Here is a 230,686-nt window from a genome sequence, read left to right as displayed (position 1 = left end):
GCCAAGCAGATTCAATGATGAAATTCGAGCGGAAAGTCTGACATTCAACCAAAGATAGTGATATAATAAATAGATCAGTGTGTGGAGATATTAGTCTTTTATAGACTGAAAATATATGTCTCAGGATACGTCTGCCATCTGAAATACTATTTTTATGGAGATGACGTACATGCACGGAGAAACAAGACTGCCCAGAAACGCCAAAGAAGGTTTATTATTTTTATTGATTGTCTCAATTATTTCAGTCAATACTATTGCTCCTCTTATCGTAGGGTTGGAACTCGGATTCAGCAAGGAAGTATATCTGGATACACTGAAGATCCTTCCATTTATGTGGGTAATCGTAGTTCTGCTGGTACGGCTGGTGGCCGGACCTATTGTCCGCAAAGTGCTGCCGAAATTCACAGGACAAACCGACGGATTTAATGCCAGGGTTCTATTGAATATTTTATTGAATGTTACAATATTATCGATTTCACTATCGGTTATTGGCACATGGGTTGGAACGGGGCATGTAAGTTTGGAGCCCATCAGAAACTTCCTTCATATCTGGCCAAGGAACTTTGGGATAGCCTTCTGGATTGAACTGCTGGTTGCGCAGCCGATCGCAAGATTGGCAATGAAGACGTTGCATGCAAGGCAGGACCGTAAGGCACAAAGTGTAAATGCGTAATCAGGGCTAATCGTCCAAAATAATAATACATTCGGGGAACGTCCGTGACGGGCGTTCTTTTTTTATGTGTTATGCGTACGGCGGGATTCTCTTCTTGGATGAGATCGGAGAATTGGATCCGGTTCAGATGAATGATTTGCTTAGGGGACTAGATTACTTCAAGGTGCTGCGGGAAAAAGAATTTATTACTACTCTGAGGATATAATACAAGCGTATATCTATAATATCTTTAAGAACGAGGGGTCTTATGAGTTCCGCTGATTACGCAACAACGCATTTGCAGAGTGGAATTTCGTTTACTGCGCTGCATACGTGCTGCACGGAGATCCACTTTCAGCCGTTGCTATGCCGCGAGGGTGGTGAATGATCTTTTCATCTTTAAAATGCATTTTGATGAGATGATTAAGTTAGTAAATTGAAAAATATTGAATTATAAAAATAATGATTTATAAATATTCAATGCGGTAAAACCGAAATATGGACTATAAAGAAATAATGGATAGTGAGGTTAGGAAATGAAAATTGTGATTTTCGGAGCAGGTGGACATGCTAAAGTAGTACAAGAAATTTTCTTTCTTAATGGTATTAAAGTAACGGGATTTATAGATGATGATAAGAAAAAACAGGGGGCATTTATAATGGGTTTACCTGTGTTGGGTGGCAGTGAACTTTTACCGGATCTTATTAATCGTGGAATAACACACATCTTCCCGGCTATTGGGAATAATAGGAAAAGAGAGAGTGTGATGAAATACGCATCGGAAATTGGCTACGATACTGTGAGTGCTGTTCATCCATCTGCGATTATCTCTCCATCTGCAACAATTGGTAGAGGTGCTTTTATTGGATTTGGTTCGATTATTGTTACTGAAGCTACACTAGGGGAATATGTAATTGTAAACACCGGAGCATCAGTAGGCCATGAGTGTTTTATAGATAGTTATGCGGAGATCTCTCCAGGTGTGCGTTTAGCAGGACAAGTTAGAGTAGGGAAATACACCAGAATAGGAATGGGGACATCTGTAATTCAATGTGTCACAATTGGAACTGATGCGACTCTTGGTGCTGGTTCAGTCGTAGTTAGGGATATTCCTAGTAACACAAAAGCTTATGGAGTTCCTGCGAAAATCATTAGCACCTGATTACATACTGAAAGAGCATGGTGCAGGGTGTTCCTGCTCCTTGTTGCTTTGAAATAGTATGAGGTGTGGGATAAACCTGATTAAAGTAAGAGGGTAAGTATCTTACATCTTGACTAAGATATCCCATCACACGTTTATGGTTTTTCTTTCCTAAATATAGATCCAGTGCATGATTAGCATAGTACAATCAAATACAGTAAATAATAGGGATGTCCGTGCCATTCATGAGAGTATTATGCAAATGTTAAATACCAAACAAAATAAAGCTTAGTGTAACCATCTGCGGCACAAGGCTTGTTGGTGTTTTCATGCCGCTTTTGTTAGAATGAATGCATATGACACTACTTATGAACCATGGGAGGTGCGAAAGCGATGATACAAAGCAAATCGAAAGGTCGTCGTTTTCCTTTATTACCGCTTAGAGGTCTTCTTGTATATCCCAGCATGGTTCTGCATTTAGATGTAGGCCGCGAGAAGTCAGTCCGGGCACTGGAAAAAGCTATGGTTGAAGATAACCTGATTCTCCTCTGCTCCCAGTCGGAAGTGAATATAGAGGAACCGGGACAAGAAGATATTTTCCGGGTGGGTACAGTTGCGAATGTGCGGCAGATGCTGAAGCTTCCCAACGGCACGATCCGAGTGCTGGTGGAGGGCGTAGAGCGTGCCGAGATTATTCATTATACGGATAACGAGGAGTACTACGAGGTAATGGCGCGTGAGCTGCCGGAGCAGGAGGATGTCGATCAGGAGAGTGATGCTCTCATGCGTACCGTACTGAGCCAGTTCGAACACTACATCACCTTGTCGAAGAAGGTTACTCCCGAGACGCTGGCCGCTGTCTCCGATATTGAAGAGCCGGGCCGGCTGGCCGACGTGATCACCAGTCATTTGGCGCTGAAAATTAAGGAGAAGCAGGAGATTCTGGAGACCATTGACGTCAGCAAACGTCTGGAGAAGCTGCTCGATATCCTCAATAATGAGCGTGAAGTGCTGGAGCTGGAACGCAAGATCAGCCAGCGCGTGAAGAAGCAGATGGAGAAGACCCAGAAGGAGTATTACCTGCGCGAACAGATGAAAGCGATCCAGAAGGAGCTTGGCGAGAAGGAAGGCCGGGCAGGCGAAGCGGATGAGCTGCGCGCCCAGATGGAAGAGAAGAATCTGCCAGAGCGTGTGCAGGAGAAGATCGAGAAAGAAATCGACCGTCTGGAGAAAATGCCGGCAAGCTCGGCCGAAGGCAGCGTCATCCGCAACTATGTGGATTGGCTGCTGGGTCTGCCGTGGAGCGAAGCAACCGAAGATGATCTGGATATCAAGAAGGCGGAGCAGGTGCTGGATGCAGACCACTACGGTCTGGAGAAGCCGAAGGAACGCGTACTGGAATATCTGGCGGTACAGAAGCTGGTCAAGAGTCTGAAGGGGCCAATTCTGTGTCTGGTAGGTCCTCCGGGTGTCGGTAAAACCTCGCTCGCCCGCTCCATCGCCCGCTCGCTGAACCGTAAGTTCGTCCGCATCTCGCTGGGCGGCGTGCGGGATGAAGCGGAGATTCGTGGTCACCGCCGTACCTATGTCGGTGCTATGCCGGGGCGTATTATCCAGGGAATGAAGACTGCGGGCAGTATCAACCCGGTCTTCCTGCTGGATGAGATCGACAAGATGGCAGCGGACTTCCGCGGCGATCCGTCGGCGGCTCTGCTGGAGGTGCTTGACCCTGAACAGAACAATACGTTCAGCGATCATTTCGTAGAGCTGCCGTTCGATCTCTCGAATGTCATGTTCGTAACGACAGCGAATGCCGTGCATAATATTCCGCGTCCGTTACTGGACCGGATGGAGATGCTGTTCATTCCGGGATATACGGAGCTTGAGAAGCTGCAGATTGCCAGCCGCTATCTGCTGCCGAAGCAGCGCAAGAATCATGGGCTGGAAGAGGAACAGCTGTCCATTGAGGACGATACGCTGCTGAAGATTGTGCGCGAGTACACCCGGGAATCCGGGGTGCGGAACCTGGAGCAGCAGATTGCTGCCCTATGCCGCAAAGCCGCCAAGCAGATTGTCTCGGAAGAGAAGGAACGCGTAAGCATTCTTCCGGAAGAGATTAAGGATTATCTGGGCGCCTCGAAGTACCGCTATGGAATGGCGGAGCTGGAGGATCAGATCGGCACCGTGACCGGGCTGGCCTGGACCGAGGTTGGCGGCGACACGCTGCTGATCGAAGTAACGGTTGTACAGGGTACGGGCAAGCTGACGCTGACTGGACAGCTGGGTGATGTGATGAAGGAGTCGGCGCAGGCCGCCTTCAGCTATACCCGCTCTAAGGCGGAGGAGCTGGGACTGGCGCCGGATTTCCATGAGAAGAACGATATTCATATCCACATTCCCGAAGGTGCGATCCCCAAAGACGGTCCGTCTGCAGGGATTACGATTGCAACAGCCCTGATCTCCGCCCTGACGAAACGTTATGTCTCGAAGACTGTGGCGATGACCGGCGAGATTACGCTGCGCGGGCGTGTGCTGCCGATCGGGGGCCTCAAGGAGAAATCGCTGGCTGCCCACCGTGCAGGCTATAAGAAGATCCTCATTCCTAAGGACAACGAGCGTGACCTTAAGGATATTCCCGAGAGTGTCTTGAACGATGTGGAGTTTGTGCCGGTAGCCCATATGGATCAGGTGCTGAAGCATGCACTTGTGGATCATGAGGCCGTCAGCGGCAGAGACACAGATACGGATACAGAAATAAGTATTGAAGCGCCAAGTAGTGTGCATTAGAAAGGAAGTCCTATGAAAGTTAACAATGCCGAATTTGTGATCAGTGCCGTGGGCCCTGATCAGTACCCTGAGGATGCCTTGCCGGAGATTGCTCTGGCAGGGCGCTCCAATGTAGGGAAGTCCTCTCTGATTAACCGCATGATTAACCGCAAGAATCTCGCCCGCACCAGTTCTACACCGGGTAAGACGCAGCATATGAACTATTATCGTATTAATGAAAGTATGTATTTCGTTGACTTTCCGGGTTACGGCTACGCCAAGGTCTCCAAGACGCAGCGCGCCTCCTGGGGCAAAATGGTTGAGAAATACATGTCCGAGCGTGAAACGCTGAAGATGGTCCTGCTCGTTGTAGACCTTCGTCATCCGCCAACCGGCAATGACAAGATGATGTTCGACTGGCTGAAGCATTATGATCTGCCGCTCTGTGTAGTGGCAACCAAGGCGGATAAGATTCCGAAGACCCGCTGGCCGAAGCATATCAAAGTGATGAAGCAGGAGCTCGGTGTGCTGCCGGGTGATAACTTCATTGCCTATTCTTCAGAGATTGGACTTGGCAAAGACGAACTATGGGAACTTATCGATAGACATACTCTTCCTACCGAAGAAGAACCTCCGGCAGAACCGGACGATCAGGATTCCGGGGATGAACCACAGCACGAAGACTCTTCTGAGACTTAAGGGTTTGTCATAGAATTGAGGGATGGTTATGGCTCAGCGTCTGGCTATGGAATATGTGAATGCAACAATGCAAATGACCGAATTTCAGCTGAACCAGTTTCTGCTTACCGCCGATACCAGCTATATCAGCCACCGTGTGAAGATCCTTGGCGCGGGTGAACAGGAGATTGTGCTGGAGGAAGCCGGAGGCGAGGAGGTACATCTGTCTTTTGAACGCAAAGGCGGCATCTATATTGGTTCCTTGTCCTGCAGGGTAGTGAATCCTCATCTGATCAATGCGGTCCGTAAGCTCTTCTTCATGTATAAGGGCACGGGAACCGTGAACCGGATTTATAAGGAATTAACCATGATGTATTACTATGAGGGCGGCTCGGTGCGCCGGATCTCGGAAGTGAGACCCGGCGGCACCAAGCTGATCTATCAGCATAAATATTCATTAGTAGAGATGATGTCTATTTACAAGCTGCAGACGGTAGAGCATGAGATAGAACAGGAGCGCCGGAAGATTAATAGCCTGCTGGATCTCCGCAATACTTGTCAGCATGAAGCGGACATCCGTGAAGTAGACGAACAGCTTAAGATGGTAACTTATCGGCTGTTTCAATTAGAAGCATAACGAAATTTATTTTAAAATTTAGCAATCATTTCCTAGCGAAATGGTTGTATTTTTTTACGTATACTATACATATCCTCTCGAAAAGGACCGATAAACTACATATGATAGATATCCATAGCCACATTCTACCCTTCATGGATGACGGAGCCGCTGATATTGAAGCCGCTCTCGCCATGGCGCAAGACGCCCATAACGATGGTATTACCACTGTAGTTGCTACGCCGCATCATGCGAACGGAGTCTATATGAATCCGGCTCCGGATATTGAAGCAGCAGTGCGGCTGCTGAACGTGAAGCTCCAGGAGGCTGGCAATCCGCTTCAGGTACTGCCCGGACAGGAGATTCGTATCTACGGCGATCTGCTGGATGATCTCGAGAAGGGACAACTGCTGACGCTTGCCGGTTCCAGATACATTCTGCTGGAGATGCCCTCTTCGCGGGTGCCGCGTAATATGGAGGAGACCTGCCATGAGCTGATCATCCAAGGTTATGTACCGGTGATCGCCCATCCGGAGCGTAATGCCGAGGTTGCCGAGAATCCGTCCAAGCTGGAGCGGTTAACCGGATTAGGAGCACTGGGACAGCTGACGGCACAGAGTCTTGCCGGGACCTTCGGGAGTAAGCTGCAGAAGCTGTCACTAGACTTGTGCCGGCGGGGGACTATACATGTGATTGCATCAGATGCGCATGATTCTAGTAATCGTCCGTTTGGCTTAAGCGAGGCTTACGAAGTCGTGAAGAAACATTTGGGAAATGAGACATTCGACTTTTTTCTACACAATGCGCGTAGAATTGTTGCTAATGAGGAGATCATTCGAGTTAATCCTGTTCAATCCAACAGCAAACTTCATAGATTGTTCGGATTTTTTTCTCGTAAGGGATGACCTTCCTAGTTTTTAATGGTAGAATGGGTATTACTGGATTAAAGCTATAATATTTATAAAAATACATACAATGAGGTGGATGAAAAGTGACTTTGAAGAAAAAATTGGCAGTATCTACACTAGCAGTAAGCATGGCGGCGGCATCCGTTGCCGGATTGCCCCTAAGCAGTATTCTTGGACAATCTGGAATCGTGGGTACAGCTTCTGCAGCGAGTGCAAACTATGAAACTTTGAAAGCCCGTGCCAATCTGTTGTACGGCAAATTAAGTGATGCATCCAAGCAGACACTCCGTGAGTTCCGCGCAGAGCTCCAGTCGGTATCCCGTACCGAACTTGAAACTGCCCTTGCACCGATTCTGGATCATGTTACTCTCTCTTCTACAGAGAAGACAACATTGTTTGATTTCTACTTAGAGGTAGTAGGTTCTTACTACAATCCTGATGTAACAGCGATTACAGATATTCTGGAATCACCGAATTATCCTGCTTATCAGGCGCTGGTGAAGAATATTGGTGAACAGGCCGGTATTACAGATCTGACTGTCGGCAAAGTATATAATTTCATTTCTGTAGTTGAGCAGAAGGAGATTGCAGCCTTCAAAGGAGCAAACCTGGCAGATCTGTATGCAGCAGCCAAAAATCCAAGCAGCGCATTGGCAGTTCAAGCGAAGAATATTGCGCTCAATACTAATGTAGTAGCAGGAACAGATTACACACTGAAGGCCGCGCTTCTGGAACTTGGCGTTGATGCTAACCTCGTATCCACACTGAAGACTAATCTGGAAGCTATTCCATCTGTTACAAAAGCTAAAGACGCAGCCGTAATCCTTGCTGCCGCTTACTATGACGTTTATCTTAAGTCTGGTGCAGTTGTTGATCCTGGTACTGGTTCTGGCGGCGGTGGCGGTGGCGGCAGCTCGACAGTAACAACTCCAGTTACCAATCCAACAGCTACACCTGGAATTTACGATGTATCCAAGCTGGTAACTATTGTTGGAGACAAGGCGACACTTAAGCTGGTTGATGCTGACGTACTGAAGGCATTTGATGCACTCGTTGCTTCAAGCACAGTTAAGACAGGCCTTACACTTACCTTGAACCTGGGTACAGTGAATGCTGCAACAGTGGAAGTTCCATTGTCCAAAGCAATCATCGAAGCTGCCAAGGCTAAAGGTATTGCTAATATCGCAATTACCTTCAACGGCTTGACCGTAACGATTCCAGTGGGCCAATTCAGTGAAGCTATTACACTTACAGCATCGACAATTGCTGATTCTACTGTAACTTCGATTTCCAGCCTGAAGCTGGCATCCAGCGTGTATGAATTTGATCTGACTGTAGGCGGCGTTGCAACAACAACCTTCCAGCAGCCAATCATCATTAAGCTGCCACTGAAGAATGCAACTGGCCTTGACAAAGAATTGCTCTCCGTTACGAAGGTTGTATATAGTGCTCTGCAATTCCAGGGTGGTACCGTTGATGGGGATTACATCATTGAACCACGCGATACTTTCTCTTCCTACGCAGTAGTGGAGAACAAAGTAAGCTTCAAAGACATTGCAAGTGTACAAGCTTGGGCTGGAAGACAAATTGCCGTTGTAGCTGCCAAGGGCGCTATTGAAGGTGTGGGTAACGGCAACTTTGCTCCGAAGAGCAATGTGACCCGTGCTGAATTCGCCAAGATGCTGATTCGTGCATTGAACCTGGAGAACAACTCCGCTAAGCAGAGCTTCAGTGATGTAAGCACTACTTCCTGGTATGCTCCATACGTAGCTGTTGCTGCTGAGAAGGGGATCATCACCGGACGCAGCGCTGCACAATTTGATCCTAATGCAACTATTACCCGTGCAGAAATGGCGACTATGATCTCCCGTGCGATCAAGTCGGTTAACCCTGCTGCAAATACAAGTGCAAGTGCACTTAGCAAATTCTCCGATGCTGCTAAGATTAGTGCATCGCTGAGAGACGGAGTGGCCTTCGCTGCCAGCAATAACCTGGTTATCGGCAACGCAGGTAAGTTCAACCCTAACAACACTGCTACCCGTGCAGAAGCAGCAGTTATTATCTACCGTACAATTAACTTCAAGTAAGTAAATAGTAAGTGTGGAGAGCCTCCTCTCGTCTATTAGAGAGGGGGCGCTTTTTTAAGTGGAACGAAACATTACAGAAACAGCTTGGAGGGAAATTCACTTGTCAGCACAAGAATTGGATCTGCGCGATTATTTCCAGATTGTCAGGAAGAGACTGTGGATGATTGTCAGCATTGTTATCGTGGCATGTGTTCTTGCCGGGGTCTACAGCTTATACATCAAGAATCCGGTGTATGAGGCTTCAACGAAGATTATTGTTAATCAGACACCTACTCAATCTACAGTAGGACAGCTGGATCTTAACCAGATTAATACGAATATTCAGCTGATTAACACGTACAAGGAAATTATTAAGACACCGGCAATCCTCGATGTTGTGGCCAAAGACTATCCGCAATTCGCCATTACTGCAGAGGAGATGCTGAAGAAAGTTAATGTGAGTTCCGTAAATAATACGCAGGTGATGACACTTGTCGTTCGAGATAATTCATATCAGAGAGCCGCAGAAATCGTGAATGCCATATCACTTGTGTTCAAGCAGGAGATTCCTTCCCTGTTCAATGTGCAGAATGTGTCCATCCTCAATGAAGCTAAGCTTAATCCCCCGGTTGCTCCAGGACCGGTAGAACCCAATGTGCTGATGAACCTCGCGATTGCATTTATCGTAGCCTTAATGATTGGTCTCGGAATTGCCTTCTTACTGGAGTATCTGGATGATACGCTTAAGACCGAAGATGACATTAAGAAATACCTTGGACTGCCAACGATCGCCATGATTACACGGCTTGGACAAGAAGAAACGAAGACTACAGAACAGCAAGTACAGACGCAGACCAGAAAGGCGGGGGATCTCGAACATGTCACAGCAGCCAAGTAAACAACGCCATCTGATTACCGTGACGAACCCGCGCTCGCCTGTATCTGAAGCTTTTCGGGCACTGCGCACGAATATTGATTTCTCTTCGGTAGATGAACGGATACAGATCATTATGGTCACTTCCTCCGGACCGGAGGAAGGGAAGTCTACAGTGACAGCTAACCTTGCCGCTGCGTATGCTCAAGCGGATAAGAAGGTGCTGCTCATCGATGGTGACTTACGTAAGCCGACCGCACACAAGACCTTTTCTCTTAGTAACCGTTATGGCTTATCTTCATTACTATCCCAGCAGGCGGATTTGTCTGAAGTCATTCAAGAATCCGGTGTAAATAACCTTTCGCTGATGACATCTGGTCCGATTCCGCCAAATCCGGCAGAGATGATGGCGTCCAACCGCATGAGTGCGATTCTGCAGGAGCTACGCCAGCTTTTCGATGTTATTCTGATTGATACACCGCCACTATTGGCAGTTACAGACGCACAGATTGTGGCTTCCAAGAGCGATGGTGTCATTATGGTCGTGAGTTATGGCAAGGTTAAGCGAGATATTGCAGCTAAGGCAAAAGCGGGTCTGGATCGGGTAGGGGCAAGAATGCTGGGCGTAGTACTGAACAATGTGAAACGTAAAGCCAGCGAAGGTTATTATTATTACTATTATGGCAATTAAGTTTCCTATTGAAGAAAATTGTTATTTTTGGAGGCACTAAAAATGACAGCGAAAACTAGAGTCTTAATGTTATTTATGATTGATATTGCGATAATTTGGTTCAGTGTAGTTACTTCCTACATGTTTCGTTTCTTCGATGGCATTCCTCATGAGTATGTTGTCCAAATGCTGCAGTTTGGATCGATTTCGACGGTTGCTATCGGGGGGACTTTAATTTATTTTGGGCTGTATCGCCGGATGTGGCAATATGCCAGTATCGGAGAAATAGTATCCATTCTTAAAGCTATTGTCTTTGGGGCCATCATTGCTTATGGTATTTCTTTAATAATTCTACCGGCACGGGTACCTTTTGGAGTTGAAGTCCGGGTTATGGAGACAACTCTGGTTCTTGTTGGCGGTATTCGTTTTCTCTGGAGATTTCTTCGGAAGGAACGAATGAATGATAAGGATACAGAGACACATGCTTTAATTGTCGGAGCCGGGGATTGTGGAATGCTAATCGCCAAGGAAATGATGGGACCTTCGTTTGCTCATACGAAGTTAGTAGGCTTTATTGATGACAGCCCGAATAAACATCATATGTCTATCCTGGGCCTGCCTGTCCTAGGGAACAGATATGATCTGCCTCGTCTGGTGAAAGAGAAGAATATTCATGAGATTATTATTGCGATGCCTTCAGTCTCCAGAACTGAAATATCGGAGATAATCAATCTAGCTAAGACAACCGGCGCTAAGCTGAAGATTATCCCTGCCTTGAATGATCTGATCGCTGGCAAGATTTCTGTTAAGAAGCTCCGTGATGTTAGTGTGGAAGATTTACTAGGTCGTGAGCCGATTGTAGCTGATATGAACAGTATTCTGGGTTATGTTCATAATAAGACTGTGTTAGTTACTGGAGCAGGTGGTTCAATCGGTTCAGAGCTATGCCGTCAGATTTCTCCCTTTGCACCTGATAAGCTGTTAATCCTTGGTCATGGAGAGAATAGCATCTATACCATAGAGATGGAACTGCGTAAGAACTTCCCTTACCTGAACATCGTAACGATTATTGCCGATGTACAGGATCGTGCAAGACTGATGGACGTATTCCAGAGTTATAAACCGCATGTTGTCTTTCATGCAGCAGCGCACAAACACGTTCCGCTAATGGAGCGTAATCCATCGGAAGCAATAAAGAACAATGTGTTCGGTACCCGGAATGTGGCGGATTGTGCTGATAAGTATGGAACAGAACGCTTTGTAATGATATCTTCGGATAAGGCGGTTAACCCAACCAGTGTTATGGGAGCAACGAAACGAATTGCTGAGATGTACGTGCAGAGTTTAAATACATCAAGTCATACGAAGTTCTCGGCAGTTCGATTCGGTAACGTGCTCGGTAGTCGTGGTAGTGTAATTCCAGCCTTCAAGAAGCAGATCGCAGCCGGAGGCCCAGTCACCGTCACACATCCCGAGATGGTCCGCTATTTCATGACAATACCTGAGGCAGTTCAACTGGTGATTCAATCAGGTTCTTTTGCCAAGGGTGGCGAAGTGTTTGTGCTGGATATGGGTGAACCGGTGAAGATTCTGAATTTAGCAGAGGATTTGATTACTTTATCCGGTTATGAGCCGTATACAGATATTGATATTACCTTCTCAGGTATTCGTGAAGGTGAGAAACTGTACGAAGAGCTGCTCACTGACGAAGAGAATCTTGGCTCGACTCAGCATGATCGTATATTCATTGGCAGACCTAACGTTATAAGTCAGAATCAATTGGAACTGGAATTCAAACGATTGGAACGAGTTCTTACTGAAGAGCCAAGTGCAATTCGCGAGGTGATTAATCAGATTGTTCCGATGCAGCCTGTTGCCCAAGCCGCCATTAGTTAACTAACATTAACGGAGGATAACGATGTTCAAAAAGAGATGGAAGAAAGTGCTAGTGTGGTCTCTGTCCGTAGTTTTAGTAATAGTGATTGGTGGATTGTTTGCTGCAAACTATGCGGTTGATAAATTAATGACCTCAATGGCTGGGGGATTGGATTTAGAACAGGATAACACTTCCGATAGCGAGAGTGTAGTTATTGAACCAACTGTGGGACCTACTGCTGAACCGACAAATACAGCTACTATTGGGAAGAGTGATATTGAAAAGATTGTTCCCTCAGCATCATCAGTTACAAATGAGGAGAATAAGCCAATAAGTTCTCCTAATACTTCAGGGGAGAGTGTGAAAGCGGCTACTCCCGCTACAACTACTCAACCTGCAAGTACTCCATCTTCTGAGAAGGTGACAGAAACTGAAGGATACACTGCGCAGGTCTCAACTGATAAAGCTAAGCAGATTCAAGAAAATGTTACTGTGAAAGAAAAGGCAGATGTCGCCTCTATTGTAATGGGTCAATTAAGTGTATCGGATATCAAACGATTGCAGGAGTTGGCCTCAGGAGGCTTAACCATTGAAGAAAAACGTGAAGCGCGCAGTATTATTCTTAATAATGTGTCGGAGGATCAATATAATGAACTTTCGTCAATTGCTAAGAAGTACGGAGTGAGTCAAGGAAAGACACAAGATCAGATAATAGCCGAAGAAAAGGCACTTGAAGAGGGAAGTGAACAGCCATGAACAAAATTAAAATGCCTGCAGCAGTCTTACTGTTGCTTTTATTAATAGGGGCTGCTCCATTAACAGCATCAGCGCCTCTATCCGCATCAGCTGCATCAGTAGCGGCAGTAACAACTCCATCTGTAAATACCGACTTAATTAAAGTTCGAAATATGGATGTTAAGATGACATTTGATGGTATAAGTATGCTTCCACCGTCTGGACAATTAGTATTTATCCATAAGAATACAACCTATGTCCCCGTAAGATTCATGTCTTATGCACTTCAAAAGAGTGTAACATGGGATGCTAAAAATCTTAAGGTCTCAGTAAACGAACCAACCAGTACGGAGCTAGTCGTAATTAAAGAGTATTTAATGAATGCAGCGAATATCCAAAGAACTTTGGATGCATCCAAGAGTGTTACTTTATCTGCGGTGAAGGCTAGCTATGTTTTTAATGGAGCTGTCAAAATAATTCCTAACAGCCAGTCCAGTTATATATTAAATGGAACTCTATATGTGCCACTTCGATTTCTTTCAGAGTCGGCAGGGAATTTGATTGAGTGGGATCAAAAGGCAAAAGTCATTACGGCTACCTCTAAGTCTTACCAAGAACAAAGTAAACAAGGTAATGCGGGAACAGTTCCTTCAGCTACTTCCACGCCATCACAGACGGATACTTCAAAAGAAAAACCTGAGAAAATTTCTTATGAATCTATTACTAGTTCAACAGAAGCTAAACTTAATTCCCTGAAATCGCAAAGTGAGTCAACGTTATTCAGTACCGCTGTGGAATATCTTGCTGCTCAGGACGAGGCCAGTAAGCAGAGCATTGTTGCAAAAGGGAAACAGCAACTGGCATCCTTTACAGCAAGTTTTAATAGTATCGTTGCAGATGCCGAAGTACAACTCAAAGCAAATGGATACAGTACAGATATAATTGCTCAATATAGAAGTGCTTTTGAGTCAGAGCTTAAGACTGGCTTACAAGTAGTTGCTGGTATGGCGGACTAGTCTCCGCCTCTTATTTCTTAATAGAAGAGGTTGAGGGTGAAATGAAGCCATATTTAATTGTTAAAAGATTATTTGATTTTTTCTTTGCATGTATATTGATTGTTATTACATCTCCCATTATGTTTGCAGCAACAATAGCAATTAAATTCGGATCTAGAGGTCCAATTCTATTCCGTCAGAATAGACCTGGAAAACATGGTCGGATTTTTACAGTCCTTAAGTTCCGAACTATGTCATTAGAAAGAGATTTACGAGGAGATTTATTGCCTGACATAGAGAGAATAACAAGAGTAGGATCTTTTTTAAGAAAAAGCAGTATTGATGAGTTACCTCAACTTATAAATGTGTTAAAGGGTGAAATGAGTTTTATTGGCCCACGTCCGCTATTAGTCCAATATCTTAAAGTTTACACTCCTGAACAGGCTCGAAGACATGAAGTTACTCCTGGTATTTCCGGATGGGCTCAAGTAAATGGTAGGAATACTATTAGCTGGGAGAAAAAGTTTGAATATGATGTTTGGTACGTAGATAGTATATGTTTACGTATGGATCTGAAGATAATTTTCAAAACAATTAAAAATGTTCTGATTAGAGATGGTATAAACAATTCACAAAATGCTACTATGCCTGTTTTTAATGGTAATCAAATGGAAAGTAAATGAATCTATAAATAGAAGGTGCTATATTGTCAAGACTATTGATATTTGGTGCTGGTGGTCATGGGAAAGTAGTGGCAGATACAGCAATCGCTACTGGAAAATGGAGCGATATAGCATTTTTAGATAATAATATTAACCTGATTAATGTACAAGGCTTCCGGGTTTTAGGTGATTTTGAAAGCTATAAAAGTCATCTTAAAGAATATTCAGCTGTGTTCGTTGCTATAGGTAATAATAAATTGCGGATGTGCTGGTTAGAGAGGTTGGAAGAAGAAGGCTGTAGTGTAGCGACAATTATTCATCCATATAGTGTTATTAGTAGTTTCAGTAGCTTAGGCAAAGGTAGTGTAGCTCTAGCTGGTGTAATAGTAAATGCTAATTCATCTATTGGTAAAGGAAGCATACTTAATACATCCAGCACAATTGATCATGATTGTGTATTAGGAGATGGAATTCATATTTCTCCAGGAGTTAATATTAGTGGTTCTGTGACAGTAAAGGATTACACTTGGCTTGGCGTAGGTTCGAAGGTTATCAATAATATTTCCATTGGTACGAATGTCATAGTCGCTGCAGGTGCAGTAATAATAAAGGATATACCAGATAATGTAATGGTTGCGGGGGTTCCATCAAAAATAAAAAAATACTTTGGAGATGAACAATAATGCAAGAACGGATTTATTTATCCCCTCCTCATATGAGTGGGAATGAAATGAAATATATACAAGAAGCATTTGATACGAATTGGATAGCGCCATTAGGAACAAATGTAGACAAGTTCGAAGAGGAAATTTGTGAGTATGTTGGAGTAGATCATGCATTAGCGTTATCTTCAGGTACAGCTGGGATACATTTGGCTTTGAAGTACTACGGCGTTGGTCCAGGAGACTATGTGTTTTGTTCTGATTTAACTTTTGCTGGTAGCTGTAACCCCATCTTATATCAGTATGCGAATCCAGTATTTATTGACTCTGAACCAGAAACATGGAATATGTCTCCGGTTGCTCTTGAAAAAGCATTTGAGTGGGCTTTAAGGGAAGATAAAATGCCAAAAGCTATTATTATCGTAGATCTTTATGGACAAAGTGCCGATTACGATCAACTTCTCCCTATTTGCAAAAAATACGGTGTTCCAGTAATTGAGGATGCTGCAGAAGCGTTAGGTGCATCCTATAAAGGGAAAAAGTGTGGCACATTTGGTGATATTAGTATTTTTTCATTTAATGGAAACAAGATCATTACTACCTCTGGTGGAGGAATGGTTGTCTCAAATGACGAGGCTGCAGTTAAGAAGATGCGTTTTTGGGCTACACAATCTCGGGAGCCAGTAAATCACTATGAGCATAAGGAAATTGGATATAATTATCGCATGTCTAATATTAGTGCAGGAATAGGTAGGGGGCAATTAGAAGTTCTAGAAAAACGTATAGAATCAAAAAAAAGGATAAGAGATTTTTATGAAGAAAAGCTCAAAGGCCTACCAATTGTATTCCTACCAATTACAAAAGATGGTTCGTCAAATTATTGGCTTACAGTTGTAACTATTAAAAAAGAGAGCCGGATTAGGCCCAATGATATAATCGGATTTTTTGAAGAAAATAATATCGAATCAAGACCTGTTTGGAAACCAATGAGTCTTCAACCGATTTTCAAAAAATATAAATGCTTTAAAGAATTTGAAACTGATTTAGGAAATGAAGTTTTTGAAGATGGTATTTGTTTACCTTCTGGAAGTAATTTAAGTGAAGCTCAAATAAGTTTGGTTATTGAACTTCTTTTTAAGTTGTTTAAGAGTAATTAAAAATTAATTAATTTCAGGTTTTTTTTAATTTTTACTTTATATACTTTAAAAGGGGCATGCATTGTGACAAAAGATATACTTTTAGTTGCACATTTTTTCGGCGATTTAGGCAATAGTGGGAATAATCGTTTTAGTTATATTGCAAATATGTTATCAGAATCGCAGCATAATATTGAAGTAGTAACTTCAGATTTTTCCCATAACAGAAAAAAGAAAAAAGAAATTTTGAAAGAAAGCTTGAATTACAAAATAAAGTACATTGAGGAACCACGTTACTTAAAAAATGTATCATTAAATAGATTCAAAAGTCATTTTTTGATGGGAAGAAGACTGAGAAAGTATTTACAATCGCGTAAAAAGCCGGATTTGATATATTGTGCTGTTCCCTCACTAGATGTGGCTATGGTTGTAGCAAAGTACGCTAAAAAGCATGAGATCCATTTCGTGCTTGATATTCAAGATTTATGGCCCGAAGCATTTGAAATGATTTTTAATGTACCTATATTAAAAAAAATGTTTTTTACACCGATGAAAATAAGAGCAAACTTTATTTATAAAGCTGCTGATGAAATTATCGCAGTATCAAATACTTATGCGGAAAGGGCTTTGGAAGTAAACCGAAAATCCAATAGCGCTTATTGTGTGTATCTAGGTACTGAATTAAAATCATTTGATATGCTAGCTGAAAAAAATAGAATAATTAATAAACCGGAGAATGAGTTTTGGCTTGTATATGTTGGTACTTTGGGACATAGTTATGATTTAACTTGCGTAATCGATGCGTTATCTATACTTAAACAACAGGGTATTGGTAATATTAAATTTATAGTTTTAGGAGATGGTCCGCTTAAACATAGGTTTGAAGCGTATGCAAAAGAAAAGAGGATTTCAGCTGATTTCTTAGGAAGACTTAGTTATGGCGCTATGATTGGTATATTGATCGAATGTGATATTGCTGTCAATCCTATTAGTCCTAGAGCGGCTCAGAGTATAATTAATAAACATGGGGATTATGCTGCTGCTGGACTACCCGTATTAAATACTCAAGAGTCTTTGGAATATAAGAATTTAGTCGATGAGTATAAAATGGGGATTAATTGTAATAACAATGATCCAGTTGATTTAGCCGCCAAACTAAAAGAGTTATATGAAAATGATGAATCAAGGAAGGCAATGGGATTAAATAGCCGGAGGTTAGCTGAAGAAAAATTTGATAGAGCACAAACTTATCCATTGATTCTTGAAGTAATTAATGGGAAATTAGGATTGATTTCTAAGTGAGTACTGGGATTATAGCTTGATATTATTTGGGAATAAAGGATTAGGGGTTGATTAGTTTGGAGAAAAATGGTGATATGGCTATTCTAGTTGTTTCATGTGATGCTTATGCAGATGTGGCTGAATATTTTTTCCCACTTTATTATAAATATTGGTCTGATTCTCCTTTCCCTGTTTACTTTGTTAATAATACACTCAGTAAAGATTACGGACAGACAGTAACTGTTATCAATGCAGGTAATGAAAAAGATTGGTCAGGAAGAGTGAAATTAGCATTAGGTCAAATTAAAGAAAAATATATTTTATTTATGTTAGAAGACTACTATATTGGAAAACACGTAAATTCAAAAAAAATTTCCGAAGCGTTAAATATTATGGATTCCGAAAAAATTGTATATTATAGAATAACAAATCAGCCTAAAGGTAAATCTGAATACAAAAAATATAAATACTTATCACCCATAGCAGATAATCAAGCATATGGAGTTAACTTACAGGCCGCAATCTGGGAAAAGGAGTTTTTCGAGAAATCTTTAGGAGATATTGATTGTTCAGCTTGGGCAGTGGAGATTAATCATTTGAAAAAGGTAAAAGATAAATTCTCTGGAAATATTAAAGGTTGCGTAATTGATACAAGAGAAATCATTGACATTCACAATGGAGTAATTAAAGGTAAGTGGGTTCCGAAAACTTTAAAATACTTTGAGAAAAATGGGTTTTCTATTGATAAAGGAGCAAGAGGCGTGCTCTCCTTAAAGAATCAATTAAGCATTAATGCACGTGCTTCTTTGAGCCCCATTTTCTCAAATGAGTCCAGAAGATTCTTAAAGAAAAATTTATCAAAGCTAGGATTTTCATTCACGTCAGATAAGTAATAAAAAATATTGATTTACTTTGACTTTAATTACGTGATTAATAGATTTGCCAAAACCATTTTTACAGTAAACTTAACCATTTAAATATGGTCTTAATCTTTTTGGTGTGAATTTTGTTTTAAGAGATTATCAAATAATATAATTGTAAAGAAAGAGGAACTTGATATGTTTAAAGATAAAACCTTATTAATTACTGGCGGTACAGGAAGCTTTGGAAATGAAGTGCTTCAACGCTTTCTAAACACTGATATAAAAGAAATAAGAATTTTTTCAAGAGATGAAAAAAAACAAGATGATATGCGCAGACACTATCAAAATGATAAAATTAAATACTACATAGGAGATGTAAGAGATTTACAAAGTTTAAAAAGTGCATTATCAGGCGTTGATTATGTTTTTCAAGCTGCGGCACTAAAACAGGTGCCAAGTTGCGAGTTTTTTCCGATGGAAGCTGTTAAAACTAATATTGTTGGTACTGAAAATGTCCTAACTGCATGTATTGAATCAGGAGTGAAAAAAGTTATTTGTCTATCAACTGATAAAGCAGCTTATCCAGTAAATGCGATGGGAATTTCTAAGGCGCTGATGGAAAAAGTATTCGTAGCTAAATCAAGAACAGTATCGCCAGATAAAACCCTTATCTGCGGTACTAGATATGGAAATGTTTTATACTCTAGAGGATCGGTTCTTCCTTTATTTGTAGAACAAATAAAAAGCGGCAAACCACTAACTGTTACTGAATCTATGATGACTCGTTTCATTATGAGTCTTGAAGAAGCAATGGAATTAGTAATGTTTGCATTTGAAAATGCAGAAACAGGAGATATATTAATACAGAAAGCTCCTTCTTGTTATATTGGTGATTTGGCACAAGCTATTAAAGAATTATTTCAAGTAGACAATGAAATAAAAATAATTGGAACTCGTCATGGTGAGAAAATGTATGAAGTGTTGATGACTAGAGAAGAAGCTGCTAAGGCAAGTGATATGGGAGATTATTATCGTATTCCTGCTGATAACAGAGATTTAAATTATGAGAAATACTTAGAAAATGGTTCATCTGAAATTACTGTAGCAGAAGAGTATACTTCAAGTAATACAAAGATACTTACAGTTGAAGAGATAAAAAATAGACTCCTAGAAATTGATGAAATAAAAATAGAATTAGCAGCATGGGAGGGGAGATAGTTGAAAATACTAATTACTGGTTCTAATGGTTTTATAGGGAAAAATCTTGTTGCTGAATTAAAAAAAGAATATCAGAATCAGATATTTGAATGTACACGTGAAAATTTTGATGAAAAAATTGATTCTTACTGCAAAGAGTGTGACATAATCTTTCATTTAGCTGGTATTCAAAGACCGCAAAATAATGATGAATTTATGAAGGGAAATTATGAAACGACTGTTTTAATACTTGAAAAATTGAAAAAATATAATAATAAAAGCCCAATTATACTTGCGTCATCTACTCAAGCTGAATTAGATAATATTTATGGTATTAGTAAGAGGGCAAGTGAAAATGCATTAATCCAGTATAATCAAGAAACTAGTGTAGCAGTATATATTTATCGACTGACTAATATATTTGGTAAATGGGGGAGGCCTAATTTTAATAGTGCGGTTACTACTTTTTGTTATAACGTTGCACATAAGTTACCTTTAACAATTAACGATCCTTCAACTGAGTTGCGTCTTATATATATAGATGATGTTATAAATGAATTTTTAAGAGCTATGAATGGAGAAGCTAGCTCTTTAGATGGATTTTGTTATATAGAACCTGTATACAGAAAAAGTTTGGGGCGAATCGTGAATTTATTAGGCGATTTCAAGAAAAACCGAGATATAGAGCAAAAACAATTATTTGAAGATGAATTTTCACGAAAACTATATAAAACATATTTGAGTTATTTACCATAAAGTATATTTAATAAAATAAGAAAAATTAATTTCTTAAAAGAAAAATCTGTTCTGTATCAGAATTCTGGTGATTAAGAATTTTGGAGGCAAGTAGTTCTAAATGAAGACTTGCTTTAGTTTGGAGTTGTGATGAAGAATGAGATGTTACTTTTTTAAGTAACTGTAAAAAACAACTTTATTTTCAAATTGGAGATATTTATGATAGGGATAATAATTCTTAATTATATAAATTGGGATGATACTATTAGATGTATTGAAAGTATTTTTGTAAACGAAAAAAAGGCTTTCTACCATATTTATGTGGTGGATAATGCTTCACCTAATAGGATGAATAAAGAAGTAGAGAAGCTTTTCTTAGGGGATAATAGAATTACTTTTATTCAAAGAGAAACAAATGATGGATATTCAGCAGGTAATAATAGTGGAGTAAAGATGGCTCTTTCAGATGGATGTAAAGAAATATTAATAGTAAATAATGATGTTTTAATTAAAGAAGATAGTATTTATAATTTACAAGGATACTTGAAACTTAATAACGAGGTCGGTATTGTAGGCCCGAAAATTTTTTTAACTGATGGTCAACTACAAATGATTAACATGGGTATAAAAACGGGACTAAAAGAAAAATATATGTATTTACTTAGAAAGACTATATTTTCACCTTTTGTAAAGGAATTCATAAAGAAATTTTGTGCTATGGATCAAGATTTAACCAAACCATTTGAAGTTCATTCTGTATCTGGATGTTGTTTTATGATGAGTGAAAAATGTGCTCATGATATTACTCCTTTTGATGAAAAAACTTTTTTATACCAAGAAGAGTTGATTATCGGAATTAAGATGGAGGAAAAAGGTTATAAAACCATTTATTATCCATGTAGTGAAGTCATACATGCTCATGGTCAGAGTACTAAACATATTAAGGCTTTTTCATATATTTGTTTGGTTGAGAGCGAAATATACTACTTTAGAAAATATCTAAAAACGTCAAAAGTTGCATTATTCCCACTATATATTATCAGAACAGCCAAGTACATTTTTATGTCTCTATTACATCAGAACTTCAGAACCAATATTAATTTGTATTTTAAAAGTACACTAAAAAAAATGTTTCAAAATTATACAATTTAAAAAAGACTGCTTTTAGGAGAGGAAATACGTGCAATATTTTATAGCGGGAATATTGGCAGTTTTAGGCTTGAAAGTAAAAAAATCAAAAATTTTATTTGTTGTACTTTTTTCTTTTATGTGGATGCTTTTTGGATGGAATACGTGGAATGCTGACTATTATGGATATCAACAAACATATTACTCCATAGGTTCATATAATATTTTTTATGAGTATTTTGAACAATTTGAAATCGGATATCGTTATTTTAGCAGATTTTTGTTCTCACTCGGTGTGGATTATGATACCTTTCTTATTGTATATTCATTAATTGGATTGTTACTTATCGGAAGTACAATTATAAAATTCACAAGTAAACCAGGGTACGTTTTAGCCTTGTATTTTATTTATCCTTTTTTAATGGATATTGTACAAATACGAAATTTTATGGCGATGGCCCTTATCATATACGGGGTGCGTTATTTGTTCTCATCTAAAAAAGTAGACTTGATTAAATATGTTTTTTTTGTCTTTTTAGCGGCCTCGTTTCAAAGTGCAGGTTTATTCTACTTGATTCTATTATTTGCTAAAATGAAGAGTGTTAAGAAGCTTGTGAATTGGGTTACTCTGATTACAGCTTTTTTAGTGTTTATGCTCTTCTTAATGAAGAGTGGATATTCTGTACCATTCTTAGGAAGTGTAAGTTATTTTTCTACAAAGACTAGTATCATAACTCGTATAGGGTATTTTTTCTATTTTATTATAGGTTTTCAATTGGTGCGGTTTTCATACGAAAAAATTAAAGATAACATTCATGAAAAAGAATTGAATAATTTAAGTACCCAAAAGGATCATACAATTATCAAAATGGCTGATGTTATCTATAAGGTGAATATAATAATACTTAGTGTATACCCTTTATTGTTTTTTTCGGTTGACTTTATAAGACTTTATAGAAATATTCTTCCTATCAGTTATATATTGTTTTCTATTGCGGTGAGTCAAAGTAGAAATAAAAAGATGACCATTTTTAAAATAGTAACTATAGTATTTGTGTTTTTTTCAGAGTGGCTTTTTGCTTATTATATGAGTGGTAGTGATGTATTTTACCCTATATTTGAACAAAATCGTATAATGAATTTTCTCAACTGATGGAAATTCATAGGTATTCTAATAATATACCCAAAAAATGTTTGTAAATTGGAGATCTATTAAATTGAAAATGAATAAGAAATTTTCCACAGTAATTACTAATGTTTTCTATGCGTTTTCAGCACAAGGCATTTCTTTTTTGCTAAGTGTAATCTTATCGCTAATTGTGCCAAAGGTATTAGGAGTTGAGGAGTTTAGCTATTGGCAATTATCAATTTTTTATATGACTTATCTAGGATTCTTTCATTTTGGCCTGAACGATGGTATTTATCTACGACTGGGTGGAGCGGAATATGGAAGATTAGACTATAAATCTTTAGGTTCTCAATTCTGGATAGCATTTATTTTCCATTGTGTAATAGGGTGTTCCTTTATTATCTATAGTTTATTATTTATTGATGATTGGAAGCGTCAGTTTGTATTTATAACTACCGGTATTTATTTACCACTCATTAATGCAATTGGTTTTATTGGTTACATTTTTCAGTCTGTAAATAAAACTAAATTATTTTCTTTATCAGTAATAATAGATAAACTGTGGTTTATTATTGTAGTAATTATACTTCTAATTTGTAAAAATGATAATTTTATATGGTTTGTTATTTTGGATATTGTCGGAAAGTTGGCTTCGATAACCTTCTTAATATGGAATGGAAGGATAATTATCATTTCTAAACCATACTTTTCAAAAAAAATATTCAAAGAGATTTATAATAATGTATCTGTTGGAATTAATTTGATGTTTTCGAATGTCGCCGGTTTATTTATTTTAGGTAGCGGTAGATTTGTAGTAGATAAAAACTGGGGTATTGAGGTATTTGGTGTTTTTTCGCTGGCAGTAACTCTTGCAACGTTTTTGCTTTCTTTTATTGCTCAAATAAGTATGGTTCTATTTCCTGCTCTTCGACAAAGTAATGAAGAACAGCAAAAAAGAATTTTTGGAGTGTCACGCGAAATATTAGGATTGATTTTGCCGGGGTTTCTTCTAGTATATATGCCGTTGTACTATATTTTAAACTTATGGCTACCACAATATAAAGAAAGTTTAGTATATTTGATTTTTTTACTTCCATTATGTGTGTATGAAGGAAAAATGAATTTGCTATGCACTACATATTTTAAAGTTTTACGTTTAGAAAAAAAATTACTTAAAATTAATCTTATATCCTTATCATTAAGCATTTTACTTGCTGTATTAGGTGGCTATTTAATTAATAATATATACGTAGTTGTACTGTCTTCAGTGGTAGCAATAGCATTTAGAAGTATTGTCTCGGAATTCCACTTAATGAAGTTGATAGGCGGAAAGGCGCTGAGTGGGGTTGTAGAGGAATCATTATTAGTTCTTATTTTTGTGGGTGCTACTTGGTTTACAGGGCCATTTAAAGGATTTATAATCTATTCATTTTGCTATGGAGTGTATTTAATATGCTCTAAAAATAAAATAAAAACTACTTTGTACTTTTTGAAAAAATATATTAGCTAATGGATTTTAATATAATTCCTTATATCTTGGAAACTCATAGCCGTAAGTTGTATAGATTATATAAAGCAAAGGAATGTGTTATTATGAAAGGCATCATCCTAGCCGGCGGATCTGGAACCCGCCTCTACCCATTAACAATGGTAACCAGTAAACAGCTTCTACCCGTTTACGATAAGCCCATGATCTACTATCCGTTATCTACTCTTATGCTTGCCGGAATTAATGAGATTCTTATCATCTCTACACCTGAGGATACTCCGAGATTCCAAAGTCTTTTCGGCGACGGGTCTCAGTTCGGCATCTCCCTGCAATACATAGTTCAACCAAGTCCTGACGGTTTAGCTCAGGCTTTTATTTTGGGGGAAGCATTTATTGGGGATGACTCTGTGGCTATGATTCTTGGAGATAATATTTACTACGGGAATGGGATCCGCAAAATGCTTCAGCGTGCTTCGGACAAAGCACAAGGTGCGACTGTGTTCGGTTATCACGTACAAGATCCGGAGCGTTTCGGTGTGGTTGAATTTAATGATGAAGGCAAAGTGTTAAGCGTGGAAGAGAAGCCTGCACAGCCTAAGTCCAATTATGCGATCACGGGTCTCTACTTCTATGATAATCGTGTTGTGGAGATTGCTAAGAATGTACAGCCTTCCTCCAGAGGCGAACTTGAGATTACTTCCATTAATGAAGCCTATCTTAGAATGGACGAGCTGGATGTTGAACTCCTGGGACGAGGCTTCACTTGGCTCGATACCGGAACTCATCAGAGTCTGGTGGATGCTACGAATTTTGTCCGGACGATTGAAGACCATCAAGGGATTAAGATTGCCGCTCTTGAAGAGATTGCATATATTAATGGGTGGATTACAAAAGAACACCTGTTAAGCTGCGGGCAGAAGCTAAGCAAGACGGGCTACGGCCAATATCTGATCAAGGTAGCTACCGGGAAGATTCAATATTAAGCAGTAAAGGTGTGGAGGATATGAAGTTAACGGAAACGGCGCTCCCTGGCGTATTTGTCGTGGAACCTGCGGTGTTCGGCGATCACCGGGGATGGTTTATGGAGACGTTCAGTGATGCGAAATTTAGAGAGCAGGGCATTGATATAGCTTTTGTACAGGATAATCAGTCGTATTCAGCTACTAAAGGGACCTTACGGGGATTACATTATCAGCTGAATCCTAAAGCTCAGACGAAGCTTGTCCGCTGCACACGTGGAGTCATATTCGATGTGGCAGTGGATGTCAGACAAGGCAGTCCTACGTACAGCAAGTGGTTTGGAATTGAACTGAGTGCCGAGAACAAGAAGCAGCTGCTGATTCCTAAAGGGTTCGCTCATGGGTTCATGACACTGACTGAGGATGTTGAAGTTCAGTATAAATGTGATGAATTGTATGCTCCGGAATGTGATGGCGGCATTCTGTGGAATGATCCTGCCATTGGAATAGAGTGGCCGTTACATGTTACTCCAGTACTATCCGGCAAAGACGAACAGGCTCCTGTGTTGAAAGATGCTATTCTGAACTTTACCTATAATAACTGAAGCAGAGTAGATACTAAATCGAATAATTCTGAGGTGTAATTCATGAGTCGGAAGAAATTGCTGATTACCGGAGGTGCCGGTTTCATTGGCGGGAACTTTGTGCAGTACATTGTGGATAAATACTCCGATTATGATGTCTATAATCTGGATCTGTTAACCTATGCCGGTGATTTAACCAAGCACAAGCAGATTGAAGATAGAGATAACTATCATTTCATCCAGGCGGATATTGCTGACCGTGATGCGATTATGTCACTTTTTGAACAAGAGCGCTTCGACTCTGTAGTACATTTCGCAGCAGAGAGTCATGTGGACCGCTCGATTACAGATCCGGCTATATTTGTCCGCACGAATGTAATGGGAACTCAGGTACTGCTGGATGCTTCACGGACCATTGGGGTAGCGAAATTTGTTCATGTGTCCACGGATGAAGTGTACGGCGAACTGGATTTCGATCCTACGGTATTCTTCACAGAGGAGACACCGCTGCAACCTAACAGTCCTTATAGTGCCAGCAAGGCATCGTCTGATTTGTTGGTTCGCGCGTACTATGAAACCTTTGGCCTGCCAATGAACATTACCCGCTGCTCTAACAATTACGGCCCTTACCACTTCCCTGAGAAGCTGATTCCGCTTACGATCTCGAAGGTCTTGAATGAACAGAAGGTTCCTGTCTATGGGGATGGTGCCAACATCCGGGATTGGCTGCATGTCTGGGATCATTGTGCTGCTATTGACCTTGTATTGCATGAAGGTGTAAGTGGGGAAGTCTACAATGTAGGCGGACATAATGAACGTACGAATCTCGAAGTGGTGAAGACTATTATTCATACCTTAGGGAAGTCTGAGGAATTGATTGAATTCGTTGCAGACCGGCTGGGTCATGATAAACGTTATGCTATTGATCCGACCAAGCTGGAAAGACTGGGTTGGAAGCCCACCTATACCTTTGAGACGGGAATTGCTCAGACGATTCAGTGGTATACGGAGAATGCTGAGTGGTGGGAGCAAATACTTAGCGGCGAGTACCGGAAGTAGCTTATGAGCAGAAAATTAACCAGTAAAAAGATGGGCAAGCGTAGAAAGAGAATCCTCTTTCTGTACTTGCCTGTTCTGTTAATGGTCCTGTTATTCCTGTATGCAGGGCGGTTCCTACCTCTATCTGAATCTCCAAAGAAGACTGATGTCATTATCGTACTTAGCGGCGGTGGAGGCCGGGTTGAGCAAGCGGTGGAGCTTTTCAAGGAGGGCGTCGCACCGTATATGCTATTATCGGCAGTTTCAGAAAATGCAGGCCCCTCCGGCGACATGCACCAAACCGCCCTAGCCCTTGGCATCCCTGAAGAGGCCATCCTCACCGAAGACGCTGCTCAAAGCACCTATCAGAACGCCCAGTTCACGCTTCCTATTATGGAGCAGCACGGCTTCAAGTCTGCCATTGTTGTGTCCTCGGACTTCCATATGCGGCGGGTGAAATTCATTTTCGATCATGTCTATAAGAAATCAGGGATTGAATTGACCTATACAGGCTCCGACTCCGGCTATAATGCGAAGACATGGTGGAGTGACAGGTATAGCCGGGAGACTACTTTTAACGAGTATATCAAGATGATTGGCAATGCCTTCGGCTATAATGGCCCGGAAGCGAAGAGTTCGCTTGAACAGATTAAACGCTGGTTCCGCCGGTAAAAGGAAATATGGACACCTTTGCGATGGATACAGATCAGGTTCTACCGGGATGATGCGGATCGGCTTTGGGTGAAGCGGGGATCGCAGCGGCGGCGGCTTTTAAGCAAACGGGATATCGAAACGACAGAGACCTTACGAGACCTATAGGGTCTCTATTTTTTTGGCTCTCTTTTACTTTTCACTCAAGGTGTTTCTGCTACCACATAATGTCCAAAAAATGACGGGGTAGGATGTCCTCAAATAGCTGGAATTGTTGACCGACACCGTGAAGCCGTCAAGGCCGCGAAGCGTTCATTTAGCCTTGACGGGTGTTTCCAACCTGCGTGTTCCCTGTTGCTGCTAGCTCATAATGTCCAGAGGTTGACGGTATAAGTTGTCCTGCTATTGACGGTCAATCAGTCCGCAGCAAGGGAGAAAAACAGGGAGAATCATGACAATTCTTCCTGAATCACATGCTTGACTATATGGTCGTCCACAATCCGGTGCCTGCTCTGTGCGCCGTAGATTAAGGCGTGCGTGCATAGCTTGTTCACCAGCCGGCAGCTCTGCTGGAAAAACGGTAGATTTCATCTATCGCCGCCTCCATAAACAACTCGTGCGCTTCACCGGCAGCGCTCAGATGCCTCTTCATATAGGCCTCCCATTTCTGCGCGGCCCAGATGTGGAAGATAAACACTGCATATCGATTCGCTGGCGGATCGCCGCGTATGCTTGTCGCCCGAGTCGGTCCCACAGCTCACTTTGTCCGACGAGTATTAAGGCCATAGGGCTCTCGGAATCCATTTTCATGTTCAGCAGAAAGCGTAGCTCCTCCAGCATCTCCCGGTCCAATAAATGGGCTTCATCCATTGTTAGAATCGCCCACACAAGTGTGTTAGATCTTTTTGGTGTGGTGTGCTTCTTCTCTCAGGCGGGGCCAATGGTTTTTTAAACTATTGGATAAGTCAAAAGGCTCGAATATAATTTGCTCCAAGCTTGGATTTTGTGATAGCCATATATAATACCATCCTGATATTATGAATAAAATAGATTATATTCAATTTATATCCTTTTAAAAAGAAAATAATTACATAAATGGATTCTTGATGTACGATTTAGACTAGGGTGAGGTGGTATTTGTAGCATATTTTATATGAACATAAAGAGGGGAATGATCATTATTAATAAAAATAAAAAAATATTATTGAATATATTCTTATTTTCAATGTTTATAACATTTAGCGGGTGTGATGACAGTCATACGGGAATTGTTGAGATAATCGGTGGAAAAGAGAAAATTGAATATAATACATTGAATAATACCGAAAAAGGTTCTTCATTAAACGACACAAAAAAAATATTTTTATTTGCCTTTGAGGGAGGGAATTCAAAAAAAATAAAATTTTTAAAAAGTGGTGATGAAATTTCGCTGGATTTTGGATCGAATCCACCTGACAAACTTTCCATAAGTGATGGATTAATTAATTCGAATGGAGATTATTTATATACACCTAAAGAAATAGTCGAGGTTCCATACGTCAAAAAGAAAGGAATTTATAGTTTTAAATTAGAAACACACATTGCATCTCGATTGAGTTCCTACTCTAAAATAGATAAAACTGTATTTAGAGGTTTTATAATAGATGCATTCTGGGGGAAGGGTGAATATAAATACGCATTTGTTATCGAATCAAACGCTCTCTGAGAAGGCGGTTTTATTACGAAAAATTTAGGAAGGGCAATGGGGATAAGTAATCTGGAATAACAAAGTCCTTGTTTTTCTTAGATTTAGAGAATATTACTGCAATCTGAGATCTCTATGTCAATTGATCCTATCAACCGTATCTATCATACGGTATAGCGAAAGATAATCAACTATTAACTGAGGAGGTGGGAAACATAAGAAATTAGAGTTTAGTTATAGAGATAATTAACATTCTTGTCATGCTGTAATAACAAATCAAGAAAAGACTAACAAATTGAGAGGAGATTCAAATGAAAATTAAAGAAAAATCTATTTCTTTCCTTTCTGTAATTCTATCCGTTTTAATTTGCGTTAGTTTGTTTTCAATTCCTGCCTATGCCAACGAGACCAATGAATTACATACAGCAGCAGCAATAGGTTATGATTATCCTATAAAACCTGGAACGAGTTCCTGGAATGAATTGATAGATCATACAAAAATGATAGAGGTATCTCAAATTCCGGATGATACTCTTAAGAAATTAACAACAAACGAGTTAATAGAAACCGTATTAAATTATCCACTTTTAATGGATATCTATGCGTATGATACTCTTCAACAAGGTATTGATGTGGTATCGAAAACGTTTAACGGAATTCAAGAGTTATACCAAAGAGAGGATGCACCTAATAAACTTATTGAAAAGTATCAACAAATGCCTGTAGCAAAAGATACGAAAACAGTTACTTCAAATCAAATATTTGATTTATCTAATATGGAAATAATTTTAAGACAAGATGAAATACAAAAAAAACTCAACACATCTGAAGCTGAAAAGTTAGAAAAAGAAGTAGAAAATAAATATTTACAAAAACAAGCACAAAAAAATATTTATGGTTTAACCGCAGCAAGTTCCTATTCGGTATTAGCAGAAAAACAAGGGATAAATGTTGGCACAATGTCAAGTTATACTGTGTATACACCAAATGGTACAGCAGTACAGGTTGATAAAAGTGCTGAGCAACTGACTTCTGATGAAAAAAAAGCTGCTGATAATTATGTAGCAGATAAATATTCAAGCGCTACCTTATTAAGCCCTGCTACATCAATTTATAACTGTCACTCCTACGCATGGTATAGCCAAAGCACAACTAATCCGTATTGGATGAATTATCCAAACGCTTATATGACTGATGGGAGCTATTATCAAAGTTCTTCTCCATCAGTGGGAGGTAAAGTCTATTACAGTACAGCTGGAAATGAACATTCAGGTGTAGTAACTAGTTTAGGAAGATTGACTGGATATTATGTGACTTCTAAATGGGGGCAATTGGGACTTGTTCAACATTACTATACCACATGTCCTTATTATGTAAGTGATAGTGCCCTAAGATATTATTACAGATAATATGAATTTTAATTTGCGTGTACAAACCATGGGGGTTGCAAAGTGTGGTAGCTCGAAGGGGCAATTCTATGGTTGTTGGAGTTTTTCGAATGCTAGAATATTAAAACAATCGAAGTAGTATGACAGAGCACTAACACATTGCTAGGTTCTTTGAATCCTCTGGATTTGAGGTGTGATTTTCTATAAAACAGGCTATGGTATGAGACAGAAGTCGCATACCATAGCCTGTTTTTTCAAAAGCATGTCTCACTCAGTGTTCCCAATCAGATATATCTATAATTCAAAATCAGAAATTTTCTTTAAATGTTCAAACCCAGAGGGGACTCCGTAAATTGCCGCGGCTTCTTGCACAGTATAATCCTTATGTATGGACTCATAAAGCAATTCATCGGGCATCAACAATTCCACAGTAAATTGATTCGCTTCTCGTTCAATAATTAGAACCAAATCTATTTATAGTCTGGGCGAGATGTACCATGCCTTATTATTATTATTTTAAAGAAGTGTGGACACCTTTGCGATGGATACAGATCCGGTTCTACCGGGATGATGCGGATCGGCTGTGGGTGAAGCGGGGATCGCGGCGGCGGCGGCTCTTAAGCAAACGGGATATCGAAACGACAGAGACCTTACGAGACCACTAAGGTCTCTATTTTTTTGCCATAACCGCGAATCGTAATCTATTTTCAGTAATGGGTTGCCCGCAGTTCACGGATTATACTAATCTGCAACATTCTACACTATTGAACATTGGGATAATGTGACATATTATTACATCTATAAAAGAAATATATAATATTTGGATTCCAGTTAGGTGGTGTCTGCGTGGTCCCTACTACAACTATGATTCGCGATGCACTGGCGACGTATCTGTCGCAGAAGAGAATGTCCATTAATCAATTCTCCGGACAATCCGGAATTAATTCAGGAACGCTCAGCCGGATACTTAGTGGTCAGCAGCCAATTGCTATGGACCATCTGGAGCGAATCACTAAGGCGATGGATCTGCCGGAGGACTATTTCTACAGCTTATACGTGGATGAATGCTTCTATTACTCGTCACCAACCTGGCGGCGTCTGCGGCCCTTTCTTGTACGTTCAGCTGCGCTAGGCCGTCTGGATTGCGTTGAACAGGTTGTTCAGAATCTGCTAGAGAATCTGACCTATGCCCCCATGCTGTTCGAAGTGGCTGAAGGACTGTTTCAAGAGGGGCTTTGGCAAGCTGCCGAATTGTTGTATAAGAATGTGAGTGCCAGTGAGAAGTACCAGAATTCCGAGAGACTCGCGGTATGCCAATACCGTCTGTTCCGAATCGCCATTGGTGACGACCAGACGCAGAATTTGCAGGCGGCACATCTCTTCGAATGTTACCTGGACCGGCTGGATGAAGCGGATCAATTGGACGGGTTGAAGCATTTGGGTCATGTCTATGGTTCAATGAATCGGTGGCATAAGGTGGATGAACTAGCGAAGGAGATGCTGCAATTAGCGACTCTTCGTTATAATCTCCAGCGTCAGTCGGACCGTAGAGAAAGTAACGAGAAAAAAACCGAGAAACCCCTGTACTTCTATATCCTGTACGCGCAGCTTATCCGTTCAACAGTGTGTGAGGAATTAGGAGACTACAATGCAGCATTAGAATGGGTATCTCTCTATATGGATGGAAGCTGGATACAGGAGAACAATGAAGAAGTGAAGCGGACTGTAGCTCAGTTCCAGGAGTGGGGGATAGCGAACCGTCTGCTCTATCGGGTGATGGCAGGACAATATGAGGGACTCTCTGACTATGTCGAATATATCTCCGAGCGACCAGATGAAATATTCATAGCGTTATACAATATTATCTTGTCGGCTAACCGCTACGATTGGAATGTTGATTATATTCTGGAGCGTTTTGCTTCCTATATTCCTTACCGGACAAATCTTGCAGAGTATGGCATTCTTCACAACAAACAAGTCATAGCTAACCAATACTCCCGATTTCTTGCTGAATTGGCGGTCTATTATTTATATAACAAGCGCAAAGAAGGGATTAGATTCATCCTGCAAAGTTTGGAATCGTCTGCTAGAATCAATAACGAGAGCAATGTAATTAAATGTGTCGACCTGTTTGGACAGCATCGGAATCAAGCAGATGAAGAAGAGAATGAACAATACAAAGTTCAAATTGGAGCATACCTATAAGTACAATTAACCCCTAGCAAACAGCAGCACTCATATGTCGATTCAAACTATGGGGCACGGTTATGGTGGCGGTTGATGCTTGTCGGGCAACAATAATATATTCCGCAGACTAAGCAACGTTCCCGGAATACCGAGAACGTTGCTCTATTTATGTAGATGTTCAAATTGGTGTGAAACAATAAAATTGTAAATTGTCATTTTGCACCTAGTGAAAGTAATGAAGTACAAAATACATTGTTAAGCTTTTAGCCAATTCCGACAAAATCACTTATAATATTCTAGCCTCTGCATCCACAAAATGACAAACAAATAGTTCATCCCGGTCTATACTTAGAGGCAAATCTATTTATAGTCTGGGAGAGATGGACCATGCCTAATTATCATTTTAGGGAAATATGGACACCTTTGCGATGGATACAGATCAGGTTCTACCGGGATGATGCGAATCGGCTGTGGATTAAGCGGGGATCGCAGCGGCGGCAGCTATTAAGTAAACGGGGAATAGAAACGACAGAGACCTTATGAGACCACTAGGGTCTCTATTTTTTTGCCATAACCGGGAATCGTAATCTATTCACAGTAAAATCCAGTGAAAATGGCAAGTAGGTTGCCCGCAGTTCACGGATTATACTAATCTGCAACATCCTACACTATTGAACATTGGGATAATGTGACATATTATTACATCTATAAAAGAAATATATAATATTTGGATTCCAGTTAGGTGGTGTCTGCGTGGTCCCTACTACAACTATGATTCGCGATGCACTGGCGACATATCTGTCGCAGAAGGGAATGTCCATTAATCAATTCTCCGGACAATCCGGAATTAATTCAGGAACGCTCAGCCGGATACTTAGTGGTCAGCAGCCGATTGCTATGGATCATCTGGAGCGAATCACCAAGGCAATGGATCTGCCGGAGGACTATTTCTACAGCTTATACGTGGATGAATGTTTCTATTACTCGTCACCAACCTGGCGGCGTCTGCGGCCGTTTCTTGTGCGGTCAGCTGCGCTAGGCCGTCTGGATTGCGTTGAACAGGTTGTTCAGAATCTGCTAGAGAATCTGACCTATGCCCCCATGCTGTTCGAAGTGGCTGAAGGACTGTTTCAAGAGGGGCTGTGGCAAGCTGCCGAATTGTTGTATAAGAATGTGAGTGCCAGTGAGAAGTACCAGAATTCCGAGAGACTCGCGGTATGCCAATACCGTCTGTTCCGGATTGCCATTGGTGACGACCAGACGCGGAATCTGCAGGCGGCGCATCTATTCGAATGTTACCTGGACCGGCTGGATGAAGCGGATCAATTGGACGGGTTGAAGCATCTCGCTCATGTATATGTTTCGATGCATAAGTGGCATAAGGTGGATGAGCTGGCGAAGGAGATGCTGCAATTAGCGACTCTTCGTTATAATCTCCAGCGTCAGTCGGACCGCAGAGAGGACAACGAGAGAAAAACTGAGAAACCCCTGTACTTCTACATCCTATACGCACAGCTTATCCGCTCAAATGTGTTTGAGAAAATAGGAGACTACCCATCGGCATTAGATTGGGTGTCCCTCTATATGGATGGAAGCTGGATACAGGAAGACAATGAAGAAGCGAAGCGGACTGTAGCTCAGTTCCAGGAATGGGGGACCGCGAACAGACTGCTCTATCGGGTGATGGCAGGACAATATGGGGCTCTCTCTGAATATGTCGAATATATCTCCGAGCGACCAGATGAGATATTCATAGCTTTACACAATATTATCTCATCGGCTAATCGCTATGATTGGAATGTTGATTATATTCTGGAGCGGTTTGCTTCCTATATCCCTTACCGGACGTATTCTACAGAATTTGGCGATTACAATCGGCAGGTTATGTTGGACCAACACACCCAATTCCTCGCTGAAATGGCAGCCTATTATTTACATAATAAGCGTGAAGAAGGAATAAGATTCATCCTGCAGAGTTTGGAATCATCTGCTAGAATCAATGATGAGAGCAATATCCTCAAATGTGTCGATCTATTCGAGCAGCATCGGCATCTGGCAGATGAAGAAGAGAAAGGGCAATACAAACTTCTAATTAGAGAGGTGCAGGACTCACATGAAAAGAAAATTGTTCAAGCTTCTAGCTTCCTGTAGTCTGGCTATTGTAATTATTATACCTGTTGTTACTGTTGAGCCCGGAGAAAACATCAGCACTCAGATTCTAGTTCAAACTATGGGACACGGTTTAGGTGGTGGTTGATGCTTACCAGGCAGCAATAATCTAATCGGCGTACTCAGCAACGTTCCCGGAATACCGGGAACGTTGTTCTTTTATACAGTACATAATATTCTAGCCCTTCCATCCACAAACCGACAAACAAACTAGGTATCCCGGTCTATAATAAGAAGCAAATCTATTTATAGTCTGGGAGAGATGGACCATGCCTAATTATCATTTTAGGGAAATATGGACACCTTTGCGATGGATACAGATCCGGTTCTACCGCGATGATGCGAATCGGATGTGGATTAAACGGGGTAAACAGCGGAGGCACCTGCTTCGCAAACGGGATATAGAGACGACAGAGACCTAACGAGACCTGAGGGGTCTCTATTTTTTTGGCTTCAAGCGCACTTTCATTACCTATAACTTACACATATACGCAAAAATGTTATGGAAGGCTACACTTTGGAGGGATGGCGGATCTTAGATTTCACTCTATACTTTAGTTGAAATACATATGAACGGAGAGGAAGGTGAGGGGATGAAGCCATATGATTATTCCTTGGATGCGATTAAGGGGATTAGCTGTATTTTGATGATTATTGCGCATATTCCGCTGTACTTCCACGGCAATGAACGGGTGTTCCAGATTGTTGCGGGTGTGGCCCCTGTCCTGTTCTTCGCGGTCTCAGGTGTGACTACTACGTTGCAGGTGAAGCGGCGCAGCTTCAGTTCCCTGCTCGGCTTCTATGTGCTGTTCGCAGTCATCGGGTTCACCTACAATCTGATGTGGAGACCGGATGTACAGGCTTTTCGCATCATGGATGTTCCCCAGATCATCGCGCTTGGCGTCCTCAGTGTCTATTTGCTGGAAAAATATCTTAAGCCCCCGCTCTATCTGTATCTGCTGCTGTCACTGGCCGTGTTTGCGGTACATTCGTTCATCGGGCACCGGCTGCCGGACTTTCCGCTTAAATCTGTTGTGTTCACAGAGACGGTCGGGTTTACGTATTTTCCCTGGCTGTTTGCTTTCTTGGCGGGAGTCTTTGCGTACCGGGCCAGTAACCGGGTGAACCTCATCCTGACTTTGGTTGCCGCCGCACTGCTGGGGATTGTAAGTTACGGTGGCGTAAGTGAGGCGGATTACGTGAAATATAATATGTCCATGCCCTATCTGCTGTTGTCTATGACTGTGCTGTTCGGGGCGTTCTCTCTCTTCCGAAGCATCAAAAGCTATGCTCCCGCAAGTCCGCTGCTGTATGTCGGCAGGCATTCGCTGCTGTTTCTGTTTACCCATCTGTTCCTGATCCTCGCGTTTGACCGGCTGGGTCTTGGCCGTCTGCACATTGTGCTGATATGGGGGCTGGTGCTGATCTGCACCTATGTTGGCATGCATGTACTGCTGTGGCTTAACCGCTTCATAGCGCAGTATTTGGAACACCTCCTGCCATGGGGGATCATCGTCATTGGTGTAATTGCCATTCCGCTCGTGACCCCGAACAGGGATCTCATCATCCTGATGGAGGCGGCGCTGGGTATGCTGTTCGCCATGAATTATAAGCAGCTCTCCAGCCTGATGTCGGCAAGTGCGTCGGCGCGGCGGGAGCCAGCACTGAAAGAGGTTGTGCGGGAGCGGGCTTGATTGCTTTTTGCTCGGCATAAGCGGAATTGCTCCGTGATTGGTATAGAAACGATGGAGACTTTTTGAGAATGAAATCTTGTTCATATGACGATGGGAACCTGAATGGTTTCCGTCGTTTTGCGCTGCTCATTTACATTTTTTTCAGCGAACATTTGTTCCTTTTATCATATGCGAATCCAGTAAAATGGAATATAATCACATGGGACAAGCTGTATTTTTTGAAACGGGAGGCGATAGAAATATCCATACCGCATGATGAGGCTTTTAAGAAGCTGCTGGAGACGTTCTTCAAGGAATTTATTGAATTGTTTTTTCCTGAGCTGGATTCTATGCTTGATTACAGTGAAAGCCGGTTTCTGATGCAGGAATTGTTGGTGGACATCGTTGGCGAGGAAGCACGGGAACTGGATTTGCTGCTGGAGATCCGCTACAAAGGGCTTGACGGTTATATTCTAATCCATCTGGAGCCGCAATCGTATAGAGACACACAGTTTCACGAACGGATGTTTATTTACTTCAGCCGTCTGTTCGAGCGCTACCGGAAAGAGCATAAGCTGATTATTCCGATTGCGGTTTTTACTTCAGACGAGATCAGGGAAGAACAGGACACTTTGGAAATGAGTATTCCGGAGCACCAAATCCTTCGCTTCCAGTTTCTAAAGGTGGAGCTGCGTAAGCAGAACTGGCGCCAATTTATTAATTCGGATAATGCAGTGGCTGCTGCGTTACTAGCCAAAATGGGTTATACTACAAGAGAAGCGAGAGAAGTACGCGGGGAGTTCCTGCGAATGTTCATGCAGCTAAAAGCACGTTTGGATCAGGGACGGCTGGCGCTGATTATGTCCGTGGCAGATTTGTATTTCAAGCCGGATCGTGAACAGGATGAAGAGATTCTAAGAGAATTAATGAAACAATACCCGGAGGAAGGTGAAGCAATAATGGAGCTGATGCCACACTGGAAACGTTGGGGATACGAAGAAGGAATAGAAGAAGGAAAAGAAAAAGGAAAAGAAGAAGCCCAAGCGGAGATTATCCGTAAATTGCTGCTTCATGGATTTACTCCGGAAGCTGTATCCAAAGCCGTTGAGTTACCACTGGATGAGATTAAGAAGCTGATGTAAGAGAGCCTTCTGAATAGATATATATCTATAATAATCTATAGAAGACCTTGGTGAGTGAGAGTACCCAAGGTCTTCTTTTCATTGTATAGGAAAATCAGTACGTTTATCCACCCGTTAGTGTAATAGCATTTCTGCCATCGGGCTCAGAGGTCGATTGTCTACTACCCTTCCCCCTCCTCCCGCTAATCAGCAAGCTAAGCACCGGGACCTTCTGAATCACCAGGTTCAAGGCGAGCGATCCGGCTACTGCAATTATAGTAGTCGGTAACCAGCCCAGATAGGTCCCCAGCACATAATGTTCGAGGAAGTTCAGCAGCAGGATGAAGACGCCGTAATGGAAGATCAGGATGACCAGGGATTCTTGGCCGATGTAGGTCAGGAGGGCCGCGAATAATTTGGACTTGGACAGCAATTGGGTGCCTTTGATGGCGAGCAGGCTTCCGGCGATACCGGCGAGGTAGAAGAGGAGCAGGTTGCCGTACACCCGGTTGTTCATATCGACATAGGAGTTGAAGTAGGCGGCAGCCAGGAAGATGAACAGCAGGATTAGCGTATTCAGATTGAAAATTCGGATATTGCTCAGTGCCTGATGCTGCTTCAGCTTATAGCCGATGAACACATAGAGCTGGGCCACGAGGGCCACATCGATGTTCCAGGGCAGGAAGATGACCCGTCCCAGGCCGTAGCCGGTCAGGCTTAAGGCAAGCATGATTCCGAGCTGGAGCTGCCATGAGCGTGTGTGTATGTAGCGCATGGTGATGCAGAAGACGATCTGTGTGACGAACAGGCAGGTCAGGAACCAGATGGGGATGTTCAGCAGCAGTCCATCGGAATAGTTGCCGTAGAGGAGGGCGGCCAGCGGCTGGACCCAGCCAACACCCGGACTATGGTCGCTGGCGAGCATCCGCAGGAGTGCCCAGAGGCAGTAAGTCAGCAGCCCGGCTGTGAAGTAGGGGAGGACGAGAGTCAGGAGCTTGGTCCGCAGTAATAGCTTAAGGTTGTCAAAATACCTGGAGGCGCTGAATAAGTAACCGGAGACGATGAAGAACAGCGGGAGGCGGAAATCTCTGAACATATCGTTCAGTACAGCTGGAGTCAGGCCGGCATGTCCAACGACGACCAGCAGGATGGTGATGCCGCGGACCATATCGATAACTTTCAACCGTGTGGTCTTCGGCGTACTGCCATTTCCTGCAGATAATGAAGGCTGTGATGCTTGCATGGGGTGACATCTGCCCCCTTCCATAGGTGTGTTATAGCCTACGATATCGGATATAAGTGGCAGGGACAATGGTACAAAATAGTTATTTCTATATACTACCTCAGCTGGTTGTATATTCTTCATTGATACATATCCGTCCTGCTCCGGGCAGTAAGGAGCTCTGCGCTCCTTGCCTGAGGGGGCAGAGAGAATCAGCGGTGGACCGTCTCCTGGAAGAGAGCCGTGAGCTGGCAGAGAACAGAGCCTACAAAGAAGCGCTGCTCTTCGCCGAGCTTGCCCACTATATGGATCCCGGCAATCCGGCTGTGCAGCAGCAGCGCAGCCTGGCTCAAGGGGAAGTAAGCTGCTCCTGGAAACCGACCGGCTGATCAAAGACAAAGGCATGTACCCGGGCGTACAGGCCAAAGCCTATGATTTCTTCACCGCGGAAGGGTATAGGCATCCGGCAAATGAAGCGTAAGTACCCGCACGTGTATAAGTCTTATCAGCAGCTATGGGACAAGCTGATGTCCTAAAAGCGTATAAGGGCCGTGGATCAATGCTGATCCACGGCCCTTATACATTCTGGTGAATTGAGTGTTAAGAGTTCAGATTCACCCGCTCTGGAATTACAAAAGAAACGGTGGTGCCGACTCCTAGCTGGCTGTGAATGACCAGTCCCTGGCCATACAGCTGTGTCAGCCGCCGATTGGTATTCAGCAGTCCGATGCCGCGGGAAGGCAAGCCGAGTCCGCTGTCGTCCAGCAGATGACGAACCTGCTCATCGGGCATCCCTTTGCCGTTATCCTCTACTTCAAATGATGTGTACCCCTGCCGGCGGTGAATGCGGATATGCAGCAGGCCGCCGGCCTTCCGGCTCAGCAGGCCGTGTCTGACCGCATTCTCGACCAGCGGCTGGAGGGTGAGCGGCGGGAGGAGCAGCTCGATCCCCGGTTCCACATCCCATTCGATCTGCAGGCGTTCGTCAAACCTGGCCTTCTCAATAAACAGATAGGACTCGACCAGCTCCAGCTCATGGGACAGTCCGACCCGCTGCTGCGAGTTCATATAGTCGAAGCTAATTCGCAGATAGGAGGAGAACGCCTCTCCGAGATCACGCATCTTCGGGAGATCGAATTCACTTAAGGCCAGCAGTGCGTTCAGCGTATTGAACAGGAAGTGCGGCTGAATTTGCGCCTGCAGGTATGCAGCCTCCAGCCGCAGGCTCTGATTAATAGACTGCTTCAGTCCGGTCAGGGAGCGGACCCGGTATTTCAGCTCCAGAGCATCCACAGGCTTCGCGACATAATCATTGGCTCCGGATAAGAACCCTGTATAGATATCCACCGGCTGATTGCGGGCAGTGAGCAGCAGGATCGGCAGCTCCGAGACAGAGAAGCGCTGCCGGGCGATCCGCGTTAGCTCGTAGCCGGACATGTACGGCATCATGACATCGGCGATCAGCAGGTCCCAGGGTTCGGTGCCGAGCAGCTCCAGGGCTTCCTGGGCGCTGGTGACCGTGACCAGCTGATGCTGTTCATCCGAAAGTATGCTGGCGAGCACCTTGAGATTGATCGGGTCATCATCTACGGCGAGAATTAGAGTCTTGGCTGTCATGGAGGTGTCCTGCAGCTGAGGGAGAGAAGGGATCTCTTGTGATGCAACTGCAGTGATACTGCTGGTATCAGACTGCCGGAATAACAGTCCTCCCTGTTCAAGCAGCAGGTCTTCCATGTCGGGGCTGTCATTCATCCTTGCAGCCGCGGCCTCTTCCGGCACATGCCGGACCTCAGAAGCAGATGCCAGGGGAAGGGTGAAGGTGAACACGGACCCCTTCCCGGGTTCGGAATCCACGGTAAGGTCTCCGCCGTGAAGCTCTGCCAGCTGCTTGCTGATGCTTAAGCCGAGCCCGATCCCGCCTCCGTCATTGATGCCCTTACTGCCTTGCTCATAAGGCGAGAAGATCCTCGCTTGTGTCTCCTTGTCGATGCCTATACCGGTATCGGACACGCTAATCCTTGCGGTTTTGCCTGTAACCTCGGCAGATATCGTGACTGATCCGGCCTGCGTGTATTTGATGGCATTGCGCAGCAGGTTATAGAGAATCTGCACAATCCGCTTCTCATCACCCCAGACGGGCGGCAGGGAAGCGGGTAATTCGTTACGCAGCTGCAGCTGTTTACTGTCCGTCATGAATTCAAACATATTCAGAATTCCGGTTACGAGCGGCCCGATGGCCAACGGTTCACGCTGTAATACAATCCGCTTCTCCTGCAGACGGGTCACATCGAGCAGATCATTCAGCATATGGGACATCCGGCGGCTGATGGTAATAAGCAGCTCCAGATCCTGGTAGCTTTGATGATCCAGGAGGGATTTCTCCTTCGCTGTTACGGTTTGGGCGATGCTGATGATGCCGTGCAGCGGTGTTCTGAGTTCATGTGCGGTATTCGCCAGGAACTGATCCTTCAGATGATCGCTTTCCTTCAGCTGCTGGTTAAGCAGCAGGTTCTCCTCTGCATTGCGGAAATACCGCTTGAACCAGTAAGCGGAGAAACCGATGATGGCCACGATGACATCTACCGGATAATACAGAATACTTGCCTTGCTGTTCGATTCCAAGGAACCGCCAAGGACACTGGAGCCGATAGCCGCGGCGGCAAACAGCAGAAATACGGAGTCCTGCTCCTGCCGGGCGACCATTCGGCCAATGGAGTACACGACTCCTGCGATCGGAAGCAGGTAGAGCACTGAGAAGAGAGGCCTTGCATATACAACATACTGCGCAGGCAGTACCAGTACATAGACGGTGTAGAGGCACAGGGCAAGGAGGTAACCTTTGAACAAGCGGCCCGGGCGCTCCTGTGCGGAGAAGCTGCGGGTCAGCAGCAGCATGAACAGGGAGATCGCAGGATAAGCCAGCATTTTGAGCTTCAGCGCCCAGGTATAGTTGATCGGCAGCCAGAGCAGCAGCAAGGTATCATTATCGGTCACTATTGAAGCACCTACCGCCAGGAGCAGCAGGCAGAACACCAGGAACGCTTTTTGCCGGCGGTTGAAAAAGAACAGGATGCCTGCATACATCGCATGCAGCAGCATGATCACAAAAGTGACCATCTGGAAGCCGATAGAATACATCCGTTCCGTATCCACCGCTGCCTGGGAGCCGAAACGGATGGAGCGGACAATCCCTCCTTCGAGCGGGTGATCGTAATTGGCTGCACGGACCAGCAGCGTGATCTCCTGCTGTCCTGCCGCATTATAGGCCGCCGTATAGGAAACAGCCTTAGGTTTGTAGTCCTGGCGGCTCACGGCCGGTTGCCCGAAGCTGCCTTCGGTCTGTCCGTTAACCTCAATGCTGGAGGCCGCCTGGATACGCTGAATCCAGAATCCGTAAGGCTTCTGCAGCGACGGGTCTACCAGTATACGCAGCCTGTAAGTGCCGTAGCCGAAGGAGGAGTGCCCCTCTTCAGGGAAGCCGCTGCTCCAGTCGCCGGGAACCTGCACAACCTGCTGCGCATCCGGGGGGTGTCCGGCGAAGTTCTCATAGGTGAGGAATTGGCCGGGATAGAATTCCCATTCACCATCCAGCCGTACAGACCGGGAGTTCTCGAAGTCCCAGCCCCGCATATCCAGGATACCCTGCTTCGCTTCCGGATGCTCAGGCGCCTCATACGCGTTGAACCACAGATGACGTATGCTGATCAGGAGGGTCAGATATAACAGCAGCAACAGAGCGTGCTTGAGATTCAATATGCTTTTAGTATGGATCATGGTTTGCTTCGGTAAGTTAGTCTTCATCATACGTTCTCTATTCGACATGTTTCGGGGTTATCCTGCCGGGAAATGGCGGGTGCCTGCTTTACCCCCATACCCCGACAAGCAGAATGCCGCCGAAGATGACTACTGAGCACAGAATCCGCCGTAAGCCCTGCTGCTCTTTCAGCAGGAGGATGCCCAGGAATGTAGCGAATATGGTCCCGATCTCCCGCAACGGGCTGATATGGGCGAGCGGCGCCTGCTGCAGCGCGAAGAGGAACAGCAGATACGAGCCCGGATTCAGCACGCTTCCCAGCAGGATAGTGAACTTGTTGCTCTTCCACTCCTCCAGCAGCTTGCGCGATTTCAGGACTGCCGGAGTCAGACCGGCGACAAAACCGATATTGGTGACCTCAAGCAACGCGAGCGGAGACATATGCTGTAGGTTCAGCTTATCAACGAATACATAGCAGGTTGTGCAGAGTCCCACGCAGAGCGCCATAAGAATCGGCGTATATCCGGATTTCCGGGAGGCGGCGGATGTGGATGCAGATAGGGATGCGGATGAGCTTCTGGAGCCCAGTCCGCTGAGCACTGCGAATCCGCCGAGCATGAAGGCAATACCGGCCCATCCATAGACAGACAGCGATTCGCCCAGAAAAAGAACACCGATCAGCGGGATGAGCAGCGTGCTCGTCCCCCGCATCACCGGATATATCTGTGATAAGTCACCCATCTCATAGGTTCTGGATAAAAGCCAGGAATATAAGGCCTGCAGCGCTACAGACAGCAGCAGCAGGGCATAAGCTCCGGCTGTAAGCGGGTGAGTCCACAGCTCGGTTATTAGGATAGGGAGCAGCAGAATAGTAGAGATCATCATGATCGACCACAGGAAGATGCTTTTGTCCCGGCTTCTTTTGGTGAACATGCTCCACACCGCGTGACACATTCCGGAAGCCAGAACCAAAAGAATTGGCAGCAGCATTAAAATTCAACCCCTTAAGAGATGATTAGTGTTCTGAATCAGCGGCAGGTACAGGGGGATGGGAGGGTTGTTTCAGCAGAGCCGAGCCATCCTCAAGCCGGAGCCAAGTCTCGAACTGCTTATCACCCTCAGTCAGCCGGATGACACGTGCACCCCGCATGAAGCCTTCCCGCCCGTAAGTATTGTAGCCGGTGGCCCGGCCATAGCTGAGCCGGATGCCATGCAGGCTGCCGGTGAAGTCGTTAACATGATCATGTCCGCAAAAAGTACCTGCCACATCGCCCATTTCCACCATAGCTGTGAAGAGTCCCGAATTAAGCATTGGAGCACAGACCTGCTCGAATTTATGGCCATAGCAGGTCTGAGTGGACCACATCTCGGCATATTCCGGCAGCGGGATATGGAAGAATGCCAGCGCAGGCAGCTTGGCCTCACCTGCCTGGGGATTCAGCCGGGCTGATTGCTCCGTCAGCCAGCGGATCTGGCTTTGCCGGACCCAGTTATAGCCGGGAATCTGCGCAAGCCCGGAGTAGGCACCGGTGTCCAGCATATAGAGAATGGCGCCCGCCCTGGTGCCGGTGCCCGCAATCTCAAGCGTATAATTCCCAGAACCGGCCAGCTCTGCCGGACCTGGTTCAGCCAGGCAGTGGGGATGCTCTAGTGCAATATCCATCAGCTCACTATAGGAGACACCTTGCTCGGTATCATGATTGCCGAAGACGAAGGCCCACGGAGTACCGCTCTTCTCTATAGCGGACACAGCCTCCCGGAACGCCTGCTTGGGCTGCTCGCATGCCTTCTCTCCTTCCGGGACAGGTCCGGTATAGATCAGATCACCTGTGAAAATAACGAGATCCGGCTGCTCCGCTTCCATCACGCGTTCCATAAGCTCCCGCGTCCGCTGATCCTCCGCTCTTCCATCCATCCAGTGAAGATCGGTGAATTGTACGATGGTAAAGGTTCCATCCTGGCGGAATGATAATTTATGCTTCATGTGAAAATCCCCTCTCTGCCTGAATAAAGTTATGAATTTAGTTCGTTAGGTGTTCAAGTGCTTTTGTGTTGTTTTATATTTTATTATGTTGTTTCATGTTGATTTTAGGATGATAATCCGTTTCTGTCAATCTATAATTGGATAGATTGCACTTTCTGCAATAGAATTCGCTCATACCGGCGTGAAATCTCATTCTGCTGTATTTCATACAACTGATTCCTCTAATTTCGCTCCAAAAGACCTCTTTTACAAAATTCTAGTGTACAGAGTGCAACAGAATCTATTATTCGGTGGAATTAGGGGGTATCTGCTGCAGAAAATGCAGTAGAACTATAATTGGAAGTGCGACCGGTGCGGAACCTTACTCCTGCTTGAAGCAGAGCGTTTTCTCGCTTCGCAGGCTTTAACTGTATTTTGTACAACTAAAGTTGCCGGATACGGTGCGCCAGAGCATTTTAACTGCACTCTATACAATTAAATAGCCCGCCATTCCCTGAATGATCGCTACACGCTATGTTTAGTTGTACAGAATACATTTATCGCAATAAATACACGCTTTAGCTAACTTTTAATTGTACGAAATACAACTATTCCATGAATCGCCGCCTTCGATACGTACGCAAACAGCAGGCATATGCGTGAACAGAAGATAATGACGCTAAGTGCAAGGGAACATGGTGGGGTAAGAAACTTAAGGAATTAAGAATTAAGTGATTAAGGATTTAAGGAATTAAAGTTTCTGATGCGTAAGCGTAAGCAGATACACCCGTCCACCAGAGAAATCTTTTTGATAAAAGCAGCTGCATTGACAAGTGGGATTCGGCTTCATATACTGAGGAAATCAACAAAAATACACTCAAAACAACATTACATATACATATGGATAACCTAAATCGGATAAGGCAATTAGCATTCGCGAACGCGAATTCACTATAACTGGAGGAATCATACATGTCCCTGACCTATGAAGAACGCAGGCAGACCATCCTCTCCCAGCTGGAGCTGGAGGGGAAAGTGCAGGTGCATTTTTTGGCTGAGCGGTTCGCTGTAACCACAGAGACGATCCGGCGCGATCTCGACCGTCTGGAGAAGGAAGGGCGTCTGCGCAAGGTGTATGGGGGAGCCGTACGGATTCGTTCCGGGAATAATGAACCCACCTTCATGAAGCGTTCCCAGATGAATCTGACGGACAAGCAGGCCATTGGCAGGCTCGCGGCTTCGCTTATTCAGGATGGCGAGACAGTAATCCTCGACAACGGGACGACCACACTTGAGATTATGCGGCAGCTTACAGACCGCGCCCACGTGACGGTCATTACCAACTCGGTTCCGGTCCTAAACTGTGCGCTGGAACAGTTTCAGGGGAAGATTATTTTTGCCGGGGGTGAGGTGAATGCCGCTTATCAGGCGGCTGTAGGCATCACTGCTCATGAGCTGCTGGGCCAGTTCAAGGTGAATAAGGCTTTTATCTCTGCCGGAGGTCTGTCACTCTCGGAAGGAATTACCGATTATCATCTTGAAGAAGCACTCATCTCCCGCAAAATGATGGAACGGGCCGAGGAATCGATTCTGGTCGCCGACCATTCGAAATTCGGGGTCACTACCTTTGCGCAGATTGCCCCGATGGAACATATCTCCATGGTTCTGACCGACAGCGGCTGCTCAAGAGAATGGAAGGATACCTTTGCCCGGCTGGATATAGAGCTGCTGACAGGGTCATAACATACAGGAGCATAACTTACAGAAGCCGCATAGAAAATTCAAAAAAGCGCCAATCCTCTTACACCCTAAGGTGAGGAAGATTGGCGCTTTCTGGTGTGCCGCCAGCTATAGGCGGCTTTCTGGTGAATAGCTAGCTGGTTATAGACAGCTGTCCAGCAGTGCTCACCTGTCTGAAGCAGTGCTGCACCCGCCTGAAGCCAGGTGCAGCTAACTAAATGCAGCCCAAATCAGCATCTCAGCCGATCCAGATCCGCTGCGTAGCGTGATCGCCGGAGTTCCGGCCGATCATTATGTCGAAGTCTCCGGGCTCGAACACAAGCTCATCGTCCTGGCCGTAGAACATCAGCATCTCGCGGGTGATCTCGAATGTGACAACCTGCTTCTCATGCGCGGCGAGGGTAACCTGCTTGAAGCCCTTCAGTTCCTTCACCGGACGGACCACACTTGCCGTAACATCGCGGATATAGAGCTGGACGGTCTCCTTGCCGGTAACCTCCGAAGTGTTCTCTACCTCAATGGAGGCGAGCACCCGGCCATCAGCCGCAGCTTCAACGATGAAGCTGCTGTAAGCAAAGCTGGAGTAGCTCAGGCCATAGCCGAAGCAGAACAGCGGATCATTCGGGATATCCAGATACCGGGTTACATAACGCACATCCGGATACTGGGGATCATACGGGCGTCCCGTCTGATAAGCATTATAATACACAGGAATCTGTCCCACAGAGTAAGGGAAGCTCATGGACAGGCGTCCGGACGGATTATAATCGCCGAACAGCACATCCGCAATGGAATTCCCCGACTCGCTGCCCAGGAACCAGGCTTGTACCAGCGCGTCGCTTGCATCAAGCACTGGCGCAAGCTCCAGCGGACGGCCGCTGAATACGATAGTGACGACAGGCTTGCCGGTATCCTTCAGACGCCGGATCAGCTTCTCCTGGTTTGCGGACAGCCGGAGGCTGGCTTTGCTGCCGCCTTCCCCGGTATCCTGCTGGTTCTCGCCGACAGCGGCAAGAATGACATCGCAATCCTTCAGCTGTTCGAAGGCCTCCTCAGCGTGGTCTTCCACATCGAAGACACCCTCCAGCATGCTTCCCAGCTCGCCAGTCATTGCTGTAGTAATATCTGCTGCCGGGATTTTGCCGGTGATGCCGGTGTAGAGAGAGACTGCCGGATCTTTCTCGGCACCTGCCCAGCCGCCCAGTACATGAATAGAGGTGGCGAATGGACCGGCCAGACCGAGCTTCATCCCCGGCTTCAGCGGCAGCACTTCATTCTCGTTCTTCAGCAGCACCACCGAGCTTGCACCGAGTTCACGTGCAGCCTGCAGATGCTCAGCGCTGGGCTTATCCGCTTCGTCTGTCACCGGATCAGCGTCCTTGAACGGATTGTCGAACAACCCGAGGGCATCCTTCAGCTCCAGTACCCGGGTGACGGCTTCGTCGATCAGGCTGATATCAAGCAGTCCTTCTTCGACCAGCGCGGCCCCATGGTTCAGATAGTGGGTGGACATCATCTCGATATCCAGGCCTGCGGCAAGGCTTTTGTGGGCGGCTTCGCGGCCATCCTGTGCAGCGCCATGGGGCACCAGTTCATTGACAGAGTTGAAGTCGGCGATGGTGACGCCGTCAAAACCCCATTCCTCCCGCAGAATTCCGCGGAGCAGCTTGCTGTTGCCGCTGGCCGGAATACGGTCAATGGTATTGAACGCGGCCATGACCATGGCGACACCGGCATCTACTGCAGCTTTATAAGCCGGCAGATAGAATTCGCGGAGTACACCGGCGGACATATCCACCGTGTTGTATTCACGGCCGCCTTCAGGCGCGCCGTAGCCGGCGAAATGCTTCACACAGGCTGCGATCCGCCCCGGCTCCTTCAGGTCTGTCCCCTGATAGCCTCGGACCATGCTCTCGGTCACGCGGGCGTTCAGGTAAGGGTCCTCACCGGAGGTCTCCATCACCCGGCCCCAGCGCGGATCGCGCACGAGGTCAGTCATGGGGGAGAAGGTGACATGAATACCGGCAGCGGCGCTCTCTCTGGCTGCGATTTCAGCGAAGCGTTCGATGGCTTCAAGGTCGAAGCTGCTGCCCATCGCCAGCGGAATCGGCAGGATAGTCCGGTAGCCGTGAATGACATCCGCCATGAAGAGCAGGGGAATCTTCTGGCGGCTGGATTCCAGATGCCGGGTCTGCAGCTCAATGACATTCCGTGCGCCAATGCCGTTCAGAACGCTTCCGATGTTCTCCATCACCTGCGGCTTGATGTTCAATTCTTTGAATGGACCCGTTAAATCCACGGTATCATCCAGACCCCAATAGTAAGGACCGAGCTGGGTTAGCTGGGCCATCTTTTCGTCTAGTGTCATATCGTTCACGAGATCTTGGATAAACGGTTTAGTCATGGCTAACTCCTTCGTTAAGCGTACTGAAAGTTATCGTCTGTATATATTATTGTGCCAAATAGATATGCAGTTCATCACCAGGCAGTGTAAGCAGGTTGTTCTTGGCGATGCTTACGGCACCCGGGCGGTACGGGTTGGACAGGACCTGGCCGGTAACCGCTACTCCCGCTGCATGCAGCTCCGGAGTACGGGCCGGGCCTGAGCCGATGTGATAGACAAAGGTTAACGGACGGCCGAAACACTCGTAAGTGAAGCGCAGTCCGTCAAGGCTGGCCGGCAGCACCGGATCAATGATCAGCTCTTCATCGCTGAAGCGGATACCCAGAATAGCTGAGATGAGCTGATTGAGATAGATTCCGGGACCGCTGGAATACAGGCGCCAGCCGCCTTTGACTTCTACACTGCCGTCGCGCAGCTGATCGAAGTTCTGCTGATAGCTGTAACGGTCAGGGAAATTCCCGTCCGAGCTGCTGAAGTACATATTGCTCTGGCGCAGCTGGGCATTTGGGACGCTCTGCCGGATGTTGATCGGATTGATTTGGAACAGGCCTTCCCAAGCGCGGTCAGCTTCGCCAAGCTTGGCGGAAGCTTCGAGATAGCGGATATGGGCATGCACATACTGCAGGCTGATCTCGCGGCCGACACTGGCGGCTTGCTCGGCACGGCGGAAGATCGTACTTACGCCGCCTTCATAGCGGGCGGGACGATCCATCAGCCGCACGCCATCCGGGTGATTCAGATACTCGTCAATCAGGCGGAAATTGGCAACCGCCTGTTCCGGGGTGACCAGTTCAGCGATGATACTGCGTGTCATCGGCAGTAACCGGTACTTAATACCCGTCTGCTGATCCAGCGGATGAAGCATATAATCAATGCTTCCGTCTTCCTGGAAGTAAGCGAAGCCGGCAATGACGCCATCCTTGATCAGCAGCGTCCGGAAGGATTCCTTCATCTCTTCTGCCATTACAGCAAGGCTGGCGGAGAATTCGGCATCGGCTGCCGTGACCTGTGACAGGTTGCGGATGACCTGGAAGGCCAAAGCGACAGTCCAGGCGCTCACAAGCTTGGTCTTCAGGGCTTCATCGGCAGGCTGCAGCGTATCATCCCAGTCGCCGCCGGCATAATTGATCAGGGAAGTGCCCGGTACGAAGCGTTCGCGGATTGTCTCTACAGCAGCTTTGACATGCTCAAGCACCGTTTCGGTCTGCTGGCTTGGCAGAGCATCTGCCAGATGGTGGTAAGCTACCTGTTCCTGAAGAATCGTGTAGTCTCCTGTAGCCATAATATAATCGCTGATGCATTTCAGCGGCCAGAGTACGACATCGCCATGCCATTCATGGGCTTGTACCGGATGCTGGTCGAACATGAACCATTGCGGCCATTCCTTGCTCTCCCACAGCTGATGGGAGTAGATCTTCAGCAGTACATTTCTGGCCAGCTCATAATGCTGGGTCATCAGGAAATACTCCATCGGTCCCTGGCATACATCGCGTGTGCCCCATGCGGCTCCGCCCGGCTGTTCAAGGCCATGCGGCATAATGAAATGGGTCATCGCATTATGGGTGTACCACCATACAGTTTCGTTCAGAATATCAATCCGTGACTGCTCTTCTCCTTCAAGCTGGAGGTGGAAGCCCGAAGTAAATGTCTCATAGAAGCCTTTAAACAGCGCTTCCTCGGTTTCCGGAGTGTAAGGAGAGACCAGGGGAAGACTGTCGGCCTGTGTGAGCCGGCCTTGGATTACAAGCTGGAAGCTTGCCGACTGCGTGACGGAAATCGTCAGCAGCGTTCCGTTGCGCGGCTGTCTGTCCGTATAGAACATCCGGTCATCGCTGTACGTATAGGCCGTTCCCGGAAGCTGGATATCGAAATGCAGACCGGGATAAGGAAGCTGCTGCACGGACGCTTCGTCAGGAAGAACCTGCAGAATTCCGTCCTTGGCTTCAACTCTTACCGGATGCTGGAATTCATGCTCACCCATAACAAGCTGGTTCGTGATCAGATAATCATAGGATTTGCCGAGCTTCGACTGAACCTGCAGGGCAACATCCGGCTGGCCTGCTGCGGCAAAGACGGTAACCGTGAGCAGATCATCCTCAATCTGGTAATGCCATCTGGCAAAGTTAACGCCCATTTCGTAAGCTGCCGGGAGCGTAAGAATCCGGTAGACCCCATCCAGGCGGACATAGATCCGCTGTCCGCTGTTCCGCTGAATATTCAGCAGGCCGCGTGGTGTGGAGAGCAGTTTATGGAAAGAGGTATTGCCGACAACCGTCTGGCCGTTGAAGATTCCGTACATATAGTTAGTGGAAGAAATTAGGTTGTTATCGACTTGGCCTTTATCGAGCAGCGTAGTGATGATATGGCCGTGCGGACGTTCAACCAGCAGCTCCTTGGGCTGCAGTACAACATGGACATGCTCATCCGTGAAGAAGGAGAGCAGTTCCCCGTTCTCAATTTCTTCAAGCTTCCGGTTAGGGTAAGCCGCCTCAATCTCAGCTTGTGACCACTGTGCAGAGACATAAGGTGCGCCAATATCAGTACTTAGCACAGGCACATCTCTGCTCGGCACAGCCTCACCCGCGCTCCAGTCGATTTCATCGTAAGCTGCCTGCAGCTCGGCCTGGAACTCAAGCTCTGTAACAGCAGCCGGATGAGTAGGGCGGAAGAGCCCGTAGAAGGCGAATTCGGCGGGAGCGGACAGCGTCATAAGCTCTGTCTGCAGCGCGGTATAGGCCAGCTCGTATTGATAATTGCTGTTCTGCAGATTGCCGCTAAGCACCTCAGGTACATAACTGCCTTTGTAAGACACGCCGAAGAACTGCATACCGTCAGTAGAATAGCCTACTGCGCGCGTACCCACTGCACCCTGCTGGAGATAAGGGAAAGCAATGCCCTGCGGCTGGTTCTGGCGCGAGCATACGGCATAGCCGTTCGTGCCTTCCCAGATGCTGTGATCCAGGTATTGGCTCATGTACAGCTCATTGGCCAGCACGCCGCCTTTGCCTGCGACACCGATATCCTGTCCGTAGACCACATCCACGGTCTCACCGCTGCCGGAGAGCTGAATATGCCAGAACCAGATTCCGTCCCGGGCAGGCGCGAAGGTCACACGGTAGCTGATTGCTTCTATAGAACCTTCAAAAATCAGTTGGTCTTGACTATGGGACAGCTTGGAGTCCGAGCGGATTCCGAGTAAAGGATAGCTGCTGATTCCTTGCTCCGTATGCACGCGCAGATAGATATTATTAGCTGAACCATCTACAGGATTGCCTTGGAACTGATTAATGAGAGTAGACTCATGGGTGAACTCGAAGATGTCTCCTGTTGGCAGGAACGTATAACTAAGGTCATCCCGGGTTAAGGTAATCATGTTTGATTGTTGTTTGAAAATCATAATAACCCTCTCTTTCCAGTACGTGATTGGGACATGAATTAGGTTAGGGGGAATTCATCATCAGATGTCACAAGAACAAGGTGACATGTCCGTGTAAAGAATAAATAGAAACGTTTCCATAAGTGATACATCTCGATATTAGTCTGAAGACGAAAAAAAGTCAATTATCTGCGAAAAAACGACCGAATTATCGTTTTTATATCGCGGAATGTAATTTTTTTACTTGTAATTCGAAAATAAAAAATGTTTGACAGCGTATACAACTTGGGAGTATGCTCTGAGCAAGGGGAAACACAAAGAAATAATGGAAACGTTTCTATACTGTCCAATACGGTTAAATATTAAAGGTATGCACGCAGTTGTCATTCCGGCTGCAGGACAAGAAGTGAAACAAAGATATGCATGCGGTAAGAATGCATCGTTCAATTTGGAGGTGGGCTCATTGGCAAGATTTGTACATGCCGGCGGAAATATCGTCCGGGAACTGTTTAAGAACAAAGTGCTGTATCTCATGCTGCTGCCTGTCATTGTGTATTTCGCGGTCTTTCATTATGCGGTAATGCCCGGCGCTTATGTTGCATTCGTGGATTACAAGCTCAACAAAGGTATCTTTGGCAGTGATTTTATCGGTCTGAAGAACTTTGAATTCCTGGTGCAGACCGGAGAGCTCTGGAATATCACCAAGAATACGCTGCTCTACAATCTGGTATTCCTTGCTTTAGGGAATATTATTCAGATTGTGTTTGCCATCATGTTGTCGGAGATAACCGGGAAATGGTTCAAGAAGATCTCCCAGTCCGTTATTCTCCTGCCAAACTTCATTTCGATGGTTATCGTTGGTGTGTTTGCTTACAATCTATTCAACTTCAACTCCGGATTCATCAATACGATGATCTCGGGGGCAGGGCTGGACCGTTATGAGTTCTATAACGATCCGGGCATCTGGAAATACATTATTGTGGCCTTCAAGATCTGGGCGGGTACCGGCTACGGTATGATTGTCTATCTGGCTGCGATCACAGGGATCAACCATGATCTGTACGAGGCTGCCTACATGGATGGTGCTACTACCTGGCAGCGGATCCGCTACATGACCCTGCCTATTCTGAAGCCGACCTTTATACTGCTCCTGCTGTTCGGTATGGGCGGGATTCTCAAAGGCTCCTTCGACCTGTTCTACAATCTCATTGGCACAAACTCCGTGCTGTATCCGCAGACGGATATCATAGATACGTATGTCTTCCGCTCCCTGGTGGGACAATTTAACTTCTCGATGGGTGCTGCAGTAGGATTCTACCAATCCTTATTCGGCCTGGTCCTGGTGCTTGTGGTTAACTTTATTGTACGCAAGGTTGAACCGGACAGCGCGTTGTTCTAAGACAAGACTCGAAACAGGGGTGATGAAAATGGCAAGCTCAACTATTAAAATCAAACAGGATTCCGGCAGTGTGTTCATAAAAGTGATCAGTTACATCTGCATCACGATCTTTGCACTGTTCTGTGTGTTTCCTTTTGCACTGATGATCTCTTCCTCCTTCATGAATGAGCAGGAGATTGTCCGCGAGGGATATAAGCTGATTCCGAATGAAGTTTCCTTCAAGGCCTACGAATTGTTGCTCAGTAACTCCTCCAAGCTGGTGGATGCTTATCAGGTTACGATTTTCATTACGGTGGTAGGTACAGTACTTGGTCTGTTCATGATGTCCATGGCCGGATTTGTCCTGAACCGCAAGGATTTCAAATACCGTAACTTCTTCTCCTTCCTGATCTATTTCACAACCTTGTTCAGCGGAGGATTGATTCCGACTTATATTCTGATGGTCAAGCATCTGCATATGAAGGATAACCTGTTCGCCATGATTCTGCCGGCTGTGGTAGGGGCGTGGTCGATCTTCCTGATGCGTAACTTCATGAAGGCGATCCCGGATTCCCTGTATGAATCAGCCACGATTGACGGCGCGGGCGATTTCCGCATCTACTGGCGGATCTTCATGCCGCTGGCGATTCCTTCACTGGCGACTATCGGGCTGTTCTCGGCGCTGGGCTTCTGGAATGAGTGGTACAACGGGATGCTGTACATGGACTCTCCGAGCAAGTTCCCGCTCCAGTACTTCCTGCAGCGCATGATCAACCAGGCGAATATGGGCAGTCTCATCAACTCGGGAGCGGTCATTAATACAGCCGATCTGCCTACCCAATCGATCAAAATGGCTACAGCCGTGCTGGCCACAGGCCCGATCATTCTCCTGTATCCATTCATTCAGCGTTACTTCGTAACCGGTCTTACCGTCGGTGCTGTTAAGGGTTAATAGACGCCTGCTTCAATCGAAGGGTGTTTGTTATAGATGCAAAATCCATAATATAGAAAAGAAAAGGGAGGCTTACCGAATGAAAGGTAAAAAGATTGCTTCTTCTCTAGCTGCTGTCCTCATGCTTACTGGAGTGCTATCCGCTTGTTCGTCAAGCAATAATGCAAATGGAAATAATTCAGGTTCGTCGAACACTCCATCCACTTCCACCAATGCTGGAGGAGTAGACACCTCTAAGGAAGCAAAGCTGGTGTACTACCTGTGGGGCAGTGAAGGGGTTACCAATAAAGAAATTCTGGCTGAGATCAATAAGAAGCTTAAGGCTGATCTGAATACTACACTTGAAATCAAGTATATTGACTGGCCGGACGTAGGTACCAAGTATCCGCTGTTGTTCGCTTCCGGCGAATCGTTCGATCTGTCGCATGCTTCCCCGGGTGCCGCTGTGTCTTACTACACCCTGGCTACTGAAGGGGCACTGACTGACATTACCGACATGCTGGACAAGGTGGCGCCTAAGCTGAAGGCGGAGATTCCTGAAGCCTCCTGGCAGAACACCAAGGTCAATGGCAAAATCTACGGCGTACCGAGTCTGTTCAGTGAATATACGCCTGCCGGTTATGCATACCGTACGGATCTGCTGAAGAAATACGGCATGACCGAAATTAAGACAATCGATGATATGGTTAAATACATGGATAATGTGGTTGCCAACGAATCCTTCCCGCCAATCAACGGTAAGGCTGAGGATGCACAGAACATGTACAGAATGCTCGTAGATACTACAGACATGTGGCTGAACGCACCTGGTATCTCGCTGAATGAATTGAATCTGGTCACCAAGAGCCCGGAGGATTACAAGACCGTATTCCATCCAGCCTTCACCCAGGAATTCGAGGATTGGGCTGTGAAAATGCGTGAGTGGGGCGACAAGGGCTATTGGGGCAAAGACGTTCTGTCCGCTTCCCTCGGCAGCAAGGACAACTTCAGAGCAGCGAACTCTGCGGGTTATCTGACTCATGCCCAGGACTGGATCGGGCAGTACGGCGGAGATATCAAGGCACTGCCTGACTCTCCAACAAGCTTCTATACTTTTGCTGAAGCGAATAAGAAAATCAAGCGTAAAATGGGTGTAGACAACTCGACAGTAATCAGCGCGAATTCCTCTAATCCGGAGCGCTCTCTGATGGTAATTGAGAAATTCATGACCGATGAAAGCTACTACAACCTGATGCAATACGGTATCGAAGGCAAGCACTACGTCATTGAAGATGGCGTGAAGAAGCAGCCGGAAGGCTTCAATGAAAAAACAGATGGCGGAGGCTTCTCGGCCTGGTCCCTCAGAAACGACAAATTCGTGATTCCGAGTGATACTGAGAACCCGATCCGTAAAGACCTGTTTGCTGCATGGGATAAAGAAGCAATCGATGATCCGTACAACGGCTTCAGCTTCGATCCTTCGAATGTAACAACTGAAATTGCTTCGATCTCGAACGTCAATGCACAGCTCGGTATTCAGCTGATGCTGGGTAAAACAAGCAAAGATCCAAAGGCAGCTGTAGCAGAATACCGCGATCAGCTGACAAAAGCAGGAGTTGACAAGGTCATTGCCGAAGTAGAGAAACAATTGGCAGAATTTACACCTGTTAACTAAAGAATGAAATAGGTTACAGGGGAGCTATAGTCTATAGCTCCCTTACCTATAAATGGGGGAGTAGTGTGGACGTTAATATTAAGGATATCGCGCGGATATCCGGAGTCGGCATCTCGACTGTATCCAGGGTTATCAACAATAAGGGACTGGTGAGTGATGCGACCCGCGAGAAGGTTCTGAGTGTCGTGAAGGAATACAATTATATTCCGAATTCCAACGCACGGAATTTAAAAACCACGCAGTCCAAGAACATTGCACTCATGGTCAAGGGGATTACCAATCCGTTCTTCGCCATCATGATCAAGGAAATTGAACGGCAGGTCAATCTGCGCGGCTATCCGTTTCTCATCCATCAGGTAGAGGATGGGACTGATGAGATCAATGCGGCGATTCAACTGGTGAAGGAGAAGAACTTAAGCGGGATTATTTTCATGGGCGGTACGTATAATCATTCCGAAGAGAAGTTCAAGCAGCTGACGGTTCCGTTTGTACTGACGACGATCACTACATCCCAGGAAGTGGACCCTGCCATATTCTCCAGCGTAACCATCAATGAATCGAAAGAGGCCTACAAGGCGACCAGTTATTTAATCTCACTTGGACACAAGAACATTGGCTTCCTGGCCAAATCACCTTTATTGGATGAAACTACGGGCAGCCGGCGGCTTATGGGATATAAGCTGGCATTAGAAGAAAATAATCTGCCTTACAATGCCGGGCTTGTAGAGGATTGTGAATACAGTCCGAGCTCGGGCTTCAACGCTGCACGCAGACTGCTGAACCGGGACAGAGCGGTGACCGCAATATTTGCTGCTTCCGATACCATTGCCATCGGTGCGGCCAAGGCTGTGCTTACCGCCGGCTTGTCCATCCCTGATGATATTTCGATTATCGGCTTTGACGGCATTGAGATGGCAGAATATTATCATCCTGCGCTGGATACGATCAGCCAGCCGGGTACGGAAATGGCTCTATCCAGTGTAGGGGTATTATTTGATCTTATTTCGAATCGCACCAACCATCAGCATATTGTCTATGATGCAGTCTTGCTCAAACGGGGCTCCTGCAAAATGATCAAGAGCCGATAACAGCAGGGCGCTGACTATAAACGTATTGGAGTTGATATCCAGGATGCAAGAATCTTTGAGAATAGGCACTTTGGTCCGGGGCGGTGAAGCCGTCCAGGTCATTCCGCAGATTGTGAAGCATGGCTTCGAATCCTTCCAATTGAATTTCTGGCAGACGATTGGCGATACCGATCTGGTGGAGACAGCGGCCCGGATTCGGGAGCTGGCGGCTGAGCATCACTTCGTGATCTCTGCTGTCGGGATCTATGGTAATCCGCTTGGCGGCAACCCCGAGAGTGGAGATACCCTTGCCGGCTGGGAGCAGTTGATTGAACATGCCCACTTGTTCGGCACGGATATTGTCGGCGGCTTCACCGGGCGGCTGCCCGGCTCTTCAATTGACGAGTCCCTGCCGAGATTCGCCGAAGTATTCGGAGGATTATCGAAGCGGGCCGCGGACAAGGGTCTGCGGATTGCTTTTGAGAACTGTGCGATGGGCGGGGACTGGCAGAAGGGCGACTGGAATATCGCGCATAACCCTACAGCTTGGGAGAAGATGTTCAATAGCGTTCCGGCAGATAATCTCGGGCTGGAATGGGAGCCTGCCCACCAGTTGACTGCGCTGATTGATCCGGTCCCGCAGCTGCGCAAATGGGTGGATAAGATTTTCCATGTGCACGGTAAGGATGTCACTATCGCCTGGGACATTATCAAGGAATACGGGATTCATGGTCCCAAGCCTTATGTATGGGACCGCACGCCCGGCTTCGGCGATACCAACTGGACGGATATTATCACCATTCTCCGTCAGGGCGGCTATAAGGGCACAATCGACATCGAAGGCTGGCATGATCCGGTTTACCGCGATGAGCTGGAGATGACCGGCCAGGTACATGCCCTGAATTATTTGAAGCATTGCCGCGGAGGCAGCTTTGTGCCGAATCCGGTGATTTGACTTTGACGACAACAAGACCTCGTTATCCACGCATGTGGAGGATGGGGTCTTTGTTGTATTTGGAACTACTCCCCCTGTAGGGGAGTGACAGCGGGCTGGCCGGGAGCAGGACACGCCGGCGCGGGAGTTAGGCGGGAATGACGCGGGAAGGAGGGGAGTATAGGTCGCCGCCAGGAATCTTGCAGAAAATACAACAATACCGGACTCAAAACTGCCGATACGCAGTAATCTTGCAGAAAATACAACAATACGGGGCTATAAGCTGCCCAGCCGCCAGAAATCCTGCAAAAAGTACAACAATACCGGATCTGACCCGCCTAACCAGTCAGAAATCTTGCAAAAAGTACAACAATATCGTATCTGACACACGCCCGTCCGTCAGAATTCCGCGTACAGAGGGAACGTGGGCATCTAATTCGGCACCAAAGTGGGTCCGGCGCAGGAATAAGAAGCAGAAATACCCCTGCTTCATTCCGCCAAAAGTGAGTCCGGCGAAGGAAACAGAGGTAGATACTTTATTTTGGTGACAGTTCGCGGAAACTAGGCCTTAAACGAAACGCTTGATTGTCCAGTAAGGGACAGTGAAGCTGCCTTTGTTCGTTGCAATGTGTAGTGCATCTGTTGAGTGATCTATTTTACATACTCCGGTGTAAGTTTCTCCGCTGATCAAGTGAACGCGTTGCCACAGATTGGAGAGGAGCGCATGTTGAATGTCCTTTTTTATCATACTCGTTCACTTCCCTTATTTGCTCTTAGTAACTGTATGTTAGTAAGCTTCTGTACTTATTATTTAAACCACAGAGCAATAATGTAACAGTTCAATTGGTTACAGTTTTGTACCATTTATAATATACGTTGAATTGCAGGAGTTTTACTCTTACTATACTCATAAGTGAATATAGACCCGCAACCCTCCGAGGTTAGGCTAACAGGTTGATTTCTCGAACAAGCGATAATCTCATCTTGAATGCTCTTGTGGATTGTGCCGGAAAAGCAATTACACAGCGCAGAGTAGCAGTCCGCATACAGGGTATATATATTCTAGGAGGTGTCACCAATGAATTGGACAACCAGATTGCAGCAGATCACATTAACTCTCCTTACCGCTAGTCTCCTTACTCTAGGCTGGGGGACCTCGGCTTCTCCGGTGCAGGCGGCGGCGGCGCCAACCCCGGCTCCGTCCTGCAGCACGGGAGATCATGGACTGCTTCAGGAGTTGCAGGCAGCACATAGCGGAGCAGATGCGATCCCGCTTAGCTTCTCTGATGTAGAGTTTCTGAGTGCAGATACGGGGCGGGCAGCCGGGAACGGATTCCTGATTGGAACCTCGGACGGAGGCTGCCATTTCCAGAAGATTTATGAAGGGCAGTGGAGCTTTCAGCAGATCGACTTCCCTGATAATATCCATGGCTGGGCGCTTGCCGCGGTCAATGACGGTCAGGCTAAATATCTGATCCGGACCACGGATGGAGGCTCTACCTGGAAAAGGCTGTCGAATAAGGCTGTGACCTTTGAGCGGGTGGAGTTTCTGGACAGCAGCAAAGGATTCGGCTACAACCGTGCGTCCACCTATTATACGAATGACGGCGGAGAGAGCTGGAGTCTGATTAAGACACCAGCGAATACACGCGGAGCGTATTTCACCAGCCTGAGCAGCGGATGGGCCGTGGTCGTTGTACCGGGCAGCGGGTATCAGGTGATGCGGACGGCAGACGGCGGAACGAACTGGAAGCTGATGCTGAAATCTTCTTACGCTGAACCCTCATACGGACAAATCTATGCGAACGGCAGTCAGGTGTATGCCGTACTGTACGGCGGTTACGGAATGTCGCAGACTTCGTATTCGCTCTACGGCAGCGCTAACTCCGGCGGCAGCTGGACGCGGGTGATTGCCCAAGAGACGGCTGGAGGCGGTCCGGCTCCGGGAAGCGGCGCGGCCAAGGTGAAGAAGGGGCCCGCTTCGGGCAGCCCCGGCAATCTGGTGATGATCGGCAAAACAACGGCTTTCCTGGTGGGATTCCAACCCGCAGCGGAACAAGTGGGGATCGGATTCACCAAGAATAACGGGCAGGCCTGGAGTAATCAGATGACGGTTCCCGGCTACGAAGGGACGATCTCCTTCACCGATCATAATCAAGGCTGGCTTGCGGTGAGAGACCTGAACAGCTCGACACTTTATGTGACGAAGGATGCAGGTGCCACCTGGACGTCCAAGTTTTCTTTTGAGACTACGGGGCGGTAAGGTTTCTAATGAATGAAGAAACGGGTGTCGTCCTGGCGAGGGCGGACCCGTTTTTTTGTACACCATAGATATATATATTGATTGAACTGAAAAAGGTACATGACATATAACGCGGAAGCCTGCGTACGGAGTTTGTAAAGCGTTTCGTTCGACATCCGTTCAGCGTCAATGGATAACTGTATTTCCTGCAATTAAAAGACGAAGAAAAACCCGATTTACCGGGCGAAGTGTATTCTGTACAACTAAAATTAAGGAAAGTGTACCTTTATGGCAAAAGTGGATTTTTTAAGTGTACGAACTGCAATTAAAGTTCTCAAGGGTGATTAAAAATCACTTTTAGTTGTAGAAAGTACAGTTAAAGTGTGGGCAAGTGTAGTTACGGTGGTGAATAGCAGATACCCTGTTTCAATCCAATTTGCAGAATATCTGATGCTGTGAAAAATTTACCAGCATGCCGGGTAATGAGATAGAGGTGGGAGGTGGAGCATGGTTAAAGCCGTTAAAATACTGTGGATCAGCGCTGTTGTGCTGAATATCGCTTCAATCGTGTTCTTTTTCATGCTGACGAATCATTGGCTTACCCAGGGGTGGATCATGGATATCATCAGTACGGTAGTGCTGCAAATTGTTGGAGTTCCATCGGCGGCTCTGATTGTTGTCTCGCTTTGTACTTTTAAATTTAACTGGAAACCCGCCAGCTGGGTGGGGTACTTAGGGGCTTTAATTATTATTGCTGCGCTGCTGTGGATCGCGGGATATCTGTTCCTTTTTGCATGGCTGTCTATATAGAGGAGCTGGATAAAAGGGAGGGGATGGAAGTGGATAGTTTTTACGATCAGGGTGAAGAAGCGTATATCAGCGGGGATTTCGTTCGCGCGCTTGCACTGTTCACGGAGGAGTGGGAGTTAGGGCATTCCGGTGACTGTCTGAATTATATGGGTTGCTGCCACTTGTCACTGGGAGAGTATCCGGCGGCGCTTTCCTGTTTCGAACGTCTTCAGCAGGAGAGTCCGGAGTGGGAAAGACCAGTGTTTAATCTCGGCCGGGTGTATTTCAGACTGGGGGAGCTGGACAAAGCGTTCCGTTATTATGAGACAGCTCTGAGAATGAATCCGGCCAGTGAAGATGCTCTATATTATATGGGAACCTATTATTATGAGGTTGAGGACTATGTACAGGCGCAGCAATGTTATGAACAATCCTTGAAGCTCAATGAAGCGCAGTCTGAAACGCATCTGAACCTGGGAATGTGTTACGTTAGGATGTCTGATTCCAAGTCGGCCTTCAAGGAGTTTGAGAGAGCCTTTGAACTGGATCCGTCCTGTTATGATGCTGTGCGTAATAAAGGTCTTGTTCTTCTGGAAATGCGTGAATTTAAGGCGGCACTGGAAGCATTCGGGCTGGCGGCCAAAATCCAGCCGGATGAAACGGAGTGCATGACCGGCATCATCTATTGCCATGCTAAACTGAAAGACTATGAGACGGCACTTAAGATAGCCCGTAAATTGCTGGAGCTTGAACCCGGCAGCAATCAGGCTTTGCGCTTTATTGAGAAGCTGGAGGTCTCGGTGACCAGGCAAATTCATGGAGAGAGTTAAGCGAGGGGCTTATTGAGAACACCGGTGAAATTAATACTTTACCGTTCGTTCTCAATATGCTAAGATTGCAAATGTGAGACGGATAAATTTTTTTGATAATATTAGAACGTTCGGTCTTAATAACAGCCAGAAGCTTGATTACACAGTAACAACAAATAAACTTATAACTTAAGGAGTGTTCACGATGGGAAAGCTTGAGGGTAAGGTTGCTTTGATTACAGGAGGGAATAGCGGAATCGGGTTGTCTGCCGCCAAATTGTTTGTTGCTGAAGGTGCCAAAGTCGTTATTACCGGCCGCAATCCGGTATCTTTGCAGGCGGCGGTAGAAGAACTGGGCGCGGAGCATGCCGTTGCGGTTCAGGCCGATGCGACAGATCCGCAGAGCGCTGTGTCGGCTGTGAAAGCAGCCATTGAGGCATTCGGCAGACTGGATGTTGTCTATGCCAATGCAGGCATAGCGGCTTCAACACCGCTCGGCAGCACAGAGTTGGCGACTTTCGAGGAAGTGCTCAAGATTAATGTGACCGGTGTCTTCTTCACTGTTCAGGCCGCACTGCCTTATCTGAAGGCCGGGGCATCAGTTATTCTGACCGGCTCCGTGCTGGCTAAGGCTGGCAGACCCGGTAACTCTGCATATGCCGCCAGCAAAGGGGCGGTCAGCAGCATGACCAAAGTGCTGGCTTCGGAGCTCTCCCCGCTGGGCATCCGGGTTAACAACATTGCCCCTGGCGTGACGCGCACACCCATCTGGGGACAATCTGCGATGGATAACTGGCGCCAGGTGGAAGCTGGCATGTCGCGTTCCATTCCGCTGGGCCGTGCGGGTGATCCGGAAGAGATTGCCAAGGTGGCGCTGTTTCTGGCCTCGGATGATTCCTCTTATATCCAAGGTGCCGATATCGCTGTAGACGGCGGAGCGGGCAGTTCTCCCCTGGGTGCACCGGTTTACCAGCAGAATGCATAAGCATGTTGCAATATGAGAAGCACCTTAACCGGTGCTTTTTTTGATGTTAGCCTCATAAGGGCCATTATGCTAAAATGAAAGTAGATGTAAAAATATGTTATTCTATCGCATTTTTGAAATTCCAGTGTGGAACGGAGGCTATCCTTTGAGATTTAAAAACCGGATTTCAATTATTGTGTTAGTGGTAATGACTATATTGGCCGGAGGGATATATATATCGCTTACCGGATTACCTCATAAGAAAAGTCAGATCGCTAGTGAAGTGAAAGAATATCTGGTTCATACAAGATTGTACCCGGCTGCAAATATTCAGGAAATCCGGGGAGGCTACAGCTTCAAATCGGGCGACTATGATGCAGATGTACTATTCAAAGATGAACCTGATGTGGACTATACGTATGCCAAAGTAAATGGGGAATTCAGACTTGTCGGAACCTCCAGCCTGTACGGGAAACATATGGACGAAACATACTATTGACAACCTTTTCCGCTTTTCCAATAAGAGGTAATGGGTATACATTGTCGAATAAGACATACATATACAAAAGCATTCACTTTGTGTACGCAGCCGAAAGATTGTAAACGCTCACAATAGACCCGGGAGGCGAATGGAAGATGGACGGAAGCAAGTCGTTGATCTATCAGATTCTCAAGACGATTGAAGAGGGCAAAGAACCGGTGCTGGAGAACCTGGAGGGTATAACAATCGGGGGATACCATAGTGCACTGGAACAGATTGTGGAGAATAAGCTGGCCAATAATATCAGTTTCTCCCTCAGCGGCAAAGGGAAAAAAGCAGTCCGCGTTGCGAATACGAGCGGCTCTAAACTGACCGCACAAGGCGTTAACTATATTCATGTTCAGGACAGCCGCAGCTACTAGCTATAAGCAAGATATACGATAACACCCGCAGAATGGAGATGCGATATATCTCCTGCTGCGGGTGTTATTTTCTATGGATTAATGGGGCTCAGTTGAATAGCCATCCCGCATCTTAAGCATTAGATAGAGAGAAGCACAAAAATAGAAACCTCAAAATCACAAATAAAGCAGACCGTCACAAAAGGTGCAGATAACACAAAACGATGCCAGATGGTAGGTTATAGGTGCTTTAGACTCTGAAAGAAAGGAGGAACGTCCGGAGCTCCGGCCGGAGAGCGAGAATAAGCGAAGCCAATTATAGCCGCAAAGGAGGCATTCGATTTTGATAACCCCAAGGTATTCCGCAAGAGTTGCTGCCGTACTGCTCAGTGTGCTGCTGATCCTGGACAGCGGGATTAACATCCCCCCTGCATATGCCGCATCTGCGCCGATCGCCAATATTCCAGGCTGGCCAACAAGCTACAATAACAATGGGGTGGACGGGGAAGTCTACATCGACCAAACCGTATTCAGCGCAGGTCAGGCCGCGTTAAAAATAGTGAACCGGACGCCCAAGGCCAGCAATGTGTTTCTGGCGATCCGGCAGAATGTTCCGGTGAAGCCCAATACCACCTATCAGGTAAGCCTGAAGGTCAAGGGGGCTCAAGCCTCGTACTCAAGTATCGCACTGAATGCCGGCTGGTCGCTAAAAAAGGCTCTGCCGGCGGGAACCTTCGATTGGCAGTCCATGATGTTTAATATTACAACAGATGCCTCGGCCACCTCTTACCCGTTCACCGTTCTCTCCGAGGGCGTAACAGGGGCGCTTTGGCTTGATGATTTGACGATGGTGGAGGCAGGAACGGATACCAATCTGCTGCAGAACGGGGACTTTGAGACTGTGCCGCAAGCCGCGGCCGTCAGCGCCGATCCTCCTTCTGGACCCGTGGAATCAGGCACAACTGTCAGCTTGGCTACAGCAACCGTCTCTGCTGCCGTTTATTACACAACAGATAGCACGGACCCTGTTTTGTCTCCGACAAAGCAATGGTACACCGGGCCGGTCGCCATCGATCGTTCATTAGTTTTGAAAGCGTATGCAAAAAGCCTGGGATATGCAGACAGTCCTGTCTCAACCTTCAGCTATAGCGTAAACGGAGCCGGGGCAGGCACGGTGACGGATGAGCAGACTTTCCTTGGAAGTCTGGCGGAAGGAAAGGCGGTGCCTGTCTATTATGCGGACGGGATCGTCCTGGACGGTGATTTAAGTGAATGGGACGAAGCCTCCTACATCGAATTGCCGCTGCCCGGAAGCAGCCAGGCCAATTTGGCCAGCTGGCAGGGACCTGACGATTTATTAGGCAGAGTATATTTTGCTTATAATCAGAATCTCCTCTATTTTGCCGTGAAGGTGCGCGATGATGTGCAATCCGGTGTGGCCGGAGCAGCGATGTGGTCAGGGGACAGTATCCAGTTCGCTTCGGGAACAAGTGTGTTGTATGGTCCGGAGTATGGATTCGCCCAGGTGAACGGAGCGCCTGAGGTATGGACATGGAATCAGGGAGATACGCCCGCAGATAAGCAGCCTATCCGGTTGCAGACCAAACGGGTTGGCTCCGAAACCATCTATGAGGCTGAAATTCCCTGGAGTGCGCTCCATGCGGATGAACCGGGGGCATCCATGCCTTTCAATTTTGTGCTGAATGACAATGACGGAGCCGGACGGAAGAATTGGGTGGAATGGACGCCGGGCATAGGGAAACTGAAGGATCAGTACAGCTTCGGGAATCTGTTCTTCATCCCGCAAAACAGTACGTGGGCGGCATGGCTGGACCGAGATTATATGCAACCGGAAGAGAACCGCTACACAGCGGAGCAGAATGAGCCGCTGGACTTTCAGCTGAAGCTGGTGAATTCCACAGATCAGGCGAAGCAATTCCAGACAAAGATAGCTCGAGTGGACCCGGCATGGAGGAATATCACAGTACCTGCGCATTCCGTATTGCAGTATCCGATTACGGCCTCCTTTGCCGGAACCGGAGAGCAATCGCTCACGGCAGAGGTCAGGGAAACGGGAACGGGCGAAGAGAGGACACTGGAGTGGGAGCTCGACATTCTTCCTTCCGGCACTCAGATTGAACAGGACATAGAGCAGCTTGAAGATAATATGGGTGAATTGAAAGCGCTGCTGGAGCAGGTGGAGGCGCAGGGGATTGCAGTGGATTATGAAAAGCTGGATATCGCGGTCATCGATAAATTTATTCCTTACGGCAAGGAAGATATTGCCCAAAATAAACTGGAACGGGCGCAATATGTCAGGGACCAGCTGTTGCTGTTGTACCAGCAGACCGAGGACCGCCTTGAGGCTTATTTGGCTGGGACACAGACGAGTTTCCCGGTTCCGCATTATGTTACCGGCGATGTGACTATCGACCGGCAATCTTTCATTGGCAACACGATCAATTCGCAGACAGGGACAGAGGAGTCAAGACCGGTCTTCTTTACCGGTTACGGGCATTTTGCCCAGGTGAAAAAGGATATTCCTGTTCTGTCCCAGCTTGGGTCGAACATGATCCAGATGGAGACCGGGCCTAACCGTATCCTCCAATCGCCCAATACGATACTTGGGTGGAGCACGGAGCTCAGGGGGGGAGCCAAGGCGAGCTTTTCTTACGGGACAGAAGTGGTTCACGAAGGAAGCCGTGCCTTGAAGATAGTCAACCTTACGCCCAAGACTGCAAATGTGTACGGAACGGTATGGCAGAAAATAGCCGTCAAGCCAAACACCAATTATGAATTCAGCATGTGGGTCAAAGGCGCCAATGTAAACAACGTCTGGTTCGGGACCTTCGCAACCCGGCTGGGTATCCCGGCGGGAACCTATGATTGGCAGAAAATCACCAAAACCTATCGCACGGGCAGTGCCGAGACCTCGCTGGATTTCCGCATCGTGTCCGAGAATGTAACCGATTCTCTGCTGATCGACAGTATTGGCATTGTGGAAAGCGGGACCACCGCCAATCTGGCGGCGTATCCCGGATTTGAGGATGACGGTACGGTAGTGAAAGAGGATTATCTCATCTCTACGGCCACCATCCGCAATGATATCCAGCAGGCGCTGCAAAGTGCCGGTGAACATAATCAGGCGGTGAGCCTGCTGCTGTCACCGCACTATTTCCCGGAATTCCTGCTGCAAAAGTACCCTGAAATCCGTTCTACTAACAGCGGCTTCATCAAATTCAACTTTAATCATCCGAAGGCAAGGGAGGCGATTGAGGATTATCTGCGCACTCTGATTCCCATGGTCAAGGATTATCCTGCTCTCCAGAATATCGTATTGTCCAATGAGCCGGTGTTCATCTCTTATAAAGATCCTGCGCAAAAGCCCGCATGGCAGTCTTATCTGAAGCAGATGTATTCGGATATTGGACAGCTGAATGCCGTGTACAATACCGCCTATGAATCCTTTGAGCAGGTTGCGATGCCGCAGGCGGAGGAACGGACAGCACTTTATTATGACTGGATCAGCTTTAATGACCAGCTGTTTGCTGAGTGGCATGAATGGATGGCAGATATTATCCATGAAATGGCGCCGGATATTCCTGTAAGTGTAAAAATCATGGGTGGAGTGCTGGCCAAGTCCCAGTTGGCCAAGTCCCCGTTATCTTGGGGGATAGATCCGGAGCAGATATCCGGCCTCAGTGATCTGAATGGTCTGGATGCCTGGAATTATCTGCATGACGAGGGAGCAACGATTATAGAGAAGCTTAAATATTATGATCTGCTGTCCTCCTTTAAAACGGCTCCTGTGTTCAATTCGGAAGACCACATCATTCCCGACCGCGACAGCCGCTATGTGCCTGAACAGGCGCCCCATGTGCGCAACGATATATGGCAGGGAGCTATCCATGGACGAAGCGCTTCCACCATTTGGGTATGGGAAAGAACCACTGATCCCGCCAGCGATTTCGAGGGCAGTGTATTGTACCGTCCGGATGTCGTTTCGGCTATCGGCACAACAGGCATGGACCTGAACCGTCTGGCCCGTGAGGTGACCTCCTTCCAGAACGCTCCGGCAGAAACGGCCGTTCTGTATTCTAAGGCGTCCAACCTCTACCGTCCGGCTTATCTGGAGGCGGTGGACCGGGCCTATTCCGCTCTGTCCCTCTCCGGGCAGAAGGTCGGCTTTGTCAGTGAGAAGCAGATCGGGGAAGGCAAGCTGTCTTCCGTCAAGCTGCTGATTATTCCGGATGCCCGGAATGTGGACTCTGAGACTATAGAAGCCGTCAAAGCCTATATTGAACAAGGGGGGCAGGCGGTTGTGCTGGGCCAGGATTCCTTTATCCGGGATGCCCATAACCAGACGCATCCGGAAGCGGCCAGAAGCTATATTATGGCGCATGCTGCAGTTATTCCTGTAACAGGAACTGCAAACGCGTTAACTTCGCCGACTCTCCCGGCATTGCAAGCGCAGCTTATTCCGCTGCTCAGACAGCTTAATCTGCTTCAGGTGGAATTGAAGGATGCTCAAACCGGAGAAACAGTCTCCAATGTGGAGTGGAGAACCAGTGTATACGAAGGCAGACTGCTGCTGAATGTCGCCAATTACAGCTGGCAGACCAAACAGGTAAATATACTTCTCAACGGACAGGCGCCGGAAAGCATACAGGAATTGATTCAGGGCAAGAGTCTTGGAGCATCGGCCGTAACGCTTGCCCCGTTCACGCCGCAGCTGCTTAACTTGGGAACCGTAGAGGGCGGCCATCCCGATCCTGGCAGCAATCCCGATCTGGGCGGCAATCCTGATCCGGGCAGCAATCCCGTCACCACGGACAGCGTCACATTGCCGGGCAAGCTGAGTCTGGCGGCAGGGCAGGCCGGGGAGGTGCGGCTCGGAGATGAAGTCAGACTCCTTCTCCCCAGTGGGTTTATAGATACTGCAGTGAGCTTCTCCATCAACAAGCTGCAGACAGGGCAGGGTTCCGGCGGGACTCTGCCGGGAGGATTGATCAGTCCGGTTTATGAGATCACCATGGAGCCTGACCTGATGCCCGCCAAATCTGCTACACTTAGCATCCGCTTTGATAAGGCGCAGTTGAAGGCGCATCAGCAGCCCGCAATGTTTGCCTGGAGCGAGCAGGAGCGTATCTGGGTGGAGATTGCAGGAACGGTGGACGGGGACCGGCTTACTGCCGGGGTGAATAGGTTCACGAAGTTTGCCGTATTCGCGCTCAGCCCTTCTCCGGCTGAACCGGAGAAGGATGGAACAAGCACCGGAGCCGCTCCAAGCGATATTGGCGGCCACTGGGCCAAGGACAGCATCCTGCAGGCAATATCCGCAGGGCTCGCGAACGGCTATGCGGACGGAACCTTCCGGCCGGATCAGCAGGTTGTCCGCGAGGAGTTCCTGGCGCTGCTGGCCCGGGCGCTGCAGCCGGCAGAGAGTCTGAGCGGCCTGTCCTTTACGGATGCGCAGTCGGTAAGCAGCTGGGCGCGAAGCTCTGCGGCCGCGGCTGTGCAGGCCGGATGGATAGAAGGCTACGCGGATGGCACCCTCCGTCCCGGAGCGCCGCTCTCCCGGGCGGAGCTGGCGGTTCTGCTCATGCGGGCGCACTACGGAACGGAAGTGAAGCTGGCTGCGGAGAAGATATCCTTCAAGGATGAAGCAGACATTCCGGTCTGGGCCAAAGCAGCGGTATCCGGCGCAACCGAAGCAGGCTTCCTCCAAGGTGACGCTCAGAGGAAATTCTTTCCACTGAAGACCGCGACCCGCGCCGAAGCGGTAGTGGTCCTGCTGAGAATAATGGAGCAGGAAACGGCTGTGTCTGAGTCTTAAATTAAGATAGAGGGCGGCGAATCTTTATAATGTTTGCACGGGCGGCATTCCTTCGGGAATGCCGCTATTTGTGCTATATAATCTTCCAAAAAAGGAACCGAATGTACTGCCCGGCTTAAAAAATGAAGGTTGGAACAAATGATGAAGGGTGCCAGATCGGGAAATGGTGTAGAAAACGGGAAAGTGAAGGTTTCGGAAGCTCCTTCTTTCATGCTAATTTGAGGGCAGCCGTTCAGACAGAGGATGCGCTTGCTGAACGAGCCTTTAGCAAGAAACAAGAAAGGAGAGATTAACTTGTCACAATCCGCAGAGCCCTATATACCACCGGCGATGCAGAAAGGCTCCGGAGCCGCAGTATCCAAAAGCCGATTCCGGAAACAGCTGAAGCGGGATAAATATTTGTATTTCATGCTTATTCCGGTTGCTGTATTCTTTGTGCTGTTCAAATACGGCCCATTATTCGGAGAAATTATTGCATTTAAAAATTACAGGCTGGCGGATGGAATATGGGGGAGCGAATGGGTAGGTCTGGAGCAGTTCAGGAAGCTGTTTGCCAGCCCGGAATTTTATACAGTACTGCGGAATACGCTGCTGCTTAATTTGTACAGTCTCGTATTTGCTTTCCCGGTGCCGATTATTCTGGCTATACTGCTCAACGAGGTGACCCGGAGCAGCTACAAGCGTGTGTTGCAAAATCTGCTGTACATCCCGCATTTCATCTCCTGGGTGGTTCTGGGGAGCATAGTCATCGCCATCCTGTCCCCATCCACCGGGATTGTGAATCAACTGATGCAATGGGTTGGTCTGGAGCCGATTTATTTCATGGCAGACACCTTCTGGTGGCCGGTATCCTTCATTGCTTCAAGCATATGGAAGGAGGCGGGATTCGGAACGATTCTGTATCTGGCGGCTATAAGCGGCATTGACCCTACCCTGTACGAGGCGTCCAAAATCGACGGAGCCAGTAAATTTAGACAAATCTGGCATGTCACCTTGCCGGGTATCCGCGGTACCGCGGCAATTCTGCTGATTCTCCGGGTAGGCCAAATGATGGATGTCGGCTTTGAGCAGGTCTACGCCATGAAGAACAGCGCCGTCAGCCAGGTTGCCGAGGTTATCAGTACTTATGTCTATACCCGCGGGATCGAAAATCTTCAATACAGCTATACAACGGCCCTGGGGCTGTTCCAGTCACTTATCGCCTTTATCTTGGTCATTTCGGTCAACCGGCTGATCAAGACTATGGGAGAGCGGGGCCTGTGGTAGGAGGAATCATGCTTACAGAAAGAGGTCGATTACATTTATGAAAGCCAAAGCCGAGTTCTCATCCGTATTTTTCCGGTGGCTGAATTATATCGCGCTTGCCTTGTTTGCCGCGGCGACAGTGTTTCCCTTTATCAATATTATCGCCACATCCTTCAGCGGCAGCCGGGCGATCAGCGGCGGGGAGGTTTTCCTCTGGCCGGTTGATTTTAATCTGGACGCCTACCGCAATCTGTTGGACGACGGGCAACTGGTAGTAGCCATGAAAAATACGGTGTTCATCACCGTTGCGGGGACTGCTTTTAACATGCTGTTCACCGTGCTGTGCGCCTATCCCTTGTCCAAAAGCAGGCTGCGGGGAAGAAATGCTATTCTGATGGCTGTATTGTTCACCATGCTGTTTGGCGGCGGGATGATTCCCCATTTTCTGTTAATTAACGCTCTGGGGCTGGTCAACACGTATTGGGCGCTCTGGCTGCCCGCATTAATCAGCGTCTATAACATGTTTGTCATGAAGTCCTTTTTCGAGGGACTTCCGGAAGAGGTGGAAGAATCCGCCGCTATCGATGGAGCCAATGAATTGACCATACTCTGGAGAATTATCCTTCCCTTGTCCATGCCGGTCATTGCGGCTCTGACCCTGTTCTATGCAGTGGGCTGGTGGAACTCTTATATGAATGTGCTGATTTATATCCAGAGCACCGACAAAATGTCCCTGATGGTCAGATTGTATCAGATGATCGAAATGGTCAGTCCCGAACTGCTGAAGAGCGGGGAAGGCGTAGGGCAGATTTCCATTACACCGGAGGGAATACGCGCGGCATCCATTGTTTTCTCGATCACGCCGATTCTCTGTGTTTACCCGTTCCTGCAAAAGCATTTTGTCAAAGGCGTTATGCTGGGTTCGGTCAAAGGCTGATATCACGAGCTTACCACAAGCTTGAAGATATGCTAGATTAATAAGGGAGGTTATTTAAAAATGAAAATGCACAAAACCAAATGGCTGTCCTCAGCGTTGACGCTGGGGATAGCGGCGGCCACGCTGCTGAGCGGGTGCGCGAACAACACGGACACGGCGAATAACAAGACAGATTCGCCGGCAACCTCCAGCCCCGAGGCGACAAACAGCAAGCCCAAGGCTGTAAGCGTTTCAATGTTCGACCGCGGCGGCGTTTCCAGTGATGAGGGCACGTATGAGGACAACCGCTGGGTGAAATGGATCAAGGAGCAGAGCGGGATAGACGTGAAGATTATTCCGGTTCCCCGGGCACAGGCCCAGGATAAATTAAATGTGCTGATCGCTTCCAACCAGGCGCCGGACCTGATCTGGGAATATGACCGCAGTTATATCGGAAAGCTGGTTACTCAAGGGGCGATCCAGCCGATTGATGAATATATCGAGAAGTACAGCACCTCTTACAAAGCCTATCTGGAAGCGCATCCAGAACTTAAGCCGTACCTGACGTTCGACGGAAAAATGTATGCAGTCGCCACGGAGCGGACCATGAATTCCGTTGCCAATCACGGCGCCTGGATTCGCCAGGACTGGCTGGATAAGCTTGGACTGGCCATGCCGACAACCATTGACGAATTGCTTCAGGTCGCCCAGGCCTTCAAGGATGGAGACCCGGACGGCAACGGCGCCGCGGATACGACGCCGATCGTAGGCTCGACCACCTTTGACTTCTATTCGGCCATTTATGCGGATATGAACAACCAGTGGTATCTGGAAGACGGCAAGATGGCGTACGGTGCCCTGCTTGACCGGTTTGGCGATGTCATGTCCCTGGAGAAGCAGGTATACGAGCAGGGGCTGGTCGATAAGGAATATTTGACCGACAAGAACAATCAGCGGGCCATCCAGCTCTGGACCACCGGCAAAGCAGGCATCTATATCGCCAACTGGGGCGGTGGAACGATGGAATCTCAGCTGAAGGATATGCTGGCCAATGTGCCGGATGCGCAGCCTGTGCCAATGGAGCCGGTATCCACGAAATACGGCAAATTCGGCCTGTATCAGGAGACTTCCCCATTCATTTATGTTGCCTTCAACAAGGATATGGCCGATCCCGAAGCGGCTGTGAATTATCTGGACTGGATGGTGGATGAAGGCTGGAAGGCACTTAACAACGGCTTTGAGGGCGAGCACTACACCGACGTGAACGGAGTCGCCAAGGTGATCGACCCTGACAAATTCAAGAAAGAAGTAGGATACGCCGGAGAATACGCCGTCCTGCGCAACAATACGTTCAAACCGGAAGATTTGCTGGTGAAGGCCGCTGCGGACGAAGTTTCCCAGCGCCTCGCCGCGCTCAGCCAGCAGGGGCTTGAGCTGGCGATGAAGAATGAATTCAGACGGGATATTCCATATCAGCCAAGCTTTGTGGAATTCAATGAAATCCAGACATCCATGACGCCCTTTATCAATGAGATCCGCGCCAAGGTTACCACACAGGGAAGCAAGTATACCGGTGCCTGGGCGCTTGAGGAAATCCGTAAGGAATGGAAACGGCTGGGCGGAGAGCAGGTAGAGGTCCAGGCGCAGGAATGGTACGAGCAGAACAAGGCAAGTTTTGAGTAACGGCTGAGATCAGTCGGGAACTAAAGGATGGGGAGCTTTGCAGAATAAATGGGCAAAAAAATTGATGGCGGGCTTGCTGATTCTTTTGTTCCTGATTGTGTGCATATCGGGGCTGTTGTTCTATTTCATCTTCACCGGCGATCTTAGGGACCGCCTGACGCGGACGAATATGGAGCTGCTGGAGCATATGAACCAGAAGCTGGAGCTGGTGCTGAAGAGTGTGGACAATGAGTCCGTGCAGCTCGTTCAGAATGATGAGGTCCAGAAGTTTTTTGATGAGAAGCTTCCCAGCGAGGAAGCGGCGGGCAATGATTTCCGGCTGGGCGGACAGATCGACCGGCTCATCCGCAGCGACGATTACATCTTCTCCATCGATATGTATTCTTACAGCCAGAACAGGCTGGTTTCCGGGGATATGCTGACCGAAGAGCGCAAGCTGGAGGATTACGGCTGGATTACCGCGTTCGAGACGTTCGACGGATATTTTGAGTGGCTGCCGAGCCGCCAGCTGGTCATTAACCGGTCCACCTCGCCGATCTACAGAAATGTGGTCACGCTGGTCCGCACCTATCCGCTGCTTCATTCCGTGGGTGCCCGCAAAGGGGCGATGGCACTGAATCTGAAGACGGAAATGCTGCTCTCGCTGATTCACAATGAGGATGAGGATCTTGGGGAGACCTATATTGTGGATGAGACGGGGCAGATCGTGCTTCATCCTGACGAGAATAAGCTGGGGCAGAACATCGGCCAGTCTTCATACATTCATGAGGCGCTGAGCCGCAAGAGCAGAACGGGGAATTTTCACTCACAGGTGGATCAGAAGCCGTCGATGGTCTTCTATATGGACTCTCCCTATACCGGATGGACGCTAGTCCGCACCGTTTCTGACCTTAAGCTCAACCAGCCGCTTATTGCACTCCGCAATACGTTGGCCGTGATTTCGGCGATGATCCTCATTGCCGCTGCCGCCATGGGCCTGGCGCTCGGCAAGTGGACCTTCAGACCGCTGAACCGGTTTTTGCACACACTCTCCGTCAAATTGAATGAATATTCTCCGCAGGCGAAGGAGACAGACCGGGCAGATGATCTGCAATTTCTGGAGTCCGCTTTTGAAGGGATTCTGGTCCAGAGCGACCAGCTGCACAAGCAGATGCAGGAGACCCGCCCCATGCTGAAGTGGCAGCTGCTGATGGAGCTGCTCTCCAACTATAAGATCAATATCTCTAATGTTGTGCAGTATATGGAAATGCTCGGAATCCAGTTTCATCCGAACCGCTTTGTCGTGCTGAATGCGGAGCTGGACCGGCGGGAGGAGATTGCCGCGATCCGGGATGTGCACCTGTACAATTATGCGCTCTGTAATTTGGCCGAAGAGTTGATTCTGGCCGAGGGAAAGGGCGCTGCCATCGAGCTGGAGAATGGCACCTGTGCGATCATCATCAGCTTTGCCGACGATGATGCCGATGCCGAGCTGCGGGCGGTGGCTGTAGCGGAACTGATCAAATCGTATGTGGAAGAGCACTTCCGGCGCACCATCTCCATTGGGGTGGGAGGGCTGGTGGAGTCTATGACAGAGCTTCACAAGTCCTTTAAGCAATCCAAAGAAGCCTTGTCCTACCGCCTTGTCTTCGGCGCGAACTCGATCATTACCCGTGAGGATATTCACGGCGATCTTTCTCCCCGCTTCTACCGTTTGGTGGCGATGACGGAGGATATGATGGATTCGCTGAAGCTGCTGGACGGCACGAAGCTGCGCGAGCAGGTGGAACGATGGTTCGAAGCCTTCGCCGAATATGGCGTGCCGCCCCAGATCATCCGGCAGCTCAGCCTTCAATGCCTGATGAAGGCGGCGGAAATCGCCGAGGATGTTGGCATCGGCCACAATAATATCCAAATGCCCCAGGAGCTGCAGGAGGCGCTGAATCTGCACAAAAGCCTGGAAGAGATCAAGGAATTTCTAATGAAGACCCTGCAGGGGCATATGGAAGCCATCAAAGAGAAACGGAGCTGCAGGGAGAAAAACGGCCTGATTCTGAAGGTACTGGAATATATTCATGACAATTACAGCCGAACCGATCTTTCGCTGAATTTGCTGGCTGAGGAATACCGGGTCAGCGTGTCCCATCTGAGCAAGCTGTTCAAGGAGCAGACCGAGGGCAACTTCATCGACTATCTGATGGCGCTGCGCATGGCTGAGGCCAAACGGCTGCTGGAGGAGACGGACGGCAAAATTATGGATATTGCCGAAGCGGTCGGCTACGGCAACGTCAACAGCTTTGTCCGCATTTTTAAAAAGTTCACTGCGCTGACGCCTTCCGAATACCGGGAGCAGCGGCGCAAGTAACAGGGAGCGGGAGAAGCCGGGGCATTGGCGGCTTCTCCTTCCTATATGAAGGGTAGGATCACAATGAATAATATGCTCGATGAACAGGCTCTTCTGCGGTGGAGGCTTGAACAATTGGAGAACCAATTCAGCCCGGTGCATTCGATGATCAGAGAGAAATATACAACCAACGGCTACCACACCGCACTTCAGAATGTGGAACAGGTGCATTCCATACGTTCTTCCATTGAATATGCCCAAGGGCTTTTGGATACCGGGCTTACGGATGCTGAGGATAGGGCTTTTGCCGTGATCCGGCAAATCGTTTCACTTCAGGACCATGATCCGGCCAGCGTGACTTATGGTATCTGGTCGTATTATCTGGAAGAGCCCTTGTCCAGCATGAGGCCCCCGGATTGGAACTGGGCGGATTTTATCGGGAAAGTACTTCTAACAACAGTAATCCGGCATAAGCACCGGATGCCTGCGGAGCTGCTGGATAGGGTGCGGGAATCGGTATTTCACGCCTGCGAGTCCATCATCCGGCGCAACATGGGTCCGCATTATACGAATATTGCCATTATGGGATCGTTTGTGACGCTGCTCGCGGGAGAAGTGTTTCAGAATCCGCGCTATCTGGATTATGGCTTGCAGAAATTCGAGGCCTTCCATCAATATGCCAGCCGAACCCGGACGTTTCAGGAATACAACAGTCCGACGTACACTAAGGTGGCGATTATTGAATTATCGCGCATCCGCTCCGCGACCAGGATCGGACAGGCGCTGGAAATATGCGAGGATATGCTGAATTTGGCCTGGGAGGGGGTGGCACGGCATTTTCACGCGTCCACAGGGCAATGGGCGGGGCCACATAGCCGCTGTTATTCCACCTTGCTGCCGGATGCAGCTAGGGCGTTCCTGCAGCTGGCGCTGGAGGGAGAACTGGATTTTTGTGCTCCAGCGGATATGTTCTACGATCTGGAATGGTACAACCTTGGTATTTCCTGTCCCGAATCCTACCGCGCCTTGTTCAGGGAAGCCGCTGAAAGGGAAGTACGCGAGGTGTATTACCGCAGTGAAGACGGCTATGAAAAAACCGCTGTAACTTACATGACTACGCGCTATGCGCTTGGTTCGGCCAGCAAGGAGGTCATGTGGAATCAGCGGCGCAATCTGCTGGCCTATGTGGACGGTCCCGGCGGAACGGTCTATGCGGCGCTGCGGATGCTGCATGACGGCTATGATTTTTCCGCACCCGTCTTTTCCGCCGAGCAGCGCAAGGGGAACGTGCTGTGCGGTCTTCAGCTCTCGCTGAACGGCGGGGATACGCATATCGGTCTGGACCGGATCGACGGCGGCATCCAGGCAGAGGATCTGCGCCTGCGGCTGGAAATCGGCGGCCGTCTTGACGGTGTAACCGCCAATGCCGTGGACGGCGGGGCGGTGGTATCCATAGGCGGGGTGAAGCTTTCCCTTCGCGGTTTGTATACCCGGTTTGCCGGAGGGGCAACTTCGCTGGTCCAGAATCCGGAATGGGAAATTGTCCACAGCTGCGACACCCTCTGCCTTGATCTGGTGCTGTACAGCGGTGAACGCCGGAGAATTGATTTTACGGCTCTGGACGAGGCAGCGGTCGTCTTTACCTTGTCGGTACGCGAGGATGAGGGACGGGACAGCAGCCCGGACTCCTTCTTCGTAACCATGTCGGCCGCAGGCAACGGGGAAGAAGTTACTGCAAGCTGGAGTACGGAGGATGGGGAACTGGCGCTTAATCTGCGGCTGAAGCCGGACATGGTGGAAGCGCTCAGAGGACAGGACTAAGGGGTAAGGAGGCCCGGAGACTGATCTTCGGTATCTGAACATTAAGTGCTAGGTATACAAGCCCGGCACAGACCAAAGGCACCGCAAGGATTGCGGTGCCTTTGGTCTGGCTTCCCCCCGCATAGGCAGGGTCTTGTGAACGGAGTCAGCCTTCACTTCATGGCTTCGGCCAGAAGAATGAGCACCAGGCCTTGACCGTAGAGAGTGGGTATACAGGAGATTTCATTATAGTCCTCCACAGTGGGCATCACCGGAGTGCCGCCGGACACGCCGCCGACCTCCCCATCGGCCTTGATCGTGCCCAGCACCGCTTCAAGTGCAGCTCTGGCAGGTCCCAGAGCTGCTTCGCCGAGCAGGCCCATCCGTACAGCCTTGAATATCCCGGCTGCGATGCCGGCGCTCCCGGAGGTTTCAAGATAGAAGTCTGTCCGGTCCATGACTGTATGCCAGAGTCCGGACGGACTCTGATAACCGATTAACGCCGCCATCAAGCGGCGGTATCTCTCCGTAATGGAGGCAGGCACAGGCAGCAGGCCCTCCACCTCCTGCAGAATCATGGGCGCTGCAAGGGCAATCCAGGCGTTGGCTCTTGTCCATCTGGCTGCAGACATATGGTCACCGGTGATACAGTTCCAGCCGTGAAACAGCACGCCGCTCTGTTTATCCTCAAGCAGTCTCAGGTGAAGCTCCAGCTGGCTGAGGGCTTCCCGGGCATACCCGGTTTCTCCGGTCAGCCGGGCCAGACGGGCCAGACGGGCCAGAAACAGCACAGCCATAAACACGGTATCCGCCCAGACCTGCTCCGGAAAGCTTGCCTGTTCGGTCACCGTATGCTCGAAAGCGCCTTCCCGGGTTCTTGGCGCTTCATGCAGCATCCATTGACCGGTACGGACTGCGCTCTCCTTAAAGACAGGATTCCCTGTGACGCTGTACAGTGCGGGAAAGATGGCAAACGGAGCCATGGAGTTAATAACCTTTGCATGCCCGGATTGGTGCAAATGCGCAAGGGCCCATTCTGACAGCCGGTTTATAATCTCATCGCCGCCGTCCTGCTGATAATATTCCAGAATAGAGGCGGCACCTACGCCGGGAACCCAATCCCAATGCGCCATGTCCATTCCCCAATTACCGGAATGGTTCCGCAGCATATAGGAGTACACTTTGCCCGCTGCATACTCAAGTGTTTGTGATGAAGGTAAGGTTGTCATAATCTACTAGTCCTCCTGTGATCTAGAGTTGAGCTTATATTAAGCAGTATAAATGGCTTGCCTGTATGAATTCTTGGGCGATCCTGCCCGATATATTGGAGAATTGTACACTTATACTGATGAGGAAAGGAAGCTTGGCATGTCTGGAATGAGATCTGTAAATGAGTTGGATTCGGCTTCTTCAGCGGGATTGAAGAAGCAGAATTCCTATATGGTCGATGATATGACGAACAGGGCGCTTGCAGATTACCCGGTTCAATGTGTACAGCGCATTAATGGCATCAAGCAGGCGGAACTGCACTCGCATCACGGTTATGAATGGTACTTCTGCCTGGCAGGAAGCGGGGGATTCATTGCGGGAGATCAAGCCTACGGGATTTTCGCGGGCAGCCTGATTATTGTGAGGCCGTCCGTGCTGCATATGCCCAGACCGGCCAATGGCCAGCCGCTGCACCGGCTGATTCTTTCGGTAGACGAGAGGTATCTGGACAGGCTTTGCAGCGTAGACCTCTCCACAGCGGAGCAAGTCTGCGAATGGCTGCCCGATGGAGTGTCTGCTTCTGTGCTCTGGCAGCTGAACACCGGACAGCTGGAGAGCGTCCGGGCTATTTTGCTCGAGCTGGAGAGCGAGCTTGCAGGCAAGAGGGAAGCGTACACCCTGGAAGTGCAAAGCCTTCTGCTCCGGCTGTTCGCTGTGTTGACACGGCAGAAGGCTTGCACGCCGCCCCGGCAAGCGGAGGAGCGCAGGAAGCTGCTCGCGGAGCAGATGACCGGCTACATTGCCGACCACTACAAGCTCCCCTTCCGGATGGAAGAGATGGTCCGTTATTTTCATTTCTCCCGCTCCTATTTGCACCGGATATTTAAGCAGGAGACCGGCATTGCGATCCTGGAATTTTTAACACATTACCGGATCAACCGTGCCAAGGAGCTGCTGGAAGCTGAGAGTATGCCGCTGATCGAGGTTGCGGTGACAGCCGGATTTCAAGATCTGTCTTATTTTTGCCGCAGCTTCAAACGCCTGACAGGTGTACCGCCGGGCCGTTACCGTAAGCTGCTCCGGCAGGGCGGTAGATAGCCCGGGCCGGTTGCTGTAAAGGCTTATAATTTCCCGGAACATTCAGGGGGCTACCTGCTGGCCGTTGTTCCCGGCAGACAGCGCAGTTCCATGAAACTGTACGCCCTGCTCAGCCAGCAGCTGATGCAGCCGCGGTATTGTAATATCCGCCATATGGACGGTGCCCTCTTCCTTGGCGACAGCTGCTGCGACTCCGGCTGCCTGACCCAGCGCATAGCAGGTGGCCTGCACGCGCATGGAGGACATGGCTACATGAGTCGCCGAAATGCTTCGTCCCGCTACCAATAGCCCCTGCACACCGGCAGGTACCATACAGCGGTACGGAATATCGTAGCTTCCCAGCTGGCGCTCCTCCGTCGTTTTTTGCCCGTCAGGGCTGTGAATATCGATTTCATAATTGGTCTGCGCCACGACATCCCCGAACCTGCGGGCTTCAAGCAAATCCTGTTCGGTCAATGTATACAGGCCAACGATTTGCCCGGTTTCCCTCACACCGGTCTGGCCGGGAATATGGGCAATAATGTAATTCTCAAAGCCGTTGCGCTGCAAATAATGGGCCGTTGAGAAAACCTGGCGCAGAGCCTCGCGCTCCGCGAAGTTGGTGTCTTCAATACGGGCACCGTTGCCCTTAACGCGGGTCATATTGACCAAAAGCGTGCCGTCATCATTCTTTTCCCAGTACAGGTGGCGTCCCTGCGGCAGATCGTCTACGGACTCATATATCTCACAGTCCTCAGGAAGATAAGGGACAACCGGCTTACCGGTATTCTGCATGGTGAACATAAGGGTCATAGGCTGTGTTAATCCGTCCTGTTCCCGGCCGTAGCGCATAGGCACTCCGGCATCCCTGGCCACAGCGGCGTCCCCTGAGCAGTCCAGCACAATCCCGCCCATGAAGGCCTTCAGCCCTTCGCGGGTCCGGGCCAGTACTCCGCGTACCCGCTGCCCCTCCATGACGGGCTGGACATAGACGGTATGGTAGAAGACCTTAACCTTCTCCCGGTGCAGTTTGCCGTTCAGATAATGGCGCACTGCAAAGGGGGAGTACTGGTCCTTCCGGGAGTGCAGCGACATCAGGTGGGAGCCGGGAACGGCTTCGGGAGTTGTCTCTTCAAGCATTTCACGGTAGATGCCGGTCACGTTGCCGACACTCATATAGATGCTGACATTAGCCAGTGTTCCCATCCCTCCAAGCTGCCCTGATTGCTCTAGTAGTATTACCTTCTGTCCGCAGCGGGCGGCGGAGATCGCCGCCGCTGTCCCGGCCGGACCGCCCCCGATAACAACGACATCGGCCTCCTCATATATCTCTGCAGCCACCTGCAGATTTATCTGTTCTTTTTTCACCATATTCATCCTTTCTATATAGAGCTTAGCTTTATAATAGATATAAGGAACAAGGGATTATAGCTTGATTTTAGTTGTACTTAGGGGATTGTGGGCTTGCATTGCAGGAGAGCTATGGAAGAATGGAATGGCCAAGTAAAAGGGGGAAGCCGTGTGTCAAAGAGAAAAACGGTCACGCTGCGCGATCTGGCGGACCGCCTGGGGCTGAGCGTGTACACAGTGTCCAAAGCGCTGCGCGGGCTGCCGGGCATGTCGGAACCGACCCGCAGGCTGGTATTCGCTACTGCCCGGGCAATGAATTATGCGACCAAAGCGCAGGAAGCGGGGCTTGCCGCTGAATCCATTGCCTATGCGGCGGGCAAGCCCCGCCGGTTCGTCATGCTGATGCCTGCAGACCACTCATTTCTGAATCTGCAGTTCCATGGTCTGCATCAGCGCATGGATGAACTGGGCCATCAGGTACAATCCGTATTGCTGCCGTTTGAGGGGCCCCAGCCGGACAAGCTGGCGGACTGGCTGGAGGAGAGCGGCATTCTATACTGCGACGGATTGTTTCTGTCGCCGCTGCTGCCCGTCTGGGCAGAGACCATTCTGCTGCAGCTTGGTCTTCCGAAGGTAATGATCAATTTCCCGCCCGAAGGTGCCGAGGTGGACAGTGTAATCTGGGATGTCCAGCATGCGATCATTCTTGCGGTAAATGCGCTCTGCCGCAGCGGTCATCGCCGAATTCTGTACGTGGGTGAGCCGGACGGACAGCGGGGATTCCGCTTGCGCTATCAGAGCTTCAGGGCCGCCTGTGCAAGCCGGGGAATTTCCGCTGCTGAACAGATGTATCATGTGAACCCCGCTGATCCTCAATGGCTTGCTGACTTATCGGCCATTCTTCAGACCGGAAGCCCTACGGCTATTCTCTCGGCGAATCATGGACAAGCCTGGCCCATTCTGCGGAAGGTGCAGGAATTGGGACTTAATATTCCGGAGCAGATATCAATTGTTGCGATGGAGCATGGGGAACTGGAGGCTTGTCCCGGCTTGTCGCGCCCGGCGCTGCTGGTCCAGGAGGCAGGGGAGCGGGCGGCTGAGCTGATGCTGCGGCGGATTGCCAATCCGCTGGCACCTTATGAGCAAATCCGGCTGCTGGGACCGTTTCTGACAGGGGAGACGGTTGCGGAACCATCTCTCTGCTGAACAAAGAAACCGTCAATTCTCCAGCTATAGGAGAATTGACGGTTTCTTAATCCTAGTTTAATCGCCCGTCTCCACAATCCACACCTCAGGAAGATTGCGGAACTGCTCGGCGTAATCCAGACCATAGCCGACAACGAATTCGTCGGGAATGTCAATGCCGCAGTATTCGACCGGAACTTCGACCAGGCGGCGGGAAGGTTTGCTTAGAATGGTACAGATACGGACGCTTGCAGCTTCGCGCAGGGCGAACAGCTGCCTCAGATGCTGCAGAGTCAGGCCGGTGTCGATCAGATCTTCGACGAGCAGCACATGTTTGCCGCGGATATCGGTATCGATATCCTTCTTGATCGTGATCACTCCGGAGGAAGTGGAGCTTGCCCCGTAACTGGACACCGACATGTAATCAATGCCGACCGGGAGGGTGATTTCGCGCATCAGATCGGACATGAATACAGCGCCGCCCTTGAGAATGCCGATTAGTACAAGCTCTTTGCCTTCATAGTCACGCGATATTTCTGCGCCCAGTTCCTGAACTCTTTGCTGCAGCTGGTCCTTGCTGACCAGAACTTTGATAATTTGTGTCATGGTTGACGCTCCTTATGGATTAGGATGTGATCAGGAGGATGATCTGTCCTTTTCCTTCAGCATAACATCATGTGCGCCTCCTTCAAAGATGGTTGTGGAGGAAACCAGTGTTATCTTCGCCTGCTTCTGCAGTGCCGGGATGGTCAGCGAGCCGCAGTTGCACATGGTTGATTTGATTTTGCTGATGCTGAGATCCAGATTATCCTTGAGCCGTCCGGCGTAAGGAATGAATGAATCCACACCTTCCTCGAACTCCAGCTTGCTCTCTTTGTCGGCATTGCCGAAGTCATAACGCTGCCAGTTGCGGGCGCGGCTCGACCCCTCACCCCAATATTCCTTGACGAAGTTCCCGCCGACCAGCAGCTTGCGTCCGGGGCTTTCATCGAATCTGGCAAAATAGCGGCCCAGCATCACGAAGTCAGCTCCCATCGCCAGCGCCAGCACAATATGGTAATCATGGACAATCCCGCCATCGGAACAGATCGGGACATAGATGCCGGTCTGCTCGTAATATTCCTGGCGGGCGGCTGCGACTTCAATGACGGAGGAGGCCTGGCCGCGTCCGATCCCTTTTTGCTCCCGGGTAATACAGATGGAACCGCCGCCGATGCCGACTTTGATGAAATCCGCCCCGGCTTCCACGAGGTACAGGAAACCTTCCTTGTCGACGACATTGCCCGCCCCGACCTTCACTTTCTCCCCGAAAGTATCCTTAATATAATGGATGGTTTCGGCCTGCCATTCGGAATAACCGTCAGAGGAATCAATGCACAGGACATCTGCTCCGGCTTCCACCAGCGCCGGTACGCGCTCCTTGTAATCCCGGGAGTTGATACCCGCGCCGACAATGAGCTGTTTGTTATCATCATGCAGCTCCAGCGGATACTCCTGATGGCTGTCATAATCCTTGCGGAACACAAGGTGGACGAGATGGCCGCTGGCATTAACAATCGGCAGGCAGTTCAGCTTATGATCCCAGATCATATCATTGGCTTCGGTTAAGGTGATGCCTTCTTCGGCATAGATCAGTGAAGATAACGGCGTCATAAATTCAGTAATCGGGCACTCCGGCGGCAGACGGTTCTCGCGGTAATCGCGGCTTGTGACAATGCCCATCAGCTTGCCTGTCGGTTCCCCGTTGTCCGTAATGGCAATGGTGGAGTGGCCGCTGCGCGCTTTCAGCGCCAGTACATCCTGCAGTGTATCCTCCGGCTTCAGATTGGAGTCGCTGAGGACGAAGCCGGCTTTGAACTTTTTGACCCGGCGGACCATCTCGACCTGCTGCTCGATCGACTGTGAGCCATAGATGAAGGAGATGCCGCCACTTTTGGCCAGGGCAATCGCCATGTTATGGTCGGATACGGCCTGCATGACTGCTGAGGTAACAGGCAGATTCATGGTCAGCGCCGGAGTCTCGCCCTTGCGGAATTTGGTTACTGGCGTCCGGAGATCGACATTCCCCGGGATGCACTCTTTGGTGGTCAGACTGGGCACCAGCAGGAACTCACTGAAGGTTCTTGAAGGCTGCTCATAATAATAAGCCATGGCTTGTCACTCCCCTGCTAAAGTTTCAACAATTCTGCGGTTGTTGATTTATACACTTCATACCTTGGATAGAAACCTTACCGGCACCCCGATGTCCGTTTCCAGTTGCTTGTAGTGTTCCCCTTTTGCCAGAATTGCCTGCACACCCACAAGCTCAATGCCCATAACGGACATTTGCTCAGCGATGCAGCGGATGGTAGCGCCTGAACTGATCACATCATCCAGCAGCAGCACCCGGTCACCGGCGGAGAATCCGTCAAAATAAATATAATTCTCGTTATACGCCGTTTCGCGTTTGATGCTGACCTCGTAATTCTCATACAGCTCCGTGCTGAGCCGCAGGATATTCATCGGCTTCATCAGCTTGTAGGCTGCAAGCATGCCCCAGGTATGCCCGCCCGGTTCAGGCGATACGATGTAATCGAAATCCGGGAATTGTTCCGTAACGGCCTCTGCCAGACTGTCGGTAATCTCGCTGATCAGCTCAGGGGTGATGTAGGTTCCGCGTTCTCCAAAAGGGTATAGCTTAAAGTCATAGGCTGTATCTTTATTCTTGTAGATCCTCACATTCTTGGCTTGGCTGATCGATTCGCTTAACCGTGCGTAGGATGCACTCATTGCCCTCACTCCTTCTATTCTAGATGCCAAAAACCCCAGGACCAAGAGGCGCAGGACAAGACTGGTACGTCAGGAGGAGAAGCCGGGCATAGCCGTGTTCCCTTCACTGGTTGCTCCAGTATCTTGTCTGGCCTCTTGTAGCCTGGGGCAATTTACGGTTGCCTGTAGATACGCTCATTCCAAATTAACGAGCTTATACAAGAGATGTTTGATTAGAGAATCTGACATATTAATGAATCGGATGGTTTATAAATGATTGTTTACGATTTTGGTGTTATATAATATTACGCATATCATTTGTTATATGCTATCATCCGCAATAATGTGTGTCAATATTTTGTTTTAATGTTATATAAGATCACATTTACGTGTTTGAATTGATTTTTAAAGCCGGTTTATTTGTGCCGGACCCTCAACGGATTATATTTAATACAGATAACCTGCGGATTCATAAAAAAACTCTAAATAACCCATTCTAAAGCATGGTGCTTTGGCGGATTTTTATTTATAATAATTATTATCTGCAATTCATAAATAGTTCAAAGGTTTTGTAAAAAGCCGTATTTTGATGTGATATACTTAACACAGCGATTTGAGATCTTGTGAAATTGATACTAATACATGCTAATAAGCAGTAACAGTGCCTACACCAATGAATAGAGATTAGGATGGTGAACAAGCGATGCATATTGTCGTCGTTGGCCTGAATTACCGTACGGCTCCCGTAGAGGTGAGAGAACAGTTCGCTTTTGCCGAGAAGGATCTGCCTGCTGCGCTTCATCAGCTGATGCAGACGAAGAGCGTTCTGGAAGGGGTCGTAGTCGCCACCTGTAACCGGACGGAAATTTATGTGGTCGTGGACCGCCTTCATATGTGCGGATATTTCATCCGCAGCTACATGGAGCAGTGGTTCGGTGTAAAAAGTGATGTATTTGCGCAGCATATGTATATATATGAAGACGAGCAGGCGATTGCCCACCTGCTGCGTGTAACCTGCGGCCTGGATTCCATGGTGATCGGCGAGACGCAGATCCTGGGACAGGTACGCAGTGCTTTTTTGACTGCCCAGGCGGAGGGTGTAACCGGAACGTGGTTCAACCGGCTGTTCAAGCAGGCGGTGACGCTCGGCAAACGTGCGCATAGCGAGACTTCCATCGGTGAAAGTGCGGTTTCGGTCAGTTATGCAGCGGTGGAGCTGGGCAAGCGGATCTTCGGGATGTTTACCGGCAAAAGAGTGCTCATTCTCGGCGCCGGCAAAATGAGTGAGCTGACAGTGAAGCATCTATACAGCAGCGGCGCGGCTGAGGTTATCGTCGCCAACCGGACGTTGTCCCGGGCGGTGGAGCTGGCCGAGAAGTTCTCGGGCAAGCCGAGCACGATTGAGGAAGCACTGAAGCGTCTGGATGAAGTGGATATAGTCATCAGCTCCACGGGAGCCGACGGTTATGTGCTGACGGCTGCCCAAGTGGCTGAAGGGATGAAGCGCCGGCCGTCACGGCCGCTGTTCATGATCGACATTGCCGTGCCCCGCGATATTGATCCGGCTGCGGCAAGTGTGCCGGATGTCTTCCTCTATGATATCGATGATCTGGAAGGCATTGTGGAGAGCAATCTGGAAATGCGCCGCAGTGAAGCTGCCAAGATTGAAGTGATGATCAGTGAGGCAATGGATGAATTCCAGCTGTGGCTGAAGACGCTAGGTGTCAGACCGGTGATCCGTGCGCTGCAGGACAAGTCGAACGGGATTTATGAAGAAACGATGGACAGTCTGTTCAACAAGCTGCCTGAACTGGATGAGCATCAGCGTAAGGTTATCCGCCGCCTGACCAAAAGTATTGTGAACCAGATGATGCATGATCCGATCAATGTCATCAAGGAGTTGTCTGGCGGGAAGCAGGGGAATGAAGCTCTGGAGTACTTCACCCAGATTTTTGCACTGCAGGAGCAGCTGGACCCGGGTCCGGATGACCGTAGTGCTATACCGGTTGAGGAGGCGCCTGCTGAAGTATCTTCCGGCGGAAAGTTCGCGGTGCCGGGGACGGTGTTTGCTCCGGCCGGCCTGCTGGGCGGGTGAGCGACATGCAACTGCTGAACGGAATATATGATGCCGCTCTGCTGCTATATGCCCTGAGCCTGCTGTTTGTTTTCTCGGATTGCCTTCGGCGCAATCCGGGCGGAAAGCGGCTGGGCACAGGGCTTCTTGCTGTTGTGGGCCTGCTGCAGCTTGCGGGGCTGGCGATCCGCTTCTCTCAGGAGGGCGGTCTGCCGATCTTCACACCGTATGACTTCCTGTTCTGGTTCTCCTTCAGTATGGTGGTGATCTCACTTGCCATTGCGTACACGCGGGGCGGCGAGTTTACAATTCTGCTGCTCAGCATGGCAGGGTTCAGCGTGTTTCTGCTGAACCGGGTATGGCTAACTGCAGAGGATCATGCCTTGCAGAGCTGGAGTGCGGTGCACGGCTGGCTGGCGATGCATGTGATTTTGGCCAATTTGAGCTTTGCCGCACTGACACTGGGGACCGTATTTGCGATAATGTATTTGTTTCTGCATAGCAAGCTTAAGAATAAGAAGTGGGATGACCGTGTCCGCAGGCTCCCAAGCCTGGAGACAATGGACAAATATTCGTATACTGCTATCCTTGCCGGTGTGCCGCTGCTGCTGGCCTCGCTGATTCTGGCAGGCTTATCGATTATTGCGGAAGGGCGGACGCCGCTGTTCCAGGATCTGAAGGTGCTAACTACGCTTATCGGCCTCGGAGTCTACATACTCTATATAGTATTGAAGGTTTCCGGCCGCAGAAGCGGTACGGCGATGGCACGCTGGGCCATTACTGGCTATGGCTTTATCATCCTTAATTTCCTGCTGAATTCATGGTCTGAGTTCCATGGCTGGGGCGGGTAGTAGGGCTGTAAGCTGGGTGCTGAAGTGCGGAGGCGGCTGGTGTGCTGAAAGAGGTAGCTGGTGTGTGAAGTACGGTGGCAGCTAGTGTGCTGAAGTGCAGAGGCGTGGCTGATGTGTTGAAGTGCGGAGGCGGCTGGTGTGTTGAAGTGCGGAGGCGGCTGGGTGCTGAAGTGCGGAGACGGCTGGTGTGCTGAAGTGCAGAGGCGGCTGGTGTGCTGAAGTGCGGAGGCGGCTGGTGTGCTGAAGTGCGGTGGCAGCTAGTGTGCTGAAGTGTGGAGGCGGCTGGTGTGTTGGAGTGCAGAGGCGGCTGGTGTGTTGAAAGAGGTAGCTGGTGTGTTGAAGTGCGGTGGCAGCTAGTGTGCTGAAGTGCGGAGGCGGCTGGTGTGCTGAAGTGCGGAGGCGGCCTGAATTGTGCTCGAGAGCACAGGTGGATGAGAAGCAAGGGGTTATGCTGGAATGTACAGACAAGAAACGGGAAGTTATACGGGCATGTTATGGTGGCTATGGAGCGATAGCTTATGGGCGAGTGATTGAACTGAAGTGTTATGGTGACTTATAGGGCGAGTGATTGAACTGAAGTGTAATGGTGGCTAATGAAGTTAGTGATTGTACTGAAGTGCTATGGTGACTTATGAAGCGAGTTATTGTACTGAAGTGTTATGGTGGCTATGGAGCGAGTGATTGTACTGAAGTGCTATGGTGGCTTATGGGGCGAGTGATTGTACTTATGGCAGCTTATGGGGCGAGTGATTGTACTGAAGTGCTATGGCAGCTTATGGGGCGAGTGATTGTACTGAAGTGTTGCTATGGCAGCTTATGGGGCGAGTGATTGTACTGAAGTGTTATGGTGACTTATGAAGCGAGTGATTGAACTGAAGTGCTATGGCAGCTTATGGGGCGAGTGATTGTACTGAAGTGTTATGGGCGGCTAATGAGAAAAGTTAATTGAGTGCGCGCCGGACTGCTGTCCTGCTGTAGTGGCAACCGGGGACTGATTTCTTAGTTGAGCAAGCTGGGGTATTGTGGTGTGGAGTATAGTAAATTTTCGGATGCTGGAGTGAGGCGGGATGAGCAAATATTTGCCCATTATGCTGGATGTTCAGGGCAGACTGGTGGTAATGATCGGCGGCGGAGCTGTGGCTGAACGTAAAGCGGCTCCGCTGCTGGAGGCAGGAGCGGGGCTGGTGATTGTCAGTCCTGCACTTAGCGGGACGTTGTCCGCAGCGGCTGCGGAGGGGTGGCTGAAATGGGTCAGCCGCCCCTATGCTCCCGGAGATCTCCAGGGAGCTGTCTTGGTCTATGCCGCCAGCAGCGACAGGGCGGTGAATGAAGCGGTGGCCGGGGAGGCCCGGATGCTGGGCCTGCCGGTCAATGTCGCCAGCCACGCCGAGGCGGGCAGCTTCATCACGCCCGGTATCCTCCGGCGGGGGCGGTTGACGGTTGCGGTCTCGACCTCCGGGGCGGGACCGTCCGCTGCTGCGCAGATCACGGCGCAGATCGCCGGGCTGCTGGGCGAGGAATACGAGCCTTATCTGGATTTCCTGCATGAGCTGCGCACCGAAATCAAGCGGCTGGAGCCTGTAGCTGAGATTCGCGCCCGGCTGCTGCGGAGGCTGGGGAAGCTTGATGTGTTGGATGAGATGCGGCAGGGCACCTTTATACCATGGACATCAGAGGTAATCGAATCCTGGATTGCATGTAACCGGGAGGAGTAGGCGGAATGATCGGGTGGAGTCGGCCATCGGGAGACGTAGATCGAAAGAGCGGATGGAGCAGGTTATCGGGAGGCGTAGATAGATTGATTGGGTAGAGCAGGCCATCACGTAGATCGAACAAGCGGATGGAGCAAGCATCAAGTACAACTGCTGCGATTGCGGAGTAAGTTTGCATCTGCTCTGGCTGCTTCAAAACTAATTCATCAATCATTGAGACTGCTTCGAAACTGAGTCTGCAAAGACATAAGCTGCGGCAGAAGTTGACTCAAGTTGCCGATTGAATCGTGCAGATGAATCTGTTCCAAACGAATTGGCGGGTTAATGCTTGACGGCCTGCATATTTGAATAGACGATTGAATGGACCAACGGCTGAACGGCCGAATGATCAGAGAAATAGACGAATAAGTAGAATAAGTGGATGTGTTTATGACGTTGAAGTGGGCGGATTCGCGGGTATGTGGCTGGAATGACCAAAGCTGACTGTTGTGCGGTAAATTAGAGGGATAAATCCCTTTGATTTGGGCTAAATCCGCCGAAATGAGCAAATTAGAGGGATAAATCCCTCTAATTCGGGCGAAATCGCCCGAAATGAACAAATTAGTGGTATAAATCCCCTTAATTCCAGCAATAGTGGCGCGAATGAGCAAATGAAGGGCAAAAGTGCCCTTAAGTCCAGCAATAGTGGCGCGAATGAGCAAATGAAGGGTAAAAGTTCCCTTAATTCCAGCAATAGTGGCGCGAATGAGCAAATGAAGGGTAAAAGTGCCCTTAATTCCAGCAATAGTGGCGCGAATGAGCAAATGAAGGGTAAAAGTGCCCTTGATTCCCGCGAAAGTGGCGCGAATGAGCAAATGAAGGGCAAAAGTGCCCTTAATTCCAGCGAAAGTGACACAATTGAGCAAATGAGAGGTATCGTGCAGGAAACAGGGCGGGTGCAGGTAACTTGAACAGGGGGAATGGTTCATGCGGAAGATTATTGTGGGCAGCAGACAGAGTGCGCTGGCGCTGACGCAGACAGGGCATGTGATTGCCGATCTGGAGCGGCTTAGCGGGGAGCATGGCTTTGATTTTACTTTTGAGGTGCATAAGATTGTTACCAAAGGCGACCGGATTCTTGATGTCACACTGTCCAAGGTGGGCGGTAAGGGTCTTTTTGTGAAGGAAATTGAGCAGGCCATGCTGGCCAAAGAAATCGATATGGCAGTACATAGTATGAAGGATATGCCTTCCGAATTGCCGGGAGGCTTGATTAATGGTGCAGTGCCGAAGCGGGTAGATCCGCGGGACTGCCTGATCTCAAGCAGCGGAGCAGGCCTTGAGGATCTGCCGCAGGGCGCGCGCGTAGGCACAAGCAGCCTGCGGCGCTCCAGCCAGCTGGCCGCGCTCCGGCCGGATCTGGTTATTGAGCCGGTGCGCGGCAATATTGACTCGCGGCTGAAGAAGCTGGAGAACGGCGAATACGACGCGATTCTGCTGGCAGCGGCAGGCTTGTCGCGGATGGGCTGGCAGGACCGGGTAACGGCTTATCTGCCGCCGGAAATCTGCCTGCCCGCTGTGGGCCAGGGAGCTCTCGGCATCGAATGCCGTGAAGACGATGAGGAGCTGCGCAAGCTGCTCGCGCTCTACAATGATGAGCGCACCGCTCTTACGGTGACGGCGGAGCGCACATTCCTCGGCGCCCTGAATGGCGGCTGTCAGGTGCCGATCGGCGCCTACGCTGTGCTGGAGACGGAGAAGGCCGGGACAACGGGAACAACCGGGACTATTCATTCCGGCGGGACTTCTGGAGAAGGCGGCCTGTTAATCACTTTAACCGGAATGGTGGGAACACCGGACGGATCGGTAATCCTTAAAGAAACCTGCACGGGAGAAGATCCGGTGCAGCTCGGTGCGGAGGTTGCCCGCAAGCTGATTGCCAGGGGCGCAGAGAAGATTTTGGCGGATGTAAAGGGACAGGATACTCAGGGATAAGGTGATAAGGGGATGACGGAGATGGCGGGGAAGGTTTATCTTGTAGGTGCAGGTCCGGGGGATGCCAAGCTGATTACGGTTAAAGGTCTGGAGTGTATCCAGAAGGCAGATGTGCTGGTCTATGACCGGCTGGCGAGTCCAAGGCTGTTGAAGTGGATGAAGCCGGGCGGGGAGAAAATATACGTAGGCAAGCTGCCGGACCGCCATACGATGAAGCAGGAGGACATTAATCAGCTGCTTGTCGATCTCGCTCTGGAGGGCAAAACGGTAGTGCGTCTGAAGGGCGGAGACCCGGTGATTTTTGGCCGGGTGGGTGAAGAAGCGGAGCTGCTGCGGCGGCATGGCATCTACTACGAGATTGTGCCGGGTATTACCTCGGCTATCAGCGTCCCGGCATACGCCGGTATTCCGGTAACCCACCGGGAGGCTGCGTCTTCCCTGTCGATCATTACCGGACATGAGAGCCCGGATAAGCTGGATCATTCCATTCATTGGGATAAGGTGACGAATGCCACGGGAACCCTGGTGTTCCTGATGGGCGTCGCCAAAATCGGATATATCAGCGCCCAGCTGATGAAGCACGGGCGTCCGCCGGAAACGCCGGTGGCGCTGGTGCGCTGGGGGACACGTGCCGATCAGGAGACACTAACCGGCACGCTTGCCGACATTGAAGCGAAGGTCAAGGCGGCGGATTTCCAGCCGCCGGCCGTTATCGTTGTCGGCGATGTAGTGCTCCAGCGGGAGCACCTCATGTGGGTTGAAGCGATGCCGCTGTTCGGCAAGCGGATTGTGGTGACGCGGGCCCGCAGCCAGGCCAGCGAACTGGTAGACCGGATCGAGGAGCTTGGCGGCGAACCGTATGAGTTCCCTGTCATTGAGACGGTTATGCAGCGTGATGCGGACAAGCAGGCAGAGATTGCTTCAGCGCTTGGCCGGCTTCCAGAGTACGACTGGGTGTTCTTCACCAGTCCGAACGGCGTGGACTTCTTCATGCGCCATCTGGCGCAGTTGAAGACGGATCTGCGCGGTCTGCACCGTGCGCGGATATGTGCGGTGGGACCGGGTACGGCTGCGGCGCTTGCCGGGCGCGGGCTGATTGCCGAAGAACTGCCTGGACGCTTCCAGGCAGAAGGGCTGATTGAAGCCTTCGGCGATCAGCTGCAGCCGGGGCAGAAGGTGCTGCTGCCGCGCGGCGATCTGGCGCGCGAGTGGCTGCCCGGCAAGCTGAAGGAGCTGGAGCTGGAAGTGACTGAAGTGGATACGTATGAGACTGTGGTTACTGGTGAAGATGATATTGAACTGGTGAAGCTGCTCGAAGAGAAACGGATTCATGCGGTCACCTTCACCAGCTCTTCCACGGTGCGCAACTTCATCTCTATCCTGAAACGGATGGGCCTGGAAGATCCGCTGACGCTGCTGGCGGGGGTCAAAATCGCCTGCATAGGTCCGGTAACCGAACAGACTGCTGTGGAGGCCGGGTTGACTCCGGGCTTGCTCCCGGACGTAGCGACGATCGAAGGGCTGGTGCAGGAGCTCTGCCGCTGGAATGAAACAACGAGGCTCAGATAACCTGCGGCCTGGTTTCCGCTAGTCCAGTCCGCTAATGCAATCTGGGCTCTGAAATTTTGAACACTGCATTTCAACTTTGCATTTTGTGATTTCATATTCGAATAAGGCTTGAGACAGATAGATGTGTTTAAATACTTACTGTACAGGAGGAAACAGCAATGAGCTTTCCAATAACTAGACACCGCCGCTTGCGCGGTACAGCCGGAATCCGAGGAATGGTGCGGGAGACTGTCCTGAACGTGCTGGACTTTATCCAGCCGATATTTGTAACCTACGGTACCGGTGTGAAGAGTGAGATTGGCTCCATGCCCGGCGTGTATCACTTCTCGCTGGATACCCTGAAGGCGGAAGTGGATGAGATTGCCTCCCTGGGAATTCCGGCCGTATTACTGTTCGGCATTCCCGAAACGAAGGACGCCATCGGCTCCTCCGGATTCGCTGAGGACGGCATTGTGCAGGAGGCTACCCGGCTGATTAAGCAGTGGTATCCCGAGCTGCTGGTTGTCGCCGACACCTGTCTGTGTGAATTCACCGACCACGGCCACTGCGGTATGGTACATACCCATACAGTTGACGGCGTAGTACATGGCGATGTGCTTAACGATGCTTCGCTGGAGCTGCTGACCCGCACGGCGGTATCCCAGGCCCGGGCCGGTGCGGATATTATCGCGCCTTCCAATATGATGGACGGGTTCGTGCAGGCGATCCGCAGCGGCCTTGACGAGAATGGTTTTGAGCATGTGCCGATCATGTCCTATTCGGTAAAATACGCATCCGCCTTCTACGGCCCCTTCCGTGAAGCGGCAGATTCTGCACCGCAATTCGGTAACCGCAAAACGTACCAGATGGACCCGGCCAATCTGCGGGAAGCGATCCGTGAGGCTGATTCAGATGTGCTGGAAGGCGCTGACATGCTGATGGTTAAGCCCGCGCTGGCTTATCTGGATGTCATCCGGACGATCCGCGACCAGTTCGATCTGCCGCTGGTGGCTTACAACGTGAGCGGTGAATATTCAATGGTAAAAGCGGCTGCACAGCAGGGCTGGATCGATGAGCAGGCAGTTGTCCTGGAAATGCTGACCGGCATGAAGCGCGCCGGAGCAGATATTATTATTACGTATTTCGCCAAGGATGCAGCCCGCTGGCTGCGCGGCTAGACTATATTCAGCTGTATAATTCAGCAGAGCAGGAGTGAAGAAGCATGGGCAATGTGCCGCTTACACGCAGGGAAGAGGCTTCCCGCACAGCTTTTGAAGAAGCGAAACAGTATATTCCGGGAGGGGTCAACAGCCCGGTCCGGGCATTCAAATCCGTAGGATTGACCCCGGTTTATGTAGACAGAGGCGAAGGCTCGCGTATCTTCGATATCGACGGCAACAGCTTCATCGACTACGTCTGCTCGTGGGGACCGCTGATTATGGGCCATGCCCATCCGGAAGTGGTGAAGGCGCTGCAGGAGACTGCGGTTAAAGGGACAAGCTTCGGCGCACCGACACTGCTGGAGACCGAAATGGCCAAGACCGTGGTGGAACGTGTAGCATCGGTGGACATTGTGCGCATGGTGAACTCGGGAACAGAAGCTACGATGAGTGCCATCCGGCTAGCCCGCGGATATACAGGACGCAGCAAAATCCTCAAGTTCGAAGGCTCCTACCACGGCCACGCCGACAGCCTGCTGATCAAAGCCGGTTCCGGGGTTGCCACATTGGGATTGCCGGATAGCCCCGGTGTGCCGGAAGGTGTAGCCATCAACACCATAACAGTACCTTACAATGACCTGGAAGGGGTCAAAATCGCGTTCGAACGTTACGGCAATGAGATTGCCGCTGTGATTGTTGAGCCGATTGCCGGGAATATGGGCGTAGTGCCTCCGCTTCCGGGTTTCCTGGAGGGTCTGCGCAAGGTGACGACGGGGTATGGCGCGCTATTGATTTTTGATGAAGTGATGACCGGCTTCCGGGTGGACCGCGGCTGTGCGCAAGGGTTGTACGGTTTGGACCCTGATCTGACCTGCTTCGGCAAGGTTATCGGCGGCGGTCTCCCGGTAGGTGCCTATGGCGGCAAAAGAGAGATTATGGAGCAGATCGCTCCGTCCGGTCCGATCTATCAGGCAGGCACACTCAGCGGGAATCCGCTGGCCATGGCGGCTGGTTACAGCACGCTGAAGCTGCTGACACCTGAAGTATATACCCGTCTGGAGGTGCTGGGTGCACGTCTGGAAGCGGGCCTTAAGCGTAACGCGCAGGAAACTGGCATCCCTCTCACGATTAACCGTGTGGGCTCTATGGTCTGCCCGTTCTTCACTGAAGGACCGGTTGTCAACTTCGAGACGGCCAAGACCAGCAACCTGGATCTGTTCAAGCGTTATTTCGGCAAAATGCTTGATCAGGGCATCAGCGTTCCCCCATCCCAGTTTGAAGGCATGTTCGTATCCGCTGTGCACAGTGAGCAGGATATTGATGATACGATTGAGGGCCATTATAATGCCCTGAAGTCGCTATGACAGGCGGGCCGGAGGAGTTGTCCGGCACAAGTATCCCTAGTGGAGCGGATGCAGATACAGGGAATACTGGCGCGGTCATCAGGAACATCACCGGCGGCGGCAAATGGACCCGGCGCGGAGAGTGGCTTCAAGTCATGCCGGGCCGGGTGATTACGGCTGCGGCCGACAGGCAGGCCGCCATTGACGCCTGGCTGCTCGGCACGGCCGGGATGCCGGAGAAGCTGCACTCGCGGCTGCGCCGCGAAGGCGGCATCCAGTGGAAGGGCGACCGGCTGATGCTATCCCTGTTCCCTTACCGGGAAGCAGGTATTGAGCCGGTATGGCAGGAGCTTGAAGTACTGTACGAGGATGACTTCTGCCTCGTGGTCCATAAACCGGCCGGCATGGCGGTTCATCCGGATGGCAGCGGAGCGGGCGTAACGCTGGATCATATCGTCGCAGCGCATTACGCCGCTTCCGGCGGAGGAGTAGCCGTCCGCCATATTCACCGCCTGGATAAGGATACAACAGGACCTGTGCTCTATGCGAAGAACGAATACGCCCAGCTTGTGCTGGACGAGGATATGCGCGACAAAACCGTATCCCGCCTCTACGCGGCGATTGTGGAAGGCATTGTGCCGCCTGAGCTTACCGTGATCGATGCCCCGATCGGCCGTGACCGCCATCATGCGGCGCGCCGGCGGGTCTCGCCGGGAGGACAGGCGGCGGTCACGCGAATCATAGGGCGGGAAGCGCTGCCTGGCGGAACTGTGCTGAAGGTGCAGCTGGAGACGGGGCGCACGCACCAGATTCGTGTCCACCTCAGTCATGCGGGTCATCCGCTGTACGGGGATGACCTCTACGGCGGACCCGGCTGGCATACAGCAAGTGTCCGTGCGGGCGGCAGCAAGAACGACAAGCTGCCGCTGCGTACGGAGCCGGGTAAGGTGAAGTCGGCGATTACAGCCTGGTTCGAAGAGCAGGAGAAGGCGGGCATTACACCGGGACTGCAGGAGCCAGGCAAGCTGGCTGGTCCGGGCCGGCCGGAGGTTAAGCTTAAGGCCAAGGCGAAGCCGGCAGGTGCAGACCGGCAGGCGCTGCATGGCGAGAAGCTTATTTTTGCCCACCCCTGGACCCGAAGCAGGGTCGAAGTATCCGATCCATGGCCGGAGGATATGCGGAAGCTTCGCGTGCAATTAGGCGGGGAGCCGCTGAACTAGTATAGCGCTTAGGAGTATGCGGCATGCTTAATTGCACTTTGTACAACTAAATCGTCAGTTTTACAACCAGTTATCCGTTTAGTTGTATTTCGTGCAATTAAACTGCCGTTTATAGAAGGTTTTCACCGATTCGGGCGGATTTAGTTGTACAGAATACAGTTATACGATGCAAGCACATCTTTTCGCTATTTTTAATTGTACAGAATACAACTATCACCGAGTTTCCATTTGAAATGGAATTTCATATAGCGGCTGATCGTCATCCGCGAAGCTATGTAAATTAACCAAGCAGCGATTCTCCCATAGGAGGGGCGCTGCTTTTTTGCTATCTGCAGAACAAATTAATAGAAGTGACAGAGATTGGCTGAACAAGGCCAACGCCGCTATTTCTTCTCCAGCTCTTGCTGTTCTGTTACCCAGGCCTATCCGGCTGTAAATATTCCGGCGGAGCGCAGGGTTCCGCTGATACATTTCCGCATTGCTGTTCGTCTTACTGTAAAGGAGATGAGTCTATGAGACGCAAACGCAGAGTAATCCTGGCAACAGCACTGGGTGCAGCGGTTATTGCCACCGGACTGATACTGGCCGCACAGTTGAACAGCAAATACGGCATTTTGAGTATGGCTGCCCAGTTCCAGAGCTTCAAGGTGACAGTATACAATGAGTCCGACTTTGATCTGAGCATCCTTGAGACTGGTGTGGTTACGAACGCAGCTGCCGGTGCCTCCACTGATGAACTCGGGAAAACGCTCAGCAGCGGAAAAACAATCAAAATCAGACCCCGGCTTAGCTTAAGCGGCGAGGGGGGCATTTATCTGAAATATACAGATCCAAGGGCGCCGGAGGTAGCTCAAACGGTTGGAATATGCTCCTACACCGAATCCTTATCCGGATATTCCAAGGTCACGATAACGAATAATAAAGTGACTGTGAAAGAGAATTGCAGCTGATATTGTTGCTGGTTTTATGGGGGCGATCTGCTTTTTAGCGCGTTTCACCTCCAGTTATCCCTTCATTTCCCTGTTAAAAATACATATCCCAATTATTTGCAGTTTACTAGTAACATTTGTAACAGACGGATATCCAATATATTGATAAATATAGTATGTAAGCGTATCTCATAACATTAACTGGGGGAATCTTTGTGAAAAAAGTAACAAAACTAATGCTCGTAGCTGGTATCTCGTTGGCACTTGTAGGGGTAGGCAACAGCGGCGCCTTGAACAGTGTAACATCTGCAGCGAGCGCACCACTTAAGGTAGGCCGGGTGGAAGCGGCTGCCCATGGTACCAAATGCTTCACAGTAGCTGTTGCTGTAGTACAGAACGGTGTAATCGTTGCAGCTTCGCTGGATGATTATCAATTCCTGGGTACAGATGTAGCAACTGGCGTTCCTAACTCCGACAAAGAATTTGGCCTGAACGGCTACAAAGACCCTAACGTAGTTCTGGCTTCCAAGAAAGCTAACGCTAAATACTACAGCGAGCATATGGCTGAAGCAGCAGGCTCCACAGTTTCTTATGACAAGAACATTGCTGCTGTTGAGAAATTCGCTACAGGCAAAACAATCAAATCCCTTGAAATGACGCTTAGCAAGAAGTCCGCAGAGCAAGTAGTTGATGCTGTAAGCGGTGCTACTCTGGTGGATACCTCTAACTATCTGAAAGCAATTTTGGACGCTGCTAAAGCTGCCAAATAATTGCCCTTTTCATATTTACTTACGGGACTCCTTCACGGCTGCGGCTGTGCGGGAGTCTTTTTTATGTCCGCTTTACGGGGAGAGGCGAGTGGGACCCCTGTGTTTATGGGTATAACAGTATTAAGATGAAATACATCCTGTAAACCGGAATTCATAACTGGGGGTTGGGCCATGAAATGGCAGGGCAGAAGAGGCAGTTCGAATGTAGAAGACCGCAGAGGAAGCAGAGGCGGAGGCGGCAAGCTGATTGGCGGCGGAATTAGCGGGATCATTATTGTGGTGATTGTTACGCTGCTGAGCGGCGGGAATATCGGTGATATTATGGGCAATCTGACTTCCACAGGCTCCAGCACCAGCTCTAATGTTCCTTACGAGCAGACCGCACAGGAGAAGGAGTTGTCGGAATTTGTCTCCGTAGTACTGGCAGATACCGAAGATGTCTGGTCCGAAGTCTTCCAGGAGCAGGGGAAGACGTACCAGGACCCTACGCTTGTGCTCTATAGCGGCAGCGTTGACTCTGCCTGCGGAACCGCCAGTTCGGCAGTCGGGCCGTTCTATTGCCCCGGGGACGCCAAGCTGTATATCGATCTCAGCTTCTACGACGAGCTGCAACAGCAATTCAATGCGCCGGGCGATTTCGCCATGGCTTATGTAATTGCCCATGAGGTGGGTCACCATGTGCAGACACTGCTGGGTGCTTCCGAGCAGCTGAATTCGCTGCGCCAGAGCCTGAGCGAGACCGAATTCAACAAAGTTCAGGTCCGCTTTGAGCTGCAGGCCGATTATTACGCCGGGGTATGGGCGAAGCATGCCCAAGGAATGAACCTGCTGGAGGAAGGGGATCTGGAGGAAGCCTTAACCGCGGCGAGCGCAGTGGGGGACGACACGATCCAGAAGCGGGCACAAGGCTATGTGGTGCCTGACAGCTTCACTCACGGCACCTCCGAGCAGCGCAAACGCTGGTTCTACAAAGGGTTCAACTCCGGCACCATTGAAGGCGGAGATACTTTTAATGCCACTGAGCTGTAGAGGCTAAGCTGTAGATACTGAACGGTAGAGGCAAGCGTATCCGTCCCAATGCTGGTTTATACTGGCGAAGACAGGCCCTCTGTCTTCTCCAAAGCTTTAAATGTCAATAAAGCAGCGATTCTCTTGGTCATTGGAGGATCGCTGCTTTGCGTTATTGTTTATAGTTCTTTAAAGATTTTTGTAACCATTCCCGCTTAAACAGCGGAGCGTCCATCCAAGCGGCCATTTCATGGCTTTTGGGACAGATCCCTCTTGCTTGCAATGCACAGCGCTCCCGTACCTGATCTTCACCGTTCTAAAGTCCGGCTACGGACGAAGGTCATTGCGGTACGAGAGCCGGTTGCGGCCGAGTTTTTTGGATTCAAGCAGAAGCTGGTCGGCGTAGACATAGCCTTTTTCCATAGAAGTCTTCTGGCCGGGGTCTGCCTTGTAATAGTACAGTCCGAAAGAGGCGGAATACGGCACGCGGATCATCTGGTCCTCGAATTCTGCGGCTACGCTGTGTCCGTGAAGGCTGTCCAGGATTGCCTGAATCTGTGACTGGCACTCCTCAAAGGTTCTGTTCCTGAGAAACACGGTGAACTCTTCCCCGCCGCTGCGGAACAGGATGTCTTCTTCCTGCAGAAATTGCTTCAGTGTATCGGCAAAATCAATAATGACGCGGTCACCGACGGCGTGGTTGAAGGAATCGTTGATTTTTTTGAAACGGTCGATATCCGCCACTACAATTCCGATATATTCCCCGCTCTGGTTCAGCTCCTTCATCATCTTGTCCATGTGGGCCCGGTTATAGGTTCCTGTCAGGAAGTCGCGGTAAGCCATCTGCTCGAACTTGTCGCGTTCATATTTGTGCTGGGCGCTTTGCGATTTGGAATAGAAGGAGAGGCTGACGATGTAATTGAGCAGGAAGAGGGCAATCAGCATTTCCCATTTCTCCATTTGCAGCAGGCGCAGGAGCAGCGCATTGGTCAGGGCTACCTTGCTGAAATCAAGCAGGTTACGGCTCCGGAACAGCAGGTGACGGGCTTCCTTGCGTGTCTTGATGTCTCCAGAGAGCGCGAAGGTTATGATCAGGAACGTGGAGGACAGCAATGTGGTGACACAGACGACCAGGAGAAACAGGAGCCAGTATCCGAGCGGAAATCTCTCCGCAAAAGGGTGAAGCACAGTGTACAGATAATACGCGGCCGAGCCGCCCAGTGTAAAGGACCCAATATTGTAGAAGGTGTCCAGAAATTCGCCGGGATCGGCGGTTTTTGTCTTCTTTTTATAGAAAAATACAACGAAGCGGTATACGGTTTCGAACAGAAAGGTGCCCAGCGGTCCGGCGAAAATTCCGAACGAAGAGGTATAGCTGATAGCATAATCGATCGTAGAATTCCCGCTCCGGGTCACGATGCGCAGTTGAAAGTAGAAGCTGGAGAAGAGCGTATAGAGCACCAGCGCCTTGATATATGTATGGTCCAGAACTATAGCATGTTTGGGAATGAAAGCTATAGCAACGGAAGCGGCAAACAGGGAAAGGTCAAATACCCGTGCTTTAGACATGACAGAAGTTTTCCTTTCAGGATTTATACCGATTATAACCGAAAAGACGTTTTTTGATTATAAAGTTATTTTGGGATTTTTATAGATTGAACCATACACCCATGTCCTATATCCGGCAGCGGTCATATAATACTTTGTTAATGTGGAGCCGTCTGCTCTCGTGCAGAAGTGAATCTATAAGCCGGGGAGAGGAAGTTATGAAAATATTGCTGGTTACCTACTGGGGCCTTACCAATATGGGCGGGATCTGGACGTATATGAAACAGCTTGCCGATAAGCTGAGCGAACAGGGACACTCCGTCACACTCATGGGAAGCCATGTGGAGAACAACACCTTGTATTTGCTCGGGCAGAATGCTTCTTTTGATAAAAAAGCTTTCTATACCCTGCTGCTCCCGCACCTCGATATTACCTTATTCCCGCATCTGCATCTGGAGCATGGGATATTCAGCTTTGAGCTGGGACGTTATGTATTTGAGGGTGGAGCAGCGGTTCTGGGGCTGGAGAATTATGATGTCATTCATGCCCAGGACCCCATTGCCTCCTACGCGCTGCGGCGGATTATGCGACGTCCGGTTCCTCTCGTATCCAGTGTGCACGGGGCATTGTCCCGGGAAGCTTATTATGAATACAAAGGGCTTGAGCCTGGACTTACCCGCGAGGAATATGAGCGTCGGCCGATCTGGCGGTATTTCCGGCGGATGGAGGCGCTCGCGGCCCGGTCAGCTGACTTGATTATGGTCTCTTCGAACTGGATTGGTCAGCTGACTCAGGAGCTCGGTGTAAGCAGAGAACGGATTCATACTTTGCCGTATGGAGTGAATCTGGAGCAGTATGCGGCCAGGGCGGCGAGGCCTTCACCGCTTAAGATCGGAGGCGGAACCAAAGTAATCATGTATGCCGGACGCCTCGAATATATCAAAGGTGTGCATGTACTGATCGAGGCTCTGGGAATGCTGCAGAAGCACCGCACAGACTGGACCTGTGTAGTGGCCGGCATAGGCAGCCTGCTGGAAGAGCTCAGGGAACAGGCGCGCCAGCTTGGGATTCTGGAGCATATCCGCTTTGCCGGGAAGCTGGATAATATTCCGGCAGCACTAAGTGAGGCTGATATTTATGTACAGCCTTCCCTGCAGGATACTCAGCCGTTCTCGGTCACCGAGGCTCAGCTTGCAGGCATTGCCCCGATTGTTGCCGGCACTTCAGGTATGCCGGAAATGGTCCGCCACGGGGAGACCGGCTGGATCGTTCCGCCCGGTGATGCCGCCCGGCTGGCCGGGCTGCTGGAACAGCTGCTGGATAATGAGGAGCTGAGAGTACGTACCGGCTTCCAGGCAAGGGAGTGGGCGCAGCGCAGCCGTTCACTGGATGTCATGGCGGCCGGAACGCTGAATGTATACCGTAAAGCCATAAGTATGCTGGAGAGCGTACAAAGCCCGGCAGTCCGCTCGGCCTTGGGAGCAGAGCCGGCGGCAGGACCCGTTCCCGGAGCCTTCCATCCAGCCGATGTGCTGAATGCAATGTATCCCGGCATTCCGCTTGCGGCGAGCATGCGGGCAAGGCTCCCGCAGGATTATTCCATTCCGGACCCTCTTACGGTACTCACCGATCCGAAATAATTTCCTGTCCGCCGAAGTAGGCGGCAAAGTTGTCATGCCTTCCTGATTGAAGCATATACATGAGTGGAGTAACATTTTGGGCTTATGCTCTGGGCTTGTCTCAGGGATAGATTATGCCAAGAAGGAGGACATTTCCCGTGTTTGACCAGTCACACGGCTTGCGGTTTGATATTTATGAACGCATTCACCTTTCGGAAGAGCTTCCGGGAATAGCTGAGCTGGAGGAAGTCGAGCTGATTCCCGACATCCAGGTAATCCAGCGGGAGGACCGGGCGGAATTGCACGGGCAACTGCTGCTCACCGGACTCTACCGGGGGGAAGATGATCGCACACAGCGTCTGGAGCATGCGATTCCTGTTGAAATCACAGTCCCGCTGACACGGGTCAGCTCACTTGAAGACATAGGGGTTGAGATCGAGAATTTCGATATTGACCTGCTTACGATGCGAACCGTCAACATAACAGGGGTGCTCTCGCTGCGCGGAATCGGAAACGCGGATGCCCAGCCGGCCTGGCAGCAGGAGGAATATACAGTAGCCTACTCCCCTGAGGCTGAAGCGGATAACCGCGGGCCGGAGAATGATGCGCTATATGAAAATTCGCTCTGGACCTACGGGGAAGGTGTCGCGGAGGTTTCAGTGGAGGATCAGGAATATGCGGATTCCGTGGAAGCCGCGGGTAATCCGCTATTCCTGGAAGGCTCTTTATACACTCAGCCTTCGGCCTTAGTATCCGCTCAGTTGAAGGACAAGGAACCCAAGGTAAGAACGCATAACCTGGATTCCTCACCCGCAACCGTTCCATCCGGAACAGCGGATTCCGGGCAGAACTACAGCAAATCTGCGGCTGAGCCGGTCTCCAGTCATTTTCTTCCTTCCCGGGAGAAGACAGAAGAGCCTGGTGCGGTAAATGATTCGTTCAAGGCAGGTACGGAGGAGCCCGGTTTCCAGACGGGGACAGCCGCGTTGAATACTGTGGATCATTGGGGTACTGCCAGTCTTCATGCAGTCAATCAGGCAGAGCCGGTATTCACATCCGCAGCCAGTGATGATACAGCAGTGCTGGCCGAGAATGAAGAAGTGCCTGAAGAGGTTCAGGCTATAGACAATGAGAGCTTCGTGTCCGAGGAGTTCTTACCTCCCCAGGAGGAGAAGCAGGATCTCAAGATTGCGCTGGGCAGCAAAAAAGATCCGGCAATTGCCGAGCAGGAGCCATTGACCTTCTCTTCGCTGCTCAGCTCCAGCCGTGCGCGCAAGGAGCAGGAGATTCTTCATTCCGAGGAGGTAGCCTCCAAAGCGGCGGTTATTCCTGAGGTAGGGAATGATACCGAATGGAAAAGCCGGTTCATCGGCGGCCTTGGCGGTACAGAGCTGTTCCGCAAAGTGCGGCTCTGCATCGTCCAGCGGGAAGAAACGCTGGATACGATTGCCGAGAAATATCAGCTCAGTACCAGAGAGTTGTCCATGTATAACCGGCTCTCCGGACAGAATGTAGAAGAAGGTCAGGTTTTGTATATTCCCTAGGATGGACTGGGGAATGCGGCAGGAAGTTGCGGGGGGCTGTCCCACAAGCCATGACATGGCTGCTTGGGGCAGCCTTATTTTTTTACATAGGGTATATCTTGGCCCGGCCTGTTGCGGGTTCATATTCGCTTAGGCAGGGTTAATGGTCACTACCGGCTTATGTCTTGGCAGATTCAACCAGCTGTGCGCCGGTATACACCACTTCTTGGGAGGATGAGATATTTATGAAGAAAAAAGTGACGGCAGCCGCGATCGCATTGGGCGTGGCGCTGACTGCTTCGGCCGGCGTCTATGGCGCGGGCAACCTGCAGGAGATCCGGGCATCACTGAATTACAAGCTCGGGATCATCGTGAACGGGCAGGTCTATACGATGAAAGACGGCAACGGTAAAACGCTTGCCCCGATCACGTACAATGGCACAACGTACCTGCCTGTACGCTCAATCAGTGAAGCGCTGAACACCTCTGTCACTTATGACGCCGCAAACAGCCGGGTCGTCATCGGCGGCTCCGCTTCTCCTGGCACATCCTCTCAGGAACCGGCCGCGGAACCGGTACAGCGTCCGAAGAGCCTGCCGTCCGACTTCCCGCTGCCGTCCGATGCCAAAGTATTCAATCTGATTGAAGGCTCGGCGACCGGCACGCCGTCTGCGACGTTCAGCTATCTGACGAAGCAGGACCTGGAGACGCTTGGCAATACGTACAAAGAGTATTTTGTGCGCAAAGGCGCCACCGCCAAATCCGAGGAGATCTCCGCGGAAGCCTTCTCGATTATCGATGCCGGAAGCACGTTTTCTGTTACACTGGACGCCTACCTGGGAACTGGCAGCTATGGAGGCTACAATATCGTCAACGTGATCTGGAGCGGGAAGTAAGCGGTAGATGGGCAGCTCTCTGTGTATTTATCTCTGTTAGCCCTGTGTATACAACTCCGTTAGACATTTTTTTGAACCGGGCGGTATAAACTCTGACCTTTGTGTGTATGCTGGTTGACTAGGAATAGGACTGAATGTATTATTGACATAAGTAATAACTAGCATAAAGACTGGGAACGGGAAGAGTAGGCGGTCAGCCCTTCAGAGAGCGGAATTGTAGTTGCTGTGAATTTCCGCAGGATGCAGCCCCCGAAGTCGCCCCGGAGTCGCCCTTCTGAGCTTGCCTCCATGTTTATGGAGACCAGGTTAGGATGTGGCCGGACGCAGCCGTTATCTGCATGAGTGTCGCGCTAAGCTTCCGGACCTGTAAGGAGTCCGAGGCAGGGGTTTATTTTTGAAATACAAGAAAGTATAGGTTTTACATTATACTTTATCCTTGTATTTCCGCTGAAACGGATACCGTCCCTTGAAGGACGGCACAGCCGTTTACACCTGATTAGCGCGAAACAAAGGTGGTACCGCGAAAGAATGGCCTTTCGTCCTTTGAGACGAAGGGTCTTTTTGTATTTAAATATAAGGATATATATGTTTCACTCTATCAATCATCCTTATATTTCTCGCTGAAACGGTACCGTCCTTAGACAGGACGGTAAAGCCGTTTCCACTTGTCAGATCGTTACAGAATACAAAAAGCTTCTCATCATTTTCTCTAATGGAGGGTTCACAATGGCTGATAACAACAATACAGCAGCAGAGCTGACGAACCAGCTGGAAGCGGCAGAAGACACCGCTACTGCGAATCACAAGCAAAGCGATATGCCGACTACCTATGATCCGGGGTCGGCGGAGAAGAAATGGTATACTTACTGGATGGAGAACGGCTTCTTCGAAGCAGGCAAACGTCCGGATGCGCAGCCTTACAGCATTGTTATTCCCCCGCCGAATGTAACAGGAATGCTGCATATCGGGCATGCGCTTGATTTCACACTGCAGGATGTTCTGATCCGTACCAAACGGATGCAGGGATATGATACGCTGTGGCTGCCGGGAACGGACCATGCGGGTATCGCTACACAGACTAAGGTAGAGCAGAAGCTGCGCGAGCAGGGGATCTCCCGCCATGATCTGGGACGCGAGAAGTTCCTGGAGCAGGTATGGGCCTGGAAGGAGCAATATGCGGAGACGATTCACGGGCAGTGGGCCAAGATGGGCTTGTCGCTAGACTACTCGCGCGAACGGTTCACCCTGGATGAAGGAATGTCCAGCGGTGTCCGCCAGGTGTTTATTCAGCTGTACCGGAAAGGCCTGATCTACCGCGGCAAACGCATTATCAACTGGGATCCGGCTGCACGCACGGCTCTGTCGGACATCGAAGTTGAATATAAAGAGGTAAATGGCCATCTGTACCATCTGCGCTATCCGCTTAAGGACGGCAGCGGCTATATTACTGTAGCTACAACCCGGCCGGAAACGATGCTGGGCGATACTGCGGTTGCCGTGCATCCGGAAGATGACCGTTACAAGGATCTTATCGGCAAAACGCTGATCCTGCCGATTACCTTGCGGGAAATTCCGGTTATCGCTGATGATTATGTAGATAAGGAATTCGGCAGCGGCGCGGTGAAGATTACCCCGGCACATGATCCGAACGACTTTGAGATGGGCGTGCGCCATAATCTTCCACAGATTAATGTGATGGATGAAGGCGGAATTATGAATGCGGAAGCAGGCAAATACCAGGGACTGGACCGCAGCGACTGCCGCAAGGCGATCATTGCTGACCTGAAGGAGCAGGGCGTACTTGTATCCATTGAGGACCACGTACATCAGGTTGGACACAGCGAGCGTTCGGGAGCCGTAGTTGAGCCTTACCTGTCCACTCAGTGGTTCGTGAAGATGCAGCCGCTGGCAGAAGCGGCCATCGCAGCGCAGAAGGATGGCAGCGGTGTTAACTTCGTACCGGACCGCTTCGAGAAGACTTACCTGAACTGGATCGAGAATGTACGCGACTGGTGTATTTCCCGCCAATTGTGGTGGGGCCACCGTATTCCGGCCTGGTACTCCGAATCTACGGGAGAGATCGTTGTTGCGAATGATGAAGAAGAAGCGCGCACAATCAGCGGTCTGACGGACCTGAAGCAGGATGAGGATGTTCTGGATACCTGGTTCAGCTCGAACCTCTGGCCGTTCGCTACACTGGGCTGGCCTGATGAGAACAGCAGCGACTATCAGCGTTACTATCCGAACAATGTGCTGGTTACCGGCTACGATATCATCTACTTCTGGGTAGCCCGCATGATCTTCTCGGCTCTGGAATTCACCGGACAGAAGCCATTCTCCGACGTGCTGATGCATGGTCTCGTACGCGATGCTGAAGGGCGCAAAATGTCCAAATCACTCGGCAACGGTATCGATCCGCTGGATGTAATCGAGCAGTATGGTGCAGACGCTATGCGCTACATGATTACTACAGGCAGCACAGCCGGTCAGGATCTCCGGTTCCGGATGGAAAAGGTAGAGCAGGCGCGGAATTTTGCCAACAAGATCTGGAATGCCTCACGCTTTGCACTGATGAATCTCGAAGGTGTTTCTTTTGAAGATATTGACATCACAGGTGAGCTCAGCACGGCGGACCACTGGATTCTGCACCGCCTGAACGAAACTTCCCGCGATATTACGCGTCTAATTGACTCGTACGAGTTCGGCGAGACCGGCCGGCTGCTGTACAACTTCATCTGGGATGATCTGTGCGACTGGTATATCGAATTCGCCAAGCTCTCGCTGTACGGAGCGGACGCGGCTGCGAAGGCCAAGACACAATCGGTTCTGGCCTATGTACTGGACCGCACGCTGCGCCTGATTCATCCGTTCATGCCGTTCATTACGGAAGAAATCTGGCAGCATCTGCCGCATCAGGGCGACACCATCACGCTGGCTGAATGGCCGAAGTATGATTCTGCGCTTGAGAATCCGCAGGCAGTGGCAGAGATGAACCTCCTGATGGATGTTATCCGTGCCGTTCGTAATATCCGTGCGGAAGTGAACGTGCCGATGAGCAAGAAGGTAGAACTGATTATCAAAGCCGGGGGTCAGGAAACCCTGGACATTATTTCCCGCAACGACAATTACATCGGGCGCTTCTGCAATACCTCTTCCTTCGAAGCAGGGCTTGCGCCGCAGACACCGGATAAAGTGATGTCTGCTGTGGTTACAGGAGCCGAGCTGCTTCTGCCGTTATCAGGACTGATCGACATTGAACAGGAAATTGCCCGTCTGGAAAAAGAAGTCCAGACACTGAACAGCGAGGTTGAGCGCGTGGAGAAAAAGCTCGGCAATCAGGGTTTTGTCGCCAAGGCGCCAGCAAAAGTCATCGAAGAGGAGCGGGCGAAGCAGGCGGACTATTCTGATAGACGCGAGAAAGTGCTGGCCCGTATCGCAGAGCTGAGAGGATAAGGGATATGGAAGAGATCACCCGGAGCGGCGGTGCCGCTCCCTTAAGTTCTTATACAGAAGCGGTAGACTGGATCAACAGCCTGATTCCTTTCGGAATCCGGCCAGGGCTGGAGCGGATAGAGCTTCTGATGGAGAAGCTGGGTCATCCGCACCGCAAGCTCAAGTTCATTCACGTGGCAGGGACGAATGGCAAAGGCTCTACCTGTGCTTTTTTGACCCGTGTACTTATTCAGAGCGGGTACACGGTGGGGACCTTTACTTCTCCTTATATCACGAAATTCACGAACCGTTTCCAGTACAATGGAGCAGATATTTCCGAAGAGACTTTACTGGAACTCGTAAATAAACTGCGACCGCTGGTTCAAGAGATCGCGGGCGGTGAGCTGGGTTCGCCGACAATGTTCGAGGTGTCGACGGCACTGGCCATTCTCTATTATGGCGAAGTCTGTTATCCGGATGTAGTCGTATGGGAGACAGGTCTTGGGGGAAGGCTGGATGTAACGAATATTGTTACTCCGGTAGTGTCTGTAATCACGAATGTCGGACATGATCATACCGATGTACTCGGAGATACACTGGAGCTGATCGCCGGTGAGAAGGCCGGAATTATTAAGCCGGGCGTTCCTGCAGTCAGCTGCGTGAGCCAGCCGGAGGCCATCGCAGTACTGAAGGCTAAAGCGGCGTCTACCCGTTCTACTCTATATTTGGCTGGAGAAGATTTCAGCTATAGTGGTGTAGAGCTCAGGGACGGCCACCAGCATTTCACCTTCCAGGGTCCATTCCGCTCGCTAGAGCTTGATATCGCTATGAAAGGCGAACATCAGCTGGAGAATGCAGCGGGAGCTATGATGGTCCTTGAGGTGCTGCGGCAGTATATGGCCTTCATGCTGGAGGACGAGGATGTGCTGGAGGGATTCCGCGGTACATTCTGGGCCGGAAGGCTGGAGGAAGTAGGCACTTCACCCAGAATTATTCTGGACGGAGCACATAATCCGGAAGGTGCAGAGAGCCTGGCCAAGAGTCTTCCGCAGTTTGGGCCATACGGTAAATTAAATTTGCTCATGGGGATGCTGGCAAATAAGCATCACGAGTCGTATCTCAAGCATATACTGCCTATAGTGGATACGCTCATCCTGACCGAACCGGATTTCCGGAAGAAAATGGACGCGGAAGATCTGCAGGCCATCGCAGAAAGTCTGCGGAATAAATATGCCAAGGAAAACTTGGAAATCATAGTAGAACGTAATTGGGGCCAAGCGCTGCATCTGCTGCAGACGATCACAGCGGACGATGACCTTGCGGTCGTGTCCGGAACGCTGTATTTGATTTCTGATGTACGCAGTACGCTTTTACGGCAACCCGATTCTGAAAAAGGCTGGTGACGAACTGTTGGATACTACTGAACGTGTGCATTTTATAGGGATCGGCGGCTACGGTATGAGCGCGATTGCCCGGGTGATGCTGGAGATGGGATATACAGTTACGGGCTCTGACGTAGCTGCACAAGAGTTAACGGAGAAATTGATTGCCAAAGGTGCCAAGGTCTACATCGGACATACGGCCGAACAGGTCAAAGGCGCGGATCTGGTCGTATATTCTACGGCGCTTGCGTCGGATAACGTAGAATGGGTAGAAGCGGAGCGTCTCAAAATACCGATTCTTCACCGTTCGCAGATGCTTGCCCGTCTGCTGAATGAGCGCAAGGGTGTGGCTGTTGCGGGTGCGCACGGCAAGACTACCACCTCGTCGATGATTGCTCTGGTTATGGAAGACTGCGGAGTGGACCCTACGTATATTATTGGCGGGGAGATTATGAACGTCGGTACGAATGCCAAGGCAGGACAAGGGGAATTCGTCGTAGCCGAAGCGGATGAGAGCGATGGCTCATTCCTGCAGTACCATCCTTGGCTGGGCATTGTAACGAATATTGAAGCCGACCATCTGGAGAACTACGGCGGTGATTTCGGCCAGCTGAAGGAAGCTTATGTGCAGTTTATGAACCAGCTGCGTGAGGACGGAACGGCTATTGTGTGCGCGGATGATGAGAATGTGAAATCTCTGCTGCCTCAAGTAAAAGGTACGGTTATCACCTACGGAATTCATTCGGAGACTGCAGATTACACGGCGACCGACATCGTTCTGGGCGACCGCCAGGTGTCGTACACGATGAATCGCGGTACGGAGGTTCTGGGCCGTATTGAGCTTTCCATTCCGGGGCAATACAATCTGTATAATTCAATGGCGGCGGTAATTTCCTGTCTGAAATCCGGCATTGCCTTTGAAGCGATCGCTGCAGCAATTGTGAAATTCCACGGTGCCAAGCGGCGCTTCCAGGTGCTGGGAGAGATCAACGAGATTCTCGTCATTGATGATTATGCGCATCATCCAACGGAGATTCAGGCTACCATTAGTGCTGCCAAGGCTACAGGCAAACGGATTATCGCCGTGTTCCAGCCGCAGCGCTACACGCGTACCTTCTTCCTGCTGGATGCGTTCAGCCGTGCGTTCAGCGAAGCGGACGAAGTGATTATTACCGATATCTACTCGCCTGCCGGAGAGAAGCAGATCGAGGGAGTCACCTCCGCGAAGCTGGTGGAGCTGATTGTGCAGAACAGCAACGCCGGTGCACGGCATCTGCCGACGAAGGAAGCTGTGCTGGCTGACCTGCAGGACCGCATTGCTCCCGGTGATCTGGTGATTACAATGGGTGCGGGTGATATCTGGAAGGTCGGGTATGCTCTGGCTGATAATCTGAAGAATCGTGAATAAGGCTTAGGCCGTTCTATGCAGATTACACATATCTCTTTACAGTAATAGGATAGCTAGGCAATTTAACAGAAACGGTTTCCGTTCCTTGAATAAGGACAGCGAAGCCGTTTCTTCTTTTTATGTCTGGAGGTATCTGGCGGTCTAAGAAATTAGAAGTGAAATTACACCGCCATTTTGCCGATATAGCTTGTGAATGATATTGTCCTCAATTAAAAGAAGGTATTCCCGCATATTTGGTGGTGTACTCATGAGCTTTCAGCTTGATATTAATACATTGTTGTACTTGTTCATCTTGGGGAACTTGTTTTCCGGACTGCTGATTACCTTCTACCGCTACCATTTCGCCAAGGATACCGCCTCGGTCCTTTTTATAACTGCAAAGTGGCTTCAGGTCGTCTTCTGGGGCTCTATTCTGCTATGGGATTATATTCCCCATTGGATCGCCATACCTCTAAGCAATGCGATCATTCTGGCTGGAGGAGGTCTGGAAATTTCGGCCCTGCTGATGATGATGGGGATGATGGACCGTAAGGCGAAGCTCTATTATTCGGGGCTGGTTGCGGGCAGTGTTCTGAGCTTTTGTATCGTCGCCCTGTTCTTTAACCATGCGAACCTGCGGGTGGCCACGACCTCGCTATGGGTAATGCTGTTTGTGATCTACCCCGGGTACCGTTTGACGGCGGGGAAAGAACGTTCTCCGCTCCAGAAAATAATGGGTGGCGTATTTTATACCATTGCTGCCGTGATGCTGTTGCGGTCCTTTGTCGCGCTGATTCTGGAACCGGAGATGGGGCCGCTGACAGCTAATCCGGCACAGTATTTGTATTACCTGGGGATGTTTTTGATGCTGGTCGGGGGAATTGCGGCTTTCATCCTGCTCTCCAATGAGCATTCATATGAGAAGCTGAAGCGCATAGCCGCTTATGACAGCCTTACCGGAATCCTTGGCCGCAGGGCTTTTCTGATAGAGGCAGAGCTGAAGCTGGCGATGGCGGCAAGAAAGCGGGAATACTGCTCAATGCTGCTGCTGGATCTGGACCATTTCAAAATAGTGAATGATACATATGGACATGACAAAGGCGATGTAGTACTTCAGGATTTCGCGCTTACCATTGAGAGCCGGCTGGGAATCGGTGACTTGTTCGGCCGGGTTGGCGGCGAAGAATTCGCCATTATGCTCTATGGGCAGGATGCGGAGAACAGCAGCCGCAAGGCGGAAGAACTGCGCCAAGCCGTCAAGGAGGCTTCGGGAGACAGTCTTGCCGGCGGGTACACCGTAAGCATCGGAATGATTACAGTGCTTCCGGATCAGCAGACCGCCTTGAATACCCTGTACAAGCTTAGTGACAGAGCCCTGTATCAGGCGAAGCAGGACGGGCGGGACCGTGTGGTCAGAGCCGGGTAAAAGAACGGGATTATACACATCATACATATGACATCAATGAGCAAGGGGGTGGACGCTATGGCTGCCAGTTTGGATTTCAAGACACTGCTGGCGTGTCTCTTTTTTGGTAATTTCTTTACGGTTATGCTCACTCTGGCTTACCGGTCGCGTTATCCGAAAGATGGTACATCCCTGCTGTTCCTGACCGCCAAAATTCTGCAGCTGGTGATTATGATCCTTCTGCTGTTAAGGGAATATCGTGAATTTAAGGTTGTGCTTCCCTGCATTATTCTCTTGAATCTGGCCGGTGGAACCGCAGAAATCTTCGCGCTGCTCAAGATGCTGGAGGTCCATTCCGAACGGATAAAGCGGATTTATTATACACTAACCGGATGTGCCGCACTTGCTCTGCTCCTCCTGTATCTGCTGTCTCCGGACGTACCGCGGCTAATTGCAGCTGCCTCGCTTGCCGGGGCACTGCTGCTGATCTATCCTGCGTATATGCTATGCTGGAAAGTAAAAAAAACACCGCTTCAGGAAATTATGGGCTTGCTCTACGGAATTGTTATCCTCTCGATGCTCTGCAATGCAAGCAGACTGGTATATCCTCCGCCTGAGGGCTCACCCATTGGTGAGTGGATGCAAGTCTTTTTCTATATTGGAATATACCTGCTGATGTTTCTCGGAACCGCCGGCTTCATGCTGCTCTCCAGGGAGCAGTCCTATGCTGAACTGGAGCGTGCAGCCACATACGATGAGCTCACCGGCATTCTTAACCGCAGAGCCTTCGTGCTGCGTGCCCGGCCCCTGATTGCTGCGGCTGCCAAGGAGATGGCGCCCTTCTCTTTCCTGCTGCTGGATGTGGACCATTTCAAACAGGTGAATGATACCTATGGCCATGACACGGGTGACAAGGTGCTGCGCGACTTTGCCCGCAGAATTGAGCGCCAGCTTGGCAACGGGGACCTGTTCGGACGGTTCGGCGGCGAAGAATTCGCTGTGCTGCTGCACCGGGCGGATGAGGAAGCGAGTGGGGAAGTGGCTGAGCGGCTTCGCCGGTCCGTGCTGGACGCCACCATTGATGGGATAACGCTCTCGTATACAGTGAGCATCGGTCTGATTACGATCGTCTCGGGCGAGCGCGTCCCGCTCAATACCTTGTACAAGCTGAGCGATACCGCCCTGTACCAGGCGAAGCAGCGCGGACGCAATTGTGTGGTCCGCAGCCAAGGCCATGCAGCGAGGGAGCTTGAAGTACATTCCTGAATGTACTGACCATAAGTCTAAACTGCAATTTAAATAAAATCACAAAAATCAGGAAAAACAGCGCTTCTCCTTTTACTGGAGCAGCGCTGTTTTTGTGTCCGGGCTTCGTGAAATGACAGTTTTTTGAAATTATTTTTGCATTAGCCAAGAAACGACAAAACTCCGCAGAACTTTGGGGTAATATATGCTAGATACCTGGCACTGCCAGACACAGACAGATAAATGGAGAGTAGGAGAAAAAGCCATGAGGGAAAAATTGCTGTTCATATCTGCAGAGAATCCATTTCCGCAGGATAGCGGTGGCAAGCTGAGAACGGGCAATATTCTGAATATTTTACTCGCCAAATACGATGTGGATCTCTTAACGTATTCAGGTTCCAAAGATACGGAGGCCATACCGTCCCTTACCGTGCATGAGGTGAAGCGCACAATGAATTACCGCAAGGCGATGCTTCGCTCCTTGTACAAATGGCGCAATTGCTCTTATATGAGCCATGTAGATGTGGATATGAAAGAGAAGATTACAGAGCTCTGCGTACAGCATGCGTACAGCCATGTTTTTATTTCGCACAGTCTGCTCGGCTGCTGCATTGACATTGTGCGCCGTTCCCTGCCTGGCACTGTTATAATCACGGACGCGCATAACTTCGAGAGCGGATTGTCTGCACAGCTTGCCCGCAGGAAGAGGGGGATCGCCAAACTCTTTTATTCCCTTAATGCGGTATGGACGCGCAGAGATGAGCTTAAGCTGATGGACAAGACCAATCTGCTGCTTACAACATCCGAACAGGACGGGCTGAGCTTTAAGGCACTTTCTTTTAAAAATTCTTTCAAGGTCCACGTAATCCCTAACTTCATCCGTATGGGCGATTATCGGACAAATACGCTTTTTCCGAAAGAGCCGTGGATTATTCTTCCGGGCAATATGAACTACTTCCCGAACATTAATGCAGCTACCTATTTCTACCGTCAGATCTATCCGCTTATCAAAGCCAAGGTTCCGGGCATCAAATGGTATATCGTCGGCCGGGATGTGCATCCGGAAGTTGCCGCTCTGGCGGACCAGGACCCTTCCATCATCATCACCGGATATGTGGACAGTGTGGCGGACTATATACGGAAGGCGCAGGTTGTGATTGCCCCTCTGCAGGAGGGCAGCGGAACACGCCTGAAGATACTGGAGGCCTGGGCGCTCAAGACTCCTGTCGTTTCAAGCACCAAAGGAGCAGAAGGGCTGCTGTATGAGCATTCCGCGAATATTATGATTGCCGATGATCCGGTTACGTTTGCCGAAAGCGTGACTCAATTACTTCAGGATCACGAAAAGGGAGTAGTGCTTGCGGACCGTGCCTACCAGACCCTGCTGGCTAACTATGAGGCGGAAAGTGTCCGGGAAAAGCTGCTAAGTCTTGTCTAATTGTAAGGGGAATACAAAAAAATATTATTTCATCCCATAAATCGACAATCTTTTTCCGGGAACTGCGTTACTATTGATCTACATCTAAAGATTCATAAATGAAGGCTGGATGTAATCCGGCCTATTTTTCTTTGTATACAATAATAACCATTTACATAGAACCAAGGAGCTATAGCCATGAGAGAGAAAATGCTGTTCCTATCAGCCCAGAGTCGTTATCCCGAAGATTTAGAAGGAGAAATAAGAACAGAGAATTTTCTTGATATTCTGCTGGAGCGGTTTGATATTGATCTGCTCGAGTATTGTCATTGCCGCCGGGAGCCAGCGGTAGAGTCTGGACCTGCGCTTACGGTGCACCAGGTGAAGAGGTCTTCTGCTTCACAGAGGTCACTGCTGCACCCGCTGAACAAGCTACGCTCACATTCTCCGCTGATCGGTACTGACAAGTCTTTGCGGGCGGAAATCACAGAAATGTGCCGCTTGAATACATACAGTCATGTGTTTATTTCGTATTATATGCTGAGTAATTGCCTGGATATTGTAGCCTCAATGCTTCCGGAGGCCGTCATCATTACAGATGCCCACCGTTTCGGGAGCAGAATGCTGGAGAATAGGGCAGCCGGCAAACGCGGAATTAGCAAAAGCTATCATAAGCTGAATGCCGCACTGATCCGCCGGGAAGAGCGCCGATTAATGAACAAGACCAGTCTGCTGCTGACCGCTACAGAATGGGATGCCCTTTCTTTTAAGGCATTATCCTTTGCGGATGCAGGCAAGGTGCATGTAATTCCGCCTTACATTGACCTGAAGGAGCCTGCTTATGCCTCCGGTGAGACCGTAATCAAGGAGAAATCCATAGTCCTTCATTGGAATATGAATACCGGCCAGGGCAAGAATGTGGCTTTATTGTTCTTAAAGAAGATATACCCGCTGGTCAAAGCTGAGGTGCCGGATTTCCGGTGCTATATGATTAGCGATAAAGTACATCCGGAGGTTGCCGCCTTGGCCCGCAATGATGCTTCTATTGAAATTGTCAGGGAATTTGAACATACAGCCGATTACATCCGGCGGGCCAGCGCCGTGGTAGCTTCTTTGCGCGAAGGCTGCGGGGGGCAGATTAAGATCCTGGAAGCCTGGGCGCTGCGGACGCCGGTCGTGTGCAGCTTGAGCGGTTCGGAGGAATTAATCTGTGAGACGGGACGGGATATTCTGCTCGCAGGCACGAGTGCAGTCTTTGCCGGCCAGCTGGTGAAGCTGCTGACAACGCCTGAGCTGGGCTCCATTATTGCGGATCAGGCTTACCGGACACTGCTCAAGCATTACGCGGCGGAAGGGGTCAGGGAGAAAGTACTTAGTTTGGTGTAAATATATTAAAATAGCATATCCATCTCACATCTATCATATATTTCAGTATAGAACTGAAGATAGCGAGGTGGGAGCATTGAATAGCGGAAGAATGACATTCCGGTTTGATGGGGAGACGGCAGAACGTAAGGCGGAAATGGCAGACCGCCGTATAGGAAGAGAACCTGTTAGAGCCTTGGAGGTTGAGGACAGGGAACAGCGTGAGGAGATCAGAACGGCCCCGAATCTCCGTGCAGATGAATATATAGTTGATCTGGAGCGGGTGGAAATCCCCCGTGCAGCTGAAGTATCTTATATGAAATCCTCTGGTCCGCGCCGCCGCAACTGGGATGATTCAGATGGAGAGTATGATACTGGACAGTATTCATATCTCCCAGACTCAAGTACGCGCACAATTCCAGTTTATGCGGAGGTTTACAGGGACGATGATAATGCACCACCAGGTGAGCACTACCCGCTGTTTGAGGATGAGCGGGGCGCTGAGCAGGAACGGTTCGGGCAGTTCAGCACACACGGGAATCTGTATGGAGGCTCCTACCATACCCGACGCCCTTCTTATTGGTGGAAGTTCGCTTTGTCAGTAGCAGGAGCATTAGGCACAGGAATCCTGCTCGGCTATGCAGCGCTGTCCTTCATCAGTGGCGGAGGGACGGGTACCGGGAATGGAAGCGGCAGTTCCGCTGTTCAGACGGGGATCGTTCAGAGCCAGAATGACACTGGCGGGGGAGCGGAAGCAGATATCACAGGCGTGCCGGTTGAAGGAACCGGTGAAGCGGTGGCAGTGCATGTTCCGGTACAGATTGCGGCGCAGAGCTATTATCTGCTCCAATACGGCGTATTCAGCACACCGGCTGGTGCTGCGCAGGCTCAGCAGGAGCTGCTTGCCGCAGGGCTTGCCGCAGGTCTGGACCCAGCGGACGGCAACCGGGTGTATGCCGGGATGTCGCCTGAGCGCGAGCAGGCCAAGCTGCTCAGCAGCGGTCTGAAGAATCAGGGCATCGAGCTGTATGTAAGGGAAGTGGCCTTGCCCGCTGTGGATCAGGTCAGCTATAACGGAACGGCGGAAGCAGTGGACAACTATTTTGCAGTCAGCAGCCAGTTGTTGAGTGAGCTGAGCGGCCTGTCTGCTTCGCTGCTGAGCGGTATGGCCAGCGGTACAGACAGCTCAGCGGTAAGTGATCTTCATATGCAGTGGACTGAAACCGTCAAGCAGCTCGAGTCCGGGCTGTCTCCGGAAGGGAAGAGTATTGCCACCGGGCTGGAGAAATCCATGAGCCGGGGAATATCCGCACTGAACGAGTACGGCAAGAATAAGGCAGAGGGCCTGCTCTGGGAAGTGCAGGAGGCTATGATGAGCTTTTTGACCGGCCAGAAAAGTCTGCTGTCTGCGATAAGCTGAACGTTCACCCCATTGAATAAGATGTTGCCCATCCCCCGTACCGGCTGTTTGCCGGACGGGGGATTGCTGTGTTTCTCGCCAGTATAGCTGCTGCATGATAAATCAGTTGCCTATTGTGCCGGAGTCGGATAATGTTAGTGAACCACACCCGGCGGAGACTGGTGAAATCGGGCTTTATGCGGCACGGCTGTGGTAAACATTCCCTGAACGGATTTTGCGTTTGTATTGAACTCCGTTTCACCGTATAATAATTAGGGTGTCAAAAAATGGCGAGGGAAGACCAAAATGAAGAAGAAAAATGTAGGAACACTGCTGTTATTTCTAATTCTGGGCTGGCTGGCCGGAGCATGGATTGCCAAGCTGCTGGAACCTGTAAAAGCTCTGTCTTTTCTTACAACCTCGACTGTACTCAAGTGGTCGCCGCAAGCTGATTTGGACATCATAACCTATGACATCACTATCCATTTGAAATTGTGCCTGCTCAGTCTTGCCGGAATGATAACAGCTGTATGGCTGTACCGCAGACTGTAGCGTTCGCTGCCGGCATCTAGAAGGGACGTTTATTACAGTGGAGCATAACAACACGCGACACATTATTCTTGCTTCGGGTTCGCCGCGGCGGCGTGAACTGTTAGCCTCGCTTGGCCTGCCTTTCGAGGTTCTGGTCAGTGATGCTGATGAGAGTACGCCGCCGGAATGGACGCCTGAGACCATCGTGCGTAATCTGGCGGTGCGCAAAGCGGAGGCAGTACTCCCTGCAGCCGGAGACCGGGATGCTGTTATTGTCGGCAGCGACACGATTGTCGTGCTTGACGACAAGGTGCTCGGCAAGCCGGTGGACGAGCAGGACAGCGCTAAGATGCTGGCCATGCTGCAGGGAAGGACACATCAGGTATATACCGGGGTGGCCTGTATCGGTCTCGCAGAGGGTCGGACCCTGGTAGATCACAGGGTAACCTCTGTAACTATGAGAGCAATGAGCGAAGATGAAATCTGCGCCTACATAGCGACCGGGGAGCCTGCCGACAAAGCCGGCTCTTATGCAATACAAGGGCTTGGTGCCACCCTGGTGGACGAAATTGAAGGCTGTTATTTTAACGTGGTCGGTCTGCCGTTGTCGCTGCTAAGCGGCATGTTGTCCGGGTTCGGCATTTCTGTACTGAACCGGCAAGGATAGCAGGAAGAAAGAGGGTTAGGGATGGAGTCGCAAACATTTATGCTGCGTGACCTCCCCCATGAAGAACGACCACGAGAGCGCATGATGCATTATGGGGCGGAATCATTAAGTCAGGCGGAGCTGCTGGCAATTCTGCTGCGCACAGGTGCGCAGAGTGAATCGGCTATTCATATCGCCCAGCGGTTGCTGGGGATTACAGGCGGCCTCCGCGGGCTGGCGGACCTGAGCATTGAAGAACTGACAACAATCAAAGGCATTGGCCCTGCCAAGGCCGTGCAACTGAAAGCAGGCATAGAGCTGGGAAGACGGATGGCGAACTCCCGGCTTACAGAACCGGTTATCATCCGCAGTCCCCAGGACGCGGCGGAGATTCTGACCGAGCAGCTGCGTTATTTGCAGAAGGAGCATTTTATCTGCTTGTTTCTGAATACGAAGAATCATGTTATTGCGCAGGAAACATTGTCCATGGGCAGCCTTAACGCCTCCATTGTGCATCCCCGCGAGGTGTTCCGGGCAGCCATGAAATGCAGCAGCGCAGCTATTATATGCGCACATAATCATCCGAGCGGTGATCCGACGCCGAGTCCTGAAGACATCTCCTTGACCTCAAGGCTGATACAGGCAGGTGAAATCGTCGGCATCGACGTGCTGGATCACCTGGTCATTGGTGACAGCAGCTTTGTAAGTTTGAAAGAAAAAGGTTATATGTAATACAATTGTCTAGATCCACAAGGAAAAGGAGCATACAAGATGTTAGGTGGTTTTACGAAAGATTTAGGAATTGACTTGGGGACAGCGAATACGCTTGTCTACGTGCGCGGTAAAGGGATTGTTGTAAGAGAGCCTTCCGTGGTAGCCATTAATACTGATACTAAGACGATTGAAGCTGTAGGGGAGTCCGCCAAAAAAATGATCGGACGCACACCGGGCAACATTCGTGCCATTCGTCCGATGAAGGACGGGGTCATTGCCGATTTTGATACTACGGCAACAATGATCAAATATTTTATCCGCCAGGCACAGAAGCAGCGCTCGATGTTCCAGCGCCACCCGAATGTCATGGTCTGTGTTCCATCCGGAATTACGGCTGTTGAACAACGCGCCGTTGAAGATGCAACGAAGCAGGCAGGAGCGCGTGAGGCCTATATCATTGAAGAGCCTTTTGCCGCTGCCATCGGAGCAGATCTCCCGGTATGGGAACCTACAGGAAGCATGGTTGTGGATATCGGCGGCGGAACTACCGAAGTGGCGGTCATCTCACTCGGCGGTATCGTAACAAGCCGTTCTGTCCGTGTAGCCGGCGATGAAGCGGATGAGTCCATCATCCAATATATCAAACGCCAGTATAATCTCATGATCGGGGAACGCACTTCGGAGCAGCTGAAGATGGATGTGGGTTCTGCTCTGCCGCTCGAGAAAGCCGAAACTATGGAAATCCGCGGCCGCGATTTGGTAACGGGACTTCCGAAGACGCTGACTATTACCTCTGATGAGATCTGTGAAGCTTTGTCGGATACAGTGAACGCTATTGTTGAAGCTGTAAAAGTAACGCTGGAGAAATGTCCGCCTGAGCTTGCTGCCGACATTATGGACCGCGGTATTGTGCTTACAGGCGGCGGTGCGCTTTTGCGTAACCTGGACAAGCTGCTGGCGCGTGAGACCGGAATGCCGGTTATCGTTGCCGAGAATCCGCTGGACTGTGTAGCTATTGGTACAGGCAAGGCACTCGAGAATATTCATTTGTTCAAGAGCCGCAGCAGTTCGAGTCTTCGTTCCAAACGCTAGGACAATTCTGACCTGTGAACGTCAACCCCTGATGTGGGAGAAATTCGGTTGTTAGAGGGTGTTGAAACTGTTTAAGCTGTTTAATAATAAACGTTTATTTATATTGCTGATTACACTGGTCATGTTTATCGTGGTGATGGGCTTCAGCCTGGGACAAAGGAAAAACTTGTCCTGGCCGGAGAATTTCCTCAGAGATACGACCGGATTCGTGCAGAATTTGTTCTACAAGCCCGCTGGATACGTAGCGGGCTTGTTCCAAGATATCGGGAACCTGCATGATCTGGCTGAAGAGAATAAGCGGCTCAAAATCCTGGCAGCGCAATACGCCCGGGATAAGGCGCAGTATAACTTCATTAAAGCCCGGAATGAGCAATATAAAATAGATCTTCAATTCACTGAAGCTCAAAAGAATCTGTATAACTATGAGTATCATATCGCTAACGTAGTCAGCCTGACGACAGAGCCAAGCAACAACATGCTGGTCATTGATCTCGGGGCTAAGGACGGCATTAAGCTGAATATGTCCGTGACCTCCGTTGAGGGACTCGTTGGAGTAATAAGTAACGTGAGTAATTTCACCTCCACCGTCAAGCTGATGACGATGATGGATATCAATGATCCCAACTCCCAGCCGGCGATTGCGGCAACGGTGTTCAACAAGGAAGGCGAAACCTTTGGGATGATTGAGAAATACGACCAGCAGACCGGTATGCTGATGATGAACAAAATTCCGGCAGGAAATCCGGTTGCCAAGGATGACCTGATCATCTCTTCCGGCATCGGCGGACTGTATCCGCTCGGAATGACCATCGGTACGGTTCAAGAGGTGAAGACTGGGGAGTTTGGTTTAACCTCTACTGCAATCATTAAGCCGGCGGCAGGATTCCAGGACTGGAAGGAACTCTTCGTTGTCTTTACGGAGGAGCGTGCGGAATAGTGAGGATGCGCAGATCCGTTCTAATTCTATTGTTGTTCCTCTTATTTATCCTTGAAGGCACTATTCTCCCCTGGCTGATTCCGAATGCCTGGGAGATGCGGATTATCCCTGATCTCGTGTTCATTGTAATCCTGTTTGTGACGGTATACCATCACCGGCATACGGCACTTATTCTTGGTTTATCCTTCGGAATGCTGCATGACGTGGTGTTCTATGGCCGCATTCTTGGGGCACATTCTTTTGCAATGGGATTATCCGCATATCTGATTGGTCTGATATTCCAGATTCCGCGTGCACCGCTGCCGCTGATGATGACGGTGGTGCTGCTGGGCAGCCTGCTGGAGGACAGCATGCTTTTTGCCATTTACAGTGTCTTTAATCTGAGTAAAGAACCCTATAACTGGGCGCTCCTGCACCATATGCTGCCTACTATGCTGTTTCATTTTGCTATCGGCTTGCTTCTCTACATCCCGCTCCGGCGCCAGCTGGAGCTGCTGAAGAAAGAGACCCGCAAAGAAGAAGCTGCTTAAGCCGCTGCTGCATTTTCTTATCCCATAAAGAAGGAATTTGCCCGGCCCGGCACGAATGAATGAGGATGGGGGGACAGGCATATGACAGTTAAATCCAAGCATGTAAGGATTAAGGGCATCAAGGATGGCCTGGTATTCCTGCTAGACGACAAGTGTCCCTTTGAAGATCTCTTAAGCGAGCTTCGCTATAAGCTGGAGCACAGCCATCAAAATATTCTGACCGGACCGATTGTGCATGTGGACATCAAGCTGGGCAACCGTCCTGTTACCGAAGAAGATAAAGAGGCAGTTCTGGATATCCTCAAAAGCCAGGGGAATTTATTAATCCGTTCCGTTGAAGCCTTGGAGGACCCTGAAGAGAAGGATACGGAAGCATTATTTATGATGAGCGGAATGCTCCGTTCCGGCCAGGTACTGCATCATGAGGGCAATCTGCTGTTTCTCGGCGATGTGAATCCGGGGGGAACCATTACCTGCTCGGGGGATATCTATATTCTTGGAGCGCTTAAAGGGATGGCACACGCCGGAATCAACGGCAATCAGGAAGCGATTATTGCGGCTTCGCTGCTGGCTCCTACCCAGCTCCGGATTGCTGATATTATCAGCAGACCGCCGGACGAATGGGGAACCCGGGAGAGCAGCATGGAATTTGCCTATTTATCAGACGGTGCTATGCAAATCGACAAAATTCATAATATAGTCAAATTACGTCAGGATTTAAATGTGTTTAAAGGGGTGTAGCCTCCATGGGAGAAGCGATTGTCGTAACCTCGGGCAAAGGCGGAGTTGGCAAAACAACCACAACAGCCAACATTGGGACCGCACTTGCATTGCAGGGCAAAAAAGTATGTCTGGTCGATACTGACATTGGACTGCGGAATCTGGATGTAGTCATGGGGCTGGAGAACCGGATCATTTACGATCTTGTGGATGTGGCGGAAGGCCGCTGCCGTCTGAATCAGGCGCTGGTCAAAGACAAGCGTTTTGAAGAGCTGTATATGCTGCCTGCAGCCCAGACCAAAGACAAGACCTCAGTCACTCCGGAGCAGGTCAAGGATATTATTCTTGAACTCAAGAAGGAATACGAATATATTCTGATCGATTGTCCGGCCGGGATTGAACACGGCTTCCGCAATGCCATTGCAGGGGCCGACAAAGCTATTGTGGTCACTACTCCGGAGCATGCTGCGGTGCGGGATGCGGACCGGATCATCGGTCTGCTGGAGCAGTCACATGTGGAATCACCGAAGCTGGTGGTCAACCGTATCCGTCCGGGTATGGTGAGATCCGGCGATATGCTGGATATCGAGGATATTCTGCAGGTGCTCAATATTGATCTGATCGGGATTGTGCCGGATGATGAGCTGGTCATCAAGGCAGCGAACAGCGGTGAACCTACCGTGATGAATCCGAATTCTGCAGCTGCAATTGCTTACCGCAATATTGCCCGGCGTATTCTTGGCGATGCGGTACCGTTAATGCAGCTGGACCAGAAACCGGGTGCTTTTAAGAAGTTCAAGAAATTTTTTGGAATGGGCTGAACCCTGGCCAGGCACTTATTTATAGCGACCTTTCGTCTTGACCCGCCTGCTGAGAAATCCTTGGCGGGTTTTTTTGTGCGAATATACGGAGTAAGGCCGGTACAATCACTTACGCTTGGTAGTTATCTCCCCCCAGGGCTTGTTCTAAAGCAGCTTCCGCTACTCATAAAATGGAAGTAAAACAAGCCCGTCCGGAGGGATCAATATGGAATACGAGAGAGATATCAAAAATCGCCGTAAGAAACGTATACAGAGCTTATTAGAGGAGCAGACCGAAGCCGGATCAGCGCCTGCGCTTTTCACGCTGCCTGACAACACTATCCCATTCAGGGAATGGGGGGCGGCTCCCCGAAATGAATTCACTGCTTCAACGGAACCTGATCCTGAGGTGATGTGGAAGAAGCAGCGCAACAGCTGGGAGGACGAAGGCGGGGATGGGCCGCGCTTTGGCGCAGGTTTCATGCGGAGGACGATAGCCAGCCTGCTGGTCTTCGGAGCGGTGTGGGGAATCTTCGCAGTGAGTGAGCCGTGGGCCGTGAAGTCGCAGTATTTCATCACTGGCGCCCTCAGTAATGATATGGATTTCGCTGCAGTGCAGGTGTGGTATGAGGAGCATTTCAATGGAGCCCCTTCGTTCATTCCGATCTTCGGAGATAAAGAGGTGCCGGCAGAGAAAGTGACAGCCGTTCATGAACTGAGCGCCCCCTTGGAGGGAAGCATTGTGCGTCCCTTTGCCGCGTCCCTTAAGGGGGTCGAAGTGATACCGGCAGATGATTCAGGCTCGAGTGTCACAGTAGAAAGTGTAGATACGGGCCGCGTATTGTCCGTGTCCAAAGAAGCACAGGGAGGCATCCGGATCACCGTCCGCCATACCGGAAATATAACGGCGGAATACGGCCATTTGAGCGGGACGCGGCTCGCGGTGGATGACTGGGTACAGAGCGGAGATGCAGTAGGCTGGATTCAGGGGACAGAGGATGCACAGATTCCGATGCTTTTTTTTGCGATTATGAAAGACAAGTCTTATATTGATCCTACTGAAGTGGTATCGTTTGATTAGGATCTTCGGTATTGAGCTGTCTCTGCATCCGCTCTTCGTGCTGATTCTGTTTTTCTCCGTGCTTACCGGACAGTTCCTTGAAATTATTACTCTGTTTTCAATTGTATTTATCCATGAACTCGGACATGTATGTGCGGCACTATTGACCGGGGTTACCGTCAAGTCCGTGCAGCTGCTGCCGTTCGGGGGAGTCGCGGTCATAGAGGATCATGGACGGCTAACAGCCGGACGTGAAATGGGGATTGCCGTTGCCGGACCGCTTCAGAACGGGATTATGATCCTGCTGGCGCTGGCGCTCAAGCAAGCGGAGTATGGCAGCAGTGCTTATCTGGATTATTTCATCGGGGCCAATGCCATGATCGCGCTGTTCAATCTGCTGCCGGTGCTTCCGCTCGACGGAGGCAAAATCCTGCAGGCAGCTCTAAGCCTGCTGCTTCCGTATTATTACACCCTGCTGTGGATCGGCAGAGTCAGTATTGCGGCCAGTCTGCTTGTTGTGGTGTTCGCCCTGCTTCCGCTGGGAACCGGCGGCGGACTCCGTCTTAACCTGCTGATGATTGGTGCCTTTCTGCTCTATTCCAATGTAACGGACCAGCGCAACCTGCCTTACCGGTTTGTTGCCTTTTTGATGAACAGGGAACAGATCTATGAGCGGTACCTGCAGTCGGAGAGCGTTGCCCGGCCAATAGTTGCGTTCTCTGCGAAACCTTTGGATGATATATTGCGTCTATTTAAACGTAACCATTATCATTTTATCTATGTAATGAACGAGGACAGTGATATAGTGGCTGTTCTCCCTGAGCAGCGTCTGATTTCTTCTTATTTCGGAATATAAAGCTAGAATGATTCAAACCAGAGGTGAAGCCATGAAACAAATGATCGTTCACTGCACACAGCATATTACTCGTATGGCACTTTTGGAGAACGGGAGGCTGGTGGAATATGCGGCTGAACGCGATCAGCAGCAAGGTCTGGTCGGGAGTTATTATAAAGGTCGGGTTATGAATGTGCTGCCGGGTATGCAGGCGGCTTTTGTAGATATCGGACAGAAAAAGAATGCCTTTCTGTATGTAGACGATGTGCTGCATCCCCATCTGGAGAAGCAGCCGGAGGTGAAGCCCTCTATTGAGACGCTGCTGCAGCCCGGTCAGGAGATCGTCGTCCAGGTTAGAAAAGAGCCGCGTGGCGGCAAGGGGGCGCGGGTGACTACCCATTATACCTTGCCCGGACGCTGGATGGTGTATATGCCTTTTGCCGAGTATGTCGGGGTTTCCAAAAAAATCAGCCGCGAATCCGAGCGCAGCCGGCTTAAAGGAATCGGCGAACGGTTGCGCCAGGGTGAAGAAGGAATCATTATGCGTACAGTCTCCGAAGACGAGCCTGTGGAGGCTGTTGAAGGGGATCTGGCCTTTTTGCGGGCCCAGTGGGAAGTAATTACCCGGCGGGCTAAGGAAGCGGACGCGCCGGCTTTGCTGCACTGTGATCTGAGCATCGTTCAGCGGTTTATCCGGGATGCCTTCAACCCGCAGCGTGATGAGCTGATGATTGATTCGGCCAAGGCGGTTAAAGAGGCGGAAGCATTCCTTACAGATATGGCTCCCGAAGGGTACAAGCCTGTAGGATTCTACCGTGGACAAGAGTCCATCTTCTCGGCATATGGTGTGGGAGATCAGCTCCATAAGAGCTTCAGCCGCAAAATCATCCTTGAAGGCGGGGCTACGCTCATTTGGGATGAGACAGAGGCGCTCACCGTTATTGATGTGAATACGGCTCAGTACACCGGCGGGACGAACCTCGAGGATACTGTAACACGGACTAATCTGCTGGCGGCGGAAGAGATCGGGCGGCTTGTCCGTCTGCGGGATACGGGCGGCATTATTATCGTTGATTTCATTGACATGGAGCGGGAGGAGCACCGGAAGCAGGTCATCGCGAAGCTGGAGAGCATCATCAGCCGTGACCGCACCAAGACGCATATTCTCGGCTGGACCCATCTGGGCCTGCTGGAAATGACCCGCAAGAAGGCAAGGCATGATTCGGCCGGATTTGCTCCGGTGATCTGTCAATGCTGCGGCGGGACCGGCAAAGTAGGGACATGGCTGGAGTAGGGCAGTTTTTTCACGCTAAGAAGGTACCGTCTGTTAAAAGGATGATAAAGCCGCTTTCTACTTGACTTAGGATAATTAGTATGATAATATCTTCAAGTATGTGTTTGGTTGTTAATTTCCTGCACATGCTGTAACCGCTCCGATCGGGTATATCAAGTGCAATTCCTCCGGGGGTTGCCACCTAGACTAGGCGAGTCTGAGACATGAGGAGGTGCAAGTACAATGTATGCAATTATCGAAACTGGCGGTAAACAATACAAAGTCCAAGAGGGCGACGTGTTGTTCATTGAGAAGCTGGAAGCTGAAGACGGCGCAAGCGTAACGTTTGACCGTGTCTTGGCTGTTTCTAACGAAGGTGGTTTGACTGCAGGAACTCCGCTGGTAAGCGGCGCGTCTGTAACAGCCAAAGTCGAGAAACATGGTAAAGGTCATAAGGTTGTAGTTTACAAATACAAACCTAAGAAGAACTACCACAAGAAACAAGGCCATCGTCAACCGTACACCAAAGTAACTATCGAGAAGATTCAGGCGTAAGAAGGTGCGTTAATGATTAACGTGCGGATTACACGGGCTTCTGCTCAAGGTGTCATTGTCGGTTTTGCCGTCAAAGGGCATGCGGAATACGCAAGGAATGGTAAAGACATCGTCTGCGCGGGTGTTTCGACCGTTACGGTTGGAACTGTGAATGCGATTGAAAGCCTGACCGGTGTAGTCCTGGATACTTCGATGAAGGATGGTTTTCTGAGTGGAACCCTGGTTCCCGTGAATGATCCTGAAGTCTCCGCCAAGGTGCAGCTTTTGCTGGAATCCATGGTGCTGATGCTCAAAGATATCGCTAAATCTTACAGAAAATTTGTTCAGATACAGGAAGTCATTATTTGAAGAAGGAGGTTGACAACATGTTGAAATTGGATCTTCAATTATTCGCATCGAAAAAAGGTGTAGGTTCCACAAAGAACGGACGTGATTCCCACTCTAAACGTCTTGGCGTGAAACGTGCTGACGGTCAAGCAGTAACCGGCGGCAACATCTTGGTTCGTCAACGCGGAACAAAAATCCACCCGGGCACTAACGTGGGCATCGGTAAGGATGATACACTGTTCGCACTTGTGGACGGCGTAGTGAAGTTCGAACGTTGGGGTCGCGATCGCAAAAAAGTGAGCGTGTATCCGGTTGATGTCGCTCCGGTAGCAGCGGCACTGGAAGCGTAAGCTTTCGGAACCTATTTAGATGAGAAGCCTCCGGCATGAGTGCCGGGGGCTTTTTTTGAAAATATTCGCACCTATAGAATTCAAGTCAAACACCCGGCAGGAATGCTGGTGATTGCAGGGAAAGCCTGTGTTATACTGGGAAATGGAAAATATCTAGCAATATAAGCAACCGCTACATTGGAATGAATTTTGCGAACCGAGGGACGGGGAGAAAGAATGAAATCCTGGAAAATTATTGTCTGGGCAGTCATGTTATCCGCAGTGCTTCCTTTAGGTCTCGTGTATTGGCAACCCTCCCTTTTCACATGCCTGCTGCTCGGTGTATGGGTAGCGGCAGTGCTTGCATTCAGCTTTCTTTACAACCGGCGTCATTATGAAGAGGAACTGCGTATACAGGAGAAGACTCTGCAGCAGGCGGCAAACCGGACACTGAATCACCATCGTCATGATTGGATGAACGATCTGCAGGTGCTTTACGGATATATCCAGCTGGGCAAGCCTGATAAATCCGTGTTATGTGTGGAAAGAATAAAGGAGCGTATCGCGCTGGACAGCCGTATCGCCAAACTGGGGGTTCCTTCACTGGTATTCTACCTGCAATCCTTCCGTACCTACAGAAGCAGCCTGGAGCTGGAAATAGAGGTGGAAGAAGGGCTACAGCTGGAGGACAAGCTCAGTCCCGAAACAGGCGATGAGCTGACGTCTGTGATTATGCAGACCGTTAGGGCGTATCAGTACAGCGGACTTGCACCGCAAGGAGAAGCGCGGAAGCTTCGGCTCGGATTTTCACAGGAGGGAAGAGACATTCTTATCTCTTTCGAAGGTGAGGGAGATCATGGCAATCCCGAACTGCTGCAGGGGCAAATTTATAATATAGTACAAGGAAAAATCATGAAGGCGGAGCAGTTTCAGCCGAGCACAAGCTATGTAGAACTGCGTTTACCGCTGGAGATGTAAGGAAGGTGAACATTAATGTTCGTAGATAAAGCTAAGATTTATGTTAAGGGCGGCGACGGCGGAGATGGTCTCGTGGCGTTTCGCCGTGAGAAGTATGTACCGGAGGGCGGTCCTGCCGGCGGAGATGGCGGCCGCGGCGGAGATGTGATTTTCCGTGTAGATGAAGGCTTGCGTACACTGATGGATTTCCGTTATCAGCGCCATTTCAAGGCCGATAAGGGAATTAAGGGACGCAATAAGAGCCAGCACGGGGCGAACGCTGATCACATGATCGTGCGCATTCCTCCGGGAACTGTGCTGATCGATGATGATACCCAGGAGATCATTGCCGATATGACCCGTCATGGACAACAGGTCGTTGTGGCCCGCGGCGGCCGTGGCGGCCGGGGGAATACCCGGTTTGCGACTGCAAACAACACTGCGCCGGAGCTTGCCGAGAACGGCGAAGAAGGCCAGGAGCGTTATATCGTAATGGAACTGAAGGTAATGGCAGACGTAGGTCTGGTAGGATTCCCGAGTGTGGGTAAATCTACATTGCTGTCGGTAGTATCTGCTGCCCAGCCGAAGATTGGTGCCTATCACTTCACAACAATTACACCAAACCTTGGTGTAGTTGACGTTGGGGATGGCCGCAGCTTTGTTATGGCGGATCTGCCGGGCCTGATTGAAGGTGCGAGTGAAGGTGTGGGGCTTGGACATGAGTTCCTGCGCCACGTTGAACGTACACGTATCATCATTCATGTCGTGGATATGTCCGGCTCTGAAGGCCGTGATCCCTTCGAGGATTGGGTGATGATTAATGACGAGCTGAGGCAATACAACGCTGCCCTGATTGACCGTCCGCAGATTGTTGCGGCGAACAAGATGGATATGCCTGATTCCGAAGAGAATCTTGCCGCCTTCCGCGAGCGTGTGGCGGAGCTTCGTCCGGATCTTGAAATCATGCCGATATCCTCGCTTACCCGTCAGGGAGTGCAGGAACTGCTCTACCGGGCAACGGACGTGCTGGATAGTATTCCTGTCGCACCGGTCGTTGAAGAAGTGGCTGAAACTACTGAGCGCAAGGTGTACAAGCTGGAAGCGGAAGAAGATAATTCCTTCACCATTACCCGCGACAATGAAGCATTTGTAGTCACCAGTCCGCGTATTGAGCGGATGCTGAAGCGGATGCAGCTGAGTACACATGATGCTATCCTCAAGCTGGCCCGTACCTTGCGTCATATGGGTGTGGATGCCGAACTGCGCAAGCGCGGTGCTGTAGAAGGCACTATTGTGCGCATTGCTGATTTCGAATTCGAGTTTGTTGAGAACAGCAGCTACTATTAATATCTGCGCTTGTTGCTGAATGCTGTCAAGCGGCTTTGAATATGCCGGCTGTGTTTCCCGTGAGGGGACACAGCCGGCTTTTTTAATAGACAGGGGAATAAAAGAACTGCTTCTTATAAAGTCTGCTTTAAATATTTGGCTAAATTTACTACAATCATATGTGGGCCCGAGAACGGGAATAGGTCATGGGCGGACGGATTTATCTGCAACCGAATCCAAATAAGGAAATCCCCGTATATAATTAAGGGCAATAAGCACTAATTTCCAGCTGAACCAACCGATAATATAAATACAAACCTGTCATGAAAGAGGGAATAGGCAGATGGCAATTATTGAAGTAGTCAAATATGACGGGCCTGCAGGCGTCTTCGCCTGGAAATATCCTAATCAGGAGCTGGGCACATGGACACAGCTGATTGTGAATGAATCCCAGGAGGCGATTCTGTTCAAAGGCGGTGAGGCACTCGATTCCTTCACAGCGGGACGTCACACGCTCAGCACGGCGAACATCCCGATTCTGTCGAATGTAGTGAATCTGCCGTTCGGCGGCAAATCACCGTTTACAGCGGAAATATGGTTCGTGAACAAGATGAACTCTATGAACGTCAAGTGGGGGACAAGTTCGCCGCTGCAGCTGCAGGATCCCAAATACCAAATCATGATCTCTGTCCGCGCCTTCGGCCAATTCGGAGTCAAGATTGAGGATCCCCGCAAATTCCTGCTGAAGCTGGTGGGGACGCTGCCTTTATTTGATCAGGACACTATGGTGAGTTATTTCCGCGGGCTGCTGATGTCCAATATTAATGAACTGATCTCTTCTTATCTGGTGCACAAAAAAATCAGCATTCTGGAGATCAATGCCTATGTAGTAGAAATTTCGAAGCATATACAAGGCCGTCTGGCGTCGTCCTTCCTAGATAGCGGGATCGAGCTGAATAATTTCTTTATTGATTCCATTAACATTCCTGATAATGATCCGGCCATACTCCGATTGAAAGAGGCTTTAGCCAAAAAAGCAGAGATGGACATCATCGGCTTCACCTATCAGCAGGAACGCAGCTTCGATACCATGGAGGAAGCCGCAGGGAATCCGGGTAATTTAGGCGCCGGGATGATGAATACCGGCCTGGGGCTCGGTATGGGCTTTGGCCTTGCCGGACCTGCGACTGATATGATGAACAGGATGACACGCGGCATGTCACTGGACGGCGGTACGGCGGCAGCACCGGGAACAAATTCCAAATCCTGTGCAGGCTGTGGAACGCTTAACCCGGCAGATGCTCGGTTCTGTACCGGCTGCGGTCAGAGCCTGCAGCCGGTGCCTGCTGCAGCTAGCAGTACTTGCCGCAGCTGCGGCAAGCCGGTAATTCCCGGCGCCAAATTCTGCCCGCACTGCGGGGAGAGCCTGATCATTAAATGCACGGGTTGCGGGCATGAACTGCAGCCCGGACAGAAATTCTGCGCGGAATGCGGAACAAGGGCGGCTAATGGGTGAGCCGGATGAATAAACAGAGGTCTTACACGGGGCTTATCACTGTCATTTATGCTGCTGTTCTGGCGGTCACTGTTTTCTCCTTCTTCATGCTTGGATTTTCTGAGTCGCTGGTGCGTTTCATAGTGACTCTGCTTGCCGTATGCATTGCTGAGACTGCCGTATATGGTTATTGCGTATTTTGGCTGCGTTCCGCTCCTGATGTCAGCAGGACTTCACCGCTACTCCTGAGCGGGGCTTGGATTGTTGCCCTATATGTATTCGTGGTAATTGCTTTAGCTGTGCTGCTTGACTGGATTCTGGAACTGAGCCCGCTCTGGTATGCGGGAGTGCAGCTAGTTGTGTTGGTTACTGCTGTGGCTGTTCTGGAAGCGATAGGGTTATATGGCCGGAATGCAGCGTCACAGGAACAGAGGGATGCCGATGCCTCAAGGAATCTGCGGCGTTACCGGCAGGAACTGCGAGAGATTAGAGAGCTTGCGGGGAGCTGGAAGCATCCGGAATCCATTCGTTTGACTGAGCTGGTGGGTTCCTTAGAGGAAAGGTTCCAGTACAGTGATCCGGTTTCGAATCCGGAATTGGCCGCAACCGAGGATATGATAAGCCAGCAGATTTCTCTGCTTCATGATCATGTTGCCTTATTGCTTGTACTGAAGGAGCCGCCAGGCGGCTGGGAAGCGGAAACACAGGAATTGACGGATAGTATTGCCGGCACGCTCCAGCGGCGCAACCGGGAGCTGGCGGCACTTAAATAGGAGGAAGATTACGGAATGGGTATCGTGAATGAGCTAGAGGGACTGCTGCCGGGCCGGGAAGGCCAGCCGTCTGACGGTCTGCCCAAATATGAGCGGACAACATTTGACTATGTAACTATTGGAGTGGGCTACCTTGTGATGCCAATCGGCCTTGTGCTTGCTTTGATCCGCTTCTTTGGAACACATTACAAAAATTACCGCAAACCCGTCAACTACAGCCTGCTGTATCATGTTTTTGTAGGGGGTTTTGTACAGATGATGGGCTTTATCCTTTATTCGATATATAGTGACGACGGGATCGATGTCATGACGTTAATTATAATGTTAATCCTCTTTGCCCTTGTTCTGCTCCTGCCCGCGTCAGCTTTTGCCAAAAGGGCGGCCAAAGCCAGATTCCGCTTCTCACAGCTGGCTAATCAATATGTGCAGCTAATTACTGCGGGAAGAGTACGTTATATTGGGAATCTGGCTGACCGTACCGGCCAAAGTGAGAGCGATGTGAACAGAGATCTGATCTACCTCAAGAAGTATGGGGTGCTGGACTCCGGGCTGCTCTTCAGTGAGGGAGCGGATACTGAGCCTGATGCTCCGGTTAATCAGGCGGATTCATCGCCATTTTCTTCCCCGGGCGGACAAGCGGTATATCAGCCGCCAAGACCGCAGCAGCAGCCGAAGTCCATACGCTGCCCTGGCTGTGGTGCGCAGAATACAGTCTCCCCTCTTCAGTCCAAGAGCTGTGACTACTGCGGTACGACCGTCTCTTACAGTTAAGTGAAGGCTGTTCCTCCTGATTAACGGGTGGAATAGCCTTTTTTGAAAATTCAAGGTCACATGCTGTCAGAGGAAAAAGTGTTGCAATTTAAGTCTTCAATCCCGTATAATGTCCACTATGTACATACAAAAGTCTTTGGGGTGAGGACGTTCGTGAAAGAACGCTATTATTTGGTCCGGGAGGACATATTGCCCGATGCTGTACTGAAGACCATGCAGGTCAAGCAGCTGCTGGAAGCAGGAGATGCCAAAACGGTACACGAGGGCGTGGAGCAGGTTGGGCTTAGCCGCAGCGCTTTTTATAAATACAAAGACGGAATTCATTTAATTCATCAGCTGGAACGTGAGCGTATAGTAACCATCTCGATAGATCTGGAGCACGAATCAGGTATGCTCTCTAAAGTGCTGGGTTCAGTAGCTGTCCACGGGGCCAACGTGCTGACGATTCACCAGAGTATCCCGCTGCAGGGGCGGGCCAACGTGGTGATCTCTGTTGAAATTTCTCATTTAAATGAAGAATTAGGCGATTTACTGGATAGTCTAAAGGCAATCTCGGGTGTGAAGCGGGCGTTAATTATCGGCCAGGGCTAGTATTGCTTAACAAAACTTAAGCCTATGCTTACGAAGTGAGTTTTGCTTGAAGTGAATACAAGGAGCAGACGCTCGCAAAACTTTTAGGAGGATACAAATGAAGCCGGTTAAAGTGGGATTGCTGGGTTTGGGTACAGTAGGTACGGGCGTAGTCCGTATCGTTGAAGGGAATCAGGAGGATTTGAGCAGCCAGGTAGGCTCGCCGATCCTGATTGAACGTATTGCCGTGAAGAATACGGAGAAGCCGCGGGAAATTGAAGTCGATCCATCCAAGATCACCGATGACCCGTGGGAGGTTATCCGGGACCCGGAAATTGATGTCATTGTCGAGGTCATGGGCGGTATTGCGGGAACGAAAGAGTACATTCTAGAGGCGCTGGAGCGCGGCAAACATATCGTTACAGCCAACAAGGACCTGATGGCCCTGCATGGCTCGGAGATTCTGGCCAAAGCTCAGGAGAAGCAGTGTGATGTGTTCTACGAGGCCAGCGTTGCTGGAGGCATTCCGATTATCCGTACACTGATTGAAGGATTCTCCTCCGACAAGATTATGAAGATTATGGGTATCGTTAACGGGACAACCAACTACATACTTAGCAAAATGAGCCAGGAAGGCGCGTCTTATCTGGATGTGCTGAAGGAAGCACAGGAACTCGGGTATGCTGAATCTGATCCAACCTCCGATGTGGAGGGTCTGGATGCTGCCCGCAAGATGGCGATCTTGGGCACCCTTGGCTTCCGGACCAACGTTGAACTCAGCGATGTCAGTGTGAGCGGGATTTCCGGCGTGAGCAAAGAGGATATTGCTTTTGCCAAGCGGCTGGGCTATGAGATGAAGCTGCTCGGCATTGCCGAACGCCAGGATGAAGAATTCAGCATCAGTGTGCAGCCTACGATGATCCGTGCCAGCCACCCGATTGCATCCGTGAACGGAGTATATAATGCCGTATATGTGTATGGGCAAGCTGTAGGGGAAACGATGTTTTATGGTGCCGGAGCAGGCGCAATGCCTACCGCAACCTCGATTGTGGCAGATCTTGTGGCTGTAATTAAGAATCTGAAGCTGGGTGTGAATGGGCTTAAGCAGATTGTCCCCTATAAGCAGAAGAAGCTGAAGAGCGATGAAGATATCTTCTACAAGAACTTCCTCCTCCTGCACGTAGATGACAAAGCGGGTGTGCTGGCGAAGATTACTCAAGTGTTTGCCGAATATGATGTCAGTCTGGATTCCGTAGTGCAGCAGGCTAATGCCAATAACCCGGATGCAGAAATCATTATTGTAACGCACAATGCCAGCAAGGCGAGTATGAATAAAGTAATGCGGCATTTAGAGCAATTGAACGTCATTCACCGCATCAAAAGCCATTATCGTGTAGAAGGCTGAGTACCGCATTCCGAAATTCATCGGCTGCGTGCAAATATAACGAAGGAGATTTCCCACGCCATGAGTATTTACGGAAGGTCTAGAGTAAAAGTCCCTGCCAGCACCGCCAATCTCGGTCCGGGATTCGATACACTGGGCATGGCACTGTCACTGTATGCCTGGATTGAGATGGAAGAGGCGGCAGAAACGGTATTTCACCTGTATGGTGATGAGATGAAGGGTATCGCCCGTGACAAAAGCAATCTGCTGTACAAGGTAGCCCAGATGGTATTTGCAGAAGCCGGGGTTTCGGTCCCCGAACTATCCATCTCGATGTATTCAGAAATTCCGCTTACCCGGGGTCTCGGCAGCAGTGCTTCCGCGATTGTTGGCGCATTGGCCGCAGCTAATGCTATGATTGGTTCACCGCTTGGGTCTGCGAAGCTGTTTGATATGGCCACAGCGCTTGAGAAGCATCCTGATAATGTTGGAGCCTCCATCTTCGGGGGGATTATCACAGCAGCATGGGATGGGCAGCATGCCGATTATATCCGGATAGAGCCTCCACAGGCGCTGGAAGTGCTTGTGGTTATTCCTGAATTTGAGCTGGAGACAGTCAAAGCAAGAGGGCTGCTGCCTGCCGAAGTTACAATGGGCGATGCTGTCCATAATATCAGCCGTACCTCACTGCTAACTGCAGCACTATCCGCCGGCCGGCTCGATATGATTGGCAGAGCGATGCAGGACCGCCTGCATCAGCCGTACCGTGCTCCTATGGTGCCGGGTATGGAGAAGCTGCTTGCCGAGGCGCCGGGACGTGGTGCTCTGGGGATTGCGCTAAGCGGCGCAGGCCCTACATTGTTATGTATGGTGGACCGTAGCAGCGACAAGAAGCAGGAACTGGAGCATTTCCTGACAGAAACGATGCAGGAGAACGGGATTCCTTCCCGGACTGTATGGCTGTCGCCATGTACTTCAGGTGTTACTACGGAGGTGCTTGAAAGAAACGGGATGCAAAACGGATCATTTTTGGATATGATAAAAGGAGAATTACAGTCATGAAATCAATAGCGGTATTGCCTCAGGGCTCGGTGTCGCATGAAGCGCTGCTGCATTTATTTGGGGGTAACCCGGTAAATATTGAGCATCATAAGCTGATATCCGATGTCTTTCTGTCTACGGCGAACGGAGTTACGGATTACAGTGTGATTCCGATTGAGAATACGATTGAAGGCTCGGTCAGCCTGCATATTGACTGGCTCATTAACGAGGTGAATCTGCCGATGCAGGCGGAGTGGATTTTTCCGTCGGTGCAGAATCTAATTGGTAATCCGCAGGAATTCACGGATGGGAGCGGACATAAGGATTATACGAAGATTGTCAAAATCCTGTCCCATCCGGTTGCTATGGCACAATGTCTGCAGTTCATCCGCAAAGCCGCACCTTGGGCGGAGCTGGAATCTGTGGGCAGCACTTCCGAAGCCGTTGAGATTGTAAAGAATAATCCCGGCAAGGGCTGGGCCGCCATCGGTACGTCACTGGGGGCAGCTACGCACGGGCTGGAGATCGTGGAGCGGCAGGTTACAGACCATAACAACAATTACACGCGTTTTGTACTTGTTGGCCAGGAGAAGCTGGAGCTCCCGCTAGAGAGCAGCGGGGACAAGACGAGTATTCTTGTGACGCTGCCTGAGGATTTTCCGGGTGCGCTGCATCAGGTGCTGGCTGCATTTTCCTGGCGGAAGCTGAATCTGTCGCGGATTGAATCACGTCCGACCAAGAAGAAACTGGGTACTTATTATTTCTATATTGATGTGCTGGAACCGATAGAGTCGGTGCTTCTCCCGGGGGCGATCGAAGAGATCAAGGCCTTGGGTTGCCAGGTACGGATTCTGGGGTCCTATCCCACATACACCTATGAGGAAGAGAAAGCGGAGGTGCAGTAAGTTCATGGCTGAACAATGGATCTATCTGGATGGACAACATGTAACGAAGGACAATGCTAAGGTATCTGTATTTGATCACGGCTTTTTATATGGAGACGGTATTTTCGAAGGAATCCGTATTTATAACGGCAACATTTTCAAATGCAAAGAGCATCTGGACAGGCTGTATGATTCGGCCAAATCGATTATGCTGGAGATTCCGCTGACGTATGATGAGATGCTGGAGGCTATGGCTGAGACTATCCGCCTTAATGAAATGCGCAACGGGTATATCCGTCTGATTGTTTCGCGCGGTCCCGGTAACCTGGGGCTTGATCCGCGCCGCTGTCCCAAAGCGAGTGTCATTATTATTGTAGAGCAGCTGGCGATCTACCCGGAACAGGCTTATCTGAACGGACTCCGTGCCGTGTCGGTATCCCAGCGCCGTAATATCCCGGATGCGCTGAATCCGAAGATCAAATCGCTGAACTATCTCAACAACATTCTGGTGAAGATCCAGTCTAATCTGGCGGAAGCCGATGAAGCGATCATGATGAATGCGCAAGGATATGTAACCGAGGGATCGGGCGACAACATCTTCATTATCAAAAGAGGAGTAGTCTACACGCCTCCCTGCTATTTGGGCGCGCTTGAAGGAATTACCCGTCTGGCGATTATCGAGCTATGTGAGAAACTGGGCTTGCCGCTGAAGGAAGAACCGTTCACCATGCATGATGTATATATTGCTGATGAAGTGTTCTTCACCGGTACCGCAGCCGAAGTTATTGCGGCCCGTGAAATTGATGGCCGGATTATCGGTTCCGGTCACGCTGGCCCGATTACCCTGCAGCTGCTTGAAGAATTCCGCAATGTTGTGGATAAAGACGGTTATAAGGTGTGGGGATAGTTCCTTAATAGTTATTCCGCAAACCAATGAATGAATATAGAAGCAATCCTCCCATGGAGCCATGGGAGGATTTTTTTTGTATTAGGGATGTCATTCGCCCATGGGCTGCATAAGATGTAGTAACGAAGGAGGCGGCTGTACCGCATATACCATGCTGAAGTGCAGTAATCCCTGAACCGGGGGGCAACGTCGATCAACAGATACTTATTAGGAGGTAAATGCTGCGTGAAAATACACATTGTTAAGCAAGGCGATTCGCTGTTTGCGTTATCGCAGAAGTATGGAGTGCCGCTGCAAAAAATAATTGAGGCCAATCCGCAAATCACGAATCCAGATGTACTCGCTGTCGGAGATAAGGTCAAAATACCGGCAGCCCCGATACCTGTACCAGATAACAGTGAGGTCTATTACAAGCATACCGTCAAGCAAGGCGATACCTTGTGGAAGCTCTCCAAAGCATGGGGCATTACGCTGAAGGACATGATTGATGCCAATCCGCAGCTTAAGAATCCCAATGTTCTGATGACAGGGGAAGTAGTGAATATCCCTAAGAAAGCTAATACTGCTTCTCCTATTCAGGCTCAGTCTGTCTCTCCGGCAAAAGCTAATACTACTCCCATTCAGGCACAATCCACAGCACCTGCAGTCGTAGACAAAACAGCTATTGGCGGAAAAACCTATACCGGGCCCATAGAAAAGCCGGCTCCTGTCGTGTCCCCTGCCGCAGAAGCTGTCCCGGTTCCCATTGCTGCTCCTGTGCCAGCGCCTAACCCTGCGCCCAATAAGGCACCCGAAGTGATGCCGATCCAGGAAATCGTCCATGAGAAACAAAGCTTATATGTACAAATCTCAGTTCCGGCACAAGAAGCCATCACATATGAGATGCCCAAAGAAGCACATAAAACTGAGGTTCAGCCAGCGGCATGGAACGATGGTAAAGTCTCTCCATGCGACAAGACCGAAGGTTATCCAGGTCTGAATGAAAACCCGTATTTCATGAATTATCCGCCGGTGTATCCTGTGTATGAGCCAATGGGGATGATGGATATAAACGCTGCACCTAACTACATTCAGCCTGCAGCTTTCATGCCGGATTGCCCGCCGTACTATGCTTATCCTGAAGGAGATTATCCCGGAGCCTGGTACCCGAACGCTGCGCCAGACTATAACAATGCGGCAATGTCCGCAGTGAGCCCTGTGAACGATAACGCATCTTTTGTATCTCCGCAGTATAGCGGCCAGCCGGTCAATCTCCCTTGGCCTTCCTGCGGATGCGGCGGAATGTCTATTCAGCCTTATCCGTATGAGCAAGCAATGCAGCCTATGTACAATACGTATCCGGTGTATGGTATGCCGCAGCAGGGAATGGTATCCCCTTATTCAGCAGAAATGAATTCAATGCCTAGTGCGCTGTCACCGGTGTACGATCAGCCAATGGTATCGAATATCCCGCCTTATCCATCCTACCCTGGTATGGAGAACTTTGCCCATAACCGTGTACCTGAAATCCAGGTCCCTGAGCCTGCAGTGCAGGAAGCAGCAGAGACTCCTGAAGCAGGACGCACCGAAGCACAGACTGTTAAGAACTCCAAAGGTGGAGCTTCCAAACCGGCAGCGGGAAAAGTGAAAACTTCCAGCCAGACAACCACAGCCAAAGCTAAGACTTCTTCCAAAACAAGTTCAAGCTCAAACGGACGTTCAAGTACAGCCAAAAAGAATAAGAATCCATGGATTTCTAACTAAGTCTGAAACTTTAGTTTATGGAGTGCATGCAGGTCACGCATAAAATGCGGGCTTGCTGCACTTTTTGGAGTTTTGCAGGTACAGAGACTTGTATAGTATAACTATGGAGTTCTATAGAACCATTTTTGAAATGGTAAATATTGAGGGTTGTTTTTAGTAATAAATGCATGGTATATTATAAATCCAATCGCGAGGCGGAAGCCTTTTCACAAGATTGGACATGTTAATCTGACGAGTATGCAAACAGCTTCTGAAAAATAAGTATTGCATTCAGATGAGAAACATGATATATTATAAAAGTTGCTGGTGACGCGGTAATCGTCGCTAACAACGAGCTTGATCTTTGAAAACTGAACAACGAGTGAGTACCGGAAATCACGAAAGTGACTTCCGAAAATGATGAGTTTCACAGCGTCTTGTACGCTTTGGAAATCTCATCGTGAGAATGAAAATTCTCGTCAGATGTTTCAAAATGAGCAATCGCTCTTTCTAAATACAATTTGGAGAGTTTGATCCTGGCTCAGGACGAACGCTGGCGGCATGCCTAATACATGCAAGTCGAGCGGAGTTTGAATGGAAGCTTGCTTCCATTCATGCTTAGCGGCGGACGGGTGAGTAACACGTAGGCAACCTGCCCTCAAGACTGGGATAACTACCGGAAACGGTAGCTAATACCGGATAATTTCTTTCCTCTCCTGAAGAGAGAATGAAAGGCGGAGCAATCTGCCACTTGGGGATGGGCCTGCGGCGCATTAGCTAGTTGGTGGGGTAACGGCTCACCAAGGCGACGATGCGTAGCCGACCTGAGAGGGTGAACGGCCACACTGGGACTGAGACACGGCCCAGACTCCTACGGGAGGCAGCAGTAGGGAATCTTCCGCAATGGGCGAAAGCCTGACGGAGCAATGCCGCGTGAGTGATGAAGGTTTTCGGATCGTAAAGCTCTGTTGCCAGGGAAGAACGTCCGGTAGAGTAACTGCTACCGGAGTGACGGTACCTGAGAAGAAAGCCCCGGCTAACTACGTGCCAGCAGCCGCGGTAATACGTAGGGGGCAAGCGTTGTCCGGAATTATTGGGCGTAAAGCGCGCGCAGGCGGTCATTTAAGTCTGGTGTTTAAACCTTGGGCTCAACCTGGGGTCGCACTGGAAACTGGGTGACTTGAGTACAGAAGAGGAAAGTGGAATTCCACGTGTAGCGGTGAAATGCGTAGATATGTGGAGGAACACCAGTGGCGAAGGCGACTTTCTGGGCTGTAACTGACGCTGAGGCGCGAAAGCGTGGGGAGCAAACAGGATTAGATACCCTGGTAGTCCACGCCGTAAACGATGAGTGCTAGGTGTTAGGGGTTTCGATACCCTTGGTGCCGAAGTTAACACAGTAAGCACTCCGCCTGGGGAGTACGGTCGCAAGACTGAAACTCAAAGGAATTGACGGGGACCCGCACAAGCAGTGGAGTATGTGGTTTAATTCGAAGCAACGCGAAGAACCTTACCAGGTCTTGACATCCCGATGAAAGCATTAGAGATAGTGCCCCTCTTCGGAGCATTGGAGACAGGTGGTGCATGGTTGTCGTCAGCTCGTGTCGTGAGATGTTGGGTTAAGTCCCGCAACGAGCGCAACCCTTGACTTTAGTTGCCAGCAGGTGAAGCTGGGCACTCTAGAGTGACTGCCGGTGACAAACCGGAGGAAGGTGGGGATGACGTCAAATCATCATGCCCCTTATGACCTGGGCTACACACGTACTACAATGGCCGGTACAACGGGAAGCGAAACCGCGAGGTGGAGCCAATCCCAGCAAAGCCGGTCTCAGTTCGGATTGCAGGCTGCAACTCGCCTGCATGAAGTCGGAATTGCTAGTAATCGCGGATCAGCATGCCGCGGTGAATACGTTCCCGGGTCTTGTACACACCGCCCGTCACACCACGAGAGTTTACAACACCCGAAGTCGGTGGGGTAACCCGCAAGGGAGCCAGCCGCCGAAGGTGGGGTAGATGATTGGGGTGAAGTCGTAACAAGGTAGCCGTATCGGAAGGTGCGGCTGGATCACCTCCTTTCTATGGAGAATCGTCACCTGCAACGGTGACATTCAAATCGGAAGTATTACTTCCAAAACTCAGGTTTAGGCCTGTTACTCACTCGTTGGTCAGTTTTGAGAGTTTAAGCTCTCATCTTTACACTGTCTGAATTTTCGAACATCACAATCGTGATTGTCCCGAAATTTCAGCACCTTGATCCTTGAAAACTGGATACCGAAACGAATTTGCGTTTTAGAACATCTTTTAGCTGAAACTTGTGTAAGCAAGTTGAAATAGTTATTAGTTGCTACAGCGATTTTCCTAACGGAAAACGCATTGGTTAAGCTAATAAGAGCACACGGAGGATGCCTAGGCGCCAGGAGCCGACGAAGGACGTGGCGAACAACGAAACTGCCTCGGGGAGCTGTAAGCAAGCTTTGATCCGGGGGTGTCCGAATGGGGAAACCCAGCTGTGGTAATTCGCAGTTACTCGTATCTGAATACATAGGATACGCAGAGGCAGACCAGGGGAACTGAAACATCTAAGTACCCTGAGGAAGAGAAAACAATAGTGATTCCGTCAGTAGCGGCGAGCGAACGCGGAACAGCCTAAACCAAGGGGCTTGCCTCTTGGGGTTGTGGGACGTCTCACATGGAGTTACAAAGGAATATGGTAGGCGAAGAGGTCTGGAAAGGCCCGCGATAGAGGTAAAAGCCCTGTAGCCTAAACTGTGTTCTCTCCGAGACGGATCCCGAGTAGTGCGGGGCACGTGAAACCCCGTATGAATCCAGCAGGACCATCTGCTAAGGCTAAATACTACCTGGCGACCGATAGTGAAACAGTACCGTGAGGGAAAGGTGAAAAGCACCCCGGAAGGGGAGTGAAATAGAACCTGAAACCGTGTGCTTACAAAAAGTCAGAGCCCGATCTAGGGGTGATGGCGTGCCTTTTGTAGAATGAACCGGCGAGTTACGTTTAACATGCAAGGTTAAGGTGAGAAGCCGGAGCCGCAGCGAAAGCGAGTCTGAATAGGGCGACTAAGTATGTGGACGTAGACCCGAAACCGTGTGATCTACCCCTGTCCAGGGTGAAGGTGCGGTAACACGCACTGGAGGCCCGAACCCACGCATGTTGAAAAATGCGGGGATGAGGTGGGGGTAGCGGAGAAATTCCAATCGAACTCGGAGATAGCTGGTTCTCCCCGAAATAGCTTTAGGGCTAGCCTCGGTGAATGGAGTGGTGGAGGTAGAGCACTGATTGGGTGCGGGGCCCGCAAGGGTTACCAAGCTCAGTCAAACTCCGAATGCCATTAACTTCTTGCCGGGAGTCAGACAGTGAGTGCTAAGATCCATTGTCAAAAGGGAAACAGCCCAGACCATCAGCTAAGGTCCCCAAGTGTGTGTTAAGTGGGAAAGGATGTGGAGTTGCACAGACAACCAGGATGTTGGCTTAGAAGCAGCCACCATTGAAAGAGTGCGTAATAGCTCACTGGTCGAGTGACTCTGCGCCGAAAATGTAACGGGGCTAAACACACCACCGAAGCTATGGCTAGATGCTTTGCATCTGGGGTAGGGGAGCGTTGTATGTAGGTTGAAGGTGTACCGTAAGGAGCGCTGGACAGCATACAAGTGAGAATGCCGGTATGAGTAACGAAAAGATCAGTGAGAATCTGATCCGCCGAAAGCCCAAGGTTTCCTGAGGAAGGCTCGTCCGCTCAGGGTAAGTCGGGACCTAAGGCGAGGCCGAAAGGCGTAGTCGAAGGACAACAGTTTGAAATTACTGTACCACCGTAATCCGCTATGAGCGATGGGGTGACGCAGGAGGGTAGTGACGCGGACTGATGGATATGTCCGTCTAAGCAGTGAGGCTGATGTGTAGGCAAATCCGCACATCACTAAGGCTGGGCTGTGATGGGGAGCGAAAATTGTAGTAGCGAAGGTCATGATCTCACACTGCCAAGAAAAGCCTCTAGCCAGGAGAAGGTGCCCGTACCGCAAACCGACACAGGTAGGCGAGAAGAGAATTCTAAGGCGCGCGGAAGAACTCTCGTTAAGGAACTCGGCAAAATGACCTCGTAACTTCGGGAGAAGAGGTGCCTCGGTAGGGTGAATAGCCCGAGGGGGCCGCAGTGAAAAGGCCCAAGCGACTGTTTAGCAAAAACACAGGTCTGTGCGAAGCCGCAAGGCGAAGTATACGGGCTGACGCCTGCCCGGTGCTGGAAGGTTAAGGGGAGTGGTTAGGAGCAATCCGAAGCTGTGAACCGAAGCCCCAGTAAACGGCGGCCGTAACTATAACGGTCCTAAGGTAGCGAAATTCCTTGTCAGGTAAATTCTGACCCGCACGAATGGCGTAACGACTTGGGCGCTGTCTCAACGAGAGATCCGGTGAAATTTTAATACCTGTGAAGATGCAGGTTACCCGCGACAAGACGGAAAGACCCCATGGAGCTTTACTGCAGCTTGATATTGAATTTGGGTACGATCTGTACAGGATAGGTGGGAGCCGTTGAGGCAGGAGCGCAAGCTTCTGCGGAGGCGCCGTTGGGATACCACCCTGATCGTATCTAGGTTCTAACCTAGTGCCCTAATCGGGTACGGGGACCGTGTCAGGCGGGCAGTTTGACTGGGGCGGTCGCCTCCTAAAGAGTAACGGAGGCGTTCAAAGGTTCCCTCAGAATGGTTGGAAATCATTCGCAGAGTGCAAAGGCATAAGGGAGCTTGACTGCGAGACCTACAAGTCGAGCAGGGACGAAAGTCGGACTTAGTGATCCGGTGGTACCGCATGGAAGGGCCATCGCTCAACGGATAAAAGCTACCCTGGGGATAACAGGCTTATCTCCCCCAAGAGTCCACATCGACGGGGAGGTTTGGCACCTCGATGTCGGCTCATCGCATCCTGGGGCTGAAGTAGGTCCCAAGGGTTGGGCTGTTCGCCCATTAAAGCGGTACGCGAGCTGGGTTCAGAACGTCGTGAGACAGTTCGGTCCCTATCTGTCGTGGGCGCAGGAAATTTGAGAGGAGCTGTCCTTAGTACGAGAGGACCGGGATGGACGTACCGCTGGTGCATCAGTTGTTCCGCCAGGAGCATGGCTGAGTAGCTACGTACGGACGGGATAAGCGCTGAAAGCATCTAAGCGTGAAGCCCCCCTCAAGATGAGATTTCCCAATTAGTAAGACCCCTTGAAGACGACGAGGTAGATAGGTTGGAGGTGGAAGTGCAGCAATGCATGGAGCTGACCAATACTAATCGGTCGAGGGCTTATCCAAATTTCGAAGAACGCAGATTCGTTTCGGATTCAGTTTTCAGGCGATCAAGCCTGGCAGGATGTTAAACCTATGGTTTGATATTTTCTGCAGCGATTTCGAGAAGCGGAAGCTTCGAAAAATCATGTTTGGTGGCGATAGCGGAGGGGTTCCACGCGTACCCATCCCGAACACGACCGTTAAGCCCTCCAGCGCCGATGGTACTTGGACCGAAGGGTCCTGGGAGAGTAGGACGCCGCCAAGCACTTAAGACCACTGTTGATATTCAACGGTGGTTTTTTGTTGTATAGATAACACATGAATTTCACGATTTTAGCCCGTTGCCTGAGGGGAAGAAACGGAATGCATTTAAAATTCCTGCTCATAATACAACATTCTCCTCATAATCTCGGCTATAATCCAAAAATATTGTATGAAAAGCAGCATTTCTCTTCCTACAGGCGACATAGCCGGGCAATTCTTGTATTTCCTGCAAAATACGATCAACATTTAAGCCTGTACAGTGGTAACTTAAGAATATCAAATCTGAAAGCGACGAATCAGGTGTAGGTAATTTAATAAATTACGTATCACATAAGCAGTAATCGGTTACTAATTTAGTTGTAATCTAAAGTATGGTTTATATAGTCTATTTGTATATGGATTATAATTGGTGTATGTATCGGGGAGGTGCGTATGTGATTATTTGGCTGAATGGAACCTTTGGTTCAGGAAAAACGCAAACAGCGATTGAGCTCCACCGGAGTATTCCACATTCTTATGTATTCGATCCGGAGAATGCCGGCTTTTATATCCGTGATAACCTTCCAGGAGGCATGTCAAAAAACGATTTTCAGAGCCATCCGCTCTGGCGTGAGCTTACGTATTCAATGCTTAGATACATAGATTCAGAGTATAATGGAACGATTATTGTACCTATGACCCTAGTAGATACAGACTACTTTATGCAGATTGTGGGCAGACTGAGAAGCGAAGGGATAGTAGTTCGTCATTTCACGTTGACTGCTTCCACTGAGACCCTGTATAGCAGATTGCAGGGCCGTGGTGAAGGCAGGGGCTCTTGGGCTGCTGTACAGATGGAGAGATGTCTTACAGGGCTGGAGAACAAGGTCTTTGAGTGTTATGTGGACACTGAGCAGATATCCATTCCAGAGGTAGCTGGAATTATTATGTCTCTGTTGGAGACCATGGAATAGGAAACGGAGATCTGTAATGGCCTGTTTAGAATAGTGTTGAAGTGGACGGATAATAGATTTTAATAATCATTGTGTTTTCTATTGCACTATACTCATATATTTGATATAATACTTTTTGTTGTCGAAAGATTGTTTGTTGATATGGCTCGTTGGTCAAGGGGTTAAGACACCTCCCTTTCACGGAGGTAACATGGGTTCGAATCCCATACGAGTCACCATAATCTTCTTTGAATCATGGGATGAGAACTCCCTGGGTTCGTTGGAGGATGGGCTTCGGAAGGAATACTTCGCAATCTCGTAACGGAGTGAAGAGTATCCCATACGAGTCACCATAATCTTCTTCAATCTCTAAGGTTGAAATAAATAATGATTGTATATCTCATGAGAATGTGTTATGATCATTAAGTTGCTTCTTCGATGGAGGCTTAGCTCAGCTGGGAGAGCATCTGCCTTACAAGCAGAGGGTCGGGGGTTCGAACCCCTCAGCCTCCACCATGGAGACTTGCAAGATTGAAGTGGATACATTTATTACTGACGCGGGGTGGAGCAGCCCGGTAGCTCGTCGGGCTCATAACCCGAAGGCCGCAGGTTCAAATCCTGCCCCCGCAACCAATTTGGAACCGTGGTGTAGTTGGCCTAACATGCCTGCCTGTCACGCAGGAGATCGCGGGTTCGAATCCCGTCGGTTCCGCCATTTTTACTTAAGTAACATATTGAATACATACCGTGTGCGGACGTGGCTCAGCGGTAGAGCATCGCCTTGCCAAGGCGAGGGTCGCGGGTTCGATTCCCGTCGTCCGCTCCATATTTTGCGCCCTTAGCTCAGCTGGATAGAGCGTTTGACTACGAATCAAAAGGTCGGGAGTTCGAATCTCTCAGGGCGCGCCATTTATAACTTTATTGAATACTCAAAGTGTCCTTAAGATTAGAATGAGTTCGTTGTAGCTTAAGCTTCGATAGAATTACGTCGCAATCGGATGCGTAGCATCCGCATTTCTCAGGGCGCCCCATTATTTCAAATTAAATGGTCCGTAATGGATTTATTCTTATAATTTGCCGGCGTGGCGGAATGGCAGACGCGCTCGACTCAAAATCGAGAGGGAAACCGTGGAGGTTCGAGTCCTCTCGCCGGTATCATCATAAACAGGCTTACAGATTTGCTTTCGGGCAAATTTGTAAGCCTGTTTTTTCTTTAAGGTAATTATACAGGTTAAGCTATTGTCGATTACCTTTAACTTAGCTCCCAATAAGCCTGTCATTCCAAGCGGTATAATTCCTCTGACTCTTCCGGCATCCGCCGCCGGTTTTCTTCATTGTTATGATTACCCGCAGTAATTAATAAGAGCCCGGTGACTGTGACTACTATGCAACAAACAGGAGATCCTTGCTGAAGCGGACTGAGAAGTCGTTATTTTGCCGAAAACATGCCTCCTAAGGTGAAAGAGGACTGAGAATCCGCTATGTTGTTCATTTGGACTTAAAATGTGGCAGTTCAGGACAATTAGGGGAATCTCATTCCGGATACTCCGCGATTTCGCCAGATCTGCTCAAATAACGGAATCTCAGTCCGCCTGCTGAGCGGATAGTTCATATAGAGCCCGCCCGGTAAACTTCAACTGAGGTGAAATGCAATCAATAAGTATGATCTGGATTCACCAGTAGGGTGAATTTTGTTTTTAAGGGGCAAGCTCTATCACTGCCATCTGGTGATTCTCCATGTAAGGAATTGTGTACGAGATTTCACCCTCCGGACTTACCGTAAACGGCAGTTCAGTCATCGAAGGAGCCAGATAGACCCGCTGGATTTGGGCAGGAGACGGAAGTTTCAGGCTGACAGAAATGTCACGCAGCGGCACGATGTCCTCGATGACTTCGATCCGGCCCTTCAGTGCAGGGGCGGCATAGAGCAGATGGTTTACATAGCGCTTCTCCGCCGGCTGGTACTGCAGGGTCGTTATTCCCCGGGCCGGCAGACCGGTGCGCAGGGAGGGACGCGGCAGCAGCCGGGACAGTGCATGGAGCACCATTTCTTTGAGGATAAGGTGGCCGCCTTCCGCATAGTCGCTGAACACCTCCCAGGCGATGTAGATTCCGCTGCTGCTCTCAACCATGGCCGGTCCATTATCTTCTCTGGTACCGGGTGTATGCTGATGCGAACAGAAAGTAAAGACATCGCGGTTGAAATACGGATTCTCCAGGTGACCCAGCGATTGTCCTTCCCGCAATTCTACCAGCTGACCTTCACCATACATTACATAGGAAGCAGGCAGGAGGGCGCCGGGAGTGAAATACGGCTTAAAGTAAGAAGGCCGGTAGGTATTGGCTCCCAGCCAGCTGATTCCCAGATTCAGCGCAAAAGCATCACCTGCCGTATTGAGTCCTGAACGGCCGGTGGCCAACACTTTGCCGCCTTCAGCGGTAAAGGCTTCAATAGCGGAAGCCAGTTCCCGCCATACCGGCACTTCATCCGGCAGGATCAGGACTTTGTAAGCGGCAAAATCACTGAACGTATCTACGATATCATACAGGTAGTGTCCTTCACTCAGTATACGTACTGCTCCTGCATCAGCCAGATTCCGCTGTCCCTTCAGCGCTTGTCCGTCTGGGCAGGCTTCACGGGCCGCCTCCAGGGACAGGACAGCGATGTCCGCAACGGATTCCACTCCGTTGCACCATTGCTCCTTCGCCTCTACCTCGGCATAGGCAGCGCCGATTAGGGCATAGGTCGCTTCATCCATGAAGCCCGAAGGGTGAAGCTGATCACCGATGGAGCATTTTGCACCGTGGGCAAGGCTGAGCGCGGCCTCATACCGCAGCGCGTTCGGATGCTTGTAGCCGCCGAATTCGCCCCAGGAGGTATGGAATTTGCCGGTCATGCCGAGAAATTCCATGCCCAGGGTCTGGGCGTACCGTGCTGACAGCGGGAAGTGATCATAGCCCCAGCCTCCGGTCGGAAGTGACTCCAGCTCGAGGTGGCTGTTAACCTGGACAAGATCACGGCGGCCCCGCTGCTGATGACCGTTGTTATGATACACCGGAAGGCCTGGCTTTACCGCGTCAATCGTCTCCCGGACACGGCGTGCATAATTCAGATAAGTCTGTTCACCGAGGGTAGTGACGGCTGCTTCATCGCGGGGATCCTGGCCGGCTGCCTGCAGTGCCGAGACGCAGTACTGGCAGCGGCATTTACGGCCACCGACGATATCGAGGAAGATACCGTCAGCATCATAACGGGAAACTACTTCATGGATTTGCGCCAGCAAAACGTCCAGATAAGGTGTATTCATGCAAAACTCATGATAACCCGGCGTCATGAAGTCCTTCACCCAGCGTGTGCGGTCCTCTGCATCACGGATCAGCCACTCGGGATGGCGGCGGGCCAGCTTCTCATCAAGGCCAGCGGACAGATATACCGGTGTCTTGACTCCGATTTCGTGAGCTGCACCGATCATCTCCCCCAGAAGGTCAAAGGAGAGATGCGGATGAATTTCATTGGCTTCACTGGGATGATAGGCCCAGCCGTGATGACATTTGGAGAATACCGTAACAGAGTCAATATGACCGGCACGCAGCATGGATTGAAACTGGGATTTGGTGAAATCTTTGCCGATGCCGGGAATGAATTCAGAAGTATGGAAGTCCAGGTGAACCTGTCGAAAACGCATGGATACACAGCCCCTTATACGATTTGGATGAAAAGCGGATTCCCAGTCAATGTACCTCTTTTATGGCGGGGCAGCCAGTGATATTATAGACTTTGAATAGCACAAAATCGACTTGGACAGGAGAGATAGCCAGTGCTGTGTCTGGAATTAGCGATTCCGCCGCTGCCGCAATTCGTCACGGTGGGACATGCCGTCTGGCCGCCGGGGGACCGGCATTTCGCCCGCACCTTCGGTGTGTATGATCTGCTGCTGGTGAAGCGCGGAACGCTCTATATGAGAGAAGAGGACAAGGAGTATGCGGTGGGTCCGGGAAAGTTGCTGGTGCTTGAGGCGGGACTGCCGCATGAAGGTTACCGGGCATGTGAGGAGGATACAGAAATTTATTGGGTGCACTTCATCCATGAATCTAAGCCGGCGTATATCCGGCGGGAGGATATTCCCTGGTCATCTCTATTGGCCAAAGGAACGGTGGAGGATGAGGAGCCCTCTGCACAACAGCGCCTGTACATGCCGAAATATGCCACAGTCGACGTAGAGACGCTGGAGCCGATTCTGCATGAGATGAACGAGATCCACAGCCGGCTGAGTGCAGAAAATGCGCTGCGTCTCCACCTGCTGCTGGCCGGGCTGCTGGAGGCGCTTCAGGCGGAATGTATTCGGACTGCACAGCCGGAGCCGGCAGCACGGCTGGCCCGGGCAGCAGCCAGCTATCTGGACGTCCACTGGAGACAGCCGTTTAATCTTGCAGGACTTGAAGAGGAGCTTCATTTCCAGGCGGATTATATTACGAGGTGCATGAAACAGCATATCGGCACTACGCCACTGCAATATGTACTCCATCTGCGTCTGGAAGAAGCCAAAAAGCTGCTGGGCGGTACGGTGCTGGGTATTTCGGAAATTGCCGAACGGGTAGGCATTCAAGATCCTAACTATCTGACGCGCCTGTTCAGTTCGAGGTTTGGACTGACTCCCGGAGCGTACCGCCGGCGGCTGCGTCAGAGGGAAGATACAGCTGCCTCTACCGGCACGGAGGAAATCTAAGGGCCGCTGCGGGTGCTGCCAAGAGCTCAGTCATGTCGATATCATGCTAAAGAAAGTCGGGATCGTTAAGGCGGAAAAGGGCAGGGGGCGCTACCATTAGATTGCAGGAGAAACGCTTGGCATAGGCCAAGCCGGGGAAATGGCGCAATGATCAGGAGGGAAGATATGCCGCCTTTAAATATTAATATGATTATCGATAGCGTGACAAAAAAATCCGCGAATCTCAAGATTCTGTTCCTCGGGGACAGCATTACGGCGGATGGCCTGTATATCCGCTTAATCCGGGAATGGCTGAAGCAGCACCGCCCGGATCTGGCGGTGGAGCTCATCCCGTGCGGTGTTCCCAGCGAGGCGGCCTCGGGACTGAGTGAAGCGGCGCATCCGTTTCCGCGTCCCTGTATCCATGAACGGCTGGCAAGAGAGCTTGCGGCAGCGTCTCCGGGTGTGGTCGTAGCCTGCTACGGGATGAATGACGGGATTTATCATCCCTTGTCGGAAGAGCGTTTCGCAGCCTATCAGGCGGGAATGCAGCAGCTGAGCACACAAATCCGTGAAGCCGGGGCCGCTGTCGTGCTGATGACACCGCCGCCATTCGATGCCCCGTCAATGAACGGCCGGCTGCAGCCGGCGGATGCGGCTGATTTCAGCTATCTGGCTCCTTACCAGAATTACGATGAGGTGCTGGAGCGTTATGCGGGCTGGCTTCTGTCCGGTGAATGTCCTGCGGATGGCATCATCGATTTGCGCACACCGCTGCTGGAGCATATCCGGCAGGAGCGGTCACTGAATGCCTCGTATAGATATGGCGACGGAATCCATCCGGACGCAGCGGGACACGGGGTAATCGCACGGACATTTCTGCGGAATTTGTTCGATGCAGAGCCGGATACGCTGCCGGGTGCGGAGGAATCGGGGGAGGCGGCCCGCGGAAAAGCGGATTGACAAGCAAAATGGCGCGGGATTATATTAAGGTCACCCTATGAGCCGGGAGAGATCACCTATGAATGTACTGCAGACGATCCGCTCGCGGAAATATTTACAGCGGATTATACTCAGCTTTATGCTTGTTGTTGCCACACTGGCTGTGGCTTCGCTATTTGTGAACTCGAATGCCCGCGGCAAGGTGCTCAGCCTGCAGAACGAAGCCGACCGGAAGCTGCTGACCCAAATCAATTACAATATTGAGAATATGAATGGTATCGTGAAGGATTTGGCGGTTTCGCTGTACAATGACGAAGAACTGCTCGCCCTGAAGTCCGGCGCGGATTACAGGCAGAGCATTCTCAAGATTGAACGCCTCAACCATACTGTGGCAGCTTCCCCGTATCTGCATGCTGCCGTCTTTTACAATGGGGCCCAGCACCGGTTCTTCTCGTCGCTTAACCATGAAATTAACAATAGTCTCCTGTACGATTCCCTTAAGAACTATATGGCCTCGCGGGCGGATCTTCCGAAGCTGCAGCTGATTCCGCTGGACCTTGACGGAAAGGATGAGGGGATAGACGTATTTGCGATCTTTATATATGACGGGGACACTCTCGGTTCCATTAATGACAATGTGCTGATTCTGACGGTGAAGCCGGGCTGGATGCTGGATAACATGAAAGCGCTTAATCATGTGGCGGAGCGGGAAGATGATGTACTCTTCATTACAGACAGTGACGGCGAGGTGCTTATTTCAACCGACGGGCTGCTTCCGGCCGGTCTTAATATCAAAGCGGACCTGCTGCCGCGGATTGCTTCTTCGGCTGCGCCGCTTAATTCTTTTAACTATACATTTGGAGACAGGAAGTACAAGGTCACTTATCTGAGCAAAGCGCTGAATAACTGGCAGATTGTCAGCATGCAGGATTACGATGTTGTGCTGGGTAGCGTCCGGCAGATGAAATGGACGGAGATAACGGTCACGCTGTCTGTTGCTTTGCTCGCTATCCTGCTGTCCGTGTTCTTTGCCTTAAGGCTGTATAAGCCGGTGGGGCAGCTGCTGACGCTGGTGCCGCAGGATGTACGCGGTGCTCCGCAGGCGAAGGATGAGCTGTCGCTGATTGCGGCGAATGTAACCGAGATGATCAGCAAGCTGAAGGGTCTGGAGCTGGAACGGGCCTCGCAGTCGAATATTGCGAAGCTCTACCAGCTGCGCAGCCTGATCGGGTCAAGCCAGAGCCTCGATGAACAGGCATTCCTGCAGATCAGGGAGCAGCACGGAATAGACATCGCTTATCCGTCGCCGCTGCGGCTGGCGCTGGTGCAGATCGACAATCTGCAGGGGCTTGCGGCAGATCCGGGGCTGCCTATGGAATCCCTGCTGTACTTTGCCATTGCCAATATCGGCCAGGAGCAGCTGCGGCTGGAAGGCACTTGTGAAGCGGCCGATATGAAAAACGGCCATCTGGTCTTCATCACCGGCAGCGGAGCCGGGACACTTGCGAAGCTGGAAGAGCGCTTCCGGGAGCTTCAGCAGACGATTTTTGACTACTACCATATTACCTTTACGGTTACGCTGAGCGAAGTGTTCACGGATTACCGCTGCATCACCCGGCATTACAATTTGGCCATGCGTCACTCGAACTACCGGATGGTCTTCGGCAAGGGAGCAGTGATTGAGCCTGAAATGCTGCAGGAGAATGAGCGGAATGAATCGCTGCGTATCCCGCAGGAGCTGGAACGGCAGCTGACAGAAGGACTGAAGGGCGGGGATCTGGCAGAGACAGAGCAGACGATCCGCAAATGGAGAGAATTGCTTGGCAGCTTCAGCTACGAGAATATGTTCTCGGCGGTTCTTCATCTTGCGGTTACCTTAAGCAATACGCTTGGCGAGATGAACAACCGCAACGTCAACCCGGTATCGGTCAACCTGCAGGCCGTTAACCGGCGTATTCTGGAAAAAGAGACGCTGGATGAGATTGAGACCGTACTTCTGGAGGTTGTGCGCGAGGTGGCGGAGCAGCGGCGCAGCGGGCGGGAGGATAAGAACCGGCTGCTGGCCGAAACGGTGAAGGAAATTATTGATAAGCATTACGCCGATCCGGATCTGAATGTACAGCGGATTGCTGATATGCTCAAGATGAACCAAGTCTATCTGGGCCAGGTGTTCAAAGCGCAGGAAGGCACGACAGTCGTGGATCAGATCAACTCAGCCCGCCTGGCCTATGCCAAAGAGTACCTGGAGCAGAAGGACCTGACCGTTACGGAGATTATGGAAAAGGTCGGCTTCGGCAACGAAAGCTATTTCTACCGCCTGTTCAAACGCCGCTACGGAACGACACCGAAGGAATACCGCCTGAAGTCCGCCATTGACCGCAGCAAATAAAAAAAGAAAATAAACAAGTTTTTTCAGCCTTAAGCCAGGCCCGCTAAATGAGCGATGTTCATTTAGCGGGCTTTTTGCTGCGCCACGCATGGCTTCGCCCGGCCGGAACAGGAAACTGGCAACAATACAGCCCCTCTTTACAGCAATCTTGCAATTGTACAGTAACGCCGAAGCCTGATTCACGCTATTGTTAGTCATGCAAAGCCTGGTACACAGGCAAACAGCTGCAGCTAAGGAAGGAAAGGAAGGGGCTTTGGTTATGTTGAATAAGGTTCCACTAGCGGAACAAAGAGCAAGTTCAGGTGCGCCGCCGGGAACGCGCAGAAGAACGTGGATTGGAAGAGAGCTTCACCATTTCCGGAACAACCGGGAGCTGTTTCTGCTCTCACTGCCGGGACTCCTGTACAAATTGATTTTTGCGTATATTCCAATGATCGGCCTGATTATCGCCTTCAAAAATTACCGGTATGATCTCGGCATCTTCGGCAGCAAGTGGGTGGGACTGGATAATTTCCGTTATTTATTCACTACGGATACGGCGTGGCGGATAACCCGTAATACGGTTCTATATAATACCGCCTACATTGTGGTAGGTACCTCGGCAGCACTGCTGCTGGCGATTCTGATGAACGAAATCAAGGCCAAGTGGAGCAAGTTCTACCAGACAGCCTTGTTTCTGCCACACTTCCTTTCCTGGGTACTTGTGGGTTATGTGGCCTATGCCTTCTTGAACCATTCGGATGGTTTTATCAACCGCACCCTGGAATCCTTCGGGCTGAATCCGGTGAGCTGGTACCAGAATGCGGGGCCATGGCCGGTGATTCTCATTCTGGTTCAATTATGGAAAGTGGTGGGGTTCAACACGCTGATTTATTTTGCCGGCATTATTGGCATTAACAGCGAATATTACGAGGCAGCGCGGATCGACGGGGCGACCAAACGGCAGATGGCGTTCAAAATCACAATCCCCCTGATGGCCCCGATCATCATCATTATGCTGATCCTGTCTATCGGCAACATGTTCCGCGGCGACTTCGGCCTGCATTATTTTATCCCGAACAACTCAGGTTTTCTCTACGGCTCTACGGATATCATCGATACCTATGTGTACCGTGCGCTGCGTGAAGTCGGTAATGTAAGCATGTCCGCGGCTACAGGCTTTTACCAGTCGGTTGTAGGTCTGGTGCTGGTGCTGACGGCAAACGGAATCGTGCGCAAAATTGATTCTGATAATTCCCTGTGGTAAGGAGGTGCCCTGACAGTGGGCAAGAAATTCGAATTTTCCATGCTGTTCATTAATCTGCTGTTTACGGTGCTGTCGATTGTGGTCGTCCTGCCGTTTCTGCTGGTCATCGCCGTGTCGCTGACAGATGAGAAGTCGCTGACCGAAAACGGGTATCAGTTTATCCCCAAAACCTTCAGTCTGGATGCCTACCGCTATCTGCTGGATGCTCCTGACATTCTGCTCCGCGCCTATGGAGTGACCTTCACGGTGACCATTATTGGCGCGCTGGCCGGCCTGCTCCTGACTGCGATGACTGCATACGTGATCTCACGGCAGGATTACCGGTATAACCGGGCGACGACCTTCTATGTATTTTTCACCATGCTGTTCAGCGGGGGGCTCGTTCCTTCCTACATTCTCATTACGCAATATCTTCATCTGAAAGACAGCCTGCTGGCGCTGATTCTGCCCATTCTGCTGTCGCCGTTCAACATCATGGTAATGAAAGGCTTCATGTCCAAAATTCCGCTGGAGATCATTGAATCGGCCAAAATCGACGGGGCGCGTGAATTCCGCATTTTCTTCAAGATTATCCTGCCGCTGTCGACGCCTGCGCTGGCTACTCTGGGTCTTCTGATATCCTTCACGTATTGGAACGAATGGTTCAACGCGATGCTCTACATCGACGATCCGAACAAAGTGCCGCTGCAGCTGCTGCTGGTGCGGACGCTCAACAGCATTGAATTTCTCACGACGAACTCTGAATTTACCGGACAGCTGGGCATCGATCTATCGAGTTTCCCCAACAGCTCGGCGCGGATGGCGATTGCCGTACTGGCCGGCGGACCGATGCTGGTGATCTTCCCGTTTTTTCAGCGGTTTTTCGTCAAAGGGCTTACGGTTGGCTCCCTAAAGGGTTAACATACAATTACATGTACAAAGTACAGGAGGTCACTTACATGAAAAAGAAGCTGTTTGGAGTTCTGGCATCTGTATTGCTTGTTGGATCGGTGCTATCCGGCTGCGGAGGCAACAATAACGGCGGCAATAGCAATGCCGGGAAGGGCGCGGAAGGAAGCGGAGCGGAAAGCACGCAAAGTGCAGCTCCGGAATCAGGAAACGCAGGCGAGCTGAAGCCGGTCGAACTGACCTGGTATTATCCGCTGTCGCAGCTGCAGGCCGATCAGGAGAAGGTGCAGGAGGAAGTCAACAAGATTGTGAAGGCGAAGATTAATGCCACAGTGAAGCTGATGCCTGTTGCGATCGGGGACTATGTGCAGAAGATGAACACGGTGCTTGCAGCGGGCGAGAAGTTCGACATTCTCTGGACCGGCTACATGCTGAAGCCCGAAGAGCTGGTGCGCAAAGGTGCCATCCAGCCGATGGATGCCCTGCTGGATGAATATGCGCCGGAGCTTAAGGCAGATGTGCCGCAGGTAATGTGGGACGGTCTGTCGGTCGACGGGGAAATTTACGGTATCCCGAACCAGCAGATCAACGGCTCCCGTTACGGCTTCATCATCCAGAAGCGCTTCGCCGACAAGTACAAACTTGACACCGCTTCCATCAAGAAGATAGCGGATATCGAACCGTTCCTGGCCCAAATCAAGCAAAATGAACCGGACATCATTCCGTTTGGCGTATTCGGCACTTCCTTCATCAATCCGCAGTCCCATGACGACAAATATTGGGTAGTTCCGGGGCTGGATGACCATTTCTATATCAAAACGGATGATCCTACGTATACGCTGCAGCGTTATCCGGAAGAAGAGCTGGACAATTTCCGTCTGGCCAGCAAATGGTATAAGGAAGGCTATATTTACAAGGATGCCGCTACCGAAAAAGCGAATGATTACCTGGCCAAAGGCCAAATTGCAGTCGATTTCAACGTTACTCTCAAGCCGGGTGTGGAGGCTGAGGTGAAGGCCAAAAACGGCGGCAACGAAGTTATTACTGTACCGCTTAGCGACTGGTTCTCCAACGGCTATTCGGCTACGACCAACCAGTCGATCAGCCGTACGGCCCCTAATCCGGAACGTGCGATGATGTTCCTTAATCTGGTGAATACCGACAAAGAGCTGTACAATCTGCTCTGCAATGGTGTTGCCGGTGAACACTATGATAAGGCCGATGGGGATTACATCAAGGCAAAGGCGGATTCCCGTTATCTGCCGAATATGGACTGGGTTTTTGGCAGCGTATTCAACTCCTATCTGAAAGAAGGGCAACCGGAGAATGTCTGGGAAGAGACCAAAAAGATCAATTCCAATTCAGAGGTCAATCCTGTAGGTGCCTTCAAGTTCAATTCCGAGCCGGTGAATACGGAGATCGCCAACCTGAATGCGGTCTGGGGTGAATATAAACGGGGACTGGTTACGGGAACACTCGACTTCGAAGAAACCTGGCCTGCATTATACGGTAAGCTGAAGGAAGCGGGCGAAGAGAAATACGTAGCAGAGGTAACCAAACAATTCGAGCAATTCCTTAAGGATAAAGGCCTGAAGAAATAAGCCTCATAGGGTATGAACGGACGTCCAGCTTCGAGCTGCGGCAGCAGGATTCAGGCGAAGCCGGCAAGCCGGTCACTTACACGGCTTATCCGGGTGAGTCCGTGACTTTGTCAGGTTCGGAGCAGCTGGCCAAGTCAGCGTTCGTTCCGGTCACGGACACGTCGGTGCTCAGCCGTATTATAAGTACAGAGGCTAGAAGTGAGGTACTGGTAGCTGATCTGGCAGCGCTCGGGATCACCGATTACGGCCAGCTCAGCCGTCATGGCTATTATCTGGCCAATGATCTGAGCGAGGTGCCGCCAATGGAACTGTATGTGGCCGGACAGGGCATGACGCTGGCCCGCTGGCCCAATGAGAGCACCGTCCAGATGGATGAAATCCTTGATCCCGGTCCGACAAGGAAGGACCCGGACGGGGAGGTGCATACGCGCGGCGGCACCTTCACTTATACGTATGACCGGCCCCAGTACTGGACGCAGGCAGACGATATCTGGCTGGACGGGATCTTCGGCTACAGCTGGGAGTGGTCGTATAACAAGATTGCTTTCATTGACACGGCTGCCCGAAGCATCACCCTCCGTTACGGGGAAATGAGCGGCATCTTCAAAAACTGGTACCCTGATTTCCATTTTGCGCAAAATCTGCTGGAGGAAATCGATATGCCGGGCGAATATTACATCGACCGCCAGGCGGGCAAGCTGTATTTCCTGCCGAACGCCGAGTTTGCAGCCGCCGAGAATCCGGATATTGAAGTCACGATGCTGAAGAGTCCGATGATCAACGCGCTGAATGCTTCGTACATTGACTTCTCCGAGCTTGTGCTTGAGAATGGCCGCGATTCTGCTGCAGTGTTCATGGGCGGCAGCCATATGCGTATTCTGAACAGCGAGATCCGCAATTTCACCAACAGCGGGGTACTGGTTAACACACAGAGCCGGTTCTATTACAACAATTTTGAAGGGGCACCGGGAACGGACCACGCCATTATCAGCACCCATATTCACCATATCGGCGGCACCGCCGTCACGCTGACAGGCGGCAACAAAACGACGCTTGCGCCAGGGAATAATGTGGTGGAGAATTCGCATATTCATGATTTTGCCTACTATCATAAAGCCTACAATCCCGGGGTGCTGCTGTCCGGCGTCGGCAACCGCATGTCGCACAATGAGCTGCATGATGCGCCCCATCCGGGCGTGCTGATCTTCGGCAATGATCATACCGTGGAGTATAACGAGATCTATGATGTATGCACCACTTTCTCGGATCTCGGCGCGATCTACATGAATGCCGGCGAGCAGCCCCATGAGCGCGGCACGGTCATCAGGCGCAATTACTTTCATAACATCGGCGAGAGCAAGGCCGGAGTGGAGGGGGTATATCCCGACAATTTCACGATGGGATTGACTATCGACGAGAATATTTTTTACAAGATGGGCAATTCGGCTATTAAAAACAACGGCGGCGCGCATATCCTGACCCGCAACAATATTTTTATCGACAGCAAAATTCCTTATGATTATGCGGATATGTTCCTGGGCGATGAGCCGGATGATCAGGTGCCGCTGAACTACATGCCGAAGTGGCAGGCGCTGTTTGCGGCTAACAATAATTTCACCGGAACCCCGTATCTGACGAAGTATCCCGAGCTGGCGGATTTCTTCACGGAGAACCGGTATTATCCCGACACCAATACGTTCCAGGGGAATGTGGTCTACAATCCGTCGCTGCCGCGCAGCGTAACGACCAATGTGTACGGGGCGTATGACAAATTTGGGCTTGTGCAGTACGCCAATAACTGGGTGAGCGCAGCAGATCCCGGCTTCACCGACCTGGCGGGAGGCGATCTGTCGCTGCGGCCGGATTCGGATGTCTTCGATGTTATTCCCGGGTTTCCAGACATTCCGTTTAACGACATCGGCGTTACTGGCAAAGCTGGCACGACAGCAGGCACGGACAGCTATCCTGTTCAGGGAGTAGCCGTCTATGACAGCGAAGTTACTGTGGACCGCTGGAAAACGCTGAAGCTGCGCACGGCGGTGCTTCCTTGGAACGCGGATCATCCCGTCCTGACCTTCACTTCGGCCGATCCCGGTATCGCAGCTGTGGATACGGCAGGTATTGTAACCGGCCAGGCGGTCGGCAGCACGGTCATTACGGTAGCCTCGGCGGAGAATCCGCTGCTGACGGCCACGGTTACGGTCAACGTGGAGGCTGGCGACGGCGTAATGGATTTCACAGATTTCGAATCCGGCGCGAACGGCTGGCTGCAGGATGCGAACCGCAGCATTGAGAAGATTGGGCCAAACCGCTGGTACAAGATTCTGAACGGAGCCTCAGCGCTCAGTCCCAAGTCCTTCTCCGATTACGAGCTGAGCTTCAAGCTGAAGACGCCGGAGATTATGGGGGATAATGTAACCCTGTATGTTTTCGACCGCCAGGCCGGCAGCGGCTCTAGCCGGATCGGGTACAAGACGCGGGCGGACGGCACCTCCGCCTGGCTGCTGTACAATTCAGCCTGGACGGTGCTGAAAGAGGTGAAGCTGCCTGGGCATGACCTGCAGCCGAATACGGAGTATGCGGTCAAGATGCTGGTGAAGGGGGGTGACATCAGCGTGTACCTGGATGGAGCCTTCCGCCTGAAGGGCAACGATCCGGGCCATAATGCGGAGGGGAAGGTCGGCTTCTACGTCAGCAATGTCAGCCAGATGCACTTTGATGACATTCAGTTCAAGGCACTTACGACTACGCTGGCCGGGATCATTCCGGCGGAGAGCAAGGTGCGTATTGCCGCAGGGGAACAGCGACAGTTGCAGCTATCCTTTGATCCTGCGGATACGCCGGATACAGGCGTATCCTGGCAGTCGGCCAATCCGGCGGTCGCCACGGTGGATAGCACCGGAGTGGTCCACGCCGTATACGAAGGGGAGACCCTTATCTCGGCTGTGTCTACGGTAAATCCGCTCATTAAGGCGGACATTACAGTAACCGTCTCTAGCATTATGCATGAGACAGACTTTGAGAACGGGGGCAACGGCTGGCCGGTAGACCCTAACCGCAGCATCGCCGCTGATCCGGACGGGAACCGCCGCTATAAACTGCTGAACGGTGCTACCGGCCTGCTCGACCGCAGCTTCACTTCTTATCAGCTGGAGTTCAAGCTGAAGACGCCGCTTGTGATGCCGGATAACGGCATCCTGTACATCTTCGACCGCCAGGACAGCTCCGGCTCCACCCGGATCGGCTACCGTACCCGGGCAGACGGAACCTCCGCCTGGATACTGTACGACACAGCCTGGCAGAAGCTGACCGAGACGGTCCTGCCTGGACATGACCTGCTGCCGGATACGGAGTATGAGGTGAAGGTGACGGCCCGGGACGGAGATATCGCCGTATCTGTGGACGGCTCGCTAAGGCTCTCCGGCAGCGATCCGGGGCACCGCCCGTCCGGCAAGGTCGGCTTCTATACCAGCGGCTTCGCTTATATGCTGTTCGATGATATTATTTTCTCGGTCTTGCCATAAAACTAATCTAAGCTTCGAGGGCGCTCTTCCTGCGGGAAGGGCGCTTTTACAGTTGAGCAGGCTGGGAATCTAAGAGGAGTGTTTATGTTCCCACGTTAACAAGCCGCCAACAAAAAAGAGCATCTGAGGCCGCGCCTCAGATGCCTTGTATTTAGTATTGTTCTATGACTGGTTGAAATCTTATAAATCTTCTACACTGGCAGGCAGATTTTTACCCGCTGCATTTGGCTTCGTGTACATTTTATTGAGTATCACTGTTTGCACGATAATAAATATACCGCCTACTGCCCAATATAACGGCAACGCGGCGGGCATAGCAAAAGAAGATAAACCCATCATGACCGGTGATAACAATCCGATAAAAGCCATTTGGCTATTCTGATTCTGCTGAGGCTGTGCTGAAACAGATTGAGACACACGGAACTGAACGTAATACACCGCAGCGGCAATCAGCGGCAAAATCATATCTGTTGTCCCCAAGTTAAACCACAGAAAATCGTGAGCGGCAATCTCCGGGGTACGGCGAATGGCATAATAAAATGCGAGAGTGATCGGCCATTGGAGAAGCATCGGTAAACACCCCATGTTTAAGGGATTGAATTGATGCTTCTGGTAGAGCTGCATCATCTCGGTTTGCTCTTGTTTTTTGGCATCCGTACTGACATCGTTCTTATACTTCTCCTTAAGTGCAGTTAATTCCGGCTGGAGGACGGCCATCTTTTCTTTCATAACCATTTGTTTCTTGGTTTGATTCATCATGAGCGGCAGGATCGCAAGTCTGATGATGAATGTCATCAGCACGATCGCTAATCCGTAGTCTCCGTGAAAGGTATCCGCGAAAAATTTAATCAAGATCGAAAATGGATAAATAAAAAAATGGTTAAATATGCCTGGTGAACCGGCATTAATCGGGTTGGATTGGGATGCTGCCGAACACCCGCTGAGCACAATGACCGGAATAACTCCAATCAACATGACGAGAATGGGCTTGGCCCATTTTTGTAGCAACATAATCTTTATCATCGTTGTCCTCCCTAATTGAAAGTATGAATATCAATGTGGGGAAGGACTATGGTCTTCATCATCAGGTGCTTCTCTTCGTCTGACGGTACGAACTATCCACTTCTGAATGCTGTTCGGTTGAGACAGTCTGACAGCCACATACCAGGTTGAACCGGCTGCAGCAAGTGTTTCATGACCCCAGTGTACCTCTTGTAAAGAAAAATGGGTGAATGGAATTAATACTAAGGAAGAGATGAGAGCAATTGAGAGTGCCAATTGAACCAAGTCATAAAAATGCTCCAGTCAAGTTCACCTCCGTATGAGCCGTATTGGGAAAATTTGAATAATGGTTATACGCTTCGAAGAACTGTGTGGTTTCATTAACCTGCCTGTTAGCTTAAAACCCTTTAAAGCGGTTCACCGCGTTATTCTGTAACGGCAAGTTTTAGGACCATCCTTATGCAGGATGGTCCCTTCTTTGAGATCGCTTGTTCAATTATTCCGCGAACCGAAAAATAGTTAATGTATTTTTACACAGGGCATGTAGATATCCAGTGTCAAGAGTTTTTCGCCTTTTGATTTCGGAATTCCAAAGCGTTGGTCTGTGTATACCTCACACCAACAATAATTACTGCTTAAATCAATATCATATCCATGTTTTTTTAGAGCTTCTGTTGTAAGCAAGAATGCATTGTTATAAATATCATTTTCTTCGCCTTCAATCCAAGCCTTTGCTACAGTCCGCTTTGGTACATCATATCCAACATAACCATCGGGTACTGGGACATCCCGCTTCATAAACATTCCTACAACATAATTAAAGGAGTCATCATCGTCGTTGTAGCCTTTAATAAAGCCTACATATTCGTCAATATCCTCAGGAAGATATTCCTTCATTTTGATCAACGGATCATACATGCCTTCCTCAAAACACTTTTTCCAAAATGAACCTATTTCACTTATTTTAGCTCTGATCTCCTTACCTACCATTGTAAAACTACCAAAGTCTACAAACTCAATGTTCGCCAATTTCGCCACGATAGTTTTCTTTCCTTTCTCAATCCGATAAGTTTCATTTATATACTGAATTGACATTCGAGGATACAACCTCAAATTCAATTCATGTGTCACAAACGATGGAGGTATGCCCGTGTGTTCTTTGAATGCTCGTGAAAAGGCAGCTTGAGAGTTATATCCATACTTAACCGCTACATCAATGACCTTCTGCTCTCCATTAATTAATTCGATAGCCGCCAAGGTTAATCTTCGACGCCTCACGTAATCAGCAATTGAAATACCTGTTATATAAGAGAAAATCCTGTGGTAAAGTCCCAATGGACAACAGGCAATTCTTGAAATTTCATCATAATCAATTTCTAGTATATTGGATTCAATATAGCTGATAACTGCTTCGGTTCTGTCGTAACTATCCATGCGTCCTCCTCTCACCCATACTATATAACTAAGTTGGGTGAGTTTCTTTACATTAGTTGTCCATTTTATGCAAAGCTTTTTTGTATGTTTTCCTTTGATAAACCGTCCATTAACTTAAAACTGATGCTGCAGCTTGCGGCGTAGTTCCCCAACTCAGGTTAGATTGTCTTCAAGTAATCAGACAGTGGCTGTTGGTTCCAGATTTGAGCTTCAATATATTCAATATAGGGGCCCATGCCTTCCCAAAGCGCAGTTCTCCCCTTATCTTCCGGCGCACCGTAAATATGCTTCAGCCTATCCAAGTCAGAGAGGGTAAAGATTTTACCGTGATACTGAGATTGAAAATGAGCAGATTCCTTGTCCATCCCAAGCCAGTAGGTAACCATACTATCCGGATACGTGAAGCTAATATCTCCGTGCGAAAAAATAGTAAGCGGAACACGCAGGCTGCTTAATTCAAGGAAGGACAAGTTTTCTTCCATCCAATGAGAGTAGCCGAGTACTGCATAGAGTGGATAGTTTTCCTTGGGTTCTCCTCCCTTTGCTATAAATTCATTCTTCACCCAATGTTCAACCTGTCTTCTGTTATTCATATATTGAGCCGGCTCCTTGAATCTATCAGCTAATGGGTTATCCTCATACAGAGACTCCATAACTGCAATCGCTTCTGCATCGCATAATGCGGATAAGCTGCGGAACGGCGGGTCACCTTGTCTGTAATAATGCGTCAGATATGTAATCATGATTGTTCCTCCTTAATGACTACTCCCAGCATTGCACTACGCTTCAGTACATGATACATTTCCTCCAGCATGACTATCGCCTCGTCAAGGGTCAGTTCGTGCGAATTCATATGGATCATGACCCCAATTCCTAGCCAATACGCCGAAAGCTTTTTAAACAGTTCCCGAGCCTTGGTTGTGTTCATGGTACATAGCTGTGGGTCGAGCAGTAAGAACGCATTATAGATCTCCTCCGTAATGATGTCATTATTGTTAATGGTGTAGTCACTGCTGTAATCGGACAAAAACAATAAACGAAAAAGCTGCTTCTCGGATTGAGCAAAAAGCAAACAACCAACCGCCAAGTTCATAGCAGGCTCATTTTTTTCATTGTTGTAGCTTTTGATCTCTACTAAAGCGTAATCGACAGCAAGTCTGAAAACATCCTCTTTGACCTCCTCCATGCTCCTGTACAATCGGTATACCGGTTGAGTAGAGCATTTCAGTTTTAGAGCAATATTTCTGGCTGTCAGTATCTCGAATCCCTTTTGTCTGGTCAACTCAAACGCTGCATTGGAAACCTGTTCTTTAGTAACCTCTGCTTTTGGAGGCATTTTTTCCAACTCCCCATACAATAAGTGTATATAATAACGTATGTTATATAACGTACGTTATTATTGTTTCAGCAAAATGTCAATATGATTTTTTTCATTTTATGTTCATTATTTAATTACCGTAGCAGTACCACTTATGACTGCTTAGCGCACTTACAGTGAAGAGGACTAAATTAAAGTAACGAAAGGCAAGTCTTTAGGGATGTGCATTCAACTAGATATCCAAACTGCTAATGCTAAACAATAGTTCCCAAAAAACTTGCTCCTACTTATGATACGGTTCAGTTATAGATTCAATGGATGCTGTTCCTATATTTCTCAGGGGAGATTCCTTTATTCTTCTTGAACATCTGGCTGAAATAAGACGGGGACAGATTGCCTACTTCTACCGCGATTTCCCCGATAGATTGGCTGGTGTTGGCGAGCAGGATACAGGCCTCTCTGACACGCCGCTGCATCAGATATTCGGACAGTGTGATGCCGGCATATTGTTTGAATACATGCGAAATATGGTAGGGAGACAGATGCAGGCTGGCGGCCAGCGCCTCAAGGCTGAAAGGCTCCTTGTAATGTTCATCCAGCCATTCGGTAATCCGCTGGACATGTGAGCTGCCGCGTGAATGGAGGAGATTGGACAGGACATCAGGCAGCCGGGTCTGAAACAGCCGGATAAGCTGAAGCATAAGCAGACCTGTGTTCTCCTCCTGGCCGGCAGCAGCGTGCTTGGTGCACTGATGCAGCTCTTCCAGCACCTCGGGAATACGGGTGTCATTCATTCCGTAGAATACCGGCTGCCGCAGGCTGCCCCTCCACAGGTTCCGGAAGAATTGCCCCAGGATAGGGAACGCGGAAAGATAATGGTCCATGAAACCAGGATCAAAGGTCAGATTGGTCCGGATATAGGAACGGCCTTCTGCCGGAGGAACCATTACACGGTGCAGCTGATAGGGCTGAAACAAGACCAGTGTATGATCCTCAATAGGGTAGGTCTGATTCTCCACCATGATCTCACCGCAGCCGCTGTAAATGTACAGGATTTCAATTCCCCTATGCGCATGAAAATAGAGGGATTCCCCGTCAATATATTTATATTTGTACATAAACAAACCGGGGTCCATTCCCTCGGGCGGATGATCGTTCCTGTTCCTGTCCATGCTCATACGACGCTCCCTTATCAACCATAGTTCACTGCTATTAATTCCATTACTGTTAACTTCAGTATAAATAGAAGGCTGCTAAAAATAAAACTGCGATTTCGGCCACACTTATAAGACTGCAATCGCCAAGCAAGCAACCGACTAACCAAGCAAGTAAGCAAAGAACCAAGCAACGAACCAACGAACGAACCAAGTAAGCAAAAAACGAACGAACCAAGCAACGAACCAAACAACCAGCCAATCCATGGCTCTTTGGCAGGGCAACTGTGAAAATCCCATCCTCCATTCCTAAAATGTTGTAAGTAATACAGCTTTGGTTCCCGGATACCTGGGCGTTCGGGAGAATTGTTGTATGAAATACAGGAATTGTCCCGCTGAGCCGCTTGGAGGAGGGGAATTGCTGCATTTTCTGCAACAATTCCGGATTTGGGCTGATTTGATGAGGAGAATGTTGTATTTCTTGCAGGATTGTAACAGTATCCACCGACAGCATTCATTCTAGAGGAGCACAAACCGGCAGGACTCTGTAAAAGAGCCTGCCGGTATAAAGGATTATCAACCGGGTGCCGCAGTTGATGTTGCGCACCAGCAGATCAGATTCTAGTCAATGAAGATGCAGTAATATGCTATCCCCGTTCGTACCAATACCCCGGAACACCCTGCTGCAGACGCAGCAGCGCCTCCAGGAAGAAGTAATCTCCCCAGATCATGAAATCATCCGGAGATGAGTTCCCTCTGACTGAATAGGAGCCATGACGCAGAAAGCCTTCTTCCGACGGGCTGCCGGCGGTAAAGTAGCGGTTCAGCAGGGAATCCATCGATTTGTTGACGGCTTCCTCATACCATACCCGTTCCGGGTCCTCCTCCGGCAGGTGCTCCAGCAGCTCAAGGAGACCGCATACAACGATGGCGGAAGCTGAACTGTCACGTGGAGTGGACTCCTCCTGCGGGGCATCGAAATCCCAATACGCGACATGGTCGGCGGGAAGATGCTCCAGGAAATAGCGGGCCATTCTTCTGGAGGTTTCCAGATAATGAGGTTCTTTAAAATAGCGGTATGCCAAGGCAAAGCCGTAGACCCCCCATGCTTGTCCCCGCGTCCAGGTGGAGCCGTCCTGATAACCTTGTGCGGTTCCTCCGCGCAGGGCATTCCCCGTCTGCTGGTCAAAATAAAAAGTATGGTAGGAGGAGTCATCTCCCCTCACCAGGAAGCGCCGGCTTTTCTCGGCGTGAATTCGGGCATACTCGGCATAGCTGGGATCTCCGGTCTGTTCAGTGGCCCAGCAGAGCAGCGGAAGATTCATCAGGCAGTCGATAATAATCCGGCCCCCGTTGTCTGCATCCCCTTCCGGTCCCCACGCCTGAAAGAGCTGCGGGGCAGAGCGCCAGCGCTTCATCAGTACATCGGCTGCCTGCAAGGCCAGCAGACGCGAAGCCTCATCCTTCTCGGTAATCCAGCGTGCCTTGGCGGACAGTGAATATAGGAAGCCGATATCATGATGGTCGAGCTCCTTCCCGGAAATCATGCGCTTGTTGAAGGAGTCAACCGTCCGGATGGCGGCGGCGTGAATCTCAGGGTCTTGGCTGTATTCATAGCTCAGCCACAGAATGCCGGACCAGAAGCCTTCCGTCCAGCTGGTATGGTCCGTCAGATGATATTTGCCGTCGCCCAGGCTTACAATTGGAGATTTGTCACCAAAGCGCTTGATGTTAAGGCGGGTGGTAGAGAGCGTGTGCTCAATCGCATTTTTCCAGTTCATAATAACCTCCATAATATCGCTATATTGTTCTTATGGTTATTATAAGCCTGCTGCTATGTTGGTTTGTTGCGCGAATTCTTAGGTGAATTGCGGTTTAGTAGGAACGGTGCCGGAACTTGTTACGCGGGGAGAGGGCTGTTTGTCACAGAACTCCGGTCTAGTTTGTCTACAGGATGTACAGCAAAGAAAATAGGATGGAGGCAGAGCGCCCGTGGCAGGGCGGTTTGTGTCTGTTGCAAAGCGTTTACTAAATACCGGCCTATGGATATAGGCTATAAACCAGGAGGAAATAGACATGAAAATTGTAGTGGTTGGCGGCAGCGGACTTATTGGAAAGCAATTGGTGAGCCGGCTTCAGGGGCTGGGTCATGAGACTGTGGCTGCATCACCTTCTCTGGGCATCAATGCTATGACTGGTGAGGGGCTGGCAGAAGCGCTTAAAGGGGCTGATGCCGTTGTTGATGTAGCAAATTCACCTTCATTCGCAGACGATGCTGTGCTGGAATTCTTCGCGACAACGACCCGCAATCTGCTGGCTGCTGAAGCTGAAGCAGGAGTGAAGCATCATGTGGCGCTATCTGTAGTGGGGACTGACGGATTGCTGCAGAGCGGTTATTTCCGCGGAAAAATGGCTCAGGAGGAGCTGATCCAGGCTTCCCCGGTTCCCTACACCATCGTGCGGGCGACCCAGTTCTTCGACTTCGCGGAGGGCATTGCCTATACCGCTACAGAGGGGGATATCGTCCGTCTGCCTTCGGCATGGGTACAGCCCATAGCCTCTGGGGATGTAGCAGCTGCGCTGGTTGATTATACCCTTGAAGCCCCAGTGAACGGGATAGCCGAGCTGGCCGGACCGGATAAGCTGTCTCTGGATGAATTCGTCCGGCAAGCGCTGAAGGCTAAGGGGGATGCGCGTCAGGTGGTCGGCGATACGGAGGCACATTATTTCGGAACAGCATTGCAGGATCACTCGCTTGTTCCGGCCGGAGACCATCCGCGAATTGCCCCTACACGGTTAACGGACTGGCTTGCGGCTTCCGTATCAGAAGCATAATAGATCTGCAAGAAACCGCCATCCTCCGGGCAAGTTTGCAAAAACTTCAGCCTGATGGGAATGGCGGTTTTTTTATGAAAGACAGGATCGATATGTTGTGAAGCGGATACCAGCGGGCTTCTAGCGCACCTGAGCATAAACATTCCAGCTGTTCACCAAATGACCCACGGCAAACAGAAAAGCGGGGATCAGGAGCAGCCAGGACTCAAGCCAGAATCCAAGCAGCATGAAGTAGATTGCCGGAAAGACGGCCATAGGAATAGGAATTCCAAGCCAAGGCGTGAACAACACGGCAAATTCTCTCGCATTCCAGTAAAAGCGGGCCCAGCATATATAATAAATCAGCAGGCAGACAGCCATCAGTCCGGCAGACAGGCCAAGGGGCTGTTCTGCAAGCTTGCGGCCCAGGACAATAGGCATCATGAAGCAAGTGATCTGGCCTGCCCGCTCCAAGATCGTGAAGATCAGGGGTGTAGAGGCCAAAGAATCAGGAGCATTCCTGGGCGGGAAGAAAATGAAGATCAGATTCGGCAGCAATACTAATAAGGGTATGATGAATCCTTTAATGTGCAGACCCATGTGAACTCTCCTCTCCGTCCTATTGTTCCAAAGTAGATTGATGCATTCTGGCATTGCGGAAATGAAGGTTCTCTTTGCCAGATACTACGATTGCGTTCCGCGGACAGTTCGCCGCACACTTCATACAGAAATCACATTTGTACCCATGGTATGGCAGATCATCGACCACTACTATATTACCGGTGGGACATTGCAGAACGCATAATTCACAGCTGATGCATTTGGAAGGGACCGTCCGCAATCTGAGCATCAGCCGCATCGACATCCAGGGCAGCACGGTTCTTCTGGAGAGAGCGGAGACGGCCTTCGACCCGGGATACTCTGACTTCCAGGCGGATTCACCGGCAAGTGCCTGATGGACAAAAGTCTCAGCTTTCTGATAGGCTGCGCTCAGCCGGGCCTGATCATCCTCCGGTCTTGAATCAGCATTCAGCATATTATTAGGCATACTGATCTCGCAGGCGGAGGCAGGGATGTAGCCCTTATTCTTCAGCAGGGTATAGAGCGGCTCCAGAATATGGGCTGAGTTATTGAGCGTAGCGATCACATATACTCTGGTGCCCTGGCTATTCGGGAGCCGCCGGAGGAATCTCCAGATGAACGGGGATACGAACTGCGAATTGACCGGGAAGGCCAGCCACAGGTCATTAACCGGACTGCTTGGCATAGATTCGCTGCCGATCAGATTCAGGGAAGTGCGGATGTTATAGGTCTTAAGGGTTCTGCCCACAAAGTCTACAATCGCTTTCGTATTGCCCGTGCCTGAAAAGTAATACAAATCCACGGTTTTATTCATTCGGCGGGTTCTCATGTTCTGCGATTTCCTGCTCCAGCAAAGCTATAGTCTGCCCGCACCAGTCGGCGTAAGACTCCCACAGCTTCTGGCCAAAGGACAGGACCATCAGAATGCGGCTGTGATTACTGTGGACATCCAGATTCTGCTTCAGCTGTTCCTCGAATTTGCCGAACAGCTGCTGCTGCCGCCGGTGGTTGATTTCAAACTCCCGGACATGCTCCAGCATGGTGGCGGAAGAGGAAGAATTGGAAAAATACAGCTTAAGCAGCAGCTCGTAGCGTACGGTTTCTTTTTCCACCGGTGTCTTAAGCCATTCTTGTAATTCGTACCTTCCGGGTACGGTTATCTGATACTTGATGCTTTGTTTGCTGTTCTTGCCTTCTGAAGAAACAGGTTCTTCACACACAGCGATCAGGCCCCCCGCAGCCAGCCGCTTCAGTTCCGGATAGATCTGGCCAAAGCTCTCGCTCCAAAAAAAGGAAAGCCGGGTATCTACGATCTTTTTGATCTCATACCCAGTCAAGTTCTCTTCATTTAGTAGTCCCAGTAACACGTAACCTGTCTTGCTCCTGTTAGCAGCCATATGCACGCATCCAATCTGTAAGATATATCTTTTAGATATAAAATACTGCAAGAATAACCTAAAGTCAAACCTTATTTTATGCCCGAATTGGAGCGGTAACCTGGAATCTGCACGCCAAAAAGCCGCTCCCGGTAAAGGGAACGGCTTCATGTATTAGGCGGAATGCTTATACCATATTGGGAATAGCAACAGCAGGGTCAGTCTCGGCTTCGTAATCCACGCCTCCGGTGCGGAAGCCGAACAGATGGAAGAAGTCATCCTGGTAGCCCTTAAGGTCTGCAAGTTCAGGAACATTATCCGTTTCAAGCTCATTCCAGCGTCTCATGACCTCGATCTGCACATCCTCGCGCATCTCCCAGTCATCAATCCGGATCAGGTGGCTGCCGTCTGCTGCAGCTTCGCCGCCGTTATACAGGTGGTCTGCGAACAGGCGGTACATCTGCTGAATGCAGTTCTCGTGCAGTTCTTTTTCCTTCATTACTCTATAGAGTGCGGAAATATACAGCGGCACCACAGGGATGGCGGAGCTGGACTGGGTAACCAGAGCCTTATTCACGGATACGAAGGCCCGTCCGCCTGTAGCAGAGAGCTGCTCGTTCAGCGCGACCGCCGTCTGTTCCAGATGGTTCTTCGCCTGGCCGATGGTTCCGTCCCGGTAGATGGGATGGGTGATCTTAGGTCCGATATAAGAATAGGCCACGGTTGTTGCGCCGTCTGCAAGCACGCCTGCTTCCTGCAGCTGATTGATCCACATGCCCCAGTCTTCTCCGCCCATAACAGCGATGGTCTGGCGGACTTCGTCATCCGTAGCCGGCTCAATAGTAACCGTGGATACTTCACCAGTGTGGAAGTTCATCGTCTTGTTCGTGTAAGCTTCTCCAACCGGCTTAATCACAGAAGAGAAGACTTCTCCTGTAACCGGATGGGTGCGGCGGGGGGAAGCTACGCTGTAGATAACGAGATCAACGGTTCCGAATTCAGCTTTGATGAGGTCGATGGTCTTGGTCTTAATGGCATCCGAGAAGGCATCTCCGACGATGCTGAACGATTTCAGCCCCTGCTTGGCCGCTTCCTGCTCAAAAGCAGCGGAATTGTACCAGCCTGCGGATGCTGTGCGGGCACCTTCAGCAGCTTTGTCGAAGAAGACACCGATGGTATTGGCACCTGCGCCGAATGCAGCCGCAATCCGGGAAGCCAGCCCGTAGCCGGTAGAAGCGCCGATGACCAGCACGTTGGCCGGACCGGTAAGTTTATTTTGTGCCCGTACATAGTCAATCTGTTCCTGTATTTGTCCGGCACATCCCTCCGGGTGAGCAGTCGTGCAGATAAAGCCGCGTGTTTTTGGCTGAATAATCATCAAGGATATCCCCTTTGTTTTAGTTTTTAACTTTTTTCGCTAATATAGAGTATAGCAAATGATGGCATAGAAAGATAAGCTTGAATCTTTTTTTGAAAAGATAAGAATGGATATGCGTTATCAAGAATCCGGGAGGGTCTAAATGTGCTGATGGTAAACGGGAAGGAAGTTGCGGAGATTCTAACGATGGAGTCCTGCATCGCTGTGATGGAAACCGTCCTCGCTGATCTGTCGGAGGGGGAGGCCGTGCAGAGCCTCCGCCAGGTCCTGCCGCTGGAGGAGCGGAATGTGCTGGGAATGATGCCCGGGTATCTGCGGCGTGAAGGGATCGCTGGTGCTAAGATCATCAGCGTATTCCCTGGCAACCACGGGAGCGGTCTGCCGTCGCATCAGGGGATGGTGTCTTTGTTCGACGCCGCCACCGGCGTGCCGCTGGCCATAGTGGACGGCCAGTCGATTACAGCCATCCGCACGGCGGCGGTCAGTGCGGCGGCGACGAAGCTGCTCGCCAGGGAAGAGGCGGAGTCCCTGGCGGTTCTCGGCACCGGGGAGCAGGCCCGGAGCCATCTGGAGGCGATGCTGCAGGTGCGCGGCATTAAGCGCGCCAAGGTCTGGAGCAGAACGCCGGGCAAGGCCCGGGCGTTCGCCGATGCCATGAGCAGCCGGTGGAACGCAGAGATCACGGCAGCGCTGTCTGTGCAGGACGCGGTGATGGACGCGGACATTATTTGTACGGCAACGGCGGCGGGGGAGCCGGTGCTGCACGGCGCCTGGGTGAAGCCAGGCGCGCATATCAATGCGATCGGCGCATGCAGGGCGCATGAACGGGAGCTGGACACGGCGCTGGTAGCCGGGGCGAGGCTCTATGTGGACCGGCTGGAGTCGGCGGTCCATGAAGCGGGAGATTATCTGATTCCGCTCAGCGAAGGGTCGATTACGGCGGACCATATTATTGGTGAAATTGGCGGGCTGCTGAAGGGGCGTGTCCCCGGCCGGGGAAGCGGCAATGAGATTACCCTTTTTAAGGGACTGGGGCTTGCCGTTCAGGATCTTGCCGCAGCCTTCTATATTTATAAACAGGCGGTTGCTCTGCACAAAGGCGTGGAGATTTCATTTTAAATAGATCTCGGTATTTCTATTAAGAGTAACTAGTCCGACATCAGATCTAATGAAGTGTGTCGATTCAATAATGCAGCAAGCGGCAATGGATGTATTCAGCTCCAAGTGAAACTTCAGTGATAGTTGTATAATGTACAATTAAAAACAGCGAAAAGAGCTGCTTGCCTCTTATAACTGTAGTCTGTACAACTAAATCTGCCCGAATGGGTGATAACCAACTACATTGGTCAATTTAATTGCACGAAATACAACTAAACGGATAATCGGTTGAAAATCAGACGATTTAGTTGTACAAAGTGCAGTTAAGCTTAGCGTAATTCGTTACTGCAAAGCCTCAGCAAGCGGCGTGACAACAACGTGGTTTTCACTAGTTTAGATCTTACAACAACGACCAAGGACAGAAAAAGATCTCTGGAATGGCAGGAGCGGCGGCTGCCGGAAGCCCAAATATTCACCGCAGGGACGAGCGAGCATCAAGTAAATAGGTAGTTTCATAGAGGAGGGGCCGGATCAAGTGAATTTACAGGAACGGGAAGGCTGGTATGAGTTCGGACTGAGTGCTGCACAGGAGGAGCGGGCGAAACGCCTGCATGAGGAGAATATCAATATTGATCTGCTGTTCCAGGGGCCCTTGTCCCCAAGCGCTATCCCGGAGAGCGTCTCGCTTAAGGTGAAGGCGCTGTGCGAGCCGTACAAGGATGAACCGATGGTCTACAGCGCCATGCCGGCGCAGATCATTACCCGGCTGTCGGCCGGCGGTGAGATTGCGGATTACAAAGAGGAATGGTACAAGTCCGGCATTACGGCGGGGAACCGTGAGCTGCACCTGAATGATATAGAGAGCATGATTACCAGTATGGGCGAGGTTCAGCTGCAGTTCGATTCCGCGGACTGGCTGGTGAAGGCACTGACGGCGGAGGATATCCGCAGGGCTAAGCGTGAGGGCAGGAAGGCCGGTATTGTAACGGCACAGGAAACGGATGCGCTGGGGAAAAATCTGGAGCTGCTTGACGCGCTGCATGGCTTTGGTCTAAGGATTCTGCAGTTAACGTACAACAACCAGAATCTGATAGGTTCCGGCTGTGCGGAGCCGGGCAATGGCGGGCTGTCCAAATACGGTCTGCGGTTTGTGGAACGGCTGAACACGCTCGGAATCATCGTCGATACCGGACATTGCGGCAGGCAGACCACCCTGGATGCCTGTGCAGCCTCGAAAGCGCCGGTTATCGCCTCGCATACCGGCGTGGAAGCCATCTATCCGCATATGCGCTGCAAAAGTGACGAGGAGATCCGCGCGATTGCTGCGACCGGCGGGGTGATTGGTATTTTTGCGATGCCGTGGTTTGTGCATGAAGATCCGGATCATACCACCATTGAGCATGTGCTGGATCATATTGAATATGTGATCAGGCTGGTAGGCGTAGAGCATGTGGGCATCGGAACGGACTGGCCTATGAGTGACCTGGAGTGGTCACTGGTCTTTTTCAAGGAGCAGATTGCACCTAAGCTGGGATTCGCCAAAGGGGATGGTCCCTCCACGGAAACCGTAGCAGGGCTTGAGAAATACAGTTATTTCAGCAATTTCACGCGGGGACTGGTGGCGCGCGGGTACAGCGATGAAGAGATCGCTAAGATTATGGGCGGCAACTGGCTGCGTGTGTTCGAACAAATTTGCGGATAGGGGACTTTTACAGATGAATTCATACTTACAGCAGACAAGCTTCAACTTCTATTGCTCGGGGATATACAGCGGCACCATCCGTTTCACGGACAAGGAGGTCATGCACGCCAAGGTTGACACCCGCAGACGCACACAGATGCAGGAGAATGTGCTGGATGCTGGCGCGAAATATGTTCTTCCGCTGGCGCGGATCGCGGGGCAGCTTCATGTGTACACCGATGCGGAATGGGCCGGGGACGAGGTTATCCTCAAGAACGGGGACAAATATCAGAAGCATATTACCTATCAGGCGGAGATCTCCGGTGTAGAGCGGACTTCGCAGGTATGGGCTTACCGCGGGGGCACGGCGCTGGATATTGTAACGCTGGACGGGGAGGTGATCGCCTTTCTGACCCCTAACCGCTATGGCATTGAGCTGATCGTTAAGGCAGGATATGAGCAGCTGACCCCGCTCGCCCTCTATGCTGAACCGCTGCTGTCGCAGCCGGAATATGGTGTGAACGATCTGGGAACGTATCTTGTGCCGATGCGGGATGGCGTGAAGCTGGCTACCGATGTATTTCTTCCTGAAGGTCTTGAGCCGGGAACGAAGGTACCAACTATCTTGGTGAGAACCTGTTACGACCGGAATGGTAAAAAAGAAATCTTCATGCGCTGGGCGAATAAAGGCTACGCCGTGATCTCCCAGGATGTACGCGGCCGCGCGGATTCGGAAGGTGAGCTGATCCCGTTCTACAATGAACGCGATGACGGCTACGATACCATTGACTGGATTATTGCCCAGGAATGGTCTGACGGCAAAGTTGGAATGTGGGGCGCCTCCTACCTCGGCTATGTTGTTGTAGCAGCCGCTACCAGCGGTCACCCGAACCTGCTGGCGGTGGTGGATGAGGTTAATGTAGGTTCGCCGTTCGTGGACACCGCGCGCAAAGGAGGAACGCTCTGCTCCTGGCCGTTGCTGTCCTGGACGCTTGCGCAGTCGGTGGGGACGCGGACGGACTTTGATATTTTTGGCGGCATTACAGTGGACCCGGAAGCGGCGGTCGATGCCAGACCCATCAGGGATATTCCGCAGCAGATGATTGGCCGCACTTCGGGGCCATGGGAGCTGTGGAGCCACCATCCCGAGTATGACGATTTCTGGAGAAACTGTACGTTCACCGAACGCGGAGATCAGGTTAAGGTTCCGATGTATGTGATCTCCGGCTGGTATGACGGTGACAGCCCGGGGGTATCGGAGACCTGGCGGATGCTGACGGAGCATGATGTGAAGAGCCGCAAAATCCGGCTTGGCGCCTGGGAGCACGGACCGAACCGGGCGCGGGATCTGCTGGGCGTGTCCTTCGGCAATGATGCAGTGGTGTACGATTATGATATTTCCGTGCTGCGCTGGTTCGACCGGTTCCTGAAGGATATCCCCAACGGCATCGACCAGGAGCCGCGGGCTTCCTATTATGTGGTGGGCGAGAACCGCTGGAGAACCTCGGAGGACTGGACACCGGCAGAAGCAAAGGTAACTCCGTTCTATCTGGGCGGAGACGGCCGGGCGAATTCATCACTGGGCGATGGACGGCTGGTTATGGAGCCGGAGGAACATTCAGCAGCAGACACTTACATCTATAATCCGGCTGACCCGGTGGCCGACAGCGGCGAGCGGGAGCCGGAGAATATGCGGAAGCATGAGCTGCGCAGCGATATCGTTGTCTATACCAGTGAGCCGCTGGCGGAGAAGCTGACCATTGCTGGTGAGCTGTCTGCGGTCATCTATGCGGCAAGCTCGGGTCTGGATACGGACTGGGTCGTGACGCTGAGTGATGTGAATGAACAAGGAGATTCCATCCGCCTGTCCAATTATATCGTGCGGGCAAAATACCGGCATGGGCTGGACCAGCCGCAGCTGCTGGTGCCTGGGCAGGTGGAGCAGTATGATATTTTCCTGCAGAACATCGCCCACTCGTTTGCCGCGGGACACCGGGTCCGCTTCACAATCACTTCTTCCAGCAAATTCGTGGCCTTTCCTAACACAAACACCGGAAACAATCCGTATGAAGATACGGAAGCGGTCATTGTGCAGCAGACGATCTGCCATAACCAGGAGTATCCGAGCCATATTAAGCTGCCGGTGGTGCCGAATTTCTAATGAATATCTGAGCCGGTCATTTGCAACTTTTTCCAATTGGGATCGTCCATGAATGTGAAAGGGCATCTGGTACATATCCTTGCCGCTTCGGATGGACTCAAGGAGGGAGTTATGATGATCAAAAGAATATCCGTACTCTTGTTAGCCGTGCTGCTCCTGGCCGGCTGCAGTAAAGGAGGTTCCAAAATGAGCTATTCAGAGAGACAGGCAGCTGCAGCCGGGCTTGATTTCGGACTGGCCGAGAGAAGTAACCGGCTGGGCGCGATGCTGTTTGGCCAGTTGTGGAAGCCGGGCGGCGGGAATCTGACGGTGTCACCTTATAGTGTTGCCGCTGCGCTGGCCCTTGCTTATAACGGTGCGGACGGAGAGACAGCAGAGGAGCTGGGAACGCTGCTGGGCTATGCACCTGATGAGCGGGAGCAGCTGAATACCGGGCATCAGGCTTTGCTGCAGCTGCTGAATGACGCCGGACCGGGAATTGAGCTGAAGATCGCGAATTCGGTCTGGGGCATGAAGGGGCTGCCGCTGCGCAAGGACTATCTCAAGACAGGTAAGGATTTCTATAACGCAGAGATCAGGGCGACAGACTTAGCTGCAGAGAAATCTGTGACGCAGATTAATGATTGGGTCTCGGACCACACGGAGCATAGAATTAATGAAATGCTCACGGAGCCGCCGGGACCGCAGGCTGTGGCGGTACTTGTCAACGCGCTGTATCTCAAAGCCGGCTGGAGTGATGTGTTTCCGGAGGAGGCAACTGCGCCAGCAGACTTCTATCCCCCGGACGGGGCAGCAGTGCGGGCAATGATGATGAAGCGGAGCGGATATTTTCAGTATGCTGAGAATGAGGACTGGCAGGCTGTGAAGCTTCCTTATGGAGAGGGCCAGATGGAGATGACCGTAATCCTGCCGGGCGGGGAATCTTCCTTGCAGGAGCTTGCGGATCAGCTTGCGGCGGGCAGCCTCCCGCTTGATGAGGGCTTCGCCAGTGCCCGGGGGACGCTGCGGCTGCCGCGTTTTACAGCGGGCTACGGGGCAGAGCTTACAAAGGTTCTGCAGGCGCTGGGTGTGAAGCTGGCTTTCGACCCGGACCAGGGGGATTTCCCGCTGCTGGCGGACCTGAATCGCCCGATTTATTTCAGCAAGGTCATCCACAAAACCTACATCGATGTGAATGAGCGGGGAACAGAGGCTGCGGCGTCCACAGTGATCCAGATGCGGGCAGGATCAGCTGCTCCTGCAGATACGCCTTTTGAAATGACGGTCAACCGGCCGTTTCTGTTCATGATCAAGGATGTGCAGACTCAGGTGGTCCTGTTCCTCGGAGCCATTGAGAATCCGCTGGACACAGATTAATTCCGCTTGGAATGAATTTCAAGCAAAAACGCATAAATGCTCCCTTCACAGGTCACAATAGGGAAAAACCAGAATGAAGGGATTAACGTGAATGCTTTTCGCTTGAAAAAACAACTGTGGCGGCGGTGGAGACGTTGGAAAAAGGCTCCCTGGGTGGGGGCGGCATGCATCGCGCTTACGGTGCTGGCCTGGCGTGGCATGCAGGTTCCGGAAGAGATCAGCCTGCTGTTGGAGCATACAGCCTGGACGTTGCCTGGAACACTAAGCGGAATAGAGGAGCAGAACCGGGAACCCGGCAGCAGTATTCCGGCTGTGGCAGCCGTTTATAACCATACAGGGAATGAAGCAGAAGATGAAGCTGCTGTGATGGACAGCAAAGAGCTGCTTGAAGCAGTCAGCCGGGAAGCGGTCAGCAGAACGGTGCACCTGAAGACAATTTATGTATCCGGTGAAGAGGTGCAGACACTGCCCGGCAAGCAGACACCGGCCCAGCTGAAGATGATGATCGGACAGCATTCCGATTGGAGCGGCTGGCTCAGCGAGGAAGGCGATTTGTGGCTGGAGCAGAGAGTTAATGATCTGTCACCGCTCACCAAAAAAGAGGCCTACTTCGGAGTGGATGAACAGGGGAATCTGACGCTGTTCAAAGGACCGCCGACGTCGGAAAAGGTGATGAAGACCTTCTTTCAGCTGGATATGGGCTCGATGAAATCCTCTTTGCCGGAGGGGATCTGGGAGCAGCTTCATCAGGGCATCCGGGTGCAGGACATGGAGGAGTACAACAGTGTGCTGTCTACCTTCAGCGACTATGCGCGGGACTCGGCGGAACAGGTGATGCATGCGGAATGAAGTGAAGGATATAACTGTTTGAAGACTCGTGGGCAGGAGGCTCACGGGTTTTTTTGTTTGAAATAGCAGCCTGATTTTAATTTCCCCGGGACAAAGTTTTTGTCTCCCCGGGGAAATTTTTTTGCTATAATGGGTAGAAGGAATACATATGTTCGCTTTAGGGCGGATTCATGGATGAACCCGCAGGGGCTATTCTGCCCTGGCACAGAGGAGAGAGAAGGATCTTGCGCATCTTGGGGATTGATCCGGGGCTGGCGATTGTCGGCTTTGGTTTTGTAGATAAGGTTGGTAACAAATTGACTCCGGTCCAGTACGGCTGCATCCAGACTGAGGCGCATACTCCGGAAGAAGAACGTCTGCTGCATGTCTATGAAGGCATGGTACAGCTGATTGATAAATATAAGCCGGATGCGGTTGCGGTAGAGAAGCTGTTCTTCAGCCGCAATGTGACAACGGCCCTGCCGGTGGCGCAGGCGCGCGGAGTGCTGATTCTGGCGGCCGTGCAGCGCGGGCTGCCGGTGGCGGAATACACTCCTATGATGGTGAAGCAGGCAGTAGTAGGGTACGGCAAGGCGGAGAAGAAACAGGTTCAGGAGATGATCAAGCTGCTCCTTAAGCTGTCGGCTGTACCGAAGCCCGATGATGTGGCGGATGCACTGGCGGTGGCGGTATGCCACGCCCATTCCGTGAGTCTTAATTCCAAATTAAATGAGGTATTGCGAAAATGATAGATTTCCTAAGAGGACCGGTTGTACATTTGGAGTCAGAATATGTAGTACTGGATGTTCAAGGCGTAGGATACCGGGTCTTCTGCCCGAATCCGTATGCTTTTGCCAAGGTGGAGGGTCCGGTGACCATCTTCATTCATTATCAGACCCGTGAGGATGCGACGCTCCTGTTCGGATTCCCGACCCGTGAGGAGCAGAAGCTGTTCCGCAAGCTGATCGAGGTGTCTGGCATCGGCCCGCGTGTGGCGCTGGGCATTCTGACCGGCGGAACGCCGGATCAGCTGATCTCGGCGATCTATCAGGAGAACATCACCTTCCTGACGAAGCTGCCGGGCATCGGCAAGAAGACGGCGCAGCGGATGATTCTGGATCTGAAGGACAAGCTGGACGGCTTCGGTGGAGCTGCCCTGCAGACAGGCCTGTTCGCTGTAGCGGCTGAAGCCCAGGCTAAGGCCGAGGCACTCCCGTGGGAAGAGGCCAGGGATGCCCTGAGGGCGCTGGGCTATACCGATACCGAGCTGGACCGCGTATGGCTGAAGATGAAGCAAGAGGGAACGGATACCGGACCGGTTGACGTGCTGATGAAAAAGGCGCTGGGGCTGCTTTTTATAGCCAAATAGGTCCTTGAAGAACGGAGTGAGGAATAATGGATGACCGGATTATATCAGCAAATCTGATGATGGACGAGCAGGCGGTTGAATTAAGTCTGCGGCCCCGTTATCTGGGTGAATATATCGGCCAGAACCAGGTGAAAGAAAACCTGAAAATATATATTGAAGCAGCCAAGATGCGCAGCGAAGCGCTGGATCATGTCTTGCTGTACGGGCCTCCGGGTCTCGGCAAAACAACGCTGGCGAATATTATCGCCAATGAGCTGGGTGTGAATCTGCGGACCACTTCCGGCCCGGCAATTGAGCGGCCGGGCGATCTGGCCGCGCTGCTGACCAACCTTCAGGAAGGCGATGTGCTGTTCATTGATGAGATCCACCGCCTGCACCGCACGGTGGAAGAGGTTATGTATCCGGCGATGGAGGATTTCGCGCTGGATATTATGATCGGCAAAGGCCCGAGTGCCCGTTCGGTGCGGCTGGACCTGCCGCCCTTCACGCTCATTGGAGCAACGACACGCGCGGGGCTGCTGTCCGCTCCGCTGCGCGACCGCTTCGGCGTAGTCAGCCGGCTGGAGTACTACACAATCGATGAGCTGAGCTTCATCGTAGCCCGCAACGCCGAGCTGCTCAGCATCGAGATTCTGGGAGATGCTGCGGAAGAGATTGCCCTGCGGGCCCGTGGGACTCCGCGGATTGCCAACCGTCTCCTGAAGCGGGTGCGCGATTATGCGCAGGTCCGCGGCGACGGTATTATTACGCCGGAGATTGCCGCTGAATCGCTCAAGATGCTTCAGGTAGATCCGCGCGGACTGGACAGCATCGACCACAAGATGCTGCAGTCGATGATCAGCTCCTTCCGCGGCGGACCGGTCGGGCTCGATACCATTGCCGCTACGATAGGCGAAGAGAGCCAGACTATTGAGGACGTATACGAACCCTACCTGCTGCAGATCGGTTTCCTGCAGCGCACGCCGCGCGGGCGCATAGTGACCCCGGCGGCGTATCATCATCTGGGACTTCCGCTCCCTCCGCAGCAGAACTGATGCTGCCCATAATACAACATTTTTCGTATGATCCCGGCTACAATCCCGAATTGTTGTATAAAAGGCAACATTCCTTCTCCTCCAAGCGGTTTGGCGGGACAAATCTTGTATTTCATACAACAATCTGTCCCAACCGCCAGATATCTAGGGGATGAAGTTGCAATCCGTACAACAATTAAGCCTAAACAAGTGAGAAACTTAAGAATTTGAATGTTCTTTGCAATAGATTAGGTGCGAGAAGTTGAATAAACCGCTCGTCACATAAGTGCCCGACCGGGTGCTTAATTGGTTGCAGTCTAGAGTGCGTTTTATATAACACATTTAAGAGTATGCTTCCCAAGCGGGTTTTGAACGAAGCTTTCTGAGGATGTCATGCTTTCAAAACTTAAAGAGTATGTATGCTTCCGAAGCAGGGTTTGGAACGAAGCCTGCTTCAGGAGCAGCTACTCTCAAAACTTTTAGGAGGCCTACAATGAATCTTGCCAGGTGGAAAGAAACAGGGTTAGGGCTGCTGGGCCGCGGAGTATTGGCCGCATCAATGGTAGCAGGCAGCCTTCTGACCTTTGCGGGTACCACTCACGCCGATACCGGCGGGGCGATCCGGGTTGCACTGTATGCCGATATTGGCAGCAAATATAAATCTACCGTACCGTTGGTCACGCTTCAGTCCGATTTGGGCTTCAGCCTGCTCTCGCAGGCCGGAACACCTCTGCTGTCGGTTCCTGCCCAGAACAAAGTACGTGTCAGTCTGGACGGCTACCGGGTGAAGGTGCTGGAAACGCCAACCTGGCAGGTGGCAGCGGATGCAGCCAAGAAGCTGCAGGCTACCTCCGATAAACCCCAGCTGTTTATGGCATCACGGGGCGGAGCTAAGGTGTATCAGCTCTACACTGGAAGCTATGCCAGTGAAGCTGCCGCCAAAACAGGGCTGACCTCCGTGATGAAAGCCGGAGTAAGCCTTCCGGAAGGACAGACACCGGCTGTTGCCGGGACCAAACATCTGTCCGCAGGTTCCTACGCGACGCTGGAGGAAGCGCAGGCGGTTGTCGGCAGCCTAACCGCTGCCGGGTTCGATGCCTGGCCGGTATTCGTGTCCGGAGAAGGCGGCAGTGCACGGACTGAAGTTTGGGTAGGCGAAGCGGCGAGCGACAGCGATCTTGCAGCGGTCTCTGCCTCGGCAGCTGCACTGCTCCCGCAGCTTGTTCTGTCGCCGGTGGCGGCAGGTACAGCGGGACTAATTATCCGGATGGACGCAGGACTTGATTTCAGCAGTGAAGTCCAGGCCTTTCATTATCTGTTATCCGGAAGCGACGCGAAGTTCACAGCCGCCGGCAATGAGAAGGGGATTCTGCTTACGGAGAGATCCAAGCGTACTTACCGAGGCAATCTGGAGCTGGGCAATCTGAACGGTTCATTGTCTGTAATCAACGTAGTGCCGCTGGAGCAATATCTGTATGCGGTTGTCGGCGGAGAGGTTTCATCCGGCTGGCCGGAAGAGGCGCTCAAAGCCCAGGCCGTTGCGGCGCGCAGCTATGCGCTGGCCCAGGGCAACCGCTTCGATGTAGCCAATGTTGTCGATACCACGCTGAGCCAGGTGTACAACGGCATAGGCGCTGAAGCTCCAGTCATTACCAAGGCAGTGGATGCTACCGCAGGCGAAGTGCTGATGAGCGGCGGCAAAATAGTAGAAGCTGTGTTCTCCTCCAACGGCGGCGGCGTTACCGCAGACCCGTCTGAGGTGTGGAACAACGGCGGCGATACCTTCGTCAGTGTAGTCAGCAGCGAGGATGCTGCGGCAGTTGCTTCATCTAAAAAGTGGTATTATGTGCTGCTGAACAGCGGTATCTCCGGTTATGCCCGTGAAGACAATATCAAATTAACCGGGAACACAACGGCAGCCGGACTTCCGCTGGCTACGGCTACCACCAAGGATGTGAATATCCGGCCTTTGCCTATTATTGATAGCAGTGTTACTCCCGCAGGCAAGCTGAACCCCGGCGATAACGCCGTAGTGCTGGGCCAGGTCTATGAATCCGGCAGCTACAGCTGGATCAAAGGGCCGTATACCTCGGCAGAGCTGCTCAAAAGCCTGTCCGGCAAAACAAGCAACGCTCTTCCGTCTTCCATAACCAGTCTCCAGGTGACTAAGCGCGGGCCTTCGGGGAGAGCGGTGGAAGTCAAGGCTAACGGCCAGATTCTGCAGGTGAAATACCCGGATTTGTTCCGTTCTTCCTTTGGCGGATTGCCCAGTACTTTGTTTGATATTGTCCCGGCAGGCAGTTATACTGTACTAGGCGCTGACGGCACTACAGCCACTATTGGTAGTTCAACAAGCGCCGGGGTGCTTTCTGCAACCGGCAAAGTAACTGCAAATGGCAGCGGAACCGTAGTCATGGGTGCTGATCAATCTTCCAGAGTGGTCACCAGCAGTCCCGGATTCTATTTCATCGGCTGGGGCAACGGGCACGGCCTGGGCATGTCCCAATGGGGCGTAAAGGGCATGGCAGATAGCGGGTATGATTATCGTCAAATATTGCAACACTATTTTAATAACGTTACTATAGTTAAGGAATGAAGATCCCATCATGAATGTAGATAATTATGATTTTAATTTGCCGGAGGAACTGATTGCCCAGACTCCGCTTGCCGACCGCAGCTCATCCAGACTGCTGCTCGTAAACAAGGAGAACGGTCAGCTGGAACACGGGCATTTCACAGATATACTGCAGCAATTCCGTCCCGGAGATACACTGGTATTGAATGATACGAGAGTTATTCCGGCCAGACTGTTCGGTGTCAAGGAGGATACCGGGGCGAAGGCAGAGGTGCTGCTGCTGAAGAATCTCGGTGAAGACCGCTGGGAGGCGCTGGTTAAGCCCGGCAAGAAGCTGAAGACCGGAGCGGTGATTATCTTCAGCGAAGAGCTTCGCGCCGTAATAGAGGACGAAGCGGATATGGGCGGCCGGACGCTGCGCTTTATCTATCAGGGTATCTTCCAGGAGATACTGGACAGGCTCGGATCGATGCCGCTTCCTCCGTACATTAAGGAAACTCTGGATGACCGCGAACGTTATCAGACAGTCTACGCGCGGCATGAAGGATCGGCGGCCGCCCCTACGGCTGGACTGCATTTCACCCAAGAGCTGCTGGAGCAGATTGCAGCGGCCGGTGTGAATATCGCTTATATCACCCTGCATGTAGGTCTTGGCACATTCCGTCCAATGTCGGTAGAAACCGTGGAAGAGCATGTGATGCATGCCGAATATTATGAATTATCCCAAGAGACGGCAGAGATGCTGAACTCCGCAAGAGCCAGAGGCGGAAGAATTATCGCTGTCGGCACAACCTCCTGCCGGACCCTTGAGACGGCCGGGAGACAAGCGGCGGGCGGACCGCTGAAGGCATCAAGCGGCTGGACGGATATTTTCATCTATCCCGGCTACGAATTCACTGTCGTCAATGCATTGATTACCAATTTCCATCTGCCAAAGTCTACTTTGGTCATGCTGGTGAGCGCTTTAGCCGGCCGGGAGCATATTCTCGCCGCCTATGAAGAAGCGATTAAGCAGCAGTACCGGTTCTTCAGCTTTGGCGATGCAATGTTCATTTATTAAGCAAGAGGAAGGGTTAAACCTATGGCAGCAATCACTTATGAACACATTAAGACCTGTAAGCAGTCCGGAGCACGGCTCGGAAGAGTCCATACTCCACACGGAATTATTGAAACACCGACCTTCATGCCGGTAGGCACACAAGCCACCGTCAAAACAATGAGCCCCGAAGAGCTTAAGCAAATGAATGCGCAGATTATTCTGAGTAATACCTACCATTTGTTCCTTCGTCCGGGCCATGAGATCATCGGCGAAGCCGGCGGTCTGCACAAATTCATGAACTGGGACCGGCCCATCCTGACTGACAGCGGCGGCTTCCAGGTATTCTCGCTGAGCGACATGCGTAAGATTACCGAAGAAGGCGTTCATTTCCGCTCTCATTTAAATGGGGACAAGAAGTTTCTCTCGCCGGAAGTAGCGATGGAAGTCCAGAATGCACTCGGTTCCGATATTATGATGGCCTTCGATGAATGCCCGCCTTATCCGGCAGAATATGAATACGTCAAAAAGTCACTTGAACGCACCACCCGCTGGGCAGAAAGATGCCTCAAGAGCCATGCACGTCCTAATGATCAGGGGCTGTTCGCAATCGTACAGGGGGGCATGCACGAGGATCTGCGCCGTCAGAGCGCGGCAGATTTGACTTCCATGGATTTCCCGGGGTATGCTATTGGAGGGCTCAGCGTCGGAGAGTCCAAGCAGCTAATGTATGAAGTGCTGGATTATACAGTTCCACTGCTGCCGCAAGGGAAACCGCGCTATTTAATGGGCGTAGGTTCACCGGATGCACTGCTGGAAGGGTCAATCCGCGGAATAGACATGTTCGACTGTGTTCTGCCTACCCGTATTGCCCGCAATGGAACGACGATGACCAGTCAGGGAAGACTCGTTGTACGCAACGCGCAGTATGCCCGTGATTTCGGGCCGCTTGATCCGGAGTGTGATTGCTACACCTGCCGGAATTATTCCCGCGCTTATTTGCGCCATCTGATCAAAGCTGACGAAACTTTCGGCTTGCGGTTAACGACATACCATAATTTACACTTCCTGCTGGAATTGATGCGTAAAGTGCGTGAAGCCATCATGGAAGATCGGCTGCTTGATTTTCGCGATGAGTTTTTTGCACAATACGGATTATATGATAATCTAAAAGGCTTCTAAAAGTACTGAGTGATATGTTAAATTTTTTGGAAAGGGGGGAATGATATGTCACATTTTCAACTGGCAGCAGCTTCAGGCGGCGGAGGCAATATTCTTGGCCTGGTAGGTCCATTTGTACTTATGTTTGTTGTCTTCTACTTCCTGCTGATTCGTCCACAGCAGAAGAAAACCAAAGCACGTAACGGGATGCTCAAGTCTTTGAAAAAAGGCGATAAGGTAGTTACTATCGGCGGTCTTCACGGAACAATTATGGAGATTTCTGATGACATCGTTGTATTGCGGGTTAATGACGTGACCCGATTGACCTTTGACCGGGGTTCGATCAGTCACTCTGTCACGGAAGTAGAAGACAAAGATTGATTTGTCTGCACCAAATTACATAAAAACCGGCGTCTCTCGTAAGAGAACGCCGGTTTTTTTACATTATACAGTTCAAAGGCTGATGTTAACGTACATCCGTTGCCCGGCTTCGTACTCTCAGCCGTTCTTCCCCGCTGCGCAGGGTGAATTTGGCAAGCTGCACTGCGACAGTTGTGGACAGAACGGCCAGCAAAGTGCCGCCGAGCATATCGGTCAGCCAGTGGATACCGAGATAGAATATTCCGAAGACGATAGCAACGGCCGAGATTGTACTAATCACCATCCAGCGGCGGTTGCCGGAACGGTAGGCCAGCAGCGCCATAGATACGGAAATGGCAGTATGCAGGCTGGGAAAGCAGTTGTTAAGGCCCGATAGCGGCCGGTACTCCTGTTCAAACTTCGGAAAAACATCCAGCATGGTAAATCGCACCCCTGCGGGCAGATAGGACCACACCTCATTTACCGGAAAATACAGATAGAATGGAATAGCAACAGCATAGGTTATCATGATCGTGTAGCAGGTCGCATAGAGCATCACGCGGTTCTTATCCAGCAGATAGATACCTAGCGAGGCGGCGAGCACCGATTGCAGCATGAAGATATAGAAGAAGACGATGATTGGGGTCAGCCAAGGCGTAAAGAACAGCTCTTGCACATGTCTGACAAAGTGGCCCTCGAGACCAAAGACAAAGGCTGTGTAATCCGAAGTCAGGTTCATCTTCCGCTCGATCTGCAGCTCATATTTATTCAGAGCAAGCACGCTGAACATTCCTATAATAATCAGAGTGAATTTATAGGACCGCAGCAGCTCTCTCCCGATTTCAACTAGGGCCATTAGCGGATTGCGCCGGGCGCCGATCCAAATCAATACCACTACAATGGCAACGGTGTATACAACTACAAGATTCATGGACTGGTAAAGCAAAGCATTCAAAGCCTCCTTGATAAATCCCTCATATGAAGTCAGATGCACTCAGTGTAACATATTTTCAAGGATAGGTTTCAAATTTCGAAAAATTATATTAATTAGGATTTTTGCAAATTAACCCCAAATATTCCCCCGAGTGCACCAATGCCTGCTGCAGCCATTACCCAAAGGAAATCAATTCCTGCCGGGGCGCTTTCCAGAGCCAGGAATCCGATCAGCAGAACAATTAATCCATAGAATGCGCCGGTGAGTGCTCCCTGATACCAGCCTTTGCTTGAAGCTCTGCCGCCTGCGGTCAAGCCTCCGAAAGCGGCAGCTATGCCGTGTACAATATAGGTGTACATGGTAAGATCCTGTTCCTGCAGTCCGCTGCCCCAGAGCAGCAGGGAGAGAACGAATGCGCCCAGCAGCATCCACAGGAACGACCGGCATAAACCCGACAATACAGGACTAGATATTTTCCATGAGAATAGACGCCTAATTAACGACATGGTAAAACCTCCTAAAAGTTTGTTTGCGTTACTTCCTGGACGGGCTCCTTACAAACTGGCTTGGAAAGCATACGCTAAGTTTGTTTGCGTTACTTTCTGGTTGGGCTTTGAAAAAAAGTGTCCTGCCTGAGCTGGTACTAATCATTGTATGGGAAGGCTTGCCCCAATAGTACAAGAATGGCAGACTGGACTTTTACCAGTAATTAATCAGCAGGCTTCCGAATGTTCCCTTGGCAGGCAGGTCAGAATAGGGGTACATTAATCCGCCCGTTACGGCTCTCAGCCGCCGGGTGAGAAGCGGAAGGGGAGCGAAGAGAATATGTTGTTCCAGCATATTACTGCCCATATCTTTCTGACCGTGCTGATGTATATCTTCATTTTCCTGAGTATGCGGATCATGGGCAAACGGGAGATCGGCAAATTGTCGGTATTTGACCTCACGATTTCCATTATGATTGCTGAGATCGCTGTGTTTGTAATTGAAGATATCGAGCGGCCCATCTATGACGGGTTCGTGCCCATGGCAACGCTGGTTCTGATTCAGGTGTTGGTCGCACAGCTCAGTCTGAAGAGCCGGAAGCTTCGCCTGCTGGTGGATGGCAAGCCGAGTATCCTCATCTCGGACGGTAAGCTCCACCGGGGCGAGATGCGTAAACAGAGATATAACATTGATGATCTGCTGCTGCAGTTACGCGGGCAGAACATAGACAGTCCGGCCGATGTAGAGTTTGCCATTCTTGAAACAAGCGGGCAGCTTACCGTGATTGAGAAGAATAAAGGTGTATCTTCGTCCAATCAGACCGGAAACAGCAGTTCAAGCGCTGAGCAGAAGGAGCAGAACAGCGGAGGCCAGGAGAGCTCCGGAGGTTCAGACAAATCAGACAAATCAGACAGTTCCGGTAAAGTTAAGCTTCCGAAGCACAAGATCCGCTACGAAGGCCTCCCGATTCCGCTGATAATGGACGGAAAGGTGCAGGACGATAACCTGGAGATGATCGGTAAGAACAGATTCTGGCTTAGAACCCAGATCCGCCAGAAGGGTGTCTCCGATTTCCGTGATGTTTTCCTATGCTCAATTGATCATAAGGGACAGATATATATTGACCCGATCGGCTCAAGATAAGGAGAAGATGTTAGCTGCGCCAGCGTTTGAAGAAGGGCACACGCTCCAGATCACGCCTGGAAATCAGGCCCGATAACAGGCAAATGCTAAAGTATACGCCCATCCCGCAGGCAGCGGCAGCCAGAAACTGTATCCACTGTGAGGAGGAGATGTGAACTGAGGTATAGACGTAAGACATTCCGGCAGCCATGATGATCGTAGCCGCTATAATTTTGACCGGATCCGACCATCTTAAGGACATGGCTGTCAGCCGGATAACACTGTATCCATGAAGTATAGTCACAAGGAGGCTATTGACAATAATGGCGATGATGGCTCCTTGAATCCCGTATTCCGGCCGGGAGGCGAGCAGCAGAATCAGCAGGATTTTGACGACCGCACCAATCAGTGTATTAATCAGTGCCTTGCCCGGGCGGTCCATTGCCTGAAGTGCAGCCTGCAGCGGGGCCTGGACATAGAGGAATAAAGCGAACGGTGCCATCATCCGCAGCATAGGTGCCGTATCCGCTGCATTGCCGTACATCAGTGTACACAACGGTACGGCAAGAACGTACATAACAGCAGCAAACGGAGCGCCCGTTACCATAGCCAGCCGCAGGGCCTGATGCATTCTTTTATGAATCGTGGGCAGGTCATTCCGGGCAGCCGCCTCGGATAAGGAAGGGACAAGGGACACGGCCAGCGAGGAGCTGAGCACACCCGGCAGCAGCAGCAGCGGGATAACCATTCCCTGTAGGGAACCATATTGTGCAGTTGCAGCTGCAGCAGCTATTCCGGCAAGTGCAAGGCTGCGCACAGTAATAATGGATTCGAGCAGATACGAGAAGGAACCGATCAAACGTCCGGCGGTTACAGGTACAGAGATGCCGATCAGCCGCTTAAGCACACTCCCTGGTTGTCTCTGCGGTTCATCTCCGGACTCAGCAGAGCTACCGGAAACAGCTGTTCCGGCAGGAGGCGGAGCCTCATTCTTGTCCTTTTTAACGATATAATAATATTGCAGCAGCAGGGCCAGCATTCCGCCAATCTCACCCACAGTAACGCCCAGCATCGCACCTGCCGCCGCAAAAGCAATTCCTTTCGGGAGCAGCAGCCAGGAAAACCAAAGCATAAAGAAGATCCGGATGACTGATTCCAGCACAGAGGAAAACGCTGAGGGAAGCATATTCTGCCTGCCCTGGAAATATCCGCGGTAGATGGACGAAACGGCCACGATTGCAATCATTGGAGTCATGCTGACAAAGGTGTAATATACCCGCTGGTCGGTCAGAATAACGCTTGATACCCATGAGGCGCTGAGGAGAGCTACAATGGTGAAAAAAATACCGAGCGTCAGGCTGATTGCCAGGCCCGTATGCAGGATTTTGCGGGACTGCTCCGGCCGGTTCTCTCCTTCTGCTTCAGCAACCATTTTGGCAATTGCCAGCGGGAGCCCGCCGGTAATGACGGTTACCAGTACGATAAAGAACGGATATCCAAGCTGATATAGTCCTACTCCTTCGGCGCCGATGATCCGCGGCAAAGCAATCCGGGGAATAAAACCAAGCATCCGGTTAATGATGCCTGCAAATAACAGGATTAATGTTCCTTGTATAAAGGTCTGTTTCCTCAAAGGGCACTCCTTCTTCCCAAATTAGATGAAAACTTCCGGTGAATTTGTTCCTCTCTCAAGCAGGCTTGTATAAGGATATGCTGCTACAGGTCAACTCCATGACAAGCTTTCCATATGACAAGTTTTTGGCCGAAAGAAGGAAAGAGCGGCAGAGGGGTCGAATATTTATCTCTGAGCATACGTAACGGGGAATCTTTGGAGGTGTCAACACGTGGAATCGGAACAATGGAGATATGACGAGCTTAGTGAAGAAATCGAAGCCATGTGCATCAGCAAAGCGGAGGAATTCCGCCTCCTCGGCTATGAATATGTGACCGGTAAGGATATTTGGGATTGTGTCAGCCGTAATTATGTTAAGGAAGGAAGACCTCCTCTGCATAAACTGGTCAATGATATTTATTCGCTGAAATCAGGCAGTTACATGAATTACCTGACCATTGCGGCCTACCGGGGGTTGAACTGACGGCCTAATTTGCCAAAAGGAACGATTTTCTTTTGCAAACGGCTACAGGAAGCAGTAAAGTAAGAGAAGAGTAATTCAACAGTTCCTATCCAAACGGATGGTTTGCGCCCAGAAGCAGAACCGGCCGTTTCTTTGTGTGAATCCGGCACCGTCATTCCTCTTGAATTGACGGTGATTTCGCACGTAGCTATAATAGGAATATTGAGTAATGAAAGGGGAACTAGCTAGAGCATGAAGAGAATGTTGAGCTTTATCATCACCGTGGTCGTTCTAACCGGCGTCATGGGATTTACAACTCCCGGGCTGCTGGACAAGGTCCGTCTAGGTCTTGACCTGAAGGGCGGATTTGAGATTCTGTACCACGCCGAGCCGATGGATACGGGAGGAACCCTGACCCGTGCTTCGCTGCAAAAAACAGCGGAGAGCCTGGAGAAACGGGCGAATGCACTCGGAACAAGCGAGCCTGAGGTTACAACCGAAGGTACGGACCGCATCCGTCTGAAGATTGCGGGCGTTACTGACGAAGCCGAGGTCCGCAAGAAAATGAAAGAACCGGCAGTTCTGACCTTCCGCAGTGCCGCTGATGGTGATGCACCCGGAGTCTTCAGCAAGATTGAACTGGTAGGCAGTGATTTTGTTGAAGGCGCGGCAGACGTGCAACGCGATAACCTCAACCGTCCGGAGATCAGCATCTCTATTAAGGACAAAGATAAATTTGCGGAAATTACTGAACGTCTCCTGGGTAAGCAACTCGCCATTTATCTGGATGAGACATTATTGTCCGAGCCTCCTTATGTTAGGGCAGTCCTGACCGATGGTAAAGCTTCCATATCAGGGGGATATACACTGGATGAGGCCCGTGAGATTGCAGATACGATCAATCTCGGTGCATTGCCGCTGAAGCTTACGGAGAAATATTCCCAGAGCGTAGGGGCAACACTTGGTAAACAGTCTCTTGATCAAACGGTTAAAGCAGGTATTGTGGGTTCCCTGATCATTCTGGTCTTCATGATGTTTATGTATCGTCTTCCGGGTGTACTGGCCAGCTTCGCGCTGATTCTTCATACCTGGCTGCTGATTCTGGTGTTCGTTATAGCTGATTTCACCTTGACCCTTCCCGGTATTGCCGCGTTCATTCTCGGTATAGGGATGGCGGTCGATGCCAATATCATTACCAATGAACGGATTAGGGAAGAAATGCGCAGCGGTAAGAGTATTTTGTCTTCCGTCAAAGCAGGTAACAAAACTTCATTCCGTACCGTTATGGACGCGAATGTCACTACGATCATTGTAGCGGCTGTCATGTTCGCCTTCGGTACAGGTGCGGTTAAAGGCTTCGCGCTGATTCTGATCGTGGAAATTGTACTTAGTATTGTAACAAACCTTTATTTTGCCCACTGGCTGCTGACAGTGCTGGTTAAAGCCGGCGCACTCAAAAAGCCGAAGCAATTTGGGGTAAAGGAGAGTGACATCAGTGCGCTTTAAGAAAGAGCTTGATTTCGTACATTTAAGTAAATTTTTCTATATTTTCTCCATCGCCCTTACTGTGGCGGGTCTGGTCTTTCTGGCAACCTTCGGCCTGAATTACAGCGTTGATTTCAAGGCCGGGTCCAACGTGGACGTGGCTCTCTCCAAGAGCATGACGCTGGCTCAGCTGCAGCCGGCGTTGGATGAAGCTGGAATTGGTCATGATCCTACAATTACCGTCGGGGATAAACGGGTTAATATCCGCTACGATGAAGAACTGGATGATACTCAGAGTGAAACCCTGAAAACGGCAATCAACAAGATTGACGATCAGGCATCTTTCGAAGTCAACACAGTAGATACAGAGATGGCTAAGGAATTGGCCCGCAATGCGATCTATTCTGTGCTTCTGTCCAGTATCGGGATTATTATTTATGTCAGTATCCGCTTTGAATGGCGGTTTGCGCTGGCTTCCATCGTGGCGCTGCTCCATGATGCCTTTATGGTTGTAGCGATCTTCTCCATCTTCCGTCTGGAGGTAGACCTGACCTTCATTGTTGCGGTGCTGACCATTATCGGTTATTCCATTAATGATACGATCGTTATCTTCGACCGGATCCGCGAGAACCTGCGGTTCGGTAAACAGAAGTCGTATGAGGATCTTAAGTCCCTGGTCAATAAGAGTGTGTCCCAGACCCTCATGCGCTCATTGTATACAGCCTTTACGGTATTTATTGCCGCATTCTTCCTGCTGATTATGGGCGGAGAGTCGATCAAAATGTTCTCACTTGCCATGGTAATCGGTTTGCTCTTCGGAGCCTATTCTTCGATCTTTATTGCAAGCCCGCTCTGGCTGCTGCTCAAGAAACGCCAGAAGACACCGGTAAAGAGCAACCCGGCCAAAGCCTAAAACTTAAGTTTCCCGGAAAGCCGTGTCACAAGCGACGCGGCTTTTCGGAATCTTTGGATCAGCATCTTAGCTGGTTTCATCATCATGAGATTACTTGCTAGTGGTAAGGAGGGCCTCGTTATGAATGACAAACAATTAGCTGCAAAAGACACCGTTGCCTGGACCGGAATCCTCAGTGATGTTGGGCTGGCTCTGGCCAAAGGCGCCTTCGGTTATCTTTCAGGCAGCAAAGCATTGATGGGGGATGCCATCTATTCCGGAGCAGATGCCGCCGCCAAGCTGGCAGGGGTTATTCCGTGGAACTCGAAGCAGAGTCACAAGTATGCAGCATCATCGGGCAGCCGGGCCGGTCAACGAAATAAAGAGCCGATGGCGGCCATTCTTTTTTCTGTGCTTATTCTTATGGGCGGGCTGCAGATTGCTTTCTCGGCCATTCGTGATTTAACCCGGGGACATTTATCGGCACCTGGGCAGTCGGCACTTGTAACCGTCCTGATTTGCATTGTGTTCAAAGAGGCTATCTTTCAATACCAATACCGTTATTATAAAAAAAAGAACGATGGCAGTCATGCCGCGTATGCGGATACCCACCGTTTCAGTCTATATACTTCCATAACCGTATTTATAGGTATTGCTCTGGCCATGACTGGCGGGTATTTCAATTGGCATCCTATGCTCTATATGGACCCGATTGCCGCACTGCTGACCGGATGTCTTGTTATCCGCAAAGGCTATTCTCTGATTACTTCCTCTGTCTACAGCAAAAAGATTCAGGAGCTTCCTTCCGAAGAGGCCGCCAGCTTCATTGAGACCGTCCAGCGTGTGCATGGAGTCATCCGGGTGGAGCAGCTCAAGGCAATGGAGGAAGGCAGTTATGTGAATCTTCATGTCAAGATCAGCGTAAATCCGCGGATTAGCGTGATGGAAGCCCAGGATATCTCGGAATGTGCCCGGAAGCTGCTGCAGCACCGGTTCGTTCATGTAGGCGAGGTTCAAATGGATGTGGTGCCGTATGACCCGGGTTATCCCTATAAAAGCAACCATGAGCTCGTGGATAATGATATTCCCACGCTGCTTCAGTAGTCTGCAAGGTGAGAGAAAGGTGAGCTGTATTGCTTCATTCAAAAACAAGATGGCAATCTCCGGCAGCCGATCCCGAGAAAAACCGGGAACTGGCCCGGAGCCTTTCTATTTCTCCGCTTCTGTCCTCACTGCTCGTGCAAAGAGGCATGGATACTGCCGATAAGGCGCTGGTATTCATGGATGGCGGAGCGGAGGATAGTCATGATCCATTCCTGCTCAAAGGAATGGCCGAGGCTGTGCCACGGATTCGAAAGGCATTGCAAGATGAAGAACATATTCTGGTGTATGGCGATTATGATGCAGACGGGGTGTCCAGTACTGCGCTGATGATCTTTCTTCTGCGTCATCTGGGTGCTTCTTTTGACATTTATATCCCGCATCGTTCCAACGAAGGCTATGGTCTGCATAATCATGCGCTCGACTGGGCGCTGCAGCAGGGAGTATCTCTCGTTATTACTGTGGATACTGGTATCAGTGCCTACCATCAGATTGCCTACGCTTCAGAGCTGGGCATTGATGTCATAGTCACAGATCATCATGAGCCGCCGGAGCTGCTGCCTGAGGCCTATGCACTCATTAATCCGAAGCTGCCGGACTGCCCGTATCCTTTCAAGGGGCTTGCCGGAGTGGGGGTAGCTTACAAGCTGGCCGAGGCTCTTCTTGGTAGCGGAGTTCCTGAAGAATGGTGTGAGATTGCCGCTATCGGTACCGTTGCGGATCTGATGCCGCTGCTTGGGGAGAACCGGAGTCTAGTGCGCCGGGGGCTGACCAGCATGCGGAATTCGCCGTTTCCTGGAATTCGGGCGCTGCTCTCTGTCAGCGGAATTACGATGAGCACCGTAAGCGCTGTTAATATTGCCTTCGGCATGGCTCCGCGCATTAATGCCAGCGGAAGGCTGGACCATGCAGGCCGGGCGGTCACACTGCTCACTACCGCAGATGCTGAAGAGGCTGAACAATTTGCCGGAGAGCTTGACCTCCTGAATAAGGAACGTCAACTGGTCGTGGAGAGAATTGTAGGAGAAGCTACGGCCAGGCTGGAGCAGAGAATCAGTCAAACCGGGCTTCCGGATATTATTGTGCTGGCTGAGAAGGGCTGGAATGTCGGTGTTGTCGGGATTGTGGCCTCTAAGCTGCTGGAAAAATATTATCGTCCGGTTATTATTCTGGATATTTACCCGGATACAGGGATGTGCAAAGGCTCTGCCCGCTCGATCCCCGGGCTGGATATCTATGCGGCCTTGTCTTCATGTGCCGGATTGATGGACCATTTCGGCGGGCATCCGGCTGCGGCCGGAATGAGCCTGCCGCAGGACAAGCTTGAAGACTTTGATGCAGCGCTTAATGCTTATGCTGCATCTATCCTGACACCAGAGGACTTTGTAGCCGTGACGGCTGCAGACGGTGAGGTCTCTATTGCTGATTTGTCACTCCAGGCTGCGCTTGAACTGGAGCGGCTTGCCCCTTTCGGGATGGCTAACCCGCTGCCGAGATTCATTCTGCGCGGAGCTGCTGTGAAGGAGACCCGCAAGATGGGTCAGGACGGCAAACATCTGAGGCTTGTCCTGCAGCAGGATAAGGTGACGATCGAAGCGGTGGCCTTCGGCAAGGGATCGCTGGCTGATCTGCTGCCTGATGGTACAATCATTGATGTACTGGCGGAGCTGTCGGTGAATGAATGGAACGGCTCACGCAAGCCTCAGCTGATGCTGCAGGATCTTGCAGTGCCTGCCGCGCAGCTGTTCGACCTGCGCGGTGCTGCCGATGCGGTTAAGCAGGCAGCGCATATTCAGGAGCTGCTCCGTTCGTACAACGGCAGCAGTCCGGTTAAGACAGCGGCGGTATTTCAGAACAGCCGCAGATCTCCACTGCGCGAGCTGAAGGGCATGTCGCTGTGGGTCTACGATGAGGATGCAGGAATTTCACAGGTGCATCAGGGTGAGCCGGGGAATGACGAAGCAGAGATAACGCTGCTCTGTCTGCTGGATATGCCGGAAACGCCGGAGCAGCTGGAAGCATTGTTCACTGCGTTTCCCCGCACAGAGAATATTGCCCTGCTGCATTCGATCCGCGACGGCCGTGACCGGTTGCAGGTTCCTACACGGGATCATTTCAAGTCATTATATAAATTGATCGCCTCGATCGCAGCAACGGCAACCCCCGAGCATGAAGTACTGCTGCGGCTCAGCCGCCAGTCTGCACTGGGTGTGCGCATGCTGGGCAGGATGCTTGATGTGTTCGCTGAGCTTGATTTCATTGAACGCAGCGGCGGCAGCATTACCTTTGTCACGCAGCCTGCCGCCAAGAGCCTGACGACGTCAGAGCACTTCATCAGGCTGGGCAAGACTGCTGAAATGGAGCAGTATTTCATGGAGGGCAGCCGCGGCGAACTGCAGGAATTCATGCTGTCACGCCGATTAGGCGCCTCGTAACGGGTGTAGCGTGCTTTCAGAGTAAGAGCTTTTACAGAGAATTCAGGTGAGGATAGCCTATCCTCATAACTTTTAGGAGATGATACTTTTGGATTTCAAAGACAGTATTCGTGTGATTCCGGATTTCCCGCAGCCGGGAATCAGCTTTAAGGATATTACTACCCTGCTTAAAGACGGGGCCAAGTACCGTGCCGCTATTGATGAGCTTAAGGCTCTCGTTGCCCATCTGGAGATTGATGTCATTGCCGGACCGGAAGCGCGCGGCTTTGTAGTAGGCGCACCGCTGGCGTACGCACTGGGCGTTGGCTTCGTGCCCATCCGCAAAAGCGGCAAGCTTCCTTACGAGACGATTGAAGTGGGATACGATCTGGAATACGGCAAAGATACCCTTGCTGTACACACGGATGCTATCCAGCCGGGACAGAAGGTTCTGATTGCCGATGATCTGCTCGCTACCGGCGGCACGATCGCTACTTCGGTAAGCCTGGTGGAACAGCTTGGCGGACAAGTTGTCGGCGCTGCCTTCCTGATTGAGCTAACGGCTCTGGCCGGACGCAATAAGCTGTCCGATATTGAAGTGGTTACCCTGTTGACTTACGAGGATTAATTCGCCCGGACAACTTTTCCCGGGAAATATAAAGCGGACTGCTGTCGATTTAAGACAGCAGTCCGCTTTTTGTATTATAGGTTGAACGTGGTAAATGGTAAGAGGCTTAATGAGCGGATTTCTCTGTTTCCTGTTCATTGGACAGGCCAAGAACTTCAAACAGCTTGAAGAGCAAGGAGAGAAGCATACCGACGATAGTCGCCAATGCCATCCCTTTCAGCTGTACACCGCCAACCGTTAATGTGATGCCGCTGATACCTACCACCAGTACCAGAGTAGCCAGAATCATGTTGGTGGCTTTGGAGAAATCGACCTTCTGCTCTACGAAAATACGCAGGCCCGATGCGGCAATTACACCAAACAGTAAGAGTGAGACACCGCCCATGACCGGCTGGGGGATATTGGCAATGACCGACGAGAACGTTCCGGAGAACGAGAGCAGGATAGCGATCACTGCAGCGCCGCCGATTACGTATACCGAGTAGACTTTGGTAAGCGCCATAACGCCGATATTTTCACCATAAGTGGTATTCGGGGTGGAGCCCAGGAATCCTGAGAGTACAGTGGAAATCCCGTTACCCATCAGTGAGCGGTCCAGTCCGGGATCCTTGGTCAGGTCTTTGCCGACAATGTTGCTGGTAACCAGCAGGTGGCCGATATGCTCAACAATTACAACAAGCGATACAGGGATGATCGTCAAGATAACCTGCCAGTCGAAGGATGGGGTGATAATCGTTGGATGGGACAGGAAATGGGCTTCAGAGATAGCACCAATATTTACCTGGCCCAGGATATAAGCGAGTACATAACCGGTAACGATACCGATGAGGATATGAATGATTTTGGGGAAGCCGCGGAATAACACGGAGCCGAGTACGGTAACGCCCAGCGTGACCATGGATAAGGTAATAGCTTTGCCGTCCGGAATCCAGTCAGTGGCGGCCACACCTTCAGGAGCGATCAGTCCGGCCATACGTGCTGCAACAGGAACGAGCTCCAGTCCGATGGTGGCTACGATAGCGCCCATAACCGCCGGAGGGAATACGACATTAATCCAGCCGGTGCCCGCATAACGAACGATCAAAGCGACTAGAATAAAAATAACACCGGTAACAATAAATGCGCCAAGTGCAAGCGAATATCCATGCTCATGATCGTCTGTGTGTTTAGCCAGGACCATAAGTACCGGCGAAATAAAAGCAAAGCTTGAGCCAAGATATGCGGGGATTTTGCCGCGGCAGATCCAAATGTAAAGCAAGGTGCCGATACCATTCATCAGCAGGATCATGCCGGGATCTACCCCGAACAGGTTGGGAACAAGCACTGTGCTGCCGAACATGGCGAACAAATGCTGAAGACTCAGGAGGAAACCCGGGCCCCAAGGGAGTCTTTCGTTAACTTGAATTTCGCGTTGCAATGGAGTTCACTTCTCTTTCTGATCTAATTTGATGTAAGCCTGGCGCTAAAAAACCGCCTTTACTAGATTAAATAGATCGGCGCCTTTTTACAACAACATTTTTGCGCGCGCCACAAAATTGTCTTTTCTTGTCCCTTTCCCTTACAGGAATACCACGCTATGGCAAGTGTTGACGTAATCCTCCGTAAGCGTCATAATTATAGACAACTTTAATCTGTGCGTAGTGCAGTTTGGAACATATGGAACCTGCAAATTCTGCACGGCTTGCGGGTTCATTTTATTATAGAAGGGAAACGGATACGACGAGAATGGGCATAGAGCAATTAACCGAAAAGGCCGGCGCCTATATAAAAGAAAAAGATCTTCTCCGCATCCGGGAAGCTTATGAGTTTGCCGATCAGGCTCATCACGGGCAGGTTCGGAAATCGGGGGAGCCATACATTCTGCATCCGCTGGCGGTCGCAGATATTGTCGTCAATATGCAAATGGATGTTATATCTATTATTGCAGCGCTGTTACACGATGTTGTAGAAGATACGACGGTGTCACTGGACCAGATTCGCGCGAAATTTGGCGATACCTGCGCAATGCTGGTGGATGGTCTGACCAAGCTGGAACGCATCCGGTTCCGCTCCAAGGAAGAGCAGCAGAACGAGAATTACCGCAAAATGTTCATCGCTATGGCTCAGGATATCCGGGTCATTGTGATCAAGCTGGCGGACCGTCTGCATAATATGCGCACGCTCAAGTACCAGTCGGAAGAGAGCCAGCGCCGAATTTCCTATGAGACTCTGGAGATTTTTTGTCCCATTGCAGACCGCTTGGGGATCTCTGCGATTAAATGGGAGATGGAGGATATTGCCCTCCGTTATCTGAATCCGCAGCAGTACTACCGGATTGCCAATCTTGTACACAAGAAACGGGCAGAACGTGAGCAGTTTATCGATAGCGTTATCGGGCGAATCCGCGCCAAGCTGGATGAAATGGGCATCGAAGGCGATCTTTCGGGACGTCCGAAGCATATTTACAGTGTCTATAACAAGATGAGCACCAAGAACAAGCAGTTCAACGAAATCTATGACCTGCTGGCCATCCGCATTATCGTCGACAATATTAAGGATTGTTATGCTACGTTAGGAATTATCCATACTCTTTGGAAGCCGATGCCTGGCCGGTTCAAGGATTATATCGCCATGCCCAAAGCGAATATGTATCAGTCTTTGCATACAACGGTAGTGGGTCCCGGCGGGGAGCCTACTGAAGTGCAGATCCGTACCTGGGAGATGCACCGCACTGCCGAATTCGGGATAGCCGCGCATTGGGCGTATAAGGAAGGCAGCAGCAACAATGTGAATCCGGAGAACCGGATGCCGTTCTTCCGCGAGATTCTGGAGCTGCAGCATGAAGCCAAGGATGCGGAGGAATTCGTGGAGTCGCTCAAAATGGACTTTTTCTCCGACCTCGTCTTCGTGTTCACGCCTAAGGGTGAGGTTGTAGAGCTGCCTGCAGGCTCTGTGCCGCTTGATTTCGCCTTCCGCATCCATACAGAGGTCGGCAACCGGACGATCGGCTCCAAGGTCAACGGGCGCATCGTACCGCTCGACCATAAGCTGAAGACCGGGGATATCGTGGAGATCCTGACCTCGAAGAACTCGTACGGGCCGAGCCGTGACTGGCTGAAGATTGCCCAGTCTTCACATGCACGCAGCAAGATTAAGCAATGGTTCAAGAAGGAGAAGCGGGAAGAGAACGTTGAAAAGGGCCGTGAAGCGATCGAACGCGAGCTGAAGCGCCTGAACGTGGAGATCTCTGACTGGCTGACGGAAGATAAATTGTCAGAAGCGGCGAAGAAATTTGCCTTTAATGATGTAGAGGATATGCTGTCCGCAGTAGGCTTTGGCGGAATTACGGCCGCGCAGATTGCCTCCAAGCTGACCGAGAAGCTGCGTAAGGACCAGGAAGAAGCTGCCGGTCATCTGGAGCTTACTTCTGAGATGAAGGAGATCAAGTCCAGCGGGGAGAAGCGCAATCAGCCGACCAACGGTGTGCGTGTCAAAGGGATTGATAATCTGCTTGTACGCTTCGCACGATGTTGTAATCCCGTGCCGGGCGACGATATTATCGGTTATGTAACCCGCGGACGCGGCGTATCCGTGCACCGTGAGGATTGTCCGAATATTCCGGGTGAAGGGGACGGGGAGGAATCAGCCCGTGTCATTGAAGTGGAATGGGAAGGCAGCATGGAAGCCAATTATAGCGTCGATATTGAGATTACGGGCCATGACCGCAACGGACTGCTGAATGAAGTGCTGCAGGCGGTATCGGAGAGCAAGACCAATATCTCGGCGGTTACGGGACGCTCTGACAAGAACAAGATGGCGATGATTCATATGACGATTCTGATCCGTAACACCGATCATCTGCAGTCTGTGGTGGATAAGGTCAAGCGCGTGAAGGATGTCTATACGGTTAACCGTATTATGCAATAAGGCTTGAAGGCAACAAGGCAAGGAGCTGAAGGATGGTATGAGAGTGGTTGTACAGCGCTGCAGGGATGCGAGTGTTACGGTGGACAGAACAGTGACCGGAGCGATTGGGGAGGGCCTGATGCTGCTGGTCGGCGTAACCCATGAGGATACGGAGAAGGATGCCAAGTATTTGGCTGATAAGGTAGCCGGACTGCGGATTTTTGAGGATGACGCCGGTAAAATGAACTTCAGCGTAACGGATGCCGGAGGCAGCGTCCTGTCCGTGTCCCAGTTCACCCTGTACGGGGACTGCCGCAAAGGGCGGCGGCCCAATTTCATGGCTGCGGCGGCTCCGGCAGAGGCCGAGCGGCTCTACGACTACTTCAACCAGGAGCTGCGCAGAGGCGGGCTTCAGGTGGAGACCGGTATTTTTGGAGCGATGATGGACGTCTCCCTGACGAATTGGGGACCGGTTACCCTGCTGCTGGACAGCCGGGGCTAGGCCTTGAATGAGGCGCAGCAGAGCGGGCTTAATATGCCGGTCTAATTTTACAGCTTGATGTGAGGACTCCACGTTGTGGGGTCTTTTTTGATATAGGATAGCGTTCTCCCCTGCTGGATAAACTAGTGATGAACGAATAATATTCACAAGTTGCGGGGAGCCAGTAGCATGAGACAATCACAGAAAGCATGGATATGGAACAGTATACAGGGCCATACGGCGGGGTCGATGACAGAAGCTTCTGCAACGGCAAGGGGAGCCGGGGAGCAGAGGGATCTGCAGGTGCTGAAGGGAACAAGCCGCAATCTTCTGCCGCGAACGTAAGGAGTGCGGGGAAGGCGGCTTATTTCTCTGTTTTTTGGAGCGTACAAATGGTGTTTAGCCGGCGGGAATTCGCGAAACCTGTGAGGGCTCGTTAGAAAGCCGGGGAATGCGGGTAATAGAATGACGAGAACAGAATAGCGTAGAGAGGAGAAATTAATCTCAATGAGTAAAGTAGCATTTCTGCTCGCTAATGGTTTTGAAGATTCCGAAATGAAGGTGCCTTATGAAGAAGTACTGCAGGCAGGACATCAGGCAGAGATTATTGGTCTGAAGAAAAATGAGACCCTGCTCGGTAAAAAAGGCAGCGTGTCTTATGCCGCCGATAAAGCGGTCAGCGAGGTGAAAGCCGGAGAGTATGATGCTGTAGTCATCCCGGGCGGATCTTCGCCGGAGAACCTTCGTCTTGACCAAGATATCCTGCAATTTGTAAAAGATGCGGACAGTGCCGGCAAGCCTATAGCTGCTATCTGTCACGGGCCGCAGATTCTGATCAGTGCCGATCTGGTACAAGGCCGCACGCTTACCTCCTATCCGCCGCTGAAGGATGATCTCATCAATGCCGGTGCGGAATTCAAGGATGAAGAGGTCGTCGTGGACGGCAATTATATTACTTCACGCACACCCAAGGATGAGCCCGCATTTGTGCGTGAGCTGCTTAAGGTGTTGTAATACATTTAAACAAACCACTGGGAGGGATTGACAATGACTAAAAGAATCCAAGCCTATTTCAGCACGGAAGATGCAGCGGAAGGTGCCAAGACTGCACTGATTCCATACGGTGTGGAAGGAATTGAAGTGTCGGCGCTGACAGATCCTCTGGATACGGGCGGAAACAACCGCCGCAATATTCTGATTCCGCTGGCTCCCTACAATACTTCGGCTACAGCTGCCGGAGGGGTCTACGCAGCAGGGGGCGCGACAGGGCCGCTTACCGGAGCAGCCATTGTGCCTGGAGTTACTGTTGATGATGATCTGGGCCGGACAGATGATGAACGTACGGCGGGAGAGGTTCACAGCGGCTCTGATTTGAAAAACAGCGATCTGGAGAACCTGCATTACGTCATGGATCTCAAAGTGGCCGAGAATCATTACAATGAGGTTGTTGAGGTTCTGCGCGGCAAGCAGGCCTATGTGGAGATTTTTGATTAAGCAGGAGGCCCTGCGTAGTCCGGATAACCAATTCAGCTCCAGTCCTCCCTCAGGGAGAGGCTGGAGCTGTTTATTTACCCGCAGGGCAGCGGAAACTGCATGAATTCTCTAGACAGGGAATAGGGTTGTAGTGTAACCTGTTGTGTAGGGTTTAGACACAGGCATGGACCACTCAATAAAACGCTTTCTTTTCTGTAATGCAACTGTAATATTACATTCATGATTCCTTAATATAGCGTGTTTATAATAGAAGCATGACCCCCTTTTTTATAATATATGATGATGGACCTGCAGCAATCGGCTGCAGGTCATTTTTTTTGAAATCTAAGAATTTACATGCTTCATACTATAAATTATCCTCATATTTCTCGCTGAAACGCTTCTGTCCTTATACAAGGACAGCAAAACTGTTTCCACTTGTTTTACAATATCAGAATCTACATGTTTCGGGTCCCCGCAAAGTACCTGAGTCATCTATCTACGCCAAAGCCCCGTTTTGTGTGGGGATTTTAGAGGGGATTTGTGACTTATTGCGGCTGTAGCGGGTATGCTTGGAGCCGAAGGGCGTCAGTAGCCGGCAACGTGAAGCGGATCGTGTAGTGGATCGTCTAGCGGGCCGTGAAGCGGACTGAGAGGCCCTTATTTTCCATAAAAGCTTACGCTAGAGGATGAAACGGACAGAGATTCCGTTATCTTGTTCATTCGAGCTCGAAATGAGGCATCTCTGGACACATAACGGAATCTGAGTCCGCTTGCCCCGCGATTTTGCCGGATTTGTTCAAATAACGGAATCTCAGTCCTCCTGGCTGCAGGTAATCCTGAGGAGGCGCGCCCAGTTCCTGCGCAGGCCATGTGCGCTTGCACAGCTCCGGCTGATTCACCTTGGCTGCGAGCCGGGATACTTAACTCAATTCAATTCATTCCTTGACTTTAGCACAGTGGTTCAGTAGAATCTAACAATATACGGTATGTTATATTGTTTTGATGACGGGACCAAGTAATCCGTAACCCACAACCCCAGAGAGGAATCCCGCTGATCCGGCGGCTGTCCAAGTGAAGGACGGCAACACCTGATCCGCACGGCTGTAAGGATTCTGTTGATGAACGGATGAATGACCTCCCCGAGAACGCACGGCGAAAGCAGGCAGCAGCAGGTTGCCCAGAGTCAGTAGCCGATTGCGCGTAGGCGGGCGTTAACCGCTTAGAGCGGATTTGGAGCAGCGCAGCTGCTTAAGTCCGGAATGTGGGTGGTACCACGGGTGAATTATTGGTTATGATAATCCCTCGTCCCTGTTTGTAATTAAACAGGGCGGGGGATTTTTTGTTGTTTTTAGAAGCAGAGACAATGGGTTCCACGAGGAGTAAGAGGGGTTATTTTCAGGAGGGATAGGCTGTGGCTAAAGAAAGATTCGAGAAACCAACCGGTACGCAGGATGTGCTTCCGGGTGCAGTGGAGAAATGGCAGTACGTTGAGGGCAAAGCAAGAGATCTCTGCCGCCGCTTCAACTACCGGGAGATCCGCACACCGCTGTTCGAGCACACCGGGCTGTTTGAGCGTGGTGTAGGCGAGACAACGGATATTGTAGAAGGGGAAATGTATACCTTCAAGGACAAAGGCGACCGCGATCTGGCACTGCGTCCCGAAGGGACTGCAGGCGTTGTACGCGCGTATGTGCAGAACAAGCTGTATGGTGAGCCGGATGTCAGCAAGCTGTATTATATCGGCCCGATGTTCCGCTACGAACGTCCGCAGGCAGGCAGATACCGCCAGTTCCACCAATTCGGCATTGAAGCCTTCGGTGCAGTGGACCCGGCAATCGATGCGGAAGTGATTTCGCTCGGGTACCAGTTCTATCTTGATCTGGGGCTGAAGGATGTCAGAGTGGAGCTGAATTCCGTGGGCAACGCGCCTAGCCGCGCGGCTTACCGCGAGAAGCTGCTGGACTTCCTGAGACCGATGAGAGAGAGCCTGTGCAGCGACTGCCAGCGCCGGATGGAGCGTAATCCGCTGCGCGTGCTGGACTGCAAGGTCGATCAGGATAAGTTCGGCGGTGCCCCGTCTATTCTGGACAGTCTGGATGAAGAGTGCACAGAGCATTTTGCCAAGGTAAAGGGCCATTTGGACGTGATGGGCGTGGAGTACAGCATTAACCCCCGTCTGGTACGCGGCCTGGATTATTACACGCATACAGCGTTTGAGTATAAAGCGGCAGGCATCGGCTCCATCGACACGGTGGGCGGCGGCGGCCGGTATAACGGCCTGGTGGAAGAGATCGGCGGACCGGATCAGCCGGGTATCGGTTTCGGGATCGGCCTTGAGCGTATTCTGCTGATTCTGGAGAATCAGGGGGTAGAGCTGGAAGCAGTGAAGCCGCTGGATGTGTACTTTGTCGCACTCGGTGAAGCCGCAGATCTGGAGATCACGAAGCAGCTGTTCCATCTGCGCAGCCTGGGCTTCTCCGCAGAACGCGATTACCTGGGGCGGAAGATGAAGGCACAGATGAAGTCGGCGGACCGCATGTCGGCCCGGTATACGGCGATTCTTGGCGAAGATGAGCTGAACAGCGGCGTTATCGCCCTGAAGTCGATGGAAACCGGCGAGCAGCGGACCGTTAAGCTGGAAGAGCTGGCGCAGGCGTTGAGTTAGGATTTAAGTATGGATGTATCCGCAAGTAAGCTGCAGTCAGCACATGTAATTTTAACCATGAAGGGGTAGGATAAGAGATGACCAGAAGCCATAACTGTGGACAATTAACAACGGCGAGCATCGGCGAGACAGTAACACTGAACGGTTGGGTACAGACCCGCCGTGACCTTGGGGGCGTACTGTTTATTGACCTGCGCGACCGCACAGGGATTGTACAGATTGTATTCAACCCCGACTATTCCGGAGAAGCGCTGCAGATTGCCGATAAGGTGCGCAGTGAATACGTGCTTGCCGTAACGGGTAAAGTGGTTAAACGGGATGATGAAACCATCAACCGCAACCTGCCGACCGGCGAGATTGAAGTCCAGATTACAGATATTGAAGTATTGAATGCTGCCAAGACGCCTCCGTTCTTCATCGAAGACGGTGTGGAAGTGGATGAATCGCTGCGGATGAAATACCGTTACCTGGATCTGCGCCGTCCGGAAATGCACAAGACGCTGCTGCTCCGTTCGAAAGCGGCGAAGATCTTCCGTGACTTCCTGGACAGCGAAGGCTTCATCGATGTGGAAACTCCGATTCTGACCAAAAGCTCACCGGAAGGCGCACGTGATTATCTCGTGCCAAGCCGTGTGCATGAAGGGGAATTCTTCGCGCTTCCGCAGTCACCGCAGATCTACAAGCAGCTGCTGATGGTCGGCGGCATCGAGCGTTATTACCAGATGGCACGCTGTTTCCGCGATGAGGATCTGCGTGCAGACCGCCAGCCGGAATTCACCCAGTTCGACATCGAGACCTCCTTCATGCCGCAGGATGAGTTGCTGTCCATGATGGAAACCCTGATGCAGCGCCTGCTGAAGGAAACCATTGGTGTTGAGGTTGCTACTCCGTTCCAGCGGTTGACCTATGCCGAAGCTATCGGCAAATACGGCTCGGACAAGCCTGACCTGCGGTTTGGCCTGGAGCTGGTAGAGATGAACGATATCGTTGCTGCCAGCGGTGTGAAGGTGTTCGCCTCCGTGATCGAAAAAGGCGGAGAAGTGAAATGCCTTAACGCCAAGGGCTGCGGTACTTGGACCCGTAAGGAAATTGATGATCTAGGACCTTACGCTGCACGTTACGGCGCCAAGGGCCTGGCCTGGATTCAAGTCAAAGACGGCGAGTTCAAAGGACCGATTGTGAAGTTCTTCTCCGAAGAGGAAATTGCCGCCGTGAAGGAACGCACGGGTGCTGAAGAAGGCGACCTTCTGCTCTTCTCCGCTGACACTAAGAAGGTCGTTGCGGATGTACTCGGCGCACTCCGCCTGAAGATCGGCCGTCAGCTTGGCCTCATCGACGACAGTGTGTTCAAGTTCGCCTGGGTTACAGAATTCCCGCTGCTCAGCTATGACGAAGACCAGAAGCGTTACATGGCGGAGCATCATCCGTTCACACGCCCGATGGATGAAGACCTCCATCTCTTCGATACAGATCCGGGTGCGATCCGTGCGCAGGCTTATGACATCGTGCTTAACGGTTACGAGGTGGGCGGCGGCTCCCAGCGTATCTATAAACGTGAGGTTCAGGAGAAAATGTTCGAGGCACTGGGCTTCACACCGGAGCTGGCCCATGAGAAATTCGGTTACCTGATGGATGCCTTCGAATACGGAACGCCTCCGCATGGGGGAATCGCGTTTGGCTTCGACCGTCTGATTATGCTGCTGGCAGGCCGCACGAACCTGCGTGAGACGATTGCCTTCCCTAAGACAGCAAGTGCAACCGACCTGCTGATGGATGCTCCGGCACCTGTAGATGCTGCACAGCTCGAGCAGCTGCATATCAAGCTGGCGCCAAAACCGGAAAAAGAAAAGAAATAAAACATAAATGGCTGACGGGGCATAGGGCGGACTTAAGCGGCTATGCCCCGCAGGCTTGCTAAAGGAGGCTGACATCATGCTGAATCAGTTCTCGCGTACGGAACTGGCGATCGGACCGGAAGGTCTCGAGATCATGAAGAACAGCACAGTGGCTGTGCTGGGGATTGGCGGAGTGGGCGCCATGGCTGTAGAGGCCCTCGCCCGTACCGGTATCGGACGCATCATCCTGATTGATAAGGATTCCGTCGATATTACCAATATCAACCGCCAGATCCATGCGCTGACGACGACCATCGGCCAGAACAAAACCGATCTGATGGTAGACCGCGTCAAGCTGATCAACCCGGATTGCGAAGCGAGTGCCCTAAACATGTTCTATACCGAAGAGACCTATGAGGAGCTGTTCAAATACAAGCTGGATTATGTCATTGACGCTTCGGATACGATTATCTACAAAATTCATCTGATCAAGGAATGTCTGACCCGGAAGATCCCGATGATCTCCAGCATGGGAGCGGCGAATAAGATGGACCCGACCCGTTTCCAGGTGGCCGATATTTCCAAGACGAGTATGGACCCGATTGCGCGGGTGATCCGCACAAAGCTGCGCAAGGAAGGGATCAAGAAAGGCGTTAAGGTAGTATTTTCAACCGAAAAGCCTGTGAAGCCGCGTGAGGATGTCACCGAGCAGATTGTTCCCGCCAATGCGCCGGACCGGCGTAAGGCGAAGCAGCCTCCGGCCAGTACGTCCTTCGTGCCTCCGGTAGTTGGTCTGATTATGGTTAGTGTTACGGTACGTGATTTGCTGGAGACCGGCGGCATCACGTTTGAATGAGGGTTTGACAGGATTCAAGGGCGTGCAGCTGATTCCCCGCTGCATGCCCTTTTATTGCTGCCTGGAGCAGCATACCGGTGAGATGGCTGATTACAGACCAGACAAGCCGGGTAATAGCCAGCGGAACTTAACATCATAATATAAGAAAACTTAAGATGGAGCAGTGGGCTGCGGCATTATTGCAGCTTCTTGTATAACATTCTTAAGTTCACGTTCTCTAGTGGAGGTTTTTAGATGAAATCGAATTTTTGGCGGGATAGCGTGGGACTTGCGCCGGGCGACAACTGGAAACGGGAGTGGGCGGCAGGCATCCTATCGTATTTCGCTTCGGTATATATTGTTATGGTCAATGCAGCGATTCTGCATGATGCAGGAATGCCGCTGCGGGCGGGAATGGTGGCCACACTGCTGACAGCGATTACAGGCTGTCTGCTAATGGCTTTTGGCGGCAAAACGCCGATTATCGTCGTCCCGGGTATGGGCATCAATGCCTTTTTCACCTATACATTGGTGCATTCTATGAAGCTGGATTGGCGTGAGGCGCTTGCCGTTGTTGTGGTGACGGGTGTGCTGTTCGCCATTGTAGCGTTCACTTCGCTCTACCGCATACTGAGTGATGCCATACCCCATAATCTGCAGCATGCGATAACTGTCGGAATCGGTCTGTTTCTGACGTTTATCGGCCTGCAAAAAAGCGGGATTGTCATTGCCCATGCCACGACATTTGTCGCCATCGGGCATTTCAGCGATCCTGCCGTCATTACCTCGGTGGTGACGCTGCTGCTCGCCCTGGTCCTGTTCATCCGCGGCACGCGCGGCGGCCTGCTGATCAGCATGCTGGCGGGGACAGGCCTGGCCTACCTGCTGGGAGCGGCTCATGCGCCTGAGAATACCGAATCCGGACATGTGTTCAGCGGATATGGCGATGTGTTCGCCAGTATGCAATGGAGCGGCTTCATCAGCCTCGTCTTTTGGATTGCCGTATTCCTGCTGCTGCTGATCGTTGTCTTCGAGAACATCGGCCTGATCTCCTCCCAGACACTGATGATAGGCCGTCCGGAACGCTTCAAAAGCAGTCTGCGGGCGCTGTCCATAGCCAACATCGCAGCAGGTCTGTTCGGCAGCAGTCCCGTAGTAGCCGCTGCCGAATCTACAGCCGGCATCGCTGCCGGCGGACGCTCCGGCTTAACCTCGCTCGTCACCGGTCTCTTGTTCGGGGCGACGTTCCTGTTCATTCCGCTGCTGGCTTATGTGCCGGACAGCGCAATTGCGCCGATTCTGATCGTGATCGGCGGACTGATGGTCCAGAGTGTGCGCGAGATGGATCTCAGCGACATGACGGAGCTGTTCCCCGCGTTTCTGATTATGGTGATGATTCCATTCACCTACAGCATCGTGGACGGGATGGCGTTTGGGTTCATCACTTACCCGGTTGTGAAGCTGGCTACAGGCAAAGGCAAGGATGTCCCGCCGGCGCTGTACGGCATTGCCGGGCTGTTCGTAGCGAACTTTGTGCTCCATGCGCTGATGGGCTAAATGCGCCTCATATAGGGCAGGTGAGCCGTTCTATACGGCAGTTTGAAATATATGGCTTTCCCTGTCCTCTTGTGATATGATGTACTGCTCACATCACTTAAGGTGCATGCTTCCGGAGCGAGTTTTGCTCGGAGAGATTCAGGAAGCTAATGCCCGCATAACTTTTAGGAGGTAACTGAAATTGGAAGACAACTTTCAAAGTGCCTATCAAGAGGAAGAAGACAGGCTGAACCATGCGCTTATAGAGATTGACTCTACCCTTGAGCGGTTGCGCAGCACTCCGGTGTACACGGGACACGAGTATACGGAGCAAGTGCTGGAGGACTCCAGGGAACAGAAGCGCAAAGATCTTGCCAAGCTTAGGCAGGAGCCTTATTTCGGACGGCTTGATTTTCAGGGCAATGACGAGGAAGAACGCAAGGCACTTTATATTGGTAAAATCGGCGTAGACCGTGAGCAGGTAAGCGACCGTCCGCTGGTCATTGACTGGCGGGCACCGGTGGCAAGCCTGTTCTATTCGTTTACAGGAGGGACAGAAGCGGCCTCCTATGAAGCACCGGAAGGGCTGATTGAAGGGCTCGTCTACCTCAAACGCAACGTGGTCATCCGCAAGCAGATTCTGGAGCGGGTTGCGGATACGTATAACCGCGACAGTGATGCGCCGGCGGTGTCGGATGAATTCCTGGTGTACCGGCTCGGTGAGAACAAGGACAACCGGCTGCGTGATATCGTCTCGACGATACAGGAGGAGCAGGACAAGATTATCCGGGCAGCGAAGAACAAGGCGCTGATTATTCAAGGGGTGGCGGGAAGCGGTAAAACCACCGTCGCGCTGCACCGGCTGGCTTTTTTATTGTATCAATACAAGGATCAGGTCTCGGCGGAGAAAATGATTATTTTCGCTCCGAACCGGATGTTCCTGGATTATATTTCAGATGTGCTGCCGGAGCTCGGCGTCGGCAATATTGCCCAGAGCACCTTCCCGGACTGGGCGGCGGGTGTGCTGGGCGTAACTTTGCCGGAGCAGGACGCTTCGGAAACGATGAACCGCTGGTTCGAAACAGCAGGAGCGATGCCTGTCATTACAGAAGAGACCCCGGGACGCTTCAAAGGCTCCACGGTGCTGATGAGTGTCATTGAATCCAGCATTAAGCTGCTGGAGACCAGCGCCGTGCCTGAAGGGGATTTCAGCCCGTGGGACGGGGCTGTGCTGCGCCGCTCGATGATTCTGCGCTGGCATAATGAGGAATATGCTCCGTATCCGCCGGCCAAACGCAAGGAACGCGTGATGGCGCGGATTCACCGCTGGATCGAGATGGAGCTGAAGAAGAGCCCGTCGGCCGCTGCGCTGAAGGACCGCAAGAAAAAAGGCGCAGCCCGCGAGAAGGCGTACAGCGCCAAGTGGCCGAAATATGAACCGCTGGCCATCTACAAGCAGATATTCCGCGCGGCGAAGACTCCGGAGGACTGGCCGGCTGAGGCGCCGGAAGAAATTCCGCAGGCTGTACTGAAGGAAACGGTGAAAGAGCTGAAGAAAGGTATTCTGCGCGAAGAGGATCTTCCGCCGCTGCTCTATATTCATTATCTTTTGAACGGCAATGAGGGAACCGAACGCTTCGACCATATCGTCATTGATGAAGCGCAGGACTTCTCCCCGTTCCAGATCGCCGTGCTGGATCTGTACGTGAAGGGACACTCCTTCACCATTCTGGGTGACTTATCCCAGGGGATTCATGCCTACAAAGGGGTACATGAGTGGAATGAGATGCAGTCGCTGTTTGCCGGGGAGTATACAGCGTATCATGCGCTTACCCGCAGCTACCGTTCAACGATGGAGATTATTGAATTCGCCAACGGTATTCTGTCCGCCGGCGTCGGCAGCGCGCTGCTGGCCGTGCCGGTCTTCCGCAGCGGTAATCCTGTACGGCTGATTTCCTATGAGGATGCGCAGCCGGAACCGGCTACAGGCGGCAGCCAGCGGCTCAGCGCTGTCAGAAGCGCCCTGTCGTCGCTCTCCGGGCGCGAATACCGCACAGTGGCTGTATTGACCCGCAGCCTGCGTGAAGCCGCTGAGCTGTACGCTGAGCTTGCCGGACAGTTCGAGGATATTCATCTCATTGACGGCAGCATCACCGAATACCGCGGCGGCTTGTCCGTACTGCCCGTATATTTGTCCAAGGGACTGGAGTTCGATGCCGTCATCCTGGCGGATGCGGACAGTGCGCACTACGGAGGAGCAGCCTGGGATGCCAAGCTGATGTATGTAGGCTGTACACGTGCCCTGCATGAGCTGTGGCTATTGCATGACGGCGGTCTTCCGCATTACGTACAGCTGCTTGGAGACGAAACAGTCTCCGGCTGGCCGGTACCCGAAGGGAATTAAGGTTTACATTATCTTGGGCAAGGGCAGCCCTGTTTTGGAATGGGATAGAGGGTTGCGCCTGGTGAGAACACTCCGCAAACGGAACGTTGTTCCAATCGCTGCCCAATTTTTAAAATTTCCTTAGCGGTGAAAATCCGGACACAAGGCGACCGCTAACGCTTTTTCCGCGGGCCGTCCGGTCCGATCCGCTATTTAAGCGGGAAACGTATATGCAATCTTAAAAAACGCAAAAAAGAAACCTCTCTTTGGCGAAATGTATTAACCATTTCAAAAGAGAGGTTTTTTTTGCGTGCTGAATGAGCAAATGAGGGGCATTAGTGCCCCTGAATTCACTGGACGCGGGCCAAATGAGCAAATGAGGGGCATTAGTGCCCCTCATTACGCCGGAAGTTCTTAAGCCTTGCCCTTCGGCTCAAAGTGGAACCGTTCCACCTGTCCCTGCATATCCGAAGCCATGGCGGAGAGCGCAGCGGAGGATGAAGTGATCTCCTCCATGGAAGCAAGCTGCTCTTCTGTCGCCGCTGTTACACTCTGGAAGGATTCCAGCGCGGCCTGGGCGATCTTGGCCATCTCCTGAACAGATGCTGCTACTTCTGCGCTGCTGGCTGACATTTGCTCGGTAATCGCAGATACTTCATGGATTTGCTCGCCTACATGCCGGGTGGACTGCTCGATCTGGTGGAAGGCCTCACTGGCTTCCTGTGTAAGCGCCATTCCCTGCTCCACATCTCCAACCACTTTATGCCGCATCACATCATAGGCGCTGGCAATCAGGTCCACCATCTCAGAGATGGTCTCCTGGATTTGTCCTGCACTGACATTGGAAGCTTCGGACAGCTTGCGCACTTCACCGGCGACTACAGCGAAGCCTCTGCCATGTTCTCCGGCCCGTGCAGCCTCAATGCCGGCATTCAGCGACAAGAGATTGGTCTGCTTGGCAATGGCAGAGATGGCCGTACTGGTGTCCGCCACCTTGGCACTTAATCCGTTAAGCTCAGCAATCAGCGTGCCGGACTGATGTACGGATTCGCGGATCGTCTTCATCTGTTCTCCGACATGCTGCATCTTGGCGCTGCCGGTGGAGACATCCTGTTCCGTCTGTACTGCGGCGCCCACTATCATCTCTGAGGCGGAGGCGATTTTTTGAATGCCGGTTGACATTTCATCCATCGTTATAGCCACTTCGGCGGAAGCATAAGCCTGGGTTTCCACACCACGGGTGGATTCCTCGACCAGCTCAGTCACATATTCGACCGCTTTGCTGTTCTCGCCGGTGCTGGCTGTCAGCTGTTCACTGGCTGCCGCCAGGTGGCCTGACGTTTCAGCGACCTCCTGAACCATTTTGCGCAGGGAAGACACCATCGCATTATAATTGCCGGCAAGCTGACCGATCTCATCCTTGCGGTTCGTTTCCACGGACTCATCCAGATAACCCTCGCTTACCCGTTTGGCCGAACGGTTCAAGCGTTCCACAGCGCCGGTAATGCGGCGGATGATAAGGAAGGTTACGATCGAAGCAAGCAGCAGGGAGACGACAAGCACGATACCTGACTTGTACAGAATCGGGTATACAGCCTTGGTGTATTCATTCTCCGGCAGCACACCGGCCATTTTGAATCCGGTCAGCTCGTTCGTAATGTAGAAGCCGTCCATTTGTGTATTGGCTGTATCGTCCTTGTAAGAGATTTTGCCTGCCGGGCCTTTACCCATTTCAGCCAGCATCTGGCTTGTTGCATCAGAAGCCACCTCCATGGTAGGGTGATAGATCACCTTGTTATTGCCGTCTAGAATATATACATAACCGCTGTCGCCCAGACTGACATTTTTGGTCAGCTCCATAAGCTCGTTCATGCTGATGCTGATGGTAACGGCACCCTTGCCGTCCGGAAAAGCCCTGGAAACCGGCAGAATGTAGCTGTTCGTCACTTTGGAGAAAATAGGATCAATAACCGATGTGGTCTCCGGTGATTTTAGAGCGTCTATGTACCAGTCCCGGATGCGGGGATCATAATCCTGCTGCTCTGAATCCGGAGCGAACATGTATTTACCTTCATCGTTGCCCAGCGCTACGATATCCACTTCAGGATGCTCCAGCTTGAATTTGTCGATCAGGCTGCGTACTTTTGCAGTATCGCTGGTGAGATCGGCGGCACTAATCTGGTAAGCAAGCTCATTCACACCTGCGCTCTCCAGCTGGATTAATTGCGAAAGGGTTTTATCGAGAATATGAATGCTTGAGTTTGTGGTCTCTTCCATCTTGGAGCGCAGTGCCGACTCTGAGGTTTCTGTGGATATGACAACCAGGGCAAGGGAGGGGAGCACAATGGCTATGATGATTAGCAGCATGAGTTCCGTTCTGAGCTTGGTGATGTGAAATACACGCTTTAAAGGATTCCGTGGGGTTGTCATAGAAGGTTCCTCCTGAATTTCTGAATGGATGGGGTTAAATTAATTTCCATATCTCGAAGTAAATAGATAATTTAATATTTATTTCGACACTAATCGACTAAAAAATTAGTTTTTCGTCAAAATTTTTTTGGCTAAAATTACCGCTATGCCTTCCTCCTGAAAGTTATGATTAACGTGAGCTCAAGGTGGAGAACGATTATAACTATTCTTGAACTTGTAACCCGCGGATACCTGTGGCTTAATAATAAGTGTCCGGCCGGGCAAGATTACTTCTGGAAGGAGGCTGATGGCAATGTTTTCAGAATACGAGGTGGTTTCCGTCTAAGACGGAAGCCTGTTTAAGGGGAGGCCGCGAGGCCTCCTTATGTATAGATAGCGGCTATATATTTCAGGCTTAGCTAAAATATATAGAAGTACACTGACAAACCACTGATAGATTACTGATAAACAATGAATGTAGACGCTAACCGCAGGGTTTAATATAATGAATTTAGGTTATTTACCAAATTTGAGGAGAAGAAAGGAGGCAGGTGGCATGATTATCAAGAACAGCGCAGTGATCGGACTTAACGGAACACACCTGTTGAAGGAGGAACCAGAACGTGAGTTACGTAAATGGAAAGGATGTGCTCCCCCCGGGATTGCTCGAAGAGCTACAGGGCTACATCCAGGGTGAATTGCTATACATCCCGAAGAAGACGGAAGAGCGGGTACGATGGGGCGAGAACAGCGGCTCCCGGCAAGAAATTGCGAACCGCAATGAAGAGATCTTCTGTAGTCACAGCAGCGGCTGCTCGGTGAACGAGCTGCAGAAGAGATATCATTTATCCGAAGAAAGCATCCGCAAAATCATTTCAAAAATGCGGCTGGCACTGAACAGCTAGTCTTAATATTTGAAACAGCCCCACAACATATAAGTTCTAAGAATAGAACAAAGAGCATGCTCCCGCCGGTGATGGCGAGGTCATGCTCTTTTTAATGAAAGCTGCGGGTATGGTATGATAGAAGGCAGCCAGTTCTTTCTATCGAAGAAATAGCGAAATACCAGATTACTAGCAAGGAAGTGGAGTTATGGATTTATTCTCGCTGGGTGAGGATAACGGGAACGGGAGCGGACGGCTGCTTGCAGACCGGATGCGGCCCGTGAATCTCGATGAATATATTGGACAGGAGCATATTGTAGGCCGCGGCAAGCTGCTGCGCAGAGCCATAGAGGCCGACCAGGTGTCTTCCATCTTGCTGTACGGGCCTCCGGGCTGCGGCAAAACAACCTTGGCTCATATCATATCGCATCATACCCAAGGTGAATTTGTCCGGCTGAACGCGGTGGAAGCCTCGGTCAAGGATGTCCGCGAGGTTATTGAACGCGCCCAGAGCAACAAGGCGCTGTACGGCTCGAAGACCATTCTGTTTCTGGACGAGGTCCACCGCTTCAACAGCTCCCGCCAGGATGCGCTGCTGCCGGCAGTGGAGAAGGGGACGATTACCTTCATCGGCGCCACGACGGAGAATCCGTTCCATTATGTGAACGGGGCGCTTATGAGCCGCTCCACGCTGTTCCAGCTGGAGTCCCTGACCAGTGAGCATAGCCTGATTGCCATGAAGCGGGCGCTCGCCGATGAGCAGCGGGGCCTGGGGTTCATGGATCTGAAGGCGGATGAGGACGCGCTGCAGCATATCGCCACGATGGCTAACGGCGATATCCGCCGCGCCTTGAACGCGCTGGAGCTGGCGGCGATGACCACTGCCCCGGAGAGTGACGGCAGCGTGCATATCACGCTGGAGGTGGCGGAGGAGTCCATCCGCCGGCCGATTGTCAAAGCGGACGAGTCTACGCAGTATGATGTGCTGTCCGCTTTTCACAAAAGCATCCGCGGCTCCAGCGACGCCGCCCTGTTCTGGTTCCTCTACGCCGTGGAGAAGCTCGGCATGGACCCGATGACCTTCATCCGCCGTCTGATCGCCGCGAGCAGCGAGGATATCGGCCTGGCTAACCCGCAGGCGATGGTTCAGGCTGTCAGTGCGCTGGATGCCTACCGCAACAACGGCTGGCCGGAGGCGAAGCTGAATATCGCACAGGCAATCCTGTTTGCGGTGGAGAGCCCGAAATCAAACGGCGTGGTAATGGCAATCGCGAACGTTATGGATAGCCTGGAGGATCTGAAGTCGGCTGAGGTGCCGCTGCATTTGCGGGATACGCATTATAAAGGCGCAGCCCAGCTGGGGCATGAGGGATACCAGTATCCCCATAATTTCCCCGGCCATTATGTGAAGCAGGACTATCTTCCGAAGGCGATCTCCCGGAGAGTGTTCTATCAGGCGACCGAGCAGGGCAACGAGGCGAAGATCCGCCATAACCAGCAGCTGCGGCGCCGGCAATAGCGCTCCACTCAGATGCATGGGAAGACCAATAAAGGAAGAGAAGTAAAGTGAGACCACCGCATGCACTCAACTGCGGTGGTCTTTTGCTTGCGTATCGGCGTGCACCTGAAGCGCGTTAGGCATTTTTTTCGGTTGATGAAACGGCAAATATGATAAAAATGGAAATTTTTTGACAAAACGAGTCTGTTTTCGGTGGATATAATTGTAAATATATAGAATTAAATTACTTTATGTGGTATATGTGTAGATAGGGAGATTATTTCCTTAATTTGTAAGTGGGGGTGGAGGATGGAGTGTACTGAATAGAATGTCTTATGAAATGTCTTCAATGGACGCTGGGGAGGTATCTGCGCGTGAGTCACCCGATCGGGCTGAAACGTAAGAATCGAAGGGAGATGAGTTAAGGTGAAGCAAACGAGACGGAAGACAGGCTGTATCGCAGCACTGAGCTTAATGCTAACCTGCACTATTGCTTCAGGGACTGTTATTCATCCGCAAGTCAGCAAAGCTGCAACCGCAGGGATTAATTATGCAGAGGCACTGCAGAAATCTATCTATTTCTATGAGACACAGCGGTCGGGTGATCTGCCGGCGAACAATCGTGTGGAATGGCGGGGCGATTCGGGGCTGCAGGACGGTGCGGATGTCGGCCACGATCTGACGGGAGGCTGGTATGACGCAGGGGATCATGTTAAATTCGGATTTCCTATGGCGTACACCTCCACCATGCTGGCATGGTCGGTCTATGAATACAAGGATGGATACGTGCAATCGGGGCAGCTGGATGAGATTCTGGACAATATCCGCTGGGCAACAGACTATTTTGTGAAAGCGCATACGGCTCCTAATGAGCTGTGGGGACAGGTCGGCAACGGCACGGCGGATCATAACTGGTGGGGACCGGCGGAGGTCATGCAAATGGCACGTCCATCCTACAAGATTGATGCTGCGCATCCCGGCTCTGATCTGGCAGCGGAGACCGCTGCTGCGCTTGCCTCAGCTTCCATTATTTTCAGGGATTCGGATGCCGCTTATGCGGACAAGCTGCTGCTGCATGCCAAGCAATTATACAATTTTGCCGATACGTACCGCGGGGCTTACTCCGATACAATCACTGATGCCAAGCAGTATTACAATTCGTGGAGCAGCTACGCCGATGAATTAAGCTGGGGCGGTGTCTGGCTGTACTTAGCGACCGGCGAGCAGACCTATCTGGATAAGGCTACTGCCGCCAGCAATCTGTGGGGCACGAACCAAGCCGGAGATTGGGGTTATCAATGGACCCAATCCTGGGATGACAAGCACTACGGTGCACAACTCCTGCTGTCCCGCATTACGGGTGATCCCAAATTCATTCAATCCACTGAACGGAATATGCAGTTTTGGACCACCGGAGTGAACGGTACCTCTGACCGGGTAGCTTATACTCCCGGGGGGCTGGCCCATCTGGACCAATGGGGGGCGCTGCGGTATGCGGCCAACCAGGCATTCATGGCCTTTGTCTATGCGGACTGGGTTTCAGATCCGGTGAAGAAGAACACCGCCCAGACCTTTGCGGAGCGGCAGATTACCTATATGCTGGGCGATAATCCGCGCAATAGCAGCTATGTGATTGGCTTCGGCGCAAATTCGCCCCAGCATCCCCATCACCGCACCTCACACGGCTCTTGGAGCGACAGCCAGACGACTCCTGCGAACCACCGGCATGTGCTGTACGGCGCACTGGTCGGAGGACCTTCCAAGACAGACAGCTACACCGATACAATCAGCGATTATGTCTCCAATGAGGTTGCAACCGATTACAATTCAGCCTTTACCGGCGCTTTGGCCAAAATGATGCTGCTCCACGGGCAGGGCCAGCAGCCGCTTGTGAATTTCCCGCCGGCCGAAACGCGTGAGGATGAAATGTTCACCGAGACCTCTGTGAACGCCAGCGGCAGCAATTTTGTGGAAATCCGTGCGCTGCTCAATAACCGCTCCGGGTGGCCTGCCCGCTCCAGCAGTCAAATGTCCTTCAACTACTATATGGACATAAGTGAGGCTGTGGCTGCAGGGTATGGACCAGCAGATATCACCGTCAAGGCGGGAGGCTACAATCAGGGGGCAACCGTCTCGCAGCTGCTGCCTTATGATGAAGCGAATCATATCTACTACACCAAAGTAGATTTCTCCGGCACACCGATTTATCCGGGCGGACAATCCGCTTACCGCAAGGAGGTCCAGTTCCGGATTGCCGGGCCGCTGAACACCACCTTCTGGGACAACAGTAATGACTTCTCGTTCAAGGGAGTGGCTCCAGGTGCTTCCTCGGCGACGAAGAATCCGTATATTCCGGTATTTGATGCGGGTGTCAAGGTGTACGGGGAGCTGCCTTCCGGCGGCGGAACCCCCGGTGAACCCCAGGTTCCGGGCCGTCCGTCCGGCCTGCAGGCGGTACCCGGCAATGCCAGCGTGGCCTTGAGCTGGAATGCGGTCAGCGGTGCTTCCCAGTATACGGTCAAGCGCTCTCTGGTGAGCGGCGGACCGTACACGGTGATTGGCACGGCAAACGGAGCCGTCTACAGCGACAGCGGGCTGACGAACGGAGTGGACTACTATTACGTGGTGACCGCATCGAACAGTGTGGGGGAGAGTACGGCGTCTGCACAGGCTACGGCCCGGCCGCGCGAGACCACCCCGCCGGTTACTGGAGCTTTGCGTGTACAGTACCGCACCAATGACACAAGTCCCGGCGATTCGCAGATCCGCAGCCAGTTCCGGATTGTCAACACAGGGACCGAGACCATTGCACTCAGTGGTCTGAAGCTGCGCTATTATTACACCGTGGACGGGGACAAGCCGCAGGAATTTCACTGTGACTACGCTGTTGTCGGCAGCGGCAACCTGAGCGGAAGCTTTGTGAAGCTGGACGCGCCGGTATCCCTGGCGGATTCTTATGTGGAGATTTCCTTTGCCGCAGGGGCAGGAAGCCTGGCTCCGGGGGCGGATAGCGGGGAGATTCAGGTGCGGTTCAACAAGACCGACTGGACGGCCTACAATGAGAGCAATGACTATTCCTATGGAGGAACCCAGCAGACCTTCGCGGATTGGGAGAAAGCTACACTTTACCGTGCAGGAACGCTTGTGTGGGGCTTGGAACCATAAATCATTCCAGAGAGGAAGTATGCCGAAATGATGAAGCTGAGTTCAATCAAGAAACCATTCTCCATAGTAATGGCTGCCATCCTGATCATTTCTCTTACAAGCGGTATCTTTAATTTCAGACCCGGGACAGCCAAGGCTGCATCGGTAGAAAAGACAAGATTTCTGCAATTATATGCCCAGCTGAAAGACCCGGCGAGCGGCTATTTCTCGGCGGAAGGCATTCCTTATCACGCGGTGGAGACCCTGCTTAGCGAGGCGCCCAACTACGGGCATATGACCACCTCCGAGGCCTACAGCTACTGGATGTGGCTTGAAGTGCTGTATGGCTATAATACCGGAGACTGGAGCAAGCTCGAAGCCGCCTGGGACAATATGGAGAAATACATCATCCCGGTTAATGAAGGCGACGGCGTGCAGGAGCAGCCGACGATGAGCAATTACAACCCGAATAGTCCGGCAACCTACGCCTCGGAGCTTGCCCAGCCGGACCTGTATCCAAGTGCGCTGAACGGCAAATATACGCCGGGCAAGGACCCGCTGGATGGAGAGCTGAAGTCGACCTACGGTAATAACCAGACCTATCTGATGCACTGGCTGGTGGATGTGGACAACTGGTACGGCTTCGGCAATCTGCTGAATCCTGCGCATACCGCTGCTTATGTGAATACCTTCCAGCGCGGAGTGCAGGAATCCGTCTGGGAAGCGGTAGCGCATCCTTCACAGGATGACAAATCGTTCGGCAAGACGAATGAAGGCTTCATGAGCCTGTTCACCAAGGAAAATAGCGTACCTTCCGCACAATGGCGTTATACGAATGCTACAGACGCGGATGCGCGCGCTGTGCAAGCGATGTACTGGGCCAAGGACCTTGGATACACCAATACGGTCTATCTGAACAAAGCCAAGAAAATGGGCGACTTCCTGCGTTACGGCATGTACGATAAGTACTTCCAGAAAGTCGGCAGCGCTGCTGACGGCACACCTGAAGCGGGAACCGGCAAGGATTCCAGCCAGTATCTGCTGGCCTGGTATACTGCCTGGGGCGGGGGCCTTGGAACAACCGGCAACTGGGCCTGGAGAATTGGCGCGAGCCATGCGCACCAGGGTTATCAGAATGTGGTTGCAGCCTATGCACTGTCCACTGCAGACGGCGGCCTGATTCCGGCTTCGGCAACGGCCGGAGAGGATTGGGGCAAATCGCTGACCCGCCAGCTGGAATTCTACAACTGGCTGCAATCCTCTGAAGGGGCTATTGCAGGCGGTGCCACGAACAGTTATGGCGGTTCATACAGCGCTTATCCCGCCGGAACAAGCACCTTCTATGGCATGGCCTATGACGAGGCTCCAGTCTACCATGACCCGCCATCCAACAATTGGTTCGGGATGCAGGCCTGGAGTGTTGAACGGGTAGCCGAGCTGTATTACATTCTGGCTTCCAGCGGGGATACCACCTCGGCCAATTTCAAAATGGCCAAACGGGTGATTGAGAACTGGATTGACTGGTCTACAGATTATGCCTTTGCGGGCAGCCGTCCGGTAACGGATGCCGCCGGCTATTATCTGGACCTGCAGGGAAACCGGATTCTGGGCGGAGATGATCCGCAGATTGCCACCGTGTCCGCACCCGGCGAGTTCTGGATTCCGGGCAATGTGGAGTGGCAGGGCCAGCCGGATACATGGGGCGGCTTCAACTCTTTTAGCGGCAACAGCGGCCTCAAGGCAGTGACCAAAGATCCCGGACAGGATACCGGCGTGCTGGGCAGCTATATTAAAGCGCTTACGTTCTTTGCCGCAGGAAGCAAAGCGGAACACGGCAGTTATACTGCGCTCGGCGGAACCGCTTCACAATTGGCCAAGTCCCTGCTGGATACAGCCTGGGGCTACAATGATGGACTGGGAATTACGACGCTTGAGAAGCGTGCGGATTATTTCCGGTTCTTCACCAAAGAGGTATATTTCCCTGCGGGCTGGACGGGTACCTTCGGCCAAGGAAACACTATACCGGGCAGCGCGACAGTACCTTCTGATCCGGCCAAGGGCGGAAACGGAGTCTATGCGAGCTATACCGATGTGCTTCCCGATATCAAAAATGATCCAAAGTGGAGTTATCTGGAAGGCAAGTACAACAGCTCGTACAACAAAACAACCAAGACATGGGACAATGGCGCACCTGAGTTCACCTATCACCGCTTCTGGTCACAGGTGGACATCGCTACAGCCTATGCGGAATACGACCGGCTAATCAATAACGGCAGCGGTCCAATACCGACAGCTACACCGACCACAACGCCAACGGCCACGCCGACGGTCACTCCAACAGCTACACCAACGGCCACACCGACAGTAGCGCCAACGGCCACACCAACGGCCACACCGACAGTAGCGCCAACGGCCACACCAACGGCCACACCAACAGCTACGCCGACGCCAACGGCTACACCAACGGTCACGCCAACGGCTACGCCTGCTGCGGCGAACCTGGTGGTTCAATACCGTACAACGGATACGAACGCCACAGATTCGCAGTTCCGTCCGCAGCTGCGGATTGTCAACAACGGGACGACAGCGGTGGACCTCAGTAAGGTCAAGCTCCGTTACTATTACACGATTGACGGAGAGAAACCTCAGCAGTTCAATGTCGATTATGCAACACTCGGCGGCAGCAATGTGCTGGGCAGCTTCGTGAAGCTTGATCCTGCGGTTGCAGGAGCGGATTATTATGTGGAGATTTCCTTCAGCGCCGGTGCCGGCAGTCTGGCACCCGGGGCGAACACCGGGGAAATTCAGCTGCGCATCAACAAAACCGATTGGAGCAATTACAATAAGGCCGATGATTATTCCTATGATTCAACCAAAACGGCTTATACAGACTGGAACCGGGTACCACTGTACTTGAATGGTGTACGGGTATGGGGGGTTCAGCCGTAATAAAGCGGACATTCTGTTGCCGGGAATCCGGCCGGAGTCTGCTGGTCTGAGCATTATTCCGTACAATAACGAATAAAAGAACCTTCAGCTCCACGATCCGGTGGTGTTGAAGGTTCTTTTGTATGCATTAGGGGCTCGTCTCAGGCAGGTGATGCAGTTACACCTGCGGCAGGGGCACAACCTTCTCGGCAGTCTCAATGGTTCCGCCGCCGAGACATGTTTCACCAAGGTAGAACACCACAGCCTGTCCCGGCGTGATCGCCTTCTGCTGAACATCAAATGCAACATGCACGGTTCCGTCCTCCTGCTTCGTCAGCGTAACACCCTGATCCGGCTGGCGGTAGCGGAACTTGGCGGTGCACTTCAGCGGGGTGTCGCCAAGTGTATCTGCATCGATCCAGTTCACACCCGAAGCTGTGAGGCTGGTGGAGTACAGGCTGACATGCTTCTCGCCCTGCACAACATACAGGGTGTTGCTTGCCAGATCCTTCTCGGCCACGAACCAGGGTTCGCCTGTGCCGGAGCCGCCGATACCAAGGCCCTGACGCTGGCCCAGCGTGTAATACATGAGCCCGTCGTGACGGCCTTTGACTTCACCGGTGGCGGTATCGACCATATTGCCCGACTGCGCCGGCAGGTATTGGCTCAGGAATTCACGGAAATTACGTTCTCCGATGAAGCAGACGCCGGTGCTGTCTTTTTTCTTGGCGGTGTAGAGTCCGGCTTCCTCGGCAATTCTCCGCACCTCCGGCTTCGGCAGATGCCCGATCGGGAACATGGCCTTGGAGAGCTGGTACTGGTTCAGTGCATTCAGGAAATAAGTCTGGTCTTTGTTGTTGTCCACGCCGCGCAGCAGCTTGAACATGCCATCCTCTTCCACTACCCGGGCGTAATGTCCGGTAGCCACGTAATCTGCGCCAAGCTGCAGCGCTTTGTTCAGGAATTCCCCGAACTTGATCTCGCGGTTGCACATCACATCCGGATTCGGTGTCCGGCCAGCCTTATATTCTTCGAGGAAATAGGAAAAGACTTTATCAAAGTATTCCTTCTCGAAATTAACGGTATAGTAAGGAATATCGATCTGCTCGCACACGCGGCGCACATCCTCGGCATCGGTCTCCGCCGTACATACGCCGAACTCGTCGGTATCATCCCAATTCTTCATGAAGATGCCGATGACGTCATAACCCTGCTGCTTCAGCAGAAGCGCTGTAACAGAGGAATCGACCCCACCCGACATACCGACGACGACACGGATATCCTGGTTAGCTTTTGTCATCGTGATCACCATTTTCTATGCACAAAATACCGGCGTTCTGACTGAACACCCGGCTCATTGTGTATTATAACATACCTGTCTACCCCAAACAGGACAAGGCTGGTATAAATTCCTGCGAAAAAGAGTCCAAAATTGACAATTTGTCCACCACTGGTGAACAAAATCGCGAATTATTCCCGTTGGGTGTTCCAAATGTGTCCAAAGATATGATAACATAAGCTGAGAGCAAACATCGGAATACGTTGATATGACATATCTCATGTCTAACCAGCGAAACAGGAACCACAGAACCAGCAACTAAACCGAAAGAGGTGCCCCTTTGAAAATATCAACCAAAGGACGTTACGGATTAACCATTATGATGGAGCTTGCCCTGAGATTTGGTGAAGGGCCAACATCACTTAAGAGCATTGCCGAGAAAAACGGACTTTCCGAGCATTATCTGGAGCAACTGATCGCCCCGCTGCGTAATGCCGGACTTGTAAAAAGTATCCGCGGCGCATACGGCGGGTATATTCTGTCCCGCGAGACCAGCACCATTACTGCCGGAGATATCATCCGCGTACTGGAAGGCCCGATTTCTCCTGTGGACTTCACAGAAGAGGATGACCCGGCCAAGCGCGACCTCTGGCTGCGTATCCGCGACAGCATTGCCGATGTGCTGGACTCCACCACATTATCCGATCTGATCAACTTCAAGGAAGAGAGCCACGCGGATAATTATATGTTCTATATTTAAGGTAATTAGGACACAAAGCCCCTTCGAGTCGTCCGCGACTTTGAAGGGGCTTTGTTGTGTTGCTGGATATACATCTCTTTAGAGATAAATGTTGTACGTTTTGCAACTTTGATTCATAGATAGCGAGGTATTTGGGAGGATTGTTGTATGAAATACAAGAATAATCCTGCTAAGCCGCTTGGGTGAGGTGAAATCCTGCATTTTATACAACAATGTTGGATTTGGGCCGATAGGATGAGGGGAAATGTTGTATTATGTGCAGGATTCTATAAAAAACCCCCTGATCTCTGCCACAGATATCGCTGGATCAAGGAATTCTTGCGTCAACATCAGCCGCCTCGCAGTCCGGATGCTTTTATCCCGATTTTCCAATAAATTCCGTAGCATCTTTACGCATAACGCCGCAAACAAAAAAAGGAGACTTTATAAGCCTGCCTTTTGGATGAGCCTAAGGTTCACATTATTCCTCATAAGATTTATCCCCACTGTTATCTCTCCCTTAACCCATCCCTACCATATCCGGTTCTAATAATTATCTGCAATGCATAAGCTACTCTTACCAAACAAGAACGCCTGTTCTATTTTACCATTGCTTAAAAAACTTAATCCTGGTTATAATACAAACAAATGTTCTTATTATACCGGAGGCGATCAGTCATGAAAATGAGTATCGGCCAAACGATTGAAATGATATACCTGGACAAAGCGGGCAAGATTACGCAGCGGAAAATTGAAGTGCATGGAATTCGTGACGGCCGCATACGGGCTACCTGTCTGAGCACCGGCCTGCCCCGTGTTTTCCTGACGGACAGCATCTTGTCCTGGCACCCGGTACAGAGGCAGAAATATGCCTAAAGACCGGATCATTCTGCTCTCGGATTGCCAATCCTTCTATGCAAGTGTCGAAAAGGCTGCGCATCCCGAGTATAAAGATAAGCCTGTCGCAGTCGGCGATCCTACGCGGATGAACGGTATTGTCCTGGCTGCCTGCCCCATCGCCAAATCTCATGGTGTAACCACCGCATCACGCGTGGGTGAAGCCATGACCAAATGCCGGAATCTCGTAGTGATCCGCCCGCGGATGAGTACGTATATCAAGGTCTCGCTGATGATTTCAGAAATCTATAAGGGGTATACCGACCAGGTTGAGGCCTTCAGCATCGATGAGCAGTTTTTGGATGTGACCGGTTCTTTGAGTGTTTTTGGAGGAGATCTGCCGGATATGATTCGTTCCATCCAGCATCATGTCCTGTTATCTACGGGGGTGTGGACCCGGGTGGGAGTCGGACCGACCAAAATTCTGGCCAAGATGGCCAACAACTTTGCCAAGAAGAAGGAAGGAGGGATCTTCAGGCTCGATTACGACAATATAGACACAGAGCTCTGGCCGCTGCCGGTGCATGAAATGTTCATGGTGGCTGGACGGATGACCAAGAATTTTTACCGTATGGGGATTACCACGATTGGCGATATTGCCCGGATGGAGCTGGGGGAATTCAAGCGGAGAATGCGCACAACCATGGGCAAGCAGAGCGATATTCAAGCGGAATATTATTGGCAGACGGCGCGCGGCATTGATCCCAGCCCGGTCGTTACCGGGATACGCCACCAGATCAAGTCGGTCGGGCACGGGAAGGCGCTGCGCTGGAATCTCTATACCCGGCTGCCGGAAATTGAGGTTGTTCTGCTGGAGCTGGTGATCGAGGTGTGCCAGCGGGCGCGGAAATACCGGTATATGGGGTCGGTGGTGTCTATCGTGGTGGCAGAGACGGACGGTAACAAATCTAACTCCTACAGCAGACAAGTGACACTGCCGGAGCCGTCGTCTTTAACGCATGAGGTGGCAGCGGCGGCCTACCGCTTATTTGTGGATCATTGGACGGGGATGCCGCTAAGCCGTCTGGCGATCTCTATCTCCCAGCTGACCGATGACAGTGTCATGCAGCTCACCTTATTCGATGACCGCCTCCGCACATTGAGCAGAGAACGGGCAGTGGATCAGATCAAAACCAGATACGGCAGCCGGGCGCTTATCCGCGCATCCTCTTTGCTGGAATCCGGGGTTGCACTGGAACGGGCGCAGCAGATTGGGGGTCATTATAAATGAGCAAATTAAACGGAAATGAGCGGTGGAAAACTAAGATGTTGATGAGTGAGCATGTGGATCAGTTTGAGGAGAAGCAAGAGGATACGGTTAGAAAAATGATCACTGTCGAGGAGCGGACGATGGTGCGTGACCTCATTTTGCTCCCTTACATAGATACTATGGTCAGCCGGAGCCTGAAGGAGATCGAGCTGTCCAGCAGTATTCTTAAGCGCGCCTTTGTGATTGCCGGTCAAGCGATACAGCGCCGGATCATGCAGGATACCTACCAGCTGCAAAAAGAGCTGAAGCAGCGCAATATCAAAGTGCTGCCCGATGAGCAGGAGGAGTTCCTGGTGTATCACAAAATCTTGTGCCGGGGGTATCAGGAACGGTTCGGACTTACGCGTGATGTGATGCGCACGGAAATAAGCTTAAGGCTGACCAAATATACAGCGGAGCTCGGGGCAGCACTGAAGGATCATCAGAAATTATAACACCAGCTTAGCCGGTGCTGTGGTGCTCCAACGTTTTTAGGTCCCAAGGAGTCAGAACAGTCTTTTTGCCACTTCATTGCACGTTGAAACTCTTGTATACTGAAGCCCTGCCTCCTTCGAGTATAGTAATCTCATGTTATATTACAGGTCTCTAAGGAGACCTTTTTTTCTTGCCCATTAATTTTGTCGTCAGACCCTTTGAAGGCATCGTGGGCAATCTGGAGCGCGCTTCCGTGAGAACAGTATTGGTTGTCACACTATTTTCGTCAAGCTTGCACTGATAGTAATCTTGAATGTGACTTGGTCACTGATCAACTGACTCTTCGGCTGGCATTTGAAGCATTGTTATTAGAGACAAGAGGGAAAGAGGCCTAGGAGATGGCAGCATTTTTTTGACGCGGGCGATTTCAGGAGCTATTCTATTGCTATTCTTCCTAAAAGTTGAGTTTTTGGCGGTGAGCTCCACCTATTCAGGTATACTCCTCTCAATCCCGGCGGAGCTGTTTGTGATGCATGACCCGCTATTCATAATGATATCGCTTACAATTCAAAGGAGCCTTCTTTGCAATTAGTTCCTTTCGAAAGCGGAATTGAGGAAGCTGTAACGGGGAAGGACATGGAGAAGGTGCAGGAGGCATTAGAGCTGTTGATACAATGGCTTTTGGATAGACTATATTAGGAATCTTAATGGAGGAAGTTTGTGATGGCGCTGCATCGTAAAATTTATCTTGCCTTTGTTGTATTTATATTGGTTCCGATCAGTTTGTTGGGGATCGTGTCCTACCGTTTGTCTTACGCCGCGATCAAGGAAAAGGTGGGCCAGGAAACACTTCAAACCCTGCGGGCGACAGACCTCAATATTCGAAATGTGGTAGAGCAGGCCGATTCCTTCTCCGGGTAT

At 50.5% G+C, this 230,686-nt stretch carries 179 protein-coding genes, 7 tRNA genes, 3 rRNA genes, 1 pseudogene, 1 riboswitch and 2 other annotated features (1 of these 193 cut by a window edge); of the genes and pseudogenes, 157 read left to right on the top strand and 33 right to left on the bottom strand.

From position 1 onward, the window contains the following. The first annotated feature begins 169 nt into the window (after positions 1-169). The 26 genes from NSU01_RS28600 to NSU01_RS28475 all read left to right on the top strand — a co-directional run bounded on the left by NSU01_RS28600 (position 170) and on the right by NSU01_RS28475 (position 27,513). Positions 170-673: a hypothetical protein gene (locus NSU01_RS28600; RefSeq protein ID WP_076248588.1), complete on the top strand. Its 504-nt coding sequence runs from the start codon at positions 170-172 to the stop codon at positions 671-673. 515 nt (positions 674-1,188) lie between these two features. After that, entirely contained in the window at positions 1,189-1,815 is a 627-nt protein-coding gene (locus tag NSU01_RS28595) for an acetyltransferase (protein WP_076248590.1), read from the top strand. A gap of 372 nt (positions 1,816-2,187) precedes the next feature. Further along, complete coding sequence (gene lon, locus NSU01_RS28590; RefSeq protein WP_076248593.1) at positions 2,188-4,581, top strand: endopeptidase La; 2,394 nt, start codon at positions 2,188-2,190, stop codon at positions 4,579-4,581. Between the two features lie 12 nt (positions 4,582-4,593). Beyond that, positions 4,594-5,259 (top strand): ribosome biogenesis GTP-binding protein YihA/YsxC, encoded by a 666-nt coding sequence (yihA, locus tag NSU01_RS28585; RefSeq protein WP_039296666.1) that lies wholly within the window; start codon positions 4,594-4,596, stop codon positions 5,257-5,259. 28 nt (positions 5,260-5,287) lie between these two features. Next, positions 5,288-5,875 carry a non-ribosomal peptide synthetase module gene (locus NSU01_RS28580; protein WP_076248595.1) on the top strand — a complete coding sequence of 196 codons (588 nt, stop codon included), beginning with the start codon at positions 5,288-5,290 and terminating at the stop codon, positions 5,873-5,875. 101 nt (positions 5,876-5,976) lie between these two features. Beyond that, entirely contained in the window at positions 5,977-6,759 is a 783-nt protein-coding gene (locus NSU01_RS28575) for a CpsB/CapC family capsule biosynthesis tyrosine phosphatase (RefSeq protein ID WP_076248597.1), read from the top strand. An 86-nt stretch (positions 6,760-6,845) separates the two neighbouring features. Then, complete coding sequence (locus NSU01_RS28570; protein ID WP_076248600.1) at positions 6,846-8,849, top strand: S-layer homology domain-containing protein; 2,004 nt, start codon at positions 6,846-6,848, stop codon at positions 8,847-8,849. Positions 8,850-8,949: 100 nt separating this feature from the next. Continuing rightward, positions 8,950-9,726, top strand: a complete 777-nt coding sequence (locus NSU01_RS28565) for a Wzz/FepE/Etk N-terminal domain-containing protein (RefSeq protein ID WP_076248602.1) — start codon at positions 8,950-8,952, stop codon at positions 9,724-9,726. Continuing rightward, complete coding sequence (locus NSU01_RS28560) at positions 9,707-10,393, top strand: CpsD/CapB family tyrosine-protein kinase (protein ID WP_076248605.1); 687 nt, start codon at positions 9,707-9,709, stop codon at positions 10,391-10,393. The genes NSU01_RS28565 and NSU01_RS28560 overlap by 20 nt, the downstream gene beginning before the upstream one ends. Before the next feature lie 42 nt (positions 10,394-10,435). Then, positions 10,436-12,268, top strand: a complete 1,833-nt coding sequence (locus tag NSU01_RS28555) for a nucleoside-diphosphate sugar epimerase/dehydratase (RefSeq protein WP_076248607.1) — start codon at positions 10,436-10,438, stop codon at positions 12,266-12,268. Between the two features lie 22 nt (positions 12,269-12,290). After that, entirely contained in the window at positions 12,291-13,004 is a 714-nt protein-coding gene (locus NSU01_RS28550) for a hypothetical protein (RefSeq protein WP_076248610.1), read from the top strand. Continuing rightward, positions 13,001-13,999, top strand: a complete 999-nt coding sequence (locus NSU01_RS28545) for a copper amine oxidase N-terminal domain-containing protein (protein ID WP_076248612.1) — start codon at positions 13,001-13,003, stop codon at positions 13,997-13,999. Before NSU01_RS28550 ends, NSU01_RS28545 begins: the two co-directional genes overlap by 4 nt. 41 nt (positions 14,000-14,040) lie before the next feature. Further along, the gene (locus NSU01_RS28540; protein WP_076248614.1) at positions 14,041-14,661 is read left to right on the top strand and encodes a sugar transferase; all 621 of its coding nucleotides are present in this window, start codon (positions 14,041-14,043) and stop codon (positions 14,659-14,661) included. A 23-nt stretch (positions 14,662-14,684) separates the two neighbouring features. After that, on the top strand, positions 14,685-15,323 hold the full coding sequence (locus NSU01_RS28535; protein ID WP_076248617.1) for an acetyltransferase: 639 nt from the start codon (positions 14,685-14,687) through the stop codon (positions 15,321-15,323). Then, positions 15,323-16,459: a DegT/DnrJ/EryC1/StrS family aminotransferase gene (locus tag NSU01_RS28530; RefSeq protein WP_144026220.1), complete on the top strand. Its 1,137-nt coding sequence runs from the start codon at positions 15,323-15,325 to the stop codon at positions 16,457-16,459. Before NSU01_RS28535 ends, NSU01_RS28530 begins: the two co-directional genes overlap by 1 nt. A gap of 63 nt (positions 16,460-16,522) precedes the next feature. Beyond that, the gene (locus tag NSU01_RS28525) at positions 16,523-17,740 is read left to right on the top strand and encodes a glycosyltransferase family 4 protein (RefSeq protein WP_076248621.1); all 1,218 of its coding nucleotides are present in this window, start codon (positions 16,523-16,525) and stop codon (positions 17,738-17,740) included. 56 nt (positions 17,741-17,796) lie between these two features. Further along, the gene (locus NSU01_RS28520; RefSeq protein ID WP_076248623.1) at positions 17,797-18,612 is read left to right on the top strand and encodes a hypothetical protein; all 816 of its coding nucleotides are present in this window, start codon (positions 17,797-17,799) and stop codon (positions 18,610-18,612) included. A gap of 141 nt (positions 18,613-18,753) precedes the next feature. Continuing rightward, a complete protein-coding gene (locus NSU01_RS28515; protein ID WP_256704052.1) occupies positions 18,754-19,800 on the top strand; it encodes a polysaccharide biosynthesis protein in 1,047 nt (348 codons plus the stop codon). Continuing rightward, positions 19,801-20,535 carry an NAD-dependent epimerase/dehydratase family protein gene (locus NSU01_RS28510; protein ID WP_076248627.1) on the top strand — a complete coding sequence of 245 codons (735 nt, stop codon included), beginning with the start codon at positions 19,801-19,803 and terminating at the stop codon, positions 20,533-20,535. 198 nt (positions 20,536-20,733) lie between these two features. Beyond that, positions 20,734-21,666: a glycosyltransferase family 2 protein gene (locus tag NSU01_RS28505; RefSeq protein WP_076248629.1), complete on the top strand. Its 933-nt coding sequence runs from the start codon at positions 20,734-20,736 to the stop codon at positions 21,664-21,666. Between the two features lie 28 nt (positions 21,667-21,694). Further along, positions 21,695-22,795: an EpsG family protein gene (locus NSU01_RS28500; protein WP_076248631.1), complete on the top strand. Its 1,101-nt coding sequence runs from the start codon at positions 21,695-21,697 to the stop codon at positions 22,793-22,795. Positions 22,796-22,865: 70 nt separating this feature from the next. Then, complete coding sequence (locus tag NSU01_RS28495; RefSeq protein WP_256704053.1) at positions 22,866-24,281, top strand: oligosaccharide flippase family protein; 1,416 nt, start codon at positions 22,866-22,868, stop codon at positions 24,279-24,281. Positions 24,282-24,364: 83 nt separating this feature from the next. Further along, entirely contained in the window at positions 24,365-25,243 is an 879-nt protein-coding gene (gene rfbA / locus NSU01_RS28490) for a glucose-1-phosphate thymidylyltransferase RfbA (RefSeq protein WP_076248635.1), read from the top strand. A 20-nt stretch (positions 25,244-25,263) separates the two neighbouring features. Beyond that, a complete protein-coding gene (gene rfbC / locus NSU01_RS28485; RefSeq protein ID WP_076248638.1) occupies positions 25,264-25,824 on the top strand; it encodes a dTDP-4-dehydrorhamnose 3,5-epimerase in 561 nt (186 codons plus the stop codon). Between the two features lie 42 nt (positions 25,825-25,866). Then, on the top strand, positions 25,867-26,862 hold the full coding sequence (gene rfbB / locus NSU01_RS28480; RefSeq protein ID WP_076248640.1) for a dTDP-glucose 4,6-dehydratase: 996 nt from the start codon (positions 25,867-25,869) through the stop codon (positions 26,860-26,862). Between the two features lie 3 nt (positions 26,863-26,865). Continuing rightward, a complete protein-coding gene (locus tag NSU01_RS28475; RefSeq protein ID WP_083705758.1) occupies positions 26,866-27,513 on the top strand; it encodes a YdcF family protein in 648 nt (215 codons plus the stop codon). A gap of 627 nt (positions 27,514-28,140) precedes the next feature. Here the strand turns inward: NSU01_RS28475 and NSU01_RS28470 are convergent. Further along, the gene (locus NSU01_RS28470; RefSeq protein ID WP_256704054.1) at positions 28,141-28,332 is read right to left on the bottom strand and encodes a hypothetical protein; all 192 of its coding nucleotides are present in this window, start codon (positions 28,330-28,332) and stop codon (positions 28,141-28,143) included. 331 nt (positions 28,333-28,663) lie between these two features. Between NSU01_RS28470 and NSU01_RS28465 the strand changes: the two genes are divergently transcribed. Next, positions 28,664-29,197 carry a hypothetical protein gene (locus tag NSU01_RS28465; RefSeq protein ID WP_144026221.1) on the top strand — a complete coding sequence of 178 codons (534 nt, stop codon included), beginning with the start codon at positions 28,664-28,666 and terminating at the stop codon, positions 29,195-29,197. Positions 29,198-29,487: 290 nt separating this feature from the next. Further along, positions 29,488-30,585 (top strand): hypothetical protein, encoded by a 1,098-nt coding sequence (locus tag NSU01_RS28460; RefSeq protein ID WP_076248646.1) that lies wholly within the window; start codon positions 29,488-29,490, stop codon positions 30,583-30,585. 273 nt (positions 30,586-30,858) lie between these two features. Here the strand turns inward: NSU01_RS28460 and NSU01_RS28455 are convergent, their stop codons facing one another. Further along, positions 30,859-31,032 (bottom strand): ImmA/IrrE family metallo-endopeptidase, encoded by a 174-nt coding sequence (locus tag NSU01_RS28455; protein ID WP_256704050.1) that lies wholly within the window; start codon positions 31,030-31,032, stop codon positions 30,859-30,861. Positions 31,033-31,410: 378 nt separating this feature from the next. Here NSU01_RS28455 and NSU01_RS28450 point away from each other — a divergent pair, with 378 nt between their 5' ends. From NSU01_RS28450 to NSU01_RS28435, 4 genes are all read left to right on the top strand, one after another. Further along, entirely contained in the window at positions 31,411-32,769 is a 1,359-nt protein-coding gene (locus NSU01_RS28450; protein ID WP_339302363.1) for a helix-turn-helix transcriptional regulator, read from the top strand. A gap of 735 nt (positions 32,770-33,504) precedes the next feature. Continuing rightward, positions 33,505-34,902, top strand: a complete 1,398-nt coding sequence (locus tag NSU01_RS28445; protein ID WP_339302362.1) for a helix-turn-helix transcriptional regulator — start codon at positions 33,505-33,507, stop codon at positions 34,900-34,902. 611 nt (positions 34,903-35,513) lie between these two features. Further along, on the top strand, positions 35,514-36,614 hold the full coding sequence (locus NSU01_RS28440; RefSeq protein ID WP_076247872.1) for a hypothetical protein: 1,101 nt from the start codon (positions 35,514-35,516) through the stop codon (positions 36,612-36,614). A 68-nt stretch (positions 36,615-36,682) separates the two neighbouring features. After that, positions 36,683-37,735 (top strand): Rpn family recombination-promoting nuclease/putative transposase, encoded by a 1,053-nt coding sequence (locus NSU01_RS28435; RefSeq protein ID WP_083705726.1) that lies wholly within the window; start codon positions 36,683-36,685, stop codon positions 37,733-37,735. A gap of 103 nt (positions 37,736-37,838) precedes the next feature. Here NSU01_RS28435 and NSU01_RS28430 read toward each other — a convergent pair whose 3' ends face one another. Then, the gene (locus tag NSU01_RS28430) at positions 37,839-38,957 is read right to left on the bottom strand and encodes an acyltransferase family protein (RefSeq protein ID WP_076247870.1); all 1,119 of its coding nucleotides are present in this window, start codon (positions 38,955-38,957) and stop codon (positions 37,839-37,841) included. Positions 38,958-39,154: 197 nt separating this feature from the next. On the opposite strand from NSU01_RS28430, the gene NSU01_RS28425 reads away from it, so the two are divergent. Next, positions 39,155-39,325: a hypothetical protein gene (locus tag NSU01_RS28425; RefSeq protein ID WP_179093625.1), complete on the top strand. Its 171-nt coding sequence runs from the start codon at positions 39,155-39,157 to the stop codon at positions 39,323-39,325. Positions 39,326-39,536: 211 nt separating this feature from the next. Here the strand turns inward: NSU01_RS28425 and NSU01_RS28420 are convergent, their stop codons facing one another. The 3 genes from NSU01_RS28420 to NSU01_RS28410 are packed head-to-tail and all read right to left on the bottom strand — an operon-like array spanning position 39,537 to position 44,674. Further along, complete coding sequence (locus NSU01_RS28420) at positions 39,537-42,758, bottom strand: ATP-binding protein (protein ID WP_339302361.1); 3,222 nt, start codon at positions 42,756-42,758, stop codon at positions 39,537-39,539. Positions 42,759-42,798: 40 nt separating this feature from the next. Beyond that, positions 42,799-43,680: a DMT family transporter gene (locus NSU01_RS28415; protein ID WP_076247868.1), complete on the bottom strand. Its 882-nt coding sequence runs from the start codon at positions 43,678-43,680 to the stop codon at positions 42,799-42,801. Positions 43,681-43,705: 25 nt separating this feature from the next. Continuing rightward, on the bottom strand, positions 43,706-44,674 hold the full coding sequence (locus NSU01_RS28410) for a metallophosphoesterase family protein (RefSeq protein WP_076247866.1): 969 nt from the start codon (positions 44,672-44,674) through the stop codon (positions 43,706-43,708). Between the two features lie 951 nt (positions 44,675-45,625). Between NSU01_RS28410 and NSU01_RS28405 the strand changes: the two genes are divergently transcribed. Further along, positions 45,626-46,396 (top strand): DeoR/GlpR family DNA-binding transcription regulator, encoded by a 771-nt coding sequence (locus tag NSU01_RS28405; protein ID WP_076247864.1) that lies wholly within the window; start codon positions 45,626-45,628, stop codon positions 46,394-46,396. A 235-nt stretch (positions 46,397-46,631) separates the two neighbouring features. Here NSU01_RS28405 and bglX read toward each other — a convergent pair whose 3' ends face one another. After that, a complete protein-coding gene (gene bglX / locus NSU01_RS28400) occupies positions 46,632-48,797 on the bottom strand; it encodes a beta-glucosidase BglX (protein ID WP_076247862.1) in 2,166 nt (721 codons plus the stop codon). A gap of 46 nt (positions 48,798-48,843) precedes the next feature. Then, the gene (locus tag NSU01_RS28395; RefSeq protein ID WP_076247860.1) at positions 48,844-52,194 is read right to left on the bottom strand and encodes a hypothetical protein; all 3,351 of its coding nucleotides are present in this window, start codon (positions 52,192-52,194) and stop codon (positions 48,844-48,846) included. A 442-nt stretch (positions 52,195-52,636) separates the two neighbouring features. On the opposite strand from NSU01_RS28395, the gene NSU01_RS28390 reads away from it, so the two are divergent. The 17 genes from NSU01_RS28390 to NSU01_RS28310 all read left to right on the top strand — a co-directional run bounded on the left by NSU01_RS28390 (position 52,637) and on the right by NSU01_RS28310 (position 77,668). Beyond that, positions 52,637-53,572, top strand: a complete 936-nt coding sequence (locus NSU01_RS28390) for an ABC transporter permease subunit (protein WP_231637716.1) — start codon at positions 52,637-52,639, stop codon at positions 53,570-53,572. Positions 53,573-53,615: 43 nt separating this feature from the next. Then, complete coding sequence (locus tag NSU01_RS28385; protein WP_076247879.1) at positions 53,616-54,503, top strand: carbohydrate ABC transporter permease; 888 nt, start codon at positions 53,616-53,618, stop codon at positions 54,501-54,503. A 79-nt stretch (positions 54,504-54,582) separates the two neighbouring features. Continuing rightward, the gene (locus NSU01_RS28380; protein ID WP_083705723.1) at positions 54,583-56,157 is read left to right on the top strand and encodes a DUF3502 domain-containing protein; all 1,575 of its coding nucleotides are present in this window, start codon (positions 54,583-54,585) and stop codon (positions 56,155-56,157) included. Positions 56,158-56,222: 65 nt separating this feature from the next. After that, complete coding sequence (locus NSU01_RS28375; protein WP_042139624.1) at positions 56,223-57,245, top strand: LacI family DNA-binding transcriptional regulator; 1,023 nt, start codon at positions 56,223-56,225, stop codon at positions 57,243-57,245. 55 nt (positions 57,246-57,300) lie between these two features. Beyond that, entirely contained in the window at positions 57,301-58,179 is an 879-nt protein-coding gene (locus NSU01_RS28370; protein ID WP_305954229.1) for a sugar phosphate isomerase/epimerase, read from the top strand. Positions 58,180-59,236: 1,057 nt separating this feature from the next. Continuing rightward, entirely contained in the window at positions 59,237-60,421 is a 1,185-nt protein-coding gene (locus tag NSU01_RS28365) for a hypothetical protein (protein WP_076247856.1), read from the top strand. A 486-nt stretch (positions 60,422-60,907) separates the two neighbouring features. Then, on the top strand, positions 60,908-61,210 hold the full coding sequence (locus NSU01_RS28360; RefSeq protein ID WP_076247854.1) for a hypothetical protein: 303 nt from the start codon (positions 60,908-60,910) through the stop codon (positions 61,208-61,210). A 29-nt stretch (positions 61,211-61,239) separates the two neighbouring features. After that, a complete protein-coding gene (locus NSU01_RS28355; RefSeq protein WP_179093624.1) occupies positions 61,240-62,019 on the top strand; it encodes a tetratricopeptide repeat protein in 780 nt (259 codons plus the stop codon). A 184-nt stretch (positions 62,020-62,203) separates the two neighbouring features. Further along, positions 62,204-62,983, top strand: a complete 780-nt coding sequence (locus tag NSU01_RS28350; protein WP_076247850.1) for a glucose 1-dehydrogenase — start codon at positions 62,204-62,206, stop codon at positions 62,981-62,983. Between the two features lie 145 nt (positions 62,984-63,128). After that, a complete protein-coding gene (locus NSU01_RS28345) occupies positions 63,129-63,461 on the top strand; it encodes a DUF3139 domain-containing protein (protein ID WP_076247848.1) in 333 nt (110 codons plus the stop codon). A gap of 137 nt (positions 63,462-63,598) precedes the next feature. Beyond that, positions 63,599-63,865 (top strand): hypothetical protein, encoded by a 267-nt coding sequence (locus NSU01_RS28340; protein ID WP_042139617.1) that lies wholly within the window; start codon positions 63,599-63,601, stop codon positions 63,863-63,865. Positions 63,866-64,187: 322 nt separating this feature from the next. Continuing rightward, on the top strand, positions 64,188-69,680 hold the full coding sequence (locus NSU01_RS28335) for an S-layer homology domain-containing protein (protein WP_076247846.1): 5,493 nt from the start codon (positions 64,188-64,190) through the stop codon (positions 69,678-69,680). A gap of 294 nt (positions 69,681-69,974) precedes the next feature. Beyond that, positions 69,975-70,946, top strand: a complete 972-nt coding sequence (locus tag NSU01_RS28330) for an ABC transporter permease subunit (RefSeq protein WP_231575211.1) — start codon at positions 69,975-69,977, stop codon at positions 70,944-70,946. A 37-nt stretch (positions 70,947-70,983) separates the two neighbouring features. Further along, positions 70,984-71,862 carry a carbohydrate ABC transporter permease gene (locus NSU01_RS28325; RefSeq protein WP_042139614.1) on the top strand — a complete coding sequence of 293 codons (879 nt, stop codon included), beginning with the start codon at positions 70,984-70,986 and terminating at the stop codon, positions 71,860-71,862. A gap of 60 nt (positions 71,863-71,922) precedes the next feature. After that, a complete protein-coding gene (locus NSU01_RS28320) occupies positions 71,923-73,524 on the top strand; it encodes an extracellular solute-binding protein (protein WP_256704022.1) in 1,602 nt (533 codons plus the stop codon). A gap of 37 nt (positions 73,525-73,561) precedes the next feature. Beyond that, positions 73,562-75,868: a helix-turn-helix domain-containing protein gene (locus NSU01_RS28315; protein ID WP_076247844.1), complete on the top strand. Its 2,307-nt coding sequence runs from the start codon at positions 73,562-73,564 to the stop codon at positions 75,866-75,868. Between the two features lie 63 nt (positions 75,869-75,931). After that, a complete protein-coding gene (locus NSU01_RS28310) occupies positions 75,932-77,668 on the top strand; it encodes a hypothetical protein (protein ID WP_076247842.1) in 1,737 nt (578 codons plus the stop codon). A gap of 152 nt (positions 77,669-77,820) precedes the next feature. On the opposite strand, the gene NSU01_RS28305 is transcribed toward NSU01_RS28310, so the two are convergent. Continuing rightward, a complete protein-coding gene (locus tag NSU01_RS28305) occupies positions 77,821-78,876 on the bottom strand; it encodes a glycoside hydrolase family 88 protein (RefSeq protein ID WP_076247840.1) in 1,056 nt (351 codons plus the stop codon). A 139-nt stretch (positions 78,877-79,015) separates the two neighbouring features. Here NSU01_RS28305 and NSU01_RS28300 point away from each other — a divergent pair, with 139 nt between their 5' ends. Then, positions 79,016-79,954 carry an AraC family transcriptional regulator gene (locus NSU01_RS28300; RefSeq protein ID WP_339302360.1) on the top strand — a complete coding sequence of 313 codons (939 nt, stop codon included), beginning with the start codon at positions 79,016-79,018 and terminating at the stop codon, positions 79,952-79,954. A gap of 42 nt (positions 79,955-79,996) precedes the next feature. Here the strand turns inward: NSU01_RS28300 and NSU01_RS28295 are convergent, their stop codons facing one another. Continuing rightward, positions 79,997-81,304 (bottom strand): FAD-dependent oxidoreductase, encoded by a 1,308-nt coding sequence (locus tag NSU01_RS28295; RefSeq protein ID WP_076247836.1) that lies wholly within the window; start codon positions 81,302-81,304, stop codon positions 79,997-79,999. A gap of 150 nt (positions 81,305-81,454) precedes the next feature. Here NSU01_RS28295 and NSU01_RS28290 point away from each other — a divergent pair, with 150 nt between their 5' ends. Continuing rightward, complete coding sequence (locus tag NSU01_RS28290; RefSeq protein WP_179093622.1) at positions 81,455-82,489, top strand: LacI family DNA-binding transcriptional regulator; 1,035 nt, start codon at positions 81,455-81,457, stop codon at positions 82,487-82,489. 57 nt (positions 82,490-82,546) lie between these two features. Here NSU01_RS28290 and hpt read toward each other — a convergent pair whose 3' ends face one another. From hpt to NSU01_RS28275, 3 genes are read right to left on the bottom strand one after another with little or no spacing between them, the layout of a single operon-like run. Then, positions 82,547-83,074, bottom strand: coding sequence for a hypoxanthine phosphoribosyltransferase (gene hpt / locus NSU01_RS28285; protein WP_076247831.1), 528 nt, complete (start codon positions 83,072-83,074; stop codon positions 82,547-82,549). A gap of 30 nt (positions 83,075-83,104) precedes the next feature. Then, on the bottom strand, positions 83,105-84,619 hold the full coding sequence (locus NSU01_RS28280) for an IMP dehydrogenase (RefSeq protein ID WP_039308082.1): 1,515 nt from the start codon (positions 84,617-84,619) through the stop codon (positions 83,105-83,107). A 57-nt stretch (positions 84,620-84,676) separates the two neighbouring features. Further along, entirely contained in the window at positions 84,677-85,237 is a 561-nt protein-coding gene (locus tag NSU01_RS28275) for a phosphoribosyltransferase (protein ID WP_039308084.1), read from the bottom strand. A gap of 118 nt (positions 85,238-85,355) precedes the next feature. After that, a riboswitch (purine riboswitch) is annotated at positions 85,356-85,458 on the bottom strand. A gap of 461 nt (positions 85,459-85,919) precedes the next feature. Between NSU01_RS28275 and hemA the strand changes: the two genes are divergently transcribed. The 3 genes from hemA (at position 85,920) to NSU01_RS28260 (ending at position 89,856) form a co-directional block, all read left to right on the top strand. Continuing rightward, positions 85,920-87,311, top strand: coding sequence for a glutamyl-tRNA reductase (hemA, locus tag NSU01_RS28270; RefSeq protein ID WP_076247829.1), 1,392 nt, complete (start codon positions 85,920-85,922; stop codon positions 87,309-87,311). A gap of 5 nt (positions 87,312-87,316) precedes the next feature. Next, on the top strand, positions 87,317-88,141 hold the full coding sequence (gene ccsA, locus NSU01_RS28265; RefSeq protein WP_076247827.1) for a cytochrome c biogenesis protein CcsA: 825 nt from the start codon (positions 87,317-87,319) through the stop codon (positions 88,139-88,141). A gap of 1,067 nt (positions 88,142-89,208) precedes the next feature. Then, positions 89,209-89,856: an NAD(P)-dependent oxidoreductase gene (locus tag NSU01_RS28260; RefSeq protein WP_076247825.1), complete on the top strand. Its 648-nt coding sequence runs from the start codon at positions 89,209-89,211 to the stop codon at positions 89,854-89,856. A 203-nt stretch (positions 89,857-90,059) separates the two neighbouring features. On the opposite strand, the gene NSU01_RS28255 is transcribed toward NSU01_RS28260, so the two are convergent. After that, the gene (locus NSU01_RS28255; protein ID WP_144026196.1) at positions 90,060-90,758 is read right to left on the bottom strand and encodes a hypothetical protein; all 699 of its coding nucleotides are present in this window, start codon (positions 90,756-90,758) and stop codon (positions 90,060-90,062) included. 61 nt (positions 90,759-90,819) lie between these two features. On the opposite strand from NSU01_RS28255, the gene hemC reads away from it, so the two are divergent. From hemC to NSU01_RS28215, 8 genes and pseudogenes are all read left to right on the top strand, one after another. Then, positions 90,820-91,827, top strand: a complete 1,008-nt coding sequence (hemC, locus tag NSU01_RS28250; RefSeq protein WP_076247821.1) for a hydroxymethylbilane synthase — start codon at positions 90,820-90,822, stop codon at positions 91,825-91,827. Between the two features lie 21 nt (positions 91,828-91,848). After that, on the top strand, positions 91,849-93,396 hold the full coding sequence (cobA, locus tag NSU01_RS28245; protein WP_076247876.1) for a uroporphyrinogen-III C-methyltransferase: 1,548 nt from the start codon (positions 91,849-91,851) through the stop codon (positions 93,394-93,396). A gap of 158 nt (positions 93,397-93,554) precedes the next feature. Next, the gene (hemB, locus tag NSU01_RS28240) at positions 93,555-94,553 is read left to right on the top strand and encodes a porphobilinogen synthase (protein ID WP_076247819.1); all 999 of its coding nucleotides are present in this window, start codon (positions 93,555-93,557) and stop codon (positions 94,551-94,553) included. Between the two features lie 44 nt (positions 94,554-94,597). Further along, a complete protein-coding gene (hemL, locus tag NSU01_RS28235) occupies positions 94,598-95,899 on the top strand; it encodes a glutamate-1-semialdehyde 2,1-aminomutase (protein ID WP_042139601.1) in 1,302 nt (433 codons plus the stop codon). A gap of 86 nt (positions 95,900-95,985) precedes the next feature. Then, positions 95,986-96,747, top strand: a pseudogene (locus tag NSU01_RS28230) (RNA pseudouridine synthase); the annotation flags it as partial. An 863-nt stretch (positions 96,748-97,610) separates the two neighbouring features. After that, positions 97,611-98,048 carry a hypothetical protein gene (locus NSU01_RS28225; protein WP_042139600.1) on the top strand — a complete coding sequence of 146 codons (438 nt, stop codon included), beginning with the start codon at positions 97,611-97,613 and terminating at the stop codon, positions 98,046-98,048. A 194-nt stretch (positions 98,049-98,242) separates the two neighbouring features. After that, positions 98,243-98,797, top strand: a complete 555-nt coding sequence (locus tag NSU01_RS28220) for a hypothetical protein (RefSeq protein ID WP_042139599.1) — start codon at positions 98,243-98,245, stop codon at positions 98,795-98,797. Positions 98,798-98,968: 171 nt separating this feature from the next. Continuing rightward, a complete protein-coding gene (locus tag NSU01_RS28215) occupies positions 98,969-99,826 on the top strand; it encodes a neutral zinc metallopeptidase (RefSeq protein WP_042139598.1) in 858 nt (285 codons plus the stop codon). A 306-nt stretch (positions 99,827-100,132) separates the two neighbouring features. On the opposite strand, the gene NSU01_RS28210 is transcribed toward NSU01_RS28215, so the two are convergent. Beyond that, a complete protein-coding gene (locus NSU01_RS28210; protein ID WP_076247817.1) occupies positions 100,133-101,374 on the bottom strand; it encodes a GGDEF domain-containing protein in 1,242 nt (413 codons plus the stop codon). Between the two features lie 197 nt (positions 101,375-101,571). Between NSU01_RS28210 and NSU01_RS28205 the strand changes: the two genes are divergently transcribed. The 47 genes from NSU01_RS28205 to NSU01_RS27975 all read left to right on the top strand — a co-directional run bounded on the left by NSU01_RS28205 (position 101,572) and on the right by NSU01_RS27975 (position 148,233). Continuing rightward, a complete protein-coding gene (locus NSU01_RS28205) occupies positions 101,572-102,993 on the top strand; it encodes a glycosyltransferase family 4 protein (RefSeq protein ID WP_052422066.1) in 1,422 nt (473 codons plus the stop codon). Between the two features lie 137 nt (positions 102,994-103,130). Further along, positions 103,131-104,516 (top strand): LysM peptidoglycan-binding domain-containing protein, encoded by a 1,386-nt coding sequence (locus NSU01_RS28200; RefSeq protein ID WP_076247815.1) that lies wholly within the window; start codon positions 103,131-103,133, stop codon positions 104,514-104,516. Positions 104,517-104,740: 224 nt separating this feature from the next. Then, positions 104,741-105,391, top strand: coding sequence for a stalk domain-containing protein (locus NSU01_RS28195; RefSeq protein WP_076247813.1), 651 nt, complete (start codon positions 104,741-104,743; stop codon positions 105,389-105,391). Positions 105,392-105,554: 163 nt separating this feature from the next. Next, positions 105,555-105,938: a binding site (T-box leader), on the top strand. 269 nt (positions 105,939-106,207) lie between these two features. Continuing rightward, positions 106,208-108,844, top strand: coding sequence for a valine--tRNA ligase (locus NSU01_RS28190; RefSeq protein WP_076247874.1), 2,637 nt, complete (start codon positions 106,208-106,210; stop codon positions 108,842-108,844). Positions 108,845-108,849: 5 nt separating this feature from the next. After that, a complete protein-coding gene (locus NSU01_RS28185; protein WP_042139594.1) occupies positions 108,850-110,226 on the top strand; it encodes a folylpolyglutamate synthase/dihydrofolate synthase family protein in 1,377 nt (458 codons plus the stop codon). Positions 110,227-110,233: 7 nt separating this feature from the next. Beyond that, the gene (gene murC, locus NSU01_RS28180; protein WP_042139593.1) at positions 110,234-111,613 is read left to right on the top strand and encodes a UDP-N-acetylmuramate--L-alanine ligase; all 1,380 of its coding nucleotides are present in this window, start codon (positions 110,234-110,236) and stop codon (positions 111,611-111,613) included. Positions 111,614-111,860: 247 nt separating this feature from the next. After that, positions 111,861-113,018: a GGDEF domain-containing protein gene (locus NSU01_RS28175; protein ID WP_076247810.1), complete on the top strand. Its 1,158-nt coding sequence runs from the start codon at positions 111,861-111,863 to the stop codon at positions 113,016-113,018. Positions 113,019-113,075: 57 nt separating this feature from the next. After that, complete coding sequence (locus tag NSU01_RS28170; protein WP_076247808.1) at positions 113,076-114,263, top strand: GGDEF domain-containing protein; 1,188 nt, start codon at positions 113,076-113,078, stop codon at positions 114,261-114,263. A gap of 244 nt (positions 114,264-114,507) precedes the next feature. Further along, positions 114,508-115,680, top strand: coding sequence for a glycosyltransferase family 4 protein (locus tag NSU01_RS28165; protein WP_076247805.1), 1,173 nt, complete (start codon positions 114,508-114,510; stop codon positions 115,678-115,680). Positions 115,681-115,857: 177 nt separating this feature from the next. After that, positions 115,858-117,045, top strand: a complete 1,188-nt coding sequence (locus NSU01_RS28160) for a glycosyltransferase (protein ID WP_076247802.1) — start codon at positions 115,858-115,860, stop codon at positions 117,043-117,045. Between the two features lie 76 nt (positions 117,046-117,121). Beyond that, entirely contained in the window at positions 117,122-118,444 is a 1,323-nt protein-coding gene (locus tag NSU01_RS28155) for a hypothetical protein (RefSeq protein ID WP_144026195.1), read from the top strand. A gap of 285 nt (positions 118,445-118,729) precedes the next feature. Then, positions 118,730-118,975 (top strand): DUF4321 domain-containing protein, encoded by a 246-nt coding sequence (locus NSU01_RS28150; RefSeq protein WP_039300531.1) that lies wholly within the window; start codon positions 118,730-118,732, stop codon positions 118,973-118,975. A 37-nt stretch (positions 118,976-119,012) separates the two neighbouring features. Continuing rightward, positions 119,013-119,621 (top strand): Maf family protein, encoded by a 609-nt coding sequence (locus tag NSU01_RS28145; RefSeq protein ID WP_042139589.1) that lies wholly within the window; start codon positions 119,013-119,015, stop codon positions 119,619-119,621. 21 nt (positions 119,622-119,642) lie between these two features. Continuing rightward, the gene (radC, locus tag NSU01_RS28140; protein WP_042139588.1) at positions 119,643-120,332 is read left to right on the top strand and encodes a DNA repair protein RadC; all 690 of its coding nucleotides are present in this window, start codon (positions 119,643-119,645) and stop codon (positions 120,330-120,332) included. A 39-nt stretch (positions 120,333-120,371) separates the two neighbouring features. After that, positions 120,372-121,406 (top strand): rod shape-determining protein, encoded by a 1,035-nt coding sequence (locus tag NSU01_RS28135; protein WP_039300524.1) that lies wholly within the window; start codon positions 120,372-120,374, stop codon positions 121,404-121,406. 58 nt (positions 121,407-121,464) lie between these two features. After that, entirely contained in the window at positions 121,465-122,343 is an 879-nt protein-coding gene (gene mreC / locus NSU01_RS28130; RefSeq protein ID WP_042139587.1) for a rod shape-determining protein MreC, read from the top strand. After that, entirely contained in the window at positions 122,343-122,873 is a 531-nt protein-coding gene (mreD, locus tag NSU01_RS28125) for a rod shape-determining protein MreD (RefSeq protein ID WP_081970209.1), read from the top strand. Before mreC ends, mreD begins: the two co-directional genes overlap by 1 nt. 81 nt (positions 122,874-122,954) lie before the next feature. Continuing rightward, positions 122,955-123,614 (top strand): septum site-determining protein MinC, encoded by a 660-nt coding sequence (gene minC / locus NSU01_RS28120; protein ID WP_042139585.1) that lies wholly within the window; start codon positions 122,955-122,957, stop codon positions 123,612-123,614. A gap of 5 nt (positions 123,615-123,619) precedes the next feature. Continuing rightward, positions 123,620-124,414 carry a septum site-determining protein MinD gene (minD, locus tag NSU01_RS28115; protein WP_039300516.1) on the top strand — a complete coding sequence of 265 codons (795 nt, stop codon included), beginning with the start codon at positions 123,620-123,622 and terminating at the stop codon, positions 124,412-124,414. Positions 124,415-124,619: 205 nt separating this feature from the next. Continuing rightward, the gene (locus NSU01_RS28110; RefSeq protein ID WP_076247797.1) at positions 124,620-125,474 is read left to right on the top strand and encodes a M23 family metallopeptidase; all 855 of its coding nucleotides are present in this window, start codon (positions 124,620-124,622) and stop codon (positions 125,472-125,474) included. Beyond that, positions 125,467-126,309 carry a M50 family metallopeptidase gene (locus NSU01_RS28105; protein WP_076247795.1) on the top strand — a complete coding sequence of 281 codons (843 nt, stop codon included), beginning with the start codon at positions 125,467-125,469 and terminating at the stop codon, positions 126,307-126,309. Before NSU01_RS28110 ends, NSU01_RS28105 begins: the two co-directional genes overlap by 8 nt. 31 nt (positions 126,310-126,340) lie before the next feature. Then, positions 126,341-127,582 carry an Rne/Rng family ribonuclease gene (locus tag NSU01_RS28100; RefSeq protein ID WP_039300508.1) on the top strand — a complete coding sequence of 414 codons (1,242 nt, stop codon included), beginning with the start codon at positions 126,341-126,343 and terminating at the stop codon, positions 127,580-127,582. Positions 127,583-127,704: 122 nt separating this feature from the next. Then, positions 127,705-127,790 (top strand) — a sequence feature (ribosomal protein L21 leader region). A gap of 14 nt (positions 127,791-127,804) precedes the next feature. Then, positions 127,805-128,116, top strand: a complete 312-nt coding sequence (gene rplU, locus NSU01_RS28095; protein ID WP_036698983.1) for a 50S ribosomal protein L21 — start codon at positions 127,805-127,807, stop codon at positions 128,114-128,116. 12 nt (positions 128,117-128,128) lie between these two features. Next, positions 128,129-128,464 carry a ribosomal-processing cysteine protease Prp gene (locus tag NSU01_RS28090; protein WP_042139581.1) on the top strand — a complete coding sequence of 112 codons (336 nt, stop codon included), beginning with the start codon at positions 128,129-128,131 and terminating at the stop codon, positions 128,462-128,464. 17 nt (positions 128,465-128,481) lie between these two features. Further along, positions 128,482-128,793, top strand: a complete 312-nt coding sequence (gene rpmA / locus NSU01_RS28085) for a 50S ribosomal protein L27 (RefSeq protein ID WP_020429282.1) — start codon at positions 128,482-128,484, stop codon at positions 128,791-128,793. Positions 128,794-129,009: 216 nt separating this feature from the next. Continuing rightward, complete coding sequence (locus NSU01_RS28080) at positions 129,010-129,750, top strand: Spo0B domain-containing protein (protein WP_042139580.1); 741 nt, start codon at positions 129,010-129,012, stop codon at positions 129,748-129,750. A gap of 15 nt (positions 129,751-129,765) precedes the next feature. Further along, positions 129,766-131,076: a GTPase ObgE gene (gene obgE / locus NSU01_RS28075; RefSeq protein WP_042139579.1), complete on the top strand. Its 1,311-nt coding sequence runs from the start codon at positions 129,766-129,768 to the stop codon at positions 131,074-131,076. A 322-nt stretch (positions 131,077-131,398) separates the two neighbouring features. After that, positions 131,399-132,571 carry an SPFH domain-containing protein gene (locus NSU01_RS28070; RefSeq protein ID WP_042139578.1) on the top strand — a complete coding sequence of 391 codons (1,173 nt, stop codon included), beginning with the start codon at positions 131,399-131,401 and terminating at the stop codon, positions 132,569-132,571. Positions 132,572-132,576: 5 nt separating this feature from the next. Beyond that, entirely contained in the window at positions 132,577-133,323 is a 747-nt protein-coding gene (locus tag NSU01_RS28065) for a hypothetical protein (RefSeq protein WP_144026194.1), read from the top strand. A gap of 15 nt (positions 133,324-133,338) precedes the next feature. Further along, positions 133,339-134,094 carry a hypothetical protein gene (locus NSU01_RS28060; RefSeq protein ID WP_042139576.1) on the top strand — a complete coding sequence of 252 codons (756 nt, stop codon included), beginning with the start codon at positions 133,339-133,341 and terminating at the stop codon, positions 134,092-134,094. A 153-nt stretch (positions 134,095-134,247) separates the two neighbouring features. After that, on the top strand, positions 134,248-134,685 hold the full coding sequence (locus NSU01_RS28055) for an ACT domain-containing protein (protein WP_039300484.1): 438 nt from the start codon (positions 134,248-134,250) through the stop codon (positions 134,683-134,685). Positions 134,686-134,782: 97 nt separating this feature from the next. After that, positions 134,783-136,069, top strand: coding sequence for a homoserine dehydrogenase (locus NSU01_RS28050; protein ID WP_039300481.1), 1,287 nt, complete (start codon positions 134,783-134,785; stop codon positions 136,067-136,069). 60 nt (positions 136,070-136,129) lie between these two features. After that, positions 136,130-137,110 (top strand): homoserine kinase, encoded by a 981-nt coding sequence (gene thrB / locus NSU01_RS28045; RefSeq protein ID WP_076247793.1) that lies wholly within the window; start codon positions 136,130-136,132, stop codon positions 137,108-137,110. Beyond that, entirely contained in the window at positions 137,107-137,994 is an 888-nt protein-coding gene (pheA, locus tag NSU01_RS28040; RefSeq protein ID WP_042139574.1) for a prephenate dehydratase, read from the top strand. The genes thrB and pheA overlap by 4 nt, the downstream gene beginning before the upstream one ends. Positions 137,995-137,998: 4 nt before the next feature. After that, the gene (gene ilvE, locus NSU01_RS28035; protein ID WP_042139573.1) at positions 137,999-138,880 is read left to right on the top strand and encodes a branched-chain-amino-acid transaminase; all 882 of its coding nucleotides are present in this window, start codon (positions 137,999-138,001) and stop codon (positions 138,878-138,880) included. A gap of 225 nt (positions 138,881-139,105) precedes the next feature. Further along, positions 139,106-140,623: a LysM domain-containing protein gene (locus NSU01_RS28030; RefSeq protein WP_076247790.1), complete on the top strand. Its 1,518-nt coding sequence runs from the start codon at positions 139,106-139,108 to the stop codon at positions 140,621-140,623. Positions 140,624-141,120: 497 nt separating this feature from the next. Then, positions 141,121-142,678: ribosomal RNA gene (locus tag NSU01_RS28025) — 16S ribosomal RNA — on the top strand. A 299-nt stretch (positions 142,679-142,977) separates the two neighbouring features. After that, positions 142,978-145,906 (top strand): 23S ribosomal RNA (locus NSU01_RS28020). 124 nt (positions 145,907-146,030) lie between these two features. Next, positions 146,031-146,147 (top strand): 5S ribosomal RNA (gene rrf, locus NSU01_RS28015). The 16S, 23S and 5S rRNA genes sit together here, the layout of an rRNA operon. Positions 146,148-146,580: 433 nt before the next feature. Then, complete coding sequence (locus NSU01_RS28010) at positions 146,581-147,099, top strand: AAA family ATPase (protein WP_076245234.1); 519 nt, start codon at positions 146,581-146,583, stop codon at positions 147,097-147,099. 143 nt (positions 147,100-147,242) lie between these two features. Then, positions 147,243-147,317: transfer RNA gene (locus tag NSU01_RS28005), tRNA-Glu, on the top strand. Positions 147,318-147,518: 201 nt separating this feature from the next. Next, positions 147,519-147,594, top strand: a tRNA-Val gene (locus NSU01_RS28000). Between the two features lie 40 nt (positions 147,595-147,634). Further along, a tRNA-Met gene (locus NSU01_RS27995) sits at positions 147,635-147,711 on the top strand. A 4-nt stretch (positions 147,712-147,715) separates the two neighbouring features. Next, positions 147,716-147,793 (top strand) — tRNA-Asp (locus NSU01_RS27990). A 36-nt stretch (positions 147,794-147,829) separates the two neighbouring features. Beyond that, positions 147,830-147,904: transfer RNA gene (locus NSU01_RS27985), tRNA-Gly, on the top strand. 6 nt (positions 147,905-147,910) lie between these two features. Then, positions 147,911-147,987, top strand: a tRNA-Arg gene (locus NSU01_RS27980). A gap of 167 nt (positions 147,988-148,154) precedes the next feature. Further along, a tRNA-Leu gene (locus tag NSU01_RS27975) sits at positions 148,155-148,233 on the top strand. A gap of 542 nt (positions 148,234-148,775) precedes the next feature. On the opposite strand, the gene NSU01_RS27970 is transcribed toward NSU01_RS27975, so the two are convergent. After that, the gene (locus NSU01_RS27970; RefSeq protein ID WP_076245231.1) at positions 148,776-150,764 is read right to left on the bottom strand and encodes an alpha-amylase family protein; all 1,989 of its coding nucleotides are present in this window, start codon (positions 150,762-150,764) and stop codon (positions 148,776-148,778) included. Between the two features lie 132 nt (positions 150,765-150,896). Here NSU01_RS27970 and NSU01_RS27965 point away from each other — a divergent pair, with 132 nt between their 5' ends. The 7 genes from NSU01_RS27965 (at position 150,897) to NSU01_RS27935 (ending at position 162,374) form a co-directional block, all read left to right on the top strand. After that, on the top strand, positions 150,897-151,805 hold the full coding sequence (locus NSU01_RS27965; RefSeq protein WP_076245228.1) for an AraC family transcriptional regulator: 909 nt from the start codon (positions 150,897-150,899) through the stop codon (positions 151,803-151,805). A 165-nt stretch (positions 151,806-151,970) separates the two neighbouring features. Next, positions 151,971-152,747, top strand: coding sequence for a GDSL-type esterase/lipase family protein (locus NSU01_RS27960; RefSeq protein ID WP_076245225.1), 777 nt, complete (start codon positions 151,971-151,973; stop codon positions 152,745-152,747). Between the two features lie 58 nt (positions 152,748-152,805). Then, positions 152,806-155,115: a helix-turn-helix domain-containing protein gene (locus NSU01_RS27955; protein WP_076245223.1), complete on the top strand. Its 2,310-nt coding sequence runs from the start codon at positions 152,806-152,808 to the stop codon at positions 155,113-155,115. 259 nt (positions 155,116-155,374) lie between these two features. After that, positions 155,375-156,361, top strand: a complete 987-nt coding sequence (locus tag NSU01_RS27950; protein ID WP_042139566.1) for an ABC transporter permease subunit — start codon at positions 155,375-155,377, stop codon at positions 156,359-156,361. Positions 156,362-156,376: 15 nt separating this feature from the next. Beyond that, the gene (locus NSU01_RS27945) at positions 156,377-157,261 is read left to right on the top strand and encodes a carbohydrate ABC transporter permease (protein ID WP_076245221.1); all 885 of its coding nucleotides are present in this window, start codon (positions 156,377-156,379) and stop codon (positions 157,259-157,261) included. A 38-nt stretch (positions 157,262-157,299) separates the two neighbouring features. Then, positions 157,300-158,850 carry an ABC transporter substrate-binding protein gene (locus NSU01_RS27940; protein ID WP_076245218.1) on the top strand — a complete coding sequence of 517 codons (1,551 nt, stop codon included), beginning with the start codon at positions 157,300-157,302 and terminating at the stop codon, positions 158,848-158,850. 107 nt (positions 158,851-158,957) lie between these two features. Then, on the top strand, positions 158,958-162,374 hold the full coding sequence (locus NSU01_RS27935) for an Ig-like domain-containing protein (protein ID WP_339302359.1): 3,417 nt from the start codon (positions 158,958-158,960) through the stop codon (positions 162,372-162,374). Positions 162,375-162,554: 180 nt separating this feature from the next. Here NSU01_RS27935 and yidC read toward each other — a convergent pair whose 3' ends face one another. The 7 genes from yidC to NSU01_RS27900 all read right to left on the bottom strand — a co-directional run bounded on the left by yidC (position 162,555) and on the right by NSU01_RS27900 (position 169,063). Continuing rightward, positions 162,555-163,397, bottom strand: coding sequence for a membrane protein insertase YidC (gene yidC / locus NSU01_RS27930; RefSeq protein ID WP_076245216.1), 843 nt, complete (start codon positions 163,395-163,397; stop codon positions 162,555-162,557). A gap of 498 nt (positions 163,398-163,895) precedes the next feature. After that, positions 163,896-164,810 (bottom strand): AraC family transcriptional regulator, encoded by a 915-nt coding sequence (locus NSU01_RS27925; RefSeq protein ID WP_083705594.1) that lies wholly within the window; start codon positions 164,808-164,810, stop codon positions 163,896-163,898. Between the two features lie 158 nt (positions 164,811-164,968). Next, the gene (locus NSU01_RS27920) at positions 164,969-165,553 is read right to left on the bottom strand and encodes a hypothetical protein (RefSeq protein WP_076245214.1); all 585 of its coding nucleotides are present in this window, start codon (positions 165,551-165,553) and stop codon (positions 164,969-164,971) included. Next, on the bottom strand, positions 165,550-166,146 hold the full coding sequence (locus tag NSU01_RS27915; RefSeq protein WP_076245211.1) for a TetR/AcrR family transcriptional regulator: 597 nt from the start codon (positions 166,144-166,146) through the stop codon (positions 165,550-165,552). The genes NSU01_RS27920 and NSU01_RS27915 overlap by 4 nt, the downstream gene beginning before the upstream one ends. A gap of 293 nt (positions 166,147-166,439) precedes the next feature. Then, positions 166,440-167,300 (bottom strand): AraC family transcriptional regulator, encoded by an 861-nt coding sequence (locus NSU01_RS27910; protein ID WP_179093543.1) that lies wholly within the window; start codon positions 167,298-167,300, stop codon positions 166,440-166,442. Between the two features lie 61 nt (positions 167,301-167,361). Continuing rightward, entirely contained in the window at positions 167,362-167,787 is a 426-nt protein-coding gene (locus tag NSU01_RS27905) for a hypothetical protein (RefSeq protein ID WP_339302358.1), read from the bottom strand. A 142-nt stretch (positions 167,788-167,929) separates the two neighbouring features. Then, complete coding sequence (locus tag NSU01_RS27900) at positions 167,930-169,063, bottom strand: glycoside hydrolase family 88 protein (protein WP_076245205.1); 1,134 nt, start codon at positions 169,061-169,063, stop codon at positions 167,930-167,932. Between the two features lie 295 nt (positions 169,064-169,358). Here NSU01_RS27900 and NSU01_RS27895 point away from each other — a divergent pair, with 295 nt between their 5' ends. Beyond that, positions 169,359-170,117: an SDR family oxidoreductase gene (locus NSU01_RS27895; RefSeq protein WP_042139560.1), complete on the top strand. Its 759-nt coding sequence runs from the start codon at positions 169,359-169,361 to the stop codon at positions 170,115-170,117. Between the two features lie 120 nt (positions 170,118-170,237). Here NSU01_RS27895 and NSU01_RS27890 read toward each other — a convergent pair whose 3' ends face one another. From NSU01_RS27890 to fabV, 4 genes are all read right to left on the bottom strand, one after another. Next, positions 170,238-170,696: a hypothetical protein gene (locus NSU01_RS27890; RefSeq protein WP_076245203.1), complete on the bottom strand. Its 459-nt coding sequence runs from the start codon at positions 170,694-170,696 to the stop codon at positions 170,238-170,240. A gap of 19 nt (positions 170,697-170,715) precedes the next feature. After that, on the bottom strand, positions 170,716-171,492 hold the full coding sequence (locus NSU01_RS27885; RefSeq protein ID WP_076245200.1) for an EFR1 family ferrodoxin: 777 nt from the start codon (positions 171,490-171,492) through the stop codon (positions 170,716-170,718). Next, positions 171,485-172,075 carry a PadR family transcriptional regulator gene (locus NSU01_RS27880; RefSeq protein WP_076245197.1) on the bottom strand — a complete coding sequence of 197 codons (591 nt, stop codon included), beginning with the start codon at positions 172,073-172,075 and terminating at the stop codon, positions 171,485-171,487. The genes NSU01_RS27885 and NSU01_RS27880 overlap by 8 nt, the downstream gene beginning before the upstream one ends. A gap of 166 nt (positions 172,076-172,241) precedes the next feature. Beyond that, a complete protein-coding gene (fabV, locus tag NSU01_RS27875; protein WP_076245194.1) occupies positions 172,242-173,432 on the bottom strand; it encodes an enoyl-ACP reductase FabV in 1,191 nt (396 codons plus the stop codon). 150 nt (positions 173,433-173,582) lie between these two features. On the opposite strand from fabV, the gene NSU01_RS27870 reads away from it, so the two are divergent. From NSU01_RS27870 to yajC, 12 genes are all read left to right on the top strand, one after another. Then, complete coding sequence (locus NSU01_RS27870; protein WP_256703927.1) at positions 173,583-174,551, top strand: ornithine cyclodeaminase family protein; 969 nt, start codon at positions 173,583-173,585, stop codon at positions 174,549-174,551. Between the two features lie 514 nt (positions 174,552-175,065). Then, entirely contained in the window at positions 175,066-176,232 is a 1,167-nt protein-coding gene (locus NSU01_RS27865; RefSeq protein WP_076245189.1) for a membrane dipeptidase, read from the top strand. Positions 176,233-176,245: 13 nt separating this feature from the next. Further along, the gene (locus NSU01_RS27860) at positions 176,246-178,372 is read left to right on the top strand and encodes a CocE/NonD family hydrolase (protein WP_076245187.1); all 2,127 of its coding nucleotides are present in this window, start codon (positions 176,246-176,248) and stop codon (positions 178,370-178,372) included. Between the two features lie 111 nt (positions 178,373-178,483). Beyond that, positions 178,484-179,728, top strand: a complete 1,245-nt coding sequence (locus NSU01_RS27855) for a serpin family protein (RefSeq protein WP_339302357.1) — start codon at positions 178,484-178,486, stop codon at positions 179,726-179,728. A 102-nt stretch (positions 179,729-179,830) separates the two neighbouring features. Next, entirely contained in the window at positions 179,831-180,577 is a 747-nt protein-coding gene (locus NSU01_RS27850; RefSeq protein ID WP_160311780.1) for a BofC C-terminal domain-containing protein, read from the top strand. Positions 180,578-180,801: 224 nt separating this feature from the next. Continuing rightward, the gene (gene ruvC, locus NSU01_RS27845; RefSeq protein WP_076245182.1) at positions 180,802-181,305 is read left to right on the top strand and encodes a crossover junction endodeoxyribonuclease RuvC; all 504 of its coding nucleotides are present in this window, start codon (positions 180,802-180,804) and stop codon (positions 181,303-181,305) included. Next, positions 181,302-181,925 carry a Holliday junction branch migration protein RuvA gene (gene ruvA, locus NSU01_RS27840; protein ID WP_042139549.1) on the top strand — a complete coding sequence of 208 codons (624 nt, stop codon included), beginning with the start codon at positions 181,302-181,304 and terminating at the stop codon, positions 181,923-181,925. The genes ruvC and ruvA overlap by 4 nt, the downstream gene beginning before the upstream one ends. A 26-nt stretch (positions 181,926-181,951) precedes the next feature. Then, positions 181,952-182,959 (top strand): Holliday junction branch migration DNA helicase RuvB, encoded by a 1,008-nt coding sequence (ruvB, locus tag NSU01_RS27835; protein WP_039294462.1) that lies wholly within the window; start codon positions 181,952-181,954, stop codon positions 182,957-182,959. A gap of 472 nt (positions 182,960-183,431) precedes the next feature. Then, complete coding sequence (locus tag NSU01_RS27830) at positions 183,432-185,534, top strand: SpoIID/LytB domain-containing protein (RefSeq protein WP_076245179.1); 2,103 nt, start codon at positions 183,432-183,434, stop codon at positions 185,532-185,534. Between the two features lie 10 nt (positions 185,535-185,544). Further along, positions 185,545-186,573 carry a tRNA preQ1(34) S-adenosylmethionine ribosyltransferase-isomerase QueA gene (queA, locus tag NSU01_RS27825; protein ID WP_039294467.1) on the top strand — a complete coding sequence of 343 codons (1,029 nt, stop codon included), beginning with the start codon at positions 185,545-185,547 and terminating at the stop codon, positions 186,571-186,573. A 21-nt stretch (positions 186,574-186,594) separates the two neighbouring features. After that, positions 186,595-187,731: a tRNA guanosine(34) transglycosylase Tgt gene (gene tgt / locus NSU01_RS27820; RefSeq protein WP_042139546.1), complete on the top strand. Its 1,137-nt coding sequence runs from the start codon at positions 186,595-186,597 to the stop codon at positions 187,729-187,731. 45 nt (positions 187,732-187,776) lie between these two features. Continuing rightward, positions 187,777-188,091 carry a preprotein translocase subunit YajC gene (gene yajC / locus NSU01_RS27815; protein ID WP_039294472.1) on the top strand — a complete coding sequence of 105 codons (315 nt, stop codon included), beginning with the start codon at positions 187,777-187,779 and terminating at the stop codon, positions 188,089-188,091. 85 nt (positions 188,092-188,176) lie between these two features. On the opposite strand, the gene NSU01_RS27810 is transcribed toward yajC, so the two are convergent. Together NSU01_RS27810 and NSU01_RS27805 are read right to left on the bottom strand one after the other, a co-directional pair. Beyond that, positions 188,177-189,025: a phosphatase PAP2 family protein gene (locus NSU01_RS27810; protein WP_256703919.1), complete on the bottom strand. Its 849-nt coding sequence runs from the start codon at positions 189,023-189,025 to the stop codon at positions 188,177-188,179. 92 nt (positions 189,026-189,117) lie between these two features. After that, positions 189,118-189,510, bottom strand: coding sequence for a TIGR04086 family membrane protein (locus tag NSU01_RS27805; RefSeq protein WP_076245177.1), 393 nt, complete (start codon positions 189,508-189,510; stop codon positions 189,118-189,120). Positions 189,511-189,829: 319 nt separating this feature from the next. Here NSU01_RS27805 and NSU01_RS27800 point away from each other — a divergent pair, with 319 nt between their 5' ends. Continuing rightward, positions 189,830-190,633 (top strand): DUF421 domain-containing protein, encoded by an 804-nt coding sequence (locus NSU01_RS27800; RefSeq protein ID WP_076245175.1) that lies wholly within the window; start codon positions 189,830-189,832, stop codon positions 190,631-190,633. Between the two features lie 10 nt (positions 190,634-190,643). Here NSU01_RS27800 and spoVB read toward each other — a convergent pair whose 3' ends face one another. Beyond that, on the bottom strand, positions 190,644-192,245 hold the full coding sequence (spoVB, locus tag NSU01_RS27795) for a stage V sporulation protein B (RefSeq protein ID WP_076245172.1): 1,602 nt from the start codon (positions 192,243-192,245) through the stop codon (positions 190,644-190,646). A 211-nt stretch (positions 192,246-192,456) separates the two neighbouring features. On the opposite strand from spoVB, the gene NSU01_RS27790 reads away from it, so the two are divergent. From NSU01_RS27790 to NSU01_RS27765, 6 genes are all read left to right on the top strand, one after another. Beyond that, positions 192,457-192,708: a post-transcriptional regulator gene (locus NSU01_RS27790; RefSeq protein WP_042238721.1), complete on the top strand. Its 252-nt coding sequence runs from the start codon at positions 192,457-192,459 to the stop codon at positions 192,706-192,708. Positions 192,709-192,939: 231 nt separating this feature from the next. Next, positions 192,940-194,193, top strand: a complete 1,254-nt coding sequence (gene secD, locus NSU01_RS27785; protein WP_039294486.1) for a protein translocase subunit SecD — start codon at positions 192,940-192,942, stop codon at positions 194,191-194,193. Further along, positions 194,183-195,085, top strand: coding sequence for a protein translocase subunit SecF (secF, locus tag NSU01_RS27780; RefSeq protein WP_042238718.1), 903 nt, complete (start codon positions 194,183-194,185; stop codon positions 195,083-195,085). Before secD ends, secF begins: the two co-directional genes overlap by 11 nt. 120 nt (positions 195,086-195,205) lie before the next feature. Next, on the top strand, positions 195,206-196,168 hold the full coding sequence (locus tag NSU01_RS27775) for a cation diffusion facilitator family transporter (protein WP_076245170.1): 963 nt from the start codon (positions 195,206-195,208) through the stop codon (positions 196,166-196,168). Positions 196,169-196,197: 29 nt separating this feature from the next. Further along, positions 196,198-198,600, top strand: a complete 2,403-nt coding sequence (gene recJ / locus NSU01_RS27770) for a single-stranded-DNA-specific exonuclease RecJ (RefSeq protein ID WP_076245168.1) — start codon at positions 196,198-196,200, stop codon at positions 198,598-198,600. A gap of 88 nt (positions 198,601-198,688) precedes the next feature. Next, positions 198,689-199,207, top strand: coding sequence for an adenine phosphoribosyltransferase (locus tag NSU01_RS27765; RefSeq protein WP_039294499.1), 519 nt, complete (start codon positions 198,689-198,691; stop codon positions 199,205-199,207). Positions 199,208-199,313: 106 nt separating this feature from the next. Here the strand turns inward: NSU01_RS27765 and uraA are convergent, their stop codons facing one another. Beyond that, positions 199,314-200,624 (bottom strand): uracil permease, encoded by a 1,311-nt coding sequence (uraA, locus tag NSU01_RS27760; RefSeq protein ID WP_076245166.1) that lies wholly within the window; start codon positions 200,622-200,624, stop codon positions 199,314-199,316. A gap of 308 nt (positions 200,625-200,932) precedes the next feature. Here uraA and NSU01_RS27755 point away from each other — a divergent pair, with 308 nt between their 5' ends. The 10 genes from NSU01_RS27755 to NSU01_RS27710 all read left to right on the top strand — a co-directional run bounded on the left by NSU01_RS27755 (position 200,933) and on the right by NSU01_RS27710 (position 214,324). Then, positions 200,933-203,113, top strand: a complete 2,181-nt coding sequence (locus NSU01_RS27755) for a bifunctional (p)ppGpp synthetase/guanosine-3',5'-bis(diphosphate) 3'-pyrophosphohydrolase (protein WP_039294505.1) — start codon at positions 200,933-200,935, stop codon at positions 203,111-203,113. Between the two features lie 37 nt (positions 203,114-203,150). After that, positions 203,151-203,594: a D-aminoacyl-tRNA deacylase gene (dtd, locus tag NSU01_RS27750; protein WP_042139538.1), complete on the top strand. Its 444-nt coding sequence runs from the start codon at positions 203,151-203,153 to the stop codon at positions 203,592-203,594. A gap of 168 nt (positions 203,595-203,762) precedes the next feature. Beyond that, a complete protein-coding gene (locus NSU01_RS27745) occupies positions 203,763-203,918 on the top strand; it encodes a hypothetical protein (protein ID WP_156118723.1) in 156 nt (51 codons plus the stop codon). Between the two features lie 162 nt (positions 203,919-204,080). Then, positions 204,081-204,587, top strand: a complete 507-nt coding sequence (locus NSU01_RS27740) for a type 1 glutamine amidotransferase domain-containing protein (RefSeq protein WP_076245164.1) — start codon at positions 204,081-204,083, stop codon at positions 204,585-204,587. A 33-nt stretch (positions 204,588-204,620) separates the two neighbouring features. Beyond that, complete coding sequence (locus NSU01_RS27735) at positions 204,621-205,067, top strand: hypothetical protein (protein ID WP_039294513.1); 447 nt, start codon at positions 204,621-204,623, stop codon at positions 205,065-205,067. A gap of 1,393 nt (positions 205,068-206,460) precedes the next feature. Beyond that, positions 206,461-207,714, top strand: coding sequence for a histidine--tRNA ligase (hisS, locus tag NSU01_RS27730; protein WP_042139535.1), 1,254 nt, complete (start codon positions 206,461-206,463; stop codon positions 207,712-207,714). A gap of 77 nt (positions 207,715-207,791) precedes the next feature. Then, positions 207,792-209,570, top strand: coding sequence for an aspartate--tRNA ligase (gene aspS / locus NSU01_RS27725; protein WP_076245163.1), 1,779 nt, complete (start codon positions 207,792-207,794; stop codon positions 209,568-209,570). Positions 209,571-209,646: 76 nt separating this feature from the next. Then, entirely contained in the window at positions 209,647-210,405 is a 759-nt protein-coding gene (locus NSU01_RS27720) for a tRNA threonylcarbamoyladenosine dehydratase (protein ID WP_076245161.1), read from the top strand. 234 nt (positions 210,406-210,639) lie between these two features. Continuing rightward, on the top strand, positions 210,640-211,941 hold the full coding sequence (locus tag NSU01_RS27715) for an NCS2 family permease (protein WP_042139533.1): 1,302 nt from the start codon (positions 210,640-210,642) through the stop codon (positions 211,939-211,941). Between the two features lie 181 nt (positions 211,942-212,122). After that, entirely contained in the window at positions 212,123-214,324 is a 2,202-nt protein-coding gene (locus tag NSU01_RS27710; RefSeq protein WP_076245158.1) for a UvrD-helicase domain-containing protein, read from the top strand. A gap of 393 nt (positions 214,325-214,717) precedes the next feature. On the opposite strand, the gene NSU01_RS27705 is transcribed toward NSU01_RS27710, so the two are convergent. Beyond that, entirely contained in the window at positions 214,718-216,733 is a 2,016-nt protein-coding gene (locus NSU01_RS27705; RefSeq protein WP_042139531.1) for a methyl-accepting chemotaxis protein, read from the bottom strand. Positions 216,734-217,335: 602 nt separating this feature from the next. On the opposite strand from NSU01_RS27705, the gene NSU01_RS27700 reads away from it, so the two are divergent. From NSU01_RS27700 to NSU01_RS27685, 4 genes are all read left to right on the top strand, one after another. Then, positions 217,336-217,617: a CD3324 family protein gene (locus NSU01_RS27700; protein WP_039294537.1), complete on the top strand. Its 282-nt coding sequence runs from the start codon at positions 217,336-217,338 to the stop codon at positions 217,615-217,617. A 187-nt stretch (positions 217,618-217,804) separates the two neighbouring features. Further along, positions 217,805-219,115 (top strand): replication-associated recombination protein A, encoded by a 1,311-nt coding sequence (locus tag NSU01_RS27695; RefSeq protein ID WP_076245155.1) that lies wholly within the window; start codon positions 217,805-217,807, stop codon positions 219,113-219,115. A 453-nt stretch (positions 219,116-219,568) separates the two neighbouring features. Beyond that, positions 219,569-222,259, top strand: coding sequence for a glycoside hydrolase family 9 protein (locus NSU01_RS27690; RefSeq protein ID WP_076245248.1), 2,691 nt, complete (start codon positions 219,569-219,571; stop codon positions 222,257-222,259). Positions 222,260-222,289: 30 nt separating this feature from the next. After that, positions 222,290-225,187 (top strand): glycoside hydrolase family 48 protein, encoded by a 2,898-nt coding sequence (locus tag NSU01_RS27685; RefSeq protein WP_083705597.1) that lies wholly within the window; start codon positions 222,290-222,292, stop codon positions 225,185-225,187. A 157-nt stretch (positions 225,188-225,344) separates the two neighbouring features. Here the strand turns inward: NSU01_RS27685 and mnmA are convergent, their stop codons facing one another. Continuing rightward, complete coding sequence (mnmA, locus tag NSU01_RS27680; protein ID WP_179093541.1) at positions 225,345-226,466, bottom strand: tRNA 2-thiouridine(34) synthase MnmA; 1,122 nt, start codon at positions 226,464-226,466, stop codon at positions 225,345-225,347. A gap of 319 nt (positions 226,467-226,785) precedes the next feature. Here mnmA and NSU01_RS27675 point away from each other — a divergent pair, with 319 nt between their 5' ends. From NSU01_RS27675 to NSU01_RS27655, 5 genes are all read left to right on the top strand, one after another. Beyond that, a complete protein-coding gene (locus NSU01_RS27675) occupies positions 226,786-227,205 on the top strand; it encodes an Rrf2 family transcriptional regulator (RefSeq protein ID WP_039294546.1) in 420 nt (139 codons plus the stop codon). 657 nt (positions 227,206-227,862) lie between these two features. After that, positions 227,863-228,060: a hypothetical protein gene (locus NSU01_RS27670; protein WP_081970197.1), complete on the top strand. Its 198-nt coding sequence runs from the start codon at positions 227,863-227,865 to the stop codon at positions 228,058-228,060. Then, a complete protein-coding gene (locus NSU01_RS27665; protein ID WP_076245151.1) occupies positions 228,053-229,312 on the top strand; it encodes a DNA polymerase IV in 1,260 nt (419 codons plus the stop codon). The genes NSU01_RS27670 and NSU01_RS27665 overlap by 8 nt, the downstream gene beginning before the upstream one ends. Beyond that, a complete protein-coding gene (locus NSU01_RS27660) occupies positions 229,309-229,785 on the top strand; it encodes a hypothetical protein (RefSeq protein ID WP_042139525.1) in 477 nt (158 codons plus the stop codon). Before NSU01_RS27665 ends, NSU01_RS27660 begins: the two co-directional genes overlap by 4 nt. A 703-nt stretch (positions 229,786-230,488) precedes the next feature. Next, on the top strand, positions 230,489-230,686 hold the start of the coding sequence (locus NSU01_RS27655) for a sensor histidine kinase (protein WP_076245149.1). Its footprint extends 1,548 nt past the window's final position; only the first 198 of its 1,746 coding nucleotides appear in the window; its start codon is at positions 230,489-230,491; its stop codon lies off the right edge, out of view.

Source organism: Paenibacillus sp. FSL H8-0259 (assembly GCF_037963255.1).
GTDB classification, from domain to species: Bacteria; Bacillota; Bacilli; order Paenibacillales; family Paenibacillaceae; genus Paenibacillus_AQ; species Paenibacillus_AQ phytohabitans.
Note: the sequence above shows the minus strand (reverse complement) of the source record. Positions and strands in the feature narration are given on the sequence as shown.

Coding starts and splice junctions, on each gene's coding strand:
- NSU01_RS28600 (WP_076248588.1), top strand. CDS start 170: ATGCACGGAGAAACAAGACTGCCCAGAAACGCCAAAGAAGGTTTATTA.
- NSU01_RS28595 (WP_076248590.1), top strand. CDS start 1,189: ATGAAAATTGTGATTTTCGGAGCAGGTGGACATGCTAAAGTAGTACAA.
- lon (WP_076248593.1), top strand. CDS start 2,188: ATGATACAAAGCAAATCGAAAGGTCGTCGTTTTCCTTTATTACCGCTT.
- yihA (WP_039296666.1), top strand. CDS start 4,594: ATGAAAGTTAACAATGCCGAATTTGTGATCAGTGCCGTGGGCCCTGAT.
- NSU01_RS28580 (WP_076248595.1), top strand. CDS start 5,288: ATGGCTCAGCGTCTGGCTATGGAATATGTGAATGCAACAATGCAAATG.
- NSU01_RS28575 (WP_076248597.1), top strand. CDS start 5,977: ATGATAGATATCCATAGCCACATTCTACCCTTCATGGATGACGGAGCC.
- NSU01_RS28560 (WP_076248605.1), top strand. CDS start 9,707: ATGTCACAGCAGCCAAGTAAACAACGCCATCTGATTACCGTGACGAAC.
- NSU01_RS28555 (WP_076248607.1), top strand. CDS start 10,436: ATGACAGCGAAAACTAGAGTCTTAATGTTATTTATGATTGATATTGCG.
- NSU01_RS28550 (WP_076248610.1), top strand. CDS start 12,291: ATGTTCAAAAAGAGATGGAAGAAAGTGCTAGTGTGGTCTCTGTCCGTA.
- NSU01_RS28545 (WP_076248612.1), top strand. CDS start 13,001: ATGAACAAAATTAAAATGCCTGCAGCAGTCTTACTGTTGCTTTTATTA.
- NSU01_RS28540 (WP_076248614.1), top strand. CDS start 14,041: ATGAAGCCATATTTAATTGTTAAAAGATTATTTGATTTTTTCTTTGCA.
- NSU01_RS28530 (WP_144026220.1), top strand. CDS start 15,323: ATGCAAGAACGGATTTATTTATCCCCTCCTCATATGAGTGGGAATGAA.
- NSU01_RS28505 (WP_076248629.1), top strand. CDS start 20,734: ATGATAGGGATAATAATTCTTAATTATATAAATTGGGATGATACTATT.
- NSU01_RS28495 (WP_256704053.1), top strand. CDS start 22,866: ATGAATAAGAAATTTTCCACAGTAATTACTAATGTTTTCTATGCGTTT.
- rfbA (WP_076248635.1), top strand. CDS start 24,365: ATGAAAGGCATCATCCTAGCCGGCGGATCTGGAACCCGCCTCTACCCA.
- rfbC (WP_076248638.1), top strand. CDS start 25,264: ATGAAGTTAACGGAAACGGCGCTCCCTGGCGTATTTGTCGTGGAACCT.
- rfbB (WP_076248640.1), top strand. CDS start 25,867: ATGAGTCGGAAGAAATTGCTGATTACCGGAGGTGCCGGTTTCATTGGC.
- NSU01_RS28475 (WP_083705758.1), top strand. CDS start 26,866: ATGAGCAGAAAATTAACCAGTAAAAAGATGGGCAAGCGTAGAAAGAGA.
- NSU01_RS28470 (WP_256704054.1), bottom strand. CDS start 28,332: ATGCTGGAGGAGCTACGCTTTCTGCTGAACATGAAAATGGATTCCGAG.
- NSU01_RS28465 (WP_144026221.1), top strand. CDS start 28,664: ATGATCATTATTAATAAAAATAAAAAAATATTATTGAATATATTCTTA.
- NSU01_RS28460 (WP_076248646.1), top strand. CDS start 29,488: ATGAAAATTAAAGAAAAATCTATTTCTTTCCTTTCTGTAATTCTATCC.
- NSU01_RS28440 (WP_076247872.1), top strand. CDS start 35,514: ATGAAGCCATATGATTATTCCTTGGATGCGATTAAGGGGATTAGCTGT.
- NSU01_RS28435 (WP_083705726.1), top strand. CDS start 36,683: ATGAAATCTTGTTCATATGACGATGGGAACCTGAATGGTTTCCGTCGT.
- NSU01_RS28430 (WP_076247870.1), bottom strand. CDS start 38,957: ATGCAAGCATCACAGCCTTCATTATCTGCAGGAAATGGCAGTACGCCG.
- NSU01_RS28420 (WP_339302361.1), bottom strand. CDS start 42,758: ATGTCGAATAGAGAACGTATGATGAAGACTAACTTACCGAAGCAAACC.
- NSU01_RS28415 (WP_076247868.1), bottom strand. CDS start 43,680: ATGCTGCTGCCAATTCTTTTGGTTCTGGCTTCCGGAATGTGTCACGCG.
- NSU01_RS28410 (WP_076247866.1), bottom strand. CDS start 44,674: ATGAAGCATAAATTATCATTCCGCCAGGATGGAACCTTTACCATCGTA.
- NSU01_RS28405 (WP_076247864.1), top strand. CDS start 45,626: ATGTCCCTGACCTATGAAGAACGCAGGCAGACCATCCTCTCCCAGCTG.
- bglX (WP_076247862.1), bottom strand. CDS start 48,797: ATGACTAAACCGTTTATCCAAGATCTCGTGAACGATATGACACTAGAC.
- NSU01_RS28395 (WP_076247860.1), bottom strand. CDS start 52,194: ATGATTTTCAAACAACAATCAAACATGATTACCTTAACCCGGGATGAC.
- NSU01_RS28380 (WP_083705723.1), top strand. CDS start 54,583: ATGAAAGGTAAAAAGATTGCTTCTTCTCTAGCTGCTGTCCTCATGCTT.
- NSU01_RS28365 (WP_076247856.1), top strand. CDS start 59,237: ATGAATTGGACAACCAGATTGCAGCAGATCACATTAACTCTCCTTACC.
- NSU01_RS28360 (WP_076247854.1), top strand. CDS start 60,908: ATGGTTAAAGCCGTTAAAATACTGTGGATCAGCGCTGTTGTGCTGAAT.
- NSU01_RS28350 (WP_076247850.1), top strand. CDS start 62,204: ATGGGAAAGCTTGAGGGTAAGGTTGCTTTGATTACAGGAGGGAATAGC.
- NSU01_RS28340 (WP_042139617.1), top strand. CDS start 63,599: ATGGACGGAAGCAAGTCGTTGATCTATCAGATTCTCAAGACGATTGAA.
- NSU01_RS28325 (WP_042139614.1), top strand. CDS start 70,984: ATGAAAGCCAAAGCCGAGTTCTCATCCGTATTTTTCCGGTGGCTGAAT.
- NSU01_RS28320 (WP_256704022.1), top strand. CDS start 71,923: ATGAAAATGCACAAAACCAAATGGCTGTCCTCAGCGTTGACGCTGGGG.
- NSU01_RS28310 (WP_076247842.1), top strand. CDS start 75,932: ATGAATAATATGCTCGATGAACAGGCTCTTCTGCGGTGGAGGCTTGAA.
- NSU01_RS28305 (WP_076247840.1), bottom strand. CDS start 78,876: ATGACAACCTTACCTTCATCACAAACACTTGAGTATGCAGCGGGCAAA.
- NSU01_RS28300 (WP_339302360.1), top strand. CDS start 79,016: ATGTCTGGAATGAGATCTGTAAATGAGTTGGATTCGGCTTCTTCAGCG.
- NSU01_RS28295 (WP_076247836.1), bottom strand. CDS start 81,304: ATGGTGAAAAAAGAACAGATAAATCTGCAGGTGGCTGCAGAGATATAT.
- hpt (WP_076247831.1), bottom strand. CDS start 83,074: ATGACACAAATTATCAAAGTTCTGGTCAGCAAGGACCAGCTGCAGCAA.
- NSU01_RS28280 (WP_039308082.1), bottom strand. CDS start 84,619: ATGGCTTATTATTATGAGCAGCCTTCAAGAACCTTCAGTGAGTTCCTG.
- NSU01_RS28275 (WP_039308084.1), bottom strand. CDS start 85,237: ATGAGTGCATCCTACGCACGGTTAAGCGAATCGATCAGCCAAGCCAAG.
- hemA (WP_076247829.1), top strand. CDS start 85,920: ATGCATATTGTCGTCGTTGGCCTGAATTACCGTACGGCTCCCGTAGAG.
- ccsA (WP_076247827.1), top strand. CDS start 87,317: ATGCAACTGCTGAACGGAATATATGATGCCGCTCTGCTGCTATATGCC.
- NSU01_RS28260 (WP_076247825.1), top strand. CDS start 89,209: ATGAGCAAATATTTGCCCATTATGCTGGATGTTCAGGGCAGACTGGTG.
- hemC (WP_076247821.1), top strand. CDS start 90,820: ATGCGGAAGATTATTGTGGGCAGCAGACAGAGTGCGCTGGCGCTGACG.
- cobA (WP_076247876.1), top strand. CDS start 91,849: ATGGCGGGGAAGGTTTATCTTGTAGGTGCAGGTCCGGGGGATGCCAAG.
- hemB (WP_076247819.1), top strand. CDS start 93,555: ATGAGCTTTCCAATAACTAGACACCGCCGCTTGCGCGGTACAGCCGGA.
- hemL (WP_042139601.1), top strand. CDS start 94,598: ATGGGCAATGTGCCGCTTACACGCAGGGAAGAGGCTTCCCGCACAGCT.
- NSU01_RS28225 (WP_042139600.1), top strand. CDS start 97,611: ATGAGACGCAAACGCAGAGTAATCCTGGCAACAGCACTGGGTGCAGCG.
- NSU01_RS28215 (WP_042139598.1), top strand. CDS start 98,969: ATGAAATGGCAGGGCAGAAGAGGCAGTTCGAATGTAGAAGACCGCAGA.
- NSU01_RS28210 (WP_076247817.1), bottom strand. CDS start 101,374: ATGTCTAAAGCACGGGTATTTGACCTTTCCCTGTTTGCCGCTTCCGTT.
- NSU01_RS28205 (WP_052422066.1), top strand. CDS start 101,572: ATGAAAATATTGCTGGTTACCTACTGGGGCCTTACCAATATGGGCGGG.
- NSU01_RS28195 (WP_076247813.1), top strand. CDS start 104,741: ATGAAGAAAAAAGTGACGGCAGCCGCGATCGCATTGGGCGTGGCGCTG.
- NSU01_RS28190 (WP_076247874.1), top strand. CDS start 106,208: ATGCCGACTACCTATGATCCGGGGTCGGCGGAGAAGAAATGGTATACT.
- NSU01_RS28185 (WP_042139594.1), top strand. CDS start 108,850: ATGGAAGAGATCACCCGGAGCGGCGGTGCCGCTCCCTTAAGTTCTTAT.
- NSU01_RS28175 (WP_076247810.1), top strand. CDS start 111,861: ATGAGCTTTCAGCTTGATATTAATACATTGTTGTACTTGTTCATCTTG.
- NSU01_RS28170 (WP_076247808.1), top strand. CDS start 113,076: ATGGCTGCCAGTTTGGATTTCAAGACACTGCTGGCGTGTCTCTTTTTT.
- NSU01_RS28165 (WP_076247805.1), top strand. CDS start 114,508: ATGAGGGAAAAATTGCTGTTCATATCTGCAGAGAATCCATTTCCGCAG.
- NSU01_RS28160 (WP_076247802.1), top strand. CDS start 115,858: ATGAGAGAGAAAATGCTGTTCCTATCAGCCCAGAGTCGTTATCCCGAA.
- NSU01_RS28150 (WP_039300531.1), top strand. CDS start 118,730: ATGAAGAAGAAAAATGTAGGAACACTGCTGTTATTTCTAATTCTGGGC.
- radC (WP_042139588.1), top strand. CDS start 119,643: ATGGAGTCGCAAACATTTATGCTGCGTGACCTCCCCCATGAAGAACGA.
- NSU01_RS28135 (WP_039300524.1), top strand. CDS start 120,372: ATGTTAGGTGGTTTTACGAAAGATTTAGGAATTGACTTGGGGACAGCG.
- minC (WP_042139585.1), top strand. CDS start 122,955: ATGACAGTTAAATCCAAGCATGTAAGGATTAAGGGCATCAAGGATGGC.
- minD (WP_039300516.1), top strand. CDS start 123,620: ATGGGAGAAGCGATTGTCGTAACCTCGGGCAAAGGCGGAGTTGGCAAA.
- NSU01_RS28110 (WP_076247797.1), top strand. CDS start 124,620: ATGGAATACGAGAGAGATATCAAAAATCGCCGTAAGAAACGTATACAG.
- NSU01_RS28100 (WP_039300508.1), top strand. CDS start 126,341: ATGAAACAAATGATCGTTCACTGCACACAGCATATTACTCGTATGGCA.
- rplU (WP_036698983.1), top strand. CDS start 127,805: ATGTATGCAATTATCGAAACTGGCGGTAAACAATACAAAGTCCAAGAG.
- NSU01_RS28090 (WP_042139581.1), top strand. CDS start 128,129: ATGATTAACGTGCGGATTACACGGGCTTCTGCTCAAGGTGTCATTGTC.
- rpmA (WP_020429282.1), top strand. CDS start 128,482: ATGTTGAAATTGGATCTTCAATTATTCGCATCGAAAAAAGGTGTAGGT.
- NSU01_RS28080 (WP_042139580.1), top strand. CDS start 129,010: ATGAAATCCTGGAAAATTATTGTCTGGGCAGTCATGTTATCCGCAGTG.
- obgE (WP_042139579.1), top strand. CDS start 129,766: ATGTTCGTAGATAAAGCTAAGATTTATGTTAAGGGCGGCGACGGCGGA.
- NSU01_RS28070 (WP_042139578.1), top strand. CDS start 131,399: ATGGCAATTATTGAAGTAGTCAAATATGACGGGCCTGCAGGCGTCTTC.
- NSU01_RS28065 (WP_144026194.1), top strand. CDS start 132,577: ATGAATAAACAGAGGTCTTACACGGGGCTTATCACTGTCATTTATGCT.
- NSU01_RS28060 (WP_042139576.1), top strand. CDS start 133,339: ATGGGTATCGTGAATGAGCTAGAGGGACTGCTGCCGGGCCGGGAAGGC.
- NSU01_RS28050 (WP_039300481.1), top strand. CDS start 134,783: ATGAAGCCGGTTAAAGTGGGATTGCTGGGTTTGGGTACAGTAGGTACG.
- thrB (WP_076247793.1), top strand. CDS start 136,130: ATGAGTATTTACGGAAGGTCTAGAGTAAAAGTCCCTGCCAGCACCGCC.
- pheA (WP_042139574.1), top strand. CDS start 137,107: ATGAAATCAATAGCGGTATTGCCTCAGGGCTCGGTGTCGCATGAAGCG.
- ilvE (WP_042139573.1), top strand. CDS start 137,999: ATGGCTGAACAATGGATCTATCTGGATGGACAACATGTAACGAAGGAC.
- NSU01_RS27970 (WP_076245231.1), bottom strand. CDS start 150,764: ATGCGTTTTCGACAGGTTCACCTGGACTTCCATACTTCTGAATTCATT.
- NSU01_RS27960 (WP_076245225.1), top strand. CDS start 151,971: ATGCCGCCTTTAAATATTAATATGATTATCGATAGCGTGACAAAAAAA.
- NSU01_RS27955 (WP_076245223.1), top strand. CDS start 152,806: ATGAATGTACTGCAGACGATCCGCTCGCGGAAATATTTACAGCGGATT.
- NSU01_RS27950 (WP_042139566.1), top strand. CDS start 155,375: ATGTTGAATAAGGTTCCACTAGCGGAACAAAGAGCAAGTTCAGGTGCG.
- NSU01_RS27940 (WP_076245218.1), top strand. CDS start 157,300: ATGAAAAAGAAGCTGTTTGGAGTTCTGGCATCTGTATTGCTTGTTGGA.
- yidC (WP_076245216.1), bottom strand. CDS start 163,397: ATGATAAAGATTATGTTGCTACAAAAATGGGCCAAGCCCATTCTCGTC.
- NSU01_RS27925 (WP_083705594.1), bottom strand. CDS start 164,810: ATGGATAGTTACGACAGAACCGAAGCAGTTATCAGCTATATTGAATCC.
- NSU01_RS27920 (WP_076245214.1), bottom strand. CDS start 165,553: ATGATTACATATCTGACGCATTATTACAGACAAGGTGACCCGCCGTTC.
- NSU01_RS27915 (WP_076245211.1), bottom strand. CDS start 166,146: ATGCCTCCAAAAGCAGAGGTTACTAAAGAACAGGTTTCCAATGCAGCG.
- NSU01_RS27910 (WP_179093543.1), bottom strand. CDS start 167,300: ATGGACAGGAACAGGAACGATCATCCGCCCGAGGGAATGGACCCCGGT.
- NSU01_RS27900 (WP_076245205.1), bottom strand. CDS start 169,063: ATGAACTGGAAAAATGCGATTGAGCACACGCTCTCTACCACCCGCCTT.
- NSU01_RS27895 (WP_042139560.1), top strand. CDS start 169,359: ATGAAAATTGTAGTGGTTGGCGGCAGCGGACTTATTGGAAAGCAATTG.
- NSU01_RS27890 (WP_076245203.1), bottom strand. CDS start 170,696: ATGGGTCTGCACATTAAAGGATTCATCATACCCTTATTAGTATTGCTG.
- NSU01_RS27885 (WP_076245200.1), bottom strand. CDS start 171,492: ATGAATAAAACCGTGGATTTGTATTACTTTTCAGGCACGGGCAATACG.
- NSU01_RS27880 (WP_076245197.1), bottom strand. CDS start 172,075: ATGGCTGCTAACAGGAGCAAGACAGGTTACGTGTTACTGGGACTACTA.
- fabV (WP_076245194.1), bottom strand. CDS start 173,432: ATGATTATTCAGCCAAAAACACGCGGCTTTATCTGCACGACTGCTCAC.
- NSU01_RS27870 (WP_256703927.1), top strand. CDS start 173,583: ATGGTAAACGGGAAGGAAGTTGCGGAGATTCTAACGATGGAGTCCTGC.
- NSU01_RS27860 (WP_076245187.1), top strand. CDS start 176,246: ATGAATTCATACTTACAGCAGACAAGCTTCAACTTCTATTGCTCGGGG.
- NSU01_RS27855 (WP_339302357.1), top strand. CDS start 178,484: ATGATGATCAAAAGAATATCCGTACTCTTGTTAGCCGTGCTGCTCCTG.
- ruvA (WP_042139549.1), top strand. CDS start 181,302: ATGATAGATTTCCTAAGAGGACCGGTTGTACATTTGGAGTCAGAATAT.
- ruvB (WP_039294462.1), top strand. CDS start 181,952: ATGGATGACCGGATTATATCAGCAAATCTGATGATGGACGAGCAGGCG.
- NSU01_RS27830 (WP_076245179.1), top strand. CDS start 183,432: ATGAATCTTGCCAGGTGGAAAGAAACAGGGTTAGGGCTGCTGGGCCGC.
- queA (WP_039294467.1), top strand. CDS start 185,545: ATGAATGTAGATAATTATGATTTTAATTTGCCGGAGGAACTGATTGCC.
- tgt (WP_042139546.1), top strand. CDS start 186,595: ATGGCAGCAATCACTTATGAACACATTAAGACCTGTAAGCAGTCCGGA.
- yajC (WP_039294472.1), top strand. CDS start 187,777: ATGTCACATTTTCAACTGGCAGCAGCTTCAGGCGGCGGAGGCAATATT.
- NSU01_RS27805 (WP_076245177.1), bottom strand. CDS start 189,510: ATGTCGTTAATTAGGCGTCTATTCTCATGGAAAATATCTAGTCCTGTA.
- NSU01_RS27800 (WP_076245175.1), top strand. CDS start 189,830: ATGTTGTTCCAGCATATTACTGCCCATATCTTTCTGACCGTGCTGATG.
- secD (WP_039294486.1), top strand. CDS start 192,940: ATGAAGAGAATGTTGAGCTTTATCATCACCGTGGTCGTTCTAACCGGC.
- NSU01_RS27775 (WP_076245170.1), top strand. CDS start 195,206: ATGAATGACAAACAATTAGCTGCAAAAGACACCGTTGCCTGGACCGGA.
- NSU01_RS27755 (WP_039294505.1), top strand. CDS start 200,933: ATGGGCATAGAGCAATTAACCGAAAAGGCCGGCGCCTATATAAAAGAA.
- dtd (WP_042139538.1), top strand. CDS start 203,151: ATGAGAGTGGTTGTACAGCGCTGCAGGGATGCGAGTGTTACGGTGGAC.
- NSU01_RS27745 (WP_156118723.1), top strand. CDS start 203,763: ATGAGACAATCACAGAAAGCATGGATATGGAACAGTATACAGGGCCAT.
- NSU01_RS27740 (WP_076245164.1), top strand. CDS start 204,081: ATGAGTAAAGTAGCATTTCTGCTCGCTAATGGTTTTGAAGATTCCGAA.
- NSU01_RS27735 (WP_039294513.1), top strand. CDS start 204,621: ATGACTAAAAGAATCCAAGCCTATTTCAGCACGGAAGATGCAGCGGAA.
- aspS (WP_076245163.1), top strand. CDS start 207,792: ATGACCAGAAGCCATAACTGTGGACAATTAACAACGGCGAGCATCGGC.
- NSU01_RS27720 (WP_076245161.1), top strand. CDS start 209,647: ATGCTGAATCAGTTCTCGCGTACGGAACTGGCGATCGGACCGGAAGGT.
- NSU01_RS27715 (WP_042139533.1), top strand. CDS start 210,640: ATGAAATCGAATTTTTGGCGGGATAGCGTGGGACTTGCGCCGGGCGAC.
- NSU01_RS27705 (WP_042139531.1), bottom strand. CDS start 216,733: ATGACAACCCCACGGAATCCTTTAAAGCGTGTATTTCACATCACCAAG.
- NSU01_RS27695 (WP_076245155.1), top strand. CDS start 217,805: ATGGATTTATTCTCGCTGGGTGAGGATAACGGGAACGGGAGCGGACGG.
- NSU01_RS27690 (WP_076245248.1), top strand. CDS start 219,569: ATGCTAACCTGCACTATTGCTTCAGGGACTGTTATTCATCCGCAAGTC.
- NSU01_RS27685 (WP_083705597.1), top strand. CDS start 222,290: ATGAAGCTGAGTTCAATCAAGAAACCATTCTCCATAGTAATGGCTGCC.
- mnmA (WP_179093541.1), bottom strand. CDS start 226,466: ATGACAAAAGCTAACCAGGATATCCGTGTCGTCGTCGGTATGTCGGGT.
- NSU01_RS27670 (WP_081970197.1), top strand. CDS start 227,863: ATGAAAATGAGTATCGGCCAAACGATTGAAATGATATACCTGGACAAA.
- NSU01_RS27665 (WP_076245151.1), top strand. CDS start 228,053: ATGCCTAAAGACCGGATCATTCTGCTCTCGGATTGCCAATCCTTCTAT.
- NSU01_RS27660 (WP_042139525.1), top strand. CDS start 229,309: ATGAGCAAATTAAACGGAAATGAGCGGTGGAAAACTAAGATGTTGATG.